Annotated in this window: 232 protein-coding genes, 2 tRNA genes, 1 pseudogene and 1 riboswitch (2 of these 236 cut by a window edge); of the genes and pseudogenes, 125 read left to right on the top strand and 110 right to left on the bottom strand. The window is 66.3% G+C overall.

The genetic code is table 11. The features are described from left to right. Positions 1-901 carry the 5' portion of an FAD-dependent monooxygenase gene (locus AC07NK_RS02465; protein ID WP_495168975.1) on the bottom strand. It extends 317 nt beyond the left edge of the window, so only the first 901 of its 1,218 coding nucleotides appear in the window; its start codon is at positions 899-901; its stop codon lies beyond the left edge, outside the window. Positions 902-997: 96 nt separating this feature from the next. Between AC07NK_RS02465 and AC07NK_RS02470 the strand changes: the two genes are divergently transcribed. After that, positions 998-3,307, top strand: coding sequence for a DNA translocase FtsK (locus AC07NK_RS02470; RefSeq protein ID WP_495168976.1), 2,310 nt, complete (start codon positions 998-1,000; stop codon positions 3,305-3,307). A 2-nt stretch (positions 3,308-3,309) separates the two neighbouring features. Beyond that, positions 3,310-3,591 carry a hypothetical protein gene (locus AC07NK_RS02475; protein WP_495168977.1) on the top strand — a complete coding sequence of 94 codons (282 nt, stop codon included), beginning with the start codon at positions 3,310-3,312 and terminating at the stop codon, positions 3,589-3,591. A gap of 22 nt (positions 3,592-3,613) precedes the next feature. Here AC07NK_RS02475 and AC07NK_RS02480 read toward each other — a convergent pair whose 3' ends face one another. Next, positions 3,614-4,501 carry a LysR substrate-binding domain-containing protein gene (locus AC07NK_RS02480; RefSeq protein ID WP_495168978.1) on the bottom strand — a complete coding sequence of 296 codons (888 nt, stop codon included), beginning with the start codon at positions 4,499-4,501 and terminating at the stop codon, positions 3,614-3,616. Positions 4,502-4,831: 330 nt separating this feature from the next. On the opposite strand from AC07NK_RS02480, the gene AC07NK_RS02485 reads away from it, so the two are divergent. Next, complete coding sequence (locus AC07NK_RS02485) at positions 4,832-7,123, top strand: CDC48 family AAA ATPase (protein WP_495168979.1); 2,292 nt, start codon at positions 4,832-4,834, stop codon at positions 7,121-7,123. Here the strand turns inward: AC07NK_RS02485 and AC07NK_RS02490 are convergent. Further along, positions 7,077-8,342 carry an MFS transporter gene (locus AC07NK_RS02490; protein WP_495169617.1) on the bottom strand — a complete coding sequence of 422 codons (1,266 nt, stop codon included), beginning with the start codon at positions 8,340-8,342 and terminating at the stop codon, positions 7,077-7,079. The genes AC07NK_RS02485 and AC07NK_RS02490 overlap by 47 nt on opposite strands. Before the next feature lie 66 nt (positions 8,343-8,408). Continuing rightward, a complete protein-coding gene (locus AC07NK_RS02495) occupies positions 8,409-8,732 on the bottom strand; it encodes an antibiotic biosynthesis monooxygenase family protein (RefSeq protein WP_495168980.1) in 324 nt (107 codons plus the stop codon). Between the two features lie 148 nt (positions 8,733-8,880). On the opposite strand from AC07NK_RS02495, the gene AC07NK_RS02500 reads away from it, so the two are divergent. From AC07NK_RS02500 to AC07NK_RS02510, 3 genes are all read left to right on the top strand, one after another. After that, a complete protein-coding gene (locus AC07NK_RS02500; protein ID WP_495168981.1) occupies positions 8,881-9,504 on the top strand; it encodes a class I SAM-dependent methyltransferase in 624 nt (207 codons plus the stop codon). Positions 9,505-9,535: 31 nt separating this feature from the next. Further along, positions 9,536-9,946 carry a peptide-methionine (R)-S-oxide reductase MsrB gene (msrB, locus tag AC07NK_RS02505; protein ID WP_495168982.1) on the top strand — a complete coding sequence of 137 codons (411 nt, stop codon included), beginning with the start codon at positions 9,536-9,538 and terminating at the stop codon, positions 9,944-9,946. A 74-nt stretch (positions 9,947-10,020) separates the two neighbouring features. Next, on the top strand, positions 10,021-12,141 hold the full coding sequence (locus AC07NK_RS02510; protein WP_495168983.1) for a transglycosylase domain-containing protein: 2,121 nt from the start codon (positions 10,021-10,023) through the stop codon (positions 12,139-12,141). Here AC07NK_RS02510 and AC07NK_RS02515 read toward each other — a convergent pair. The 3 genes from AC07NK_RS02515 to AC07NK_RS02525 are packed head-to-tail and all read right to left on the bottom strand — an operon-like array spanning position 12,117 to position 13,806. Then, positions 12,117-12,791 (bottom strand): M48 family metallopeptidase, encoded by a 675-nt coding sequence (locus AC07NK_RS02515; protein ID WP_495168984.1) that lies wholly within the window; start codon positions 12,789-12,791, stop codon positions 12,117-12,119. The genes AC07NK_RS02510 and AC07NK_RS02515 overlap by 25 nt on opposite strands. Further along, positions 12,788-13,216: a YcgN family cysteine cluster protein gene (locus tag AC07NK_RS02520; protein WP_495169618.1), complete on the bottom strand. Its 429-nt coding sequence runs from the start codon at positions 13,214-13,216 to the stop codon at positions 12,788-12,790. The genes AC07NK_RS02515 and AC07NK_RS02520 overlap by 4 nt, the downstream gene beginning before the upstream one ends. Continuing rightward, positions 13,213-13,806 (bottom strand): SCO family protein, encoded by a 594-nt coding sequence (locus tag AC07NK_RS02525; RefSeq protein ID WP_495168985.1) that lies wholly within the window; start codon positions 13,804-13,806, stop codon positions 13,213-13,215. The genes AC07NK_RS02520 and AC07NK_RS02525 overlap by 4 nt, the downstream gene beginning before the upstream one ends. 71 nt (positions 13,807-13,877) lie before the next feature. On the opposite strand from AC07NK_RS02525, the gene AC07NK_RS02530 reads away from it, so the two are divergent. Next, a complete protein-coding gene (locus AC07NK_RS02530) occupies positions 13,878-14,477 on the top strand; it encodes an ankyrin repeat domain-containing protein (protein WP_495168986.1) in 600 nt (199 codons plus the stop codon). 8 nt (positions 14,478-14,485) lie between these two features. Here the strand turns inward: AC07NK_RS02530 and AC07NK_RS02535 are convergent, their stop codons facing one another. The 11 genes from AC07NK_RS02535 to AC07NK_RS02585 form a co-directional block, all read right to left on the bottom strand. Then, positions 14,486-15,001, bottom strand: coding sequence for an MmcB family DNA repair protein (locus tag AC07NK_RS02535; RefSeq protein ID WP_495168987.1), 516 nt, complete (start codon positions 14,999-15,001; stop codon positions 14,486-14,488). Between the two features lie 92 nt (positions 15,002-15,093). Further along, positions 15,094-15,747 carry a cell wall hydrolase gene (locus AC07NK_RS02540; protein WP_495168988.1) on the bottom strand — a complete coding sequence of 218 codons (654 nt, stop codon included), beginning with the start codon at positions 15,745-15,747 and terminating at the stop codon, positions 15,094-15,096. Positions 15,748-15,912: 165 nt separating this feature from the next. Beyond that, positions 15,913-16,251 carry a DUF1491 family protein gene (locus tag AC07NK_RS02545; protein ID WP_495168989.1) on the bottom strand — a complete coding sequence of 113 codons (339 nt, stop codon included), beginning with the start codon at positions 16,249-16,251 and terminating at the stop codon, positions 15,913-15,915. Continuing rightward, on the bottom strand, positions 16,251-16,712 hold the full coding sequence (locus AC07NK_RS02550) for a PaaI family thioesterase (RefSeq protein WP_495168990.1): 462 nt from the start codon (positions 16,710-16,712) through the stop codon (positions 16,251-16,253). Before AC07NK_RS02550 ends, AC07NK_RS02545 begins: the two co-directional genes overlap by 1 nt. Continuing rightward, positions 16,696-17,166, bottom strand: a complete 471-nt coding sequence (ptsN, locus tag AC07NK_RS02555; RefSeq protein WP_495168991.1) for a PTS IIA-like nitrogen regulatory protein PtsN — start codon at positions 17,164-17,166, stop codon at positions 16,696-16,698. Before ptsN ends, AC07NK_RS02550 begins: the two co-directional genes overlap by 17 nt. Positions 17,167-17,176: 10 nt before the next feature. Beyond that, a complete protein-coding gene (gene hpf / locus AC07NK_RS02560; protein WP_495168992.1) occupies positions 17,177-17,755 on the bottom strand; it encodes a ribosome hibernation-promoting factor, HPF/YfiA family in 579 nt (192 codons plus the stop codon). A gap of 50 nt (positions 17,756-17,805) precedes the next feature. Beyond that, positions 17,806-18,498 (bottom strand): DNA polymerase III subunit epsilon, encoded by a 693-nt coding sequence (gene dnaQ, locus AC07NK_RS02565; RefSeq protein ID WP_495168993.1) that lies wholly within the window; start codon positions 18,496-18,498, stop codon positions 17,806-17,808. Between the two features lie 7 nt (positions 18,499-18,505). Then, positions 18,506-19,099, bottom strand: a complete 594-nt coding sequence (coaE, locus tag AC07NK_RS02570) for a dephospho-CoA kinase (protein ID WP_495168994.1) — start codon at positions 19,097-19,099, stop codon at positions 18,506-18,508. Further along, positions 19,099-19,914, bottom strand: a complete 816-nt coding sequence (locus AC07NK_RS02575; RefSeq protein ID WP_495168995.1) for a shikimate dehydrogenase family protein — start codon at positions 19,912-19,914, stop codon at positions 19,099-19,101. The genes coaE and AC07NK_RS02575 overlap by 1 nt, the downstream gene beginning before the upstream one ends. Next, entirely contained in the window at positions 19,911-20,498 is a 588-nt protein-coding gene (locus AC07NK_RS02580; RefSeq protein ID WP_495168996.1) for a Maf family protein, read from the bottom strand. The genes AC07NK_RS02575 and AC07NK_RS02580 overlap by 4 nt, the downstream gene beginning before the upstream one ends. Further along, positions 20,495-21,322: a pyruvate, water dikinase regulatory protein gene (locus AC07NK_RS02585; protein ID WP_495168997.1), complete on the bottom strand. Its 828-nt coding sequence runs from the start codon at positions 21,320-21,322 to the stop codon at positions 20,495-20,497. The genes AC07NK_RS02580 and AC07NK_RS02585 overlap by 4 nt, the downstream gene beginning before the upstream one ends. Positions 21,323-21,619: 297 nt before the next feature. Between AC07NK_RS02585 and hemE the strand changes: the two genes are divergently transcribed. The 4 genes from hemE to AC07NK_RS02605 all read left to right on the top strand — a co-directional run bounded on the left by hemE (position 21,620) and on the right by AC07NK_RS02605 (position 25,385). Next, positions 21,620-22,672 carry a uroporphyrinogen decarboxylase gene (hemE, locus tag AC07NK_RS02590; RefSeq protein ID WP_495168998.1) on the top strand — a complete coding sequence of 351 codons (1,053 nt, stop codon included), beginning with the start codon at positions 21,620-21,622 and terminating at the stop codon, positions 22,670-22,672. Continuing rightward, positions 22,669-23,124 carry a CopD family protein gene (locus tag AC07NK_RS02595; protein WP_495168999.1) on the top strand — a complete coding sequence of 152 codons (456 nt, stop codon included), beginning with the start codon at positions 22,669-22,671 and terminating at the stop codon, positions 23,122-23,124. The genes hemE and AC07NK_RS02595 overlap by 4 nt, the downstream gene beginning before the upstream one ends. Before the next feature lie 160 nt (positions 23,125-23,284). Further along, entirely contained in the window at positions 23,285-24,541 is a 1,257-nt protein-coding gene (rho, locus tag AC07NK_RS02600; RefSeq protein WP_495169000.1) for a transcription termination factor Rho, read from the top strand. A gap of 166 nt (positions 24,542-24,707) precedes the next feature. Next, on the top strand, positions 24,708-25,385 hold the full coding sequence (locus AC07NK_RS02605) for a YjbE family putative metal transport protein (RefSeq protein ID WP_495169001.1): 678 nt from the start codon (positions 24,708-24,710) through the stop codon (positions 25,383-25,385). A 59-nt stretch (positions 25,386-25,444) separates the two neighbouring features. On the opposite strand, the gene AC07NK_RS02610 is transcribed toward AC07NK_RS02605, so the two are convergent. Then, positions 25,445-26,137 carry a dienelactone hydrolase family protein gene (locus AC07NK_RS02610; RefSeq protein ID WP_495169002.1) on the bottom strand — a complete coding sequence of 231 codons (693 nt, stop codon included), beginning with the start codon at positions 26,135-26,137 and terminating at the stop codon, positions 25,445-25,447. Between the two features lie 11 nt (positions 26,138-26,148). Then, positions 26,149-26,613: a methylated-DNA--[protein]-cysteine S-methyltransferase gene (locus tag AC07NK_RS02615; RefSeq protein ID WP_495169003.1), complete on the bottom strand. Its 465-nt coding sequence runs from the start codon at positions 26,611-26,613 to the stop codon at positions 26,149-26,151. Between the two features lie 50 nt (positions 26,614-26,663). Here AC07NK_RS02615 and AC07NK_RS02620 point away from each other — a divergent pair, with 50 nt between their 5' ends. Genes AC07NK_RS02620 through AC07NK_RS02645 form a run of 6 tightly spaced genes read left to right on the top strand, consistent with a single transcriptional unit; the run spans position 26,664 to position 32,390 of the window. Continuing rightward, positions 26,664-26,903 carry a DUF6489 family protein gene (locus tag AC07NK_RS02620; RefSeq protein ID WP_495169004.1) on the top strand — a complete coding sequence of 80 codons (240 nt, stop codon included), beginning with the start codon at positions 26,664-26,666 and terminating at the stop codon, positions 26,901-26,903. Then, a complete protein-coding gene (gene mnmE / locus AC07NK_RS02625; protein ID WP_495169005.1) occupies positions 26,900-28,198 on the top strand; it encodes a tRNA uridine-5-carboxymethylaminomethyl(34) synthesis GTPase MnmE in 1,299 nt (432 codons plus the stop codon). The genes AC07NK_RS02620 and mnmE overlap by 4 nt, the downstream gene beginning before the upstream one ends. 55 nt (positions 28,199-28,253) lie before the next feature. Then, complete coding sequence (mnmG, locus tag AC07NK_RS02630; RefSeq protein WP_495169619.1) at positions 28,254-30,089, top strand: tRNA uridine-5-carboxymethylaminomethyl(34) synthesis enzyme MnmG; 1,836 nt, start codon at positions 28,254-28,256, stop codon at positions 30,087-30,089. Further along, a complete protein-coding gene (gene rsmG, locus AC07NK_RS02635; RefSeq protein WP_495169006.1) occupies positions 30,086-30,694 on the top strand; it encodes a 16S rRNA (guanine(527)-N(7))-methyltransferase RsmG in 609 nt (202 codons plus the stop codon). The genes mnmG and rsmG overlap by 4 nt, the downstream gene beginning before the upstream one ends. Continuing rightward, a complete protein-coding gene (locus tag AC07NK_RS02640; RefSeq protein WP_495169007.1) occupies positions 30,691-31,470 on the top strand; it encodes a ParA family protein in 780 nt (259 codons plus the stop codon). Before rsmG ends, AC07NK_RS02640 begins: the two co-directional genes overlap by 4 nt. Then, on the top strand, positions 31,467-32,390 hold the full coding sequence (locus tag AC07NK_RS02645) for a ParB/RepB/Spo0J family partition protein (RefSeq protein ID WP_495169008.1): 924 nt from the start codon (positions 31,467-31,469) through the stop codon (positions 32,388-32,390). Before AC07NK_RS02640 ends, AC07NK_RS02645 begins: the two co-directional genes overlap by 4 nt. Positions 32,391-32,426: 36 nt before the next feature. Here the strand turns inward: AC07NK_RS02645 and AC07NK_RS02650 are convergent, their stop codons facing one another. From AC07NK_RS02650 to AC07NK_RS02670, 5 genes are all read right to left on the bottom strand, one after another. Beyond that, on the bottom strand, positions 32,427-32,819 hold the full coding sequence (locus AC07NK_RS02650) for a DUF3224 domain-containing protein (RefSeq protein WP_495169009.1): 393 nt from the start codon (positions 32,817-32,819) through the stop codon (positions 32,427-32,429). A 178-nt stretch (positions 32,820-32,997) separates the two neighbouring features. Next, positions 32,998-34,020 (bottom strand): DNA polymerase III subunit delta, encoded by a 1,023-nt coding sequence (gene holA / locus AC07NK_RS02655; protein WP_495169010.1) that lies wholly within the window; start codon positions 34,018-34,020, stop codon positions 32,998-33,000. Next, positions 34,017-34,520 carry an LPS assembly lipoprotein LptE gene (lptE, locus tag AC07NK_RS02660; RefSeq protein ID WP_495169011.1) on the bottom strand — a complete coding sequence of 168 codons (504 nt, stop codon included), beginning with the start codon at positions 34,518-34,520 and terminating at the stop codon, positions 34,017-34,019. Before lptE ends, holA begins: the two co-directional genes overlap by 4 nt. Next, positions 34,517-37,027 carry a leucine--tRNA ligase gene (leuS, locus tag AC07NK_RS02665; RefSeq protein ID WP_495169012.1) on the bottom strand — a complete coding sequence of 837 codons (2,511 nt, stop codon included), beginning with the start codon at positions 37,025-37,027 and terminating at the stop codon, positions 34,517-34,519. Before leuS ends, lptE begins: the two co-directional genes overlap by 4 nt. Before the next feature lie 39 nt (positions 37,028-37,066). After that, on the bottom strand, positions 37,067-37,516 hold the full coding sequence (locus tag AC07NK_RS02670) for a DUF3576 domain-containing protein (RefSeq protein WP_495169013.1): 450 nt from the start codon (positions 37,514-37,516) through the stop codon (positions 37,067-37,069). Positions 37,517-37,713: 197 nt separating this feature from the next. Here AC07NK_RS02670 and AC07NK_RS02675 point away from each other — a divergent pair, with 197 nt between their 5' ends. Then, positions 37,714-38,436: a hypothetical protein gene (locus tag AC07NK_RS02675; protein ID WP_495169014.1), complete on the top strand. Its 723-nt coding sequence runs from the start codon at positions 37,714-37,716 to the stop codon at positions 38,434-38,436. On the opposite strand, the gene AC07NK_RS02680 is transcribed toward AC07NK_RS02675, so the two are convergent. After that, the gene (locus AC07NK_RS02680) at positions 38,409-38,912 is read right to left on the bottom strand and encodes a thiamine phosphate synthase (protein WP_495169015.1); all 504 of its coding nucleotides are present in this window, start codon (positions 38,910-38,912) and stop codon (positions 38,409-38,411) included. The two genes, AC07NK_RS02675 and AC07NK_RS02680, sit on opposite strands and share 28 nt — an antisense overlap. Positions 38,913-38,985: 73 nt before the next feature. On the opposite strand from AC07NK_RS02680, the gene AC07NK_RS02685 reads away from it, so the two are divergent. Both AC07NK_RS02685 and AC07NK_RS02690 read left to right on the top strand, forming a co-directional pair. After that, positions 38,986-39,654 carry a YggS family pyridoxal phosphate-dependent enzyme gene (locus tag AC07NK_RS02685; RefSeq protein ID WP_495169016.1) on the top strand — a complete coding sequence of 223 codons (669 nt, stop codon included), beginning with the start codon at positions 38,986-38,988 and terminating at the stop codon, positions 39,652-39,654. After that, complete coding sequence (locus tag AC07NK_RS02690) at positions 39,651-40,325, top strand: HAD family hydrolase (RefSeq protein ID WP_495169017.1); 675 nt, start codon at positions 39,651-39,653, stop codon at positions 40,323-40,325. Before AC07NK_RS02685 ends, AC07NK_RS02690 begins: the two co-directional genes overlap by 4 nt. Here AC07NK_RS02690 and AC07NK_RS02695 read toward each other — a convergent pair. From AC07NK_RS02695 to AC07NK_RS02715, 5 genes are all read right to left on the bottom strand, one after another. Next, positions 40,322-40,753, bottom strand: coding sequence for a hypothetical protein (locus AC07NK_RS02695; protein WP_495169018.1), 432 nt, complete (start codon positions 40,751-40,753; stop codon positions 40,322-40,324). The two genes, AC07NK_RS02690 and AC07NK_RS02695, sit on opposite strands and share 4 nt — an antisense overlap. Continuing rightward, positions 40,753-41,808, bottom strand: coding sequence for a GTP cyclohydrolase II (gene ribA / locus AC07NK_RS02700; protein ID WP_495169019.1), 1,056 nt, complete (start codon positions 41,806-41,808; stop codon positions 40,753-40,755). The genes AC07NK_RS02695 and ribA overlap by 1 nt, the downstream gene beginning before the upstream one ends. Then, positions 41,805-42,590 (bottom strand): exodeoxyribonuclease III, encoded by a 786-nt coding sequence (locus tag AC07NK_RS02705; RefSeq protein ID WP_495169020.1) that lies wholly within the window; start codon positions 42,588-42,590, stop codon positions 41,805-41,807. The genes ribA and AC07NK_RS02705 overlap by 4 nt, the downstream gene beginning before the upstream one ends. Before the next feature lie 240 nt (positions 42,591-42,830). Next, on the bottom strand, positions 42,831-43,448 hold the full coding sequence (locus tag AC07NK_RS02710; RefSeq protein WP_495169021.1) for a LolA family protein: 618 nt from the start codon (positions 43,446-43,448) through the stop codon (positions 42,831-42,833). A gap of 115 nt (positions 43,449-43,563) precedes the next feature. Next, positions 43,564-44,022, bottom strand: coding sequence for a peptidylprolyl isomerase (locus AC07NK_RS02715; RefSeq protein WP_495169022.1), 459 nt, complete (start codon positions 44,020-44,022; stop codon positions 43,564-43,566). A gap of 194 nt (positions 44,023-44,216) precedes the next feature. On the opposite strand from AC07NK_RS02715, the gene mgtE reads away from it, so the two are divergent. Both mgtE and AC07NK_RS02725 read left to right on the top strand, forming a co-directional pair. Beyond that, positions 44,217-45,614 carry a magnesium transporter gene (mgtE, locus tag AC07NK_RS02720; protein ID WP_495169023.1) on the top strand — a complete coding sequence of 466 codons (1,398 nt, stop codon included), beginning with the start codon at positions 44,217-44,219 and terminating at the stop codon, positions 45,612-45,614. A gap of 27 nt (positions 45,615-45,641) precedes the next feature. Next, the gene (locus AC07NK_RS02725) at positions 45,642-46,064 is read left to right on the top strand and encodes a DUF1489 family protein (protein WP_495169024.1); all 423 of its coding nucleotides are present in this window, start codon (positions 45,642-45,644) and stop codon (positions 46,062-46,064) included. Here AC07NK_RS02725 and msrA read toward each other — a convergent pair. The 3 genes from msrA to pabB all read right to left on the bottom strand — a co-directional run bounded on the left by msrA (position 46,061) and on the right by pabB (position 49,976). Continuing rightward, on the bottom strand, positions 46,061-46,735 hold the full coding sequence (msrA, locus tag AC07NK_RS02730; RefSeq protein ID WP_495169025.1) for a peptide-methionine (S)-S-oxide reductase MsrA: 675 nt from the start codon (positions 46,733-46,735) through the stop codon (positions 46,061-46,063). The genes AC07NK_RS02725 and msrA overlap by 4 nt on opposite strands. A gap of 238 nt (positions 46,736-46,973) precedes the next feature. Further along, positions 46,974-48,173 (bottom strand): pyridoxal phosphate-dependent aminotransferase, encoded by a 1,200-nt coding sequence (locus AC07NK_RS02735; RefSeq protein ID WP_495169026.1) that lies wholly within the window; start codon positions 48,171-48,173, stop codon positions 46,974-46,976. Positions 48,174-48,209: 36 nt separating this feature from the next. Beyond that, entirely contained in the window at positions 48,210-49,976 is a 1,767-nt protein-coding gene (pabB, locus tag AC07NK_RS02740; RefSeq protein ID WP_495169027.1) for an aminodeoxychorismate synthase component I, read from the bottom strand. 80 nt (positions 49,977-50,056) lie between these two features. Between pabB and AC07NK_RS02745 the strand changes: the two genes are divergently transcribed. The 8 genes from AC07NK_RS02745 to AC07NK_RS02780 are packed head-to-tail and all read left to right on the top strand — an operon-like array spanning position 50,057 to position 55,143. After that, the gene (locus AC07NK_RS02745; RefSeq protein ID WP_495169028.1) at positions 50,057-50,728 is read left to right on the top strand and encodes an MBL fold metallo-hydrolase; all 672 of its coding nucleotides are present in this window, start codon (positions 50,057-50,059) and stop codon (positions 50,726-50,728) included. A gap of 44 nt (positions 50,729-50,772) precedes the next feature. Next, positions 50,773-51,102 carry an ArsR/SmtB family transcription factor gene (locus AC07NK_RS02750; RefSeq protein ID WP_495169029.1) on the top strand — a complete coding sequence of 110 codons (330 nt, stop codon included), beginning with the start codon at positions 50,773-50,775 and terminating at the stop codon, positions 51,100-51,102. Continuing rightward, positions 51,103-51,537, top strand: a complete 435-nt coding sequence (locus AC07NK_RS02755; RefSeq protein ID WP_495169030.1) for an SRPBCC family protein — start codon at positions 51,103-51,105, stop codon at positions 51,535-51,537. 5 nt (positions 51,538-51,542) lie between these two features. Then, complete coding sequence (locus tag AC07NK_RS02760) at positions 51,543-52,088, top strand: SRPBCC domain-containing protein (RefSeq protein WP_495169031.1); 546 nt, start codon at positions 51,543-51,545, stop codon at positions 52,086-52,088. A 55-nt stretch (positions 52,089-52,143) separates the two neighbouring features. After that, on the top strand, positions 52,144-52,572 hold the full coding sequence (locus AC07NK_RS02765) for a GFA family protein (RefSeq protein ID WP_495169032.1): 429 nt from the start codon (positions 52,144-52,146) through the stop codon (positions 52,570-52,572). Positions 52,573-52,616: 44 nt separating this feature from the next. Beyond that, positions 52,617-53,642 (top strand): tRNA (adenosine(37)-N6)-threonylcarbamoyltransferase complex transferase subunit TsaD, encoded by a 1,026-nt coding sequence (tsaD, locus tag AC07NK_RS02770; RefSeq protein ID WP_495169033.1) that lies wholly within the window; start codon positions 52,617-52,619, stop codon positions 53,640-53,642. After that, positions 53,639-54,616 (top strand): NAD(P)H-dependent glycerol-3-phosphate dehydrogenase, encoded by a 978-nt coding sequence (locus AC07NK_RS02775; protein ID WP_495169034.1) that lies wholly within the window; start codon positions 53,639-53,641, stop codon positions 54,614-54,616. The genes tsaD and AC07NK_RS02775 overlap by 4 nt, the downstream gene beginning before the upstream one ends. Then, a complete protein-coding gene (locus AC07NK_RS02780) occupies positions 54,613-55,143 on the top strand; it encodes a DUF1697 domain-containing protein (protein WP_495169035.1) in 531 nt (176 codons plus the stop codon). The genes AC07NK_RS02775 and AC07NK_RS02780 overlap by 4 nt, the downstream gene beginning before the upstream one ends. Here AC07NK_RS02780 and AC07NK_RS02785 read toward each other — a convergent pair. After that, positions 55,140-55,301, bottom strand: a complete 162-nt coding sequence (locus AC07NK_RS02785) for a DUF1674 domain-containing protein (RefSeq protein ID WP_495169036.1) — start codon at positions 55,299-55,301, stop codon at positions 55,140-55,142. The genes AC07NK_RS02780 and AC07NK_RS02785 overlap by 4 nt on opposite strands. A 67-nt stretch (positions 55,302-55,368) precedes the next feature. Between AC07NK_RS02785 and htpX the strand changes: the two genes are divergently transcribed. From htpX to purH, 5 genes are all read left to right on the top strand, one after another. Continuing rightward, entirely contained in the window at positions 55,369-56,334 is a 966-nt protein-coding gene (htpX, locus tag AC07NK_RS02790) for a zinc metalloprotease HtpX (RefSeq protein WP_495169037.1), read from the top strand. Positions 56,335-56,428: 94 nt separating this feature from the next. After that, positions 56,429-57,709: an RsmB/NOP family class I SAM-dependent RNA methyltransferase gene (locus AC07NK_RS02795; protein WP_495169038.1), complete on the top strand. Its 1,281-nt coding sequence runs from the start codon at positions 56,429-56,431 to the stop codon at positions 57,707-57,709. 17 nt (positions 57,710-57,726) lie between these two features. Next, positions 57,727-58,386, top strand: coding sequence for a ribulose-phosphate 3-epimerase (gene rpe / locus AC07NK_RS02800; RefSeq protein WP_495169039.1), 660 nt, complete (start codon positions 57,727-57,729; stop codon positions 58,384-58,386). Between the two features lie 2 nt (positions 58,387-58,388). Beyond that, positions 58,389-60,131, top strand: a complete 1,743-nt coding sequence (locus tag AC07NK_RS02805; protein WP_495169040.1) for a heparinase II/III family protein — start codon at positions 58,389-58,391, stop codon at positions 60,129-60,131. A 63-nt stretch (positions 60,132-60,194) separates the two neighbouring features. Continuing rightward, a complete protein-coding gene (purH, locus tag AC07NK_RS02810; protein ID WP_495169041.1) occupies positions 60,195-61,766 on the top strand; it encodes a bifunctional phosphoribosylaminoimidazolecarboxamide formyltransferase/IMP cyclohydrolase in 1,572 nt (523 codons plus the stop codon). 79 nt (positions 61,767-61,845) lie between these two features. On the opposite strand, the gene AC07NK_RS02815 is transcribed toward purH, so the two are convergent. The 6 genes from AC07NK_RS02815 to AC07NK_RS02840 all read right to left on the bottom strand — a co-directional run bounded on the left by AC07NK_RS02815 (position 61,846) and on the right by AC07NK_RS02840 (position 69,487). Continuing rightward, on the bottom strand, positions 61,846-63,354 hold the full coding sequence (locus tag AC07NK_RS02815) for a lipopolysaccharide biosynthesis protein (protein WP_495169042.1): 1,509 nt from the start codon (positions 63,352-63,354) through the stop codon (positions 61,846-61,848). A 97-nt stretch (positions 63,355-63,451) separates the two neighbouring features. Continuing rightward, positions 63,452-66,220, bottom strand: coding sequence for a DNA polymerase I (gene polA, locus AC07NK_RS02820; RefSeq protein ID WP_495169043.1), 2,769 nt, complete (start codon positions 66,218-66,220; stop codon positions 63,452-63,454). A gap of 53 nt (positions 66,221-66,273) precedes the next feature. Then, positions 66,274-66,888 (bottom strand): hypothetical protein, encoded by a 615-nt coding sequence (locus AC07NK_RS02825; protein WP_495169044.1) that lies wholly within the window; start codon positions 66,886-66,888, stop codon positions 66,274-66,276. 72 nt (positions 66,889-66,960) lie between these two features. Next, a complete protein-coding gene (locus AC07NK_RS02830; protein ID WP_495169045.1) occupies positions 66,961-67,578 on the bottom strand; it encodes a hypothetical protein in 618 nt (205 codons plus the stop codon). A 78-nt stretch (positions 67,579-67,656) separates the two neighbouring features. After that, a complete protein-coding gene (locus tag AC07NK_RS02835) occupies positions 67,657-68,358 on the bottom strand; it encodes a 2OG-Fe(II) oxygenase (protein ID WP_495169046.1) in 702 nt (233 codons plus the stop codon). A 67-nt stretch (positions 68,359-68,425) separates the two neighbouring features. After that, positions 68,426-69,487, bottom strand: coding sequence for a serine hydrolase (locus tag AC07NK_RS02840; protein WP_495169047.1), 1,062 nt, complete (start codon positions 69,485-69,487; stop codon positions 68,426-68,428). Between the two features lie 265 nt (positions 69,488-69,752). On the opposite strand from AC07NK_RS02840, the gene AC07NK_RS02845 reads away from it, so the two are divergent. Beyond that, complete coding sequence (locus AC07NK_RS02845; protein WP_495169048.1) at positions 69,753-70,496, top strand: 2OG-Fe(II) oxygenase; 744 nt, start codon at positions 69,753-69,755, stop codon at positions 70,494-70,496. Here the strand turns inward: AC07NK_RS02845 and nadB are convergent. Continuing rightward, positions 70,493-72,091 carry an L-aspartate oxidase gene (gene nadB, locus AC07NK_RS02850; RefSeq protein ID WP_495169049.1) on the bottom strand — a complete coding sequence of 533 codons (1,599 nt, stop codon included), beginning with the start codon at positions 72,089-72,091 and terminating at the stop codon, positions 70,493-70,495. The genes AC07NK_RS02845 and nadB overlap by 4 nt on opposite strands. A gap of 99 nt (positions 72,092-72,190) precedes the next feature. Between nadB and AC07NK_RS02855 the strand changes: the two genes are divergently transcribed. Then, positions 72,191-73,099, top strand: a complete 909-nt coding sequence (locus AC07NK_RS02855) for a CE1 family esterase (RefSeq protein WP_495169050.1) — start codon at positions 72,191-72,193, stop codon at positions 73,097-73,099. A 3-nt stretch (positions 73,100-73,102) separates the two neighbouring features. Here the strand turns inward: AC07NK_RS02855 and AC07NK_RS02860 are convergent, their stop codons facing one another. Then, a complete protein-coding gene (locus AC07NK_RS02860; protein WP_495169051.1) occupies positions 73,103-74,029 on the bottom strand; it encodes an ABC transporter ATP-binding protein in 927 nt (308 codons plus the stop codon). Here AC07NK_RS02860 and AC07NK_RS02865 point away from each other — a divergent pair. The 7 genes from AC07NK_RS02865 to AC07NK_RS02895 all read left to right on the top strand — a co-directional run bounded on the left by AC07NK_RS02865 (position 74,028) and on the right by AC07NK_RS02895 (position 79,066). Next, on the top strand, positions 74,028-74,438 hold the full coding sequence (locus AC07NK_RS02865) for a hypothetical protein (RefSeq protein ID WP_495169052.1): 411 nt from the start codon (positions 74,028-74,030) through the stop codon (positions 74,436-74,438). The genes AC07NK_RS02860 and AC07NK_RS02865 overlap by 2 nt on opposite strands. A 46-nt stretch (positions 74,439-74,484) precedes the next feature. Continuing rightward, positions 74,485-74,715: a zinc-finger domain-containing protein gene (locus AC07NK_RS02870; RefSeq protein WP_495169053.1), complete on the top strand. Its 231-nt coding sequence runs from the start codon at positions 74,485-74,487 to the stop codon at positions 74,713-74,715. 55 nt (positions 74,716-74,770) lie between these two features. Further along, complete coding sequence (gene tldD / locus AC07NK_RS02875) at positions 74,771-76,192, top strand: metalloprotease TldD (protein ID WP_495169054.1); 1,422 nt, start codon at positions 74,771-74,773, stop codon at positions 76,190-76,192. Then, positions 76,189-77,013, top strand: coding sequence for an arylamine N-acetyltransferase family protein (locus AC07NK_RS02880; protein ID WP_495169055.1), 825 nt, complete (start codon positions 76,189-76,191; stop codon positions 77,011-77,013). Before tldD ends, AC07NK_RS02880 begins: the two co-directional genes overlap by 4 nt. Then, entirely contained in the window at positions 77,013-77,216 is a 204-nt protein-coding gene (locus AC07NK_RS02885; RefSeq protein WP_495169056.1) for a putative signal transducing protein, read from the top strand. Before AC07NK_RS02880 ends, AC07NK_RS02885 begins: the two co-directional genes overlap by 1 nt. Before the next feature lie 144 nt (positions 77,217-77,360). After that, positions 77,361-77,699, top strand: a complete 339-nt coding sequence (locus AC07NK_RS02890) for a P-II family nitrogen regulator (RefSeq protein WP_495169057.1) — start codon at positions 77,361-77,363, stop codon at positions 77,697-77,699. Between the two features lie 29 nt (positions 77,700-77,728). Then, complete coding sequence (locus AC07NK_RS02895; RefSeq protein ID WP_495169058.1) at positions 77,729-79,066, top strand: ammonium transporter; 1,338 nt, start codon at positions 77,729-77,731, stop codon at positions 79,064-79,066. Positions 79,067-79,153: 87 nt separating this feature from the next. Here AC07NK_RS02895 and AC07NK_RS02900 read toward each other — a convergent pair whose 3' ends face one another. From AC07NK_RS02900 to recQ, 5 genes are read right to left on the bottom strand one after another with little or no spacing between them, the layout of a single operon-like run. After that, positions 79,154-80,731 (bottom strand): GMC family oxidoreductase, encoded by a 1,578-nt coding sequence (locus AC07NK_RS02900; protein WP_495169059.1) that lies wholly within the window; start codon positions 80,729-80,731, stop codon positions 79,154-79,156. Then, entirely contained in the window at positions 80,665-81,627 is a 963-nt protein-coding gene (locus AC07NK_RS02905; RefSeq protein WP_495169060.1) for a sterol desaturase family protein, read from the bottom strand. The genes AC07NK_RS02900 and AC07NK_RS02905 overlap by 67 nt, the downstream gene beginning before the upstream one ends. 57 nt (positions 81,628-81,684) lie before the next feature. Next, positions 81,685-82,083 carry a hypothetical protein gene (locus tag AC07NK_RS02910; RefSeq protein ID WP_495169061.1) on the bottom strand — a complete coding sequence of 133 codons (399 nt, stop codon included), beginning with the start codon at positions 82,081-82,083 and terminating at the stop codon, positions 81,685-81,687. Further along, positions 82,080-82,514 (bottom strand): protein tyrosine phosphatase family protein, encoded by a 435-nt coding sequence (locus AC07NK_RS02915; RefSeq protein ID WP_495169062.1) that lies wholly within the window; start codon positions 82,512-82,514, stop codon positions 82,080-82,082. The genes AC07NK_RS02910 and AC07NK_RS02915 overlap by 4 nt, the downstream gene beginning before the upstream one ends. Positions 82,515-82,524: 10 nt before the next feature. Beyond that, the gene (gene recQ, locus AC07NK_RS02920) at positions 82,525-84,294 is read right to left on the bottom strand and encodes a DNA helicase RecQ (RefSeq protein ID WP_495169063.1); all 1,770 of its coding nucleotides are present in this window, start codon (positions 84,292-84,294) and stop codon (positions 82,525-82,527) included. Positions 84,295-84,373: 79 nt separating this feature from the next. On the opposite strand from recQ, the gene AC07NK_RS02925 reads away from it, so the two are divergent. Next, entirely contained in the window at positions 84,374-84,664 is a 291-nt protein-coding gene (locus AC07NK_RS02925) for a GNAT family N-acetyltransferase (RefSeq protein WP_495169064.1), read from the top strand. Here AC07NK_RS02925 and AC07NK_RS02930 read toward each other — a convergent pair. The 3 genes from AC07NK_RS02930 to AC07NK_RS02940 all read right to left on the bottom strand — a co-directional run bounded on the left by AC07NK_RS02930 (position 84,661) and on the right by AC07NK_RS02940 (position 88,706). Continuing rightward, complete coding sequence (locus tag AC07NK_RS02930) at positions 84,661-85,767, bottom strand: ATP phosphoribosyltransferase regulatory subunit (RefSeq protein WP_495169065.1); 1,107 nt, start codon at positions 85,765-85,767, stop codon at positions 84,661-84,663. The genes AC07NK_RS02925 and AC07NK_RS02930 overlap by 4 nt on opposite strands. Before the next feature lie 107 nt (positions 85,768-85,874). After that, positions 85,875-87,452 (bottom strand): phosphoglycerate dehydrogenase, encoded by a 1,578-nt coding sequence (gene serA, locus AC07NK_RS02935; protein ID WP_495169066.1) that lies wholly within the window; start codon positions 87,450-87,452, stop codon positions 85,875-85,877. Between the two features lie 96 nt (positions 87,453-87,548). Continuing rightward, positions 87,549-88,706 carry a phosphoserine transaminase gene (locus AC07NK_RS02940; protein WP_495169067.1) on the bottom strand — a complete coding sequence of 386 codons (1,158 nt, stop codon included), beginning with the start codon at positions 88,704-88,706 and terminating at the stop codon, positions 87,549-87,551. Positions 88,707-88,886: 180 nt separating this feature from the next. Between AC07NK_RS02940 and AC07NK_RS02945 the strand changes: the two genes are divergently transcribed. The 3 genes from AC07NK_RS02945 to AC07NK_RS02955 are packed head-to-tail and all read left to right on the top strand — an operon-like array spanning position 88,887 to position 91,458. Then, positions 88,887-89,864, top strand: coding sequence for a sterol desaturase family protein (locus tag AC07NK_RS02945; RefSeq protein ID WP_495169068.1), 978 nt, complete (start codon positions 88,887-88,889; stop codon positions 89,862-89,864). A gap of 15 nt (positions 89,865-89,879) precedes the next feature. Next, a complete protein-coding gene (locus tag AC07NK_RS02950; protein WP_495169069.1) occupies positions 89,880-90,566 on the top strand; it encodes an extensin-like domain-containing protein in 687 nt (228 codons plus the stop codon). 22 nt (positions 90,567-90,588) lie between these two features. Further along, complete coding sequence (locus tag AC07NK_RS02955) at positions 90,589-91,458, top strand: LOG family protein (RefSeq protein ID WP_495169070.1); 870 nt, start codon at positions 90,589-90,591, stop codon at positions 91,456-91,458. Between the two features lie 112 nt (positions 91,459-91,570). Here AC07NK_RS02955 and AC07NK_RS02960 read toward each other — a convergent pair whose 3' ends face one another. Then, positions 91,571-92,209, bottom strand: coding sequence for a c-type cytochrome (locus tag AC07NK_RS02960; RefSeq protein ID WP_495169071.1), 639 nt, complete (start codon positions 92,207-92,209; stop codon positions 91,571-91,573). Between the two features lie 116 nt (positions 92,210-92,325). Between AC07NK_RS02960 and AC07NK_RS02965 the strand changes: the two genes are divergently transcribed. Next, entirely contained in the window at positions 92,326-93,219 is an 894-nt protein-coding gene (locus AC07NK_RS02965; protein ID WP_495169072.1) for a prephenate dehydratase, read from the top strand. A 56-nt stretch (positions 93,220-93,275) separates the two neighbouring features. Next, complete coding sequence (locus AC07NK_RS02970) at positions 93,276-94,226, top strand: hypothetical protein (protein WP_495169073.1); 951 nt, start codon at positions 93,276-93,278, stop codon at positions 94,224-94,226. Here AC07NK_RS02970 and AC07NK_RS02975 read toward each other — a convergent pair. The 5 genes from AC07NK_RS02975 to AC07NK_RS02995 all read right to left on the bottom strand — a co-directional run bounded on the left by AC07NK_RS02975 (position 94,223) and on the right by AC07NK_RS02995 (position 99,341). After that, entirely contained in the window at positions 94,223-95,086 is an 864-nt protein-coding gene (locus AC07NK_RS02975; RefSeq protein ID WP_495169074.1) for an alpha/beta fold hydrolase, read from the bottom strand. The two genes, AC07NK_RS02970 and AC07NK_RS02975, sit on opposite strands and share 4 nt — an antisense overlap. Before the next feature lie 31 nt (positions 95,087-95,117). Further along, entirely contained in the window at positions 95,118-95,702 is a 585-nt protein-coding gene (locus AC07NK_RS02980; RefSeq protein WP_495169075.1) for an MAPEG family protein, read from the bottom strand. Next, positions 95,702-96,979, bottom strand: coding sequence for a dihydrolipoamide acetyltransferase family protein (locus AC07NK_RS02985; RefSeq protein WP_495169076.1), 1,278 nt, complete (start codon positions 96,977-96,979; stop codon positions 95,702-95,704). The genes AC07NK_RS02980 and AC07NK_RS02985 overlap by 1 nt, the downstream gene beginning before the upstream one ends. A 5-nt stretch (positions 96,980-96,984) precedes the next feature. Continuing rightward, positions 96,985-97,989 carry an alpha-ketoacid dehydrogenase subunit beta gene (locus AC07NK_RS02990; RefSeq protein ID WP_495169620.1) on the bottom strand — a complete coding sequence of 335 codons (1,005 nt, stop codon included), beginning with the start codon at positions 97,987-97,989 and terminating at the stop codon, positions 96,985-96,987. 62 nt (positions 97,990-98,051) lie between these two features. Continuing rightward, complete coding sequence (locus AC07NK_RS02995) at positions 98,052-99,341, bottom strand: 3-methyl-2-oxobutanoate dehydrogenase (2-methylpropanoyl-transferring) subunit alpha (protein ID WP_495169077.1); 1,290 nt, start codon at positions 99,339-99,341, stop codon at positions 98,052-98,054. 228 nt (positions 99,342-99,569) lie between these two features. Here AC07NK_RS02995 and AC07NK_RS03000 point away from each other — a divergent pair, with 228 nt between their 5' ends. Beyond that, positions 99,570-100,505: a ribose-phosphate pyrophosphokinase gene (locus tag AC07NK_RS03000; protein ID WP_495169078.1), complete on the top strand. Its 936-nt coding sequence runs from the start codon at positions 99,570-99,572 to the stop codon at positions 100,503-100,505. A gap of 195 nt (positions 100,506-100,700) precedes the next feature. Here the strand turns inward: AC07NK_RS03000 and AC07NK_RS03005 are convergent, their stop codons facing one another. Further along, the gene (locus AC07NK_RS03005) at positions 100,701-101,447 is read right to left on the bottom strand and encodes a sulfite exporter TauE/SafE family protein (protein ID WP_495169621.1); all 747 of its coding nucleotides are present in this window, start codon (positions 101,445-101,447) and stop codon (positions 100,701-100,703) included. After that, the gene (locus tag AC07NK_RS03010) at positions 101,444-101,947 is read right to left on the bottom strand and encodes a sterol desaturase family protein (RefSeq protein WP_495169079.1); all 504 of its coding nucleotides are present in this window, start codon (positions 101,945-101,947) and stop codon (positions 101,444-101,446) included. The genes AC07NK_RS03005 and AC07NK_RS03010 overlap by 4 nt, the downstream gene beginning before the upstream one ends. 23 nt (positions 101,948-101,970) lie before the next feature. Here AC07NK_RS03010 and AC07NK_RS03015 point away from each other — a divergent pair, with 23 nt between their 5' ends. Both AC07NK_RS03015 and sucC read left to right on the top strand, forming a co-directional pair. Further along, the gene (locus tag AC07NK_RS03015) at positions 101,971-102,276 is read left to right on the top strand and encodes a hypothetical protein (protein WP_495169080.1); all 306 of its coding nucleotides are present in this window, start codon (positions 101,971-101,973) and stop codon (positions 102,274-102,276) included. 153 nt (positions 102,277-102,429) lie between these two features. Continuing rightward, positions 102,430-103,629, top strand: a complete 1,200-nt coding sequence (gene sucC / locus AC07NK_RS03020; RefSeq protein ID WP_495169081.1) for an ADP-forming succinate--CoA ligase subunit beta — start codon at positions 102,430-102,432, stop codon at positions 103,627-103,629. A gap of 63 nt (positions 103,630-103,692) precedes the next feature. Here sucC and AC07NK_RS03025 read toward each other — a convergent pair whose 3' ends face one another. Continuing rightward, positions 103,693-104,121 (bottom strand): hypothetical protein, encoded by a 429-nt coding sequence (locus AC07NK_RS03025; protein WP_495169082.1) that lies wholly within the window; start codon positions 104,119-104,121, stop codon positions 103,693-103,695. A 213-nt stretch (positions 104,122-104,334) separates the two neighbouring features. Continuing rightward, complete coding sequence (locus AC07NK_RS03030; protein WP_495169083.1) at positions 104,335-104,619, bottom strand: hypothetical protein; 285 nt, start codon at positions 104,617-104,619, stop codon at positions 104,335-104,337. A gap of 339 nt (positions 104,620-104,958) precedes the next feature. Between AC07NK_RS03030 and AC07NK_RS03035 the strand changes: the two genes are divergently transcribed. Next, the gene (locus AC07NK_RS03035; RefSeq protein WP_495169084.1) at positions 104,959-105,708 is read left to right on the top strand and encodes an electron transfer flavoprotein subunit beta/FixA family protein; all 750 of its coding nucleotides are present in this window, start codon (positions 104,959-104,961) and stop codon (positions 105,706-105,708) included. Further along, on the top strand, positions 105,705-106,634 hold the full coding sequence (locus tag AC07NK_RS03040) for an electron transfer flavoprotein subunit alpha/FixB family protein (protein WP_495169085.1): 930 nt from the start codon (positions 105,705-105,707) through the stop codon (positions 106,632-106,634). Before AC07NK_RS03035 ends, AC07NK_RS03040 begins: the two co-directional genes overlap by 4 nt. Before the next feature lie 30 nt (positions 106,635-106,664). Here AC07NK_RS03040 and AC07NK_RS03045 read toward each other — a convergent pair whose 3' ends face one another. The 3 genes from AC07NK_RS03045 to nhaA all read right to left on the bottom strand — a co-directional run bounded on the left by AC07NK_RS03045 (position 106,665) and on the right by nhaA (position 109,842). Next, positions 106,665-107,069: a DUF2147 domain-containing protein gene (locus tag AC07NK_RS03045; protein ID WP_495169086.1), complete on the bottom strand. Its 405-nt coding sequence runs from the start codon at positions 107,067-107,069 to the stop codon at positions 106,665-106,667. Between the two features lie 227 nt (positions 107,070-107,296). Beyond that, positions 107,297-108,565, bottom strand: a complete 1,269-nt coding sequence (locus AC07NK_RS03050; protein WP_495169087.1) for a sigma factor — start codon at positions 108,563-108,565, stop codon at positions 107,297-107,299. Further along, positions 108,562-109,842 carry a Na+/H+ antiporter NhaA gene (nhaA, locus tag AC07NK_RS03055; protein WP_495169088.1) on the bottom strand — a complete coding sequence of 427 codons (1,281 nt, stop codon included), beginning with the start codon at positions 109,840-109,842 and terminating at the stop codon, positions 108,562-108,564. The genes AC07NK_RS03050 and nhaA overlap by 4 nt, the downstream gene beginning before the upstream one ends. A 48-nt stretch (positions 109,843-109,890) precedes the next feature. Here nhaA and AC07NK_RS03060 point away from each other — a divergent pair, with 48 nt between their 5' ends. Then, positions 109,891-111,366, top strand: a complete 1,476-nt coding sequence (locus tag AC07NK_RS03060) for a DUF389 domain-containing protein (RefSeq protein ID WP_495169089.1) — start codon at positions 109,891-109,893, stop codon at positions 111,364-111,366. Between the two features lie 3 nt (positions 111,367-111,369). Here the strand turns inward: AC07NK_RS03060 and AC07NK_RS03065 are convergent, their stop codons facing one another. Beyond that, on the bottom strand, positions 111,370-112,947 hold the full coding sequence (locus AC07NK_RS03065; RefSeq protein ID WP_495169090.1) for a lysine--tRNA ligase: 1,578 nt from the start codon (positions 112,945-112,947) through the stop codon (positions 111,370-111,372). A 112-nt stretch (positions 112,948-113,059) separates the two neighbouring features. Here AC07NK_RS03065 and AC07NK_RS03070 point away from each other — a divergent pair, with 112 nt between their 5' ends. Both AC07NK_RS03070 and feoB read left to right on the top strand, forming a co-directional pair. Continuing rightward, complete coding sequence (locus tag AC07NK_RS03070) at positions 113,060-113,308, top strand: FeoA family protein (RefSeq protein ID WP_495169091.1); 249 nt, start codon at positions 113,060-113,062, stop codon at positions 113,306-113,308. Then, complete coding sequence (gene feoB, locus AC07NK_RS03075; protein WP_495169092.1) at positions 113,305-115,149, top strand: ferrous iron transporter B; 1,845 nt, start codon at positions 113,305-113,307, stop codon at positions 115,147-115,149. The genes AC07NK_RS03070 and feoB overlap by 4 nt, the downstream gene beginning before the upstream one ends. 141 nt (positions 115,150-115,290) lie before the next feature. Here feoB and AC07NK_RS03080 read toward each other — a convergent pair whose 3' ends face one another. Then, positions 115,291-115,464 carry a DUF4169 family protein gene (locus AC07NK_RS03080; protein WP_495169093.1) on the bottom strand — a complete coding sequence of 58 codons (174 nt, stop codon included), beginning with the start codon at positions 115,462-115,464 and terminating at the stop codon, positions 115,291-115,293. A gap of 39 nt (positions 115,465-115,503) precedes the next feature. Between AC07NK_RS03080 and ssb the strand changes: the two genes are divergently transcribed. After that, positions 115,504-116,085, top strand: coding sequence for a single-stranded DNA-binding protein (gene ssb / locus AC07NK_RS03085; protein WP_495169094.1), 582 nt, complete (start codon positions 115,504-115,506; stop codon positions 116,083-116,085). A gap of 55 nt (positions 116,086-116,140) precedes the next feature. On the opposite strand, the gene AC07NK_RS03090 is transcribed toward ssb, so the two are convergent. Next, a complete protein-coding gene (locus AC07NK_RS03090) occupies positions 116,141-117,664 on the bottom strand; it encodes a tryptophan halogenase family protein (RefSeq protein ID WP_495169095.1) in 1,524 nt (507 codons plus the stop codon). 158 nt (positions 117,665-117,822) lie between these two features. Continuing rightward, positions 117,823-117,909, bottom strand: a tRNA-Leu gene (locus tag AC07NK_RS03095). 130 nt (positions 117,910-118,039) lie between these two features. Here AC07NK_RS03095 and AC07NK_RS03100 point away from each other — a divergent pair. After that, positions 118,040-119,398 carry an MATE family efflux transporter gene (locus AC07NK_RS03100; protein WP_495169096.1) on the top strand — a complete coding sequence of 453 codons (1,359 nt, stop codon included), beginning with the start codon at positions 118,040-118,042 and terminating at the stop codon, positions 119,396-119,398. On the opposite strand, the gene AC07NK_RS03105 is transcribed toward AC07NK_RS03100, so the two are convergent. Beyond that, complete coding sequence (locus tag AC07NK_RS03105; RefSeq protein ID WP_495169097.1) at positions 119,370-120,065, bottom strand: zinc-ribbon domain-containing protein; 696 nt, start codon at positions 120,063-120,065, stop codon at positions 119,370-119,372. The genes AC07NK_RS03100 and AC07NK_RS03105 overlap by 29 nt on opposite strands. 191 nt (positions 120,066-120,256) lie before the next feature. Here AC07NK_RS03105 and ftsE point away from each other — a divergent pair, with 191 nt between their 5' ends. The 5 genes from ftsE to AC07NK_RS03130 are packed head-to-tail and all read left to right on the top strand — an operon-like array spanning position 120,257 to position 123,593. Next, positions 120,257-120,964: a cell division ATP-binding protein FtsE gene (ftsE, locus tag AC07NK_RS03110; RefSeq protein ID WP_495169098.1), complete on the top strand. Its 708-nt coding sequence runs from the start codon at positions 120,257-120,259 to the stop codon at positions 120,962-120,964. Next, positions 120,961-121,851, top strand: a complete 891-nt coding sequence (locus tag AC07NK_RS03115; RefSeq protein WP_495169099.1) for a cell division protein FtsX — start codon at positions 120,961-120,963, stop codon at positions 121,849-121,851. Before ftsE ends, AC07NK_RS03115 begins: the two co-directional genes overlap by 4 nt. 5 nt (positions 121,852-121,856) lie before the next feature. After that, the gene (locus AC07NK_RS03120; RefSeq protein WP_495169622.1) at positions 121,857-122,399 is read left to right on the top strand and encodes a YdcF family protein; all 543 of its coding nucleotides are present in this window, start codon (positions 121,857-121,859) and stop codon (positions 122,397-122,399) included. Next, positions 122,392-123,078: a lysophospholipid acyltransferase family protein gene (locus tag AC07NK_RS03125; protein ID WP_495169100.1), complete on the top strand. Its 687-nt coding sequence runs from the start codon at positions 122,392-122,394 to the stop codon at positions 123,076-123,078. The genes AC07NK_RS03120 and AC07NK_RS03125 overlap by 8 nt, the downstream gene beginning before the upstream one ends. A gap of 29 nt (positions 123,079-123,107) precedes the next feature. After that, positions 123,108-123,593, top strand: coding sequence for an anthrone oxygenase family protein (locus AC07NK_RS03130; protein ID WP_495169101.1), 486 nt, complete (start codon positions 123,108-123,110; stop codon positions 123,591-123,593). 21 nt (positions 123,594-123,614) lie between these two features. Here the strand turns inward: AC07NK_RS03130 and AC07NK_RS03135 are convergent, their stop codons facing one another. Further along, positions 123,615-124,364 (bottom strand): prephenate dehydrogenase/arogenate dehydrogenase family protein, encoded by a 750-nt coding sequence (locus AC07NK_RS03135; RefSeq protein ID WP_495169102.1) that lies wholly within the window; start codon positions 124,362-124,364, stop codon positions 123,615-123,617. Further along, complete coding sequence (hisC, locus tag AC07NK_RS03140; RefSeq protein WP_495169103.1) at positions 124,361-125,491, bottom strand: histidinol-phosphate transaminase; 1,131 nt, start codon at positions 125,489-125,491, stop codon at positions 124,361-124,363. The genes AC07NK_RS03135 and hisC overlap by 4 nt, the downstream gene beginning before the upstream one ends. A gap of 87 nt (positions 125,492-125,578) precedes the next feature. Here hisC and AC07NK_RS03145 point away from each other — a divergent pair, with 87 nt between their 5' ends. From AC07NK_RS03145 to AC07NK_RS03180, 8 genes are all read left to right on the top strand, one after another. Further along, positions 125,579-127,138 carry a flavin monoamine oxidase family protein gene (locus AC07NK_RS03145; RefSeq protein WP_495169104.1) on the top strand — a complete coding sequence of 520 codons (1,560 nt, stop codon included), beginning with the start codon at positions 125,579-125,581 and terminating at the stop codon, positions 127,136-127,138. 32 nt (positions 127,139-127,170) lie between these two features. Next, complete coding sequence (metX, locus tag AC07NK_RS03150) at positions 127,171-128,286, top strand: homoserine O-acetyltransferase MetX (protein ID WP_495169105.1); 1,116 nt, start codon at positions 127,171-127,173, stop codon at positions 128,284-128,286. Beyond that, the gene (locus AC07NK_RS03155) at positions 128,283-128,717 is read left to right on the top strand and encodes a GNAT family N-acetyltransferase (RefSeq protein WP_495169106.1); all 435 of its coding nucleotides are present in this window, start codon (positions 128,283-128,285) and stop codon (positions 128,715-128,717) included. Before metX ends, AC07NK_RS03155 begins: the two co-directional genes overlap by 4 nt. Then, positions 128,714-129,304 (top strand): methionine biosynthesis protein MetW, encoded by a 591-nt coding sequence (gene metW, locus AC07NK_RS03160; RefSeq protein WP_495169107.1) that lies wholly within the window; start codon positions 128,714-128,716, stop codon positions 129,302-129,304. The genes AC07NK_RS03155 and metW overlap by 4 nt, the downstream gene beginning before the upstream one ends. An 88-nt stretch (positions 129,305-129,392) precedes the next feature. Further along, positions 129,393-132,590, top strand: a complete 3,198-nt coding sequence (locus AC07NK_RS03165; protein WP_495169108.1) for an amidohydrolase family protein — start codon at positions 129,393-129,395, stop codon at positions 132,588-132,590. 199 nt (positions 132,591-132,789) lie between these two features. Continuing rightward, positions 132,790-135,846 (top strand): TonB-dependent receptor, encoded by a 3,057-nt coding sequence (locus AC07NK_RS03170; protein WP_495169109.1) that lies wholly within the window; start codon positions 132,790-132,792, stop codon positions 135,844-135,846. A 75-nt stretch (positions 135,847-135,921) separates the two neighbouring features. After that, positions 135,922-136,596: a DUF6445 family protein gene (locus AC07NK_RS03175; RefSeq protein ID WP_495169110.1), complete on the top strand. Its 675-nt coding sequence runs from the start codon at positions 135,922-135,924 to the stop codon at positions 136,594-136,596. Positions 136,597-136,604: 8 nt separating this feature from the next. Further along, complete coding sequence (locus AC07NK_RS03180; protein ID WP_495169111.1) at positions 136,605-138,428, top strand: family 43 glycosylhydrolase; 1,824 nt, start codon at positions 136,605-136,607, stop codon at positions 138,426-138,428. Between the two features lie 142 nt (positions 138,429-138,570). On the opposite strand, the gene AC07NK_RS03185 is transcribed toward AC07NK_RS03180, so the two are convergent. Continuing rightward, positions 138,571-140,004, bottom strand: a complete 1,434-nt coding sequence (locus AC07NK_RS03185) for a glucoamylase family protein (protein ID WP_495169112.1) — start codon at positions 140,002-140,004, stop codon at positions 138,571-138,573. A 30-nt stretch (positions 140,005-140,034) separates the two neighbouring features. After that, positions 140,035-141,030, bottom strand: a complete 996-nt coding sequence (locus tag AC07NK_RS03190; RefSeq protein ID WP_495169113.1) for a LacI family DNA-binding transcriptional regulator — start codon at positions 141,028-141,030, stop codon at positions 140,035-140,037. A 194-nt stretch (positions 141,031-141,224) separates the two neighbouring features. Here AC07NK_RS03190 and AC07NK_RS03195 point away from each other — a divergent pair, with 194 nt between their 5' ends. Continuing rightward, positions 141,225-143,513 (top strand): glycoside hydrolase family 3 N-terminal domain-containing protein, encoded by a 2,289-nt coding sequence (locus AC07NK_RS03195; RefSeq protein ID WP_495169114.1) that lies wholly within the window; start codon positions 141,225-141,227, stop codon positions 143,511-143,513. Between the two features lie 142 nt (positions 143,514-143,655). On the opposite strand, the gene AC07NK_RS03200 is transcribed toward AC07NK_RS03195, so the two are convergent. Genes AC07NK_RS03200 through AC07NK_RS03225 form a run of 6 tightly spaced genes read right to left on the bottom strand, consistent with a single transcriptional unit; the run spans position 143,656 to position 152,852 of the window. Further along, a complete protein-coding gene (locus tag AC07NK_RS03200) occupies positions 143,656-144,987 on the bottom strand; it encodes an MFS transporter (RefSeq protein WP_495169115.1) in 1,332 nt (443 codons plus the stop codon). Continuing rightward, positions 144,984-147,389: a glycoside hydrolase family 31 protein gene (locus AC07NK_RS03205; protein WP_495169116.1), complete on the bottom strand. Its 2,406-nt coding sequence runs from the start codon at positions 147,387-147,389 to the stop codon at positions 144,984-144,986. Before AC07NK_RS03205 ends, AC07NK_RS03200 begins: the two co-directional genes overlap by 4 nt. A 32-nt stretch (positions 147,390-147,421) precedes the next feature. Beyond that, a complete protein-coding gene (gene smc / locus AC07NK_RS03210; protein WP_495169117.1) occupies positions 147,422-150,829 on the bottom strand; it encodes a chromosome segregation protein SMC in 3,408 nt (1,135 codons plus the stop codon). Between the two features lie 27 nt (positions 150,830-150,856). Next, positions 150,857-151,588 carry a thioredoxin domain-containing protein gene (locus AC07NK_RS03215; RefSeq protein WP_495169118.1) on the bottom strand — a complete coding sequence of 244 codons (732 nt, stop codon included), beginning with the start codon at positions 151,586-151,588 and terminating at the stop codon, positions 150,857-150,859. A 23-nt stretch (positions 151,589-151,611) separates the two neighbouring features. Beyond that, entirely contained in the window at positions 151,612-152,340 is a 729-nt protein-coding gene (locus AC07NK_RS03220) for a DsbA family protein (protein ID WP_495169119.1), read from the bottom strand. Next, entirely contained in the window at positions 152,340-152,852 is a 513-nt protein-coding gene (locus AC07NK_RS03225) for a DUF721 domain-containing protein (protein ID WP_495169120.1), read from the bottom strand. Before AC07NK_RS03225 ends, AC07NK_RS03220 begins: the two co-directional genes overlap by 1 nt. Positions 152,853-152,879: 27 nt before the next feature. Here AC07NK_RS03225 and mutY point away from each other — a divergent pair, with 27 nt between their 5' ends. From mutY to nudC, 3 genes are read left to right on the top strand one after another with little or no spacing between them, the layout of a single operon-like run. Next, positions 152,880-153,941 (top strand): A/G-specific adenine glycosylase, encoded by a 1,062-nt coding sequence (gene mutY, locus AC07NK_RS03230; protein ID WP_495169121.1) that lies wholly within the window; start codon positions 152,880-152,882, stop codon positions 153,939-153,941. Beyond that, on the top strand, positions 153,938-155,245 hold the full coding sequence (locus AC07NK_RS03235) for a serine hydrolase domain-containing protein (protein ID WP_495169122.1): 1,308 nt from the start codon (positions 153,938-153,940) through the stop codon (positions 155,243-155,245). Before mutY ends, AC07NK_RS03235 begins: the two co-directional genes overlap by 4 nt. After that, positions 155,245-156,117 (top strand): NAD(+) diphosphatase, encoded by an 873-nt coding sequence (gene nudC / locus AC07NK_RS03240; protein WP_495169123.1) that lies wholly within the window; start codon positions 155,245-155,247, stop codon positions 156,115-156,117. Before AC07NK_RS03235 ends, nudC begins: the two co-directional genes overlap by 1 nt. Here the strand turns inward: nudC and AC07NK_RS03245 are convergent. Next, complete coding sequence (locus tag AC07NK_RS03245; RefSeq protein ID WP_495169124.1) at positions 156,114-156,545, bottom strand: MAPEG family protein; 432 nt, start codon at positions 156,543-156,545, stop codon at positions 156,114-156,116. The genes nudC and AC07NK_RS03245 overlap by 4 nt on opposite strands. A 210-nt stretch (positions 156,546-156,755) precedes the next feature. Between AC07NK_RS03245 and rpmF the strand changes: the two genes are divergently transcribed. From rpmF to AC07NK_RS03270, 5 genes are all read left to right on the top strand, one after another. Beyond that, positions 156,756-156,935 carry a 50S ribosomal protein L32 gene (rpmF, locus tag AC07NK_RS03250; RefSeq protein ID WP_447727913.1) on the top strand — a complete coding sequence of 60 codons (180 nt, stop codon included), beginning with the start codon at positions 156,756-156,758 and terminating at the stop codon, positions 156,933-156,935. Positions 156,936-156,960: 25 nt separating this feature from the next. Beyond that, entirely contained in the window at positions 156,961-157,992 is a 1,032-nt protein-coding gene (gene plsX, locus AC07NK_RS03255; RefSeq protein ID WP_495169125.1) for a phosphate acyltransferase PlsX, read from the top strand. Further along, entirely contained in the window at positions 157,989-158,969 is a 981-nt protein-coding gene (locus AC07NK_RS03260) for a beta-ketoacyl-ACP synthase III (RefSeq protein ID WP_495169126.1), read from the top strand. Before plsX ends, AC07NK_RS03260 begins: the two co-directional genes overlap by 4 nt. An 86-nt stretch (positions 158,970-159,055) precedes the next feature. Then, entirely contained in the window at positions 159,056-159,355 is a 300-nt protein-coding gene (locus tag AC07NK_RS03265; protein WP_495169127.1) for an integration host factor subunit alpha, read from the top strand. Between the two features lies 1 nt (position 159,356). Beyond that, positions 159,357-159,692 (top strand): MerR family transcriptional regulator, encoded by a 336-nt coding sequence (locus tag AC07NK_RS03270; protein ID WP_495169128.1) that lies wholly within the window; start codon positions 159,357-159,359, stop codon positions 159,690-159,692. Positions 159,693-159,695: 3 nt separating this feature from the next. On the opposite strand, the gene AC07NK_RS03275 is transcribed toward AC07NK_RS03270, so the two are convergent. The 13 genes from AC07NK_RS03275 to gltX all read right to left on the bottom strand — a co-directional run bounded on the left by AC07NK_RS03275 (position 159,696) and on the right by gltX (position 171,297). Further along, positions 159,696-160,238: a SixA phosphatase family protein gene (locus tag AC07NK_RS03275; RefSeq protein ID WP_495169129.1), complete on the bottom strand. Its 543-nt coding sequence runs from the start codon at positions 160,236-160,238 to the stop codon at positions 159,696-159,698. Next, positions 160,238-162,955 carry an ATP-dependent DNA helicase gene (locus AC07NK_RS03280; RefSeq protein ID WP_495169130.1) on the bottom strand — a complete coding sequence of 906 codons (2,718 nt, stop codon included), beginning with the start codon at positions 162,953-162,955 and terminating at the stop codon, positions 160,238-160,240. The genes AC07NK_RS03275 and AC07NK_RS03280 overlap by 1 nt, the downstream gene beginning before the upstream one ends. Then, positions 162,952-163,611: a COQ9 family protein gene (locus AC07NK_RS03285; protein WP_495169623.1), complete on the bottom strand. Its 660-nt coding sequence runs from the start codon at positions 163,609-163,611 to the stop codon at positions 162,952-162,954. Before AC07NK_RS03285 ends, AC07NK_RS03280 begins: the two co-directional genes overlap by 4 nt. A 2-nt stretch (positions 163,612-163,613) precedes the next feature. Beyond that, positions 163,614-164,528: a DMT family transporter gene (locus tag AC07NK_RS03290; protein WP_495169131.1), complete on the bottom strand. Its 915-nt coding sequence runs from the start codon at positions 164,526-164,528 to the stop codon at positions 163,614-163,616. A gap of 83 nt (positions 164,529-164,611) precedes the next feature. Next, complete coding sequence (locus AC07NK_RS03295; protein ID WP_495169132.1) at positions 164,612-165,055, bottom strand: hypothetical protein; 444 nt, start codon at positions 165,053-165,055, stop codon at positions 164,612-164,614. Beyond that, complete coding sequence (locus AC07NK_RS03300; protein ID WP_495169133.1) at positions 165,052-165,597, bottom strand: GNAT family N-acetyltransferase; 546 nt, start codon at positions 165,595-165,597, stop codon at positions 165,052-165,054. The genes AC07NK_RS03295 and AC07NK_RS03300 overlap by 4 nt, the downstream gene beginning before the upstream one ends. Positions 165,598-165,607: 10 nt before the next feature. After that, positions 165,608-166,027 carry a 6,7-dimethyl-8-ribityllumazine synthase gene (gene ribH / locus AC07NK_RS03305; protein WP_495169134.1) on the bottom strand — a complete coding sequence of 140 codons (420 nt, stop codon included), beginning with the start codon at positions 166,025-166,027 and terminating at the stop codon, positions 165,608-165,610. Then, complete coding sequence (gene ribB, locus AC07NK_RS03310; RefSeq protein ID WP_495169135.1) at positions 166,027-167,181, bottom strand: 3,4-dihydroxy-2-butanone-4-phosphate synthase; 1,155 nt, start codon at positions 167,179-167,181, stop codon at positions 166,027-166,029. Before ribB ends, ribH begins: the two co-directional genes overlap by 1 nt. After that, positions 167,165-167,788, bottom strand: a complete 624-nt coding sequence (locus tag AC07NK_RS03315) for a riboflavin synthase (protein WP_495169136.1) — start codon at positions 167,786-167,788, stop codon at positions 167,165-167,167. The genes ribB and AC07NK_RS03315 overlap by 17 nt, the downstream gene beginning before the upstream one ends. Before the next feature lie 4 nt (positions 167,789-167,792). Then, on the bottom strand, positions 167,793-168,776 hold the full coding sequence (gene ribD / locus AC07NK_RS03320; protein WP_495169137.1) for a bifunctional diaminohydroxyphosphoribosylaminopyrimidine deaminase/5-amino-6-(5-phosphoribosylamino)uracil reductase RibD: 984 nt from the start codon (positions 168,774-168,776) through the stop codon (positions 167,793-167,795). A gap of 4 nt (positions 168,777-168,780) precedes the next feature. Next, entirely contained in the window at positions 168,781-169,146 is a 366-nt protein-coding gene (locus AC07NK_RS03325) for a hypothetical protein (RefSeq protein WP_495169138.1), read from the bottom strand. A 34-nt stretch (positions 169,147-169,180) separates the two neighbouring features. Beyond that, positions 169,181-169,849 (bottom strand): energy transducer TonB, encoded by a 669-nt coding sequence (locus tag AC07NK_RS03330; protein WP_495169139.1) that lies wholly within the window; start codon positions 169,847-169,849, stop codon positions 169,181-169,183. 122 nt (positions 169,850-169,971) lie between these two features. Then, positions 169,972-171,297: a glutamate--tRNA ligase gene (gene gltX, locus AC07NK_RS03335; RefSeq protein ID WP_495169140.1), complete on the bottom strand. Its 1,326-nt coding sequence runs from the start codon at positions 171,295-171,297 to the stop codon at positions 169,972-169,974. Positions 171,298-171,391: 94 nt separating this feature from the next. Between gltX and AC07NK_RS03340 the strand changes: the two genes are divergently transcribed. Beyond that, positions 171,392-171,467: transfer RNA gene (locus AC07NK_RS03340), tRNA-Val, on the top strand. A gap of 24 nt (positions 171,468-171,491) precedes the next feature. Here the strand turns inward: AC07NK_RS03340 and AC07NK_RS03345 are convergent. Then, complete coding sequence (locus tag AC07NK_RS03345; protein ID WP_495169141.1) at positions 171,492-171,854, bottom strand: hypothetical protein; 363 nt, start codon at positions 171,852-171,854, stop codon at positions 171,492-171,494. 66 nt (positions 171,855-171,920) lie between these two features. Beyond that, the gene (locus AC07NK_RS03350; RefSeq protein ID WP_495169142.1) at positions 171,921-172,490 is read right to left on the bottom strand and encodes a helix-turn-helix domain-containing protein; all 570 of its coding nucleotides are present in this window, start codon (positions 172,488-172,490) and stop codon (positions 171,921-171,923) included. A 90-nt stretch (positions 172,491-172,580) separates the two neighbouring features. Between AC07NK_RS03350 and AC07NK_RS03355 the strand changes: the two genes are divergently transcribed. Continuing rightward, complete coding sequence (locus AC07NK_RS03355; RefSeq protein ID WP_495169143.1) at positions 172,581-173,060, top strand: DUF6456 domain-containing protein; 480 nt, start codon at positions 172,581-172,583, stop codon at positions 173,058-173,060. Here the strand turns inward: AC07NK_RS03355 and AC07NK_RS03360 are convergent. Next, positions 173,045-175,528: a DUF2339 domain-containing protein gene (locus tag AC07NK_RS03360; RefSeq protein ID WP_495169144.1), complete on the bottom strand. Its 2,484-nt coding sequence runs from the start codon at positions 175,526-175,528 to the stop codon at positions 173,045-173,047. The genes AC07NK_RS03355 and AC07NK_RS03360 overlap by 16 nt on opposite strands. Before the next feature lie 104 nt (positions 175,529-175,632). On the opposite strand from AC07NK_RS03360, the gene dapF reads away from it, so the two are divergent. The 3 genes from dapF to AC07NK_RS03375 all read left to right on the top strand — a co-directional run bounded on the left by dapF (position 175,633) and on the right by AC07NK_RS03375 (position 178,893). Then, a complete protein-coding gene (gene dapF / locus AC07NK_RS03365; RefSeq protein WP_495169145.1) occupies positions 175,633-176,574 on the top strand; it encodes a diaminopimelate epimerase in 942 nt (313 codons plus the stop codon). A gap of 475 nt (positions 176,575-177,049) precedes the next feature. Further along, the gene (locus AC07NK_RS03370) at positions 177,050-177,565 is read left to right on the top strand and encodes a hypothetical protein (RefSeq protein WP_495169146.1); all 516 of its coding nucleotides are present in this window, start codon (positions 177,050-177,052) and stop codon (positions 177,563-177,565) included. Beyond that, the gene (locus AC07NK_RS03375) at positions 177,562-178,893 is read left to right on the top strand and encodes a DNA-packaging protein (protein WP_495169147.1); all 1,332 of its coding nucleotides are present in this window, start codon (positions 177,562-177,564) and stop codon (positions 178,891-178,893) included. Before AC07NK_RS03370 ends, AC07NK_RS03375 begins: the two co-directional genes overlap by 4 nt. A 94-nt stretch (positions 178,894-178,987) precedes the next feature. On the opposite strand, the gene AC07NK_RS03380 is transcribed toward AC07NK_RS03375, so the two are convergent. Then, entirely contained in the window at positions 178,988-179,245 is a 258-nt protein-coding gene (locus AC07NK_RS03380; RefSeq protein ID WP_495169148.1) for a hypothetical protein, read from the bottom strand. A gap of 68 nt (positions 179,246-179,313) precedes the next feature. Between AC07NK_RS03380 and AC07NK_RS03385 the strand changes: the two are divergent. From AC07NK_RS03385 to AC07NK_RS03425, 9 genes and pseudogenes are all read left to right on the top strand, one after another. After that, a pseudogene (locus AC07NK_RS03385) lies at positions 179,314-179,493 on the top strand (ATP-binding protein); the annotation flags it as partial. Positions 179,494-179,597: 104 nt separating this feature from the next. After that, a complete protein-coding gene (locus AC07NK_RS03390) occupies positions 179,598-180,401 on the top strand; it encodes a COG4705 family protein (RefSeq protein ID WP_495169149.1) in 804 nt (267 codons plus the stop codon). Positions 180,402-180,559: 158 nt separating this feature from the next. Further along, positions 180,560-181,192, top strand: a complete 633-nt coding sequence (locus AC07NK_RS03395; protein ID WP_495169150.1) for a PilZ domain-containing protein — start codon at positions 180,560-180,562, stop codon at positions 181,190-181,192. A 66-nt stretch (positions 181,193-181,258) separates the two neighbouring features. Further along, the gene (locus AC07NK_RS03400; RefSeq protein ID WP_495169151.1) at positions 181,259-181,933 is read left to right on the top strand and encodes a spermidine synthase; all 675 of its coding nucleotides are present in this window, start codon (positions 181,259-181,261) and stop codon (positions 181,931-181,933) included. 174 nt (positions 181,934-182,107) lie between these two features. Next, entirely contained in the window at positions 182,108-183,220 is a 1,113-nt protein-coding gene (locus tag AC07NK_RS03405) for a phage portal protein (protein WP_495169152.1), read from the top strand. Further along, on the top strand, positions 183,217-183,534 hold the full coding sequence (locus AC07NK_RS03410) for a DUF6127 family protein (protein ID WP_495169153.1): 318 nt from the start codon (positions 183,217-183,219) through the stop codon (positions 183,532-183,534). Before AC07NK_RS03405 ends, AC07NK_RS03410 begins: the two co-directional genes overlap by 4 nt. Then, positions 183,531-183,980, top strand: a complete 450-nt coding sequence (locus tag AC07NK_RS03415) for an HK97 family phage prohead protease (RefSeq protein WP_495169154.1) — start codon at positions 183,531-183,533, stop codon at positions 183,978-183,980. Before AC07NK_RS03410 ends, AC07NK_RS03415 begins: the two co-directional genes overlap by 4 nt. Then, positions 183,931-184,428, top strand: coding sequence for a lyase (locus AC07NK_RS03420; RefSeq protein ID WP_495169155.1), 498 nt, complete (start codon positions 183,931-183,933; stop codon positions 184,426-184,428). The genes AC07NK_RS03415 and AC07NK_RS03420 overlap by 50 nt, the downstream gene beginning before the upstream one ends. A gap of 97 nt (positions 184,429-184,525) precedes the next feature. Beyond that, a complete protein-coding gene (locus tag AC07NK_RS03425; RefSeq protein WP_495169156.1) occupies positions 184,526-185,041 on the top strand; it encodes a GFA family protein in 516 nt (171 codons plus the stop codon). Positions 185,042-185,059: 18 nt separating this feature from the next. Here the strand turns inward: AC07NK_RS03425 and AC07NK_RS03430 are convergent, their stop codons facing one another. Then, complete coding sequence (locus tag AC07NK_RS03430; protein WP_495169157.1) at positions 185,060-185,347, bottom strand: hypothetical protein; 288 nt, start codon at positions 185,345-185,347, stop codon at positions 185,060-185,062. 217 nt (positions 185,348-185,564) lie between these two features. Here AC07NK_RS03430 and AC07NK_RS03435 point away from each other — a divergent pair, with 217 nt between their 5' ends. The 9 genes from AC07NK_RS03435 to AC07NK_RS03475 all read left to right on the top strand — a co-directional run bounded on the left by AC07NK_RS03435 (position 185,565) and on the right by AC07NK_RS03475 (position 191,678). After that, positions 185,565-186,620 carry a phage major capsid protein gene (locus tag AC07NK_RS03435; RefSeq protein WP_495169158.1) on the top strand — a complete coding sequence of 352 codons (1,056 nt, stop codon included), beginning with the start codon at positions 185,565-185,567 and terminating at the stop codon, positions 186,618-186,620. A gap of 75 nt (positions 186,621-186,695) precedes the next feature. Further along, positions 186,696-187,214, top strand: coding sequence for a head-tail connector protein (locus tag AC07NK_RS03440; protein ID WP_495169159.1), 519 nt, complete (start codon positions 186,696-186,698; stop codon positions 187,212-187,214). Beyond that, positions 187,211-187,417, top strand: coding sequence for a hypothetical protein (locus AC07NK_RS03445; RefSeq protein WP_495169160.1), 207 nt, complete (start codon positions 187,211-187,213; stop codon positions 187,415-187,417). The genes AC07NK_RS03440 and AC07NK_RS03445 overlap by 4 nt, the downstream gene beginning before the upstream one ends. Beyond that, positions 187,414-187,812 carry a DUF3168 domain-containing protein gene (locus AC07NK_RS03450; protein ID WP_495169161.1) on the top strand — a complete coding sequence of 133 codons (399 nt, stop codon included), beginning with the start codon at positions 187,414-187,416 and terminating at the stop codon, positions 187,810-187,812. Before AC07NK_RS03445 ends, AC07NK_RS03450 begins: the two co-directional genes overlap by 4 nt. A gap of 100 nt (positions 187,813-187,912) precedes the next feature. Next, complete coding sequence (locus AC07NK_RS03455; protein WP_495169162.1) at positions 187,913-188,320, top strand: phage major tail protein, TP901-1 family; 408 nt, start codon at positions 187,913-187,915, stop codon at positions 188,318-188,320. A 26-nt stretch (positions 188,321-188,346) separates the two neighbouring features. After that, positions 188,347-188,625 carry a GTA-gp10 family protein gene (locus AC07NK_RS03460; RefSeq protein WP_495169624.1) on the top strand — a complete coding sequence of 93 codons (279 nt, stop codon included), beginning with the start codon at positions 188,347-188,349 and terminating at the stop codon, positions 188,623-188,625. Then, complete coding sequence (locus tag AC07NK_RS03465) at positions 188,622-188,837, top strand: phage tail assembly chaperone (RefSeq protein WP_495169163.1); 216 nt, start codon at positions 188,622-188,624, stop codon at positions 188,835-188,837. Before AC07NK_RS03460 ends, AC07NK_RS03465 begins: the two co-directional genes overlap by 4 nt. Then, positions 188,830-189,396: a tail tape measure protein gene (locus AC07NK_RS03470; protein WP_495169164.1), complete on the top strand. Its 567-nt coding sequence runs from the start codon at positions 188,830-188,832 to the stop codon at positions 189,394-189,396. The genes AC07NK_RS03465 and AC07NK_RS03470 overlap by 8 nt, the downstream gene beginning before the upstream one ends. Further along, positions 189,396-191,678, top strand: coding sequence for a DUF2460 domain-containing protein (locus AC07NK_RS03475; protein WP_495169165.1), 2,283 nt, complete (start codon positions 189,396-189,398; stop codon positions 191,676-191,678). Before AC07NK_RS03470 ends, AC07NK_RS03475 begins: the two co-directional genes overlap by 1 nt. Here the strand turns inward: AC07NK_RS03475 and AC07NK_RS03480 are convergent. Further along, positions 191,675-192,022 (bottom strand): hypothetical protein, encoded by a 348-nt coding sequence (locus tag AC07NK_RS03480; RefSeq protein ID WP_495169166.1) that lies wholly within the window; start codon positions 192,020-192,022, stop codon positions 191,675-191,677. The two genes, AC07NK_RS03475 and AC07NK_RS03480, sit on opposite strands and share 4 nt — an antisense overlap. Before the next feature lie 56 nt (positions 192,023-192,078). Here AC07NK_RS03480 and AC07NK_RS03485 point away from each other — a divergent pair, with 56 nt between their 5' ends. The 8 genes from AC07NK_RS03485 (at position 192,079) to AC07NK_RS03520 (ending at position 199,359) form a co-directional block, all read left to right on the top strand. Continuing rightward, positions 192,079-192,885: a phage/gene transfer agent baseplate hub protein gene (locus tag AC07NK_RS03485; protein WP_495169167.1), complete on the top strand. Its 807-nt coding sequence runs from the start codon at positions 192,079-192,081 to the stop codon at positions 192,883-192,885. Further along, on the top strand, positions 192,882-193,265 hold the full coding sequence (locus AC07NK_RS03490; RefSeq protein ID WP_495169168.1) for a C40 family peptidase: 384 nt from the start codon (positions 192,882-192,884) through the stop codon (positions 193,263-193,265). Before AC07NK_RS03485 ends, AC07NK_RS03490 begins: the two co-directional genes overlap by 4 nt. Continuing rightward, positions 193,266-195,401 (top strand): phage tail protein, encoded by a 2,136-nt coding sequence (locus tag AC07NK_RS03495; protein WP_495169169.1) that lies wholly within the window; start codon positions 193,266-193,268, stop codon positions 195,399-195,401. 14 nt (positions 195,402-195,415) lie between these two features. After that, positions 195,416-195,916, top strand: a complete 501-nt coding sequence (locus AC07NK_RS03500; protein WP_495169170.1) for a DUF2793 domain-containing protein — start codon at positions 195,416-195,418, stop codon at positions 195,914-195,916. Between the two features lie 109 nt (positions 195,917-196,025). Continuing rightward, positions 196,026-197,156, top strand: coding sequence for an OmpA family protein (locus AC07NK_RS03505; protein WP_495169171.1), 1,131 nt, complete (start codon positions 196,026-196,028; stop codon positions 197,154-197,156). 188 nt (positions 197,157-197,344) lie between these two features. Next, complete coding sequence (locus AC07NK_RS03510) at positions 197,345-197,746, top strand: GFA family protein (RefSeq protein ID WP_495169172.1); 402 nt, start codon at positions 197,345-197,347, stop codon at positions 197,744-197,746. Positions 197,747-197,912: 166 nt separating this feature from the next. After that, positions 197,913-198,752, top strand: a complete 840-nt coding sequence (locus AC07NK_RS03515) for a helix-turn-helix domain-containing protein (RefSeq protein ID WP_495169173.1) — start codon at positions 197,913-197,915, stop codon at positions 198,750-198,752. A gap of 34 nt (positions 198,753-198,786) precedes the next feature. Beyond that, a complete protein-coding gene (locus AC07NK_RS03520) occupies positions 198,787-199,359 on the top strand; it encodes a GNAT family N-acetyltransferase (protein WP_495169174.1) in 573 nt (190 codons plus the stop codon). A gap of 1 nt (position 199,360) precedes the next feature. On the opposite strand, the gene ygfZ is transcribed toward AC07NK_RS03520, so the two are convergent. Next, complete coding sequence (ygfZ, locus tag AC07NK_RS03525; protein ID WP_495169625.1) at positions 199,361-200,119, bottom strand: CAF17-like 4Fe-4S cluster assembly/insertion protein YgfZ; 759 nt, start codon at positions 200,117-200,119, stop codon at positions 199,361-199,363. Between the two features lie 44 nt (positions 200,120-200,163). Here ygfZ and AC07NK_RS03530 point away from each other — a divergent pair, with 44 nt between their 5' ends. Further along, positions 200,164-201,489, top strand: coding sequence for a dihydroorotase (locus tag AC07NK_RS03530; protein ID WP_495169175.1), 1,326 nt, complete (start codon positions 200,164-200,166; stop codon positions 201,487-201,489). Positions 201,490-201,538: 49 nt separating this feature from the next. Here AC07NK_RS03530 and AC07NK_RS03535 read toward each other — a convergent pair whose 3' ends face one another. Beyond that, complete coding sequence (locus tag AC07NK_RS03535) at positions 201,539-203,356, bottom strand: ABCB family ABC transporter ATP-binding protein/permease (RefSeq protein ID WP_495169176.1); 1,818 nt, start codon at positions 203,354-203,356, stop codon at positions 201,539-201,541. Between the two features lie 78 nt (positions 203,357-203,434). Between AC07NK_RS03535 and AC07NK_RS03540 the strand changes: the two genes are divergently transcribed. Continuing rightward, positions 203,435-203,665 carry a hypothetical protein gene (locus tag AC07NK_RS03540; protein ID WP_495169177.1) on the top strand — a complete coding sequence of 77 codons (231 nt, stop codon included), beginning with the start codon at positions 203,435-203,437 and terminating at the stop codon, positions 203,663-203,665. A 4-nt stretch (positions 203,666-203,669) separates the two neighbouring features. On the opposite strand, the gene AC07NK_RS03545 is transcribed toward AC07NK_RS03540, so the two are convergent. The 6 genes from AC07NK_RS03545 to AC07NK_RS03570 are packed head-to-tail and all read right to left on the bottom strand — an operon-like array spanning position 203,670 to position 208,743. Continuing rightward, entirely contained in the window at positions 203,670-203,864 is a 195-nt protein-coding gene (locus tag AC07NK_RS03545) for a hypothetical protein (RefSeq protein WP_495169178.1), read from the bottom strand. Between the two features lie 49 nt (positions 203,865-203,913). Next, positions 203,914-204,834, bottom strand: a complete 921-nt coding sequence (locus AC07NK_RS03550; RefSeq protein ID WP_495169626.1) for a phytoene/squalene synthase family protein — start codon at positions 204,832-204,834, stop codon at positions 203,914-203,916. 17 nt (positions 204,835-204,851) lie between these two features. Continuing rightward, positions 204,852-205,433: an LOG family protein gene (locus tag AC07NK_RS03555; protein WP_495169627.1), complete on the bottom strand. Its 582-nt coding sequence runs from the start codon at positions 205,431-205,433 to the stop codon at positions 204,852-204,854. A 5-nt stretch (positions 205,434-205,438) separates the two neighbouring features. Next, positions 205,439-206,914, bottom strand: coding sequence for a phytoene desaturase (locus AC07NK_RS03560; protein WP_495169179.1), 1,476 nt, complete (start codon positions 206,912-206,914; stop codon positions 205,439-205,441). After that, complete coding sequence (crtY, locus tag AC07NK_RS03565) at positions 206,911-208,071, bottom strand: lycopene beta-cyclase CrtY (protein ID WP_495169180.1); 1,161 nt, start codon at positions 208,069-208,071, stop codon at positions 206,911-206,913. Before crtY ends, AC07NK_RS03560 begins: the two co-directional genes overlap by 4 nt. A 57-nt stretch (positions 208,072-208,128) precedes the next feature. Then, complete coding sequence (locus tag AC07NK_RS03570; protein ID WP_495169181.1) at positions 208,129-208,743, bottom strand: glutathione binding-like protein; 615 nt, start codon at positions 208,741-208,743, stop codon at positions 208,129-208,131. A 66-nt stretch (positions 208,744-208,809) separates the two neighbouring features. Here AC07NK_RS03570 and AC07NK_RS03575 point away from each other — a divergent pair, with 66 nt between their 5' ends. From AC07NK_RS03575 to AC07NK_RS03595, 5 genes are all read left to right on the top strand, one after another. Further along, positions 208,810-209,400 carry a TetR/AcrR family transcriptional regulator gene (locus AC07NK_RS03575; protein WP_495169182.1) on the top strand — a complete coding sequence of 197 codons (591 nt, stop codon included), beginning with the start codon at positions 208,810-208,812 and terminating at the stop codon, positions 209,398-209,400. A gap of 204 nt (positions 209,401-209,604) precedes the next feature. Beyond that, entirely contained in the window at positions 209,605-210,195 is a 591-nt protein-coding gene (locus AC07NK_RS03580) for a DUF2585 domain-containing protein (RefSeq protein ID WP_495169183.1), read from the top strand. Positions 210,196-210,204: 9 nt separating this feature from the next. Then, a complete protein-coding gene (locus tag AC07NK_RS03585; RefSeq protein ID WP_495169184.1) occupies positions 210,205-210,981 on the top strand; it encodes a sterol desaturase family protein in 777 nt (258 codons plus the stop codon). Continuing rightward, a complete protein-coding gene (locus tag AC07NK_RS03590; protein WP_495169185.1) occupies positions 210,935-211,336 on the top strand; it encodes a DUF2141 domain-containing protein in 402 nt (133 codons plus the stop codon). Before AC07NK_RS03585 ends, AC07NK_RS03590 begins: the two co-directional genes overlap by 47 nt. 68 nt (positions 211,337-211,404) lie before the next feature. Continuing rightward, positions 211,405-212,313 carry a MipA/OmpV family protein gene (locus AC07NK_RS03595; protein ID WP_495169186.1) on the top strand — a complete coding sequence of 303 codons (909 nt, stop codon included), beginning with the start codon at positions 211,405-211,407 and terminating at the stop codon, positions 212,311-212,313. Between the two features lie 27 nt (positions 212,314-212,340). Here AC07NK_RS03595 and AC07NK_RS03600 read toward each other — a convergent pair whose 3' ends face one another. Beyond that, positions 212,341-213,279 (bottom strand): DUF4189 domain-containing protein, encoded by a 939-nt coding sequence (locus tag AC07NK_RS03600; protein ID WP_495169187.1) that lies wholly within the window; start codon positions 213,277-213,279, stop codon positions 212,341-212,343. Between the two features lie 105 nt (positions 213,280-213,384). Further along, positions 213,385-213,475, top strand: a riboswitch (TPP riboswitch). 49 nt (positions 213,476-213,524) lie between these two features. Here AC07NK_RS03600 and thiC point away from each other — a divergent pair. Then, a complete protein-coding gene (gene thiC / locus AC07NK_RS03605; RefSeq protein ID WP_495169188.1) occupies positions 213,525-215,384 on the top strand; it encodes a phosphomethylpyrimidine synthase ThiC in 1,860 nt (619 codons plus the stop codon). 35 nt (positions 215,385-215,419) lie between these two features. Here the strand turns inward: thiC and AC07NK_RS03610 are convergent, their stop codons facing one another. Continuing rightward, positions 215,420-215,842 (bottom strand): nuclear transport factor 2 family protein, encoded by a 423-nt coding sequence (locus tag AC07NK_RS03610; RefSeq protein WP_495169189.1) that lies wholly within the window; start codon positions 215,840-215,842, stop codon positions 215,420-215,422. 164 nt (positions 215,843-216,006) lie between these two features. Between AC07NK_RS03610 and AC07NK_RS03615 the strand changes: the two genes are divergently transcribed. From AC07NK_RS03615 to AC07NK_RS03625, 3 genes are all read left to right on the top strand, one after another. Continuing rightward, the gene (locus tag AC07NK_RS03615; protein WP_495169190.1) at positions 216,007-216,438 is read left to right on the top strand and encodes a hypothetical protein; all 432 of its coding nucleotides are present in this window, start codon (positions 216,007-216,009) and stop codon (positions 216,436-216,438) included. A gap of 114 nt (positions 216,439-216,552) precedes the next feature. Further along, positions 216,553-217,392: a caspase family protein gene (locus tag AC07NK_RS03620; RefSeq protein ID WP_495169191.1), complete on the top strand. Its 840-nt coding sequence runs from the start codon at positions 216,553-216,555 to the stop codon at positions 217,390-217,392. A 45-nt stretch (positions 217,393-217,437) separates the two neighbouring features. Next, entirely contained in the window at positions 217,438-217,662 is a 225-nt protein-coding gene (locus AC07NK_RS03625; RefSeq protein WP_495169192.1) for a hypothetical protein, read from the top strand. 222 nt (positions 217,663-217,884) lie between these two features. On the opposite strand, the gene AC07NK_RS03630 is transcribed toward AC07NK_RS03625, so the two are convergent. Continuing rightward, positions 217,885-218,403 (bottom strand): hypothetical protein, encoded by a 519-nt coding sequence (locus AC07NK_RS03630; protein ID WP_495169193.1) that lies wholly within the window; start codon positions 218,401-218,403, stop codon positions 217,885-217,887. A 190-nt stretch (positions 218,404-218,593) separates the two neighbouring features. Here AC07NK_RS03630 and AC07NK_RS03635 point away from each other — a divergent pair, with 190 nt between their 5' ends. Further along, positions 218,594-218,938 carry the 5' portion of a 2'-5' RNA ligase family protein gene (locus AC07NK_RS03635; protein WP_495169194.1) on the top strand. It continues 159 nt past the right edge of the window, so only the first 345 of its 504 coding nucleotides appear in the window; it begins with the start codon at positions 218,594-218,596; its stop codon lies off the right edge, out of view.

Consider the following 218,938-nt stretch of genomic DNA (forward strand, 5'->3'; position numbering starts at 1 on the left):
CCTGTCCCGCGATCGGGTGGATGCCGTGCGCAGCGTCGCCGACCAAAGCAAGGCGATCGGCAGTGATCGTCGCAGCGTGGTGGAAGCCGAGCGGGTGGCTGAAACGCGGGCCGAGCGGGCCGAGCTTGCCCAGGAACCCGCCCATCTTCTTCTCCGCCTCGGCGAGGAAACCGCGTTCGGAGAGCTTCATCATCCCCGCTTCCTCGTGCCGCTTGACCGACCAGACGATCGCCGAGCGGTGCCCCTGTTCGTCATCGACCAACGGCAGGATCGCGAACGGGCCCTGAGGATAGAAGATCTCGAACGCGGTATTCTCGTGGCTGTGCTCGTGGTGGAGCGACGTGACGATCGCCGAATGATCATAGGTCCAGCGCGCGACATTGAGATGAGCGGCGTCGCGGGTGGGCGAGTTGCGCCCCTCGGCACCGATCAGCAGTCGGGCTTTGACGACTTCCCCCGTGCTGAGGGTCGCGGTGACGCCGTGCGGACCGCGCTCGACGTTCAGCGCGCGGGTCAGCATCCGCACATCGGCGAGCGGTGCTTCAGAGGCTGCGGCCATCAGCGCGGCGCGCAGATGGCGATTCTCGAACATCGTACCCAGCGCGCCTTCGCCGTCCAATGGATCGAAATCGAGCTTGCCCGGCTCCAGCCCGTCGCTGACTCGGATGCTCTGGATCGGGCAGCCTTTGCCGGTCAGGCGATCCGCCACGCCGATCGCGTCGAGCATTCGCATCGGTGCTGCGGCGATGGCCGAAGCGCGCCCGTCATGCGCGGCGGCGAGAATCACCGCGGGGTCCGCGGGATCGATCACGATGCTGGAAATGCCGTGGCGGTCGAGGGCGACCGCAAGCGCGCTCCCCACCAGCCCGCCACCGAGGATCAGAAGGTCTGCCTGGCTCATGCCGACGCATTACGCCAGCGGCTGCCTTGACGCCAGAGTCCGCAGGGTGGATGAATCCGGCAAAGCGGGACTTTCGAGACATTTTCAGGAACAATGATGGCGAGCCGGGTGCAGCCGATGCTGTGGCGTGACACGATGAAGGCGGGGGCGAAACGCAGCGGCGCGTTGATCGGCGCGATCGCACTCTATGTCTTTACCTTCGCCACCGTGCTGGCGATCGGCACCTATAGCGGCAGCGATCCGTCGCTGAACACCGCGGCGGGCGGGCCTGCGAAAAATCTGCTCGGCACCCCGGGCGCGTGGCTTGCCGACCTGCTGTTGGCGACCGCCGGGCCTGCCATCGTGCTGCTTATCCCTGTCGGCCTGATCATCGCGACCCGCCTGTGGAAGGGGAACCCCGTCGGCGCATGGGGACGGATGCTGGGCGGCGCCGCGATCGGCGTCGCGCTTATCGGGACCGCCCTTGCGTTCGTCTCGAGCCGCCCCGCGCTCGAGTTCGAATTGCCCGGAAGCTGGGGCGGAATCGTCGGGCTTTCGGTCGCGAATCTGCTGCACGGGGCGCTGAACCTCGTCGGTGAGCCGATGGTGACCCTGTGGGGCGGACGGGCGCTTGGGCTGGTCGCGGGCATCGCGGGCGCGATCGTCTGGGCACGCAGCGTACAGCTCGAAGTGTCGCAACTGCGCCTGCCACGACGCGAGCGGACCGGCGCGGAGGCAGGCGAAATCGACGAAGACTTCGACGATGCCGCCGATCTCTTCACGCCCAACGCCGCGCCGAAACCGCGCAAGATGGCGCTGCCCGATACGCGCCCCGGCCCGGTGATCGCGGACCCCGCACCGCCGCCCAGCCCGCCCAAAGCCAAGCCGGTGCAGACCAGCCTCGACTTCAAGGGCAGCTATACGCTTCCGCCGCTCAATTTGCTCAAACCCCCGCCCAAGAGCGGCAGCGCAGCGATCGATAAGGCCGGGCTGGAACGTAACGCGCGGCTGCTCGAAAGCGTGCTCGACGATTTCCATGTGAAGGGTCAGATCGTCGAGGTTCGGCCGGGTCCGGTCGTGACGATGTACGAGCTCGAGCCCGCGAGCGGCATCAAGGCAAGCCGCGTGATCCAGCTGGCCGACGATATCGCGCGCAACATGTCGGCGGTGTCGGCGCGCGTCGCGACGATCCCGGGCCGCAGCGTGATCGGCATCGAACTGCCCAACGCCAAGCGCGAGATGGTGTCGCTACACGAGCTGGTCGGCAGCGACAGTTTCGAGGATATGGGCGCGCAGCTTCCGATCGTTCTCGGTAAGAACATTGCCGGCGATCCGGTGATCGCAGACCTCGCGCCGATGCCGCATCTGCTGGTCGCAGGCACCACCGGGTCGGGCAAGTCGGTCGGCCTCAACTGCATGATCCTGTCGCTGCTCTACCGGCTGACCCCGGACCAGTGCCGGATGATCATGATCGATCCGAAGATGCTGGAACTCAGCATGTACAAGGATATCCCGCATCTGCTCGCCGACGTGGTGACCGATCCACCCAAGGCGGTGCGCGCGCTAAAATGGGCGGTCGAACAGATGGAGGAACGCTACCGGATGATGGCTTCGGTCAACGTCCGCTCGCTCGGCTCGTTCAACGACAAGGTGCGTCAGGCGCTGGCCAAGGGCCAGAAGCTCGGCCGCAAGGTTCAGGTCGGCTATGATCCCGAGACGCGCCAGCCGCTGTACGAGGAGGAGACGCTCGAGCTCAATCCGCTGCCACAAATCGTGATCATCGTCGACGAGCTCGCCGACCTGATGATGACCGCGGGCAAGGAAGTCGAGTTCCTGATCCAGCGGCTCGCGCAGAAGGCGCGCGCGGCGGGCATCCATTTGATCATGGCGACGCAGCGCCCGTCGGTCGACGTCATCACCGGCGTGATCAAGGCGAATTTGCCGACGCGAATCAGCTTCCACGTCACCAGCAAGATCGATTCGCGCACTATCCTGGGCGAGCAGGGCGCCGAGCAGCTGCTGGGCAAGGGCGACATGCTCTACATGCCCGGCGGTAAGCAGATCGCGCGCGTCCACGGGCCGTTTGTGAGCGATGATGAAGTGATGGCAGTCGCCGATCACTGGCGCGCGCAAGGGGCGCCCGACTATATCCAGGCCGTTACCGAGGAACCCGAGGGCGAGGAATTCGCGCTCGATGGTGCGCCCGATGGCGAAGACAGCCCCGAGGAGCAGCTGTATCGCCGCGCGGTTCAGCTCGTCGCGGAGAGCCAGAAGGCCTCGACCTCGTGGCTTCAGCGCCAGCTGCGCGTCGGCTACAACAGCGCTGCGCGGCTGATCGAGCGGATGGAGAAGGACGGCCTCGTCTCACGCCCCGACCATGTCGGGCGGCGCGAAGTGTTGATGGATCAGGACGGCCGGCCGCTGTAGCGATGACCGATGGCGGCATCCTGGCCACCGCAACCTGGCTGTTCGACGGCAGAATCCCGTTAGGCGTCCGTATCAGCTATCAGTCCGTGCGCCATGGGTCCGGAGACTGGGCGGACGATCCCGAGGTGAGGGACGACATCGAGGCTCCCACCTATGTTCTCGAGTATGAGGCGGCGGGATCGAACGGCGAGCTATGGAACGGTGGCGGCCAGTTTCCGAGCCTCATTCAGGCGCAGAACCACGCGAGCGCGGCTGCCGGCCAACTCTTGAACTGGAACGAATAAGGCACGCGCACCGGTGCGCGCCCTAACTCTCCAGTTCGATCGTGCCGATCATCCAGTCGTGAAACAGCTTGACCGGGCGCTGCTCCAGCGCGCGCGGGCGGCACACGAACCAGTAGGAATAAGGACTCTTCACCACCGGATCGAACAGAGTGGCGATGCGCGGGTCATCCTCAGGCACCACGTGCGAATCGAGCATGAAGGCGATACCCACGCCCTGCGCGGCCGCCTCGAGCAGCAGCGATCCCGAATCGAACAGGTCGACCGCAACCGGCTCGATATTGGGGACGCCGAGCGCGTCACGCCAGATTTCGAAGCTGTCGGCCATATCGCGGTGGACCATCACGGTCATGCCGTCGAGCTGTTCGGGCCGGGTGATCGCATTCGGTCCCTCGACCAGATTCCGGGCAGCAACGAGGCGGATGCGGTTGCGGTCGAGACGGCGGCCGTAAAGCAGGGTGTCGATGTCGCGCGCGAGCACGATCGCGGCGTCGAGTCCGTCACCGAGGCGCGACATCCCATGCCCGCCGGTATCAATATCGAGATGGAGTTGCGGATGCATGGCGCGCAATGCACCCAGATGTGGGAGCAGCCGTTGCGTCGCGAACAACGCTGGCGTGCCGAGACGCAGGCGCAGCAATTCGACCCCGCTGGTCATCCCCTCGATCGCGTCGCTCATCGAATCGAGCGCCGGCGCGATCAGCCCGAGCAGCCGCTCACCCTCCGCATTCAACTTCATCGACTGATGGCGCCGCTCGAACAATTGCTTGCCGATGAAGCGCTCCAGCGCCTGAACCCGGCGGCTGAGCGCGGGCGAGGACAGCGCAAGCTCCTCCGCGGCCGCCTTGACCGAGCCAAGCCGCGCGACCTGGACGAACGCTTCGATGGCGGTGAGGGGTGGCAGCCTTCGCATAGCTTTTTGTGTGGTGCAGCGTTTCCATTTGCAACTGGTTATCAGTGTAACGAATCTGACAACGGTTACACTGGCACTAAACCGCGATTGTTACAGATTGCAGAAACTGCAATCATAATGGGATCTTTTCGCACTTGCACAAATTTACGCTGCACTGCACATAGGGCGTGCCTTTCAGGCATCCTCTCCTAAACCTTTCATGGGTCGGTCCCCTTGGGCCGGCCCTTTTTTTTGCCCAAATCGCGGGCGAAACGGTAGCCTACCTAGGCGATCCGGAACCGCATGCCTATCTGGCGCGCTCACCCGGCAATTCGCAGGGAAGGAGAGCCGATGGCCGATACCGATACCCCGACACGCAAGCTTCAGGTCGCCAATTCGCGTCCCGAGGACAGCGGGCGCGGCCTTGCCCATCTTCCGCGCACGCTGATGGCCGAGCTTGGCCTGCAACAGGGCGATGTGATCGAGATCATCGGCAAGCGCACGACACCGGCGCGCGCCGTCTTCCCCTATCCTGAGGATGAGGGGCTTGAGCTGCTGCGCATCGACGGTTTGCAGCGCGCCAATGCCGGGGTCGGATCAGGCGATTTCGTCGAGATCCGCCGCGGCGAATCGCGTCCTGCGACGCGCGTCGTGTTCGCACCCGCACGCAAGGATTTGCGGCTTGAGGGGTCCGCGAATGCGCTGAAGCGCACCTTTATCGGCCGGCCGCTGGCACAGGGCGACACCGTCTCGACCGTCGGCCAGCAGCGCGTTTCGGACATGCCGCCCAACGTGCTCCAGCATCTGCGCGCGCCGGCCTATGCGCTGCAGGAGATCCGCCTGACGGTCGTTTCGGCAACGCCGCGCGGCATCGTCCATATCGACGAGAATACCGAGGTCGAACTGCGCGCGGACTTCGAGGAAGCCAAGGAGCTGCGCCGCGCCGACGTCACCTATGACGATATCGGCGGCATGTCCGCGACGATCGACCAGTTGCGCGAGATGGTCGAACTGCCGCTGCGCTATCCCGAGCTGTTCCAGCGGCTGGGCGTCGATCCGCCCAAGGGCGTGCTGCTCCATGGCCCGCCCGGAACCGGCAAGACGCGACTCGCGCGGGCGGTCGCGAACGAGAGCGACGCCAGCTTCTTCCTGATCAACGGGCCCGAGATCATGGGTTCGGCCTATGGCGAATCGGAGAAAAAGCTTCGCGAGGTGTTCGAGGAGGCCAACGCCAATGCCCCCGCGATCATCTTCATCGACGAACTCGATTCGATCGCGCCCAAACGCGGGCAGGTGACGGGCGAGGCCGAGAAGCGCCTTGTCGCGCAGCTGCTGACGCTGATGGACGGGCTGGAAGCACGCGCCAATGTCGTGATCATCGCCGCGACCAACCGGCCCGAAGCGCTCGACGAGGCGCTACGGCGGCCGGGCCGGTTCGACCGCGAGATCGTGGTCGGCGTGCCCGACGAACGCGGTCGCCGCGAGATATTGGGCATCCACACCCGCGGCATGCCGCTGGGCGAGAAGGTCGACCTTGCCGAGCTCGCACGCACCACTTTCGGCTTTGTCGGCGCCGACATCGCCGCGCTGGCGCGCGAAGCTGCGATCGAGGCGGTGCGGCGGATCATGCCGAAGCTCAACCTCGAGGAGAAGACGATCCCCGCCGAGGTGCTCGAGACGCTGGCGGTCACCCGCGATGATTTTGTCGAGGCGTTGAAGCGCGTCCAGCCGAGCGCGATGCGCGAGGTGATGGTCCAGAAGCCCAACGTCCATTGGGAGGATGTCGGCGGTCTCGACGACGCGCAGATGCGTCTCAAGGAAGGCGTCGAGCTGCCGATGAAGGACCCCGACGCCTTCCGGCGCCTCGGCATCCGCCCGGCCAAGGGTTTCCTGCTCTATGGCCCGCCCGGCACCGGCAAGACATTGCTGGCCAAAGCGGTGGCGCGGGAGGCGGAGGCGAACTTCATCGCCACTAAATCGTCCGACCTGCTCAGCAAATGGTATGGCGAGAGCGAGCAACAGATCGCCCGGCTGTTCGCCCGCGCCCGGCAGGTTGCACCCTGTGTGATCTTCATCGACGAGCTCGACAGCCTTGTGCCGATGCGTGGGTCCGGCATGGGCGAACCGCAGGTAACCGAACGGGTGGTCAACACGATCCTTGCCGAGATGGACGGGCTGGAGGAGCTTCAGTCGGTGGTCGTGATCGGCGCGACCAACCGCCCGAACCTGATCGATCCCGCGCTGATGCGCCCGGGCCGGCTCGACGAGCTGATCTATGTCGGCGTGCCCGATGCCCCCGGGCGCGAGCGGATCCTGAAGATCCAGACCGGAAAGATGCCGCTCGCGGACGATGTCGATCTGAGCTCGATCGCAGAACGGACCGACCGGTTCACCGGGGCAGATCTGGAGGATGTGGTGCGCCGCGCCGGTCTCGCCGCGCTGCGCGAATCGCTCGCCAACCGGCAGGTGACGATGGCGCATTTCGAGGCGGCGCTCGCGGATTCGCGCGCCACCGTGACGCCCGAGATGGAGGCGGAATACGCCCAGCTCGTCGCGCGGATGAAGCAGGATGCGGTAGCGCTCAACCCGATCGGGTTCATCGCTCCGGGGATGCTTCAGGGCCGGAAGAAGGACGCAGGCTGAACCACCCGTAGAGGATCAGCAGCACGAGTGCGGCGGCCGCGGTGAAATAGGGCAGCGGCCGCCACACACCATAGAGCGCGACACCGATCGACGGGCCGAGGATGAAGGCGGCGCCGTTGACGGAGGTGACCTTGCCCGCCACTGACCCTTGCGCTGCCTGCCCCACCGCAAGCGAGGAGCCGGCGGTGAATCCCGGCCGCGAGAAGCCGAAGCCGAGCGTCGCCAGCGCATAGCCGGTTGCGATCCCGTACAGCGAGACCGCGTTCCCGATGGCAAACGCGCCCACGGCACTGAGCGACAGGCCGATCAGCATCAGCTGGCGTGGGTTGAGGTTGAGCAGTGGGATGATCCCCCATTGCGCGAGCAGCGCCGACCCCGCGCCCATCATCAGGACGAGGCCGGTCGCTTGAATCGCCTCGATCGGCGGGACCCCGAGCCGATCGATGATCAGGAAGCCGATCACTTGTCCCGCCATCGCCTGCGCATGGCCAAGCACCAGACCGCAGATCATCCAGGAACGCACACGCGGGTCGAAATAGCCGATCGGCTCGATCTTGGGGGTGGTGGCGGCGGTGACACTCGCCCCGCTCGCCTGCCCGCCGATCGAGGGATAGCTGGTCACCGCGCCATGGCTGAGCGGTGCATCGACATCACGCGGGAGGAAGCGCGAGATAACAAGCACCATCACCAGCGACGCCCCGCTGAAGATCAGCGCCGGGCCGGCGAGGCCAATCGTCGGCCCACCGCGCCACAGGTCGCCCACGACCAGATAGGGCGCAATCGCCGGGCCGAGGATGGTGCCGAGGCCAAAGGCCGAGCCGAGCAGGGTGAGCGCCCTGGTCCGGTCCTCGCGGCTGGTACGCGCAGCGACGATCGCCTGCACTGCCGGCGGCGCGGCCGAACCGAACCCGCCATAGAGCATCCGTGCCCCGACGAAGAAGATGAAGGCAGTGGCGGGTTCGATCCAGCCGTTGATCCCCGCCGCCAGGAACAGGCCACAGAAGAACAGCGAGGCGGTCAGCCCCATTTGTCCCAGCAACACCATGTTGCGCCGCCCGTGCCGATCCGAGCGGTTGGCCCAGAAGGGCGCGACCAGCGTCCACAAGATTGCCGAGACCGAGAAGGCGGCGGCCACCGCGCTGTCGGCGACTCCGAGCGAACGGCCGAGCGCGGGCAGCACCGATTGCAGTGCAGTATTGCCGGCGGCGATGGTGAACATCACCAGGAACAAAAGCCCGAAGGTGCGGTCGCGCGCCAGGATCACCCTCCCAATATCACGGGCGCTTCATTGCCGCGACCAGCGATAGCCGCGTTCGACGCGCGTCACCTCAAGCACATACCAGTCGTACCAGCGTGCGCGGCCGAGATCGCGGATGCGGGCATGTTCGGGATTGTCGCGCCAGGCCTGCGCGCTCGCATCGTCCACCCAGTAGCTGACCGTGATGCCAAGCCCGCCCGAATCGCGGACGCTCTCGACGCCCGCATAACCGGGCTGCACCGCGGCCAGCGCGCCCATCGCCCCGGCTGCTTCGGAATAGCCGTCGTCATCCTCATCCGTGCGTTGCGAGACGAAGATCACGGCGACCTGACCTTCGCGCGGATACGTCATGGACTGCTCCCTTCACGGGTTGTTCGATGAAACGTTTCGGCGGCGTGCGCAACCGCCACGGCGTGAAGAGCGTTAAGATGCGCACGTACCTGATGACAGAGCCGTGGCAACTGTCCTACAGGATCGTGACACCGACAGAGGGAAGTTGATGAACGGTTCGACCACGTTTTCCCGCGCGAAGCGCAAGGCTTCGCGCCCCCTCTCGCCACAGGCGCTCTTCCTCCAAGGGTTCTTCAAGCATCCGGTGATGGTCGGATCGATCATCCCGTCCTCGCGCAAGCTGATCCGCAAGATGCTGGGGCGCGTGGACTGGGAGAACACCAAAGTGTTCGTCGAGTATGGCCCGGGCGTCGGCACCTTCTGCCGCCACATCCTCGACCGGCTCGGCCCGGACGCGAAATATATCGCGATCGATACCAACCCCGATTTCGTCGCCTATCTGCGCCAGACCATCGTCGATCCGCGCTTCTCGGCGATTCAGGGTTCGGCCGCCGACGTGAACTCCATCGTCGCCGATCATGGCGCGGAGCATGCCGATTACGTGCTGTCGGGCCTGCCCTTCTCAACCCTGCCGGCGGGCGTGGGCGAAACGATCGCGGAAGCGACGCAGCGCGTGCTGAAGCCGGGTGGCGCGTTTCTGGTCTATCAGTTCAATCCGAACGTCCGCAATTTCCTGACCCCCCACTTTGCGCGCATCGATGCCGACATGGAGTGGTGGAACGTGCCGCCTGCACAGCTCTGGTGGGCGTGGAAGGACGAAGCCGCCGATTGACGGCGGCGGCCCGGCACCTCACATCGGGCGCATGGAACAGCTCAACCTTTCCGAATCGGAGTGGCGCCAGCGGCTCACACCCGCGCAGTATCATGTGCTGCGCGAGGCCGGGACCGAACGTGCCTTTTCGGGCCACTATACCGACAACAAGACCGATGGGGTCTATCGTTGCTCGGGCTGCCAGCTTGAGCTGTTCGACAGCGACGACAAATATGATTCGGGATCTGGCTGGCCCAGCTTCACGCGGCCGGTCGCCCCCGATCATGTCAGCGAGCATGGCGATTCGACCCATGGCATGGTCCGCACCGAAGTCCGCTGCGCGCGCTGTGACGGACATCAGGGCCACGTCTTTCCCGACGGACCGCCCCCGACGGGGCTTCGTTACTGCATCAACTCGGTCGCGCTCGAATTCCGCCCGCGCGGCGAAGGCGATGACGCCTGATTCGCATGCGACCGGCCGGCTTATCGATCCGCTTGTGAGCCGCGCGGTTCGCCGGTAGGTTCGCGCCACTTCCGATGCCCAGAAAACCCTCCGCCCGCCCCGGCAAGTTTCGCCGCATCCTGAAATGGGTGCTGATCGGCGGAGTCGCGCTCGCGCTCGCCGGCCTCATCGCGCTGACGATCGCGGTCTATACCGCGCGCGCCAATCTGCCGAGCTTCGACGAGCTCAAATCCTCGCCCAACGGACAGATGATCCGCGTCCACGCCGCCGACGGCACGGTGATCGTCTCATTGGGGCCGAGCTATGGCGAGTGGATCGAATATTCGAAGATCCCTGCACCGATGCGCGACGCGATGGTCTCAATCGAAGATCGCCGCTTTCGTTCGCACTGGGGCGTCGACCCGGTCGCACTGGTGCGCATCACCAAGTTCGCGTTCGACCATCGCGGTACCGACCGCCGCTTGCAGGGCGCATCGACGATCACCCAGCAGGTCGCGCGCACCATCTTCCTGTCGAACAAATATGACGTCGGCCGCAAGCTGCGCGAGATGGTGCTGGCGCTCGCGCTGGAGCGCAAGTTCACCAAGGACCAGATCCTCGAACTGTACCTGAACAAGGTCTATTTCGGCGGCGGCGCGTACGGCATCGACGCTGCCTCACGCACCTTTTTCGGCCATCCGGCGACCAATCTGACGCTGTCCGAATCCGCCGTCGTCGCAGGATTGGTCAAAGCGCCATCGCGCTACTCGCCCACCGCCGACGCGGAGGCGGCAATCGGCCGTGCCAGCGTGGTACTCGACGTGATGGTCGAGACCGGCGCGCTCACCCGCGCCCAGGCCGACGCCGCACGCCCGGCCGAGGTCAAGCTTGCCGCGGCGCCTAAGCAAAACAGCGTCCGCTATTTCACCGACTGGGCGCTGCCCCAGCTCGAAGTGCTGATCGACGAGACCGAAGCGCCGCTCGACGTGTGGACGACGATCGACCTCAAGATGCAGAACGCCGCGACGCAGGCGATTCAGGCGAATACCCCCGCCGGGGCGCAGGGCGCGCTGGTGAGCCTCGACCGCGACGGCGCGGTGCGCGCGATGGTGGGCGGGCGCGATTATGTCTCATCGATCTATAACCGCGCCACACAGGCGACGCGCCAGCCGGGATCGGCGTTCAAGCTGTTCGTCTACCTTGCCGCGCTCGAAGCCGGTCACAAGCCCGACGATCAGGTGGTCGACGAGGCGGTGACGATCGGCGGCTGGAGCCCGCGCAACAATTCGGGCCGATTCTCGGGCGCGATGTCGCTGCGTTCGGCCTTCGCCTATTCGATCAACACCATCGCTGCGAAACTGGGGCAGGAAGTCGGCTTCGGCACCGTCGCGGACATGGCGCGACGGTTCGGCATCACCACCCCGATCAATACTCAGCCAGCGATGGTTCTGGGCACCAGCAATGTGCGCCTGATCGACATGACCCGCGCGTTCGCTTCGGTCGCGAACAAGGGCGTTGGCGTCACCCCCTATGCAATCACCCGCGTCACCGCGAACAGCGCGGTGATCTATCAGCATGAAGTCGACACCTCACGCGTGCTGGTCGCACCCTATGTCGCGGCGCAGATGACCGACCTGATGCAGACCGCGGTCGCCACGGGCAGCGGACGCGCGGCGCAGATCGATCGCCCGGTCGCGGGCAAGACCGGCACCACAACCTCGAACAAGGACGGCTGGTTCCTTGGCTTCTCCTCGGGCCTCACCACCGGTGTGTGGATGGGCCGCGACGACGCCAAGCGCGTCGGTGGGCTGCAGGGCGGGACCGCCCCGGCACGCGCCTTTGCCGCCTTCATGCGCCCTGCGGTCGCCGGCCGCCCGGTCGAAGCGTTCGAGACCGAAGTAACCCTGCCCGAATGGCAGGTCGAGCCCGACGACGAAGTCTATGGTGCACCCGACAACGCCGTCTATGTCGATGAGGACGGTAACCCGATCCCACGCGAAGAGGCCAATCCGGATGCTGTCCCGGGCGGCACGCCGCCTCCCGCGGATGACGGCACGATCGATCAGGACTGGCTCGACCGGATGACCGGACGCGGCCAGCGCGATGCCCCGCCGCCGCGCCGCGAACCCGCCGATCGTGCACCCCCGCGTGATTCAGGACGCGACTCCGGGCGCGACGCCCCGCGCCCGCTTCAGGAATCGCGGCCGAACGAGTGAAGCCGCATCGCGTTGGCGCGCAGCCAGGCGCGCTCACGCACCGGATCCTTGCCATAGAGCTGCCGGACGACCGCGTGGAAAGCGGGACTGTGATTCATATGGACGCGGTGCGCGACTTCATGCGCGACGGTGGCGCGGCGCACCGCCGGCGGTGCGAGGATGAGCCGCCAGCTATAACGGATCACGCCCGACGACGCGCAGCTGCCCCAACGCCCCGACGGATCGCCGATCGCGACGCGGGTAACGGTGACATCGGCACGCGCCGCATATTCGGCGGTCTCGGTGCTCAGCATGTCGAGCGCGGTCTTGCGCAGCCAGCGTTCGACGCGGCGTTCATAGCCCTCGCGCGGCCCGCCCGCGATCAGCTGACCGTCGTCGAGCACCGGGGTGCGCGGAAAGCCGCTGTCCCAGCCAAGGCCAATCTCCTCACCCAGATAGAGGATCGTCGCGCCCGGCTCGAACGGCACCGGCGCGGTTCGACGTTCGAGCGCGCGCGCGATCCATTCATGCTGCTGCTCCGCCCAGCGCATCGCCTCGCCCACCGGTGCACGTGGCGGGAGCGTGAGGCGAACCTGACCGGTGGCGTTATCGACCGAGAGCTTCATCCGCCGCGCACGCGGATGGCGGACGACCTCGATCGGGTGGGTCACAGCACCCGATCGACCATATGGTGCTCGAGATCGCCGGCGATATCCTCGGAGATTGTCCAGCCGCGCACCGATTCGCCGGCGGCGTGGACCGCCTCGCGATCGCCGCTCACCAGATAATGCCAGTCAGGAAGCGGCTCATCGTTCGCGCGCAGCCGATAGGCACAGGTGCGGGGCAGCCAGACGATATCCTCGACATTATGCGCGTTGAGCCGGACGCATTCGGCGACATAGGCGTGGCGATGCTTGTAGTCGCCGCAGAAGCCGGTCTGGCGATCGAGCAGGCGGCACGCGACGTTGGTCGCATAGAGATCGCCGGTGTCCTCATCCTCGATCTTGTGCAGACAGCATTTGCCGCAGCCGTCGCACAATGCTTCCCATTGCGCTCGGTCGAGCGTCGAGAGCGGCTGCTCCCAGAAGGGCTTTATCCGATCCAGCGCTCGATCTCCGCGACGATCGCCTGCGGGTTCTGATCCTGCGGCAGCAATGCGATCGGCTCCCCCTTGGGACCGATCAGATAGGCCTGGCGGCCATGGTCCATGAGGTAGCCGCTCGGCGTCTCGCGCTTGGCATAGGGCACGCGATAGACCTTTGCCGCGGCATCGACCTGTGCCGGGGTGCCGGTGAGGCCGACCATGCGCGGGTAGAAGGCCGAGGTGAATTCCTTGACCACCTTGGGCGTGTCGCGCGCCGGATCAATGGTGACGAAGATCGGCACGATCTGTGCCGAGAGCTTGGGATTGCTCTTGTCGAGCAGCTTCATCGCGCCGCCGATATTCTGGACGTCCACCGGACAGACATCGGGGCAGAAGGTATAACCGAAATACATGATCCGGTATTTTCCGGCGAAGTCGGTGTCCTTCACCGTCTTGCCGTCCCCATCCACCAGCGTGAACGGTCCGCCGATCGAGGCTCCGGCAAGCGGCGCATCGGCGAGGGACTTCTTCGCGTCTGTGGCCCCGCCGCAACCGGCGAGAGCAAAAGCGAGGGCGAAAGCGGGGATCAGCAACCTGTTCATGGCGCCGCCCGCAATGATCTGATACGGGGCGAGTTGCAAGGTTTCCCAGCCATCAGGGGCATCGTTCGACCATGACTTTTCGTCCCGCCCGGCCCGTTTTCGCTGCGGCGCTGCTCGCGCTGGCGCTTCCGGTGGCCGCTCAGCAGTTCACCGACAGCTATAATTTCCTGAAGGCCGTGCGTGACCAGGACGGCACCAAGGTCACCGATATGCTGAACGAACCGGGTCAGACGATCGTCAATGTGCGCGACAACAAGGGTGAGGCGGCGATCCATATCGTCAGCAAGCGCCGCGACCGCACCTATCTGAACTTCATCCTTTCGCGCGGCGGCAACATCAACCTGCAGGACGGCAGCGGTAACACACCGCTGATGCTGGCGGTGGAGGCGGCCTGGCCTGAGGGCGTGACATTGCTGCTGTCCAGGCGCGCGAACGTCAATCTGGGCAATAGTGGCGGCGAGACGCCGCTGATCCGCGCGGTGCAGCGCCGCGATAGCGACATGGTCCGTACCCTGCTCGACGCCAAGGCAGATCCCGACCAGCGCGACCGGCTCGCCGGGATGAATGCCCGCGACTATGCGGCGCGCGACACCCGCTCGCCCGTGATCGCACAGCTGCTCAAGGACGCACCCAGTGTCCAGAAGCGCGCCGTTTCAGGACCGAACTTCTAGAAACGCTGCTAGCCGTTCCGGCCGAGCCCGTCGGCATCCGGATCGGTCAGCGTGATCACCCGGCGCGCAGCGCGGCGGGCGAAGGCGAGCGTGCATTTGCGCCGCGTCGCGCTGGCGAGCGGCACCGTTTTCGCTTCACGCAGGATTGCGGCATCGTAGCGGTCGGCGACGATCACCCCGCAGCGCTCGGGCAGGAAACCCGGCGTCTCGAACAGAGTCAGGTCGAACCCGGCGGGTACCGCCCAGAAGAAGCGGTCGCAATGGGCAAGATAGTCGCTCCATTTGCCGTCCCCAACCAGATCGGCGCGCGATACCTTGACCTCGACGATCACCACCTCACCCCGCGCGTCCAGCGCCATCAGATCGGCACGGCGGCCATCGCCCAGCGGCACTTCGGCCAGCGCCACGCAATCATGGCGCAGCAGCATCCGGCAGACCCCACGGGTCACTTCGGCGGTGAGCTGCGGCGCGGCCGGCGGCACCAGTTCCGGGTTCGACTCGGCAGCGGGGAGGGTAGAAACCATCCCCGCTGCCTAGAACATTTGTCGAACGAACGGAAGGTTCGAGTCGGTTTGGAGGTACCGTGAGAATGCGCTTTCGCGCACTCCCGACCCGCTCAGCGATAGAAGATGTGGTTTCCGACGCTGCCGACGCGCGCGCGGCGCCAGCCGGGCGAGACATAACGGGCGTGGAAATAGAGCGCGTTCGAAACGCGGCTGTCCCACATGTCGCCGCGGGCGACCTTGGCGACTGCAAGTGCAGTCTTCCACGCACGCGAACCTTCGGACGGCTGCGGCAGCTGGCCGCCGCGGACAAAGGAGAACTGGCCGCGCTGCTTAAGCACACCGCACACGCTGCGCGGGAAGCGGCCCGATTCGCTGCGGTTAAGGATCACCTCAGCCACCGCAAGCTGGCCTTCGAGGGGTTCGCCCTTCGATTCATAATAGACGCCGATGGCGAGGCAGTTGAGCTCGTCGTCATCAATCGCAAGCGGCTGCGCGGCGACTGCCGCGGCGAGCGTCGCATAATCGGCATCGTCGCCGTCGAGATCGGCGAGCGGCTGAACCACAGCGTTGGCGGGGGCGGCCGGCGCATCCGCTTCGAGATCGGCGAGCGCTTCGGCCATGGTCGGAACCTGCTGGAGGTCCGGACCGTTATTGCTGGCGGACGGCGCGGTCTGCCGGGCTACACCCGGAGCGGTCGCGCCAATGCCCGCGGCAAAGGCAAGTGTCACAGCCGCGATAATCGCGGCGCGAGCAGAAAAGGACATTCAACTTCGATACTATGCGGTTGGCGCGCGATCCGGTCCGTTTCCTTGTCTAAAACAAAGGACCGGTCGGGCTTTCCCCCCGACTGCGTAACCGGCGGTCTCACACCCCGACGGCACAACGCTACTTAAACGTGCGCGAGCCTCTGGCCAAATGGTTACGGAGTGTCAACCAGTTGTGAGGGTTTCAGCGGCGAACCGTTCCGCCTCCGCGATATCCAGTTCGACAACCCACAAATCGGAATCACGGCTGCGACGGCGCTGCCAATAGTCCGAAACGGCGCTCTCATCGGTTAGTTCGGTCGGGCCGGACCGCACCAGTGCGGGCTTGCCATCGGGTCCGATTCCCCGTTCGAAAAAGCCTGGATTCGCACCGCGCTCAAGCGTCAGCACCAGGATTGCGCCGGCTTCCGTATCCCCCTTCGCCAGCACCATCGCACTGCCGCCCGCCGCATTAACCCGCCGGACGAGTGCGTTGACGAGCAGCCCGGCCGCGAGCCGCGCCATCAGGGGCGGTAGCCGGGAAGACCGGCGAGCGGGATGCGCGATTTCATGAAGGTGCCGGTGCCGCGTGCCGCTTCTTCGCCATCGGCGTCGATCAGCCGCGCCTCGGCCACGAACACGCGGCGCTGGCCGCTGACCCAGCGTCCCTCCGCGATCACCGGTCCCGGCCCGAGCGGACGGGTGAAAAACAGATTGAATGCCGTCGTGAGCAGGAAGCGATCGGTGACCAGGCTATTGCAGGCATAGAAAGCCGCATCGTCCAGCATCTTGAAATAGCTGGTGCCGTGCGCCGCCCCGCCGGCATGAAAATGCCGTTCGTCGATCGTGAAGTGGATCCGCGCCTGCCCGCTCGCCGGAATCTCCAGCCGCGAGTCGAAGAAGCGGTTGATGGGGGCTGCGGCGTAAAGCGATTCGAGCGCCCGGTAATGCGCCTGAGCTCCCACCGGTTCAGGCGGCGGCGTCACGCGTCTCGGTCCCCGCAAGCAGCGCGTAGAGCGCATCGGCCGATCCTGCGCCGCGGAGCTTGGCGGTGAAGGTACGATCGCGCAGCCGCCGTGACACGCGCGCCAGCGCCTTCAGATGCTCCGCCCCTGCATCAGGCGGCGAGAGCAACGCGAACACCAGATCGACCGGCAGATCGTCGACCGATGCGAAGTCGAGCGGCTTGTCGAGCCGCACGAACAGGCCACGCACGCCAGGCAATCCGGCGATCTTGCCGTGGGGGATCGCGATGCCGCCGCCAAAGCCGGTCGAGCCGAGCTTCTCACGCGCAGCGAGCCGCTCGACGACCTCTGCCGCGTCGAGGCCATAGGCCGCAGCCGCAGCCTCACCGAGCAGCGCGAAGAGCTTCTTCTTGCTGCCCGCCGGGGTTCCCGAGCGCACAGCGTCGGGTTTCAAAAGGTCGCCGAGATCATTCATCGTGCGGCGGTCAGGCAGCCCGATTGGGTTCGACCCAGCCGATCGTTCCATCCGCGCGGCGATAGACCATGTTGTAATTGCCGGTGCCGCTGTTCTTGAACAGCAGCGCGTTGGTGTTGCGCAGATCGAGCATCATCACGGCATCGGAAACGCTGGCATCGGGCACATCGACGCGAGTCTCGGCAATCACCGGGGGCGCGTCGGCGACCTCTTCCTCAGCCTCATCGATCTGGAACACGGTGTAGCCCGCGTCATAGGCCGCATCGAGCGCCGCCTGCGCATGACCGTTGTTGCGGTCCTTGAGGCGGCGGACATAGCGGCGCAACTGCTTCTCGATCTTGTCGGCAGCGCCGTCGAAGGCGAGATGCGCCTCCTGCGCCCCGTGCGATCCCTTGAGCACCAGCCCCTGCATCACATGCGCGACGATGTCGCAGGTGAAGCCGTAATCATGCGGCCCCTTGCCGAACGTCACCTGGGCCGAAATTGCGCGGGAGAAATATTTGTCGGCGATACCCTGGAGCCGGTCTTCAACGTGCTGCCGGATGGCTTTGCCCGTATCGACCCGATGACCCGAAACCCGGATATCCATATCTTCCTCCGTCAACTATGAGGTGCAACTAGGAACGCACCCGATGTCCGTCAACCGGACGCCGGACTGCCCCACAGCGGCTCCTCGAATCCGGCCATGAACGCCGAATGGCGGGCCAGTTCTTCGTCGCTCGGCACAAAAACACGTGCCGGGCGTGCATTGCTCTTCACCGCGGCGGCCTCCACCCGCTCACTCGCCGCCGCAGCCTCGACAGCAAGACCCAGCGTGATCTGCCGCCCGCCGGTCAGCTCGATGAACACCTGCGCGAGCAGCTGCGCGTCAAGCAGCGCGCCGTGCAGTTCGCGCGCGGACAGGTCGATGCCATAGCGCACACACAGCGCATCGAGCGTGTGCTTGGCACCGGGATGCCTGGCGCGCGCCATTGTCAGCGTATCGACGATGCGATCGACCGAAAGCAGCGGGCGCCCGCACACTTTCAGCTCGCCGTTGATGAAGCCATAGTCGAACATCGCATTGTGCGCGATCAGCGGGCAATCGCCCAGAAACTCGATCAGTTCATCGCAAATTTCGGGGAAACGTTGCTTATCCGCCAGAAACGCCTCGGACAGGCCGTGTACCGCGAACGCCTCGACCGGCATGTCACGGTCGGGATTGAGATAGCGGTGGAAGCTGCGTCCGGTCGGCACGCGATTGACCAGCTCGACACAGCCAATCTCCACCAGCCGGTGCCCTGCGTTGAAGCTGAGGCCGGTGGTTTCGGTATCGAACACGATTTCCCGCATGGCCTGATTATCGGCCTTCCGCGCCCGCTAAGCAAGCGATCACCGCACAAACCGCGGCGCGCGTCTCCTCCAGCGACCCGCCGGTCGGGATTACGAAATCAGCGCGGGCGCGCTTTGCGGAGTCGGGCATTTGCTTCGCCAGGATCGACTCGAAGCGCTCGACCGTCATGCCCGGCCGGGCGAGGACCCGCTCACGCTGCACGTCAGCCGGCGCCGAGACCACGGCAACCCGGTCCACCTGACGCCAGCCGCCCGCCTCAAACAGGAGCGGGATATCGAGCACCACAAGCGGCTGATCACGGTTCGATTCGAGAAATTGCGCGCGTTCATGGGCAACGGCGGGGTGGACGATCGCCTCGAGCCGCTTGAGCGCATCGGGATTGCCGAACACCGCCTTGCCCAGCAGCGGGCGATCGACGCCCGAGTCTCCGGTCGTTCCCGGGAAGGCAGCCTCGATCGCCGCGACCAGCCGGCCGGCCGGCCCCTGCAGTTTGTGGACCTCTGCATCGGCATCAAATACCGGCACGCCTTCCTCCGCGAACATCGCCGCGACGGTGGACTTGCCCATGCCGATCGATCCGGTGAGGCCGAGAACAAGCATCAGGCGGTCAACAAGACCCGCAATTCGTCGTCATGCTCGCGCGGCGGGGCCTTGCCGAAGAACAGCTCGAAGGCGAGCGCAGCCTGTCCAATCAGCATTTCAAGGCCGTCGACCGTCTCAAGACCCCGCGCCCGCGCCGCGGCGAGCAGCCCCGTTTCGAGCGGGGCGTAGACCGCGTCATAGACAACCGCATCCTCGGGCAGATCGCCGAGATCGAGGTCGAGTGGCGGCTGGCCCGTCATGCCAAGCGAGCTGGCGTTGACCAGCAGCGCCACCGGCGGGATCGGTGCATCGAGCGCGACCACATCGCCCTTCAACCCAAAGGTCGCGAGCAGCCCCATCGCCTTGAGTGGCGAACGGTTGAGGATCGTCACCTGCCCGACCCCGGCCCGCGCCAGCGCGAACAGGATCGCGCGCGCCGCGCCGCCGGCGCCGACCACGGCAACCGGCGCGCCTTCCAGATCGAATTCAGCGAGGGGCGCATAGAATCCCGCAGCGTCAGTATTGGTACCAATCAGCGTGCCGTCCGCGCCGCGGAACACGGTGTTGATCGCACCGATCGTGTCGCGCACGCCGCCTGGATCGGGAACATGGTCAAGCGACGCGATCTTGTGCGGCGCGGTGATGTTGCACCCGCGCCAGTCGGGATCGTCGCGGCGCGAGGCGAAGAAGTCCGCCAGCCCTTCGGCGGTGACATGCGTTTTGCGATAGGCCGCGGCGAGGCCAAGTTTGTCGAGCCAGAAACCATGGATCACCGGCGATTTAGACTGGGCGATCGGATCGCCGATCACTTCGGCAAATGGGGTGGTGGTCATGACGTCAACACGCCTCTCGTCCGCAGATAATCAAGGATATTGAGCAACGGCATCCCCAGGATGGTGTAGTGGCTCCCCTCCATCCGGGAGAAGAGCTGCACCCCAGGTCCTTCGACTCGATAGCAGCCGACACAGCCCGCGATCGCCGGCCATTCGGCCTCCAGATACCCCGCGATGAATGCGTCGGAGAGCGGGCGAACCTGTAACCTCGCACGGTCGATATGCCGCCAGACAGGGCGGCCATTCTCGGCGACCACCGCGGCGCTGTAGAGATCGTGACGCTTGCCCGAGAGAAGCCGCAAATGTCGTTCGGCGTCGGCACGATCGACCGGCTTGTCGAGCAATGTCCCGTCTTCGATCGCGACGACCGAGTCGCAACCGAGCACGAGTGTTCCGGGCACACGCTGACTGACCTTGAGCGCCTTGAGCTCAGCAAGCGCGTCCGCCAAGTCGCGCGGCGCAACTCCGGCAAGGCCCGCCTTGGCCGCATCCTCATCGACATGCGCGGCGAGGGCTTCGTGCGGAACCCCCGCGGCGGTCAGCATCGCACGGCGCGACGCGCTGGTGGAAGCGAGCACGATCATTCGGCGCGAGTCCCGGAACCGGTCTCGCGCTCGTTGCACAAGGTGATGATCGCCGCTGCGGTTTCCTCGATCGACCGGCGAGTGACGTCGATCACCGGCCAGCCATTGTCGGCAAACATGCGCCGGGCATAGGCGACCTCACGCTGCACGGCTTCGTGCTCAATATAGGAGGTCTCGTTCTGCTGGTTGAGCGAGAGCAGGCGGTTTCGCCGCACCTGAATCAACCGCTCGGGGCTGGTGGTGAGGCCAACCACCATCGGGTGACGCAGCGCAAACAACGTAGTGGGCGGCGGAGATTCGGGCACGATCGGGATGTTCGCGACCTTGAACCCGCGATTGGCGAGGTAGATCGACGTCGGCGTCTTCGAGGTGCGCGAGACACCGGCGAGGACGATGTCCGCCTCCTCCCAATTCTCCCAATTGACGCCATCGTCATGTGCAATGGTGAACTGGATCGCGTCGACGCGCGCGAAATAGGCGGCGTCGAGCGTGTGCTGACGCCCCGGCCGCGCCTTCATCTCCTGCCCCAACATGCTCGAAAGCGCGTGGTTGACCGGATCGAGCGGCGCCACCGCAGGCAGGCCGATCGCGCGGCACCGCGCTTCCAGCGTGCGACGGATCTCAGGGTTCACCAGCGTGAAGATCACCAGGCCGGGATTCTGCGCGATCTCACCCAGAATGCGCTCGAGATGCGTCTCGCTCCGCACCATCGGCCAGAAATGACGCAGCACCTCGACATCGTCGAACTGCGCGAGCGCCGCCTTGGCGATATTCTCAAGCGTCTCGCCGGTGGAATCGGAGAGCAAATGGAGGTGCAATCGCATCAGCTGGACAGATCTGTGGAAAACATGCGGAAAATCGCTAGCGCAACGACACGGGCGCGCCAAGCGGCCCGATCGGTCCACGATCCGGCCAGTTCATCCACAACGCGTTCCACATGCGCCCGGATACACGCACAGCCTGTGGATAATGTGGACGGGACACGCGACTCTGCAGCGAATCGCGGGCGCTTCCGCCGTCAATCTGTTGGCAGAATCGGCACAAACGCCTAAGCCCCGGCATCCACGCACCAACTAACAACAACATCCTTCTTTGAATCTTTTCTTCTTTTAGAAGATGGAATGAGCAGTCCTGTGAATTCACACCCATCGCCCTCCAAACCCCTTCTCGATGCGCTTTCCGGAAAGCGCGTCGATGCTCCGCCGATGTGGCTTATGCGACAGGCGGGCCGCTACCTTCCCGAATATCGTGCGCTGCGAGCTGAGAAGGGCGGATTCCTCGAGCTGGTCAACGACAGCGAAGCGGCCGCCGAGGTCACACTTCAACCGATCCGGCGGTTCGGTTTCGACGGCGCGATCCTATTTTCCGACATCCTCGTCGTTCCGCACGCGCTGGGGCAGGATCTGTGGTTCGAGGTCGGCGAAGGACCGCGGCTGGCGCCCAGGCTGGTCGATCATGCACTGGAAAGCCTCACAGCAGCCCCTGAGCGGCTGAATCCGGTGTACGGGACGGTTCGCCGGGTCGCAGCCGCACTTCCTGCTGATACGGCTTTCCTGGGCTTTGCAGGCAGCCCCTGGACCAACGCGACGTACATGGTCGCCGGACAGGGTAGCCGCGACCAGAGCGAGACGCGCCGCATGGCCTATGCCGATCCGGGCGCGTTCGGGGCAATCATCGACGCGATCGTGACGATGTCGATCGATTATCTGGCAAAGCAGGTCGAGGCTGGGGTCGAGGCGGTACAGCTGTTCGACAGCTGGGCAGGATCGCTCTCGCCATCGCAGTTTGAGCGCTGGGTGATTGCGCCCAACGCGGCGATTGTTTCAGGCCTTCGGGCGCGCTGCCCGCAGGTGAAGATCATCGGCTTTCCCAAGGGCGCGGGTGGCAAGCTCGCTGCCTATGCGCGCGAGACCGGAGTCGATGCGATCGGCCTCGACGAAACGGTCGATCCCGTCTGGGCGCATCGTGAACTGCCCGCGGGACTTCCGGTGCAGGGCAATCTCGACCCGCTTGCGCTGATCGCGGGCGGCGCTGAACTGAAGGCAGCGGTGCGGCGTGTGCTTGATGCGCTGTCGGATCGACCCCATATCTTCAATCTCGGGCACGGTATTCAGCAGGATACGCCGATCGCCCATGTCGAACAGCTGATCGGCATCGTGCGGGGAACGGAATGAGCGGATTTCTTGGCGCCGCCTACCTGTGGGTGAAGGCAGCGCACATCATCTTCGTCATCTTCTGGATGGCCGGTCTCTTCATCCTCCCGCGCTATCTGGTTCATCATCAGGAAGCGCTGGGCGATCCCGTACAGGCCAAAGCCTGGGCCGATCGCGAGGCGAAGCTGCGCCGCATGATCCTGACGCCGTCGCTGGCGGTGGTGTGGATCGTCGGTATCGCGCTGGGCGCCAATCTCGGCCTGTTCGAGGGCGGCGCAGGCCTTGGCTGGCTCCACGCCAAGCTGCTGCTCGTGCTGCTGCTCTCGGGCTATCATGGCTGGGCAGTGGGCTATTCGAAGCGGCTTAGCGCCGGGCGGGGCAGCCTCACCAGCCGCCAACTGCGGATGATCAATGAGATCCCGGCGATCTTCGTCGCGTTGATCGTCATCCTGGCGGTGGTTCGCCCGTTCTGATCGCGTGACGTCGCAGCTTGACTTGAATCCAGCCCGAACCTAATCGCGCAACTGTCGCGTCGCCGTCCGGCGGCTGCGGCATCCTTCCTTTTTCCTCAAGCCATCGCAGCGTCTCAACGCCCGGAAACCCTCCCAGCGATCGCCACACGGACTCCCCCAGATGCATCTCAAAGATCTCAAAAAGACCCCCCCCGCCGAGCTGGTGACGATGGCCGAGGAGCTCGGCGTCGAAAGCGCCTCGACCCTCCGCAAGCAGGATCTTATGTTCGCGATCCTCAAGGCTCAGGCCGAGAATGGCGAACAGATCATGGGCGAGGGCACGATCGAAGTGCTCCAGGACGGTTTCGGCTTCCTGCGCAGCCCACAGGCCAATTATCTGGCCGGCCCCGACGACATTTATGTCTCGCCCAACCAGGTCCGCAAATTCGGTCTGCGTACCGGCGATACGGTCGAAGGCGAAATCCGCGCGCCCAAGGATGGCGAGCGCTATTTTGCCCTGACCAAGCTGGTCAGCGTCAATTTCGACGACCCCGATGCGGTCCGCCATCGCGTCAATTTCGACAATCTCACCCCGCTCTATCCCGAGAGCAAGCTGACGCTCGACCCCGCCGACCCGACGGTCAAGGACAAGAGCGCGCGCGTCATCGACATCATCTCGCCGCAGGGCAAGGGCCAGCGCACGCTGATCGTCGCGCCGCCGCGCGTCGGCAAGACGGTGATGCTTCAGAACATCGCCAAGGCGATCACCGACAATCATCCCGAGGTGTTCCTGCTCGTCCTGCTCATCGACGAGCGGCCCGAGGAAGTCACCGACATGCAGCGTTCGGTGAAGGGCGAGGTAGTTTCCTCGACCTTCGATGAACCCGCCACCCGCCACGTCGCGGTCGCCGAGATGGTGATCGAGAAGGCCAAGCGGCTGGTCGAGCACAAGAAGGATGTCGTCATCCTGCTCGACTCGATCACGCGCCTCGGCCGCGCCTACAACACCGTCGTCCCGTCATCGGGCAAGGTGCTGACCGGCGGTGTCGATGCCAACGCGCTGCAGCGCCCGAAGCGCTTCTTCGGCGCCGCACGCAACATCGAGGAGGGCGGTTCGCTTTCGATCATCGCCACCGCGCTGATCGATACCGGCAGCCGCATGGACGAGGTCATCTTCGAAGAGTTCAAGGGCACCGGTAACTCGGAAATCGTGCTCGACCGCAAGGTCGCGGACAAGCGCGTCTTCCCGGCGCTCGATGTCGGCAAGTCCGGTACGCGCAAGGAAGAGCTGCTGGTCGACAAGGGCAAGCTTTCCAAGATGTGGGTGCTGCGCCGTATCCTCATGCAGATGGGCACCATCGACGCGATGGAGTTCCTGCTCGACAAGATGAAGGACTCGAAGACCAACGAGGATTTCTTCGATTCGATGAACCAGTGACCGCGCGGGGCCTGACCTGGATAGCTGGGTCGGGCCTGCGTCGTTTCGGCCAGCGGGCTACCGAGCCTGGCTGCTGTTACGGGTTTCGCCCGTGACGGACATTGAACGGATACAGGCAAGACGCGTTGATCTTGCACATTGAAGCGACAGCTGAAGAGGGGAATCCATGACGGAGCTTTGGGGGCATATCGTCAACGATTTTGCGGGGCTGTTTTCGGGCAGTTTGTCGGCGTGGTCGGCATTCGCGAAGGTGATCCTGATCGACATCGTCCTGGCGGGTGACAACGCGATCGTCATCGGCGCGCTCGCAGCGGGTCTGCCCGCAGACCAGCGCAAGAAGGTAATCCTGATCGGCATCGTCGCCGCATTGGTGTTGCGAATCGGCTTCGCGCTGGTGGTGACGCAGCTGATGGCGGTGATCGGCCTTGTCTTCGCGGGCGGCGTTCTGCTGCTGTGGGTAGCATGGAAAATGTACCGCGAGATCGTCGTCGGCGGTCACAACCCCGGCTCGCCTGAGATCGCGGGTGACGAGCATTCGGGTCTCCGGCCTGCCAAGAGCTTTGCTGGCGCCGCTTGGGCAGTTGCGGTGGCCGATGTCTCGATGAGCCTCGACAACGTGCTGGCGGTCGCCGGCGCAGCGCGCGATCACCCCGGTATCCTGATGGTCGGTCTTGTGATCGCGGTCGCGCTGATGGGCATCGCGGCGAACATCATCGCCAAATATATCGAGCGCTATCGCTGGATCGCGTGGATCGGTCTGCTGGTGATCCTCTGGGTTGCCGGATCGATGATCTACACCGGCTTCATCGACAAGGACATCGGGGTTCTGCAGCTCTTCCAGTAAGCTGCTGATCCAGAACGAAAATAGGGCGGCGTCCGATGCAGGCGCCGCCCTTTTTCGTGTCAGCCGATATGCTCGGCGAAGAACGCCTCGGTCCGGCTGTCGGCGAGTTGAGCTGCGGCCTCCGAGCGGCGATTGCCCATCTCGGTCGCGAAGCCGTGATCCTCGCCCGGATAGTCGTGCAGCGTCACCCGCGGGTGATCGTCCAGCCCTTCGTGCATCTTTGCCTGAATCTCGGGCGACACGAATCCGTCATTGCCGGCGATATGCAGCATCAGCGGGTTGGCGATGGCGTGTTTCTCACCCAGCAGACCATCGATTCCTACAGCATAATAGCCGACGCTGGCGTCGCTATCGGTGCGGGCCGCGGTCATATAGGCGAGGCGGCCGCCCAGGCAGTAGCCGGTCACACCGACCTTCGTGCCGGTCGCGGCGCGCACGGTGCGGATCGTCGCCTCGATATCCTCGATCCCCTTGTCCTGATCGAACGTGCCGAACAAGCCGAGACCGCGTTCCATCTGCTCCGGGACATCGGGATCGAGTTCGATACCCGGCTCAAGCCGCCAGAACAGATCGGGGGCGAAAGCGGTGTAACCCTTCGACGCCCAATGGTCGCATTTACGACGGATGCCTTCGTTCACCCCGAATACTTCCTGGATCACGATGATTGCGCCACGCGGTGTGCTCTCCGGATCGGCGCGGTAGGCGGCAAAGTCGCCGCTGCCGTCGAGACTGTGGATCGTGGTCGTCGCCATATGTATCTCCGTCAGGAATGGCGCTGCTCATGATCGAGCAGCCATTGTTTGGTCGCGGGCCCATCGCCCGACGAATAGGAACCTAATGTTCCTCCTGCCCCGAGAACCCGATGGCAGGGAACGACAATCGGAAAGGGATTGCGCGCGCAGAGCTGCCCGATCGCGCGCGGCCCGGATTCAAGTCGCCGCGCGAGCTCGCCATAGCTGGCCGTTTCACCGTAGCGGAGTGCGATCAGGCCGGCGCGCAGCACCTGTCCGCGCAGTGAAACGATCTGTGATAGGACCAGATCGAAGGCTTTGAGATCGCCCGCAAAATAGGCTTCGAGCTGGTCAGCGGCGTTGCGCACAGTGGTGAGCTCTCCACGTCGGCGGGTGTCCTTCACGCCAACCTCGATGCGGATCAGCGCTTCGGCATCGCCTTCGACCCGGATCGGGCCGATGGGCGTTGCGATCAGGGCATGGTCGCGCGCATACATGGGTGCAGCGTAGGGCAGGGCGAGCGCCCCGCTCAAGCGGAGAAGAGCCTATGAAGATCAATGTCGAGATCGATTGCACGCCCGAGGAAGCCCGCCGTACGATGGGGCTGCCCGATTTCACGCCTGTCCATGACCATTATATCAAGATGCTGCTCGATTCGATGGACAAGGGCATGGTGAACCCTGAGATGATCGAGACGATGATGAAGAGCTGGACTCCGATGGGCGAGGCCGGGATGAACTTCTGGCGCGGCATGTTCGATATGGGCAAGCGTAGCGGCAGCGAGTGACTGACACGATCTTTGCGCTGTCGAGTGGGCAGCCGCCCGCTGCGATCGGCGTGATCCGCATTTCAGGACCCCAAGCATTCGCCGCGGTCGAGTCGCTAGCGGGGAAATTGCCGCCGCCACGCCGCGCGTCCCTGCGAACATTGCGAACGTCGCCCACAAGCGAGACGCATCTCGATCGCGCGCTGGTCTTGATTTTTCCCGGGCCGGCGACCGCGACCGGAGAGGATCTGGCCGAGCTTCATCTTCATGGCGGCCGTGCAGTGGTGCGGGCCGTGGAAGCTGCACTTGCGGGCATATCCGGGTTGCGCGCGGCGGAAGCGGGTGAGTTCACGCGCCGGGCGCTGGCCAATGGACGGATCGACCTGACCGAGGCCGAGGGGCTCGCCGATCTTCTTGCCGCTGAAACCGAGGCTCAGCGCCGCGCGGCGATGCGCGCGGCCGAGGGCGGAATCCGGCAGCGGATCGAAACATGGGCGGCGCGAACGCTGCAGCTCTCGGCGGTTGTCGAAGCGATGCTCGATCATGCCGACGAGGATGATGTCGCAGCGGAAGCGGGGACGCTCGACCGGATTGGCGACGGCGCGCGCAGTCTTGCGGGCGAGATCGATGCGGTGCTGGCCGAGCCCGGGATCGAGCGGCTGCGCGACGGGATTCGCGTCGTGCTCGCCGGTCCCCCCAATGCGGGTAAATCGACCTTGCTCAATGCGCTTGCCGAGCGCGAGGCGGCGATCGTGTCGCCACTGGCAGGGACGACGCGCGACCGGATCGAGGCACCGGTGATGCGCGAGGGCGTCGCCTATCTGCTTACCGATACCGCGGGCCTGCACGATGCACCGTCGGATATGGTCGAGGAGATCGGCATTGCGCGGGCGCAGGAGGCGCTTGATCAGGCCGATCTGATCCTGTGGCTCGACGACGCGCTACCGCCGGTATCGGGTGTTCCCCATATCCTGATCCATCCGCGTGCCGACGTTGTGGGGCGCGAAGCCGTCGCCGGCGAGCGGCTAAGCGTTTCCGCACGAACGGGCATAGGCGTTGCGCAGCTATGGGATCGGATCGCGGAGGCGGCGCGCGCGATGCTACCCGCAAGCGACGCGATACCGCTCAATCGCCGCCAGCGCGACCTGGCGAGCTTGGCCGCAGCAGCGTTGCAGAATGCAGGCGAGGGGAGTGACCCGTTGCTGATCGCCGAGGATCTGCGTCACGCATTGCGCGCGTTCGACCGGATCACCGGCGCCGCGGATGTCGAGGCGATGCTCGACACGTTGTTCGGGCGTTTTTGCATCGGCAAATGATGTTCCACGTGGAACGCTTTTGACCGCAGCGCCGCGCGGCGCTATTTCGACCGGCATGCGGACATGGGATGTGATCGTGATCGGCGGCGGACACGCCGGCACCGAGGCGGCGGCTGCGGCTGCGCGCTGCGGCGCGCGTACCGCGCTGATCACCTTTGATCCGGCGACGCTGGGGGCGATGTCGTGCAACCCGGCGATCGGCGGGCTGGGCAAGGGGCATCTGGTGCGCGAGGTCGATGCGCTTGATGGACTGATCGGGCGTGCCGCGGATCAGGCGGCGATCCACTATCGCCTGCTCAACCGTTCCAAAGGGCCAGCGGTGCAGGGGCCGCGCGTCCAGGCTGACCGCAAGCGTTACGCTGCAGCGATCCAGACGATGCTGTCCGCGCAGCCCGGCCTCGATATCGTTGCAGGCGAAGCCGTGGGTCTGGTGGTCGAGCAGGGGCGGGTGGCCGGCGTGCAGCTTTCCACCGGCGAGCAGCTGCACGGCGCCGCGGTGGTCATCGCGAGCGGCACCTTTCTGGGTGGACGGATCTTCCGTGGCGAAGAGCGTGAAACCGGTGGCCGGGTCGGCGAACGCGCCGCAACCGCGCTCGGCGTCCAGCTGCGCGAGCTGGCGCTGCCGATTACGAGGCTCAAGACCGGAACGCCGCCGCGCCTCGACGGGCGGACGATCGACTGGGGCGCGCTCGACGAACAGCCTTCCGACGCTGAACCCTGGCGGATGTCGCCGCTCACCGATACGCCACGGCTGCCGCAGCTCGTGTGTGCAATCACGCGGACGACACAGCAGACGCACGATATCATTCGGAGCGGCCTCGACCGTTCACCGCTGTTCAGCGGAGCAATCGAGGCGGGTGGCCCGCGCTATTGTCCGTCGATCGAGGACAAGATCTTCCGCTTCGGTGACCGGGACGGGCATCAGATCTTCCTCGAGCCGGAGGGGCTGGAGACCGATCTTGTCTATCCCAACGGCCTTTCGACCTCGTTGCCGACCGACGTGCAGGCCGCGATGATCGCCTCGATCCCGGGCCTTGGCCGCGCGACGATCGTCACGCCGGGTTATGCGGTCGAGTATGACCATGTCGATCCGCGTGCGCTGGATGCGTCGCTGGAGAGCCGCGACGTGCCGGGCCTGTTCTGTGCCGGGCAGATCAACGGCACGACGGGCTATGAGGAAGCGGCTGCACAGGGACTGGTGGCAGGGGTCAATGCGGCGGCACTGGCGCTGGGCCGGGCGCCGATGATCCTGCCCCGCGAGCTCAGCTATATCGGTGTGATGATCGACGACCTGACACTGCAGGGTGTGACCGAGCCCTATCGCATGCTCACCGCGCGTGCCGAATATCGCCTGCGCCTGCGTGCGGACAATGCCGAGACGCGGCTGGGCGCGATCGGAGACGCTGCAGGGTGTATTGGCGAGGTGCGCCGGGTGCATCAGATCCGTCGCCGGGAGAACCGCGCTGCGCTCGACATGCGTTTCGCGGCGCCACGCACCGCACATGCGCTGGGTCAGGCAGGTGCTCCGGTGTCACAGGACGGCGCACGCCGCACCGCATTCGAATGGCTCCGTTTCACCGGAGTGAGCATCGCGCATCTCGGTATCGATGTCGCCGGGGCCGAGCCGGATCTGCTCGCCGAACTGATCGAGGATGCACGCTATGCCCCCTATCTCGAACGCCAGGCAGCCGAGCAGGAAGCGATGACCCGATCGGACGATACGTGCATTGCCGCTGCGCTCGATTATGCGGCAATCCCGGGGCTGTCGAATGAGATGATCGAACGCCTCACGCTGGCGCGGCCGGCGACGGTCGGCGATGCCGGGCGCGTGCGCGGGATAACCCCGGCGGCGCTCACCGCGATCATGCTGCACGTTCGGAGGGCCGCATGACGGAGGACGAAGCCCGGGACTGGATCCGCGCGCGGTTCGGTGTTTCACGTGAAACGCAGCTCGCGACCTTCGTCGAATCGCTGCGCGAGGAGGCAGGGAAGCAGAATCTGGTCGCACCTTCGACGCTCGATCAGATCTGGTCCCGCCATATCGTCGATTCGGCCCAGCTGCTCGACCATATGCCGGCGGACGGCATCTTTCTGGATATCGGCAGCGGGGCAGGATTGCCCGGCCTTGTCGTGGCATTGCTCCGCGAAGCGCCGGTCGAACTGGTCGAACCCCGCAAGCTTCGTACTGACTTCCTGTCGCGCGCTGCGGCTGAGCTTGGTCTCGGGAATGTGATCGTCCATACCGACAAGATCGAACGGACTGCAGGCAAGGTCGCGGTGATTTCCGCCCGCGCCGTTGCTCAGCTTTCCGATCTGTTCCGCATTGCCGCACATCGATCCACGTCTTCCACAGTCTGGGTGCTGCCAAAGGGCCGAAATGCGCAATCGGAGGTGGCAGAGGCGCGCCGCAAATGGCATGGTTCGTTCCACGTGGAACCGAGCATTACGGCTTCCGATTCACTCATCGTCGTCGCCAAAGGGGTCCGCCCGAGATGATCTGCATCGCCATCGCGAACCAGAAGGGTGGGGTGGGTAAAACCACGAGCGCGATCAATGTCGGCACCGCGCTTGCCGCGACCGGTCAGCGGGTGCTGCTTCTCGATCTCGATCCCCAGGGCAATTGCTCGACGGGTCTGGGCATCAGTCGTGCCGATCGCGAGCACTCGACTTATGACCTGCTGGTCGGCGACGTGACGCTCGAGGAGGTCGTGGTCGCCACGCGCGTTCCCGGCCTCGATATCGTCCCTGCGACGGTCGATCTGTCGGGCGCAGAGATTGAACTGATCGAGTTCGATGCGCGCACCCATCGCCTCGACAATGCGATCGACCGCAGCGAGCAGCGCTGGGACGTGATCCTCATCGATTGTCCGCCGTCGCTCGGGCTGCTGACGATCAACGCGATGGTCGCGTCGGACGCGCTTTTGGTGCCGCTCCAGTGCGAGTTCTTTGCGCTTGAGGGGTTGAGCCAGCTGCTCAGCACCGTCGAGCGGATCCGCAGCCGCTTTAATCCGGGCCTGTCGATCCTCGGCGTTGTCCTGACCATGTACGACCGCCGCAACCGCCTGACCGATCAGGTAGCCGACGATGTCCGCGCGGTGCTCGGCCGGGTGGTGTTCGACACGGTGATCCCGCGCAACGTCCGCCTTTCCGAAGCGCCGAGCCACGGCCTGCCCGCGCTGATCTACGATCATCGCTGCGCCGGATCCGAAGCCTATATCGCGCTTGCCCGTGAAGTGATCGACCGCCTGCCGAGGCTGAGGAAGGCCGCATGACCGACGAAACCACGCCCCCCGCATCTGTCACCCCGCTGCGCAAGGCGCCGCGCCCGCATCTTGGCCGCGGGCTCAGCGCGCTGCTGGGCGATGCCGAGCGGGAAGAGCCGGTCCGTCCCGGTGGTGAACATTCGCCGGGCGTGCGGATGCTTCCCGTCAGCTCGCTGGCGCCGCATCCCGAGCAGCCGCGCCGCCATTTCGACGAGGACGCGCTCGAGGAGCTCGCCAAGTCGATCGCGATGCGCGGGCTGATCCAGCCGATCGTGGTGCGCCCGCACGGCAAGGAATATCAGATCGTCGCCGGCGAGCGTCGCTGGCGCGCTGCGCAGCGTGCGCGGCTGCACGAGGTACCGGTGATCGTCCGCGACCTCGACGAGGCTGAAACGCTCGAAATCGCGATCATCGAGAATATCCAGCGCGAGGATCTGAACGCGATCGAGGAAGCGGAGGCCTATGCCAAGCTGATCGGGCAGTTTGGCCATACGCAGGAAGTGCTGGCGAAGATCGTCCATAAGTCGCGCAGCCACATCGCCAATTTGCTGCGCCTGCTGGATCTGCCGCCGAGCGTGCGCCAGCGCGTGGTCGAGGGCAGCCTGACGATGGGCCATGCCCGCGCGCTGATCGGCGCGCCGGACCCGGAGAAGCTCGCGCGAATCGTCGTCGAGCGCGACCTGTCGGTGCGCGAGACCGAGAAGCTCGCGCGCGAAGCCAAGCCGCGCGCTGCGGGGAGGGGGAGTGCCGGCTTGTCCGATCTCGGCGCCAATGCCGATATCGCTGCACTTGAGCGTCAGCTGGGCGATGTGCTTGGGCTCAACGTCCGCATCGGCTATGGCGACAAGGGCGGGACGATGACGCTGGCCTATTCGACGCTCGACCAGCTCGACATGATCTGCCAGCGGCTGACGGGCGAGAAGATCTAGAGCCCTTCTCCGGGCGTCGCTGTTCTCGCGGCGGGATCAATCATCCCGCAAGCGATATTCGAGCGCGTAGTGGTGGACACCGTCCTCGATCGTCAGGTGGTAGACACCTGCAATCCCCTCCAGCGCACCTGTTCCGGACCCGGGCACGATGGTGATCGAGAGTTCGTGCACGCCGGCATCCATGATGCCACGATGAACCACGGTAAAGGCGCCGTCCCGGGCATCAAGATTCCCCCGAATTCGCTCCATTGCGACATATGCCCCGGATTGTTCGATCATCATTGCGAGCATCTCGCCCTCGCCTGACCCCGTGAGATCGCCGGTATACTGCTTCTCGATGAGCATACGGCCCGGGGCATCGGGCCTCGCATCAGGCGGCGATCCGGTCGGTGTCATTCTGATCTGAAAGGTCCCTGCAGCACGGCGCATCGCTGTCTCCATCGGCGGTTCCGGGGCTCAGTGAGAACAAATAGCGAACAACTCGCCATTGAGTCAATTGGCCAGTCCACTGGCTCAAGATCGGTGGATTGCCATCTGTCGGGCCTGAAACGGGGTAGGGAGCCAGAAGAAGGCGTCCTGAAGCTGGCGCGCGGTCAGTTTGCGCGCCTCAACGGCCCCGCGCAGCCGCCCGTGCCAGCGTCACCAGTGCCTCGTCGGCGATCACCTGGCCTGCATTGCCGCCGGCGCGGGTCATGCCACGCTCGGCCTCGCGGACGCGTTCCACCGCGCGCGCCAGCATTGGGCTGGTCCAGCGGCGCAGCGCGATCTTGGTGCTCATCTCTTCCTTGAAGAAGACGCGGTGCCGCTTGACCACCTCATCGGCCGTAGCGCCGCGGTCGATATCGGCACGCATCTCGGCGAGGTTCATCAGCCGCCGCACGAGCTGGCGCAGCAGCGGGATTGCGGAGACTCCCGCCTGCTCGAGCCGGGCGAGTTCCACGCCGATCTCCGCTGAGCGACCCTCGACCACGGCTTCGATCGCACTTTGCATCTCGGCATCGCCCAGATCGGCGCCGATTGCCTCCAGCGCCGGCATACCCGCCTCACGCGGCCGGTCGGGCGCGGCGTCGAGGTAGATGGAAAGCTTTTCGATCTCACGCGCCAGCACCGCGCGATCGCCGCCGGACAGTGCCGCGAGCCGCTCGGCGGTGCCGCCCACCAGCCGCAGGCCATTCTCGCGCGCGATTCCGGCGGCGAGCTGCGCGGCGTTGCGCGCATCGGGCATATAACAGGCGTGCGCCATCGCATTGGGAGCGGCGAGGACAAGCTTGAGCAGACGTCCGGTCCCTTTCAGGCCGCCGCCGACGGCGACCACGGGGTTCCCGGCGACTTCGGCATCGAGCAGCAGCCGCACCGCTTCGGTTGCGTCATCGTCGATCCCCGCGATGCGGATGTAGCGCGCGCCGCCGAACAGCGAGAGCGAAGCGGCTTCGCCTGCGAGACGCCCCGGATCGCCCTTGAGCGACGAGCCCTCGATATCGATGCGCTCGGCTTCAGCACCCATCGCCCGACCAAGCCGTGCGGCCAGGTCGTTGGCGCCGGCTTCGTCGGGGCCGTAGAGGACGAACAGGCGCATATCCGGCCCCGGCTTGTCCAGCCGGGTGCGAATCTGTGCCTCGCTGGCCTTCACTTCGTTTCGGCGGCGCGTGCGTAGCGGGCGAGGCGCGCGACGATCTGGTCGGCGACGATCCCCGACAGCCGCTCAAGCGCGCTCTTCTCGGCCGCGATCGTCGCATATTCGGAGCCCGCGACATCGATGCCGGCATCGGAGCCTGCAGTGGCATCGAGCACGACCTGACCCGTGGCGAGTTCAACGAGCTGATAGCGTGCGCGCAGGGTGCGGCGTTCGCGCGTCACGACGTCGTCGCGGCGCACGCCAAGGCCCTCGATGCGATCGTCGAGCTTGATGTCGAGCCGATAGACAGGGGTACCGCTGCGCGTCGCCTCGATCCGGTCGCGCACAGCATTGGCGACCAGCCAGCCGCTCTCGCCCTGAATCGGCGCGACTTCGACACCCGACAGCATCGTCTGGACCGGTCCGCCGACGCCGCCGCCATAAAGGGGCCGCAGCCCGCCGCACCCGCTGAGCGTGAGCGCGGTGAGCGCGAGCAGGGCGGGGGCAAGCCTCATGCGACGATATTCACCAGACGGTCGGGCACGACGATTACCTTTTTGGGAGCTGCGCCTTCCAGAATGCGCTGCACATTCGGGTTTGCCAAGGCCATCGCCTCAAGCACGTCCTTCGCTTCGCCCTTCGCGGCCTTCACCGTGTCGCGTAGCTTGCCGTTGACCTGCAGCGCGATCGTCACCTCGTCCTCGACCAGCAGCGCGGGATCGACCTGCGGCCATTCGGTGTCGGCGATCAGGCCGTCATTCCCCATCGCAGCCCAGGCTTCCTCGGCGAGATGCGGGGTCATCGGCGCGGCGAGTAGGATGATCGTGCGCACCGCATTGGCACGCGAGGCGCTTGGCTGTGCCTTCTCGATCGCGTTGACCAGCCCATAGAGCTTGGCGACGGCCTTGTTGAACTGCAGGCCCTCAATATCCGACGCCACACCAGCGATGGTCTGGTGCAGGATGCGGTCGAGCGGCTTGTCCTCGCCTTCCCAGCTATCCAGCCCGTCGAACAGCCGCCACAGGCGCTGGACGAAGCGCCATGCGCCCTCGATGCCGTTCTCGGTCCACTCCAGATCGCGTTCGGGTGGCGAGTCCGACAGCACGAACCAGCGCACCGCGTCCGCACCGTACTGATCGACGATCGGCTCGGGATCGACGGTGTTCTTCTTGGACTTGGACATCTTTTCGATGCGGCCGACCGTCGCCGGGTTGCCGTTCGAGGTCTCGACCCAGATCTCGTCCTTACGCGTGACGTCACCCGGCGACAGCCAGCGGCCGTCGGCGGACTTATAGGTCTCGTGCGTCACCATGCCCTGGGTGAACAGCCCTTCGAACGGCTCGGCGATGTCGAGCATGCCGATGCGCTTGAGCGCACGCGTCCAGAAACGGGCGTAGAGCAGGTGCAGGATCGCATGCTCGACCCCGCCGATATACTGGTTCACCGGCAGCCATTGCTCGGCGACCTTGCGGTCGAACGGCTTGTCGCCCGGCTGGCTGGCGAAGCGGATGAAATACCACGACGAGTCGACGAAGGTATCGAGCGTATCGGTCTCGCGCCGCGCCGGATGGCCGCAGCGCGGGCAATCGACATGCCGCCAGGTCGGGTGCCGGTCGAGCGGGTTGCCGGGAATGTCGAAGCTGACGTCTTCGGGCAGCACCACCGGCAGCTGCTTCTTGGGCACCGGCACCACGCCGCACACTTCGCAATGCACGATCGGGATCGGTGTGCCCCAGTAACGCTGGCGCGACACGCCCCAGTCGCGCAGGCGCCACACGGTCGTGCCCTTGCCCCAGCTACCGGCTTCGGCGCGGGTAATCACCGCGCGCTTGGCGTCGGGCACGTCCATGCCGTCGAGGAAGTGCGAGTTCACCAGCGTGCCGGGACCGGTATAGGCCTCGGTTTCGGTGAATTCGGGTGCGGTCTTGTCGCCTTCGGAAACGACACGCCGGATCGGCAGGCCGTATTTGGTCGCGAACTCAAAGTCGCGCTGGTCGTGCGCCGGCACGCCGAAGACGGCGCCGGTGCCATAGTCCATCAACACGAAATTCGCGATATAGACCGGCAATTTCCACGCGGGATCAAAGGGATGTTCCGCACGGATGCCGGTATCGAAGCCGAGCTTCTCCTGCGTCTCCAGCTCAGCCGCGGTGGTCCCGCCCAGCTTGCACTGTGCGATAAACGCGGCGACGTCGGCATTCCCCTCGGCGAGCTTGCGCGCGATCGGATGGTCCGCCGCGATCGCGACGAAGCTCGACCCGAAGATCGTGTCGGGACGGGTGGTGAAGACCTCGACATCCCCACCATCGTTGAGCTTGAACCGGAACTGCAGTCCTTCGGACTTACCGATCCAGTTTTCCTGCATCAGCCGGACCTTGTCGGGCCATTTGTCGAGCGTGCCGAGGCCGTCGAGCAGTTCGTCGGCAAAGTCCGTGATCTTGAGAAACCACTGGTTGAGCTTCTTCTTTTCGACCAGCGCCCCCGAGCGCCAGCCGCGGCCATCGATCACCTGCTCGTTGGCGAGCACGGTCATGTCGACCGGATCCCAGTTGACCGTCGATTCCTTGCGGTAAACCAGCCCGTTTTCAAGGAGATCGATGAACAGTGCCTGTTCGTGCCCGTAATAATCGGGTTCGCAGGTCGCCAGCTCGCGGCTCCAGTCGATCGCGAGGCCCAGCCGCTTCAGCTGTGCGCGCATCGTTGCGATATTGTCGCGCGTCCAGCCGCCGGGATGGACCTTCTTCTCCATCGCCGCATTCTCGGCGGGCATCCCGAAGGCGTCCCAGCCCATCGGGTGGAGCACTTCCATGCCCTTCATCCGCCGATAGCGCGTCAGTACGTCGCCCATCGTGTAATTGCGGACATGCCCCATATGGATGCGCCCCGACGGATAGGGGAACATCTCGAGCACGTAAGATTTGGGCTTGGGCGAATTATCGTCTGCGGCGAAGGTGCCGCGTTCTTCCCACAGCTTCTGCCACGCAGAATCGGCCTTCAGCGCGTTGAACCGCGACACATTCATTCCTTCATTTTTCGGAGCGGCGGGCCTTCCCGCCTGCCCTTAATTCTCGACGATCGCCGCGCGGCGCAGGTCGCGGGCGCGGGTCAGGATGATGTCCTCGAGCTTCTGCACCGTCGAAGCCTCAACCGGCGAATCGACCCACTGGCCGTTGCGGTTGACCTGACGCTGCGCGCTCACGCGAAGCGCATCGGCGCGCAGATCCTGATCGAGGATCGCGACCGTAAGCTTGGTCCGCTCGGTCTGGAGGTTCGGATTCACATACCAGTCGGTGACGATCACGCCGCCGTTCGAATCGGTCTGCATGATCGGTGCGAACGAAACGGTGTCGAGCGCGGCGCGCCACAGATAGGCGTTGACGCCGATGGTGGTGACCTTCGACGCAGCGAGGTCCGCGCGGGGGCGATCCTTGCCACCGCCGCATGCGGCGAGCGGAGCCGTGAGGCTCAGGGCAACGCTGCCCAGGATCGCGGTGCGCAACAGGCGGTTCATCGGCATCTTCCTATGGGAAACTCTAAGGGTGGCGAGCATCTATAGATCGTCATGCGCCCGCCGCAAGCGCAAGCCGCTCTGAGCGCCCCGGCACGCCCTCCTGTGCGTCTTGTGCAACACCTGTGGGGAAAAGCGATTCCGGCGGTGGTACATTGCGGCGGAATCATGGTAGGCGCTGAGTCACGGTAGGGGATCAAATGAGCGTTCGGCGACTCATGACTGGCATAGGGATCGGCGCGCTGGGCGCAGCCGGCCTTGTCGTCGCGCCCGCACTTCTTGCCCAGACCACATCGCAGCAGCGAATCGCCACACCCAAGCGTGCGCCCTCGATTGCCAGCATGGGGACCTTCACGCCGGCCGCCGCGGATCCGAAGCTTGCCGCCGTTCTGGCGCGCAGCGGCCTTGGCGGCAGCGGTTTCCGGTTCACGCCGGCCGATTCGCCGCGCTCGATCAGCCGTAGCGTCACCGTTGCGGTGCGTGCGCGTACCGCGCGTCCGCCTGCTGCAGTGGCGGATCGTGGCGCCGCGGCGCCTGCCGCCGTCACGCTTCAGCCGATCGCCTATAATCTTGGCGTTTCGGTGGGCTGGAAGCGCTTTGCCGTCTCGGGTGATCTCTCCAAGCTCGATCTGGCCGGGCAGCCGGGTAGCCGCGAGGCGGTCGATCTGGGGGTTAGCTACACCGGCAAGCGCGCGTCGGGCCGGATCAAGGCCGGGGCAGAGCGTCCGCTTGACGGCGTGCCGCGCCTGATTGCCGCCGATCCCAGCTATTCGATCGATGTCGGCGGTTCCTATTCGCTGACCCGCAACCTCGATCTCACTGCGGGCGTGCGGTACAAGTCCGAAGAGAATCGTCTGCCGCAGCTGACCGACAATCGTCGCGACAGCCAGGCAGTCTATGTCGGTACTGCGATCCGCTTCTGATCCGGCGCCCAGGCGTCGATTCCTGCCCAGCCATAAACGCCTAGCGGCCTGAGCGCGCGCCAGCGACGCTCGTCCATGCCGCCGAGCGCGATCACGAACGCGTCGAGTCCGCGAATCAGCAACCCGAGTCGCACAGGACCGAGCACGAGCGCGCCCGGATGCGAGCGAGTCGGGTGGACGGGCGAGACGAACAACAGCCGTGCGCCGTTGCGAATCGCCGTGATCGCCTCACGCCGCGAATGGACCGGGGCGGTCAGTGCGCCGCGATGGCGGCCATGGCTGGATGCGTGTCCCAGCCGGTGCTGCCCGGCGACGATCAACGTCAATCCCCGGCGCCGGGCAATGCGACGAACCCTTGCGAACAATGCCCTGCGTTCGGCGATCGGCAATTCATAGTGCCGAAGGATCACGCCGGAGCCCTTTGGAAGCGTTGCGAGCGTGTCCCATAACGCATCGCCCAACCGCGGATCGGTCATCAGCCAGCGCCGGGGAAAATCCCTGGCATGGGAGGGGTGGCGGTGCGGCATCGCCCCTCCTATAGCCGCGCGCATGGCATCCGACACCGCTGCAACGCGCCTTTCCGCCATCCGTGACCGTATCGCCCGCGCTGCCAGCACTGCGCGCCGCGATCCCGCGGAGGTTACACTCGTCGCCATCTCCAAGATGCACGAAGCCGATGCGATCCGTCCGCTGATCGCGGCGGGCCAGCGCGTGTTCGGGGAGAATCGCGTGCAGGAGGCGGCGGGCAAATGGCCCGCGCTGCGCGAGGAGACACCGGGGATCGCTCTTCACCTGGTCGGTCAGCTCCAGTCGAACAAGGCGGAGGACGCGGTAGCGCTGTTCGACGCCATCCATTCGGTCGATCGGCTGTCGCTCGTCACCGCGCTCGCCCGCGCGATGGACAAGGCGGATCGCCGCCCGCCCTGCTTCATTCAGGTCAATATCGGCGACGAAGCCCAGAAGGGCGGTTGCGCCGTCACCGATCTCCCTGGACTGCTCGCCGAGGCGCGCGCCGCGGCGCTTCCGGTCGCCGGGCTGATGGCCGTCCCGCCGCTCGGTGTCGATGCCGCGCCGTATTTCGCGCTGCTGGCCAAGCTGGCCCGCGACCATGACGTCACCGGGCTCAGCATCGGCATGTCCGACGATTTCGAGACCGCAGTCACCATCGGCGCCACGCATGTCCGCGTCGGCACCGCCCTGTTCGGAGCACGTGCATGAGCCTTCCTATCCGCTTCGACGCGATCATCTTCGATTTCGACGGGGTGCTGCTCGAGAGTGAATATGCCGGCAATAAGCAGGTCGCGGAATATCTGACGGGGATCGGCCATCCGACCACGCCTGAAGAATCGATGGCTAATTTCATGGGGTTCTCCGGGCGCGAGTTCCTCGATGCGGTAGAGCGCTGGATCGGCCGTCCGCTGCCCGCCGATTTCTACGACGCGCGTGCAATCGAGGATCAGCGGGCGCTGGAGGAAGGGATCGAGGCCGTGGTCGGTGCGGTCGCGTTCATCCGCTCGCTTCCCGATTCGCTTCCGCGCGCGATTGCCTCGTCGAGCATGACGCCGTGGATCGCGGGGCATCTCGATCATCTCGGCGTTCGCGACGCATTCGGGGACAAGATCTTCAGCGGCCGCGAGCATGTGACCCGCGGCAAGCCGGCGCCGGACATCTATCTTTATGCGGCGCAGGCGCTGGGCGTCGACATCGCGCGCTGCGTGATCCTCGAAGATTCGCCGGTGGGCGCGACGGGCGCGGTTGCTTCAGGGGCGCATGTCATCGGACTGTGCGCGGGCAGCCATTGCGGTGACGGGCATGATGAGCGCCTGCGGGCAGTCGGTGTCCACGATATCGCGCATGACTTCGGCGAAGTCGCCCGCCTGATGACCTAATCGCCCCGGCTCAGCATGAAGGTGCGCAGTGCGATCGCGTCTTCGAGCGCGTTATGCGGCACGGCGCTTCTCGCTGCGGCGTCGAAGCCGGGCGCGTCGCATAGCTCGAACGTGATGCGTGCAATCGGATGGCGGTATCCGGGCCGCGCGATCAGTGCCATCGCGGCATGGGCGATGTCCTCGGGCCAGTCGGCGATCACCACCGGATGCGGGTCGTTCGCCAGATAGGTGGCGAGCGATTGCCCAAGCACCTCGCGCGTCACCGGTTCTATGTTCAGCACCGGCAGTACATGCGCGGCGACCCATGGCGTCGGGGCGGGACAGTCGAGCGCGGCGTAGAAGGGCGCGCCGTCGTCCTCAGGTGCGAGGGCAAGGGCAATCAGCGCTCCGCCGAACCCGTTGAACTCGGCGTCGAGATAATAGCGCACTAAAGCTGATGCCCGGTGCGGTCGCGCTTGGTGGCGAGATAGCGTTCGTTGTGCGGGTTGGGCGGGAGGCTGTGCGGTACCCGCTCGGCGACGGCGATTCCGGCGGCTTCGAGTCCCGCGACCTTCTCGGGATTATTGGTCAGAAGCCGCACCCGGTCTTGTCCCAGCAGCTTGAGCATCCGGCCAGCGACGCCGAAATCGCGCGCATCGACCGCAAAGCCCAGCCGGGTGTTGGCATCGACCGTGTCGAACCCCTGATCCTGCAGCGCATAGGCGCGCAGTTTGTTGATCAGGCCGATCCCGCGCCCCTCCTGGCGCAGATAGAGCAACACGCCCCAACCGCTGTCCGCGATGGCGTGGATCGCCGCGTGGAGCTGAGGCCCGCAATCGCATTTGAGGCTGCCGAGCACGTCGCCAGTCAGGCATTCGCTGTGCAGCCGCACCAGCGGCGGGCTGCCGTTGGGCTGGCCGATCAGCAGCGCGACATGCTCGTCGGGCGATTCGGGGGTGCGGAAGGCGACGATCTCGGTGTCCTCGGCGCCCGCGACCGGCAGGCGCGCGCGCGTGACAATCCGCAGGCGCACCGGGTCCTCATGCGCGTCGATATCGGCTGGGGTGATGGCGTCGCCACCGGCCGTCTCACGGATGAAGAAGGCGGGCACCAGCCCGGCGATCCGCGCCAGCCGCAGCGCCGCGGCGGCGGCATCGGCCACGGGCACCGGAATCGCGCGGAACGGACCCTTGAGCGGGGTTGCGAGGTCGAGTTGCGGGTCGGCCAGCGCCACGGCGCCATCGAAGTCGAGCCATGGCGCGCGCTGGACGAGCACCGGCGCGTCGGGAACGGCGGCGTCGCGCTGGTTGGCGAGCTTGAGCGTCGCTGCGCGTCCGGCAGAGATCAGCACCGGCGCCGTCGAATCGGGATCGAACCCGGCCAGACGCGCCGCGTCGCCGGTCTCGATCGCCAGCAGCGCGAGCGTGCCGGCTTCGCCCCGAATCGCGATCGGCCAGCCGCGGCGCAGGGCGTCGATGGCCTGAGCGACGGCGCGGCTGTTCAAAAGTCGAACTCGGTGACGATCGGCACATGGTCCGACGGCTTGAGCCAGCTGCGGCACGGCTCGCACACGCGGTGCGCGGTCGCCTTTGCCGCGACGTCCCTGCTCGCCCACATATGATCGAGCCGGCGCCCGCGGTCGGATGCGGCCCAGTCCTTGGCGCGATAGCTCCACCAGGTGAAGCAGCGCCCGGGCGCGGGGATGAAGTGACGGCCGAGATCGACCCAGTCGTTCGCGGCTTGCAGCCGTCCCAGCGCCTCGACTTCGATCGGGGTATGGCTGACGACGTCGAGCAGCTGCTTGTGACTCCACACGTCGGATTCGAGCGGAGCGATGTTGAAATCGCCGGTCACGATCACGGGCAGATCGCCCAGCCCTTCGGACCAGCGTGTCATCCGTTCGATGAAATCGAGCTTCTGGCCGAATTTGGGGTTCACCTCGCGATTGGGAACGTCACCGCCGGCTGGGACATAGACATTTTCGAGCCGCACGCCGTTGGGCAGCCGCACGCCGACATGCCGTGCTTCGCCATTGGCCTGCCAGTCGAGCCGGTCGTCCTCGATCAGCGGCACACGGCTGACGATCGCGACGCCATGGTGCATCCGCTGGCCGTGGATGATGATATGATCATAGCCCAGCGCACGCAGGGGCGCGTGCGGGAAGTCTTCGTCTACCACCTTGGTTTCCTGCAGGCACAGGATATCGGGCGCCTCCTCGCGGAGGAATTTCTCGACGATCTCCATACGGAAGCGGACGGAGTTGATGTTCCAGGACGCGATCTTCATGCGACCGGGGATGTAGTCGGGGAAGCCGTGCCGCGCCAGTCGGCGCGGTCGCAAAAGCTCCAAAACGCGAAAGGCCCCCGCTCCGGGGGCATGGAGCGAGGGCCGACCTGGCGTTCGTCACGCAGGCGGGACGGGACAGCTTCGGGCAACAGGGGGAAAAATCCCGAAAGCCCCGTCCGCACTATGAGTGTTAGCGTTATGAAGCTGTCGCCAACATGAATGGCGGAGTCCGGTTGGGGTTCAGCGGCGTCCGCCGGTCTTCCGCGGGTCGTTCCAGCGGAACGCTCCATCGCTGACGGGCGCGTTGAATTGCTGGTTGGACAGGCGGACGGTGGTGCGGTTGTTCTGCGAATCGAGCGCGACCCAGCCTTGCAGCATCAGCCCGCCCGGCGCCGACGCATTGCGTGCGAACACCATCGTCAGCCGGCCATATTCGGGCCGTTTGGGGTCATGGGCTTCGATGCTCACGACGTCCGGGCTCGCGGTCGGCACAACCTTCGCGTAGCGCGAAATGTCCTGATCGGGGTTCAACAGCACACCGAGCGGCGAATTCTTGACCGGCCAGCGCGACACCTGTTTGACCGAATAGTCGATGAACCACAGCGAACTGCCGTCACCGACGATCAGGAGCGGTACGCCCTTCTCATATTGGAAGCGGATCTTGCCGGGCTTCTTCAGCGTGAGCGTGCCGTTGAGCGTTTTGCCTGCGCGATCGGTCTGTGCGAACGTCGCGGTCATGGTCTGCGCGCCGCGCAGATGCTGTTGCACCTGGGCGAGCGTCCCTTGCTGCTGGGCAGTCGCGGGAAGCGCGAGTGGAAGGGCGACGGCGGCCAGAACCGCCAGCGGTCGGATGCTCATGGATGTGCCAAACATGCCGATGTCCCTGCCGGTTCCGGGTTTAATTTGCGCTGAACGCGCACGGCCCCGGCCCGCTGCCCATCCAGATGGGAAGCGGGCCGGGATCGCAATCGGATCAGGCTTCGCTGCGCGCCGTGACGATCTTGCCGGGGTTGCGCGGGGGCTCGCCCTTGGGGAGCGCGTCGACATTCTCCATGCCCTCGGTCACTTCGCCCCACACGGTGTACTGGCCGTCGAGGAAGGTTGCATCGTCGAGGCAGATGAAGAACTGCGAGTTGGCGCTGTTGGGATCGTTGGTGCGTGCCATCGAGCAGACGCCGCGGGCGTGCGGCTCACGGCTGAATTCGGCGGGAAGGTTCGGTTCCTTCGAGCCGCTCATGCCGGTGCCGGTGGGATCGCCGCCCTGCGCCATGAACCCGTCGATCACGCGGTGGAACACTACGCCATCATAGAAACCGCTGTCGGCGAGCTTGGCGATCCGTTCGACATGCTTGGGCGCGAGGTCGGGGCGCAGCTTGATGTGCACCTCACCGGTGTCGAGCGTCATTACGAGGCGGGTGGGAAGATCGGCCATTTGAAACACAACTCCAGAAAATGACGTGTCGCGCGTCAACTAGGCATGTGTGCGCCCGGTTGCAAACCGGTGTAGAGGAGCGGACCGGCGCGGTCATGCGTCGGGAGCGGGTTTCCAAACCGTCACCGCCCCGGATTGGCAGCACGATTCGACCGCGTTAGAGGGGGCGCAGGCGCGAAGCAGGGGAAGGCTCGATGACCGACGAGACCGAGACCACCGCGCCCGATTCCGCGCCCCGCGACTCGCACGAGCATCTCAGCCACGATTTCGTCCGGACCGTGCTCGATCTGGTCGAGGCCGGCGAGGTCGAAGCCGTTCGCGAGAAGGTCGAGCCGCTCCATCCCGCAGACATCGCCGATCTGGTCGAGCTGACCCCGGCCGAGCAGCGCCAGTCACTCGCCGCCGCGATTGTGGGGCTGATCGACGGCGATGTGCTCGCCGAGATGAACGACTGGGTGCGCGACGAACTGATCGACGCGCTCGACCCGCACGAGGTCGCCGACATCGCCGCCGAGCTCGATACCGACGACGCCGTCGCGATCATCGAGGACATGGAGGAAGAGGATCAGCGCGCGGTGCTGCGCGCCCTCGACCCCGACGATCGCGCCGCGATCGAGGAAGCGCTTTCCTATCCCGAGGAATCCGCCGGCCGCCTGATGCAGCGCGAGCTGATCGCGGTGCCCGAGCACTGGAGCGTCGGCGATGTGCTCGACTATCTGCGCGGCGAAGAGGAGCTGGCGACCGACTTCTGGGAAATCTTCGTCGTCGATCCCGGGCACAAGCCGGTCGGCACCTGCGCGCTGTCATGGATCCTGCGCACCCCGCGTTCGGTGGCGATGGGTGACGTCATGAAACGCGAGCAGACGCTAATCCCGGTGGGCATGGACCAGGAAGAGGTCGCGCTGATCTTCCAGAAATACGCGCTGATCTCCGCGGCCGTGGTCGATGATAGCGGCCGGCTGGTGGGCATGATCACGGTCGACGATGTCGTCCACATCATCTCCGAGGAAGCGGGCGAGGACGCATTGCTGCTGTCGGGCGCGGGCGAAGGCGACATCAACGAGCCCGTGGTCGATACCTATCGGATGCGCGTCCGCTGGCTGATCGCCAACCTCGGCACCGCGATGGTCGCCGCGACGATCATCGGCATGTTCGAAGGGACGATCGCCAAAATGGTGACGCTTGCCGCGCTGATGCCGATCGTCGCGGGGGTTGGCGGCAATGCCGGCACCCAGACGATGGCGGTGACAGTGCGCGCGCTCGCCACCAACCAGCTCACTCAGTCCAACACGTTGCGGGCGATCCGGCGCGAGATTCAGGTGGCGTTCCTGAACGGCGTCACCATCGCGGCGGTGCTGGGCAGTGGGGTTGGCCTCGTTTTCCAGAACGCGCTGCTCGGCGGCGTGATCGCCACCGCAATGCTCGCCAACATCGTCATCGCGGGAGCCGCCGGGGTGCTGGTGCCGCTTACCCTTGCGCGATTCCGTGCGGACCCCGCGGTCGCCTCATCCGTGTTCGTGACCATGACCACCGATTCGATGGGCTTCCTCGTCTTTCTCGGTCTCGCCAGCGCGAGTGGCCTTACCGGATAGGTTGAACCCGCCGCGCTTTGTGCCCAGATGGCACGCGTGCCGCTTCATCTCACCAAGGTCGCCTTTGGCTGCGACAGCATCGACTATCTGCGCGAACGCCTCGCCCTGCGCGCCGCGCACGGCCCGACGGCGTTCCTGACGACGCGCTATATGCCCAAACGGCATGAAGAGATCGCTTCGGAAGGGGCGGAGGGCGGGTCGCTGTTCTGGATCATCAAGCACCAGCTGGTCGGGCGTTCGCCGATCCTGCGCTTCGGCGAGGCTGAAGGCGGCCGCGTCGCTATCCATCTTGCGCCCGAGTTGATCCTGGTCCAGCCGCGCCCTAAGCGTGCGCATCAGGGCTGGCGCTATCTCGAGGGCAGCGACGCCCCGTCGGACCTTGGCACCGGCGACATGGCATCGCTCCCGGCCGATCTGGCCGGAAAGCTGGCCGAGCTGGGGATCGTCTAGCGAGCGAGGTTTGGGAAGGTCGCGCGCAAGGCGGCGATCTTCGGTTTGTCCCAGCGCAGGATATACGGGTTGCCGGGGTTGCGGCGCGCGAAGTCCTGATGCTCGGACTCGGCCTGGTAGAACTCACCGGTTTCGATCTTCGTCACGATCGGTCTGCCGTAAACCCCCGCCTTGCCGAGTTGATCGATATAGGCCTGCGCCACGCGCGCCTGTCCGGGGCTCTGCGGGAAGATCGCCGACCGGTAGCTGGGGCCGACATCGGGACCCTGCCGGTTGAGCTGGGTGGGATCATGCGCGACCGAAAAATAGATGCGCAGCAACGTCGCGTAGCTCACCTTGTTCGGATCGTAGAAGATGCGCACCGCCTCGGCATGGCCGGTGCGTTCGGTGGAGACCTGACGATAGGTCGCGGTCGCTTTGGCGCCGCCCGCATAGCCGCTGGTGACGGTGCGGACGCCCTTCACCTGCTCGAACACCGCTTCGATACCCCAGAAACAGCCGCCCGCGAGCACGGCGACCTGATTGCCCGCTTCGGGTGCGACATCGGTGGTGGAGGGGGGGATTGCCACCGCCTTCTCGGCACCGGCGGCGGTCATGGGCGGAACAAGCCCTGCGATGGACATGAAGCCAAGGCTCGCCAGCCCTGCAATTGCGAGGGCGGCGATGCGCATCAGAAGAACGGGGCCGCGGTAACTCGCTCGATATTCAACGCGACCATTCCGATCGCGCCGAGCGAGAATCCGGCCAGGAAACGCCGCAGAAACTGCGACTTCAGAACCGTAAGCATCACATTGCCCTTTGTCTTGGCTGGGGCGAAGATGGGGTCGCCGCCCGTAATTCCAAGAGGGGTTTACTTCCTCACGATGAACGGCCGCTGGCTGCGGCGTTCATCGTTCCGTTCAGGAAGGCTCAGCGCAGCGCGGCGCAGGCCTCCTGAATGCGGCCGCATGCTTCGGTCAGCACATCCTCGCTGGTGGCATAGCTGATGCGCAGCGCGGGCGAGAAGCCGAACGCCCCGCCATGCACCGCTGCGACCTTGGCGTCGTCGAGCAGATAGCCGACCATCGTCTCGTCGGTGTCGATGACGCGGCCCTTGGGCGTGGTCTTGCCGATCAGCTGGCTGAACTCGGGATAGACGTAGAAGGCGCCTTCGGGCCGCGGGCAGTTCATGCCGTTGATCTGGTTGAGCATCGACACGACGAGATCGCGGCGCATCTGGAAGGCGGCGGCACGGTCCTTGAGGAACGACTGATCACCGTTGAGTGCGACGACGGATGCGGCCTGACTGATGCTGCACGGGTTCGAAGTCGACTGCGACTGCAGCTTGCCCATCGCCTTGATCAGCCATTGCGGGCCCGCGCCGAAACCGATGCGCCAGCCGGTCATGGAATAGGCTTTCGACATGCCGTTGGCGGTCAGCGTGCGGTCGTACAGCGACGGACAGACCTGCGCGATCGTTGCGAACTCGAAGCCGTCGTACAGGATATGCTCGTACATATCGTCGGCATAGATCAGGACATGCGGGTGCCGCTCAAGCACCTCGCCCAGCGCGCGCAGCTCGGCGGCGCTGTACGCGGCGCCGGTCGGGTTCGACGGCGAATTGAGCACGACCCACTTGGTCTTTGCGGTGATCGCTGCCTCGAGCTGCTCGGGCCTGATCTTGTAGTTCTGGTCGGCGCCCGCGGCGACGAACACCGGTTTGCCGCCTGCGAACTCAACCACGTCGGGGTAGCTCACCCAATAGGGCGCGGGGATGACGACCTCATCGCCCGCGTCGATCGTCGCGCAAAAGGCGTTGAAAAGCGTGTGCTTGCCGCCCGAGTTCACACTGATCTGGTTCTCGGCATAGGTCAGGCCGTTGTCGCGCGCGAACTTGCCGACGATCGCGGCCTTGAGCTCCGGCGTGCCGTCGACATTGGTGTATTTGGTGACGCCCTTGCGGATCGCCTCGATCGCCGCCTCCTTGACGAAATCGGGCGTGTCGAAGTCGGGCTCGCCCGCGCCCAGACCAATCACGTCGATACCCTGCCGTTTCAGCTCGAACACCCGGCTCGTCATCGCGAGCGTGGCGGAAGGCTGGATACGATTGAGCGCGGCGGAGGTCTGCATGGGCGGTCGCCTGACTGGAGTAGAGAAACGCGCGCCCTATAGGTCCGCCGGTGCCTCCTCCGCAACCGTAACCGCGGCAACCAGTCCGCGCAGGGCATTGCCGATGAAGAAACCGCCGTTCAGATCGTCCGGCGTGAGCTCACCCTCAACTGCACGGCCGCTCTCGATCAGCTCTGCACGCAGCACGCCAGGGAGTCCGCCGCGGCTGAGCGGCGGGGTCACCAGCATGCCGTCGCCGCGGCGCACGAAGATCGAGGTGAAGCTGCCCTCGGTCAGATAGCCGTCGCCATCCACATAGAGGGTCTCGAACGTGTCCAGATGACGCGCGTAAATGCTGCGGTCGGTCGTTTTGTGCCTCAGGCGGAAGTCGTGCGGCGCGACTTGTCGCGGGAGAATCGCGACCTTCACCGGATACTCAGGGGCCGGTGGCATCGGCGCAGTGCCGATCGCGACATTGCCGGTTCGCGACAGCAGCAGCCGCACCCGCGCCGGGCCGCGCAACCGGAAGGTGGCTGCCTGCAGCTCGTTGCGCGCGGCGTGGCGGTCGAATGCGAAGCCCAGCGCCTCTGCGCTCGCCTTCAGCCGCGCCAGATGCCGTTCGAGCAGCGGGATCCCTTCCGCCGGATCGAAGGCCATCGTCTCGATCAGGTCCAAGCCCGTTTGCCCCCTCGTCAGGAACGCGCCCTTGGCCAGGCATTCGTCCCACTCTTCCCCCGCGCGTGAATCTGCGACCACGCCCGATCCCAAACCGATGCTCGCGGTTTCGCCGGCATGAGGCAAGTACAGCGTACGGATCGCGACGTTGAACGCGGCGTCCCCGTTCGCGTCGATCCGCCCGATCGAACCGGTATAGGGCCCGCGCGCATCGGGTTCGACCGCGCCGATCACCTCCATCGCCCGGATCTTGGGCGCGCCGGTGATCGATCCGCAGGGGAAGGTCGCGGCCAGCACGTCGCTGACGCCGGTTCCCTCTGCGAGCTGTGCGGACACGGTCGAGACCATCGTGTGCAGCGTCGGATAGGTCTCGACCTTGAACAACTCGGGCACCTTGACGCTGCCCGGCGCAGCGATGCGCGTCAGGTCGTTGCGCATCAGGTCGACGATCATCAGATTCTCGGCGCGCTGCTTGGGGTCAATCGCCAGCGTCGCCCTGGCGGCTTCGTCCTCCTCCGGAGTCGCGCCACGCGGCGTGGTCCCTTTCATGGGCCGCGCGATCAGCTCGCCATCGCGCAACGCGAAGAACAATTCGGGCGAAAAGGACAGCAGCCAGTCCTCGCCTGTCCACACGATTCCGCCATAGCCTGCCGCCGCGCGCGTCCGGATCGCGGCATAGGCAGCCAGCGGGTCGCCGAGCACCCGCACCGACGCACGAAAGCTGAGGTTCGCCTGATAGATGTCCCCCGCCTCGATCCAGTCGTGCACGCGGGCAAAGGCAGCGTCGTACGCGGCACGACTGATCCCCGGCCGCGGCCGTCCGATCCATGCGCCCGCCGGGTCGGGCAGCAGCCCTGTGACGTCATTCGCGGCAATCGTCTCGAAATTCTCGAACAGACCGAACCACAGCAGAGGACCGGCGGTCGCGGGTGTCCCAAGCTTCGGTTCAAGTGCATGACCCGCCTCATACGCAAGATACCCTGCCGCATGCAGACCCTGCGCCCGTGCGGCGTCCAGCGCATCGAGCGCAGCTTGCACCTCTTCGGCGGTCTGCGCCGTCACGATCCGCACCGGATCGCTATACAACCGCGCGTTGGCGCCACCCGGTCGGGCATCGTCGAGCAGCACGAAGGGGGCCGGTCCAAGCATTGGCCCGCATGTGCAATCCCGCGCGCTGCGCCGCAACCCTCTGTTGCCGCTCCCCTTCCGCCCGCCTATCTCCACGGGCGATGAACAGCGCTTCCAATCCCCCGCTCCGCGCCGCGATCGTACCGGTCACGCCGCTTCAGCAGAACAGCACCTTGCTCTGGTGCACGCAGACGATGCGCGGCGCCTTCACCGATCCCGGCGGCGACCTCGACCGGCTCAAGGGCGCGGCGCAGCAGCATGGCGTCACGATCGAGAAATTGCTGATCACCCACGGCCATATCGACCATTGCGGTCAGGCCGGGATGCTGGCGAAGGAACTGGGCGTGCCGATCGAGGGACCGCACGAGGCGGATCGCTTCTGGATCAGCCGGCTCGACGACGATGGCCGCAAATACGGTATCGACGGCAAGCCGTTCGAGCCCGACCGCTGGCTGGTCGACGGCGATACCGTGACCGTCGGCAATCTGACGCTCGACGTCTATCACTGCCCCGGCCACACACCCGGCCATGTCGTGTTCCACCACGCGCCGTCGAAGCTCGCGATCGTCGGCGATGTGATCTTCCAGGGATCAATCGGCCGCACCGACTTCCCGATGGGCAATCATCAGGACCTGCTCGACGCGATCACGGGCAAGCTGTGGCCGCTGGGTGGCGATACCGTGTTCGTTCCCGGTCATGGCCAGCCGAGCAATTTCGCGCAGGAACGCCGCACCAACCCCTTCGTCGCCGACTCGGTACTCGCGAGAAGTTAAACCGATCGGTTGACAATTGTCGGATCGAGCCGTAACTCAACCATATGGTTGAACGACTCGATATGACCTTCCACGCGCTCGCCGATCCCACGCGCCGCGGGATGCTTGCCAGCCTCGCGCTCGGCGAGAAAAGTATCGGCGAGCTGGCCCAGCCCTATGCGATGAGCTTCGCCGGGGCGTCTAAGCATGTTCAGGTGCTGGAGCGTGCCGGCCTCGTCACCCGCCGCAAGGCGGGGCGCGCCCAGATCTGCGCGCTTCGCCCCGAACCGCTCGCCGAAGCGAACCAATGGCTCGAGCAATGGGCGAGCTTCTGGAACACCCGGCTCGACAACCTCGAAGCGCTGATTCGTTCCTCCAACGAGAAGGGGGCCTGAATGTCTGCGCCCATCATCCTCACGATCCGTCGCGATTTCGCGGCCTCGCCCGAACGGGTGTTCGATGCCTGGCTCGATCCCGCACAGGCGCGCCGTTTCCTGTTTGCCACGCCGGATGGCGAGATGCGCACGGTGGAGATCGACGCCCGGGTCGGCGGAGACGCGCGGATTGTCGAGCGGCGCGAGCAGGGCGATGCCGTCCATCGCCTGCAGTTCGAGGTGATCGAGCGCCCTTTCCGGCTGGTCTTTCTCTTCGCGGCCGATCCGGCGGAGGAAGGCGAATGGAGCCGGGTCAGCATCGATATCGTGCCGACCGCCAGCGGCTGCGCGCTCACTCTTACCCACGAAATGGACCCGCAATGGGCAGCCTATGAGGACCAGACGCGCAGCGGCTGGACGATGATCCTCGACAGCCTTGCCCGCATCACGGAGTGACCCCGATGACCGATACCCTCACCGATATGGAAATCCTCGCCCCCGACACCTTTCGCATGGTGCGCATCCTCGACGCCGATCCCGCGACGGTTTGGGGTTATCTCACGCGCGCCGAGCTGCGCCGCCAATGGTTCTCCGGCGGTACCGACGCGACCGGCGTTGGCGAGACGGTCGAGCTGGTGTTCAACCATGACGAGCTGTCCGCCGAATACGTCCCCTACCCGCCCGAATACACCAAATGGAAGGGTGCGCTCGGGCGCGAGGAGGTGGTGGAGTTCGACCCGCCCCATGTCTTCGCAATCAGCTGGGACGAGGGCAAGGAGGGGCTGGCGCGCTTTGAGCTCGCGGATGCCGGCGGCGGCCGGACCCGCCTCACTTTGACGCATAGCGGCATCACCGGCCCGGCGCCGATGGCTGATTTCGGTGGCGGCTGGCATTCGCACCTCGCGGTGTTGGTGGGCCGGCTCAACGGCGATCCGGTGCGCGATTACTGGGTGCTGCACGCCGATTCGGAGGCGCGGGTCGCAGCGGCGCTCGCGAACGCCGGCTGAGCTTCCCCCGTTATTCTCGCCGCGCTATGTCATCTGCGTAGCGGGGAGGATGGCGATGACGGCCGGGACGAAGCTCGAAGGAAAATGCCTGTGCGGCGCGGTTCGGTTCAGGATCGCCCCGCCCGAACCGCATCTTGATGCCTGCCATTGTGGGATGTGCCGGCGCTGGGGCGGCAGCCCGGCTTTATCGCTGCGGATGGTAACCGATCCGGAGATCGACGGCGCGGAGCATATCACGCGCTACCGGTCGTCGGATTGGGCAGAGCGGGCGTTCTGCCGTACGTGCGGGACGCACCTGTTTTACTACTTCACCCCGAAATCGGGCTATTCCTTCCAGGCCGGGCTGTTCGACGATCTCAACGGTTTCGAGCTGGTCGAAGAGATCTTCATCGATGAGAAGCCCGACTATTATGATTTTGCGGGCGAGCGCGAACGAATGACCGGACCAGAGCTGATGGCAAAGGCCGGCCTGACCGGCGCTTAGCCCACCCCTTCGACAATCGGTCCCCGACTCCCTAGATCGGCGGCATGCTGATCCTCGGCCTCGAATCGAGTTGTGACGAAACCGCCGCCGCGCTGGTGCGGAGCGACCGCACGATCCTCTCCCACCGTCTCGCCCGGCAGGACGAGGCGCATCGTCCCTTTGGTGGCGTGGTGCCCGAAATCGCCGCCCGCGCCCACGTCGAGGCGCTGGGTCCGCTGATCGAAGCGGCGCTGGAGGAGGCGAACGTCACCCTCGCCGATGTCGATGCGATCGCAGCCACCGCCGGGCCGGGATTGATCGGTGGCGTCATGGTGGGCCTCGTCACCGGCAAGGCGCTCGCGCACGCCGCGAACAAGCCGCTGGTTGCGGTCAATCACCTTGAGGGGCACGCGCTCTCGCCACGCCTTGCCGAGCCGGATCTCGCCTTCCCCTATCTGCTGCTGCTCGTTTCGGGCGGGCATTGCCAGCTGCTGCTGGTCGAGGGGGTCGGGCGCTACCGCCGGCTCGCCACCACGATCGACGATGCCGCAGGCGAAGCGTTCGACAAGACCGCCAAGCTGCTCGGCCTCGGCTTCCCCGGCGGCCCGGCGGTCGAGCGCGCTGCGCTGGAAGGCGACCCCCGCGCCGTCCCGCTGCCGCGCCCGCTGGTCGGGTCGGGCGAGCCGCATTTCTCCTTCGCTGGCTTAAAGAGCGACGTCGCGCGGAAAGTCGGAAAGTTTGCCCCCGCCGATCTCGCCGCCTCGTTCCAGCAGGCGGTGGTTGATTGTCTGGTCGATCGGACCCGCATCGCGCTCGCCAAAGCGCCACAGGCGACAGCTTTGGTCGTCGCGGGTGGCGTCGCTGCCAACACCGCCGTCCGCACTGCACTCAATAGTCTGGCGGCCGCGCATGACCTGCCCTTCATCGCGCCGCCCCTCTGGCTCTGCACCGACAATGCGGCCATGATCGGCTGGGCCGGGGCCGAGCGGTTCGCGCTCGGGCTCACCGATCCGCTCGATCTGCCCGCGCGACCGCGCTGGCCGCTTGATCCGGATGCGGAGAAGGTTCGGGGAGCAGGGGTGAAGGCATGAGATTGGCAGTCATCGGCGGCGGCGCCTGGGGCACCGCGCTGGCGCAGGTCGCCGCGCGCGGCGGCGAACCGGTCACGCTCTGGGCGCGTGAGGATGACGTCACGGCGTCGATCAGCGCCATTCACGAGAACACCCTCTTCCTTCCCGGCATCCCTTTGTCCCCTTCGATCCGCGCCACCGGCGACCTCGCCGATCTCGCCGATGCCGAAGCGCTGCTCGTCGTTGTCCCCGCACAATTCCTGCGCTCGGTCCTCACCCAGGCTCCTGTCGCCGGGCGCCCGCTGGTGCTCTGCGCCAAGGGGATCGAAGCGGGTACGCAGAAGCTGGTGGCCGAGGTTGCGCGCGAATTGCATCCCGACGCGCCGGTCGCGGTCCTCTCCGGCCCGACCTTCGCGCATGAGGTGGCCAAAGGGCTGCCCACCGCGGTCACTCTCGCCTGCGAGGACGATGCGCTGCGCGACCGGCTTGCCGAGCGGCTCGCGGGCCCGACCTTCCGCACCTATGGCTCGTCGGACGTCGTGGGCGCGGAGATCGGCGGCGCGGTCAAGAACGTTCTGGCCATTGCCTGTGGCGTCGTCGAAGGCGCTGGCCTCGGCCTCAATGCCCGCGCCGCGCTGATCGCGCGCGGCTTTGCCGAGATGACGCGCTTCGGCGTCGCGCGTGGCGGCCGGCCAGAGACGCTGGCGGGGCTGTCAGGCCTTGGCGATCTCGTCCTCACCTGCTCCTCGACCAACTCGCGCAACTTCTCGCTCGGCGTCGGGCTGGGGCAAGGGCGCAGCGCCGCCGAATTGCTCGCCGATCGCCGCACCGTGGCCGAGGGCGCGGCAACCGCACCGGTGCTGCGTGAGGCGGCGAAGGCGGCAGGCGTCGATATGCCGGTGACGCAGGCGGTGTGCGCGTTGCTCGAAGGCACGCCGGTCGGTCAGGTCGTGGACGCGCTGCTCAGCCGTCCGCTCAGGGAAGAACATGCATGAGATGGGCGGCGATGCTGCGGGGGATCAACCTGGGCAAGCGCCAGCTCAAATCGGCCGAATTGAAGGCCGTGGTCGAGAGTCTGGGCTTCACTGACGTCAAGACTCTGCTCGCCTCTGGCAATGTCGTCTTCACCGCCGATGAGACCGACCCGGCAGCGCTTGAGCGGACGCTGCACGACGCGCTTGCAAAGGCGACCGGCCTTAAGTCCGAGATCTTCGTGCGTTCGCCTGCTGAGATGAACGCGATCGCCGCCGCCAATCCCTTCCCCGAAGCCACTGCCGAACGCCCGAGCTTCGTCGTCGTCAGCTTCCACCGCGCGCTGGTCGATCAGGCGGCAGTGGCGCGGCTTGCCGAAAGCCATGATGGTTCCGAGCGGATGCACGCCGCGGAACGCGAACTCTATATCGATTTCCCCGACGGTCAGGGCCGTTCGACCCTCCATCCGGCGATGACGAAGGCTAAGCTTGATCCGGTCAACACCGCGCGCAACTGGAACACGGTGCTCAAGATCCGCGACGCGCTCTAGAAATCGACCGCGATCCCCTTGCGCTCCCAGTCGCCATAGCGCGTGGGGTCCTCGCCGAGCGGGTCGGTCTCCGCCTTCGTTCCGTTCGCCGGCTTGGGCACAGGCGGGCTCTTGGAGAGATAGGCGGGCGGCTTCACATGATCGGGGCGCTTGCCCATGGGTTTGGTCCTGATTGCGGCGATGGCTTCGGTTTCCCACATTGGGCGCTGAAAGGATCGAATCCAAGTGAACGGTTTCAAGACGACGATGTTGCTGGCGGCGCTGACGGCGCTGTTTATGGCATTGGGCTTCACCATCGGCGGACGCGGCGGGATGATGATCGCGTTGCTGGTCGCGATGGGGATGAACCTCTTCACCTATTGGAACGCCGACAAGATCGTGCTGTCGATGCACGGCGCGAAACAGGTCGACGCGGCGAGCGCGCCCGAATTTTACGGGCTGGTCGCGGGTCTTGCCCAGCGCGCGGCGCTGCCGATGCCCAAAGTCTATATCATCGATTCGCCGCACCCCAACGCCTTCGCCACCGGTCGCAATCCGCAGAATGCGGCGGTCGCGGCGACCACCGGGCTGCTCGACATGCTCAGCCGCGAGGAAACTGCAGGCGTGATGGCGCATGAGCTGGCGCATGTCCGCAACCGCGACACGCTGATCATGACGATGGTCGCGACGATCGCCGGCGCGATCTCGATGCTCGCCAATTTCGGCATGTTCTTTCGCGGCAATGGCGACAATCGCGGCGCGATGGTGGCGACCATTCTCGCGGTGATCGTCGCGCCCTTTGCCGCGATGATCGTCCAGATGGCGATCAGCCGAACGCGAGAATATGGCGCGGACCGCGGTGGCGCAGAGATATCCGGAAACCCACGCGCGCTCGCCTCGGCGCTCGCGAAGCTCGCGCGCGGCGCCGCCGAGGTGCCCAATCCGGTCGCCGAGCGGGTCCCGGCAGCGGCTCAGCTCTACATCGTCCCCGGCCGCGGCGGCGACAGCCTGTTCTCGACTCACCCCGATACCGGCAACCGAATCGCCGTGCTTGAGGCACTTGCGCAGGAAATGGGCCAGAGCGCGCCGCTTGACGGGTTCGGCGAAAACCCGCCCAAAGTGTCAACGATGTCAACTTCGCGTCCTTCTGCACTCGGGATCAGGCCAACCCCGCGCCGCTCCAGTGCGCTCGATCCCAATCGGCGCGGCTAATCGACGATGCGGTCAGACTTCCTGGCGCCGCGCCAATCCCGACGGCCCCTCCTTTTGGGATGATCCCGTGCCGGAAACGGCGTAGGGGCGGCTGATGTCCCGGCATTCCAACGACCACACGCCTTCCGACCCCCCCGGCGTCCCTGCACGCCGCGCGGCGCTCCGCTTGCTCGATGCGGTGCTGCGCCGCGGCCTTGCGGTCGAGCAGGCGCTCGACACCTCCACAAGGGGCCTCGCCCCGTCGGACCGTGGTCTTGCTCATGCCATCGCCGCGGAGGTGCTGCGCTGGCTGCCCGATCTCGACGCGCTGATTGATAGCGCGACCCGCAACCGCCTGCCCGATGACGCCAAGGCGCGCTTCGTGCTGCGCATCGCGCTGGCGCAGGCGCTGCGCCTCGGCACTCCGCCGCACGCCGCGATCTCGACCGCACTGCCCCTGGTCGATGGCGGTCCGCGCAAGCTGGTCCATGGCGTGTTCGGCACCCTAAACCGCAACGGCGCGATGTTGCCCGATCACCCGTCGCTGCTCGATGATGTCTATGCCCGCATCGCCGGCAACTGGGGTGAGCGCGTCGCCAATGCCGCCGCGGTAGCGATCGCCGCGCCGCCGCCGCTCGACCTGACGCTGCGGACCGAAGTCGCTGAGCTGCATGGCGAAAGCCTTGTCCCGAACCACCTGCGTATCACCGGCGACACAGCTGTTCCCGAACTCCCCGGCTATGCCGAGGGTGCCTGGTGGGTGCAGGATCTTGCCGCCTCGCTTCCCGCCCGTTTGCTCGGCGGCGGAACCGGGCGAGCGCTCGATCTTTGCGCCGCGCCCGGCGGAAAGACGCTCCAGCTCGCGGGTGCTGGCTGGAATGTCACCGCGGTCGACATCTCGCAAAGTCGTCTGGCGCGACTTTCGGAGAATCTCGAACGTACCGGTCTGGCAGCGGACGTCATCACCGCCGATCTGCTGAAGTGGGAGCCGGGGTTCGAGGCGGATGCCGTGCTGCTCGACGCGCCGTGCAGCGCCACGGGCATCTTCCGCCGCCATCCCGACGTATTCCACCGCGTCCGTCCGCGTATGATCGCGGAGATGGCAGAGCTTCAGGCGAAACTCCTCCCCCGCGCCGCGCGCTGGGTCCGCCCCGGCGGGTTGATGGTCTACGCGACCTGCTCGCTCGAGCCCGAGGAGGGCGAGCAGCAGATCGAACGTTTCCTCGCCGAACACCCCGAATTCGCGATCGATCCTGTCCTCTCCGACGAGCTTCCCGAAGGCGTGATCGCCCACGAACGTGGCTGGTTACGCACACTTCCCGGCATACTCGTGGAACAAGGTGGCCTTGACGGCTTTTTCATGGTGCGCCTCATGCGTGTTGCGGGCGACTCATGAGGTGTTAAAGGGCTGACATGACCGCCGTCCGCATCGCGCCATCGATCCTTTCCGCCGACTTCGCCAAATTGGGGGAGGAAGTGCGCGCGATCGATGCGGCGGGCGCCGACTGGATCCATATCGACGTGATGGACGGGCATTTCGTGCCGAACATCACGATCGGCCCGGCGGTGATCAAGGCGTTGCGCCCGCACAGCGCCAAGCCGTTCGACGTCCATCTGATGATCGAGCCGGTCGATCCGATGCTCGAGGCGTTCGCCGATGCGGGCGCTGATTGCCTGTCGGTGCATCCCGAAAGCGGACCGCACCTTCACCGCACGCTCCAGACCATCAAGGCGCTGGGCAAGCGTGCCGGCGTGGTGCTCAATCCCGCGACCCCCGTCGATGTCGTCGATCACGTCATGGACATGGTCGACCTGATCCTGGTGATGAGCGTCAACCCCGGTTTTGGCGGGCAGAAGTTCATCGAAAGCCAGCTCGCCAAGATCTCGACCTTGCGGGCGAAGATCGAGGCCAGCGGCCGCCACATCGATCTCGAGGTCGATGGCGGGGTCGATCAGGGCAACGCAGCGCGCGTGATCGCCGCCGGCGCCGATGCGCTGGTCGCGGGCACCGCGGCGTTCAAGGGCGGTCCCTCGGCCTATGCGGATAATATCCGGGCATTGCGCGCGGGGTGAAGATGCCCATCGACGACCCTGCCACCGAGGCATCGGACGCCGACGGGATCGAGCAGGGGCGGCGGCTGATCCGGATCGGCGGCGACCGTGGCCTGTCGCTCGCGGATCGACTGTCCGATCATTTCCACCGTCTCACCTGGCGCACCCCACTTTACGGCTTGCGGCTCAAGGGGCGCTATCCGCTCAAGTTGATCGCGGTCGCGGACGACCCCTTCCTCGGCGATCCGGCGCGGGGCAACGCGCTGCTCGACGGCAAGCTGTCGTTCCGCGGGGAGAACCACCTCGTCGTCACACTCGATCCGGCCAGGCCCGAATGGTCGAAGCCGTTCAGCGACTATTTCCACAGCTTCGCCTGGCTGCGCGACCTGTCCACCGTCACCACGCGTTCGGGCGCCGCGCCGGTAGCCGAAGCGCTGATGCGCAAATGGCTGGACGTCCATGCCGAAAAGGTCACCGATCCGGCATGGCGCGCCGATCTGTGGGGGCGCCGGATCCTGTTCTGGACCGCGCATGCGCCGCTGATCCTGTCCAGCACCGATCTCGTCTATCGATCGAAGGTGCTGCACACGCTCGCGCGGGGCGCGCGGCATCTCGACCGCAACGCCGATCGGGTTCCTCCCGGCGCACCGCGTATTGCCGCGTGGTGCGGGGTGCTCGCGGCGGGGCTGATGATCCCCGGCGGCGATCCACGCCGCGCATTCGGAGAGGCGGGCCTCGCCCGCGCGCTTGCCGCGTCCGTGAGCGAGGATGGCGGGATCGTCGGGCGCTCCCCTGCCGCGCTGCTCGACTCGATCATGCTGTTGACCTTGCTGCGCGAGACCTATGCCGCGCGCCGCCTCGATCCGCCCGAGGTGCAGAGCCGCGCGCTCACCCGGATGGTTTCGGCGTTGCTGGGCGTGTGTCACGGCGACCGCGGTCTGGCGAGCTGGCAGGGCGGTGCGCCCGTCACCGGTGAATCCCTGGACGAGATCGTCGCGGCGACCGGCGCGCGCGTTCGCCCGCTCCGCCAGGCGCTCGACTGGGGCTATCAGCGACTGGCCCAGCAGCGCACCGTCGTGATCGTCGATGCGGCGCCGCCGCCGGTCGCGCGGGTGATGGAGGGCGGCTGCGCCTCGACGCTGGCCTTCGAATTCTCCGATGGTCCCGACCGAATCGTCATCAGCTGTGGTGGTGCGCGCGGCGCCGATCTTCGCCTGCCCGCTACGCTCGCCGATGGGCTGCGGACGACCGCGGCTCACTCGACGCTGGTCGTTGGGGACAGCAATTCGACCGCGATCCACCCCGACGGCACGCTGGGCCGCGGTGTGAGCGAGATGGAACTGAGCCGTCAGGAAACCGATACGGCCAGTCGGATCGAGGCGAGCCATGACGGCTATGTCCGGCGCCACGGCGTCATCCATCGTCGCCGCATCGCGCTCGGTGCCGACGGGCGCGACGTGCGTGGCGAAGACAGCCTGACCCCGGCCGGACGCCGCAAGAAGGCGGCTGGGATTCCGTTCGCGATCCGCTTCCACCTGCACCCCGGGGTTCAGGTTTCGCCGACCGCCGATGGCGCGGGCGCGCTGCTCCGCACGCCATCGGGTGCTGCCTGGCAGTTTCGCGCCAACGGCGCCGCACTCAGCATCGAGGAAAGCGTGTGGGTCGACGGACGCGGAATTCCGCGGGAAACCCAGCAGCTTGTGCTGACGGGTGAATCGCCTGCAGGCGGCACCAGTATCTCCTGGCTGTTTCACCGCGCCAGATAGGCGCCTCGGCCATTGCGCGTTAGGGGTTTGCAGCGTGCGGCGGGTTCCCTAAAGGCCCCGCCCATGACCAGCATCCCCATCCGCCGCGCCCTTCTCTCTGTCTCCGACAAGACCGGCATCGTCGAACTCGGAACCGCGCTTGCCGCAAAGGGTGTCGAACTCGTTTCGACCGGCGGCACCGCCAAGGCGCTGCGCGACGCAGGGCTTGAGGTTCGCGACATCTCCGACCTCACCGGCTTCCCCGAGATGATGGACGGCCGCGTCAAGACTCTGCACCCGGTCGTCCATGGCGGACTGCTCGCTGTGCGCGACGATGCAGGGCACATGGCCTCGGCCAGCGAGCACGCGATCGGTATGATCGATCTGGTGGTGGTCAATCTCTATCCCTTCGCCCAGACCGTCGCGAAGGGCGCAGCGCGCGACGAGATCATCGAGAATATCGATATCGGCGGTCCCTCGATGGTGCGCTCGGCTGCCAAGAACCACGCCTATGTCGCGATCGTCACCGATCCTGCCGACTATGACGTGGTGGCAAAGGGCGAAACCCTGCTGGAAGATCGCCGCCGTTTCGCCGCCAAGGCCTATGCCGCAACCGCCGCCTATGACGCGGCGATCGCCGGCTGGTTCGCGCATGTCGATCAGGGCGAACGCTTTCCCGAGCGCGTGTCGGTGCCGATGACCAAGCAGGCAGAGCTGCGCTACGGCGAAAACCCGCATCAGATCGCTGCCCTCTATACGCAGGCTGCAGGCGGCGTGAACGGCATTGCCCAGGCGCGTCAGGTTCAGGGCAAGGAATTGAGCTACAACAACTACAACGACGCCGATGCGGCGCTCGAACTGGTCAGCGAGTTTCGCGATGGTCCTCCGACGGTGGTCATCGTCAAGCACGCCAATCCGTGCGGCGTTGCAACCGGTGAGACGCTGATCGAGGCCTATCAGGCGGCGCTCGCCTGCGACACGGTCTCAGCGTTCGGCGGCATCATTGCGGTCAACCGGCCGCTGGACGAAGCCACCGCCGAAGCCATCTCCGGCATTTTCACTGAGGTTGTCGCCGCGCCAGACGCGGATGAAGGCGCGCGCGCCGTGTTCGCGCGCAAGAAGAACCTTCGTCTGCTGCTGACCGGAGAACTGCCCGATCCGGCGCGCCGCGGTCGGGTGATGAAGTCCATCGCAGGCGGCTTTCTGATCCAGTCGCGGGACAATGGCATCGTGACCGAAGCCGACCTCAAGGTCGTGACGAAGCGGGCGCCGACCCGCCAGGAACTCGCCGATTGCCTGTTCGCCTGGACCGTCGCCAAGCACGTCAAGTCGAACGCGATCGTCTATGCCCGGGACGGCAGCACCGCGGGTGTCGGCGCGGGACAGATGAACCGCCTCGAATCCGCGCGCATTGCCGCGTGGAAGGCGAAGGACGCCGCCGACAAGGCTGGCTGGAGCACGCCGCGCACGATCGGCTCGGCGGTCGCATCGGATGCCTTCTTCCCCTTCGCCGACGGCCTGCTCGCCGCGGTCGAGGCGGGAGCGACCGCGGTGATTCAGCCGGGTGGATCGATCCGCGACGAGGAAGTGATCGCGGCGGCCGATGAGGCTGGCCTTGCGATGGTGTTCACCGGGATGCGGCACTTCCGGCATTGATCTTGTTTTGGCTTCGCTGAGCCGGTGCCGGCCCGTTCCCTCACCCGGGGACGGGCCGGCGTCATATTCGGCGCAGGAACTAACCCGCTTGCGCGCCCTCCTTAGGCAGCTTCTTGAACAGCTTGCGGTCCTCTTCACCGAACGCCCATTTGCCGATCACGGCGAAATAGACGGCGAAGATCGCCGGCACGCCCACCGAAAGCTCCACCCATTCAAGCTCATGGGGGAGCGCGGTGAATCCCCAGCCAACGACTCCGCCGGCGGCGATCGCGGCGATGAAGCCGGGGCGCAGGCTGAACACCGATGCCCTGGTCATCCGTGACAGCATCCAGCATTTGATCGTCGAACCGATCGCCAGCGTCACCGCCAGCGCGACCGCGGGGCCTGCTGCCTGATAGTTCACGTCCCATCCCAGATCGCGCATCAGGAAGACCAGCGCAAAGCTCAGCGCCGCCTGAAAGGCAAGCAGCAGCATTGACACCATCAGGTTGCGGTGCCGCGCCATATAGACAAGCGCTGCCTCCGACACCGCCCCGGGTGAAGCAAGAACCTCGGCAGCGAGCAGGAAACACAAAGCGCCTGCGCCTGCGACGAATTGCGGGCCGACCACGCCCATCACGCCTTCAGCCGGAATCCCGCCCATCAGCAGGAGCGCAGCCTGCGCGGTGATGATCCAGAATGCGACCTGCTTCACCTGATGCGCGATCGCTGCGCGGTTCCCGGCGGCGAGGTTGCGGGCGATCACCGGCCCGAGGATCGGATCGAAGCTGGTCTTGAGTTTCTGCGGGATCGAGGCGACTTGCTGCGCCATGTAATAGATGCCGACGATCGCCGGCGGGAACAGCAGACCCAGGATGAATCGATCGATGTTACGCGTGCCCCACTCGATCGCGTCCGCCCCCGCAAGCGGCATGTTGCGACGGGCAAGCTGAAGCAACGGCCGCACTCGCGGTGACCAGCCACGCGGGAGCCCGTAGCTGCGGATGAACGGGATGAGGCTGGCGATCAGCGCTGCCGTCATCGACAGCACATAGGCGATGATCAGCCCGTCGCGCGGGGCGATGTAATAGAGGCCCCAGGCAGCGATGCTGATCGTCCATGGCTCGATGATCGCGCGGGCTGTGACAGTCGCTTTCACGTTTCCGCGATAGGCCAGCGCCGCCAGGCTGACATCGGACCAGGCGATCGCGAAGACAATGACGGGGAGCAACCCGCTCAGGCCAGTCACCGCGCTGTTTGCGTACATGATCTGGGGGAAAGCGAACAACACGGCGCTCGCGAGCATCGAAACCACGAAGGCGACGACCATTCCGTCCCATACGACATGGGCGTGCGGGCGGTCGGTATTCGCCAGCGCTTGCGCCAGCCCGCGTCGCAGTCCCAGCGTCGCCAACAGCGCCGCCAGTTCGACCACGACCACGGCCAGCGCGAACCGTCCGACAATCTCCGGCCCGTAAAGGCGTCCGGCAATGAACAGGAACGGCAGCCGCGCCAGTAAGCGCAGGAAAAAGCCGAACACATTGGTGCGCCCGCCCTTGGCGAGCGCGGCGATGTCGTCGGATTGGCGGGGACTCGTATCGGCGGTCATGCGGCGAACCCGCCTGTTCGCCGTAAACGGCGTCGCGAAGCTTGTCCGATCTTCATGTCGTCAGCGGTCTCGCCCGAAACGAACGAAATATCCATCGTCAATGCGCTGCGCCCCAGCTCGGGCCTGTGCCGATTTCAACACCCAGTGGCACGGTGAGCCTGACCGCGGGTTCCGCGGCGCTTTCCATCACCTGCCGGATGACAGGTGTCGCCGCCTCGACATCGCCCGCGGGCAACTCGAAAACCAGTTCGTCATGGACCTGCATCAGCATCCTGACGTCATGCAGGCCCGCTTCCCGCAGCGCCGGACCCATCCGCGCCATCGCGCGCTTGATGATATCGGCGCTGGTGCCCTGGATCGGCGCGTTGATCGCAGCGCGCTCGCTGCCGGCGCGCTCGTGCTGGGTGGCGGATTTGAGGCGTGGGAAATGCGTCTTCCGGCCGAACAGTGTCTCGGTGTAGCCGCGCGCCTTGGCGTCGTTGAGCGTGTCGGCGATGTAGCGGCTGATCCCGGGGAAGCGTTCGAAATATCGGTCGATCATCGCCTGCGCCTCGTCCGGCGTTACATCAAGCCGGCCGGCAAGACCCCAGCGGCTGATGCCGTAGAGGATCGCGAAGTTGATCGTCTTGGCGCGTCCGCGCGTGTCGCGGTTGACCTCGCCGAACAGCTCGGTGGCGGTCATATTGTGGATGTCGTCGCCGCGCTCGAACGCCTCGCGCAGCTGCGGCACATCGGCGATGTGCGCGGCAAGCCGCAGCTCGATCTGCGAATAGTCGGCGCTGAGGATGACGTTCCCCGGCTCGGCGACGAACGCATCGCGGATCTGGCGTCCCGTCTCGGTGCGCACCGGGATGTTTTGCAAATTGGGATCGGTCGACGACAGCCGTCCGGTCTGCGCCCCGGTCAGCGAATAGCTGGTGTGCACGCGGCCGGTTGCCGGGTTGATCTGCGCCTGCAGTGCATCGGTATAGGTGGATTTGAGCTTCGAAAGCTGACGCCAGTCGAGCACTTTGACCACCATCTCGCGGCCGGGTGAGTCCTTGTCGGCCGCGATCCGCTCGAGCTCGTTGACGTCGGTCGAATAGACGCCCGATTTGCCCTTGCGCCCGCCCTTGATGCCCATCTTGTCGAACAGGACATCGCCGAGCTGCTTGGGGCTGCCGATGGTGAATTTGAACCCGGCGATGCCGTGGATCTCTTCTTCCAGCGCCACAATCTGCTTCGAGAAGTCGTCCGAGAGCTTCGCCAGCACCCCGGCGTCGACCTTGACGCCGGCCAGCTCCATGTCCGCGATGACCCGCGCCAGTGGACGGTCGACCATCTCGTAGACGCGCGTCGCGCCCTCGTACGGCAGCCGCGGCTTGAAACGGCGCCACAGCCGTAACGTCACGTCGGCATCCTCAGCGGCGTAGCGGGTTGCGGCTTTCAGATCGACTTCCTGAAACCCGAGCTGCTTCTTCCCGGTGCCGACCACGTCCTTATACGCGATGCAGCTGTGCGACAGATGCGTCGCCGCCAACTCGTCCATGCCATGGCCGTGGAGCCCGGCATCGAGGTCGAAGCTCATCACGATCGTGTCGTCATAGGGCGCGACGTCGATGCCGACTCGCGACAGCACGATCAGATCATATTTGATATTGTGCCCGATCTTGAGCACCGCAGGGTCTTCGAGCAGCGGCTTCAATTTTGCGATCACGAGATCGCGGTCGAGCTGAACCGGCTTCTCGGCGAACATGTCGGTGCCGCCATGGCCGATGGGGATGTAGCAGGCGAGGTTGGGATGCAGCGCCATGCTGACCCCGACCAGCTCGGCGCGGGTAGCGTCGACCCCCGTGGTTTCGGTGTCGACCGCGACCCAGCCCTGATGCTGCGCGGCGATGATCCAGCGGTCGAGCGCCGCTTCATCCGCCACCGTCTCGTAATTGTCGTGATCGCAGGGCGGATCCTCGGGCAGCGGCACCGGCTCGGGGCTTTCGACCGGCGCGTCGGCGACGCTGGTTCCGGTGCTGCTTAGCCGCGACAGCAAGGTCTTGAACCCGTGATGCTCGAGGAACGCGCGCAACGGTGCGTCCGGGATGCCCTTGAGTTCCAGATCCTCGAGCGGATCGGGCAACGGTACGTCGCTGGCGAGCTCGACCAGCTTTCGGCTGAGGCGCGCCATCTCGGCATGCTCAATCAGATTGTCGCGCATCTTCGATGGCTTCATCGAGGGTGCGGCTTCCAGCACGGCCTCGACCGTGCCGAACTCTTGGATCAGCTTGGCCGCGGTCTTGGGGCCGATGCCGCGCACTCCGGGTACGTTGTCGACGCTGTCGCCCATCAGCGCCAGCACTTCGCCCAGTTTGTCGGGATAGACGCCGAACTTCTCGAACGTTGCCTCCGGGCCCAGCCGGCGGTTGTTCATCGTGTCGAGCATATCGACCGACGGATCGGTCATCAGCTGCATCAGATCCTTATCGGAGCTGACGATCGTTACCTGCCAGCCCTGTGCCAGCGCGGCTTTGGTATAGGAGGCGATCAGATCGTCCGCTTCCCAGCCCAATTCCTCGATACACGGCAGGCTGAAGGCGCGCGTGGCGTCGCGGATCATGGGGAACTGGGGCACCAGATCTTCAGGCGCGGGCGGGCGGTGCGCTTTGTACTGGTCGTACATCTCGTTGCGGAAGGTGTGCTCGCTCTTGTCGAGGATCACCGCCATATGCGTGGGACCGTCGGCCTTGTTGAGCGCGTCGGCGAGCTTCCACAGCATCGTGGTATAGCCATAGACGGCGCCCACGGGCTCGCCATGCTTGTTGGTCAGCGGCGGCAGCCGATGATAGGCGCGGAAGATATAGCCGGAGCCGTCGACCAGATAGAGATGTGGCATGGACGAGCGATAGCCGAGCCGCCCCGCGGAACAAAGCCCCTAGCGGTATCCGATCAGGCCGTGACGATATTCTCGAGCGTGAAGACGAGCGGTTCGGCGTTGGCGCCGATCCCGCCGCCGGTCATCACGATGTCGGCGCTGGCGAGACCGAGCAGCGAAAACTCGTTAGCGACGCTCGAAAGGATCGCCGAGTTGCTTCCCGAATCCGGATCGGACTGGGAGGCGACCCCGACCCAGATCGTCGGCCTGAGCCGGAAGGCGGCGGTCTGTTCGGGCAGGACGTTGCGTTCGCTCAGATACAGATGCTTGCCCTTGTAGAGGCAGACACTGACGGCGCCCTGCCTCAGGTCGTTGGACAAGGTGATCTGATCGGGCTGTCCGGCGACCGGCGCCTCGACGATATTGCCCTCCTCGCTCTCCACGAGGCTGAAGTGCTGACCGGCGGTCGCCGGCTGCATCGGGGTGAAATTGCCGTAGCTGTCCTGGACGGTGATGCCTGTGTCGGCGGGGTAGAGAACCGAATAGGTCGTGCCCTGCATAAATGCCGGGATTGCCGTCCAGGCTTGCGCGATCTCATCGAGCGAGGCCTGCGGATTCTTGCCGAAGATCAGGATCTGGCTGTTGTTGGTGTCGCCGGAGCGATTGATGAAATTCAGCCTGATATCCATCGCCGCCCTCCGGTCGCGTTCAATCTTGGACCCTAACACGCGATCATTACGCTGCCGAGATGGCGCCGTGCTTCAGGCGAAAACGACATTCGCCAGCGCGAAGGCGAACGGCACAGCGTTCGCCCCCGCGCCGCTGCCGGTCATCACGATGTCCGCGCTCGCGATGCCGAACAGGGAGAGTTCGGTGTTGATGCTCGACACGATCGCCGCGTTCATGACCTGACCTTCGCGGACCTGCGACACCGGCCCGATCCAGAGCGTCGGTGCGAACTTGAACACCGCGCTCTGCCCCTTTCCTATCGGCACCTTGGTTGCGAGAAGCCGGTGCGCCTTGTGGATGTTCGCGCCGATCACGCTGTGGGCGAGATTGTTGCGGACATGCAGTTCGGTGGGTGCGGCCGCCCGACCCTCATGGTGTATCCTGTTGCCCGAACCGGCCTGCGATACGGCGAGGAGATCGCCGGGATAGGCGTCGATCTGCGGCGTGTAATTGCCGTAGCTGTCGTTCGAGGAGACCTGCATCGTTGTCGGAAACACGAAGGGATGGTTTGCGCCCGGGCCGCAATTCTCGATGACCTTCCATGCCACAGCGGTTTCGGGAACGCCGTCCGCCACGTTCTTCTGGAAGATGACGATCTTGGAATTGTTGAGGTCGTTCGAATTGTTGATGAAATTCAACTTGATATCCATCGCCCATCCCCAGTCAGAGTCGCGGCGATGTTATGCGGTGCGGGTGTCCGCGCCAAATCATTCCGGTAGCGATTCGGTCTAGCGGGCGTCGTGGAAGATGATGCCCAGCGTATGGCGCCGCCCGCTCCGGATTGCGCTGACCCCGTGCCGCATCGTCACGCGATAGTCGCCCCGGCTGCCGCGCACCGGTCGCTGGTTGACCGCGAACACCACCGCGTCGCCCTGCGTCAGCGGGACGACCGCTGCGCGCGACTGCATCCGTGGCCGCTGCTCGGTCAGCACCAGCTCGCCGCCCTTGAAATCGGTGCCGGGCACCGAGAGCAGCACCGCGACCTGAAGCGGGAAGACATGCTCGCCATACAGATCCTGGTGCAGACAATTATAATCGTCCGGTCCGTAACGCAGCAATAATGGCGTCGGCCGTGTCTGCCCGCCGGCATGGCATTGTGCGAGGAACGCGGCATGCGCTTCGGGAAAGCGGCGTTCCAGTCCCATCCGCGCATGCCAGCGGTTCGCGATTTCGGCGAGGTGCGGGTAGAGCGCAGTCCGCAGCGCCGAGACCAGCGGCGGCAGTGGATAGGCGAAATAGCGATATTCCCCGCTGCCGAAGCCGTGACGCGCCATCGTCACCGTGCTGCGGAACTGCGCGCCGGTATCGTAGCTTCCGGCAAGATCGACGCAGCTCTGCGGGGAAAGCAGGCCGGGCAGCACCGCCCAGCCTTCGCGGTCGAGCGTCGTTTCGATGGCGGTCCAGTCGTGGCGTGCGGGAGTACAGGTCATGCCGGGCGTCTAACGCGCGGCTCTGCCCATCGCTTCCCGCTGCTTGCGCTCGAATTCAGCGCTCGAATTAACGGTGGTTGGCGACCACTGCGGCGACCACGCCCTGCATCAGTTCCTGCCGTTCCTTGATCGGGCGCGGCGTGTCGCCGATCATCACCGCGATCGAATAGGCCCTGCCGTCCGGTGCGGTGAGGATGCCGACATCGTTATAGCCCGCGGTGCGCCCGGCCAGATCCTGCCCGGTGCCCGTCTTGTGCCCGAAGGTCCAGCCCGGCGGCACCGCGCCGCGCAGCCGGAACTTGCCGGTGCGTGAGGCTTCCATGACGGTCATCAGCCAGCGGGTCGACGACGGCGACAGGATCTCCCCCGCCTTGAGCCGCGCCAGCGCCAGCGCGATCGCAGCGGGGGCGGCGCCGTCGATCGGATCGGCGACATAGGCGTTGAATGCGGCGCGGCGCACGTTCGGCGCCAGCGCGGCACGTGCCTGCTGGAAGGAGCGACCCATCGAATATTCGGGCTTCCACGGCAGACCCGCTGTCCTCGCCTGCAACAGCCGCTCGCCCGGGCCGAAGCGGATATCGCCCAGCCCCTTGTCACGGATCATGGCACGAACCGCCTCGGGGCCACCGACCAGGCCCAGCAGCCGGTCGTTCGCGGTGTTGTCGCTCTGCTGCATCGCGCGCAGCAGCAATTCGCGCACGGTGGTCTGATAGACGCCGTTCTTGACCACCAATGCCGCGATCGGCTGATGGAAGACGGTGAGATTTTCGCGCGTCAGCGACACCGGATCGTCGAACGTCAGCTTGCCGCGGTCGCGCGCATCGAGCACGGTCATCGCGACCCACAGCTTGCTTACGCTCTGCTGCGGCATGCGCCGTGCGGCATTGGCATCGATCTGCCAGCCGTCATCGAGGCTGCGCACGGCGACGCCGACAACGCCGCCGAAATTGCGGGTCAGGCTATGAATGTCGGACTGGAGTGGCGCGGGCGCGGGAGATACCGGGAAGGGGCGCGGCGCGGGCGGCACGCCCATCGTGACGCGATAGCTGGGCGGAACCAGATTCTGCGGCGGGTCCTGCGAATGGACTGCAGCGCCGACCAAAAGCGCAGGCCCGAGGCCGCCGAGCATCAACGCCCGCTGTAGAACTGTGAAATTCTGTACTGCCAACACGCTACCAACGCCCTTTGCCCAAATTGAGCATGGTGCCGCGTGGGGGACCGGCTCAAGTCGCGGGAACCCGATCTGCGACCAATCCCTTGATATTAGCGGTGAATGGTGAACAATCGGCCAACCCTGGCGAAACGAAAGGCAGACTTTCCGCACTTTGCCCGGCGTGACACCGTCAACGGGCCGAGGCTATAGACGCGGCCGGACCAGACTTCAGGTGATTGTTTTGAGCGATGCCGCCCCCTCGCTGGTGATCAATCCAGCGCTCGATCGTGCTGCGCTTGCCCGGCGTTTCGCTACGGACGGGCGCGTGCAGGTCCGCGATTTCCTGACTCCCGATTCCGCGCAGCGGCTGGCGCGGCTGCTTCAGCAGCAGACCCCCTGGGGCCTGTCGTGGCAGGCGGCGGAAATGGGGCCGCACAAGCTTCCTGCCGAGCAGGTTGCGGGATTGCGGCCAGAGAACATCAACGCGATGCTCGAACGCGTCAACGCGGTGATGGCCGGCCCCGGCTTCGCGTTCCTCTATGCCCAGTATCTGATGCACGACCACGCGATGCTCGGCACCTCGAAAAGCCCCGGGCATGATCAGCTGGTGCAGGATCTGAACGATCCGGAGTTCCTCGATTTCGGACGCGAGGTGACCGGGCGGGACGCCATCGCCTGGGCCGATTCACAAGCCACGCTCTATTCGCGCGGCCAGTTTCTCTCGATGCATCAGGATGTGGTGGCGGGCGAGAACAGGCTGGTGGCCTATGTGCTCAACCTCTGCCCGGTCGACTGGCGGCCCGACTGGGGCGGCTATCTCAATTTCTTCGACGGCGACGGGGACATCGTCGCGGGCTACCGGCCGCGCTTCAACTCGCTCAACATGTTCGCGGTGCCGGCGGACCATAATGTGTCCTACGTCCCCGGCTTCGCTCCGGCACAGGGCCGGTTTGCGATCACCGGCTGGTTCCGCGCAGCGGATTAGGGCACCAGAATCGTATCGACCGCCTTCGTCGCAGTCTGCGGATAGTCGAGCGTATAGTGAAGCCCGCGGCTCTCGTGTCGATGCAGCGCCGATCGCACGATCAGCTCGGCGGCCTGGAGCAGGTTGCGCAGCTCGATCAGGTCCGGTGTCACGCGGAAATGGCCGTAATAGTCGGCGACTTCGTCGTTGAGCATCTTGATGCGATGCGCAGCGCGCTCGAGCCGCTTGGTGGTGCGGACGATCCCGACATAGTTCCACATGAAGCGGCGAATCTCGGTCCAGTTCTGCTTGATCACCACTTCCTCGTCGGAATCGGTGACCCGGCTTTCGTCCCATGGCCGGATCGCGGGCGGCGGCGGGAGCTTGTCCCAATTGGCCGCGATATGCTTTGCCGCCGCTTCGCCGAAGACAAAGCATTCGAGCAGTGAGTTGCTGGCGAGGCGATTTGCGCCGTGCAGCCCGCTCTCGGTGCATTCGCCCGCCGCATAGAGGCCGGGCAGGTCGGTCTTGCCGTCGAGGTCGATGACGATCCCGCCACAGGTATAGTGCTGCGCGGGTACCACCGGGATCGGGCCCGTGGTCATGTCGATGCCCAGGCCGATCAGCTTCTCGTAGATGTTGGGGAAATGTCCTTTCACGAACTCGGGCGGCATATGGCTGATGTCGAGATGGACATAGTCGAGGCCGTAGCGTTTGATCTCGGCGTCGATTGCGCGCGCGACCACGTCGCGCGGCGCCAGCTCCATCCGCTCGGCGTCGTAATAGGTCATGAATCGCTTGCCGGTCTGCGGATTGATCAGCCGCCCGCCCTCACCGCGTACCGCTTCGGTGATCAGGAAGTTCTTGACCTCCAGATTGTAGAGGCAGGTCGGATGGAACTGCATCATCTCCATGTTGGAGATGCGGCACCCGGCGCGCCACGCCATCGCAATCCCGTCGCCGGTCGCCCCCTTGGGCGCGGTCGAGAAGAGATAGGTGCGTCCCGCGCCACCGGTTGCCAGGATCGTGGCATTGGCGGTGAACAGCTCGACATGGCCGGTTGCGCGGTTAACGGCGTAAACGCCCCAGACATTGCCTGCGCCCGAATAGCGTTCCTCGTGGCGGCTCGTCGCCAGATCGACCGCGACCATGTCGGGGACCATGGTGATGTTGGGGTGTGCGGCGGCGGCGCGGATCAGCGCTTCCTGAACCGCCCAGCCCGTGGCATCGTCGACATGGACGATGCGGCGCGCGCTGTGCCCGCCCTCGCGCGTCAGGTGCCAGCCCTCGCCGTCACCATCGGGGTTGAACGGGACGCCGAGCTTCGCCAGCCGGTCGATCGCCGCAGGGGCGTTCTCGACCACGAACTCGACCGTCGCGCGATCGTTCAGGCCGGCGCCCGCGATCATCGTATCCTCGATATGGCTCTCGAACGTGTCGCCCGGCTCCAGCACCGCGGCGATCCCGCCCTGTGCCCAGGCGGTCGAGCCTTCGTTGAGCGCGCCCTTGGCCAGCACCATCACCTTGAACCGGTCGGCCAGGTTGATCGCCGCCGTCAGCCCTGCGGCGCCCGAGCCAATGATCAATATGTCGGATTGCCTGGATTCACTGGCCACTCGTCGCTCCTTTCGCGGACGGCCTTTGCTATGCGTCAACCGCGCGAGAAATCAAACGCCGCCGTCGCCAAGCTTTTGTCTTCGGGTTAGAAGCTCGCCATGCGCAACCTGCTGACCCTTCCCGCCTTGTTGCTTGGACTTGCCTTGCTCACCCCCGCTGCCAGCGCCGCGCCGACGTGTACGCCGGGTGCGGCAGGTACGACGCACCGGGTGACCGTGGGGCAGACCGGGCGGACGATGTTGCTTCATGCTCCGGCGGGCTATCGGCCGGGCGCGCGGGTACCTTTGGTGTTCGTGCTCCACGGCAGCGGCGGCGACGGGGCGGCGATCCTGCGGCAATCGGGCCTTGAAGCGACCAGTGACCGCCACGGCTTCCTGCTCGCCGCGCCTGATGGCGGCATCCCGCTCGACCGCGGCTTTGTGTGGAATATTCCGGGGGTGCCGACCGTCACCGGCAAGGTGCCGCAGCCCGGCGACGCCGACGATGTCGCCTTCCTCCGCGCCGCGATCGACTGGCTCGCCGCGCAGGGTTGCGCCGACCCAGCCCGCGTCTATTCAACTGGTCTTTCGGGCGGCGGGCGGATGACGTCATGGCTGGGCTGTGTCGCTTCGGACAAGCTTGCAGCGATCGCGCCGGTGGTGGGGCTTCGCGCGGGCAACCCGCTCGCGAGCGACCCGAGGCGTCCCGATCCCGCGACCTGCCGTCCCGCCAATCCGGTTCCGGTGATCGCGTTCGCGGGCGACAAGGACGGCACCAATCCCATGCAAGGCGGTGGCGCGGGCTATTGGCAATATACGATGGATGCGGCGCTCGCGCGCTGGGCGGAACTCGGCGGATGCCGCGCTGGTCCGCTGCGCCGCGACCTGGCTGCAGACCGGTACGAACAGCTCTACACCGCCTGCCGGGCGCAGGCCGAGGTCGCGGGCCATATCACCCGCGGCGCTGGCCATGTCTGGACCGCCGACAACGAAGCGATGTGGCGGTTCCTGTCACGCTACCGGCGTTAGGGCTTATCCGGCGTTCGCGGCCCGTGTCAGGCTGAGGAAGACGTCTTCCAGATCGGCCTCGCGGGTGCTGACGTCAACGATGCCGAATCCGGCGGCCTGCACCGCACCCAATACCTCGCCGGCATTCGCCTGATCCTTGGCATAGGTGATGACCAGCGTGCGCTCGCCCTTTGCCTCGATCTTCTGGAAGCATCGGCTCTCGGGCACCGCGGCGATGTCGCGGTCCACGGTCACCTCGACCGCCTTTTCCTGCGTCTTGCCGACCAGCTCGCGCGTCGGCTCGTTGGCGATCAGCCTGCCGTGGTTGATGATCGCGATCCGGTCGCAAAGCTCTTCGGCTTCCTCCAGATAATGCGTGGTCAGCACCACCGTGACGCCACGGTCGTTGAGCTGGCGGACATAGGCCCAAAGCTGCTGGCGCAGCTCGATGTCGACCCCCGCGGTCGGTTCGTCGAGCACCAGCACCGGCGGCGAATGGACCATCGCCTTGGCGACCATCAGCCGCCGTTTCATCCCGCCTGACAAGGTGCGCGAATAGGCGTTGGCCTTATCCTCCAGACGCACCGCGCGCAGCAGCTCCATCGATCGCCGCTCGGCCTTGGGAACGCCATAGAGCCCCGCCTGAAGCTCGAGCGTCTCGACCGGAGTGAAGAAGGGATCGAACAGGATCTCCTGATTGACGATCCCGATCGCGCGCTTGGCGTTGCGCGGATGCTTGTCGATGTCGAAGCCCCAGATGGAAGCGCTTCCGCTGGTCTTGTTCACCAGCCCGGCCAGAATGTTGATCAGCGTCGACTTGCCCGCGCCGTTCGGTCCCAGCAGCCCGAAGATCTGCCCGCGCGGCACCGTGAAGCTGACATTGTCCAGCGCCTGCTTGCCGCCCTGATAGACCTTGGAAAGGCCGTCGATCTCGATCGCCGCGTCGCTCATGCGGGCTGATCTGGAACTGTGGTCGCGGCTTGGCAAGCGAAACAAGTTGTCTTCGCGCGCTCTGCGGCTCACGCTTGGCTCAAGGGGAGAAACAGCCATGTCCGCCACGCTTGCCTTCGCGCTGATGCTTTCGCCACAAGCCGCACCATCTGCCGCCGACCTTGCGGATGCAAAATGTGTCGGCGCGATGACCCTGGTCGAGGATCATGCGGAGGCGAAGGACAAGCCGGGGATGAACGCGGCGATCATGTTCTACCTTGGCAAGATTGCGGGGCGCAGCGGTAACGCGGCGATTGGACCCGCGCTTAAGGCGCTGGTGGAACAGACAAAAGCGGAGGGACCCGACAGTATCGCCGCAGCCGCGATTCAATGCGGGATCCAGTTCGAGCAGGCGACCCGCGGGATGTAATCGTGGGCGATTGTCGCACGCTCCTGACTTTGCTAACCGCTCTCGCATGATCGCCCCGCCTGAAGTCACCCGCGTCACCCATCGCCGCGTCGCATGCGACGGCGCGCAGGCCGGCATCGCCGCCGCGCTCGGCCATCCGCGCGTGTTTCTTGAGATCGACGAGCATGGCTATGTCGATTGTGGCTATTGTGACCGCCGCTTCGTGCTCGCGGGCGGCCCCGCCGATGGCGCGGACCAGTCGGAACTTCCCGATATCGCGTCCGGCGCCAGCCGGTAAGCGCAACAGAAGCGCTCCTGCTGGCGCCAGCGTCTAAGCCGCCTATATACCGGGGATGTACAGTGATCCCCGTGGTTTCCTCTATCGCGACGGCTTCGATGCCGACGCCGCCCAGCGCCTGACCGCCTCGATCCTCGGCCGTGCCGAGGATGGCGAACTCTATCTCCAATATCGCAAGTCCGAGGCGTTCGGCTTCGACGACGGGCGACTCAAGACCGCGTCGTACAACACCGATTCGGGCTTCGGCCTGCGCGCGGTGAGCGGCGAGACCACCGCCTTCGCGCACGCCAACGAGATCAGCGAAGCCGCGATCCGCCGTGCAGGCGAGACGATGGCGCTGATCGATCCGGCGACCGGGCCAAAGGCTGCGGCGCCCGCGCGCACCAACCGGCACCTATATACCGATGCCGACCCGCTCGACCTCGTGCCCTTCGCGGACAAGGTGAACCTCTGCCAGATGATCGACGCCGCCGCCCGCGCGCGCGATCCGCGCGTGGTTCAGGTCTCGGCGAGCCTGCTTGGATCGTGGAGCGTGGTCGAGATCGTCCGTCCCGACGGTTTCATCGCCACGGATGTCCGCCCGCTGGTGCGGCTCAACGTTGCCATCGTGGTCGAGGCGAACGGGCGGCGTGAGACGGGGAGCTTCGGTACCGGCGGCCGCGCGCTCTACGATCGGCTGTTCCAGCCGGAAACCTGGAACCGCGCGATCGATGAGGCGCTGGCGCAGGCATTGGTGAACCTTGATGCGGTCGATGCGCCTGCGGGCGAGATGACCGTGCTGCTCGGCCCGGGCTGGCCCGGTGTGCTGTTGCACGAGGCGGTCGGCCATGGGCTTGAGGGCGACTTCAATCGCAAGGGCACATCGGCCTTCTCCGGACGGATCGGCGAGCGGGTTGCGGCGCCGGGCGTCACCGTGGTCGATGACGGATCGATCCACGACCGCCGCGGCTCGCTCTCGATCGACGACGAGGGCACGCCGACTCGCGAGACCGTGCTGATCGAGGACGGTATCCTCAAGGGCTATATGCAGGACCGCATGAACGCCCGGCTGATGGGGGTCGAGCCGACCGGCAATGGTCGCCGCGAAAGCTTCCAGCATGCGCCGATGCCGCGTATGACCAATACCTTCATGAAGGGCGGCAACGATGATCCCGCCGAGCTGCTCAGCCGGGTGAAGAAGGGCATCTTCGCCAAGTCATTCGGCGGCGGGCAGGTGGATATCGTCTCGGGCAAGTTCGTCTTTTCCTGCACTGAGGCGTACCGGATTGAGGATGGCAGGCTTGGCGCCCCGATCAAGGGTGCGACGCTGATCGGCGACGGACCCACCTGCCTCACCAAAGTGACCGGGATCGGTAACGACTTCGCGCTGGACGAGGGGATCGGCATGTGCGGCAAGGGCGGGCAGAGCGTGCCCGCGGGCGTCGGCCAGCCGACCTTGCTGGTCGAAGGACTGACGGTGGGCGGCACGGCGGCGTGACGCTGCGCCCGGCCGATATCGACGCTTATTTCGCGCGAATCGGCTGGTCCGGGCCGGTGGCGGCGGACCGCGCGACGCTCAACGCGATCGCTGCGCATCACCCCGCGGCGATCCCGTTCGAGAATCTCGACCCCTATCTCGATCGCCCCGTCGATCTTGCGCCCGAGGCGCTGGCCGCAAAGCTGATCCATGGGCAGCGCGGCGGCTATTGCTTCGAGCAGAACGGATTGCTGCGGCTCGTGCTTGAGGGAATCGGCTTCGCCGTCACCCCGCTGTCGGGCCGTGTCGTGTGGAACATGGACCCCGAAACGGTCACCGCACGCACGCACATGGTGCTGCGCGTCGATCTGCCCGAAGGACCGGTACTGATCGATTGCGGGTTCGGCAGCGCGGTGCCGACCGGCGTGCTCGATCTTATCTCCGATATCGCGCAACCGACCCCGCACGAACCCTTCCGCTTGATCCGCGCTGGCGAGGAATGGCGCGCACAAATCCGCATCGGCGAGGAGTGGCGCGCTACTTATCGCTTCGACCTCATGCCTCAGCAGGACGTCGATTACGTGGTGGCCAACTGGTACACCTCGACGCATCCGGCTTCGCATTTTCGCCACGGCCTGACCCTTGCGCGCGCATTGCCGGGACGGCGCATCACCCTGCGTGGCGCTGAGTTCGCGACTCATCCACTGGGTGGGGCGAGCACGCGGCGCGCGTCGCGCGACCCAGAAGAGCTCGCCGCGATCATCGAGGACGAATTCGGTATCCGCATACCCGATCGGGCGGCACTGCTGGATAAGCTCCGGCGCGGCTTCGTGGCGGACTGATGGCGCTGGTCGAACTTGGCCGTTACCCGCCGCCCGAGGCGCATATCGTCGTCGGTCTGCTTGAGGCGCATGGCATCCCCGCCATTGCCTTCGATGCGGGTTCGAGCATCGTCGAGGGCAGCATTGCCATGCTGATTCCCGTTCGGGTGATGGTCGATGAGGATGATCTGCTTATTGCGCAGGCAGCACTATCTGAAGCCTAAATATTAGGCAGCAGTGAGCTGCTGCACAATTTTTTACCTCCGGGTCCCGGCGCGCCTGCGCGGACTCCACCGGAATCCTCACGATTCCGACTCTGGCACGCCCTTTGCTGATGGCCTTTGCGGTCAATTGCGAAAGGGGGCGGAATGAAACTCGTCATCGCCATCATCAAGCCGTTCAAGCTGGATGACGTCCGCGAAGCGCTCACGGAACTGGGCATCGCCGGCATGACCGTGACCGAGGTGAAGGGGTTCGGCCGCCAGAAGGGCCAGACCGAAATTTACCGCGGCGCGGAATACAGCACCAACATGGTGCCCAAGATCAAGATCGAGGTGGTCTGCGCGAGCGATCTCGCCGGCCGCGTGGTCGAGGCGGTGCAGGCCGCGGCCAACACCGGCGCGATCGGCGACGGCAAGATCTTCGTGCTCGACGTCGGTCAGGCGGTGCGCATCCGCACCGGCGAAACCGATCAGACCGCCCTGTGATGTCAGGAGCTCCGATGAAGGGGGTATCGATGAAGAACGCTTTGAAGATTGCCGGCGCGGGTGCGCTGCTCGCGGCGATGCCCGCCTGGGCGCAGGATGCGGCGGCTGTCGCCGCGCCCGTTCCCAATAAGGGCGACACTGCCTGGATGATGATCTCTACCGTGCTGGTCATGGCGATGATCGTCCCGGGTCTCGCATTATTCTATGGCGGCCTGGTCCGCACCAAGAACATGGCGTCGGTGCTGACTCAGGTGCTGGCGGTCGCGGCGCTCGCGATGCTGCTGTGGGTCATCTATGGCTATGCGTTCGCTTTCGGTGGTGACGCCAACCAGTTCATCTCCTCGGGCAAATTCTTCCTCGCTGGCGTTACGGCGGCCTCGACCGTCGCGACCTTCACCGACGGCGTGGTGATCCCCGAATTCGTGTTCATTGCCTTCCAGATGACCTTCTCCGCGATCACCGTCGCGCTGGTCATCGGCGGGCTGGTCGAGCGGATGAAGTTCAGCGCGCTGATGGTCTTCGCGCTCGTGTGGCTGACGATCGTCTACTACCCGATCGCGCATATGGTCTGGTATCTGGGCGGCAGCGAAGCGGCGACCGGACTGATCTTCGGCTGGGGGGCGCTCGATTTCGCCGGCGGCACCGTGGTGCATATCAACGCCGGTGTCTCGGCGCTGGTCGGCGCGATCATCCTTGGCCCGCGGCTGGGCTATAAGAAGGAGATCATGGCCCCGCACTCGCTGACCATGACATTGGTCGGCACCGGCCTGCTGTGGGTGGGCTGGTTTGGCTTCAACGCCGGCTCGGCACTTGAGGCCAATGGTTCGGCGGGTCTTGCGCTGATCAACACCTTCACCGCGACTGCGGCGGGCGTGCTGTTCTGGATGCTGACCGAGCGTCTGCTCGGTCACAAGGCTTCGCTGCTCGGCGCCTGTTCGGGTGCGATCGCCGGTCTCGTCGCCGTGACGCCGGCAGCGGGCAATTCGGGGCCGTTCGGTGCGATCCTGCTGGGTGCGATCGCGGCGGTCGTCTGCGCTTACTTCGTCGTCTCGATCAAGCCGAAGCTCAAGATCGATGAATCGCTCGATGCATTCGGAATCCACGCGCTCGGCGGCATCATCGGCTCGATCGGCACTGCCGTTACCATGTTGCCCGCGCTCGGCGGTCCGGGTGCGGCCGATTATGCGCTGGGCGCGCAGCTGTGGATCCAGATCAAGTCGGTGCTCGTCGCCGTCGTCTGGGCGGGCGCTGGCTCTGCAGTCGCCTTCACCATCGCCAAGGTCGTGACCGGCCTCCGCGTCACTGAAGACGTGGAGCGCGAGGGGCTTGACCTCGGCGAGCATGGCGAACGCGCCTATAATTATTGATCAGATCGGGGCTGCGCTTCAGCGCGGCGCCTCACGTCGTTCCTCCTGCGGACGACTGGGCCGGTGGCGAGACCACCGGCCCCTTTTTTAGCGCAGGTCCGCCTTGACGAAGTCGGCGCAACGCTCGCCGATCATGATGCTCGGCGCATTGGTGTTGCCACCGATCAGCCGCGGCATGACCGAGGCGTCAGCGACATAGAGTCCCTCCACACCACGCACGCGCAGTTTCGGGTCGCAGACTGCCGCGTCGTCCGACCCCATCCGCGCGGTGCCGACCGGGTGGTAAATGGTGTCGGCACGCGCCCGGATCAGACGTTCGAGCGCGTCGTCGTCGTTGCGGTCGATCGGATAGCGGTCGCGCCCACCGAACGCCGCCAGCGGCTGCGCGTCGAGGATCCGGTACATCGTCCGCACGCCCTTGATGAGCAGATCGACGTCGCGCCGGTCGGTCAGGAAACCGGGATCGATCAGCGGTGCGGCGCGCGGATCGGGTGAGGCGAGCCGCACGGTCCCGCGGCTTTCGGGCCGCAACACGCAGGCATGGCAGCTATAGCCATGCGCCTTGACCTTCGCTCTCCCGTGGTCCTCGACGATCGCGACCAGGAAATGGAGCTGGATATCGGGTGCAGGCAGGCCCGGATCGGTGCGCAGAAACGCCCCGGCCTCGGCAAAGGGTGACGTCATGGGCCCGCTGCGGGTGCGGAACCAGCGCGCCATCGCGCCGAGCCCCTTGAGCGAACCGATCAGCGACCGGCCAAGGAACAGGCTGCCCTTCGTCTCGAATGCTGCGACGTAATCGAGATGGTCCTGCAGGTTGCCGCCCACTTCCGCGCGGTCGACCCGCACCGGGAGGCCCTGTTCCTGCAGATGCGCGCCGGGGCCAATCCCCGACAGCATCAGCAGTTGCGCTGTCCCGAATACCCCGCCGCCCATCACCACTGCCCGGCGCGCGCGGATCATCTTCGACTGCCCGCCGCGTGAGTATGCGACGCCCCAGATGCGGCCATCCTCGAACAGCACGCGTTCGACGATCGTATCGCAAAGGATTTCGAGGTTGGGGCGTGGCGTCAGATATCCGCGGGCGGCGGTCCAGCGCTCGCCGCCCTTCTGCGTGACCTGATAGATGCCGGCGCCTTCCTGCCGGACGCCGTTGAAGTCGGGGTTGCGCGGGATCTGAAGCGCAGCGGCGGCCTCGACAAAGGCCTGACTTCCGGGATGGACGAAGCTCTGGTCGCTCACCTGAAGCGGACCGTCGTCGCCATGCCATGGGTTGGCGCCGTGCTGGTTGGTCTCGCTGCGCTTGAACACAGGAAGCACGTCGGCCCAGCTCCAGCCGGTAGCGCCCAGCGCTTCCCAATTGTCATAATCCCACGGATTGCCGCGGACATAGAGCATCGCGTTGATCGCGCTCGATCCGCCCAGCCCCTTGCCGCGTGGTTGATAGCCGCGGCGGCCGTTGAGGCCCGGCTGCGGTACCGTTTCATACGCCCAGTTGGTCGCGGGGGTCTGCATCGCGATCGCACCGGGCATCAGCGTGCGGAAGCTGGTGTTGCGCCCGCCGGCCTCGAGCACGGCGACGCTGTACTTGCCGTCCTCGCTCAGGCGGCCCGCGGCGGCGCTGCCTCCGGATCCGGCGCCGATGACGACGATGTCGGCTTCTTCCACTGCTCCCCCCGGTTTTCCCGCGCCAGCCAGCGCGCCTTGATGGTCTCGGATGTATCGCGGCGGCCATCGTGGCTCCAGCCCGGCGGCCCGAACATATAGCCAAGACGTGCCTTCAATCCCGGCGCTGCCCATACGTCCTTCGCGATCCCCCACCATTCGTGGAACGCTGCGCGCAGGATGCTGAAGTCGGGCAGGTTGTGGACGATGCCGTAACGCGGCCGATCATCGTCGCGCTCGGGCTCGAAGGTCCCGAACATCCGGTCCCAGACGATGAACACGCCGGCATAGTTCTTGTCGAGATAGCGCGCGTTGGTCGCGTGATGGACGCGGTGGTGCGACGGCGTGTTCATCACCGCCTCGAACCAGCGCGGCATCCGGCGGACCACCTCGGTATGGATCCAGAACTGATAGACGAGATTGAGGCCCGCGCAGAAGAAGACCATCGCAGGCGGAAAGCCGATCAGGAACAGCGGCAGGCGGAAGAGAAAGCCGAGGCTGAAGAAGCCGGTCCAGGTCTGCCGCAGCGCGGTCGTGAGATTATAATGCTGGCTCGAATGATGGATGACATGGCTCGCCCAGAACCACCGCACGCGATGTGCCGAGCGATGGAAAACATAATAGGCCAGATCGTCGAGCACGAAGGCGAGCGCGAACCAGTACCAGACATAGCCGATGTCGAAGAGCCGGTACTGGCTTACCCAGGTCGCGAGCGCGAACACCGCTCCACCCGCCAGCACACTCGCAATCGTACTGCCAAAGCCCAGCATGAGCGACGTCAGCGTGTCGCGCGGGCAATAGCGGCTGCGATCCTTGAGACGCGCGACCAGCATCTCCGCCAGCACCAGCGCGACGAAGGCAGGAATGGCCAGATCGATGGGATCGGGCAGGTCGGGCATCGCTCTCCTTACACATCTGTAAATAAGCGCGACGGGCGGTGAAGTGCAATGGGGCGATCAGTCGCCCAGCACGCGCGCGAAGGCGCGAGCAGCTGCCGCGTCGGAGACGGTGATGCGGAACATCTCGCCCGGCGAAAGCTGGAGCGTGATCGCGGTACCGTCCACGGCCTCGCCCAGCATCGCGATTCGCGCGCCCGTGAACCGGTCCGCCCGGTGGCGCGCACCCATCGGCTGAAGCAGGACGAGGTCACCTGGCCCGCCCGTTGCTGCTGCCAGCTCGCCATTCGCCGAAACCACGCCGGCCTTGCCCTCGAATCCGCTGCTCAGCGCCTCGGCCAGCCGGATCGCGTCCGCGCCGGTCTCAAGCCGCTGCGTCCCGCCGAGCCTGAGCAGCCACGCGACTCCCGCCAGCGCGAGCACCGCCGCAAGTGACGCGGCGGTGAGCCACCCGTTCATGCCTTGCCGGAAAGCTGGTCGAGCATCGGGCGGATACCGTCGATATTATAGCCTGCGCCAGCTGCGGCCTCGACCAGCGTTGCGGGATCCTCGCCGCGGCTCGCTTCGGCCAGCGCCCACAAGTTGGTCGAACGCGTGCCCGAACGGCAAAAGGCGAGCACGGGGCCTTCGGAATCGGCCAGCGCGGTACGCATCGCCTCGACCTGCGGAGCAGAAAATCCGGCATGAGTGATCGGGATGGCGTGATAGGCAAGGCCCAGCGTCTCGGCGACGGTCCGGATCGCGTCGCCCTCGGGCTGGCCCGCCTCTTCCTCATCGGGACGATTGTTGACGATGGTGGTGAAGCCCGCGCGCGCGGCCTCGACGACATCGGCGGGATCGATCTGCGGGGCGACCGAGATCTGGTCGTTGATGCGGCGGATACTGGCCATGACAATCTCCTCAGAACCTGTCGCGTATCACTTGAAGGAAGGCGTCACCATAGGCATCGAGTTTGCGCTCGCCGATGCCTGAGAATGTGGCGAGGGTTGCGCGATCCCGCGGTCGGCGCACCGCCATCTCGCGCAGCACCGAATCGTGGAAGATCACATAGGGCGGCACGCTTGCAGCTTCGGCGAGCTCGCGGCGCCTGGCACGCAATGCCTCGAACAAGGGCGCATCCTCGGACGCCAGCGAAGCGGCGGCTTCACCGCGGCGCTTGCGGCCGCGTTCGGGCTCGGCGGCGAGCACGACCTCGACCTTCGTTTCGCCGCGCAGGATGGCGCGGGCGTCGCCCGCCAGCGCGAGCCCGCCATGTTCGTTGGTGACCAGCACCCCGCGTGCCTGCAGCGCGCGCGCGACCGGCTTGACCAGTGCCATGTCCTCGGCGTCGGCAATGCCGAACACGGTGAGCCGGTCATGCCCCCATTTCTCGATCCGCTCGTCGGTCGCGCCGCTCAACACCTTCTCCAGATGCCCGACGCCGAAGCGCTGGCCGGTGCGATAGACTGCGCTGAGCAGTTTGCGCGCAGTCTCGGTCGCGTCGCGCACGCCCGGCGCATTGAGGCAATTGTCGCAATTGCCGCAGCGCTCGTCCGGACTCTCGCCGAAATAGCGCAGCAGGATCGCCCGGCGGCATCCGGCGGTCTCGACCAGCCCTGCCAGCGCATCGAGCCGCGCGCGCTCCGCCCCCTGCCGGTTGTCGGGCAGCTCCTTCAACCATTCGCGTGCCCGGGTGAAATCGCCCGGCGCCCAGAACAAATGCGCGATCGCCGGATCGCCGTCGCGACCGGCTCGGCCGCTCTCCTGATAATAGCCTTCGATCGACTTGGGCAGGCCGGCATGCGCGACGAAGCGGACATCGGGTTTGTCGATCCCCATGCCGAACGCGATGGTCGCAACCATCACCATGTCCTCGGAGCGGACGAACTCGGCTTGTGCGCGGCGGCGCTGATCGGGCGGCATCCCGGCGTGATAGAAGCGCGTCGGCCGGCCGGTATTGGCGAGCGCTGCGGCAAGCTTTTCGGTCCGGTCGCGCGAGGTGGCGTAGACGATTCCCGCACCGGGGGTGCGCTTGACCAGCGACGCGATTGCCGAACCCTTCGACGCGGTGCTGGTGATCGCGTAGCGGATATTGGGCCGGTCGAACCCCGCGATGATCAGTCCATCAGACGGAATTCCGAGCTGCTCGAGGATATCGGCCCGCGTATGCGCGTCGGCGGTGGCGGTGAGCGCAAGCCGCGGCAAGTCCGGGAACGCGTCGAGCAGCGGGCGGAGCAGGCGATAATCGGGTCTGAAGTCATGGCCCCACTCGCTGACGCAATGCGCTTCGTCGATCGCGAACATCGACAGCTTCGCGCTGCGCAGGAGGTTGCGGAACCCCTCGCCCGATGCGCGCTCGGGCGCGACATAGAGCAGATCGAGATCGCCCGCCCGGAAGCGGCTGATCGTCTCGTCGCGATTGTCGTCGGCGCTGGTCAGCGTTGCCGCGCGGATGCCCACCGCCTCGGCTGCGCGCAGCTGGTCGTGCATCAGCGCGATCAGCGGCGACACGACGAGGCAGGTGCCGTCCAGCATCACAGCAGGCAACTGATAGGTGAGCGACTTGCCCGCGCCGGTCGGCATCACCGCGAGCGTGCGCTTTCCGTCAAGCACGCGGTCGACGACGTCATGCTGGACGCCGCGGAAATCAGGAAAGCCGAAGGTGGACCGAAGGACGTCGCGGGGATTCATCGCAGGGCGTATAACGGGTGCTTCCCGGAAATGCGCGCAATCGTGTAGGTTTTCGGCGCAAGATCACGAGGAGGTTCGCGTGGATACCGAGAGCGTCACAGACAATCATGACCGCAACCGCTATGAGCTGTCGGTCGACGGGCACACCGCCTTCGCCGCCTATAAGCTGGACGGTGACGTCATCACCTTCACCCACACGGTCGTACCACCCGCGCTCGAAGGGCGCGGGATCGCCAGCCGGCTGATCCTGTTCGCGCTCACCGATGTGCGCAACCGCGGCATCAAGCTGATCGCGCAATGCCCGTTCGTCGCTGCCTATATCCGCAAGCATCCCGAATGGGCGGATCTGCTGGCGAAGCCGCTGGACTAGATCGCGACGGGCGCTCCGTCGGACAGCGTGTGCGTGCAGAGCTGCGCCGCCGCGCTGTCATTGGTGTCGAGCGCGGCAACGCTGACCCAACCCTCGGAACGCAGCTTCGCGGCCGTCGCCGGATCGGTGCCGACGGGCAGGAACAGCCGCCGCCGCGTGCCGTTCGTGAGTCCCGCGTCGAGGATCGGATCGACGAACAGCGACACGCCGACCGCAGGTTCGTCGCCCAGTGCGCCGATCACCGAATAGCTTCCGCCACGCCCGATCTCGCCGCGCACCCCGCGCGCGAAAAGCGAGAAGCCGATCCAGCTCTGATACTCGAAGCCATGGCGTTCGGTCGGATCGAGCGTGAGCGCGACCTTGCCGGCGACTGCGTCGGCCACCGCGGCAAGGCCGTCGAGCCGCGAGGTGAGCACGCCGTCCTTGTCGTGTGCCCGCAACCGTGCGACCGCGGCGTCGAATGGCCCGGCTGCCTCGATCAGCGGCAGGAAAGCCGGGTCGATCGCCGCGACGCCTGCGGCGTCCTTGGCGTCGAGCCGGTCGCGCAGTGCCGCGAGCTGCTCGGGCGCCATGTCCGGTGCGAGCTGCTCGACCAGATCGGGCAGGGTGAAGTCGAGCGCGAGGCCGGTGACGCCGGCGGCTTCGAGTGCCTCGACCGCGACGCTCACAATCTCACGCGCCGCCGCCACGCTGTCGCGACCGATCAACTCGCAGCCGATTTGGCGCATCGCACGTTCGGGGCGAAGTTCGCTCGCGCGCAGCTTGAGCACGGTGCCGGCGTAAGAAAGGCGGACGGGACGCGGATGGTGCGCCATGCGCGTCGCGGCGATGCGGCCGATTTGGGCGGTGATGTCGGGGCGGATCGCCAGCGTGCGGCGTGAGGCGGGATCGGTGAAGCGCACCGCATCCTTGGCGCTTGCGGCCTTGAGGCGCGCACCGAGCGATTCCTCGAACTCAGCGAGCGGTGGATCGACGCGCTCATAGCCATAGAGCCGCGCGACATCGAGCACGCGCCGCTCCATCGCCGCCGCCGTATCGGCGTGTGGGGGCAGGCGATCGTGAAAGCCCTCGGGCAGAAGGCCGGTGGTGGTGGTTCCGCTCATCGCCGGCTGCCTTACCCGTTCGGGCTGAGCCTGTCGAAGCCCTGTTCTTCTTTCAACGCATGAAGGCAGAACAGCGTTTCGACAGGCTCAACGCGAACGGTGTTGGATCAGAACTTCAGCGCCATCGCGGTCTTCACGCCCGGGAGCGCACGGACCTGAGCGATCAGCTCGGGGGTCACCGCGTCGTCGATCGACAGCAGCAGCACCGCCTCGCCGCCGGCATCGCGACGGCCGAGGTGGAAGGTGCCGATGTTGACGCCGGCATCGCCCAGCGTGGTGCCGATCCGGCCGATGAAGCCGGGGGCGTCCTCGTTGACGACATAGAGCATATGGCCGGCGAGATCGGCTTCGACCTTGATGCCGAACAGTTCGACCAGACGCGGGGTGCGGTTGCTGAACAGCGTGCCTGCGACCGAGCGCTCACCCGAATCGGTCTTGACCGAAACGCGGATCAGCGTGTGGTAATCGCCTTCCTTCTCGGTCTTGATCTCACGCACTTCGATCCCGCGCTCCTTGGCGAGGAACGGCGCGTTGACCATGTTCACCGTGTCCGAATGGACGCGCAGAAAGCCTGCCAGCACCGCGCTGACGATCGGCTTCTGGTTCACTTCGGCCGCGGCGCCCTCGCTATGGATCGACACGCGCGCCAGGTTGCCGTGCGCGAGCTGGCCGACGAGGCTGCCGAGCTTTTCGGCGAGCTCCATATAAGGCTTCACCCGCGGCGCTTCCTCGGCCGACAGGCTAGGCATGTTGAGTGCGTTGGTGACGCCGCCATTGACGAGATAATCGGCCATCTGTTCGGCGACCTGAATCGCGACATTGACCTGCGCCTCACTGGTCGACGCGCCAAGGTGCGGCGTCGCGACGAAGTTGGGCGTGTTGAACAGCGGGTGCTCCTGCGCCGGCTCGGTCACGAACACGTCGAGCGCAGCACCGCCGATATGGCCCGAATCGAGCAGCGCCTTAAGTGCCGCCTCGTCGACCAGCCCGCCGCGCGCGCAGTTGATGATGCGCACGCCCTTCTTGGTCTTGGCGAGATTTTCGGCCGAGAGGATGTTGCGCGTCTGGTCGGTCAGCGGGGTGTGGAGCGTGATGAAATCGGCACGTGCGAGCAGCTGCTCAAGCTCGACCTTCTCGACGCCCATCTCGACCGCGCGCTCGGGGCTGAGGAACGGGTCGTAGGCGACGACCTTCATGCGCAGACCATGCGCACGATCGGCGACGATCGATCCGATATTGCCCGCGCCGATCAGGCCGAGCGTCTTGCCGGTCAGCTCGACGCCCATGAAGCGGTTCTTCTCCCACTTGCCCTGCTGGGTCGACAGATCGGCCTCGGGCAGCTGGCGGGCGAGCGCGAACATCAGCGCGATCGCGTGCTCGGCGGTAGTGATCGAATTGCCGAACGGGGTGTTCATCACCACCACACCCTTGGCGCTGGCGGCGGGGATGTCGACATTGTCGACGCCGATCCCGGCGCGGCCGATGACCTTGAGGTTGGTCGCGGCGTCGAGGATTTCGCGGGTCGCCTTGGTCGCGCTGCGGATGGCAAGGCCGTCATACTGGCCGATGATCGCCTTGAGTTCTTCCGGCGTCTTGCCGGTGATCTCGTCCACTTCGACACCGCGCTCGCGGAAGATCTGCGCGGCCTTGGGGTCCATTTTATCGCTGATGAGTACCTTGGGCATGGGAATTTCCTTGCGTTCTGACCGACGTCCCGGCCTGAAGCCGGGGCGGAAAAGTAAAGCTGGGTCCCGGCTCAGGGCCGGGACGACGAACGGAGCTTAAGCGGCCTTGGCCGAGGCGTAGGCCCAGTCGAGCCAGGGGCCGAGCGCCTCGATATCGGCGGTGTCGACCGTAGCGCCGCACCAGATACGCAGCCCCGCAGGAGCGTCACGATAGCCGGCGACGTCGTATGCGGCGTCGGCTTTCTCGAGCAGTCCGGCAAAGGTCTTGATGAACGCTTCGTCGGCGCCCTCGACCGTCAGGCACACGCTCGTCTTCGAGCGCGTCGCTTCGTCGGGAGCGAGATGGCCGAGCCAGTCGCGCTCGGCGACGATCCGGTCGAGCGCGGCGGCGTTGGCGTCGCTGCGTGCGATCAGCCCTTCGAGGCCACCCACATCTTTCGCCCATTCGAGCGCGAAGATCGCATCCTCGACCGCGAGCATGCTCGGGGTGTTGATCGTCTCGCCCTTGAACACGCCCTCGGCGAGCTTGCCCTTGGCCATCAGGCGGAACACCTTCGGCAGCGGCCAGGCCGGCGTGTAGGTCTCGAGCCGTTCGACGGCGCGCGGGCCGAGGATCAGCACGCCATGGCCGCCTTCGCCGCCCAGCACCTTCTGCCACGAGAAGGTGGCGACATCGATCTTGTCCCACGGCAGATCGTAGGCGAACACCGCGCTGGTCGAATCGGCGAAGGTCAGGCCCTCGCGATCTGCAGGAATCCAGTCGCCATCGGGGACGCGCACGCCGCTGGTGGTGCCGTTCCAGGTGAACAGCACGTCGTCGGCGAAATTGACCTGGCTGAGGTCCGGAAGCTGGCCGTAGTCGGCGCGGATCACCGTGGGATCGAGCTTGAGCTGCTTGACGGCATCGGTGACCCAACCTTCACCGAAGCTCTCCCAGGCGAGCGTGGTCACGCCGCGCGCGCCGAGCATCGTCCACATCGCCATCTCGAACGCGCCGGTATCCGAACCGGGGACGATGCCGATGCGATGCGTGTCGGGCAGCTTCAGCATCGCGCGCATCAGGTCGATCGCGTACTGGAGACGCGTCTTGCCGAGCTTCGAGCGATGCGAGCGGCCAAGGACTTCGGTGTTGAGCTTTTCGGCGGACCAGCCCGGGGGCTTGGCGCAGGGGCCGGAAGAGAAATGGGGGCGAGCCGGCTTGATGGCGGGCTTGGCAGGCGCAACTGTGGCGTCGGTAACAATAGTCTCAGTCATTTAGTCTCTCCTTGCAGAGAGCACGCGCGGCGTTGGGACCGCGTGGCCCGCCGGCGGCCCTAAAGATGGCGACGGCGAAGTCAAGCGAAGAGCGGGGCAAAACCGGATCCGGACGCGAATCGGATCCCGCGCGGCCGCCGGTTAACCGATGTGCAAAACCCTGTTCTCTAGGTATCGCGGATGGAGCCGCTGTTCGCCGCGTTCGGATATGTCCTTGCGAGCTGCATCAATCAGCTCGGCGGCACCTTTTTGTTGCCCGGCTCGACCTATTCGCTTGGCGCGCTCGCAGCTTCGCTGGTCCTGTTCGTGGTGTTGGTGATCCCGATGCGGCGCAAAAGGCGAACGCAGCTGAGGGTGGTTGCGCGCGTGATGCTGCCGCGGCGCCTGTTCCGCAGCGCGTCGGGGCGTCTCGACCTCGCCTATTTCGTGCTGGGAATTCTCTTTTCCGGGCTTTTGATCGGGTGGGCGGTCTTCTCGGCCGATCAGGTTCGCGGCCTTGCAACGGGCGTGATCGGGGCGCCGGGCGTGCGAACGCTTCCGCTCTGGGCGAGTGCGGCGATCGCGACGCTGGTCCTCTTCATCGCCTATGAGTTCGCTTATTGGCTCGATCACTGGCTGATGCACCGCATTCCGCTGCTATGGCGCTTCCACAAGGTGCATCATCAGGCCGAAAGCCTGTCGCTGCTCACCAACGGGCGTGTCCATCCGGTCGAGACGATCCTCTTCTTCAACCTGCAGGCGCTGGTGCTCGGGCTGACCGGCGCGGCGCTGGAGCAAATGCTGGGTGCGGGCTTCAGCCCCTGGTCGCTGGGCGGGACCAATTTGCTGATCATGCTCGCGGCAGTCCTCGTCACCCATCTTCAGCATTCGCATTTATGGGTCCGGTTCGGCCCGCGATGGGGTCGCGTGCTGCTCGGTCCTGCGCACCACCAGATTCACCATTCGGCGGACCCGGGGCATTTCGACCGCAATCTCGGGTCGAGCCTTGCATTGTTCGACCGGTTGTTCGGTACCTTCCACATGCCCGAAGCGAAGCGCGAACCGCTTCGCTTCGGTGTCGATGACGGCGAGACCGATCCGCATGGCGTGCGCGCGGCACTGTTCGCGCCTTTTCTTCCCGAGCCGCGGCCGGGCGGGATTCTCCAGCCCGGCACTTGATGCTAGAACACCCCTATGCGGGTGGTGCGTGTTGCGGTTCCGGTTCTGTCGTTCCTGTTGCTCGCCGGCTGTCTGTTCGGCGGCGGGCGCGAGGAACCGTCACGCCGTCCGGCGGTGCGCCCCGATCCACGCGGGCCGGCGACCCTGAACCTGCCGACCAGCCGCGAGACGCAGCAATGCTTTGCTGACCTGTCGCGTGCGGATGTGCGGTTCAGCCCGCTGCCCGACCGCGACTATGGCGGCGGCTGTCAGGTGATCGGCGCGGTGCAGCTGATCGACATCGGATTGCCGGTGACCAACCTCAAAGGGATGCGCTGCCCGCTCGCGCGCAACTTCATCGCGTGGCTCCGTAATGCCGCGGCTCCCGCTGCGCGCGAAATCCTGGGTGGTGAGCTGGTACGGGTCGAGACGATGGGAAGCTATTCGTGCAGGGGGATCATCGGCGGCGGTCCGGTTTCGGCAGGGCGCGTTTCCGAACACGGCCTCGCCAATGCCGTCGATGTTTCGGCGTTCGTGCTGGCCGACGGGCGGCGGATCACCGTGAAGCAGGGCTGGCGCGGCGCGGAGGACGAGCGGGAGTTCCTGCAGGCGATCCATCGTTCGGCCTGCCGGCGGTTCGCGACGGTGCTGAGCCCCGACTATAACGCCGCGCATCACGACCACCTCCATCTCGACATGGGGCGGGGGCCTTTCTGCCGTTGAGGATTTGATTTAAGCGTCGCGGATGACAGACACCAAAGTCCCCTCGCGCGTTTTTCCGCGCGCACGCCAGGATGCCGAGACTGCCGCTACGGGCGTCTCGACCCCGCAGACCGAGCATCCCGCCTATCGCCTCGCCTTTCAGGACATGGATTTCCTGCTGCGCGAGGATCTGCGCTCGCTCCGCTTCCAGCTTGAGCTGCTCAAGCCGCAGCTGCTGCTCGATGAGGCGCGGATCGCCTCGACCTTCGTCATCTATGGTTCGGCGCGAATCCCCGAGCCGTCCAAGGCGCAGGCGCTGCTTGATCTCGCCACCGACGACCAGTCGCGCCGCATCGCCGAGCGGCTGATCGAAAAGTCCAAATATTACGACGTCGCGCGCGAGCTGGCCGGCCTCGCCAGCTGCTACCCGCTCGACACCGACGGCGAGCGTCACTTCGTGGTCTGCTCGGGCGGTGGTCCATCGATCATGGAAGCCGCGAATCGCGGTGCCACCGAAAAGGGCTGCGAATCGATCGGGCTCAACATCGTGCTGCCCCACGAACAGGCGCCGAACGAATATGTGACACCGTCGCTGTCGTTCCAGTTCCACTATTTCGCGCTCAGGAAGATGCATTTCCTGCTCCATGCGCGCGCGGTGGCGGTGTTCCCCGGCGGGTTCGGCACCTTCGACGAATCGTTCGAGCTGCTGACGCTGATCCAGACCGGCAAGATCGCCCCGATCCCGGTGCTGTTCTACGGCAAGGACTTCTGGAACCGCGTCGTCAATTTCGAGGCGCTGTGCGAGGAAGGCGTGATTTCCCCACGCGACCTCAACCTGTTCCACTTCTGCGAGACCGCCGAAGAGGGCTGGGAAATCGTCCAGAAATTCTACCAGGACAAGAACGGGGGCTAAGCGTCTCGGCGGGAATGCGCGAAGGCGCATTCCCGCGGCGCAAGCGCTCCACCCGGCTACCTGCAGGATGTCCTGACCGGGAGCCGGGCCGAAGCCGTTCTCGAAATAGCGCTTAGTGCGCCTTGGGCGCTTCCGCTGCCGGCTCGGCGGCGTTGCCGGCAGGCGCAGCCGCGTTGCCCGCGGGCGCAGCGGCATTGCCTTCGCCCTCAGCCGCGGCGGGAGCCGCTTCGGCCGCGGGAAGCGGCAGGTTCGAACCCTGCGCGTTCAGATACGCGATGACGTTGGCGCGCTCTTGCGGATCCGACAGGCCCGCAAAGGTCATCTTGGTGCCGGCCGCATACTTGCGCGGTGACGCCAGCCAATGATCCATCGCTTCGAAGGTCCAGTTGCCCGGAACGGCCTTCAGCGCGTCGGAATAGGCGAAGCCCGCGACATGGCCATGGGCCTTGCCCATCGCCGCCCACAGATTCGGGCCGACGCCGTTGGCGCCGCCGCTGGTGATGGTGTGGCACGCTGCGCACTTGGCGAACGACGCCTGGCCCTTAGCGGCATCGGCCTTGGCAAGACGGTTGGCGATCGGCTCGACGGCCTTCTCGCTTCCGCCCTCGGCGCCCTCGGCGCTCTCGACCGGATAGCCGGCCTTTTCGGGCTTCTCGCTCTGATAGATCATGCCGCTGGCGATCGACAGGCCCAGCGCCGAGGCACAGCCGAACAGGACCCAGCCTGCGATCGTGTTCATGCGATTGTCCATTGCGCGCCGTATGCCCCAGATTTGAAGTAAACTTTGGCGGTTCCTTTAGAGTGGGCTTTTGCGCATCGCAACCCGGGCTTGCTCCGCATTTCACAGGCCGCTAATCGCGCCCGCCAATGGAACATTTCGCTGCGCCCGCACGCCCGATCGTCGAACGCATGACGCAAGCCGCGCTTGCCGAGCCCAAACGCGCTGTCGCGTTTCAGGGCGCGCCGGGCGCCAACTCGCACATGGCGGCGCTTGAGGCCTTCCCCACCGGCCTGCCTTTGCCCTGCTTCAGCTTCGAGGACGCGATCGACGCGGTGCGCGAAGGTAACGTTGATTGCGCGATCATTCCGATCGAAAATTCGCTGCACGGTCGCGTCGCGGACATTCACTTCCTGCTTCCCGAATCCGGCCTCGTCATCATCGGTGAGCATTTTCTGCCGATCCGCTACGCGCTGATGGGGCCTGGCGAGCGTTCGGGCGTGCAGCAGGCGATGAGCCACCCGCAGGCGCTCGGCCAGTGCCGACTCTGGCTCAAGGCGCAGGGGATCGCGCCGCTTTCCTACCCCGATACCGCCGGTGCCGCGGCGGTCGTCGCGGAGGAGAATGATCCGGCAGTCGCCGCGCTGGCCCCGCCGGGTGCCGCGGCGCTCTATGGCCTGACGATCTTCGAGAACGACGTCGCCGACGCCGATCACAACATGACGCGCTTCGTCATCCTGGCGCGCTCGGCGCCACCGCTGCGCGAGCATGGCATGTTCATGACCACCTTCGTCTTCGAGGTGAAGAATGTCCCCGCCGCGCTCTACAAGGCGCTGGGCGGCTTCGCGACCAACGGGGTCAATATGACCAAGCTGGAAAGCTATCAGCGCGGCGGCAGCTTCGCGGCGACCGAATTCTATTGCGACATCGTCGGCCGTCCCGGCGATCCGGCGGTCGATCGCGCGCTCGACGAGCTTCGCTTCCACACCAAGTCGCTGCGCGTGCTCGGCACCTATCCGCAGGCGCGCGCGCGGCCCGAATAGTCTCTCGCCGACGCTTTCCCGGCCTGCTACGCGGTTGCAGGGCATAGGGGGGACGCATGCGCGACGAATTCGAGCTCGAGGATGAGGGCGAAGCGGGCGCGCATCGGAGCGCGCTGCTCGGCTGGCCGCTGCTGGTCGCGCTGCTGAGCTGTCTCGCGCTGATCCTTGCCGCAGCGTTCGCACCAACACTGCTGCCGCGCCTCGATTTCTGGACCATGGTGCTAGCTGGTGCGGGCATCGGACTTGCGCTTTGGCTGCTGGTGCTGCTGACCGGAAGCCGCACACGGCAATGGCTGGTGGTCGGCGGCGCATTGATTGCCCTCCCGCTGACCGGGGCATTGGCGGGGCTGGGTGCGGGCCGTATCCACGTCGCCCGTGCGTCGATCGACGCACGCACCTTTGCCGAAGTGGACATTGCCGCGGACGGCAAAGCGAGCGTGCCGGGTGCCGCGGCGGATCGCGGCATTGCATCCGCCGCGCTTCTCGCCGCGATCCGTGAAGCGGAGAAGGACGATCGCGCTTATGGCGAGGCGATGGGCAAGTTCAATCTGGGCGTGCTGAGCAGTCCCTATCTGCTCCAGCAGGCGCCGCAGATTCTTGCGGATTGCGCGGCGATCTCCGGACTCGAACAGGTCGCGCGGGATCAGGACAAGCGTGCGCGTGAGCGCATCACGCAGCTTGTCGCCGCCGTCGATCGCTCGGAGTTGCCTGCAGAAACCAAGCCGGGTGCGCGGCAAATCGCCGCCGCGGGGGACGCGGATGCGATGCTGGCGACGCGGATCGAAGTCATTCGCGCCAGCCGCGCGCAATGCGAGCTGCTCGCGCGCCGGACCTGGCACAATGCAGCGGGCTATTTCGGCTTCTCCGGGGACGGCGACCGGGCGCAGTTCGGAGCGACGACAAAGCGGCTGATGGCGGCGGCAGGCGAGATCGAGGCGCTTCAGCGCAAAGCCAAGGATCAGCGGATCGCAGGCCGCGAGCAGGTCCGCGAAGCGCTGATGCGCTAGCCAAGGGTTCGCGTCAGGAAGGCGCGGAGCAGCGGGACGATCCGTTCGAGGTGGGTCTCGAGCAGCCAGTGCCCGCCATCGTCGAACAGATGCAACCCGGCGTCGGGCAGATCGCGCAGCCAGGCGCGCGCCGCCGCTTCGGGCATGAAGCCGTCGCGCGGTCCCCACAGGATCAGCGCGCGCGGCTGGTGCTCGCGCAGATACGCCTGATAGCGCGGGAACCAGTCCCGATTCGCGCGCAGCCCGGCGATGACGTCACGATAGAGGCTGCGCCGCCGCGGATCGGTCATCGCCCAGTGCAGCGTCCACAGATCGGGCGGAATGCGTTCGGCAACCTCGCCCGCGGTGCCGCCGATGAATTCGTGGCGGTAACCGTCGAGGGTGATGGCATCGGCCAGCGCGGCCTTTCGCTCGGGCGTGGGATCGTCCCAATATTGTTTGAGCGGGTCATAGCTCGGACCCAGCGTGTCTTCGTAGATGTCGCCGTTCTGGACGATGATCGCGATGATCCGTTCCGGGCGCGCGATGGCGAAGCGCAGGCCGATCTGCGATCCGAAATCGTGCAGCCAGATCGAAACACGCTCGACGCCGAGTCGGTCGAGGAAGCCCGCGAGGAACGCGGCATAGCTGTCGAAATCATGCGCGAAATCGGCCGGCGTGGCGCTGTGCCCCCAACCCGGGAAATCCGGAGCGAGGGTTCGCCAGCTGTCGGCGAGCGCCGGCATCAGGTTGCGATAGACGAACGACGATGCGGGATAGCCGTGCGGGAGCAGCAGCACCGGCGCATCGGCGGGGCCGGCCTCACGGTAGAAGACGTCGACGCCGTCCACGTCGATCCGGCGATGATGAACCGGTGGCATGGCGGTTCGAACGCGCCAACGTCGGGCTGGTTCAGTCTGCGGGCGGCCTGCGCAGCACGGCGAACAGATATGCTTCGATCGCGACGAACGGACCGGCCAGCGCCGCCGCGCCGGGCCAGCCCGCCAGTTCATGCCCAAAGGCGCCGACGCCCCAGACAAGCACGATTAGGCTCTGCGCCAGTGATGAGGCGCCGATCCCGCGCAGCACCGGATCGCGGTGATAGCCGATCCAGAACGCCCAGCGCCCGAGCACCCAGGTGATCGTGGTCGCCGCGACCGCGCGCAGGTCGCCGGCATAGACGCCGAGCAACGCCAGCCCGGGCGCAAACACCCAGAATTGCTCGAGCGTGTTCGAGACATAGCGCTGGTTGACGATCAGCCGCCGCGAATCGGCTCCGGCAAGCGGATCGATCGCGCGCGAGAACAGCCGCTCATGCGCGACCGCCTCGATCCCCGGCAGGAACGCGAGCAGCGCCGCCGCACCGATGCACCCCAGTGCGAAGCGCATCGGCTCGATGGTGACCGGCGGCAGCCAGTGCGCCAGCGCCAGCCACAGCCCAATCGCGACCGGAACCGATAGCCCCACGGCTACCGCCAGTCGCGATTGCGCGGACATCAGTCGGCGAACAACAGCACGGGGGTTTCGAGCAACTTGCGCAGCGCCTGCACATAGCTCGCCGCATCCCAGCCATCGACGACGCGGTGGTCGCAGCTGATCGACAGGTTCATCAGCTTGGCGCGGACGATCTCGTCACCGTGGAACACGGGTCGCTCGACGATCTTGTTGGGGCCGATGATCGCGACTTCCGGCTTGTTGATCACCGGGGTGGTCGCGATGCCGCCAAGGGGGCCGAGCGAGGTGATGGTGATGGTCGAGCCGCTGAGCTCCTCCACCTTGGCCTTACCGGTGCGCGCGGCTTCGGCGAGGCGGGTGATCTCGGCAGCGATCTGCCAGACGTTCAGGTCCTGCGCGTCGCGGATCACCGGAACCATCAGCCCCGCATCGGTCTGCGTCGCCATGCCCATGTGGACGCGGCCGTGGCGCGTCACCACGCCCGCCTCGTCGTCATAGCGCGCGTTGAGCATCGGGAAATCGGGCAGAGTGCGGCAGATCGCGGCGATCACGAACGGCAGCATGGTCAGCTTGGGCCGCGCGCCGCGATTGGCGTTGAGGTCCGCGCGCATCTCTTCCAGCGCGGTCACGTCGATCTCGTCGACATAGGTGAAGTGCGGGATGGCGCGCTTCGACGCGGCCATGTTCTCCGCGATCTTGCGGCGCATGCCGATGACCTTGACCGGCACGTCCTCACGCGCGCGGCTGGCGTGCGGGGCGTGATAGCCCTGGGCCGAGCCGTAGCGCAGGAACGCGTCGAGATCGGCGTGGCGGATGCGATCGCCCTCGGCCTTCACCTGGCTCAGGTCGACGCCGAGATCCTTGGCGCGCTGGCGCACCGCAGGCGAGGCGAGGACGTCACGATGCGAGGCGGCAGGCGCTTCGACCACGGGGGCTGGTGCGGCCGCCGGTGCGGGTGCCGGTGTTGCGACCGGAGCGGGGGTTTCCACGACCTCCTCGACGCCCGGCGTTTCCGCCTCGACCTGCTCCGCGACTTGCTCGGGAACAGGTGCCGCTTCGGGCACCTCGGCGACATCGCCATCGGTCTCGACCACGATCAGCGCCGCGCCGATCGCGACCTGATCGCCGACTTCGCCGGCCAGTTCGACGACAACGCCGGAGACGGGCGATTCCATTTCGACCGTCGCCTTGTCGGTCATCATGTCGGCGACCTGCTGGTCTTCCTCGATGCGATCGCCGACCTTGACGTGCCAGGCGACGATCTCGGCCTCGGCAATCCCTTCGCCGATATCCGGCAGACGAAACGTAAAGCGTGCCATGCGGGTCAGTCCTTCAGGATCTTCTTGAGCGCTTGTCCGATGCGGACCGGCCCGGGGAAATACGCCCATTCGAGGCTGTGCGGATACGGCGTGTCGAAGCCGGTGACGCGCTCCACCGGCGCCTCGAGGTGGTAGAAGCAGCGCTCCTGCACGAGGCTGGCCAGCTCGGCGCCGAAGCCGCTGGTGCGGGTCGCTTCATGGACGACCATGCAGCGGCCGGTCTTCTTGACCGACTCCTCAATCGTCTCGATGTCGAGCGGGACGAGCGTGCGCAGGTCGATGATCTCGGCGTCGATGCCCATCTCCTCGACCGTCGCCTTCACGACATGCACCATCGTGCCATAGGCGAGCACGGTCAGCGCCTCACCCGGGCGGACGATCGCGGCCTTGCCCAGCTCGACGCGATAATAGCCCTCGGGTACCTCGCCACCGGGATGCTTCGACCAGTTCTCCGCCGGGCGATCCCAATGGCCGTTGAACGGGCCGTTATAGATGCGCTTCGGTTCGAAGAAGATGACCGGGTCATTATCCTCGATCGACGCGATCAGCAGGCCTTTGGCATCGTATGGGGTCGACGGGATCACCGTCTTCACGCCCGAGACATGGGTGAAGATGCCCTCGGGCGACTGCGAGTGCGTCTGCCCGCCAAAGATGCCGCCGCCATAGGGCGAGCGGATCGTCAACGGCGCGGTGAACTGCCCCGCCGATCGATAGCGCAGCCGCGCTGCCTCGCTCACCAGCTGGTCGAGCGCGGGATAGATATAGTCGGCGAACTGGATCTCCGGCACCGGGCGCAGGCCGTATGCGCCCATGCCGATCGAGACGCCGACAATGCCGCATTCGGTAATCGGCGTGTCGAACACCCGCGTCTTGCCATGCTTGGCTTGCAGCCCTGCAGTGGCGCGGAACACGCCGCCGAAATAGCCGACATCCTCGCCCATCACGATGACGTCGGGATCGCGCGCCATCATCACGTCGAGCGCGGAGTTGATCGCCTGAATCATGTTCATGCGGGTGCCAGCACCCGCTTCATTCGCGCCCTGCTCGGCGGTTTCGCTCACGATTGCCTCGCTCATTGCTTACGCGCCCACGGACGGCCCGACGCCTCTTCCTCGTCGATCATCATCTGCCGTTGCTCCCTGAGGTGCCAGGGCATCTCCTCGAACACCCCGTCGAACAGCGAATCGAGCGGCTGGTGCAGGCCATGGCCGAGGATGCCGTTCTTCTCGGCTTCCTTCTGCGCCGCCTTCACTTCCTCGGCGAGCTCGCGATCCTGTTCGGCGTGGCGCTCCTCATCCCATTCGCCGATCGCGATCAGATGCGCCTTGAGCCGTGCGATCGGATCGCCGAGCGGCCAGGCGGTCGGTTCGCCCGCACTGCGATATTGGGTGGGATCGTCGGAGGTCGAGTGCCCCTCGGTGCGATAGGTGAAATGCTCGATCAGCGTCGGACCCTGATTGGTCCGTGCGCGCTCGGCCGCCCACAAAGTCGCGGCATAAACGGCGAGCGCGTCGTTGCCGTCGACGCGCAGCCCGGCGATGCCATAGCCCAGCGCGCGCGCCGCGAAGGTCGTCGCCTCGGCACCGGCAAAGCCCGAGAAGCTCGAGATCGCCCACTGGTTGTTGACGACGTTGAGGATGACCGGCGCCTTGTAGACGGTGGCGAAGGTCAGCGCTGAGTGGAAGTCGCCCTCCGCGGTCGAACCCTCGCCGCACCAGGTCGCGGCGATGCGCGTATCGCCCTTGGCCGCGCTCGCCATCGCCCAGCCCACAGCCTGCGGATATTGGGTGGTGAGGTTGCCCGAGATCGAGAAGAAGCCCTTCTCCTTCGACGAGTACATGATCGGCAGCTGCTTGCCCTGCAGATCGTCACCCTTATTCGAGTAGATCTGGTTCATCATCTGAACGAGGCTGTAGCCGCGTGCAATCAGCAGGCCCTGTTGGCGGTAGCTCGGGAAGCACATGTCGTCGCTGGCCAGCGCATGTGCCGCGGCGATCGCCACTGCCTCCTCGCCGGTGCACTTCATGTAGAAGCTGGTCTTGCCCTGCCGCTGGGCGCGGAACATGCGCTCGTCGAACGCCCGGACCATCGCCATGTCCCGTAGCATTTTCCGGAGTGTGTCGGGTGAGAGGCGCGGGTTCCACGGACCGACGGCTTTGCCGTCCTCGTCGAGAACGCGAACCAATGTGTAGGCAAGCTCGTGGAAGCTGGATGGCGCTGCAGCGGTGTCGGGGCGGGGCTGGGCACCCGCCGGCGGCACATCGACTTCGGCGAAATCCGCCGCATCGCCCGGCCGGAATTTCGGCTCGGGTACATGCAGGCTGAGCGGCGGCAGATTGGCGCGCGGTGCGTCCACGGTCATGCTCTCTCCAGCGTTATAAGGCCTCCGAGTCACCCTTCGGCGCGCGGAATATGATTTCAAGGCCTCGTTATATTCTTTCAATACGCGAGTCGAGATGGGACAGCAACACTGTCGTGAATTTCATTGTACCGTGCGACGAACGGATAGGCGAATCGGCCCTTTCCCCGATGGCAATCCCCTCCTAAGGGGGAGGTTTAAGGACAAACTTCGCTGGGGAGCGAGACGCACATGAAACTGATGGCCGGCAATTCGAACCTGCCGCTCGCCCAGGCGATCGCCTCCTATCTCGAGATTCCGCTGACCAAGGCGAATGTTCGCCGCTTCGCGGACGAGGAAATCTTCGTCGAAATCCTCGAGAATGTCCGTGGCGAAGATGTGTTCGTGCTCCAGTCGACCAGCTATCCGGCGAACGACAATCTGATGGAGCTGCTGATTATGATCGACGCGCTGCGCCGCGCGTCGGCCAAGCGCATCACCGCGGTGCTCCCCTATTTCGGCTATGCCCGTCAGGACCGGAAGCCCGGCCCGCGCACACCGATCTCGGCCAAGCTGGTCGCCAACCTCATTACCACCGCGGGCGCCAACCGCGTGCTTTCGGTCGATCTGCACGCCGGACAGATCCAGGGCTTCTTCGACATTCCGACCGACAATCTCTTCGCCGCACCGGTGATGAGCGAGGATATCAAGGCGCGCTTCTCCGACCGCAACCTGATGGTCGTCTCGCCCGATGTCGGCGGCGTGGTGCGCGCGCGCGCGCTGGCCAAGCGACTCGAGAATGCGCCGCTGGCGATCGTCGACAAGCGGCGGGAAAAGGCGGGCGAATCGGAAGTGATGAACATCATCGGCGATGTCGCCGGCCGCTTCTGCATCCTGATCGACGACATCGTCGATTCGGCGGGGACGCTGTGCAACGCGGCCGCGGCGCTGAAGGCCGCCGGTGCCGAGGACGTGGTCGCCTATTGTACCCATGGCGTCCTGTCGGGCGGCGCGGTCGCGCGCGTCGATGGTTCGGAGCTCAAGGAGCTCGTCATCACCGACACGATCGGCAACCACGCGATCGTCGAGCAGGCCAAGAACACGCGCCATCTCACCATCGCCCCGCTGATCGCCGAAGCGATTCGCCGGATCGCGGACGAAAGCTCGGTCTCGAGCCTGTTCGACTGATCGCGGCCGATTAGCCCCGCTTTGTCGGAGCCAATCGAAACTTGGCTTCAAATCCTATCTAATTAGTGGATATTAAGCGCGGGTCTCAGGTGCCTTCCCCGAGGTGTCCCTCCCGAGGCCCGGTCCGGAAATCTCTCTCCTGACTTTCTCGGCCGTGCCTTTCTCCAGAAGGCGCGGCCTCTTTTTTGGCTGGCGTCAGGCCAGCGCCTTCCACACCAGCACCGCGCCGACTGCGATCATCAACCAGTAGATGGCGGCATAGAAACGGTCGGGCGCCACGCGTCGCACCAGCCACACCCCGGAAAAGGTCGAGGCTATGGCCACCGGCAGCAACGCCGCGGAAGTCAGCAGATTCTCCCGCGTGAACTGGCCGAGCGCGAGATAAGCGGGAACCTTGATCCAGTTGACCAGCGCAAAATAGACCGCGGTAGTGCCGACGAGCATGTCGCGGGCCAGGCGGCGCGGCAGCACCCAGAGCTGCCAGGGCGGCTGTCCGGCATGCGCGATCTGGCTGGTGAAGCCTGAGACGATTCCGAACAGCGAGCCGACCCAGCCCGGCGAGTCGGACGGTGCCGCGACGCCCAACCGGTCGCGCCACAAGCGATAGGCGCCGAACGCGATCGAGATCCCGCCAACCATCGCCAGCACCGCGTCGGGCGACACGCTCGCAGCATACCAATAGCCGAGCAGGATTCCGATGACCGCGCCGGCCAGCGTCCATCCCAGCACGAACCAGTCGACGGTGCGCCGAAACGCCCACACCCCGACCACGTCCTGCGCGATCAGCAACGGGAGCAGGATCGCGGCGGCCTGCACCGGATCGGTGGCGAACGCGATCATCGGCAGCGACAGCGCGCCGGCGCCTGCGAACCCGCCCTTGGACAGGCCGAGCAAAGCCACGGCGGGGATCGCCAATGCGTAGAAGAGCGGGTCGGTAATCAGGAGCGTATAGCCGGCGCGCGCATACCGGTATTTCCGCGCGCGTTCAGTTCGGCCTTGAGCTTCTCCGGCGCGGGCGCCCAGAGGAAGCCGAAGCTGACCGTGCCGTTCTTCGTCTCCACCACATGATGCAGCCGGTGCGCCTGGATGATGCGCTTCATGTAGCGGGAGCGCGGCACGTAGCGGTGCCCGATGCGCCGATGGACGATGACGTCATGGAACCCGAAATAGATCGCGCCATAGGCCGTGATTCCCGCCCCGATCCAGGTAAAGCCCGGCCACCAGCCCAGCTGCACCCCGGCATAGAGCAAGGCGATCGAGGGGATGGCGAAGATCACCGCGTAGAGATCGTTGAGCTCGAACGCGTGGTCATGCGGTTCATGATGGCTCTTGTGCAGGAACCAGCCCGGCCCGTGCATCACCCAGCGGTGCGCGGCATAGGCGAACCCCTCCATCAGCGCGATGGTGGCCAGGAACAGCAGGATGCCGATTGCGGCGTTCATGGCGGGCGATATAGCGCTCCGCCATGCGAAGCGCATCACTTCTCCTGATCGCCTTTTCCCTCTCCGCCTGTGCGGTGCCCGAGGCGCGGTTGCGCACCGGTCTCGCCAATGCCGGCCTGTCGCGCCCGCTCGCCGCGTGCATGGCGGAACGGATGGTCGACCGGCTCAGCCTCGCGCAACTGATGCGGATCGCCGACCTGCCCAAGGCAGGCGAAGCCGAGTCGGTGGACAAGTTCCTGCGCCGCATCCGATCGCTCGGCGATCCGGAAATCGTGGCGGTCGCGACCAGTTCGGCGGCGCTTTGCGCGACGGGTTTCGGGCGCAGCTAACGGACTGCGAACAACCGGTCTTCCGGGCTGTCACCCGTACCGGGAGCCATATTATTGCAATTGCATGTCAATCGCATAGAAAGGGTATTTGATTCCCGCGGACCGCTGTGCTTAAGGCGGGCGAATTTTGCTGCAACGCAAGGGATCTGCCCCATGAACATCCACGAGTATCAGGCCAAGGAATTGCTGGCCAAGTTCGGCGCGCCGATCGCTGCCGGCCACGCCGCCTTCACCGTCGAGGAAGCGGTCGAGGCTGCGAAGAAGCTCCCCGGGCCGCTCTTCGTCGTGAAGTCGCAGATCCATGCCGGCGGCCGCGGCAAGGGCAAGTTCAAGGAACTCGGTCCCGACGCCAAGGGCGGTGTCCGCCTCGCCTTCTCGCTCGACGAAGTTCGTGCGCACGCCACCGACATGCTCGGCAATACGCTGGTGACGATCCAGACCGGCGACGCGGGCAAGCAGGTCAACCGCCTCTACGTCACCGACGGTGCCGACATCGCGAAGGAATTCTACCTCGCGCTCCTCGTCGATCGCGCCACCAGCCGCGTCGCCTTCGTCGTCTCGACCGAGGGCGGCATGGACATCGAGGAAGTTGCGCATTCGACTCCTGAGAAGATTCACAGCTTCTCGGTCGATCCCGCCACCGGCTTCCAGCCGCATCACGGTCGTGCCGTCGCCGCGGCGCTGGGCCTGAGCGGAGATCTGTCGAAGCAGGCCGCCAAGGTCGCCAGGTCGCTCTACGACGCGTTCGTCGCCACCGATGCCGAGCAGATCGAGGTCAACCCGCTGGCGCTGACCGAGCAGGGCAACCTCCTCGTCCTCGATGCCAAGGTCGGCTTCGACGGCAACGCCCTGTTCCGCCACAAGGACCTGGTCGAGCTGCGCGACGTGACCGAGGAGGACCCGGCCGAGCTCGAGGCGTCGAAGTACGACCTGGCTTACATCAAGCTCGACGGCGACATCGGCTGCATGGTCAACGGCGCCGGCCTCGCCATGGCGACGATGGACATCATCAAGCTCAATGGCATGTTCCCGGCCAACTTCCTCGACGTCGGCGGCGGCGCGAACCGTGAAAAGGTGACCGCGGCGTTCAAGATCATCCTCGCCGATCCTGCGGTGAAGGGCATCCTCGTCAACATCTTCGGCGGGATCATGAAGTGCGACATCATCGCCGAGGGCATCGTCGCCGCGGCGAAGGAAGTGAACCTGTCGGTTCCGCTCGTCGTCCGCCTCGAAGGCACCAATGTCGAGGAAGGCAAGGCCATCCTCGCCAATTCGGGCCTCGCGATCGTTCCGGCGAACGATCTGGGCGACGCCGCGCGCAAGATCGTGGCTGAGGTCAAGCAGGCCGCCTGAGGCTGCTTGCCGAGCCAGAAGCAAGAGGGGCGTGCTGGCCGGCGCCCCCCTTTTTGCTGAGCGCTACTTGACGCCTTTCTCGCTGATGCTCCTCGCCGGAGCAGGGGGTGTCGGCGCCGGCACGGCTGCGCCGCTAGGGCGCGGATTCTGACCGCCCTTGACGATCACGCCCTTGATCGGTTGGCCGGGCGCCGCCACGACAGCCGATGGCGCATCCTCGTTGCGGCGCCCGCCGGTATAGGTTCGCTGGTCCCGCGCTGCTGCTTCCGACTGGGCCGGGCTGGTCTCCTCGGTTTCAGCCCCTCCGTCAGGATTGGCCGGGACGGAGCGCGCGTAGCTCGACGATACCGCGCCACTCGGCTTCTGCGGTGTGGTCGCTGGGGTCTTGGTCCGGCTCGTATCCTGCGCGGCCGCGACCGGACAGGCGACAGCAATCGCGAGCAGCACCAGCGGCAGTGAGGTTGCCGAACTCATCTTACCGAAATTTGACATCATCTCTCCCCTTTCTGTCGATGAAGCTGAGTGAGTCGTAATGAACCACCCATGAACTCGATCCGCTCATGCAACGACAGGCAATATCAGGCGGTTTTCGATGATGTGGGGCGATCGAAATTCGGGTATAATTTGAGGTGATTCTCGCGCATTAGCGGCTGATCACTGTCGGTATTCTGCCGATGGAGGGTGTCGATAGAGATATTGGCTACGCTATTTTGCAATTGTCACCGAGATGCTCCTGTCCCGCGCCGATGATGAAGGCGGCACCTCGACCTTGCTTCTCTGTCGCGGGGTCTGGTCACGCTTGACCGCAATTCCGCCGATGCGTGCGGCCTCGGATTGTTTGGTGGCCGGCGGCGGGGTCTGCGCCTGATGTCCGCACATCGTTGTGAAGGACGGGGGCACCATCGCCATGGCGCGAAGCAAGAACGCAAAGCGGCGGCGGCGTCTCATATGTTCCTCCTCGATCGCGACCCCTTCGTTGCGGATCGGCAATGAATGACCAGTGAACTGCCGTTACGGCACGCAGATTTGCGGCGCGCAAGATTGCATACCGTGCTTGCGAAAATGGTGAAAGCACGACAATGGAAGGCCAGACCCGATACAGTAAAATGTCGGTTTCGGGTGGCGCCCGCGCGGAAAATGCTGGCCAAGCGGGCCACGAAAATGTGATAGCGACCGCCGAGGGTTGCCAGGGAGAAGGGCAAGGCCGCGGCGGCCAAGTTTTTGTCGTCGCCCCCAAGGGGCTCCGGGCGTTAGAAGCCGGGGAACTTGGGAGGGGCGCGCCGGTTCATCTCCCTGGAATTTGGTCCTGATGCGTTGGGAAGGAATGCGATGAAAGTCTTGGTGCCGGTCAAGCGAGTGCTTGACTACAACGTGAAGCCGCGGGTGAAGGCCGACGGGACGGGGGTCGACCTCGCCAACGTCAAGATGAGCATGAACCCGTTCGACGAAATCGCCGTCGAAGAGGCGATCCGCCTCAAGGAAAAGGGCGTGGCGACCGAGATCGTCGTGGTCTCGATCGGCGAGCAGAAGGCACAGGAAACGCTGCGCACCGCGCTGGCGATGGGTGCCGACCGCGCGATTCTGGTCGTTGCCGAGGACAAGGTCGAGCCGCTGGGCGTCGCCAAGCTGCTGGCGAAGGTCGCCGAGGCGGAGGCACCTGGCCTGATCATCCTGGGCAAGCAGGCGATCGACGACGATAACAACCAGACCGGCCAGATGCTGGCCGCGCTGCTCGGCTGGGGGCAGGGCACGTTCGCGAACAAGGTCGAAGTCGCGGGCGAGCAGGTCGACGTGACCCGCGAAGTCGATGGCGGTCTCGAGACGGTGAAGCTCAAGCTCCCGGCGATCGTCACCACCGACCTTCGCTTGAATGAGCCGCGCTATGCCTCGCTGCCCAATATCATGAAGGCGAAGAGCAAGCCGCTCGATCAGAAGACTCCCGCCGACTATGGCGTCGATGTGGCCCCGCGCCTCACCGTCGTCAGCGTCACCGAGCCGGCCAAGCGCCAGGCCGGCGTCAAGGTTGCGGATGTGGATGAGCTTGTCGGCAAGCTCAAGGCACTGGGAGTTGCGAAATGAGCGTGCTGGTCTGGGTCGAACACGACAACAACAGCGTCAAGGACGCGACGCTTTCGGCCGTCACTGCCGCGGGTAAGCTGGGCGATGTCGTCGCGCTGGTCGCGGGGCAGGGCGCGCAGGGCGCTGCCGACGCCGCGGCGAAGATCGCCGGCGTCACTAAGGTGCTGCTGGCGGATGACGCCGCTTACGGTCATGCGCTGGCAGAGAATGTCGCGCCGCTCGTCGCCGATCTGATGGCCGGCTACGACGCCTTCGTCGCGCCCGCCACCACCACCGGCAAGAACATCGCGCCGCGCGTCGCTGCGCTGCTCGATGTGATGCAGATCAGCGAAGTGCTGTCGGTCGAGAGTGCCGACACCTTCACGCGACCGATCTATGCCGGCAACGCGATCGCGACGGTCAAGTCGGCCGACGCCAAGAAGGTGCTGACCGTGCGCGGCACCGCGTTCGAGAAGGCTGCGGCCGAAGGCGGCTCGGCTAGCGTCGAAGCGGTTTCGGGCAAGGGCGATTCGGGTCTGTCGAGCTTCGTCGGCGCCGAAATCGCCAAGTCGGAGCGTCCGGAGCTGACCAGCGCCAAGGTGATCGTCTCGGGCGGCCGCGCGCTCGGCTCGTCGGAGCAGTTCCATGGCCTGATCGATCCGCTCGCCGACAAGCTCGGCGCCGCGGTCGGCGCGAGCCGTGCGGCGGTCGATGCGGGCTATGCCCCCAACGACTATCAGGTCGGCCAGACCGGCAAGATCGTCGCGCCGGAAGTCTATGTCGCGATCGGTATCTCGGGCGCGATCCAGCACCTTGCGGGCATGAAGGATTCGAAGACCATCATCGCCATCAACAAGGACGAAGACGCCCCGATCTTCCAGGTCGCGGACCTCGGCCTTGTCGGCGATCTGTTCAAGATCGTTCCGGAACTGACCGAGAAGCTCTGAAGCAAAGGCGGGGCGGCTGCGGCCGCCCCGTTACTTCTGGATCCGCGTCCAGGTCTGTGACCGACAGCCGATCCGCCCGACCAGGCATCCCTTGCCTTCGATCCGGTTGGCATCGAGGACGCTGACCGTCCCCGAGAATGTCTTGTTGATGTCGGGAACGAACACGCGCCCGCGCCACACGCCGGGCGTTTCCTGCACGAAATCGCGAAACAGCGTCGATCCGACCAGCTTTGCGGTGCCGCCGCGTGCGGCGTCCGCCTTGGCCTTGTCGTTCGCCCAGACCACAACGCCGCACATGCGGTTGCCGCAGGGCTGGGCGCGGACATGGACGCTATTGGAAGGGTTTCGCCACACGCCGAAGGACTGGTCACGCGCCAATGCGGGACCTGCCGATACGGCGAGGGCGAGTGCGAACAGGGTGCCGATCGAACGCATGGCGCCGCTTAACTCCGCTATTTCCGGGGCGGTCATTCTACGGGAATGCGCCGGAACGGACAATCGCAGCGGTGGAAAAGCGGAAAAGAGTAAGGCCCGTCGCTTTCGCGGCGGGCCTCCCTGGACGATCCGTTCCGGTTTAGGGTTCGGGTCGCCAATGCTCTTTCTCATCGATCAAGCAGAGGAACAACGTCCGTCGGCGCGGATTGGTTCCGCCGCCGCTCAAATTATACCAGCACGAAGCGCGCCGACGCGATCACCTTGCCCGAGGGCTCGGAACGGCGTGCGCGATCGTGCGGCACCACGGTCACCATCACTGTCGCGCCATCGACGATCAGCGTCTGGGTCGTGCGCGGGAGCGCGAAGCGCTCGACGCCGTCGCCGATGACGCGGCCAAGGAAATGCGGGGTGCCGTCGTTTGCCAGCAACCACAGATCGGCGACGCCCTGCACTGCGTCGAACCGCCGCGCACGCACGCGGATCGCTGACCCGACCGGATCGTAGCGGATTGCCAGATCGGGGCGGCGATCCGGCCCCTCCATCAGCGCGATCAGCACTGGCGCTGCGCCCGGCGGCCGCGGCTGGAGACCGCCCAGCGCAAAGACGAAGATCGCCATTGCCGCCAGCGCGCCGGCGAGCGCCGCGCCCAGCCCGATGGCTGTGGTGCGCGCGAGCGGCCAGCGTATATTCCGCCGCCGGGCGCGGCGCGGCGCGTCGCCCTCGCGCAGTTCGATCAGCGCGTCGATCCGCGCCCATAGTTCGGCGGGCGGATCGGTCTCGGGCAGTGCCTCGAGCATCGGCGCAAGGTGAAGTTGCCAGCCTTCGACCTCGGCGGCGAAAGTGGGGTCGGCAAGTTGCTTGCGCAGCGCAGCGGCGCGCGCGTTTCCCTCGACCGTGCCCAGTGCCAGTGCGCGGGCCAGCGCGGGTTCGCCCGACACCGCGATGTCCGCTTCGGGCGCGAGCGCGGCGAGGCCATTGGCGATCCGCCGCTCGATCGTCGCGGGGTTTGCGAGTGCGGCCTGCGCGATCTCGGCATGGGTTGCACCGGTCAGCATCGCTGCGCGGATCGCGGCCTGCTCGTCGATCGGCAGCGCGCGCAGGCGATAATGGAGCAGGGTTGCGGCAGTGTCCCACGCGATCGGGGCCTCCCCGGTCAGCAGTGTCTCGTCCGACAGCAGGACTTCTGCATCAGCAAAGGCGGAGGGGCCGGGCACGCGGCGGCGCCACTCGACGGCACTGGCGCGGGCGATCGCCGAAAGCCATGCGCGCGCCTCGCTGGCTGCCGGATCGAAGCGCGGTGCGCGATCCCAGACGCGCAGATAGACGCTTTCGGTCAGCTGTGCGGCTGCCGTGGCATCGCGGGTGATCGCCGCGACGATGCCGTGCAGGACGGATGCGGTCGCGTCGTACAGTGTCGCCATCGCCTTGCGGTCACCGCGCGCGACAAGCTCCAGCAGCGCGGCGAGGTCCGGCGCGTCCGCTTCGCTTCTCTTCATGCGATGTCCTGCTGTGCCGTGGTGCGGGTGATGTCGGCATCATCCGACGCGTCGTTTTTCCAGGGACGCGCAAAGCGCAGGATCAGGAAACCGGCGACCGCCGACAGCACCGATCCGGCGAGCACGCCGATTTTCACCTCGTCGATCAGCTCGGGGCTGTCCGGGAACGCAAGGCCGCCGATGAACAGGCTCATCGTGAAGCCGATCCCGCATAGCATCGCGACGCCATAGATCTGGGGCCAGGTCGCCCGGCTCGGCGGGGTGGCAAATCCGGTTCTGGCGGCGATCCACACGCTGCCGAAGATCCCGGCCTGCTTGCCGATGAACAGGCCCGCGGCGATGCCAAGCGGCAATGGCGCGAGCAGGATCGCGGGCGACATCCCGGCCAGGCTCACCCCGGCATTGGCAAAGCCGAACAGCGGCACGATCACGAATGCGACCCATGGTGCCAGTGCATGCTCAAGGATGTGCAGTGGCGAATCCGCCGCGTCGGGCGCTCCCGGCGATGCCTTGATCGGGATCATCATCGCGGTCAGCACGCCCGCGACGGTGGCGTGCACACCCGAAAGGAACACGAAATACCAGAGCGCGACGCCGAGCAGCAGATAGGGCCACAGCTTCGTCACCCCGCTGCGGTTGAGGACATGCATCACCACCAGCACCAGCGCGCCCGCCGCCAGCGCGAGCGAGCCGAGGCTCTTGGTATAGGCGAGCGCGATGATCGCGACCGCGCCCATGTCATCGACGATCGCGACGGTCGTAAGGAACAGCTTGAGCGACGTCGGTGCGCGCTTGCCGAGCAGGGCCAGCACCCCGATCGCAAAGGCGATGTCGGTTGCCGCCGGGATCGCCCAGCCCGGCGCCAGCGGTCCCCCGCCGGTGATGCCGAGATAGACCAGTGCCGGAACAAGCATTCCTGCTGCGGCCGCCACCACAGGCAGCCGCCGGTCGTCCCAGCTGGCCAGCTGGCCGTCGACGAACTCGCGCTTGATCTCGAGGCCGACGAGCAGGAAGAACACCGCCATCAGCGCATCGTTGATCCACAGATGCACCGTCATCGGCCCGTATTTGGGGCTGATCACCGGGCCGGTCTCCCAATGGAGCAGGTGGAAATAATCCGCCGACAGGCCGGGCAGGTTCGCCACCAGCATCGCCAGCGCCGCTGCCGCGATCAGCAGAATGCCCCCTGCCGCCTCGCTCTTCATGAACGCCCTCAGTGCCGAAGGAGCCGTGCGCCTCGCCGTTCCCGCCATGTCGCTCCCCATCTTCGTGAGCATCCTGCCTAACGGCTGGAATGCCGGGGGCAAAGTCCCTAACCTCTGCTTATGGCCAGTACCGCACGCCCGCGCCGCAACCCCTTGTCGCTCTGGTGGCGCGGGACCGTCGTCGCTTCGGTCGATCACGCCGGGGTACTCGAAAAGGTCCGGGGCGAGGCGGCGTGGAACGGCCGCTACGTCTTCATGGTGCTGATGTCGGCCGGGATCGCGGTGCTCGGCCTGCTGCTCTCTTCCCCCGCGGTGGTGATCGGCGCGATGCTGATCTCGCCGTTGATGGGGCCGATCATCGGTCTCGGTTTCGGCCTCGCCACCTTCGACGGCGACGAGATCCGCCGCTCGGGCATGGCGCTGGCGCTGGGCACGGTGATCGCGGTCGGCTTCACCGCATTGCTGGTGCTGCTCTCGCCGCTCCAGAATGTGACGTCGGAGATTGCCGCGCGCACGCGCCCCAATCTGTTCGACCTGCTCGTCGCACTCTTCTCTGCGCTCGCCGGCGGCTATGCGATGATCCGCGGGCGCGAGGGCACCGTGGTCGGCGTCGCTATCGCCACCGCGCTGATGCCGCCGCTCGCCGTGGTCGGCTTCGGCCTCGCCACCTGGAACGGCACGGTGTTCGGCGGCGCGCTGCTGCTGTTCCTCACCAACCTCATCACCATCGCGATCTCGGCTGCGGTGATCGCGCGCCTCTATGGCTTCGGCTCATCGCTCTCACCCAAGCAGACGATGCTCCAGACGGTGCTGGTGATCGCCGCATTGGTCGCCTTCGCGATTCCGCTCGGGCTGGCGCTGCGCCAGATCGCGTGGGAGGCGACCGCCTCGCGCCAGGCGCGTGAGGTGATCGTCGGCCAGTTCGAGGCCGGTACGCGCCTCGCCCAGCTCGAGCTCGATTATGCGCACGCGCCGCTCCGCGTCAGCGCGACGGTGCTGACACGGCAATTGCGTCCGGATGCCGGGCGCACGGCAGCAGTGACGCTGGAACGGTTGTTCGGGCGCGAGGTGGACGTGGCGCTCGAACAGGTCCGCGTCGGCACGGGGGCGCAGGCAGAGGCGGCGCAGGTTGCCGCTGCGCAGATTTCACGCGTCGCGGCGGCGGATGCGGCGGTGGAACGGACCGCCGAACAGCTCGCGCTGGTGGCGGGGGTTGCGCCCGACGCGGTGCTGATCGATCGCGATGCCCGGCGCGCGGTGGTCACAGCCGCGCCGCTGCCCGGTGCCGCCATCGGGGTTTATCGCACGCTCGAAGCGCGCGTCGCCGCAAGCGCATCCGACTGGACGATCATGTTGACTCCGCCCGCCGCGGCGCTGCCCGATGTCGCGCTGCGTGAGGGCAAGCCCGATCCCGACCCGCTCGCGACCGCGATTTGGGGGGCGCAGCGGCTCAACCTGCCGATCGGCGTGTCCGGGCCGGGCGCGGCGGCGGTGGTCGAGGCGCTGACCGCAGCCGGAGTCCGCGCGAGCATCGTTGCGGGCAGCGGATCGGGCAACGCCGCACGGCTGCGCTGGCTCGCGCCGACCGTCGAGTAAGCGTCAGCCCGCTTTGGCCAGCGCGTCCGCGATCAGCTTGCGGCTGTTCTCGATGCCATAGAGCGCGATGAAGCTGCCCATGCGCGGCCCTTGCGAGCTGCCGAGCAGCGTCTCGTACAGCGCCTTGAACCAGTCGCGCAGCTCGGCGAAGTCACCGGTCTTGCCGATCTCGTAGACGATATTCTGGATATCCTCGGCGCTGGCATCCGCAGGCAAGGCAGCCAGATCGGTATCGAGCCGCTGCAGCGCCGTCACTTCGACCCTCTCGGGCGCACGGCGATTGAGCGTCGGCGCGATGAAGTCGCGGCCATAGGCCAGCGCATAGCCGATCAGCGCGTCGAGCGCCGGGTGCTTCTCCGGCGTCGCATCGGGAACATAGTTGGCGAGATAGCCCCAGACCTGCTCCTTGCTCGCCTCGCCCATCACCCCGACGAGGTTCAGGAGCAGGCCGAAGGTCACCGGCAGCGTCTCGCACGGCACGTCGCCATTATGGACATGGTGCACCGGGTTGCCGAGCTTCTGCTCGACCGGCTGGTTCGGATAATTGCCGCGGAACTGCCAGTAATCGTCCACCGCGCGCGGGATCACCCCCATGTGCAGCGCCTTGGCCTTTTTCGGCTCGCGATAGATGTAGAAAGCAAGGCTCTCGTCGGGACCATAGGTCAGCCACTGATCGAGGCTTAGGCCGTTGCCCTTGGACTTGGAGATCTTCTCGCCCTTTTCGTCGAGGAACATCTCATAGTTGAAGCCCTCGGGCGGGCGGCCGCCCATCACGCGCGCGATCTTGCTCGACTGGATCACCGAATCGATCAGGTCCTTGCCCGCCATCTCATAGTCGACGCCGAGCGCGACCCAGCGCATCGCCCAGTCGACCTTCCATTGCAGCTTGGCCTTGCCGCCGAGGATCGTCTGCTCGATGCGCTCGCCCTCATCCTCGAACGCGATCATGCCGGTTTCGGGGTCGAGAACCTCGACCGGAACCTGCAGCACGATGCCGCTCTTCGGGCTGATCGGCAGCACCGGCGAATAGGTCGCCTGACGCTCGGCACGCAGCGTCGGCAGCATCACATCCATGATGCCCTGGTAGCTGCGCAGGACCAGCTTCAGCGCGTCGTCGAAATTGCCGCCGGTATAATAGTCGGTCGAGGAGACGAACTCATAGTCGAAGCCGAACCGGTCGAGGAATTCGCGCAGCTTCGCGTTGTTGTGATGCGCGAAGCTCTCATATTTCTCGAACGGGTCGGGCACCTTGGTCAGCGGCTTGCCCAGATACTGCGCCAGCATCTCCTTGTTCGGCACATTGTCCGGCACCTTGCGCAGCCCGTCCATATCGTCGCTGAACGCGATCAGGCGCGTGGGCGTGTCAGACAGCGTCTCGAACGCGCGGCGCACCATCGTCGTACGCAGCACTTCGTTGAACGTGCCGATATGCGGCAGCCCCGACGGGCCATAGCCGGTCTCGAACAGCACCGGCGAACCGTCGGGCTTTCCATCCGGATAGCGTTTCAGCAGCTTGCGTGCTTCCTCATAGGGCCAGGCCTTGGAAGTGAGAGCAGCGTCACGGAATGCGGAGTCGGTCATGGCAAGCCGGTGCGCGATGCAGGCATGTTTTGCAAGGCTGGGCGCCCGGAAATCGGGTCATGATGCGGAAGAGGCTGGCCTTTACTCGTCGTTGTTGATAATCGCTCGCATTATGAGTCTTCCCCTGGCGCGTGCAGCGCGCAATGTACCTGCGACGGTTGCGTCGATTGACTGGAATTCGCTGGATCCGTCGGAGGCGCGTCGTCTGCGCGAATTCGGTCTGGACGAGGGGGTCGAGGTCGAGCTGGTCAAGGCGACCGGCTGGCTGGGTGGTCCTGCCGCTGTGCGGATCGGGCGGATGACCGTGGCGCTGCGGCGGCATGTCGCCGAGGCGATCCAGGTGGCGGTGCCCGCGAAATGAACCAGTCCCCGCTCGTCGCACTTGTCGGCAATCCCAATGCCGGCAAGACCGCCCTGTTCAACGCGCTCACCGGGGCGCGGCAGAAAGTCGGCAACTATCCCGGTGTCACGGTCGAGCGTCACGCCGGGCGCATGGCGCTCGACGACGGGCGTCCGGTCGAACTGGTCGATCTGCCCGGCACCTACAGCCTCGATCCATCCAGCCCCGACGAAGCGGTCACCCGCGATGTCGTGCTCGGCAAGCAGGGCGGTGAAAGGCTGCCCGATGCGCTGATCGTGGTGGCCGATGCCTCGAATATCGAAAATCATCTGCGCTTCGTGCTTCAGCTGCGTCAGCTTGGCCGGCCGATGGTGGTCGCGCTCAACATGATCGACATGGCGGCGCGTGACGGCCTGACGATCGACACCGACAAGCTCTCGGCCGAACTCGGCGTCCCCGTGGTCAGCACCGTCGCGGTGCGCAAGCGCGGGCTTGAGGATCTGCGCGCCGCGCTCGGCGGCGTGCTGGGTGGCGCCCGGCCGGCACCGCCCGAAGCGCCGGACGCCGACATCACCCATTTCCAGCGTGAGGCGCGCCGCGTCGCAAAGGTCGCGATCACCGATCAGCCGCGCGGCCGCGCCTTCACCCGCGCCGTCGACAGCGTGGTGCTGCACCCGATCGCGGGTCCGGTGATCCTCGCCACCATTATGCTCGTCATGTTCCAGGCGGTGTTCGCCTGGTCCGAAACGCCGATCGGCTGGATTGAGGGGTTCCAGGGCTGGCTGGGCGAAACCGCCGCGGCGACCCTGCCCGAAAGCTTCCTGCGCGACCTGCTGATCGAAGGGATCATCAACGGCGTCGGATCGGTGGTGGTGTTCCTGCCCCAGATCGTGATTCTGTTCCTCTTCATCCTGATCCTCGAGGCGTCGGGCTATATGGTCCGTGCGGCGCTGCTGATGGACCGGCTGATGTCCAGCGTCGGCCTGTCGGGCCGGGCGTTCATTCCGCTGCTCTCCTCCTTCGCCTGCGCGATTCCCGGCATCATGGCCGCGCGCTCGATCGACGACCCAAAGGAACGGCTGACCACGATCCTGATCGCACCGCTGATGACCTGTTCGGCGCGGCTTCCGGTCTATGCCGTCATCATCGGCGCGTTCATCCCGGCGACGACCGTCGGCTGGGGGATCGGATTGCAGGGGCTGGTGCTGTTCGGCCTCTATGTGTTCGGAATCGTCGGCGCGATCGCCGCAGCCTTTGTGCTGCGCCGTACCGCGACCAGGGGCAAGAGCAGCGGCTTCATGATGGAGCTGCCGCGCTACCAGCTTCCCGGGCTCCGCGACCTGTGGATCGGCCTGTGGCAGCGCGCCTGGCTGTTCCTGCGCCGCGCGGGCACGATCATCATGGGCGTCACCGTCGCTCTGTGGCTGCTCGCTTCCTATCCCGTCGCGCCCGAGGGCGTGAAGCAGAGCGAATATTCGGTCGCGGGCCGCATCGCCTCGGGGCTTGAGGTCGTGCTCCGGCCGATCGGCTTCAACCATGAGATGAGCCTCGCGGTGATCCCGGCGATGGCGGCGCGCGAAGTCGCGGTGTCGGCGCTGCAGACGGTCTACTCGATCGATGCCGAGACGGATGAAGAGGGCGAGGCGCTCGGTACTCAGCTTGCGGCGCGCTGGCCGCTGCCGACAGCGCTCGCCTTCCTCGCCTGGTTCGTGTTCGCGCCGCAGTGCCTGTCGACGATCGCGGTCGCGCGGCGGGAGACCAATGGCTGGAAATGGCCGACGGTGATGATCGTCTACCTGTTCGCGCTGGCCTATATCGCGGCGGGCATCACCTATTGGACGGCCAAGGCAATGGGGCTCTAGCCGCGGACGTCAGAAACCATTTTCCTACACGGGCGGCAGCTGTCATCCTTGGCGCCGCTCCTGATATCGCTTTGCGCGCCACTCGAATTGCAGGGCGCAAAGTTTAAAAATGGGCTGCGCTTCCCGCAACTTTAGTGGGGTTCAGTCGCGCTTCGACTCGTCGATCGCCCGCTCGATCCGGGCGCGTTCGGTGTCGTCGCGAACCTTCTCGGCTTTGGTCCGGCCGAACCTGGCGCGGTTCTCCACAGCCTTTGCGGCTCCGGCTGCCTTGGCTTTGGCCTTCCGGGCCTTGTTCAGGTTGATGATCTCGGCCATTCCTGCGGCAACTTTTATCGAATTCAAGGCGGAGTTGAAATGGCTGGCAGCGTCAACAAGGTGATCCTGGTCGGCAATCTCGGGCGCGATCCCGAAAGCCGGTCCTTCTCGAACGGCGGCAAGGTGGTCGAACTGCGCGTCGCCACGTCCGAAAGCTGGAAGGATCGCAATTCGGGCGAGAAGAAAGAGCGCACCGAGTGGCATACGGTGAAGCTCTTCTCCGAAGGGCTCGCCAATGTCGCCGAGCGCTATCTGCGCAAGGGGTCGAAGGTCTATCTCGAAGGCCAGCTCCAGACTCGCAAATGGCAGGACCAGTCGGGCGCCGATCGTTATTCGACCGAGATCGTGCTGCAGGGCTTCGACGCCAAGCTGGTGATGCTTGATGGTCCCGGCGGCGGACAGGGCGGTGGCGGTTCGGGCGGTGGCTCGCGCGATGACTGGGGCGGCGGCGATGCCGAATTCGCCGGCCAGTCGAGCAGCCGCGGCGGTGGTGGTGGCGGCTTCGGCGGCGGTTCGTCGGGCGGTGGCTATGGCGGCGGTAGCCGTGGCGGAAGCAGCGGCGCCGGCGCGCCTGCCGGCGGCGGCTTCCCCGACGATCTCGACGACGACGTGCCGTTCTGAGGATTTGCCGCACCAGCCCGCTCCTCGTCTGAGGCGCGGGCTGGGACAGCCTCAGTTACGCCGCGAGTGGCGGCGCCTTGCAGTGGCGGTCGATAAAGACCTCATGGCTCGGCATCGCCGCTGCGACCTCGGCATTGACCTCCTCGATGTCGTGCATGAACTCGACGATATCCTCTTCGGGGATCATGTCGACCACCGGGTCATAGGCCATCTCCATGCCCTGGCCGAGCAGCACCTGAACCCAGCTTTCCTCGCGGAACAGCTCGGCCTTGCCATGGACGAAGAAGCGAGCCGAGGCGCGGAACAGCTCGAGCCGCTCTTTCAGGCTGTCAGGCACGACCATGTTGCGGACATGCGTCCAGAACGGCGTGTCCTCGCGATTGGTGACCTTATAGTGCGCGATGATGAAGTCGCGCACATCGTCGAACTCGAAATTGTGCTGGCGGTTATACTCGGCGATGTCGGCCGCGTTGAAGCCTTGCCCCGGGAACAGCGCGACCAGCCTGAGGATGCCGGTCTGGATCAGGTGAATGCTGGTCGATTCGAGCGGCTCGAGGAAGCCCGACGACAGCCCGATCGCGACGACATTCTTGTCCCACGCCTTGTGCCTTTTCCCCGGCGCGAACCGCACCGGCCGCGGATCGGCCAGCGCCTTGCCGTCGAGATTGGCGAGCAGTGTCTCCGCCGCCGCCTCGTCACTGATATGCGCGCTCGAATAGACATGGCCGTTGCCGATGCGATGCTGAAGCGGGATCCGCCACTGCCAGCCTGATCCATGCGCCGTGGAACGCGTATAGGGCGTCAGCGGCGACACGCTCTCGCACGGTACTGCCAGCGCGCGGTCGCACGGCAGCCAGTGGTTCCAGTCCTCATATCCCACGCCAAGCGTCTGTCCGAGCAATAGCGAGCGCATCCCCGAGCAATCAACAAACAGGTCGCCTTCGACGGATCGACCGTCGGCCAGCACAACGCTCTCGACGAAGCCGTCTGCCGCGCGTTGCTTTACCTTGACGATCCGCCCCTCGATCCGCGTCACCCCCTGCGCTTCGGACCGGCCGCGCAGGAAGCGGGCGTAGAGCGACGCGTCAAAATGATAGGCATAGTCGAGATGCCCCATCGGCGATCCCGGATTGCGCGGATCGGGGAAACAGAATTTGTTCTGCCGCGCCGCAAGCGTGTTGAGCGAATAGAGATCGAAATGCTTCGCCCGGCCCATCGCGGCGAGCTTGAGCCATAGCTGGTGCGGGTGGAGCCACATCAGGTCGGTGCCGATCTTCCCGAAGCCATGGATGTAGCGGAAGCCCGGTTCGCGCCAGTTGACGAATTCGATCCCCAGCTTGAACGTCGCCTGCGTGGCGCGGATCATCTCGGTCAGGTCGATCCCGGCAAGGTGGTTGTAATCCTTGATGCCCGGAATGGTCGCTTCGCCGACGCCGATGATCCCGATCTCGTCCGATTCGATCAGCGTGATCTCGTAGCCGCGGAACAGAAGCTTGGAGAGCAAAGCCGCGGTCATCCAGCCGGCGGTGCCGCCGCCGACGATCACGACCCGGCGAATCGGCGGATTCCCATGCTCCATGCGTCCATCCCCTCATGTACCGGCTCTTGTGACCGGGCACGCTGTATAACGGGGATTGTATAGAGGGGCACTGGCGGGCGGTAAACGGTTACACGCCACCCGCCAGCGCGACGGGCGGGGTTGCCCCCGGCCCGTATCTTCAAACGCTTTTCAAGAAATGGTGCGGTCGAGAAGACTCGAACTTCCACGGGCTTTCGCCCACAACGACCTCAACGTTGCGCGTCTACCAATTCCGCCACGACCGCACTGATTTCGTCCACCGGATCAACCCGGTGGTTGGTAAGGCAGCGGCCCCTAGCAAAGGGTTGTGGGGCTTGCAACCTCCCTTTCTGCGATCTTTCTTCTGAAATGCAGCCGGGCTAAGCCCGCCGGCCCATGCGCTTACCTGAAGACATCCGCGCCGAAACACGTCGCATCCTCGCTCTGGCCTGGCCGGTGGTGATGACGGCGCTCACCTGGACGATCATGCACGTCACCGACGTTGTCGTGGTTGGTCTTGTGAGCACGCATGAAGTGGCGGCGCTCGGCGCCAGCCGGACGATCACCTTTATCGGCATCGTCGTCGCGCTGGGCTGGCTTACGGGCGTGCTGGTCTTCTCCTCGCGTGCCGACGGGGCGAAGGATCTGCCCGCGACCGGCGCAGTGCTGCGGCAGGGGCTGGTGCTGGGGTTCCTGCTCGGACTGGTCAGCGGCGGAACGCTCTTTGTGTTCGCGCTGCCGATGCTGCTGGGCGTCGGGGTCGATCCGGCGATCGCCCCGGATGCCGCGCGTGTCGTGCGAATCATGGCGTTCGGCTATCCCTTTCAGCTGCTGCTTGTCGCCGCGACCTTCTTCCTCGAAGGCGTCAGCCGCCCGAAGCGGGTGATGGTGGTCGATGTGGCGATCCTCCCGATTAACGGCGTCCTCGCCTGGGTGCTTGCGACCGGCCAGTTCGGGCTGCCGGCGATGGGCGCGACCGGTGCGGCGACGGCGACGGTGATCGCGATCCTGATCGGCGCGGTGGCGATGATCGTCGCGGCGCTCACCTTGCCGCGCGCCCATGAGCGCGGGGTGCGCGACTGGCGTGACTTCGGATCGCCGGCGATGTGGCGTGGTGTGTGGGCGCTGTTGGGCTTCGGCTTCGTGCCCGCAATCGCGTCGGGGCTGGAACTGGCTGGCTTCTCGATCCTGATCGCGCTCTCGACCCAGCTGGGGGAGACGGTGACCCACGCCTTCCAGATCGTCTTCTCGGTCCACAACGTCACCTTCGCCTTCGCACTCGGCCTCGGTTCCGCGGCGGGCGTGCGTGCGGGCAATGCGGTGGGTGAGGGTGATCCTGCGCAGGCGGGGCCGCGCACCGCGATCGCTGCTGGACTTGCCGCGATCGTCCTCGGGCTGCTCGCGCTGCCGCTGGTCTTCGCCCCGATGCTGATCGCCGGCAGCTTCCCCGCCAGTGCTGCGGTCGCCGCCGCCGCGGTGGTGATGCTGCCGCTCTGGGGGCCGTTCATCCTGTTCGACGGGCTCCAGGTCGTCTTCATGTACGCGCTGCGTTCGCTCGGCGATCAGGTCGTGGCGGGGTTCAACGGCATCGTCGCCTTCTTCCTGCTCACCGGGGGCATCGGGCTATGGACGGTCCATGCCGGCTGGGGCGCGAAGGGTCTCGTCGCGGCGTCGGCCTCGGGAATGGTCGCGGCGGCGCTGCTCAACGGTGGCCGGCTATGGTGGGTTACTCGGCGGCTTCGCCCGAAAAGCTGAGCTGGATCGTCTTGCCGGTCGCCGGCACGTCGAGTTTGCCGCTGTTGAATTCCAGGCTCCCGCCGGGCGGCAGCGCGCGCGGCTCGGGGGTGATCGTCCAGTTATAGACGACCGCATTGTTGCCGTCGCGCAGCTCGGCCAGGATGTTAGGCACCCGCTGGCGTTCCTTCGTCGGATTGATCACTTGCCCGCTCACGACGAACAGCTCGCCACCGTTGAGCCGCGGTTTGCGGTCGACCAGCTGGTTGGCAAAGACCAGCGATGTCTTTGCCTCGCCGCCCGGCAGCCCGAGCTGAGAGGCGATGCCCGGCGCGCCGAGCCACAGGATCGCGCCTGCGCCCGCCGACAACGAAAGCCCGATGATCAGCGCCGCCGCGGTCCAGCGCCGCTCCGGATTCTTGCGCGGTTTGAACGGCGGCTCGTGCGCGAAGGGATCGAAGTCGCGGTCCGGTTCGGCTGCTCTGGCCGGAGCCGGGGGCGGAGGGGGCGGGGCCGAATAGGCGTCGGCGCGGATGACGTCGGGGGCCGGTTTCGCCACCGGCGCGTTTGCGGGGAGCTGGTGCCAGCTATGCCGGCAGCTCGCGCAACGCACGGTGCGTCCTTCGGCCCCGATCGCACTGTCGGGAACCAGATAGCGGGTGCGGCACTCGGGGCATTCCAGGATCATCGCGGCACGTCTTGCTCAGGTACTGGGCGCGGAGATCGCCAATCCCGAATCTAAACACCCGTCGAGTCGGCTTGGCAAGGGGCAAGGGCAAGGATGGGAGGTCGAGTGCCACCGCTTGAGCCGGCTTCGCGCCTGTGCGATGGCTGGGGCCTTCGGGGCAGTTATTTTTTCAGGAGCGGCCGGGCGCCGGCATGGCGAATATCGTTCAATTCGAGAATGTCGGTCTGCGCTACGGAACCGGAGCGGAGACGTTGAGCGACGTCAGCTTCACGCTCAGCGCCGGTTCCTTCTATTTCGTCACCGGCGCATCGGGTGCAGGCAAGACCTCGCTGCTCAAACTGCTCTACCTCGCTCAACGGCCGACGCGCGGCATCGTGCGGCTGTTCGGCGAGGACGCGGGTGCCTTGCCGCGGAAACGTCTTCCGGGCTTTCGGCGCCGCATCGGCGTTGTGTTTCAGGATTTCCGTCTGCTCCCGCACCTTTCCGCCTATGACAATGTCGCGCTGCCATTGCGTGTCGCCGGTATTCCGGAGGCAGATGTCGATGGGCCGGTGCGTGAAATGATCGCCTGGGTCGGCCTCAAGGATCGCGACACCGCCAAGCCGCCCACGCTGTCGGGCGGCGAGCAACAGCGGATCGCGATTGCCCGCGCCGTCATCACCCGGCCCGAGATCCTGATCGCGGATGAGCCGACCGGCAACGTCGATCCCGACATGGCCGAACGGCTGCTGCACCTGTTCGAGTCCCTGAACCGGCTCGGCACCACAGTGGTCGTCGCGACGCACGACTTCCAGCTGATCAGTCGAATTCCCGACGCGCGGATGATGCGGATCGAGAAAGGGCGGCTGAACGATCCCACCGGATCGCTGCGCTATCCTCCCGGAATGGCCCCGGCATGAACCCGCTGATGCGCGACAAGCCCGAACGCCGCCTGCTCGACGAAAGCCGGCGTACCCGCGGGATGCTGTGGGTGATGGCGATCATGCTGTTCCTCACAGTGCTCGCCGCGGCGCTGGGGCTGGGGATGGCGGGCGCGAGCCGCACACTCGACCGCCAGCTCGCCGGGCGGCTCACCATCCAGCTGGTCGAAGGCGACGCCGCAAGACGCGATGCTTCTGCGAAAGCGATCGTGCAGCGCGTCCGTATGCTCCCTGGCGTGACCCGGGTCGCGGAGGTCGATCGCGCACGACTTGCCGAACTGCTCGCGCCATGGCTGGGCGAAGCCGGACTCGATGCCGATCTGCCGATGCCCGCGATGATCGACGTCGATCTTGCTTCGGGCGACACTGCGGCGATCGAGCGTGTCCGCGCAGCCGCGCGCGCCATCGTGCCCGCGGTGCAGATCGATCGCCACGCGCAATGGCTCTCGCCGGTCAGTGCGTTTCTCGACACGCTCACCTGGTTTGCGGTGGCGCTTGTCATCCTGATGGCGACCGCAACGGCGATCGTCGTGCTGCTCACCGCACGGGGCGGGCTCGATTCGCATCGCGACACCATCGCGGTGCTTCACATTCTCGGTTCGACCGACATGCAGGTCGCGCGGCTGTTCCAGCGGAGGATTGCGCTCGACACGCTGCTCGGCGGACTGCTCGGCACGGCCGCCGCGCTCGGCATGGTCTGGTTGCTCGGCCAGCAGGCGGCGGGGCTGGGGTCGGAGCTGCTCGGCGGGGTCGCCCTCGCCCCGCTTGACTGGCTGCTGTTATTGCTTCTTCCCGTCGTCTTCGCGCTGATGGCGCTGCTCGCCGCGCGGGTCGCGGTGCTCGGCGCGCTGGGGAAGACGCTGTGATGAAACTGGTCTGGCGGATCCTCGCGCTGCTCATCATCGCCTGGGCGCTGGGCTTTGCCCTGTTCATGCTCTCGCTGGGCAAGCCGCTTGATCCCGGGGTGAAGACCGACGCGGTCGTTGTACCCACCGGCGGCGCGGGGCGGATCCCGCGCGGAATCGCCCTGCTTCAGGCGGGTTCGGCCAGACGGATGCTGATCACCGGGACCGATCCTGCCGTGCGCCCGATCGAGCTTGCGGTCGCACACCGCGCGCCGCCCGCGCTGTTCCGCTGCTGCATCGATCTGGGGCATGAGGCGGTGGATACCCGCTCCAATGCGGACGAGACCGCGGCATGGGTGCGCAAGCATGGCTATAAATCGGTGCGGCTCGTCACTGCCGACTGGCACGTGCCGCGCGCCAGGCTCGAACTCGGCAATGCGCTGGGCGGCGAGGTCGAGATCGTCGGCGACGGAGTGCGCACCAACGCCCGCTTCACGATGCTGCTGCGCGAGTATCACAAATATCTGGTCCGCCGGATCGCGCTGTTGTTCGGGGTCGGCAATGGCTGACCGGTTGCGCAACATCGCCTTTGCGTTCGTCTTTTACGGACTGTCGGTGCCGATCGTGCTTGCCACGCCGATCGCTGCGCTGTTGGGCACCCGCATCTTGCGCAGCGTCTGCATGAGCTGGGCAAGGCTCGGCGTGTGGTCGGCGCGCAATATTCTGGGCATCCGCATTGCCGTCGAGGGCCAGCCTGCTGCCGGTCCGGCGCTCTATCCCGTCAAGCATCAGGCGATGTTCGAGACGATGGCGGTCGCGGTGCTGCTCGGCGCCCCGGCGATCGTGATGAAGCGCGAACTGGCACGGATCCCCTTCTGGGGCTGGGCTGCGCGGCGTTATGGCGTGATCGTCGTCGATCGTGCCGCCAATGCCGCGGCGTTACGCCAGATGATGCGCGAAGCGAAGGCGGCGAAGGCAGAGGGCCGGTCGGTGCTGATCTTCCCCGAAGGGACCCGTGTCGCGCCGGGTGAGGCGCCGCCCATCCTTTCGGGCTTTGCCGGACTCTATCGCGCGCTGGGTCTTCCGGTCGTACCGGTGGCGCTCGACAGCGGGCGCCTGTGGCCGCGGCACGGGCTCAAGCGGCCCGGCATCGTCACCTTCCGCTTCGGCGCACCGATCGCGCCGGGGCTTGAGCGCGACGACGTCGAAGCGCAGGTGCATCGGGGAATCAACGCGCTCGAGCCCTGAGGCGGGCCGGAACTCAAGGGAGACGGATGATGATCGGTTTGCTTAAGCTTCCCGTCCTGATCGCCGCGATCGGCGCCTTTATCATCGGCGGTGTGTTCTACGGCTTCTCGACCTTCATCATGCAGGCGCTTGCCCGCGTGCCGGGGCCGGAGGGCATTCGTGCGATGCAGGCGATCAACATCACCGTCATCAACCCGTTCTTCCTCGTTGCCTTTATCGGCACCGCGTTGTTGCTGCTCGGGCTGGCGATCGTTGCCGGGCTCAATTTCGGACAGCCCGGCGCGACGTATGTGCTTGCTGGCGCAGGCCTCTATGTCATCGGCTGCTTCGCGGTGACGATGGTGTGCAACGTCCCGCTCAACAACGCGCTCGCTGCCGTCGATGCGTCGAGCGCGGAGGGCGCGGCACTCTGGGCGCGCTTTCTGCGTGACTGGGTGTTCTGGAACCATGTCCGCACCGCTGCTTCGCTTGTCGGAGCGGTTGTGCTGGTACTCGGCTGGAGCCAGTCGCGCTAGCGGACCGGCATCGCGCCCGGTTCAATCGACTGCGCTGCGGTTCCCCACCTTCAGGCTCTCCGCCAGCAGGCCATTGGCCTCGGCGATGAACTGACGGGTGATTTCCCCGGCATAGGGGTTGAGGTTCTGGATCGCGAAGAACAGCTCCTTGCTGTCGTCGCGGATCAGCCCGCACAGCTCCAGCAGATGCTGGTAGCTGTTGGTCTTCAGCTCCTCGTCGGGGATACGGATGTTGACCAGCGCGCGCCCGATCAAATGCGTCAGCGCCTGGACATAGGCCATCTCGCGGTCATGTTCTTCGGCGGTGGTGATCGAGACCGCAAGGCCGAGGCTGCGCCCGAATTCGGCGACCTTGTGATGCCGTTCGCCGCGCACCGCGCAGACGACCAAAGGCTGCCCCTCGAGCCCGTTGCGCGCGCTCTGCGGGCCGAACAGCGGATGGGTTGCGACGATATCGACGCTTTCGGGCAGCGCCTCGAGCATCCAGCGTGCGGGCAGCATCTTGACCGACGCGACGTCGAGCACCAGCGCGCCGGGCCGCACCAGCGGCGCGATCGCCGTGATCGTGGCGGCCATCGCCTGCACCGGCACCGCGAGCATCACCACGTCGCAACCCGCTGCATCCGCGAGTGTGCCGGTCGCGACTCCGATCGACGCCGCAGCCTCGTCGATATCCGCCATATCGGTCACGACGACGGCGAAATGGTCGCGCAGATGCTTCGCCGCGAGCTGCCCGAAGCGGCCGAAGCCGATGATCCCGAAACGCTTCATCCCGCGGTTGCGGAACGCTGCGTCTCCGCCACCAGCCTTTCGAGGATCGCGGCAACGGCGCGCGTCTCGTCCTCGGTGCCGATGGTAATGCGCAGGCCATGGGGCAGGCCCTGGCCGGGCAGCCAGCGGACGATATAGCCTTCGTCCATCAGTCCCTTATAGGCCGCCTCGGCGGTCAGCGCGCCTTCGAACAGGACCAGCACGAAGTTCGCCTGGCTCGGCACCGCGCGAAGGCCGGCATTGCCGAGCTTGGTGATCGCGTCGGCGAACCAGCGGCGCCACTGCGCATTGTGGCTGCGCGTGCGTTCGACGAATTCATTGTCGTGCAGCGCTGCGATCGCTGCGGCAGTGCCCGCGATGGTGATGCTGAAGGGCAGGCGGATGCGGTGCATCGCCTCGATCAGCTCGGGCGAGCCATAGCCCCAGCCGATCCGCTCGGCGGCAAGGCCGTAAAGCTTGGAGAAGGTGCGCGTCACCAGCACATTGGACTGGGTCTTCGCCAGTTCCATGCCGCCATCGTCGATCTCGCCCTCGATATACTCGGCATAGGCATGGTCGAGCACCAGCAGGATGTCGGGGCGCAGGCCCGCGTGCAGCCGCGCAATCTCTTCGCGGCTGGCATAGGTGCCGGTCGGGTTGTTGGGGTTGGCGACGAACACGATCCGCGTGCGTTCGGTCACGCTGGCGAGGATCGCATCGACATCGGTCGCATAATCGGCATCGGCGGCGACCACCGGGGTCGCGCCGACCCGCTTTGTCGCGATCGGGTAAACCGTGAAACCGTAATTGACGTAGATGATCTCGTCGCCCGGCCCGGCGAACGCGCCCGCGGCGAGGTGAAGCACCTCGTCCGATCCGTTGCCATAGATGATCCGATCGGGGTCGAGTCCGTGCAACGCGCCAAGCGCCTCCCGCAGTTCGACCGCGCTGGCATCAGGATAGCGTTCAAGGCTGTTCGCGGCGGTCGCGAACGCCGCACGCGCTTTGTCCGATGTGCCGAGCGGATTCTCGTTGGACGAGAGCTTGATCGCCTTGCGGCCGTCGTCGGTCTTGGACTTGCCCGGCACATAGGGGGCAATGTCCATGATCCATGGCTTGGGCTGCGGCTTGCTGACGGTTGCGTTCATGGCGCGCGCGATGGCCGAAGCGGGTAAGAATGGCAAGGTTTGCGAAATTGCTCTGTGCTAAGCCCCGCTTCGAACAGGGGACGATGGATGCGGGGAAGCGACACGCTGTGGCGGGCATTGCAGCTGGCACGGCGGCAGGATCTGGCGTTGCGGGGCAAGGCTGCACCGCGCGCCGGTCATGGCGGCATCGGCCGCCGCGCGCTGCTTCAGGGTATGGCGGCGAGTGGCGTTGCCGCAGGCCTTCCCGCGCCCGCGCTGGCGCTCCCTGCTTCGGGCCGTGTCGCGATTATCGGCGGCGGAATCGCAGGCCTTTCGGCGCTCCATCATCTGACGAAAGCGGGTGTCGACGCCCGGCTGTATGAGGCGCGCAACCGTCTCGGCGGGCGGATGTACACCCAGCGCGCCGCAGACGGGCAGTTGTTCGAGGCGGGCGGCCAGCTCGTCAATTCGGACCATGCCGATATGCATGCGCTGGCGAAGGAATTCGCGGTGCCGCTGATCGACCGCAAGTCCGGTCCCCATCGGTCGGTGATCCTGGCGGACGGCGCGGTTGCGTCACAGGCCGAGCTTGCGCGCCTTCTCACGCCGCTCGCTGCACGAATCGCGCGCGATTCGGAGGCGGTCGACGCCAACTCGCGCGCCGCCGCCGCGATCGACCAGCTTTCGGTCGCGCAATATCTTGACCGCAACGCCGCGCTGATCCGCGACCCGCGCGTCCGCGCGCTGATCGAATCGAGCATCCGCACTGAATATGGTTCTGAGCCGGGCGACGCTTCCGCGCTCCAGCTGATCTTCAATCTGCCCACCGTGAGGGGCGAGCATGTCGAGGTGCTGGCGGGCAGTGACGAACGCTACGTCATTGCGGGCGGTAGCGGCCGGCTCGCCAACGCCATTGCCGACGCGCATCGCGACCGGATCGAAACCGGCCGCCGCCTGCTCGCGATCCGCGAAACCGGTAGCGGCATCCGGCTCGAATTCCTCGACGGCACCCATGTCATCGCCGACACGGTCATCATCGCCGCGCCTGCGCCGATCCTGCGCCAGATCGATTTCGCCGTGCCGCTGCCGCCGCGCTGGCGCGCGTTTGTGCGTGAGGCCGATCTTGGCCGGAACGAGAAGGTACAGGTCACCGCCACCGCCACCCCATGGGCCGATGCACTCGGTGCCGGCGGTGAGCTGTGGGCGATCGCCTCACCCTATGCGCTCGGCTGGGACGGGACGCTCAGGGGTATCGAGGGCGGCCAGCCGGTATGGAACTGGTTCCTTGGCGGCGATCAGGTCTCTGCGGCGTCCGATTCGCCTGAAGCGCTCGCCACTGCCTTCGCACAGCGTACCGAACCCGCCATCCCCGGCATCGTACGGGCGGTGGCGGGCGGGGTGGTTCGCCGCACCAACTGGTGCCGCGATGCACTCACGCTGGGCGCTTATACCAACAGTGCACCCGGCCAGCTCACCCGCTTCGGCTCGCTCTTCTGGGTCGAATCCGAAGACTCTGACGAACGGCAGCAGGCGGTCGCGGGACGGATCATCTTCGCGGGGGAGCATGTCTCGGACGCATGGGTCGGCTTCATGAACGGCGGCGCGCAGACCGGCCGGCTCGCGGCGCAGGCAGTGATCGCCGCGCGTGCCGGTCGCCGAGCCGCTTGAACGCAAGCCTTCGCGTCCCTAGTCAGACGCGCATGTCCGACGATCCGCGTTTCGGCCTTTCGCGCCATATCACCCTGCCCGGGCCGCTCAGGCTCGACGGCGGCGTGCTGCTGTCGCCGGTCGAGATCGCGTACGAGACCTATGGCACGCTCGCGCCCGATGGCGGCAATGCGGTCCTGGTCTGCCACGCGCTGACCGGCGACCAGCATGTCGCCTCGCCGCATCCCGTGACGGGCAAGCCCGGCTGGTGGGCGCGGATGATCGGGCCGGGCAAGCCGGTCGATCCCGACCGCCACTTCATCGTCTGCGCCAATGTGCTCGGCAGCTGCATGGGCAGCTCCGGCCCGGCCACGATCAACCCGGCGACGGGCAAGCCGTGGGGGATGGATTTCCCCGTTATCACCATCCGCGACATGGTCCGCGCGCAGGCGATGCTGCTCGATCATCTCGGGGTCGGGCGGCTGAAGGCGGTGGTCGGCGGATCGATGGGCGGGATGCAGGCATTGAGCTGGCCCGCGACTTTCCCCGACCGGGTCGAAGCGGCGGTTGTGATCGCCTCGACCGCGCGTCACTCGGCACAGAACATCGCCTTCCACGAGGTCGGGCGTCAGGCGGTGATGGCCGATCCGCGCTGGAATGGCGGTGCTTATTATGACGGTGAACCGCCTGCGGCGGGGCTCGCGGTCGCGCGCATGGCGGCGCACATCACTTATCTGTCCGAAGCGGGCCTGACCGAGAAGTTCGGGCGGCGGCTTCAGGCGCGTGAGGCCAAGTCGTTCGGTTTCGACGCCGACTTCCAGATCGAAAGCTATCTGCGCCATCAGGGCCTGTCGTTCGTCGACCGGTTCGACGCCAACGCCTATCTCTACATCACGCGTGCCATGGACTATTTCGATCTGGCCGAGGAGCATGGCGGCCTGCTCGCCAACGCCTTTCGCGAGACCGAAGCGCGCTTCTGTCTCGTCAGCTTCGATACCGACTGGCTCTATCCGACGCGAGACTCGCGCGCGATTGTCCATGCGCTCAACGCCGCCGGCGCGCCGGTCAGTTTCGTCGAGCTGTCCTCGCCCTATGGCCATGACGCGTTCCTGCTTGAGGCGCCCGAGCTGAACCGGGTGGTCGACGGTTTTCTGAGGGCCGGCCGATGACGCAGGGTTATGACATCAGCCTCGATCCGGCGCGGCTCCAGCTCGATATGATCCACGGTTTCATCAGCGCGACCTATTGGGCGAGCGGCATTCCGCGCGAGACGATGGCCCGTGCGATCGCCAATTCGGTCTGCGTCGGCGCCTATCGCGACGGCGAGCAGGTCGGGTTCGCGCGCGTCGTCACCGACTGCGCGACCTTCGCCTATCTCGCCGACGTGTTCGTGCTGCCCGATCATGGCGGCAAGGGGCTGGCCAGGGCGCTTGTCACTGCGCTGCACGATCACCCCGACCTCCAGGGCCTCCGCCGCTGGATGCTTGCGACCAACGACGCGCATGGCGTTTATGCCGCGCTGGGCTGGCAGCCGATCGCCCGGCCGGAGCTCTTCATGCAGCGTCACGATCCCGATGTGTACCGGCGGGGTGCGGCATGAGCGCGCTTCGTCCCGATCTCGCGATCATCGCCGCCAATGTGAGCCCAAACAGCCGCGTGCTTGATGTCGGGTGCGGGGATGGCGCGCTGATGGCGGCCTTGCGCGATGATCGTCAGTGCGATGCACGCGGGCTCGAGATCGATCCGGTCAATGTCGCGACCGCGGTGTCACGCGGGCTCTCGGTGATTCAGGGAGACGCCGATCGCGACCTCGCCGACTATCCCGATGCCAGCTTCGACTATGCGATCCTCAGCCAGACGTTGCAGACGACGATGTACCCGCATCATGTCCTCGATCACTTGCTGCGCATCGGCGAGCGTGCCTTCGTGTCCTTCCCCAATTTCGCGCATTGGCGCGTGCGCGTGTCGCTGCTTTGGGGCGGGCGGATGCCGGTGACGCGGCTGTTGCCCGTCGCCTGGTACGAAACGCCCAATATCCACCATGTCACGGTCGACGATTTCCGTGCCTATGTCCGTGAGCGCGGCATCACCGTGGAACAGGCCTGGTTCCTCTCGGGAGACAAGCGCACCAGCCCCGCCGCCGCCAATTTCCGTGCCGAGCACGCGGTGTTTCTCCTGCGCCGCTGACTCGGGTTTTTTCGACCAAGTGCAGATGACGCGGGCGGTTTCGCTCGTTACCACTCCCGCCCGGAACAGGTTTCAGGGAGCTTATCGGATGCGTCACTCGGTCGCCGGCGTCCTCGCCGCGCTTTTCGTTCTGGGTCAGGCCCACGCCCAGGAGAAGCCGGCTGACAAGCCCAAATGGGACGTCAGCGCGCCGCAGGGTGCGACGCTCAAACAGGCTGCGATCAATACCGACGAAGGCACATGGATCGACGTCGACGTTTCCCCCGATGGCCGTACGATCGCCTTCACCCTGCTAGGCGACATCTACACCATGCCGATCGCCGGCGGCACCCCGACGCGCATCGCCGAAGGGCTGGCGTGGGAAGTCCATCCGCGCTTCTCGCCCGATGGCCGCCGCATCGCCTTCACCTCGGACCGTGGCGGTGGCGACAATATCTGGATCATGAACGCCGACGGCAGTGACAAGAAGCAGCTGACCAAAGAGGATTTCCGCCTTCTCAATCAGCCGAGCTGGTCGCCCGACGGTCAGTATATCGTCGCCAAGAAGCATTTCACGACCGGCCGTTCGCTCGGCACAGGTGAAGTGTGGCTCTACCACATCTCGGGCGGCAGCGGCGTCAAGCTGGTCAAGCGCGCCAATGAGCGGGTCCAGAAGGAACTGGGTGAGCCGGTCTACGCCGCCGACGGCAAGTCGGTGTTCTTCACGCGCAACATCACCTCGGGTCCGATCTTCGAATATGCCCAGGATTCGAACACCAATTTGTTCAATATCGAGCGCTACGATCTCGAAAGCGGCGAAACCAAGACTGCGGTTTCGGGCCTTGGCGGTTCGGTGCGTCCGACCCCGTCGCCCGACGGGAAGAAGATCGCCTTCGTCCGTCGCGAGGCGACAAAGTCGAAGCTCTATGTCCGCGACCTCGCCTCGGGCGAGGAGCGCAAGATCTACGACGCGCTCGATCAGGACGTGCAGGAGACCTGGGCGGTCACCGGCGTCTATCCGAACATGGACTGGACGCCCGACAGCAAGTCGATCGTCTTCTGGGCGCATGGCAAGATCCGCCGTGTCGATGCCGATGGTACGAATGCCGCGGTGATCCCCTTCCGTGTCGCTGACAGCCGCACCGTCGCGACCGCATCGCACCCACAGATCGAGGTTGCGCCCGCCAGCTTCGCGACGAAGATGACGCGCTTCGCCTCGGTCTCGCCCGATGGCGGCAACGTCGTGTTCGAAACCATGGGAAAGCTCTGGATCCGGCCGGTGTCGGGCGGCGCGCCAAAGCGGCTCACCGGTCTTGCCGAGGACGCCGGGCTTGAGCTCTATCCCAGCTGGTCGCGCGACGGCCGTTCGATCGTCTTTGTCGAGTGGAGCGACGCGAAGCTCGGCCGCATCCGCACCGTCGCTGCTGCGGGCGGCGCGGCGAAGGACGTGACCACCCAGCCCGGTCTTTATGCGCGTCCGCATTTCTCGCCCGATGGCCGCACGATCGTATTCGAGAAGGCGGCGGGCGGCGGCCTCACTGCACCCGGCTGGTCGAATGATCCCGGCGTCTATCGCGTAGCGGCCACGGGCGGCGCGCCCGAGCTCGTAGTGCGTGGCATGTCACGGCCGCAGTTCGGCGCCTCGAGCGACCGCATCTTCATGACCAGCCCGGGCGAGAACAAGCTCGAACTCGTCTCGACCGATCTCAATGGTGAGGGCAAGCGCGTCCATGCCAGTGGCGAACTCGCCAATGACTATATTGTCGCTCCCGACGGCAAGAGCATCGCCTTCCGCCAGAATTATCAGGTGTTCGCGATGCCGCTGATGCCCGGCGGTCAGGAAGTCTCGGTCGGTCCCAAGGCCGATGCCCTCCCCGTGATCCGCGTCAGCACCGATGGCGCCGACTATATCCACTGGTCGGGCGACGGATCGCGGCTCCACTGGAGCATGGGGCCGACGCTCTACACCGCCGACCGTAGTACCTTTTTCGCCACCGCGCCCGGTGTGAAGCCGAGCGTGACTCCGCGCACCACTTCGCTTGCAATGGAGGTGAGGGCGGCGAAGCCAGCGGGCCGCGTCGCGCTCACCGGCGCGCGCGTGGTGACGATGGCGGGCGCTGACGGCGGGATCATCGACAATGCGACGATCGTGATTGAGGGCGACCGCATCGTTCAGGTCGCGCCGACCGCCGCGATCCAGCTTCCCGCGGGTACGAAGATGATCGACGTCACCGGCAAGACGATCATTCCGGGCCTCGTCGATGCGCACGCGCACGGTCCCTATGGCACCGACGATCTGGTGCCGCAGCAAAACTGGTCGCTGCTCCAGAATCTCGCGCTCGGCACTACGACGATCCACGACCCGTCGAGTCAGGCGAGCCTGGTCTTCGCCGCGCAACAGATGCAGCGCGCCGGCAAGATCGTCGGTCCGCGCATCTTCTCGACGGGCGAGATCGTCTATGGCGCCAAGAACGCCGACGTCTATGCCGAGATCAACAGCTACGAGGACGCGCTCGCGCATGTCCGCCGCCTGAAGGCGCAGGGCGGTCATTCGGTGAAGAACTACAACCAGCCGCGCCGCGAACAGCGTCAGATGGTCGTGGCGGCGGCGCGTGCCGAGGGGATGCAGGTCGTTGCTGAGGGCGGCTCGCTCTTCGGTATGGACATGAACCTGATCGCCGACGGCAACTCGACGCTCGAACACAACATCCCCGCGGACATCTTCTACAAGGATGTGCTGCAGATGTTCGGCCAGTCGGACACCAACTACACGCCGACGCTCGTCGTCAGCTATGGCGGGCTCGCCGGAGACCCCTATTGGCGTCAGGCGACCGATGTGTGGAAGAATCCGCTGCTGGTCCATACCCCGCCTGCGCGTCTGCGCTCGGATACGATGCGCATCACTAAGGCGCCCGAGGACAATTTCGTCGATGACGACAATGCGCGTGAGGCGAAGAAGGTCGCTGCGACTGGCCGCCTCGTCGCGATCGGTGCGCACGGGCAACAGGCGGGTATCGGCTCGCACTGGGAACTGTGGTCGTTCGTCCGCGGCGGCATGACCCCGATTGAAGCACTGCGGGCCGGCACGATCGACTCCGCAAAATCCCTGGGCTTTTCCAAGGACATCGGCTCGATCGAGGCAGGTAAACTCGCCGACCTGGTCGTGCTCGATGCCGATCCGTCGGCCGATATCCGCAATAGCGACAAGATCAGCCGCGTGATGCTCGGCGGTCGACTCTATGACGCAAAGACGATGAACGAAGTCGAGACGGGAACGGCGAAGCGCCAGCCTTATTGGTGGGAGTAACGTGCCCGATGGTCCGGACGCCGCGCGTTCGGACCATCTTGTCGATGGCGATCAATCCCTTCCAAAAATGCAATTGACAACGTAGTCATATGCGGCTCTCTAAGAAGAGTGTCAGGAGATGTTAAAAGCTCCAACGACATTGTAACCGGTTACATCATCGATCGGCAGCGATCGGACCGGTGTTTAGGGGAGCAGATTGATGACGGATTTCCGTAGCAAGCGTTCGACTCTTGTCCGCGGCGTTTCGGCGGGCGCCTTTGCCGCCGCACTGATGTTCAGCACTTCCGCCTTCGCACAGACCAGCTCTGCCTTGCGCGGCCATGTCGAGGGCGCGACGGCGGGCACGACGGTTACCATTACCGATAACACTACTGGACGAACCGTTACCGCGACGGTCGATGCGAACGGCAATTACTTCGTTCCGGGTCTGCGCCCGGGTACCTATCGTGTCGAGGCACCGGGCATCGAGGCGGAATCCGTCGTGGTTCCGGTCGGCCAGACGGTTGTCTACGATATCGCACCGCCTGCAGCCGCACCTGCAGACGGCCAGGAAGTCCTCGTCACCGGACGCCGTGGCCGCAATGAAGTGCGCACGGCGACGATCACCACCAACGTCTCGCCCCAGCAGATCGAGAATCTGCCGCAGAACGATCGCAACTTCCTGAATTTCGCGGCGCTGGCGCCGGGCGTCAGCGTATCGCCCTCGGGCAGCAACCGGCAGGTACAGGCGGGCGCGGTGAGTCCCGATCAGACCAATGTGTTCATCGACGGGCTCAGCATGAAGAACCCGATCAACCATGGTGGCCTGTCGGGGCAGAATTTCTCGGAAGGCAATCCCTTCCCGCAGCTCGCGATTCAGGAGTTCGCGGTCAACACCCAGAACTTCAAAGCCGAGTATGAGCAGGCCGGCTCGGCGATCATCACCGCAGTGACCAAGACCGGCGGCCAAGAATATCACGGTACGCTGTTCGGCGAATGGCAGCCCAAATCATTCTTCGGTCGCCCCTATTTCGACCGGCCGGGCAAGGCCAATAACCCCAACGGCACCAACCCCAAGCCGGACTATGGCCGCTGGCAGTATGGCGCCGATCTGGGCGGGCCGATCATCAAGGACGTGTTGCATTTCTACGGTGCGTTCGAGGCGACCGACAAGACCAAGCCTTCGGGCAATGTCGAGCTGAAGTCGCCGGTGCCGGCAAACCTGATCTCGCAATATAACGGCAGCTACGGGCTCGACTTCAACCAGAAGCTCTATTTCGGCAAGCTGACCTGGTTCGCCTCGGCGCAGGACACGGTCAACCTCTCGGCCTTCATTCGCGACGAATCCAATATCGGCGGCGTCGGCGGTACTTCGGTGCCGAGTCATGGCGGCCCGATCAACAACAAGGTCAAGAACTTCCAGCTCGACTGGAGCCATCGCGGTTCCAACTGGCTCAATGAGCTGTTCCTTTCGTACAGCACCGTCGAAAACGGCGCGCGGCGCGGAAGCGCCGGGCCAGAGATCATCCTGTCTGCCGGTCCCGACTACGGCACCGTCGCCGCATTGGGCGCGGGCAGCTTCGAGCAGAACGACTCCCAAAAGTCGTGGACGATCAAGAACAATGTCACCTTCTTTGGCGGTGCGCACACGATCAAGGCGGGCGCCAAGCTGTCGTTCAACAAATATGAGCGGCTTGAGGACAATCGCAGCAACGGCGGCTATTTCTTCAACGCCACGGGCTTTACCGGCTTCGACAGCTCCACGCCCTATGGCGCGCGCATCAACGTCAAGGAGTTCGAGCCGGGCCGCGCGAACAACACCCAGATCGGCCTGTTCGTGCAGGACGACTGGACGCTCGACGATCACTGGACCTTCAACCTCGGCTTGCGCTGGGATTTCGAGACCAACGCCAAGAACGAGAATTTCGTGACGCCGGCGGATCTCGCCGCAACCCTGCGCGCCTATCCGGGCTGGAAGGCGGCTGGGATCAATGCCGAGGACTATATCTCGACCGGCAAGAACCGCGATCCGTTCTGGGGGGCGTTCCAGCCGCGCATCGGCGTCAGCTACGACGTCAACGGTGATCGCGACCTGGTCTTCTTTGCCGGCGCGGGCCGCTATTATGACCGCCCGCTGTTCATCACTTCGGGCATCGAGACGATCAAAACCCGGCACGAGCGCGTCGTTCAGGCTGATTTCTGCACCGAGGGCGGCACCGGCGGTATCGCCAATTGCGCGACGCTGCGCGCCGGCAACGGCGGCGTCCTGCCGCGCGGTACGCTGGTGTGGAATCCGGCTTATCGCAATGTCGATGCGCTGCGTACCGCCGCGGCTGGCCTTGGCGTGGGCGGCGATATCTGGCTGCTCAACAACAAGACCAAGCTGCCCTATTCGGATCAGTTCAACATCGGCGTGCGCAAGCGGTTCGGCGAGATCCAGACCTCGCTCACCTATTCGCACATCCGCAGCCACAACGTTTTCCGCTTCGTGCGCGGCAACCGCTTCTCGAACGGCTGGTACAGCCGGGTGCTGCAGCGTGATGGCGCCGGTAACGTGATCGGCTGCACCGATGGCGGCAATGCGTGGATCCAGGACAATTTCCCCGACACCGACTATGCGGCGTGTGCGGCAAAGCAGGGCGATCTCGCCGGGTTCAACGGCAAGCTCAATATCGGCGATAACAGCGGCAAGGCGGTCTACAACGCGATCTACCTCACCGCCGAAAAACCGTTCGTGGCCGGTTCGCGCTGGGGTTTCTCCGCAGCGGTCACCGTGCAGTTCGCCCGTACCAATGTCGCGCAGGAACTCGCCAACAATGACGAGTTCTACAATGGCGCTTCGGTCGATGCCTATGGCTGGGGATGGGTGCAGGGGGTCGAGAAATACCGTTTCGTCGGCACCGGCATCGTTCGCGGCCCGTTTGACACGGTGCTGTCGGGTACGCTGACGCTCAGCTCGGGTCCGGCCTTCGGCAACGTCATCTTCGGCCTGCCCAACCAGCCCGACGGCGCCTGCTGCTACGGCAATATGGGCGGTGTGTTCTTCCCCAAGGAGACCTTCGCCTATTCCAACCTCGACCTGCGCATCGCGAAGAACTTCAAGATGCCGTGGGGCCACGACCTCGAAGCCAGCTTCGCGGCGTTCAACGTCTTCGACACGGTCAACCGCAGCTATTCGGCCTGGGGTTCGGGCAGCGGCGTGAACCCGACGTTCGAAGAGAATGGCACGGTCGGCAATGCCCGCAGCTTCCAGGCGGGCCTCAAGTATAAGTTCTGATCTTCGGATCGGGGCGTTCCGGGGAGGGGGCTGACGCCTCCTCCCCCAGTTCCTGTCGGGCCGGGAGACAAGGGGGTGAAACCCGAGCTGCACCGTTTCGGCCACAGCCGTCAGCCCGTCGTCACCGTCGATGGGATCACTGGCGATCCGGCAGCGGTAGTGGCCATTGCAGCCGCGCTTGCGCCCTTTCCGCTAAGCCAAACCTATTATCCCGGCCTGCGCCGGATCGTGAGCGAGGCCGATTCACAGGCCTATGCCTATGTCTGCCGCCTGCTCGAGGCTGCAGCGCCCTTCATCGGCGGCGCCTTCGACACGGACAGCTTCGATCTGGTCGAGGCGAGCTTCTCGATCGTGACCGCCGCGCCAGACGCGCTCATCGCGGCACAGCGCGCGCCGCATTTCGACTCCACCGATCCCAACTACATCGCGCTGCTCCATTATCTCTTTGATACGCCCGGGAGCGGCACCGCCTTTTATCGCCAGCGCTCGACGGGGATCGAACTGGTCGACGACGCCAATTGCGACGCCTTCATTGCCACGGCTAAAGCGCAAAGCGCCGACCTCACCGGCTACACCAACACCAGCAACGCGTATTTCGATCAGATCGGCCGGATCGACGCGGTGCCCGACCGGCTCGTCATCTATCGCGGCGCGCTGCTCCATTCGGGGATCATTCCCAATGGCATGAAGTTCAGCGCCGATCCGCGTCAGGGCCGGCTCACCGCCAATCTTTTCATCCGCATCCAGTGAGGTTTCCGATGCTCAAGACCGCCGCCGCTCTGATGATCGCGTTCGGCACGCTGGCCGCCGCCGCGAGCGCGCAGCCCGGCAAGCGCACCTATGCCAACCCGATCGACATCGACTACCGCTACAATTTCGAGCAGGTGAACGAGGGCATCTCGTACCGCACCGGCGCCGATCCGGTGATCGTGCGGCATAAGGGTGCCTATTATCTCTTTCAGACGCTCGCCGACGGCTATTGGCGCTCGACCAATCTCGCCGACTGGACCTTCATCACCCCCAGCCGCTGGCAGCATAACAGTTTCGTCGCACCCGCGGCGTGGTCGGACGGCGAGCGGCTCTACCTGATGCCGTCGATGATGGAGCCGGGCGCGATCTATGTCTCCGACGCGCCCGAGACGGGCAAGCTCGACTATCTCGTGCGCCGTATGCCGCGCCTCCCCGGACAGGTGCGCCCGGGCGAAGAGGAGAAGATGAAGCCCGGCGAGATCCCGCCCGGGCCATGGGACCCCGCGCTGTTCCTCGACGATGACGGCAAATGGTACCTCTACTGGAACTCGTCCAACGTCTATCCGCTCTACGGGCTCGAGATCGAGTTCAAGGACGGCAAGCTCATCTACAAGGGGCCGGCGAAGGAGATGTTCCGCCTTCATCCCGATCAGCATGGCTGGGAGCGGTTCGGGCAAGATCATTCGGGCGGATTGCCCGACGGCACCCCGATCGCGCCGTTCATGGAAGGCGCGTGGATGACGAAGGTCGGCGGCACCTATTATCTCCAATATGGCGCGCCCGGCACCGAGTATAACGCCTATGCCAACGGCACTTACACCTCGAAATCGCCGCTGGGGCCATGGACCTACGCGCCGTGGAACCCGGTCGCCTACAAGCCCGGCGGGTTCGTCGAGGGGGCGGGGCACGGCTCGACGTTCGAGGACAATCACGGCAACTGGTGGAACACCGGCACGCCATGGCTCGGCGCCAACTGGACCTTCGAACGCCGCATCAACCTGTTCCCGACCCGGTTCGAGGCGGACGGGCAGATGTGGTCTTCCTCGCGCTTCGGCGACTTCCCGCACTGGGCGCCCGAGGGGAAGGTCGACGATATCGAATCACTCTTCACCGGTTGGATGCTGCTCTCCTACCGTAAGCCGCTCACCGCCTCCTCGACCCTTGGCGAGTTCGCCGCCAGTCGCGCCGCGGACGAGAACCCGCGCAGCTTCTGGGTCGCGGGCAGCAAACGGCCGGGCGAGACGCTGACGATGGATCTGGGTGCGGCGAAGACCGTGCGTGCGGTCCAGGTCAATTTCGCCGATTACAAGGCTGGCCGCTTCGCCGACGCTCCCGACATCTATACCGAATTCCGGATCGACGGGTCGGCGGACGGCAAGAGCTGGTCGAAGATCGCGCAGACCGAAGGGCCGCGCCGCGATCGTCCCAACGCCTATCTCGAGCTGAAGGCGCCCGCGAAAATCCGCTATATCCGCTACGTCCATGGCCATATCGGCGGCGCGCATCTTGCGATCAACGATCTGCGCGTGTTCGGCAACGCCGACGGCGCGGTGCCGGTGGTTCCGGGCAGCGTCGCGGCGGTTCGTGACACCGATCAACGCAATGCGCGTGTGACCTGGCGCAAGGTGCCGGGCGCGGTTGGCTACAACGTGATGTGGGGCGTGCGGCCCGACCGGCTGACCCTGACCTATCAGGTCTTCACGGACGAGCTGGGCGCAGATGCCAAACTCGATATCCGCGCGCTCAATCTCGGCGTCGGCTACTACGCCGCGGTCGAAGCGTTCAACGAAACCGGCGTGTCCAAGCGGAGTAAGCCGGTACGGATCCGCTGAGGCTCCGGTCGCCCAACCCGCCCCTAAACCGTCACCCCGGCCTTGTGCCGGGGTCCACGCTGCCCCGAGGACTGCACTGGAACCTCGTTTCCAGACGTCGCCTCCCAGTGGACCCCGGCACAAGGCCGGAGTGACGGCAAGCCTACCCTGCCAGCCACCCGCCGGTGAACCCGGCCGCTTCCAGCCCGCGGCGTACCACCTTCGATCCGCGCATCACCCGCCACACGAAATCGCTGCGATAATTCGCCGCCTGCAGCAGGATCGGTCCCTGATCGATGCCGATATAGTCGGTATCGATCCAGCCGTTCTTGCCGTTGATCCGGCCATTGGCGAGCGGCTTGTCGGTCCAGGTGAAGCTCGGGTTGAACGAATCGAGGAAGCCATACTGGCTGTACAGCCCCGGCCATTTGCGCAGCGCCTCGGCCGCCGGAATCACGATTTCGGGCGCGAAGGGCAGCGATCCCAGCGCCGCGGTCGGCGCGATCGTGCCGTCGTCATACTCGTCGGGCTGACCCAGTGGTCCGCGCGCCGAATAGGCTCGGAACGTCGCCGTCCGGCCCTTGAACGGCAGCTCGTAGCCGCCCGGCCCGTCGCACGCGGTCAGGCCCCAGATATCCTTCGAATAGCCCGTCCAGCCCATCGGGTTGGCGATGGCATAGGCGCGCTGGGCATAGGTGGCGCGGCGGCTATTCTCGAAATAGTCGAGCCCGGCCTCGCGCATCGGCTTGTCGTGGATGCCGCGGAAATCGACCCAGACATGGCTGTAGTGATGACCGAACATCGGCGCGAAGGCGAGGTGGCGGGTGTCGCCCTGGCCGCGCCAGCAATGGTCGTATTTCGCCGTCCACACGTCCCAGCTGTTCGCCGGCACCGCGTGCGTCGGCGAAGCAAGTGCGAGAATGTAGACGCACATCCCCTCATTATAGCCCTGCCAGCTTGCCGGGATCAGGCCGCTCTCGGGATGCCAGCCCATCGAGATCGGCGCCCGCCCGTCGCTGCGGAAGAAATTCCAGTCGGCACGGGCATAGATGTCGTGCGCCAGCTTGCGGATCTCGGCTTCGACAGCGTTGTCGGCGTTGAAATATTCGCCCGCGAACAGGATGCCCATGAACAGCAGGGTGGTATCGACGCTGGAAAGTTCGTTGGTCCGGAAACGGTGGCCGGTCTCCATGTCGATGAAGTGGTAGAAGAAGCCCTTGTGCCCGGCGGTGCCGCTCGGTTCCGGCCCCTGTGGCGCATTCCAGAAGAAGCGCAGCGTGGTCAGCGTCAGCTCAGCGGCGGCGGCGCGCGTCACCCAGCCGCGTTCGACCCCCACCGGATAGGCGGTCAGCGCATAGCCGACCGACGCGATCGAACAGAATGACTTGCTCGGCCAGCGGTCGGGCACCAGCCCGTTCTTGCGGTTCGCCGTCTGCCAGAAGAAGTCGAAGGTGCGTTTCTCGAGATCGCCATACCAGCCGGGCAGCGCCGGCCTGGCCGGCTCGGCCAGCAGCGGCCGCGCACAGGCCGGGGTCAGCGCCGCGGCGCCCAGCGCGGGCGCGGCGAGCAGGGACCGGCGGGTGATCGGGATACGCATCTTACAATCCTCTCCTGAGTTTCCTGTGGTTCATTCGCGCGCCGCGGTGGTGCCGCGCACGACCAGTTCGGTGCCATGGCGCTCGGCGCGTCCGTCTGCGGGGCCGCCTTCGAGGATGTCGATCAGGCGTTCGATCGCGCGCGCGCCCATCTCGGCGATCCGCACGCGCACCGTAGTCAGGCGGAGGTACCGCGCGAGCGGCACGTCGTCGAAGCCCGCGACCGCGATCGTTCCGGGAACATCGACACCCGCATTCTGCAGCGCCTGAAGGCAGGCGATCGCCATCATGTCGTTGGCGGCGAACACCGCGTCGCAGGGGATTGCATTGTCGATGATCGTCCGCGCGGCGGCCTCGCCCGCTTCCTCCGAGAAGTCGCCTGCAAGCACGACGGGCTCGACGCCCGGCACGTGACGCGCCATCGCCGCACGATAGCCTTCGACGCGCTCGCGGGCGTCGACATTGCCTTCGGGCCCGGCGATGTGGACGATGCGGCTGCGGCCACCGGCTGCGAGGTGCGCGATCATCGCTTCCATCGCGCCGACATTGTCGAGCCTTATGGTCGGCCGGTCATCGATCTCCTCGGGGCCGTTGATAAACAGCGAAGGCAGGGTGGGCGGCAGCGCCGCCTGCAGCATTTCGGCGGAAAGATGGGGCGCCATCACGATCAGGCCATCCACCCGCCCGCGCATCGCGCGCAGCGCATTGGCCGCCTGCTCGCTTTCGTCATGGATGTTGGACAGCAGCAGCACATAGCCGCGCCGGCTTGCCTCGCGGTCCATCCCGCGCACGAACTCGCTGAAGAATTCGCCGTGCAGATCGGGCAGCACCACCCCCACCGCGTGCGCGCGGGCAAGGCTCAGGCTGCGCGCGCCGGCGTGCGGCACATACCCCAGCTCGGCGGCGGCAGCGATCACCCGCTCGCGCGTCTCCTGACGGACATTGCCCAGGCCGTTCAGCGCGCGCGATACCGATGCGATCGATACCTGTGCCCGGCGTGCTACATCGCGAATCGTCGCCTCGGCCATTCGTCCCCTCTTCCGCTTCGTTGAAACATCCGTTCTCGGGCGGGTCTTTCGCGATTGCAAATTATCTCGTTCGGCGTCATGTAACCGGTTACGGTTTGCCGCGACAACCCCTAAAGCGGGCTTCGAAACAGGGGCGGCATTCAACCAGCATTTACCACGCGCCGAGGCGCGATGCGTTCAGGAGAGGACAGACAATGCTCGACAACCGGATTTCCCGCCGCGCGGCGCTGATGGGCGCAGGTGCGATCGCGGCGTGGCTCCACAGCCCGGCCCGCGCATTGATGAGCCAGGCTGCGAATGTCGAGGTTCCCCCCTTTATCGACGCGCTGATCGCGAAGATGACGCTCGCCGAAAAGGCCGGCCAGCTCAGCCTGATGGCCTCGGCCTGGGGCGGCAGCACCGTGATCAATCCGGCCAGCGGTTCGAATGCGAACTTCGAGCAGCAGGTCGAGGAAGTCCGCAAGGGCATGATCACCGGCGTGTTCAACGGCAGCGGCACGCATATGTGCCGGATCATGCAGACCGCGGCGATGAAGGACTCGCGGCTCAAGATCCCGATGATCTTCGCCGCCGACATCATCCATGGCCACCGCACCATCTTCCCCGTGCCGGTGGGTGAGGCCGCGAGCTTCGATCCGGCGCTGGCGCAGAAGACCGCCGCCGCCGCATCCTACGAAGCCGCCGCCGCGGGTATCGACTGGACCTTCGCGCCGATGGTCGACATCTCGCGCGACCAGCGCTGGGGTCGCACCATGGAGGGCGCGGGCGAGGACGTGCATCTCGGCAACCTCTTCGCCGCGGCGCGCGTCAAGGGCTTCCAGGGCGCGAGCCTCAAGGCGATCGACACGATGATGGCCTGTGCCAAGCATTTCGCCGCCTATGGCGCGGCGGAGGCCGGGCTCGACTACAACACCGTCGATGTGTCCGAACGCACGCTGCGCGAGATTTACTTCCCGCCCTTCCAGGCGGCGTTCGGCGCCGGCGCGCTGTCGGCGATGGCCTCGTTCAACGAGATTTCGGGCGTGCCATCGAACGGCAATGAATGGCTGATGCGCACGGTGCTGCGCGACGAGTGGAAATATCAGGGCTTCGTCGTCTCCGATTACACCGGCGACATGGAGATGATCGACCATGGCTTCGCCGCCGACGCGCGTGAGGCGACCAAGATCGCCTTCCTCGCCGGCGTCGATATGAGCATGACCAGCGGCTATTATCGCGACCACCTGCCCGACCTCGTCGAAAAGGGCGAAGTGTCGATGGCGCTGCTCGACGATTCGGTGCGCAAGGTGCTGGCGATCAAGGCCAAGCTCGGCCTGTTCGAGGATCCCTTCCGCCGCATCGACGAAAAGCGCGAAGCCGCGCGCAGTCGCACCAAGGCGACGCTGGCGCTCTCGCGCGAGATGGCGAAGAAGTCGATCGTCCTGCTCAAGAACGAAGGCGATATCCTCCCGCTGCGCAAGGGCGGGCAGAAGATCGCGATCATCGGTCCGTTCGCCGCCGGCCAGCACGACCTCAACGGTCCCTGGTGCGTCTATGGCGACAACAAGCTCGCGATCGACCTCGAGACCGGCGTGCGCAACGCGCTCGGCAAGGCCGCGGATATCACCGTGGTCAAGGGCTCCGAGGTCGAGGCTCCGCTTCCCGGCGGGATCGAGGCCGCGGTCGCTGCTGCCCGCAACGCCGATGTCGTGCTGCTCGCGATCGGTGAGAGCGAACGCATGTCGGGCGAAGCGCAGTCGCGCACCAGCATCACCGTCCCCGCGCCGCAACAGGCGCTGGCCGAGGCGGTCGCCGCGACCGGCAAGCCGGTGATCGTCGTGCTCAAGAACGGCCGCGCACTGGCGTTCGAGGGCGCGGTCAAGAACGCCCCCGCGATCCTCGTCACCTGGTTCCTCGGGTCCGAAAGCGGCAACGCGATCGCCGACGTGCTGTTCGGCGACTACAGCCCCTCGGGCCGCCTGCCGATGAGCTTCCCGCGCGAGCCGGGCCAGCAGCCCTATTATTATTCGCACAAGCCGACCGGCCGCCCGAACCCGAGCGACGACAAGCTCGAGGAGTATAAGACGCATTACCGCTCGATCCCGAACTCGGCGCTCTACCCGTTCGGCCACGGCCTCACCTACGGCAAGATCGAATATGCCGGCCTGACCCCGGACAAGGGCAATCTGGCGTGGAACGGCGAGATCGCCTTCACCGCCACGGTCACCAATCGCGGCACACGTGCGGCGGAAGAAGTGGTCCAGCTTTACATCCGCGATCGCACCGCGAGCATCACCCGCCCGGTCCGCGAGCTGAAGGCGTTCCGCAAGGTCGCACTGGCGCCGGGTGCATCAGAAACGGTGCGCTTCGTACTCCGGCGCGAGCAGCTCGAATTCATCGGCCGGGATCTCAAGCCCACCGTTGAGCCGGGCCTGTTCGACGTGTGGATCGCCCCTTCGGCACAGGCACAGGGGGTCCGTTCAACCTTCACGCTGACCGCCTGATCGCAACGCCTTCCCGGCCCCAAGTCTTCTTGGTGCGGCCGGGGGTCCGGCACCGCTCCCCCTCCCTCCCCGGGGCGGTGCCGGATCATGTTTACGCAGTACCGCTGGTGCAGAGACGGTTCAGCTCTGCTGAACCAGTCTCCTATCTCCGCAGATCCTTCACGATCCGCGCATGCTCCCCGCGCCCCAGCGGGTTCATCGCCATCAACAGGCACGACAGCGCGAGGAAGCCCAGCGGTACCAGTGCGATCGTCAGCCGCATCGCGGTCAGCGTTCCCGCACTCTGATCGACATTCGCGACATAGCCCGCGCTTTCGAAGCCCAGGCCGATGATCGCCGTCGCGATCCCGATCGCCACCCGCTGCAGCAGTGCCGCCATCCCGAACACCGCGCCCTCGACGCGCAGTCCTGTGCGCTGCTCGCCATATTCGATCGTGTTGGGCAGCATCGCCCAGAAGACGAAGTTGAGCCCGACGACCATCGCCTGCATCGCCATCAGATAGGCTTGCATCACCCCGGCACGATGAATGTCGAACAGCGCGAATAGTGACAGCCCCGCCATCGCTCCGGCGGCGGCAAGGAACCACAAGGCGCGCGTTCCCAGCCGCCGCTGGAGCAGCATCCACACCGGTACCGACACCGCGCTCACCACGCTCATCGATGCCAGTGCGAGCTGCCCGCCACCCTCGTCGCTCAGGAAATATTTGAAATAATAGAGCACCGATTTGTTGAGGATCGTCACTGCGACGATCATCGCCACCATCGCCAGATTGAGCGTCACGAACGCCCGATTGCCCGCAATTGCCTTGAGCGCGGTCCACACCGGCACCGGCTCGCGCCGCTCGGGGACATCGGCCTCGCGATAGGTGACGCCGACCCAGCCAAGGATCGCCGCGCCCGCCACCGCAAACAGCAATGCCGCGCCAAGATAGGCGTCCGCCGCGCTCTTCGTTCCCAACAACATGGTGCCGATCGGCACCGTGCCCAGCGCGACCACTACCGCCGCCAGTGTCCCCGACAGCATCCGCATCCCGGCGACATAGGCGCGGTCGTTGCTGTCTGCGCTCACCCGCGCGCTCATCGCCAGATAGGGCAGGTTGATGAAGGCATAGGCGGTGCGGAACGCGATATGCCCAGCGAACACCCCGACCATCCCCCACCATCCGGGAACGACGGGCGGCAGATAGGCGAGCACGAACCCCAGTCCCAGCGGCACCCCGCCGATTGCCACCAGTCGCCCCAGCCCGCCTTTGGGTTCGCGCCGGTCGGCGAGCAGCCCGGCGGCGAAGTTCGCCAGCCCGTCCCACACCGATGCCGCCATGAAGATCGCCGCCGCCGCCGTCACCGGCAGCCCCAGCGCGTCGGTGTAATAGAACAGCAGGAAGAGCATCGCGCTCTGCCAGTAGAGGTTGAACGCGAAGTCCCCGAAGGCGAACAGGGTCAGGCGCGCGCGGGACGGGCGTGCCGGAGTCACGGCCCGGTCACGGTGACCGTTGCGGCCTTGGCGGAATCGGGCAGTGTGAAGCGGACGCGGTCGGCGCTCTCGTCCAGTTCCGCCGCGATCTTCCGCCGCCCAAAGCGCACCGCGCCCAGATCCGAAACGGCATGCACCGTCATCGCGATCGCGTTCCACCACGGTTTGAGCTTGCCCACACGCGGGTCGAGATCGATCCGCAGCCCGGTCGGCGTCGTCGAGCAGCGAAAGCTCTGGCGCAGATAGGCGCCGCGCGCGATCGCGTCGGCCTTGCCATCATCGAGATAGATCGTGCCGCTGCAATCCAGCCCCGGATAGACCAGCAGCTCGAGCGCCCCCTTCGGCGTCTCGCTCAGGCTCTGCACCAGCGGCTGGCGCGGGATGATCGCGCCTGCCCGCACGAATACCGGCAGCCGGTCGATCCGCGGCGTTTCGGTCACGCTGTCGGCGGTCTTGCCCGCTGTCGCCACCACCGAACGCCCGGTCCAGTAATCATACCACCCGCCCTTGGGCAGGCACACATCATAGGCTTGCGGCGATTCGGGCTTGGGCGATGCGGCGACCATCAGGTCGCGGCCCAACGTGAAGCTCATCGGCGAATCGCAGCCTGAGCTCTCATAGCCGTAGAACACCGGGCGCATAATCGGGTCCCCCGACCGCGCCTGCTGCTCAGCCACGGCGTAGAGATAGGGGAACAGGCGATAGCGTTCCTCGATCGCCGTGCGCCGCAACGCCAGATGCTCCGGCCCGTCGACCCATGGCTCGCTGCGTGGCGTATCCTTGGCGGCATGCACGCGCATCACCGGTGTGAAGGCGCCGATCTGGATCCAGCGCGTCAGCAGCTCGGGGCTCGGCCCGCCGGTGAACCCGCCGATATCGGCGGCGCTGTACGAAAAGCCCGACAGGCCAAGGTTTACAAGCTGCTGGACGGACAGTTTGAGGTGATCCCAGCTGGCGTTGTTGTCCCCGGTCCAGGTCACCGCATAACGCTGCCCCCCGGCATAGGTCGCGCGGGTCATCACGAACGGGCGTGCCTGCGGATCGAGCTTGGTCAGCCCCTCGAACGTCGCCCGGCTGTTCTGCATGCCATAGACATTGTGTACCTCGGCATGGCTCGCCTCACGCGTCGCGAATCCGTCGCCCTCGATGCGGTGGACATTGTCGAGCGGCATCGTCTTGCTTGGCGTCTCGAAGATCGCCGGCTCGTTCATGTCGTTCCAGAAGCCCGCGATCCCGGCGCTGACGAAATCCTTGTACAGTCCGCCCCACCACTCGCGTGACGCATCCCGCGTAAAATCGGGGAATAGCGAATCGCCCGGCCATACCGGTGCGACATAGCTCCGGCCCTTGGCGGTGCGCACGAAGTGGTTGCCCGCGGCGCCACTGTCGAACGGCGCATAGCCCTGACTCGGGGCATGCGCGATGTGCAGGTCGGTGATCGCCACCAGCCCGATCCCGTCGGCCTTCAGATCGCGCGCCAGTCTGGGCAGATCGGGGAAGGTTTTCGGGTTGGTGGTGAAAGGCCGGTTGCGGTCCTGGAAATCGATGTCGAGCCAGATCACGTCGGTGGGAATGCGTTCCTTGCGCAGCCGTGCCGCCAACTCGCGCACTTCGGTGTCGGACATGTAGCTGTAGCGCGACTGCTGATAGCCGAATCCCCAGGGCGCGATCAGCGGCGCCTTGCCGGTCAGGCCGTGATAGCGCTGGACGACTTCGGACAGCATCGGCCCCGCGATCACATAATAGTCAACCGGGCCGCCCGGCGCACCGACCCGAAGCTCGCCGTCGGTGCGGTGCCCGAAGTCGAACCAGCTGCGCGTCGGGTTGTCGAGGAACAGACCGTAGCTGCCGAACCCGCCGCCGGTGGTGACGTAGAAGGGGATCGACTTGTAGGTCGGGTCGGTCTCGCGGCCATAGCCGAATGTGTCGGTGTTCCAGTGGACATAGCTTGCCCCGCGCCGGTCGAACGGCCCGGTCTTGTCGCCCAGCCCGAAATAGCGTTCGCCCACCGGCATCTTCTGGCTCAGCTCGAAACTGCCGTCCGCGCGCATCACCGGATCGGCGGCATCGGCCACCACCAGCCGCCCGCCGCGTTCATGCACCGTCAGCCGTAGCGTCGCCGGATCGACCTTCACCGTCAGCGCATCGGTGTCGAAGCCGTCGGTGCGCGCGATCACCTTTGCCGTTCGCGCCCGGACCTCGGCGGGCACTGCCCAACTCGCATCTTCGGGCCATTTGCCGTCACGCGCCATCCGCACGCGCAGCACCGATGCGGACAGCGCCGTCACGCGCACCGCCATCTCGCCGCGCGTCACCTCGACGCCATCGTCCAGCGCCCGCACCTGCGCTGCGGCGGGTGCGGCTAACGCGATCGCTGACAAGGTTGTCAGAAGCAGTCTCATCCGATCCTCTCCGATACGCCTGTACTCTATCGTTATTCAGCGGCGAGCAGCGACTCGGCGCCGCCCAGATCGACCGACACCAGCCGGCTCACTCCGCGCTCGACCATCGTCACGCCGAACAACCGGTGCATGCGGCTCATCGTCGCCGCATTGTGCGTGACGATCAGGTAGCGGGTCGCGGTTTCGCGCGTCATCGCGTCGAGCAGGTCGCAGAAGCGCTCGATATTGGCATCGTCGAGCGGCGCGTCGACCTCGTCGAGCACGCAGATCGGTGCCGGGTTGGTCAGGAACAAGGCAAAGATCAGCGCCACTGCGGTCAGCGCCTGCTCGCCGCCCGACAACAGCGTCAGCGACTGCAATTTCTTGCCCGGCGGCTGCGCCATGATCTCGAGGCCGGCTTCGAGCGGATCGTCCGAATCGATCAGCTCGAGATGCGCCTGCCCGCCGTCGAACAATGTCGTGAACAACCGCCGGAAATGCTGGTCGACCGCCTCGAACGCCGCGAGCAGCCGCTGGCGGCCCTCGCGGTTGAGCGTGCCGATGCTCCCGCGCAGCCGGTGCACGGCCTGGATCAGTTCGTCGCGTTCCCTGGCGTTGGTCTCGGCCGAACTGGTCAGCTCGGCCAGTTCGCTTTCGGCGACAAGGTTCACCGGACCGATCCGCTCGCGTTCGGCGATCAGCCGGTCGTGCGCGGCGGATTCGTCCTGCGGCCCGCGCACCGTCTCTTCGGCAAAGCCCGCGCGTTCGGGCAGCAGAGGTGGCGGGCATTCGAAGCGCTCGCCCGACAGTCGCCCCATCTCGACGCGGCGCATTTCCTGATTCTCGTGCCGCGCCACCGCACCCGCGCGCGCTTCCCGCGCCTCGGCCATTGCCTCGCCAGCCGCGCGCACCGCGCCTTCGGTCTCGCGCAGCGCCGCCTCGGCCTCGCGTTCGGCCAGCTGTGCCGCAGCGCTCTCGATTCGTGCCTCCTCGTTCGCCTTCTCGGCGCGCAGGGTCGCATCGTCGAGCTCGGCGGGCTTGCCCTTGAGCGCCTCCGCTGCCTCGGCCAGTTCCACGGCGCGCTTGTCCATCTCCGCGATGCGTTTCGCCGCTTCCCCGGCGCGTGCGCGCCAGCTCTTGCTCTCCGCCTGCGAAGCCGCCGCCCGTTCGCGCGCCGCGGCCATCTCGCGCTCGAGGTTTCCGCGTTCGGCCCGCGCATTCGCTGCAGCATTGCGCCGCGCCTCCGCCCCGGCGGTCAGCGCCGCCACCTTTGCCCGCGTCGCGCTCCCGTCGGGCAGTGCCGCCCGCGCCGCTTCCGCACGCTTCAATTCGCCACCGGCCTCTTCCAGCTCCGCCGCCGTCCGCCCACGCCGCGCCTCCAGGTCCGCGCGCTGCCCGTCGAGCCGTTCGAGCGCCGCCGCCGCGCGATCCTCCGCCCGCGTAGCCTCGCGTGCCGCGGTCTCGCTATGGTCGAGCAGCCTTTTGCATTCCGCCGCCGCGCGTCGCGCCTCGGCGATGTCGCCCTCGATCCGCGCCAGCTCGGCATCGGCGGCATCGACCGCGCGCACTGCCGCGGGTCGTTCCTTCTCGATCGTGCGCAGCCGGTTGACGCGCTCCAGCCGCTCCGCCGCTGCCGCACCGCCGCTCCGCGCGACATAGCCGTCCCAGCGCCGCAGCACGCCGGCGAGCGTCACCAGCCTCTGCCCCACCGCGAGCGGCTGGCCGTCGTCGCTCTCCGCCACCAGGATCTGTGCCAGCCGCCGCGCGAGCGCCGCCGGGGCCTCGACATGCCGCGCCAGCGGCGTGCTGCCCGCCACCGCGCCGGGATCGCCCTTCAGCGCCTCCGCGCCCGCCCAATGCCGCTCATCCGCCGGGTCGAGCCCTGCCTCGAGATCGTCGCCCAGCGCCGCGGCAAGCGCGCGCTCATAGCCGGAATCGACCTTCAACTTGTCGAGCAGCCGGTCCTTGCCGCTCGGCCGCGTCGCTTTGGCCAGCGCCGCTGCCTCGCTGTCGAGCTGCGCCAGCTCGGCATGCGCGCCCGCGCGCACGGTCTGCGCGCGAGTCCGCGCATCGATCGCCCCGCGCTCGGTCGCGTCGGCGCGCGCAAGCCCGGTGCGCGCGGTCTCGGCCTGGCGTTCGGCTTTGGCCTTCTCATCCGCTGCCTTGGTCCGCGCTTCCCTGAGCGGCGCGGGGTCGCCCAGCGCGCTCAACTCGGCAGCCACGCGCGCGACCTCGCGCTCGGCGCGTTCCACGCGTCCGCGTGCAGCGGCGAACGCAGCGTCGGCGACGCGCGCTTCGGCGGTCTCGCTCGCCTGCGCGGAAAGCGACTGGGCCAGCGCCACTTCGGCGTCGCGCGATTCGCCTTCGGCCCGCGCCAGCGCGGACTCGAGCGACGGCATCCGCCCCTCCGCTTCCGCAATGCGACTCTGGAGCGTCTTTGCCTCGTCCTCCAGCCGCGCCAGCGCATCGGCGGCGTCATGCGCCAGCGCGCCCTCACGACCCTTGTCCGCCTCAAGCCGGGCGGCGCTGTCGGCCAGTTCGGCGATCCGCCGCTCGACGCTCGCGCGCTCGCTGCGAAGCCCGGCCAGCGCATGCATCGCCTCGCTCGCGCGGTCGCGTACCGCCAGCGCCGCGCCGCGCGCCGCGGCCAGCCGGTCCGCGACTTCGCGCTGCGCCGTCAGCGCATTCTCCTGCGCCTGTGTCCGTTCGGCGACCAGCGCCTCGGCGACGCCCGCCTCCTTCTTCGCCGCGTCCGCCGCGTTCGCCGCCTCGCGCCAGCGCGCAAAGATCATTCGCCCCTCGGCGGTACGGATCTTGTCGGAAAGCTCGCGATAGCGTTCGGCCTGCCGCGCCTGTCGCTTGAGCGCGGTGGCGCGCGCTTCCTGATCGCCGATCACCTCGTCGAGCCGCGTCAGATTGGTCTCGGTCGCGCGCAATTTCTGCTCGGCGTCCTTGCGCCGGACGTGCAGGCCCGAAATGCCTGCCGCCTCTTCCAGCATTTGCCGGCGCTCGCCCGGCTTGGCCATGATGATGGCACCGATCCGTCCCTGGCTCACCAGCGCGGGCGAATGCGCGCCGGTGGCCGAATCAGCGAAGATCAGCGCCACGTCCTTGGCGCGGACATCGCGCCCGTTGATGCGATAGGCCGATCCCGCACCGCGCTCGATCCGGCGGACGACCTCAAGTTCGCCATCGTCACCGACCTGCTCGGCAAGGATCGAGACTTCGGCGAAGTCGCGCTGCGGCCGCGTCGCGGTGCCCGCAAAGATCACGTCTTCCATGCCCGCGCCGCGCAGCGACTTTGCGCTGTTCTCGCCCATCGTCCAGCGCAGCGCTTCGAGCAGGTTGGATTTGCCGCAGCCGTTCGGGCCGACGATCCCCGTCAGCCCGGGTTCGATCCGCAAGTCGGCGGGATCGACAAAGCTTTTAAACCCCGTGAGGCGGAGCCGTTTGATTTGCATCGTCCGGCTCCGCCCCCGCGGCCCCGATCAGGCGCCGGCGGCCTTCAGCGCCGCTTCGACCTGCGGCCAGGTACCGGTATTCTCCAGCACCTTGCCGTTGAGGATGAAGGTCGGCGTGCCGGGGATGTTATACTCCTTGGCGGCGGTCTCGTTGCTCTTGACCAGCGCGTCGATCGCACCCTGATCGGCAAGGCACTGGCGCGCCTTCGCTTCGGGAACGCCGCGCTGCTGGACGAATGCGAGATAGCCGAACCGCTCCGCCGTCGCGCCGACCCGCTGTGCGGGCGCCATCGCCTCGACCTGCTTCAGGAAGGGGTCGCCCTCCTTCGGTGCGTTCTGCAGGATCGTGTGCTGCTGCTCGTACATCTGATCCATGATCGCGAAGAACGGGCCCGGCCCGCCGCACTGGCCCAGCAGCGCTGCGCCCAGATCGATCTGGTTGAGCAGGAAGTCGCGGAACTCGAAGCTCACCTTGCCCGCGCCGATATAGGCCTTGAGCGGCTCCATGGCGGTGGTGGCGAACGCGGCGCAATGGCCGCAGGTGCGCGATCCATATTCGATCAGCTTGATCGGCGCGTCGGGGTTGCCCATGCGGAACCCGCCCTCGGCGGTCTTCTCGACCTTGTCGACCCACTGGGTCCCTGCCGGTGCGCTCGCGCCCGCCACCGGAGCGGAAGGCGTGGTGGTGGTGTTGCCGGTTTCGCTGCCGCCGCAGCCTGCCAGAGTGATCGCGGCTGCCAGGCCAATCGCTATACGCATATGTGTCTCTCTCCGTTCGAAAATCAGCGCGCGCCCGCGGCGCGCAATTCGGGTTGAAGCGCGGCCCAGTCGCTGCCGTTGACGGCCTTGCCGTTGACCGTGAAGCTTGGGGTGCCCTGGATCGTTTCCCACGCGGTCTTCGCCATCGCGGTCAGCTTGTCCATGTCGCCCGGTGCCGCGAAACAGCGGTCGATCGTCGCAACGGTCATGCCGCGCTTCTGCATCAACGCCGACAATCCCGAACCATTCGCTGCGGCCTTGAGCTGTGCGAGCTGCGGCTGCGACTTGATCGTCTCGGCATTGGCCTGCCACCAGGTCCGGCCCTGCTCGAACCAGCTCTCCTGCGCGGCGAAGATCGCCTGGGTCGCACCGCTAAAGCCCTTGGGTCCGGTGCAGCGCGCCAGCAGCGCCGCGGCCATGTCGAGCGGGTCGCGCACGGCATGGCGGAACTCGACGCGAATTTGGCCGCGGCGGACCAGATCGTCGTGAAGCGGTGCCTTCGACTCCGCGATGAAATGTGCGCAATGGTTGCAGGTATAGCTCAGATACTCGACCAGCTTGATCTTCGCCGCGGGGTTGCCGGTCAGGGTCGCACCCGATGTCGTCTGTACGACATGGTTGCGCCAGTCGGCCTGCGCCTTTGGTGCTGCCTTTGGTGCTGCCTTCGGCGCCGGTTTGGCCTGTTGCGCGGACGCAGCCATGGTCAGCAGCGGTGCAGCGATTACGGCAAGGGACACATGGAACAGGCGCATCAATCGATCTTTCCAAGCTTGAGCACAGGCATTGCCACACCGGCGGCAAGGCCTTCGAGCACGGCACGCAATTCCGGATCGGCAATGCCGCGCAGGCTCTCGCCCATTTCGGCCGGAATCGGGGCGGGTTCGGGTATCGGCGCAGGGGCGGGCGGGCGCACGACCTCGCCCTGCCGGATCGCGACGCGCGCGACCGCGGGATAGCCGAAGAAGCGGTTGACTCGCTCCATGATCTCGGGCGCGATGTGCATCATCATCGGCGCATGCGCGCCCTGAACGAGCAGGTTGAGCACGCCGTTCGAGCGCTCGCCGCGCGGGAAGCGGATCGATTCGGGGGCAGAGACCCCGGCATAGCGCTCACCGACAATCTCGCTCCAGCGGCGCACCACCGCGCTCTGAACGAATCCGAACTTGCGGAACGCGACGCGGCCGACATCGGGCACCAGCTCCGCCACCGGGCGGATGCGGTTGCTGCGTTTCGGCTCCTCGGTCGTGGCGCGCGACTTACTCATCGCACCAGTCCATGCCATAGCCGGGGCGTGCCCGACAACGCTTCTCGCGACATCGCCAAACAGGTCCCCCGGCTGCTGCTCGACTGGTACGACGCCAATGCCCGCGTCCTGCCCTGGCGCGCGCCGCCGGGAAGCCCGGCTCCCGACCCCTATCGGGTGTGGCTGTCGGAGGTGATGTTGCAGCAAACTCAGGTTGCTTCGGTGATCCCCTATTTTCAGAAATTCACCGCGCGCTGGCCCGATTTCGCGAGCCTCGCGGCCGTCGATGACGCCGATCTGATGAGTGCCTGGGCGGGGCTTGGCTATTATGCCCGCGCCCGCAACCTGCTCGCCGCCGCGCGGGCCGTCGCGCGTGAGCATGGCGGGCAGCTTCCATGCGACGAGGCGGCACTGCGCAAGCTCCCCGGTTTCGGCGCCTATACTGCTGCGGCGGTCGCGGCGATCGCCTTTGGACAACGCGCGGTCGTGGTCGACGGCAATGTCGAGCGCGTCGTCGCGCGGCTGTTCGCGGTGTCCGATCCGTTGCCCGGCGCGAAACCCCGCATCCGCGACCTCACCGATTCGATCACCCCGGACGTGCGCGCCGGGGATTTCGCGCAGGCGATGATGGACCTCGGCGCCACGATCTGCACGCCGCGCTCGCCCAAATGCCTGCTCTGCCCGCTTACCAACGGGTGCGCCGCGCGCGCCGCGGGCACGCCCGACGCCTTTCCGGTCAAGACGCCGAAACAGGCGCGTCCGCTGCGCTACGGCACCTTCTTCTGGCTCGAACGGGACGGGCAGGTGCTTCTCGTCCGCCGCCCGGACAAGGGATTGCTCGGTGGGATGCGCGCCTTGCCGACCGGCCCGTGGAGCGATTCGCCCCGGGCGCTCGCTGATGCGCCGGTTGCGGCGGAATGGACGCTGCGCAACGCAACGATCCGGCACGTCTTCACTCATTTCGAGCTGGTTGCCGCGCTTGCGACTGCAACGTTCGGCGGCCACATAGACGTCGCTGACGGCGTGTGGTGGCCGATTGCCGACCTCGAATCGGCCGGACTGCCCACGCTGTTTGCAAAAGCGGTGAAGGCGATCGGGAGGACCGAATGAAGCGATTCTGGCTGGCTGGCGGCGCTGCGGCGCTTGCGATCACGGCGGTTACCGGAGCGTTCGCACAGGCTCTCACATCGGCGCAGGTACAGGATGCCGCCCGGTCGGAAGCGGTTCTCGCGCTGGCTCGCGCCTATGTCGCCGACAGGAAGGCGCCGGGCATCAGCATCGCCTATGCCAAAGGCGATCATCCGCCGTTCCTGGTTTCGTCCGGTGCGATTGCGGACGATGCCGGCGCGGCGAAGGCAAGTGCCGATTCGCTGTGGCGCGTCTATTCGATGACCAAGCCGATCACCGGCATCGCGGCGATGATGCTGGTCGAGGACGGCAAGTTGAAGCTCGATCAGCCGGTCAGCGACTTCATTCCCGGCTTCAAGTCGATGAAGGTGCTGACCGACCCGGCGAACAGCCTCGCGTCGCGCCCCGCGGCGCGGCCGGTGACGGTGCGCCATCTGCTCACCCACACCGCAGGCCTTGGCTATACGATCGTCACCAAAGGCCCGCTGCTCAAGGAATATGAACGGCTCGGGATCACCCCCGGCGCGATCAACGCTGCGGTCGAGGCCGAGGCGCGTAAGGCGCGGCCGACTTCGCTCAAGGCGTTCGCAGATCGCGTCGCGACGCTCCCGCTGATCGCCGACCCGGGGACCAAATGGAGCTATTCGATCGGCCTCGACGTGCTCGCGCGTGTCGTGGAAGTCGCAGGCGGGATGCCGTTCGAGCGATTCGTCCAGACGCGGATCTTCGATCCGCTTCAGATGCGGTCGAGCTATTGGACCGTGCCCGAATCGGAGATTGGCCGATTCGCGACCAACTATCTCTGGGCGGGCGACAATCGCCTCCCATTCGATCCGGCGAAGGGGTCGGCCTATGCCGTGCCGCCATCCTTTCCCTATGGCGGCGCCGGCCTCGTCATGTCGGCGCGCGACTATGATCGCTTCCTGCACATGCTGCTCAACGAAGGCATGCTCGACCGCGCGCGGGTGATGAAACCCGAAACGGTACGCCTCGCCATGTCGAACCTGCTGCCAACGGGTGTGGTGTTCGATCGCGCGCCGGGCGGCAGCGGTGGCGACACCGCCCCGAAGATGGGGTTCGGCGCGGGCGGTTCGGTCTATCTGGAGGGCATTCCGGGCGGGCCGGGCAAGGGCACCTATGGCTGGGGCGGCGCCGCGGGAACGGTGGCGTGGGTCGATCCGGCGAACAAGGTGCGTGCGACGGCGATGGTCAATTATTTCCCCAGCGACAAATGGCCGCTGCGCGCCGACACGGTCAAAGCCGTCTATGCGGATCTCGCCCGCTGATGCGCGCTGACGTGGGATTTACCGGTGCGCTACTCGATCGCGCCGACCGCGAACGCAATAATCCTGAGGCGCTGGCCGCGGCGCTCGGCGACTGGCGTGCGCGACTCCTTAAACTCAATGGGCTCGAGCCCGAGATTGACGGCGCGGGGCAGCTGATCTGGGTCAGCCTCGCCGACCTGCCTGAGGGCAGCGATCCGCTGTTCCTCGGTTATATCGGCGGCAAGCCGCATTTCGTGCCGCTGGCGATGGGCGAGCGGCACGGCGTCGCGCGTTCGCCCGCCCTGTTCCAGATGCTCGGGCTGATGCCCGCCGATCAGGCCGGCCTCTATGCCTGCGCGCGCAGCCTCGTCGACTGGCACCAGCGCCACGGCTATTGCTCGGCTTGTGGTAGCGCTACCGAAATCTTCCGCGGCGGCTGGGCGCGTCGCTGCGCGGCCTGCGCCGCCGAGCATTTCCCGCGCACCGATCCGGTGGTGATCATGCTCGCCGAATATGAAGGCCGCGCGCTGCTCGGCCGTCAGGCGGCCTGGCCCGCGGGCCGCTATTCGGCGCTCGCCGGATTCGTCGAGGTCGGCGAATCGATCGAGGAAGCGGTCGCGCGCGAGACGCTCGAGGAAGCCGGCGTCGCTGTGGGCGATGTTCGCTATGTTGCGAGCCAGCCCTGGCCGTTTCCTTCGTCGCTGATGATCGCCTGCATCGCCCGAGCCGAGGGCGATTCGCTCACCCTCGACACCGACGAGCTCGAGGACGCGATCTGGGTGACGCGCGACGAGGTGCGTGCGGCGCTCGACGGGCATCCCGACGCCCGATTCGGTGCCCCGCCGCCCTATGCGATCGCCCACACGCTGCTGCGCGCCTGGCTGGGCGACTAGCCTGCCTGAATGAGCTCGATCGTCTCGCTCTCGCCGACGCCGAAATAGGGGATGCTCGCGGCATAGAGCGCCAGTCCCGCAAGGATCAGGAAGGTGAGGGCGATGCCGATCACCCGCCCCGGCTTCCATCCGTCCATGCCGAAGGGATGGAGGATTCGCGCCACCACGAACAGCGCCGCGGCGCCCCACAGCCAGTCGACCGTGCCCACCGCCAGCTCGATCAGCGCGATCAGGATCAGCACGAGCGGCGCATATTCGGCGAAGTTGAGCTGCGCGCGCATCCGCGCGGTCAGCCGCTCATTGCCGCCATCGCCGATCGAGATCTTCTCCGACCGCCGCACCATCCCGACCCGCATGGCGAGCCACAGGTTGAGGATTGCACAGGCAGCGGTGGTGGCGAGCGCCACGGGCAGGATGATCGCGTCCATCGGTCTTGGTTTCCCCTTTTGAGCGTTCCCCGCTGCCACGCCGCGCGCTGCCTTGCAACTTGGACGGAAATCGGTATAGGCGCTCGCTCGCTTTGCGACAGGCCTGACCGGCGGTCCGGCGGGTGCCGGGACCACGGCGCTTGCCCGTTCGCCATGCCAGGCGTATCGCGATCAAGTTTCTGACGACACGAATCCAAGAAGGTTGCCGAAATGGCCGTCCCCAAGAGAAAAGTTTCGCCGAGCCGCCGCGGCATGCGCCGGTCGCACGACGCGCTGAAGGTCGAAGCATTCCAGGAATGCTCGAACTGCGGTGAACTCAAGCGTCCGCACGTCCTCTGCGGCGCCTGCGGCCACTATAATGGCCGCGAGATCGTCTCGGTCGAGGGCTGAACTCGAAGAACGGGGGCCGCCAGCCATGACCTCAAGCGCGCGGATCGCTGTCGATGCGATGGGCGGCGACGAGGGGTTGGCGGTTATGCTCGCCGGAGTCGCGCGTGCGCGGCACCGGTTCGAGGGCATGCGCTTCCTGCTGGTGGGCGACGAGGCCGCGATTCGCGAGGGCCTGAAGTCGCATCCCAATCTCACCGCTGCGTCGGAAATCGTCCACGCGCCGGAGATCGTCACTGCTGACGAGAAACCGAGCCAGGCGATTCGCCGTGCGAAGGTGACGTCGATGGGCGTCGCCATCGATCTCGTGAAAAAGGGCGAGGCCGCCGCCGCTGTGTCGTCGGGTAATACCGGCGCGCTGATGGCGATGTCGAAGCTCGCCTTGCGCACCATGCCCGGGATCGACCGGCCCGCACTCGCGGCGCGGATGCCGACATTGGGCGCTAATGACGTCGTGATGTTGGACCTGGGTGCCAATACCGAGGTCGATAGCCGCAACCTCGTCCAGTTCGCCGTGATGGGCGCCGCTTATGCGCGCACTGTGCTCGACCTTAAGGCGCCGCGCGTCGCGCTGCTCAACATCGGCACCGAGGAGCTTAAGGGCACGGACATCATCCGCGACGCCGCGCAGCAGCTGCGTGCCGCGACCCACCTGCCATTGAGCTTCACCGGCTTCATCGAGGGCAACGCCCTGTCGCGCGGCAATGTCGACGTCATTGTGTGCGACGGCTTTGCCGGGAATATCGCGCTCAAGACGGTCGAGGGCACGGCGCGCTTCGTCGCAGATCTGCTCCGCCGAGCCTTTTCGAGCTCGATCCGCTCCAAGATCGGCTTCCTGATCTCGCGCCCGGCGACCGAGCTGTTGCGGCACCATCTCGATCCCAACAACCATAATGGCGCGGTGTTCCTGGGCCTCAACGGCATCGTCGTGAAGAGCCATGGCAGTGCCAACGAGCTGGGCGTTGATACCGCGATCGGGGTTGCGGCGAAGATGGTGCGTGACGATCTCACACGACGGATCGCTGAGGATCTGGGTAATTTCGAGGCCCAAGCTGCATGAATGAGTTGGTGCGCCGCGCCGTGATTACCGGAACCGGATCGGCGCTGCCGCCGCACCGTGTGTCGAATGCTGAGCTCGCGGAACGGGTGGACACCAGCGACGAGTGGATCGTCGAGCGTACCGGGATCCGCTTCCGTCATATCGCAGCCGAAGGCGAGACGACCGCGACGCTCGCGACCGATGCGGCCAAGGCGGCACTTGCCGCGGCGGGTGTCGATGCGACGGCAATCGACCTGATTGTGCTTGCGACCGCGACGCCCGACCAGACTTTTCCCGCCAGCGCGACCAAGGTGCAGGCAGCGCTCGGCATTAACGATTGCGTCGCGTTCGATGTCGCCGCGGTGTGTTCGGGCTTCCTCTATGCGCTGCAAGTCGCGGAGAGCATGATCCGCGCCGGCAGCGCACATAAGGCGCTGGTGATTGGCGCGGAGACCTTTAGCCGTATCCTCGATTGGGAGGACAGGGCGACCTGCGTTTTGTTCGGCGATGGCGCGGGGGCGATTGTGCTTGAGGCGCAAGAGACCGACGCGGTGAGTGGCCGCGGCGTTCTCGCGACCAAATTGCACGCCGATGGCAGGCACAATCAGCTCCTCTATGTCGATGGCGGCCCGTCGACCACGGGCACCGTCGGCAAGCTGCGCATGAAGGGCAAGGAAGTGTTTCGTCATGCGGTGGTCAACCTTGCCAGTGTGATGGGCGAGAGCCTGGCCGTCGCAGGACTCGACGCGGCCGATGTCGACTGGGTGGTGCCACATCAGGCTAACGCCCGAATCCTCGATGCAACCGCGAAGAAGTTGGGGCTTGCGCCCGAGAAGGTGATCGTCACGGTCGACCAGCACGCCAATACTTCGGCGGCGTCGGTGCCGCTCGCGCTGGACACCGCGGTGCGCGACGGGCGCATTAAGCAAGGCGATCTGCTGGTGCTGGAGGCGATGGGCGGCGGTTTCACCTGGGGTGCGTCAGTCGTCCGGTTCTGACACAGCATCAGTCACGAGAGCGTAACGACGGTTGCGCCATGATATCCGTGTGTTAGAGTGACGTTGCCGGAGTTGGAGAGTTTTCGATGGCAACCGTTGCAACGCTGACGAGAGCCGATCTTGCGGATTCGCTGCATCGCGAAGTCGGGCTGTCGCGCGCTGACGCTTCGCGGCTGGTTGAGCAGATTCTGCGCCATATGTGCGAAGCGCTCGCCGAGGGCGAGAATGTGAAGATTTCCGGCTTTGGCAGCTTCATTCTTCGCGACAAGGGCGAACGGATCGGCCGTAATCCCAAGACTGGTGTGGAGGTGCCGATCGCCCCGCGCCGGGTATTGACGTTCCGCGCCAGCCAGATGCTGCGCGACCGGATCGTCAACGGGGGATGAAATGAGCACCGGTCCGGAGAAGGGGCCAAACGCCTTCCGGACGATCGGTGAGCTTGCACAGGAAATCGGGCGTCCTCAGCACATCCTGCGATACTGGGAGACGCGCTTCTCCCAGCTCCGTCCGCTCCAGCGCGCCGGCGGGCGTCGCTATTACCGTCCCGAAGACGTAGCGCTGGTCCGCCGGATTGATACGCTGCTGGGCAAGGAGGGATATACGATCCGTGGCGTCCAGCAGTTGCTCGCGGGCGAGCGGACCGCGGGCCACAAGCCATCGGCGGGGACGCTGAGCGACGTGCGCGACACGCTGGCACGTGCGCTCAAGGACGACGAATTCTAACGGTCAGTCGCGATCGGGGCCGAGCGCGGGATCGAGGTCGCGCGGGCGGGTGAAACGGACCAGCGTCCCACTGTCGGCACGGATTTCGGTCCAGGCAGCAATGTCGAAGGTTATCTGCGCGATCGCTGCTGTCGGAAATTTGGCCTCGACCGAATCGCGCAATGCATCCCCGGTTCGATCGGGGATCAGCATCAGGATCAGATCCTCCAGTCCTGGATTATGCCCGATAAGCATTGCGGTCTGCGCCTGTGCGGGCAACTCGTGCACGATATCGAGCAAGCTGCTTGCCGAGGCGAGATAGACACGCCGATCCCAGGATGGAGCAAGGTCACAACCATAGCCGTGCTCGACCTGCTCGACCGTCTCGACGATTCGCGCTGCGGGGGATGCGACGACATGGTCGAACGTCATCCCTTCGCTGCGCAGATAGCGGCCCATCGCGAGCGCCGCGCGCTGTCCCTTGCCGTTGAGTCGCCGGTCGAAATCGCGTGCGACGGGATCGTCCCAGCTCGATTTGGCGTGGCGCAGCAACGTCAACGTCTTCATCAGGCCTCCGGAGGGACGATCGCGGGCGTCTTCTGCCCCAGCGGCGCGACAGATGAAAGCCGTTCGACGCGCTCTACCGCCTCATCGAGCGTAATCCGCGATATCGGGGTCCCGGGCGGGAAGGCGCTGAGCAGGCGCGAGGGCATGGCAGCTGAGAGCAGCACAAAGGCGCCAGCATCATCGGCGCGCCGAATTAGCCGCCCGAATGCCTGCGCTAGCCGTGCGCGGACGATGCGGTCGTCATAGGCGCTCCCGCCCCCGGCCAATCGCCGGGCAGCGTGCAATACGCTCGGCTTGGGCCATGGCACGCCCTCCATCACCACCAGCCGCAGCGAATGCCCGGGCACATCGACGCCGTCGCGCAGCGCGTCGGTGCCAATCAGCGAAGCGCGGGGATCATCGCGGAAGATATCGACCAAAGTCCCGGTATCGATCGGATCGACATGCTGCGCGTAGAGCGGCAGCCCCTCGCGTGCGAGCCGGTCGCCGATCCGGGCATGGACCGCGCGCAGCCGCCGGATCGCGGTGAACAGCCCGAGCGTGCCGCCCTGCGCTGCGACGATCAGCCGTGCGTAAGCCCCCGCTAGCGCCGCGGTATCTCCGCGCTTGATGTCGGTGACAATCAGAACTTCGGAGCGATTCGCATAGTCGAAAGGTGAAGGCGCCTCGAACCGGGTTGCGGGATGAAGCAGATGCCGGGCGCCGCTTCGCGCTTCCGCCACATCCCAGTCGCCGCCCGCGCGCAGCGTCGCGGAGGTGACGAGCACGCCATGCGCAGGCTTGAGCACGGTCTCGGCAAAGGGCCTGGATGGGTCGAGCCAGCGGCGGTGGAGACCGATGTCGATCTCGCGTCCCTCGATCCGTTCGACTGCCAGCCAATCGACAAAGTCTTCGGTCTGCGGACCGCCGATCCGGGCGATCAACGCGAGCCAGGCTGCGACCGTCTCGGCGCGCCAGCCGAGCGATGCGATTGCCCCCTCTATCCGCGCACGCGCCTGCCCGTCCATCCAGTCAGGCGCCTCGTCGAGCACGGCTTCGAGGCGGCGACCGAGCGTCATCATCGGGCGCAGCAGCTGTTCGAGCGCGGCGGCGGCGGGGCTGGCCGCATCGATCAGTGTCGCATCGGGTTCGGCCAATTCGGTCTCGATGCCATATCCTGCGTCGCCCGAACCGTTGGTGTCGCGCGCATAGGTGAGACCACGCACCGCGGCGAGGAGCTGCTCGATGGCGCCGAAGGGCTGTCCCTCGGCAAGCCGCTGGAGCCAGCCGTCAGAGGGCAGTGCGCGCGCCGCGTCGACCGCCTCGGCGATCGCCTGCGCGCCGGCATCGTCATAGCTCGCCACGTCGGACAGGCGCGCGGCAAGCCCGCGGCGGCGTCCGCGCGAGCCCGATTCGGGGCCGGTGATCCAGCGGCGCAGTTCGATCGTCTCCTGTCCTGACAGCGTCACGCCGAACATAGCGTCGGCGGCATCGAACAAGTGATGTCCCTCGTCGAAGACATAGCGAGTCGGTCGGGTCGACGTTTCCCGCCCCCGCGCGGCGTTGACCATCACAAGCGCATGGTTGGCGATGACGATATCGGCGTCGGCGCTCGCCCGTGCCGCGCGCTCGATGAAGCACTTCCGATAGTGCGGGCAGCCGGCATAGACGCACTCGCCACGCCGGTCGGTCAGCGCGGTTGATCCGTTGCGACGGAACAAGGCGGGCAGCCAGCCGGGCAGGTCGCCGCCGATCATATCGCCATCGGCGGAATAGGCCGCCCAGCGCGCGACCAGCTGGGCGAGGATCGCCGCGCGACCCGCAAACCCGCCCTGCAGCGCATCCTCAAGATTGAGCAGGCAGAGATAATTCTCGCGCCCCTTGCGCGTGACGATGCGGTGCTTGCGCGCTTCGGGGTCGGCGAAGAGCCGCTCCCCCTCATGGCCGAGCTGGCGCTGCAATGCCTTGGTGAAGGTCGAGACCCATACCGGGCCCTCGGCCTTGGCTGCCCAGAGCGAGGCCGGCGCGAGATAGCCCAGGGTCTTGCCGATTCCGGTGCCCGCTTCGGCCAGCACGAGATTGGGCGAATCGCGCAGTGCGCGCGGGGCGAAGGCGCTCGCCGCCGCTTCGGCATAGAGGCGCTGACCTTCGCGCTCTTCGGCGCCGTTGCCGGTCAATTCGGCAAGCCGCGCGCGCACCTCATCGGCTTCGAGCGCGACGGTGCGTGGCGCGGGACGGGGCGGCTGCTCGGACCATTCGGGCAAGCGTGAGAACAGCCAGCGCTCGGGCTTTTCGGGGTGGTTCAGGTGTTTTGCCAGCGCTGGTGCCCAGGTCCAGCGTAGCCGCGCGAGCGACTGGGCGGCGTGCCAGGCGCCCTCGCGTTCGGGCCAGTCGGTTTCGGCGATGGCGAGCATCGCCTGTGCGGCGTCGCGCAGGAACGCCGCGATCTGCGCATCATCCCCGGGTTCGGGCAGCCCGAGCGTGCGCGCTACGCCGCGCGGGGTCGGCACCATGAAACGCGCGGGGCGGAGAAAGGCGAACAGCTCGAGCAGGTCGAGTCCCGACAGTTCGGCATAGCCAAGGCGCTGCGCGGCAAGTGGCGCGTTGAGCAGGATGACCGGCGTATCGGCGGCAATACGCACCGCTTCTCCCCGCCCGATGCTGCGTGTGCCTTCATCGGTTGCGACCCAGATGCCGCTATGGCTGGCGTGGAGGGCGGGGTAGGGAAGCGCGGTCACCGCGCGTGATAGCGCAGCCGGCCGATGAAGCGCGACATGCTGAAGCGATGGTCCTTGCGCCCGGCAAGCTTCGCCTTGGCCTTTTCGAACTGCATGATGTTCTCGATCCGGCGGGCGAGGAAGGCGCGGGTTTCGGCCTGGCCCTCGCTCTCGTCGTTCAGGAACACGGCGATCGTCGCGGCATAGATGCCGCCCAGCATCGCGCGCTTGGTGTAGTGGTTGTAATCGGTGGCGGTGTCGCCTGCGAGCCGCCACATCGTGTCGGCCGAACGCCAGCTGAGCCTGGCGGCGCGCGGCGCGTTCTGGGGCATCGCCAGGATCGCGACGGCGCGGCGCAGCGCTTCGCGATCGGGTGCGAGCGCATCGAGCCGCGCCTCGACCAGCGCGGTGATCTTCGCACGGATCTTCATCGCCCCGAGGGTCTCAGGCGGGAGCGCTTCCGCCATCCGCCGGTCGATTCCCGCAAACCACAGGTCGATCATCTCCACGGCATTGCCCGGTACCGCGAGTCGCGCAACGTCGTGATCCGCCCCGATCGCGTCAGCGGCGACACGCACGGCCTGTTCGTTCCAGCCGTCGAACGCGGCATTGGGGGCAAGATGCGGTGCGAGCGCGACGCGCAGCTCGTCCAGCGTCATGTCGGCGACATCGACCATGTTCATGGTTTAACCTCGTCGGCGGTGGTTGCAACCTGCCCTTGCGGCGCCGAGCCGCGGCGGACCAGCACCAGCGCGATCGCCACCAGGACCGCGCCGATGAAGTCGGGCACGCCGAGTCGCTCACCATAGACGACCCAGCCGATCGTTCCGGCGATGACCGGCTGCGAGAGCAGGGCGATGCCAACGACGAGCGGCGACAAATGGCCCAGCGCGTAGATCAGCAGGCCCTGCCCGAACACCTGGCTGGCGAGCGCGAGGCCGACCAGCACGCCCCAATTGTGCGGCCAGATCTGTTCGCCGAGCGCAACGGCGAACAGCAGCAGCGGAAGCGCGCCGACGGCACTCGACAGTGCGAGCGCCGACAGCGGCGTCATCGCTTCGCGGGCGCGGGTCATGAGGATGAAGTAGACCGTGTAGAGCGCACCCGCGAGCAGGCAGAGCAGATCGCCGACCATGTTTTGGGGCGAAAGGCTGTACGAACGGCCGAGCAGCAGGACGGCGCCGGCGGCGGCGAGCGCAAGGGCGATTCCCTGTTGCCGCGTCGGCCAGGCGCGCGCGATGAGGAAGCCCCAGATCGGGAACATCAGGGTCGCGGAATTGCCGAACAGCGTCGCATTGGCGAGCGTAGTGTGCAGGATGCCGATATGCCACGACGCGAGATCCGCGGCGAAGGCGATGCCCGCGAAGAACAGCGTGATGCCCAGCCCCTTGGCGTTGCGCAGCGGGTTCCCCTCGGTCGCCATGACGATGGCGAACAGGAAGGGGACGCCCAGCGCCAGCCGCCAGAAACCCGCGGCAACCGGGCCGACATCGGCCGCGCGCACGAACCACGGCCCGAAGGCCAGCGCCACATTGCCGAGCAGCAGCGCGGCGAAGGGCAGCGCAGCTTTTCCTGAGGAGCCGGAGTCGTGCATCGCGCCCTTAGCGCCCTAACTGTTGCATATTGCAACCCATTGCGCGGAAATTCCCCGGCTAGGGCTGTCCGTCCGTTCGAGGATCAGGAAGCGGCCTTACTCGCGTCGTCGAGCCGTGCGGTCACCCAGGTGCGGAACCCCGTGCGCGCCTTGGGCTGGAACAGCAACAGCGCCGGCAACAGCCAGAGCCAGGGCAGGAGCAGCGTCGCGACGACCGCGAAGACGATCAGCACGATCGCGAGGCCGCCAATTCCGCGGCTCAGACGTTGGGATGCTGCTTCGTTGATGACGATTCGGCGTGGCCCTTTGAGGTCGTAGAGCCGTGAGGTGGTGAGCACGGCGTGACCGCTGCGGTCGTCGATCGCCGGCGGGGCTTCCCGCTCGATCATGGATGGAAACGAATTCGGCGGCGAAGAAGGCGCGGGGTCGGTCCCGCGCGTCGCTGGCCTGCCCGTTCGCGTATCGATCACCACCAGCTGGCGCCCGCGCTCCACCACCTTGTAGCGGCCGGGCGGGGCGTCGGTCACTTGGCGGCGGCTCGCCGGGCCCGCCATTCGTCAGCGGTCTGGCCCCAGGCGTCGACGCGCTCGTCGAGATAGGGTGCGGGCAGCTGCGTCGGGCCCATATTGTACGAGCCGAGCCGCTGCGCGAGCTTGATCGAACCCAGATTGTCGGGGTTGATCGTGTGGATGATCGTGGTCCAGCCGAGCACGTCGACCGCATAGTCCATCGCCGCGACCGAGCCTTCATAGGCATAGCCTTTGCCCGCGAACTCAGGCGCAACGCCCCAGCCGACTTCTGTTCCCGGCCAGCCATCGGGCTGCCACGGACCCAGACGGCCGACCCATTTGCCGGTCGCGCGCTCGATCACCGAGAACATCGCGAAGCCGGCAATGTCCCACGCGCCCGACATCGCACACAGCTGGCGCCACGCCATGCTGCGCGCGATCGGGCCGCCGAGGAAGCGCATCGTCTCTGCATCGGCGTTGAAGGCCGCCCAGGCATCAAGGTCCGACGCCTGGGGGCGACGCAGGATCAGGCGTTCGGTGAAAAGGATCGGCCCGTTCACGACCAACTTCTCAACCGAGCTTTTCGCGCAATGCGAGCATCGCCAAGGCCGCTTCGGCCGCGCCGCCGCCCTTGTTCAGATGCTTCGGATCGGCGCGCGCGATTGCCTGCGCTTCGTTCTCGGTGGTGAGGATGCCGTTGCCGATCGGGATACCGTCCATGGTCAGCGCCATCACGCCGCGTGCACTTTCGTTCGAGACGATCTCGAAATGATAGGTCTCACCGCGGATGACGACGCCGAGCGCGACATAGGCGTCGTAGCGGCCGGTCTCCGCCGCCATCGCGATCGCGCCGGGCACTTCGAGCGCGCCGGGGACGGTGATCGTCTCATGGTTGTGCCCCGCCGCCTCGACCGCGGCGCGGGCGCCGGCGAGCAGCATGTCGTTGAGATGGTCGTAGAAACGCGCTTCGACGAGCAGAACCTTGGCCATCAGGCGTTTCCTTCCAGATCGATCGGGCGTTCACCGACGATCGACAGGCCGTAGCCGTCGAGGCCGACCAGCGTGTGGTGGGTGTTGGTGAGGAGGATCATTTCCTCGACCCCGAGTTCGGTGAGGATCATCGCGCCGACGCCATAGTCGCGCAGCTCCTCCATATCGGCTTCGGTGCGGATCCCGGCCTTGCGCTCGACCGCCATGGTGAAGGCATCGGCGCGCGGCCGGTTGATGACGACGATGACGCCCGCGCCTTCTTCGCCGATGATCTCCATCGAGCGCTCGAGCAGTTTGCCGCGCGCGCCTTCCTCGCCGAACAGGTCGCCGAAGGGCGAAAGGACATGCATGCGGACGAGCGTGGGCTTGTCGGCGTTCACGCGGCCCTTGAGCAGAGCGATCTGCTCAGTGCCTGCGGCATTGTTCCAGAAGGTGATGACGCGCCAGTCGCCGCCCCAACGGCTGGTGAAGCTGGTCTCGGCGCGGCGCTCGACCAGATGGTCGTAGCGGTGGCGATAGGCGATCAGGTCGCGGATCGTGCCGATCTTGAGATTGTGGAGCTGCGCGAAGGAGACGAGGTCGTCGAGCCGGGCCATCGTCCCGTCGTCCTTCATCACCTCGCAGATCACGCCCGACGGGTTGAGACCGGCGAGACGCGCGACGTCGACCGCGGCCTCGGTATGGCCAGCGCGGACGAGCACGCCGCCCTCACGCGCGACCAGCGGAAAGACATGGCCGGGCGAGACGAGGTCTGCAGCGCCGTTGCCCGAGTCGATCGCGACCGCGACGGTGCGCGCGCGATCGGCGGCGGAGATACCGGTGGTGACGCCCTCCTTCGCCTCGATCGAGACGGTGAAGGCGGTGCCCATGCGCGTGCCGTTGCGCCGTGCCATCGGCTCAAGGCCGAGCTGATCGGTCCGTTCCTTGGTCATGGCAAGGCAGATCAGGCCGCGGCCATGCTTGGCCATGAAATTGATCGCGTCGGGGGTCGCCATCTGTGCCGGGATGACGAGATCGCCCTCATTCTCGCGGTCCTCGTCGTCGACGAGGATGAACATGCGGCCGTTGCGTGCCTCGTCGATAATCTCTTCCGGCGTGGACAGGAAGGCGTGGCGCAGGCGCGCGATTTCGGGGTTCTTACCGGGCTGGGCCACGATGAGCCTCCATGCGTTGGAGATAGCGTGCGAGCACATCGATCTCGAGGTTGACGGCCTGACCCTGCGCGAGCGCGCCGAGGGTAGTGACGGCCTGGGTATGCGGAATGAGGTTGACGGTGAACTGCGCGCTGCGGTCGCTCTGGTCCGTCACGGTGTTCACGGTGAGCGAGACGCCGTCGATCGTGATCGATCCCTTGGCGGCGATGAACGGCGCGAGTGCGGCCGGGACCGAGAAGGTGATTCGCTGCGAGTCGCCATCGGGGGTGATGTCGAGCACGGCGCCGGTGCCATCGACATGGCCGGTGACGATATGGCCGCCCAGTTCCTCGCCAAGCTTCAGCGCGCGCTCGAGGTTGAGGCGGTGGCCCTGCGCCCATTGGTCGGCTGTGCGCGAGACGGTCTCGTGCGAGACGTCGACCGCGAACCAGCCGGGCGCCCCGCCAGCAGACTTGTCCACGACGGTGAGGCACACGCCCGAACAGGCGATCGATGCGCCGAGATCGACGGTCGCGGTGTCGTAGCTGGTGGTGATGCGCACGCGAAGATCGCCGCGGTCTTCCACTGTTTCGATAGTACCGATATCGGTGACGATGCCCGTGAACATACCGCTATTCTGAATCCTGATTGCTGGCGCGCTCGTAGACCTCGAGCCGGTCGCTGCCAAGCATCCGCGTATCTGTGAGGTGCCAGCGGCCGTGCGCGCTGCTGAGTTCGCTGAGACCGAGGTCGGCGATTCCGGGCTTGCCGCCGAGCACGACCGGCGCGCGGTAAAGGAGGAGTCGGTCAACCAGGTTGTTGTGAAGGAAGGTCGCGGCGGTTTGGGCGCCGCCTTCGATCAATAAGTGATCGACCCCCACCAGCGTCGCAATCGCCGATGGTTGCGAAATCATGTGCCAGCCGTCCGCAGTGCGTGCGGAAAGCAGGACGCGGCGGGGCGCGCGGTCCTCGAGTCCGGGCAGGCGCACGTCGAGCCGCGGCGAATCGCGATCGAGCGTGCCGCGGCCGATCAGGATCGCCTCGTTGCGGGCGCGCTCGAGATGCGCATGTGCACGCGCTTCGGGCCCGGTGATCCAGCGGCTTTCGCCATTGGCGAGCGCGATGCAGCCGTCGAGCGAGGTCGCGAGCTTGAGCGTGACGAAGGGGCGCCCCTTAAGCCGGCGCGTCAGAAAGCCGGCGATGGTGCGGCGCGCCTCAGCTTCGCGGATTCCGGTCGCCACCTCGATCCCGGCTCCGGCAAGCCGGGCAATTCCCTTGCCGTCGGTACGCGGGTCGGGATCGCGCAACGCGACGACGACGCGGGTGACCCCCGCCGCGATCAGCAAATCGGCGCAGGTGGGGCCGCGCGCAGATTCGTGCGCGCAGGGTTCGAGCGTGACATAGGCGGTAGCGCCGCGTGCAGCCTCGCCAGCTTCCGCCAATGCGATCGCTTCGGCATGGGGGCGTCCGCCAGGCCGGGTCCAGCCGCGCCCTACGACGTGGCCGTCGCCGACGATCACGCAGCCGACACTGGGGTTGGGTGCGGTCAGCCCCTGTCCGCGTGACGCCAGCGTCAATGCGGCGTCCATCCAGCGAAGGTCGTTCGAGGGCGTCACAAGGCTACAGGCCCCATGATTTCAGCTGGTCGTCGACCTTCTTATATTCGAGGCGCTTCTTCTCGGACCTGGCCTTGGCTTCGGCCACGCGCTTCTGCCGTGCTTCCTCGTCGATCTTCTGCTGGGCGATGATCTCGTCGAGCGTGCGATCCGCGCGCCAGTTCTGGACGTAGATAATCTCGCGCTTGTAGGCGCGCTCGAAATAGGAGTCCAAATAGAAGCCCGTCAGGATCAGAGCGGTGGTCGCAAACGCCGCGAGCATAAACCAGAGCTGGTAGCCGTGGCGGATGCGCAGGGCGTCGCGCAGGTCCTGAAGTGGCCCGACCGACGAGACATGCTTGTTGCGCCTTAGAAAGAACATGGTGCGCAAGATAGGCGTGCCACGCGGCCGGGACCAGCCCTGGTTACTCGACGATCTGGAAACGCAGCGTCATCGTCTTCCACCCCTCGACCGGGACGCCGTCGCGCGTGGCGGGCTTGAAGCGCCAGCGTGCCAGTGCCTGTTTGCGGGTCGCTTCGGACAGGTCGTCGCTCGGGCTCTTCACGATATCGATCGCCTTCACTCGGCCGTCGGCTCCGATCAGCACGCGCGCGGTGACGCTTCCTTCGGTCCCGCGGCGGATTGCCCCGGGCGGATAGGGCGGCTGGAGCAGCGCCTCGTAGCGCGGATCGATCGAGGGACCGACCATCACTGGCGGGCGTGGCGGATCGACGACGGTGCCGCCGCTCACCGGACCGATGGGGCCAGGGGGATCGGGCGTGACCGGGGTGATCACATGGGTGCCGGTGATGCCGCTTGTGTCGGTGTTGATATCGACAATCGGGTCCGGCGTGTGCGGCAACGGGGTTGTGACCGCCTTGCGCTGATCGGTTTTGGCTTTGGGCTTGGGATCGGGCGGCACCGGCTTGTCGATCGGGATGTTCTTTGTCTTGATCGGCGGATCGAGGAAATCGCCCGGGACGATCTTCGGACCGGCAAAATAGAGTCCGAGGATCATCGCACCGCTGATCAGGAGCGCGCCGCCGGCCCCGGCCGGGCGCGACGCGGTGGAGTGATACCGATTGGCATACATGGCTGCTCTCCTTGTCCCCGACCCATCCTGGCCGAGTCGATACAAGGATATATCATAACATCCCTTGGTCAAGGTGATTTCGTATCATGAGAGGTGGATCAGCGCGGTTGGGTGGTCGATTGCTAGGCGCGGAGGCGGGCGATGGTGCGATCGCGACCGATCAGCGGGAGCAAAGCGGCCATATCCGGACCCGAATCGCGGCCGGTAAGCGCGCGGCGCAGTGGGAGGAACAGCGCCTTGCCCTTGCGTCCCGTTGTGTCCTTGAGCGCGGCGGTGAGTGCGTGCCAAGGGTCTTCCGACCAGTCGAGACTGGCGGCGGCTGCTGCGGCATGCGCGAGGAAATCGGCGTCCTCCGAATCGCGTGCCGCTGAGACCGGCCCCTCGACTACCTGCCACCAGTCGGCGGCTTCCGCGAGCGTCGATAGATTGGGGCGGATGGCGGCCCAGCCGGCGGCGTCCATCCCGGCAGGCAGACGCGGCGCAACCGCATCATAGTCGAGTTGGTGGATCATGCGTGCGTTGAGGTGCGCGAGTTCGGCTTCGTCGAAGCGGGCGGGCGCGCGGCCGAACCGGCCGAAGTCGAAGGATTCGAGCAGCGGGGCGATATCGGCAAGCGGTTCGACAGGGTCGCTGGTGCCGAGCCGCGCGAGCAAAGCGACGATCGCCTGCGGCTCGATTCCCGCCGCGCGGAAATGGTCGGCGCCGAGCGAGCCGAGACGCTTGGAGAGCTTGCCCTCAGCGCCGGTCAGCAGCGCCTCGTGTGCGAAGGCAGGAGGAGGCGCGTCGAGTGCGTCGAACATCTGCAGCTGCGCCGCGGTGTTGGAGACATGATCCTCGCCGCGCACGACATGGGTGATGCCCATATCGATATCGTCGATCACCGAGGGGAGAAGGTAGAGCCATGAGCCGTCGGCGCGGCGGATGACCGGATCGCTCATCGTCGCCGGATCGAAGCGCTGGGGGCCGCGGATCAGGTCGTGCCATTCGATCGGCGCGGAATGATCGAGCCGGAAGCGCCAGTGCGGCTGCACGCCCTCTGCCTCGAACCGTGCGCGATCGGCATCGCTGAGCGCGAGCGCTGTGCGGTCGTAGATCGGCGGGAGGCCGCGGCCGAGCTGAATCTTGCGTTTGAGATCGAGTTCCTGCTGAGTCTCGTAAGCCGGATAGACCCGTTCCGTCGCGACCAGCTCGGCGAAGCGGCGGTCATAGAGGCCGAAGCGCTCGGACTGCCGCTCTTCGCCGTCGGGGACAAGGCCGAGCCAGACGAGATCCGCGCGAATCGCCGCGACATGCTCCTCGCGCGAACGTTCGCGATCGGTGTCGTCGATACGCAGCAGGAACTGCCCGCCGCGCTTGCGGGCCCACATCCAGTTATGGAGTGCCGTGCGGATATTGCCGACATGGAGGCGACCGGTGGGGCTCGGGGCGAAACGGGTGACGACGTTCATGCGATGCCGCTAGCCGATTTCGTACAGCTGCGAAACGGCGCGAGGTTTACGTGCGCGCCGATCCCGCCTATCGGAGCGCTCACGGCCATGGGCCGGGCGCTTAGCTCAGTTGGTAGAGCATCTCGTTTACACCGAGAGGGTCGGCGGTTCGAGCCCGTCAGCGCCCACCATTCCGGATCGTCCCTGGGTGTGCATCAACTGGCGGTTATCGTCGCCTTTCCGTTGGTAAGCTTCAGCGTGATGTAGCTGTTGTCGCAGATATTGGCGGCGTTCCACACCTGTGTCGTGCCGTCCTCGAACGTTGCCCTGAGGTCGTAGCGGCACTGATTCGCTGCCTTGTCGAAACGGACGGTGGTCTTGGCGCCAACCTTGATCACCGATTCACGATGCGCCTCCGGATCGACCGTCTGCGGTTTCCAGTCGGGGGTCCCGCTGGGTGTCAGTTCGATGGTTTTGATCGGCTTGCCCGAGCCGTTGGTGAGCATGAAATCCCAGTCTTCTGCGAGCGCAGGTGCTGCTCCGACCATGACTGCCGTGAGCGCGATGACGTACTTCATTGGTGCATTCCTCCCCTAAGGAACACCCGGAGCATGCGCCTCAACTGCAATGTTCGCAAGCGGCGTCTAAAGCTGGCGAACAAGCTGGATGGCACAGGCGATCCAAGGGGGATCCGCCACAACCTGCTGTCGCGCGCCGGGGCCGAGGGGCAGGATATTGAGGCGGCCGCCCTCCCCTTCATGCGCGATCAGACGCCCGAACAGAAAGCGTCCGGCGGGACGCGGGATCAGCACATCGCGATTGAGTGCCGAGGCGAAGGTGTCGGGGGCGAGGCGGCGGCACCAGATGGCGTCGCCCGCGCGATAGTCGCCGATCCCGCAGCTGACGGTTACTGCGACCAGATCGGCCTCGGCGTGCGGCGGCGCGACGGTCGCGGGACGGCGTAACGCCTGTGCGCCCGATGCATCGAGCGTGGCCGCGACGGGGATATCGGGTCGATCGGGCAGGCGGACGAGATCGGCGGCATCGACCGCGAGTGCCGCGGCGATCCGGTTGAGCCAGGCGACCGAGACGGTGCGCGTACCCGTTTCAAGCCGGCCGATCGTCTGTGCTGTTGTCGGGGGTACGCAGCGCTGCGCGACTTCCTCGAGTGTCAGGCCCCTGGCGCGGCGAACTTCGCGGATGGCAGTGATCATAGCGCTTCCCGAATAACCGATGTGGTTAAATCACTTTCCTACAAGCGTGCCGATATGGCAAGGCTGATTCGCTATAGTTGGGAGTGGCACATGCGCGAGCTGGTGGAACGGACGATCGAGGACGGATTTGTGATCCGCAATGCCCCGGCGCGCAATACGGGGCGGCGGGTCACCGTGAATCTGGCTGAATCGCCGCTTGGCTGGTTGCGCGCACGCGGGCTGGTGGATCCGCGCCAGTTCGAAGCGGGGGAGCGGCTCCGCGACGATTACGAGATGGCGGCGCTGGGGCCGCGGGTGACGATGCGATGGGACGCTGCGCCTGCCGCGCGGCGGGGCGGAATGCCGCATTGCGGGCTCGATCCCACGACCGCCCAGATTGCGGCCAAGCGGCGGTTCGACGCGGCTGTGAAGGCAGCGGGGCCGGGCCTGGCCGATATCTTGTGGCGCGTGATCTGCGCCGGCGAAACGGTCCCGATGGCGGAGAAGGCGCTAGGCTGGCCGGCGCGCGCCGGGCGGCTGGTGCTGACCCTCGCGCTCGATCGGGTGGCAAGCCACTACGGGCTGGCGTGATCCGCGGTTCCGCCATTGGCTGACGGCGGCTTGAGCGTGGTTCCGAGGAAGCGGCTATAGGCCCAGCCGATGCCGATCAGCGCGACGCCAAGGCCGAGGAACGAGAGAATCCGCAGCAATCCGTCGAGCGCCGCGGCGTCGATCAGGAAGACCTTGAGCGTGACCGCGGTCAGAAGGGTGAGGCCGGCGAGGCGCAGATCGCGCGCGCCGCTGCGGATGCCCAGCGCCAGCCAGGCGAGCGCGAGCAGCAGGAAGGCGGCGGAATAGCCGTAATTCTCGCCTGTCGTGACGGGGCCGGTGAGGAGGGTGCCATGCGATGCCTGGCGTACCGCGACGGCAATCGCGGCGAAGGTGAAGCCGATCCCGATCAGGCGCCAGATGCGGTTGGGCTTAAAGGTCCAGATCCAGCCTGCGGCCAGTGCGAGGTGAAGTACAGCCAGATTGAGGAGCGGTATGCCGCCCGTCTGTTGCGAGACCAGGATCGGGTTGAGCAGCAGCAGATCGAACCAGATGATACGGATCAGGCCGAGGCCGAACAGGCCGAGGCCGAGCGCGGGGAAGGGGCTGCGCCGGATGCCGATCCAGCCAGCAGCGAGCAGCGCCTGGGTGATGAACGCACGCTCGGCGAAGCCCCATGCGACGAACCGGGCCTCCCCGGCGATGGCGAGGGGGAGCTTGGCGAGGTGGTAGAGAAGCATCAGGCCGAGAGCGATCGCGCCTGCGAGGACCCCGGACCGAAGGCGGCCGAACTGTTCGCGGTCGATGAGGAGCAGTGCAGCAGCGGCGAGCGCGGGCAGGAAATGGCGGAAGGCTTCGGCGAGGCCGGGGAGCTGGAGATAGGGCAGATGCGCGCCGCTGGCCGAATCGGCGACCAACTCCAAATAGTGGGTGAGCGGCTCGACCGCTGCGATCAGGATCACGGCGAGCGCGATCGCGGGGAGCAGGCGCAACTGGGCGTCGCCAGTGCGGCGTGCCCACCAGCCGAGCGCGAGTGTGATGATCGCAAAGGGGATCGCGACCCAATCGGCGCCGGTGAGCTGTCCAAGTGCGGTGCCGGCGAGGATCGCCGCGAGGATTGCACCACCGATCAGACCGGGGTCGCGCTGACCGGCTTCATTGCGGCGGCGCCAGCTTGTCCAGCCGGCAAGGGCGCCGGCGGCCAGCTCGAGCGCAGCCCATAGCCAGTCGGTAAGATGGTCCCCGTCCACAAGATTGGCGAGCAGCAGCGGGCCGGCGATACCGCCCAGCGCGAGGATCGCCCAGGCACGGGCTCGGTGGAGCAGCAACAGGCCGGGCGCGGCGAAGAGGAATGCTGCGGCGACCGCGGCGGCTCTGCTGACGCCCGGCTCCGGCTCGGCGAGGCCGACGGCGAGGAGAAGGAGGGTGAGAGCGAGCGCAGCGAGTGCACCCGGAAGATAGGCGGCGTCGCGCCAGGCGAGCACCAGTGTCGCTGCCGCAAGCGTCAGGTAGAGCGCCCAGACGATTCCGGAGAAATCGAGTGCGGGGGCAAAGGCGAGGAGCTGGACGAGCCCCGCGACCAGCGGCGCGAGGCGGAGCCAAGCCGCGACGACTCCGGCGCGCGGGAAGGCGAGGCTGGCGCCGATCGCCAGCAGCACGACAAAGGCCGCGGGTGCGGTGAGCGCGACGGCGCCCAGCACGAACAGCAGGAAATTGACCCAGACGAAAGCCGCCACGGTGGCGGCGATCGCGAGCCAGGCCCAGCCGCGATGCACTGCAAGGCCGAACAGCGCGGCGGTGAACAGCGCGAGATAGACGAGCAGCGGACCGATCCCCGCGGCGTCATAGCCCGCGACCAGCGGCGCAATGAACCCGCCGGCGAAGGCCAGTACCGCGGTCGGCGGTCCGTTGCGCAGTGCGAGCGCGAGGCCGAGACCCGTGACGGCGATCATCAGCGCAAAGGCCGGGAGCGGCGCGATCAGATGGTAGAGCGCAGCCGCGATGTAGAGCGTTCCATAGGCGCTGGCGATGCCGGCGCCCGCGAGCGCCTGTGCGATGCGCGGATCCTCCCGCGTTGCAGGAAGGCGGCGCGCAGTTTCGCTGCCGGCGACCAGCAATGCGGCGAACAGCGCGGCCAGGACGGTGCGGACGGCGGGGCCGAACAGGCCGATCTCGATCGAATAGCGGACGAGGAAGAAACCCGCGGCGACCAATGCGATCGCGCCGACCCACACCGGCAGGCGCGCGCCGATCAGCGATTCGAGGCCGGGGCGTGGCTCGGGTTGCGGAGCGGGCGCCGGCTCGACCGGTGGCGGGGCGGGTTCGACCGGCCGCGGAGCGCGTTCGGCAACGGGCCGCGGCGCGAGGGGTGCGGGTTCGGCGACGGGCTCCGCGAGCGCCTGCCCGCGCTCGAGCCGGTCGAGCCGGCGGGCGAGCTGCTTCAATCGCTGGGCCTGCGTGGCGGCGACGATGCCGAGGACCACAACGGCGAGGAAAAGGATGCCCTCCATCGCGCACCCTTGTTGCAGCAGAAGCGCCGCCGCGCCAGCCCGGCTTTGCGCGGGCCAAGCCGATCTGCGGTTGCACGCCGCGCCGCCGCGCCTAGAGTCGCGGCATGCGGCTGACCTTCACCAAATGCCACGGATCGGGGAACGACTTCGCCCTGTTCGACGCGCGCGCGCTGAGCCTTTCCGATGCCGAGTGGGGACGCATCGCGCTCACCCTGTGCGATCGCGCCGGGCCCGTCGGCGCCGACGGGCTGTTGTTGCTGGGCGAAGCCGGCGACGGCGCGGCGTTCGCGCAGATGGTGGTCAACGCCGACGGATCGATCCCCGAAACCTGTCTCAACGGCCTGCGCTGCACCGCGCGCGCGGGGTTCGAGGCGCTGGGGATCGAGGCGGCGACGGTGCGATTGAAGACCAGCGACGCACAGGTCGCACACGACCCGGAGCTGGCGTCCGGGGTCTACACCGTCCGGACCACGGTGGGCCCGGCATCGACCGATCCGCGCGCGGCGGGAATCAACCTTCCCGCACCGGCGATCGAGGCGCGGATACCCGGCCTGCCGAGCGCGCGCGCCTTCACGGCGGTGGCGATGCCCAACCCGCACCTGATTACCTTTGTCGAGCAGGTCGACATTGCCGAGCTGACTGCGCTTGGCGACTGGTGCGAGGCCGGTCCGGCGCTGCTGGCCGACCGCGCCAATGTGAGCTTTGTCGAGCTGCGGCCGGATGGCCTGTACGTCCACACCTATGAGCGCGGGGTTGGCCTCACCAATGCATGCGGCACCGCGATGGGCGCGGCGACGCATGTCGCGGGGCTGACCGGCCGCATCCCGTTCGGCCAGTGGATCACGGTCCACAACCCCGGCGGCCGCGTGCGCACCCGCGCCGAAGGGCCCGAGGGCGGCGACGCTGTGACGATCGCGGGCAATGCGACGTTCGAATGGGATGCGCAGATCGAAATCGACCCGGCGACCGGCGTGCTGGGCGAACTGACCGTCACCCGCCAGCGCGATGACGAGGTCGCGGCCTGGGCGAGCCTGCGCGCGGGCTAAGTCCGGACCGGTATTCGGGAGCCCGGGCCTTCGTCCATCCGAACCCGAGCCGTCACCCCGGCCTTGTGCCGGGGTCCACCGGGAGGTGAGGGTTGGAAACGAGGTTCCAGCGCAGTAGGCGAGGCCGGGTGGACCCCGGCACGAGGCCGGGGTGACGATTTGAAGCCGCGGCAGCTAGAACGCCGGTCTGCCTGCAGGTCAGGTACGGGAAGTGGGGCCGGACGGGGCTCCGGCAAACCACGCGTGCGACTGAAAAAGAACCAAATCGGTAAATAGCGGTTGACATCGCGACGCTGTTTAGGTACAAAACAGGAACGCTGAGGAATTGCGAGTCGGGCGGAGCGGCTTCCGCATTGCCGGATTTCAGCGAGCGGGTCGGTGAGCGGCATGGCGCTGCCGGCCCGCGTGCATTGGCGTTTGATCGGGCCGGGGCGATGACGCTGTCCGGCCCGTTTCTGTTTTGCGGGAGCGGATCATGACCGACAAGCTGGAGCCGGGGTACCGGCGGCCGATCCAATTGCGTCGCGTGGCGGCGAGCGGATGGACGAAGGCGAAGCGCGAGCTGTTTCTGGCGACGCTGGCCAATAGCTGCAACGTCAGGAAGGCGGCAGCCGCGGCCGGGATGACGCCGAGCGGGGTGTATCAGCTGCGCAAGCGCGATGCGGCGTTCGGCGACCTTTGGGGCGAGGCGCTTGAGCTGGGCTATGAGCGGCTGGAGACGGCGCTGCTCGAACATGCGCTGATCGGGGTCAATGCGATCGAGATCGGCGACGCGATCGGAACGGTCGAGGATCTGCCCGGGCCGGATATGGTGTCAGCCGGCGCGATCCAGCTGGCGATGGCGCTGCTGACCAAGCATCGAAAGGGCGTGGACGGCAAGCCGGTGACCAAACACAGCCAGCGGCCAACGCCTGCGGAGACCGATGCCGCGCTCAAGAAGCAGCTCGATGCGCTGGAGCGCAGGCTGCGTGAAAGCGGGCGGAAGTCGTGAGCGGCGCGGATGAGGACGATCCGGTCCCGCTAAGCGAATCCGAGCGGCTGGCGCTGCTGGGCGATGTGGATCGGGCGCGGGTGCTGTCGCGCATCACGCGGATGCAGCAGATCGAGCTGCGCGAGCGCTGGGACGTCTGGGCGCATGGCGGGCAGATTGCGCCGCCGGGCGACTGGCGCGTCTGGCTGATCCGCGCCGGGCGCGGCTTCGGCAAGACCCGCGCGGGCGCCGAATGGGTGAGCGAATGGGCGCGGCGCAACAAGGACGGGCGCATTGCACTGGTCGGCGCGAGCGGCGACGATGTCGCCAAGGTGATGATCGAAGGGCCGAGCGGGCTGATCGCGATCGCGCGCGATGGCGAGCGGGTGCACTGGCGCCCGAGCGTGGGCGAGGTGGAATTCGCGTCGGGGGCGAAGGGATTCGTCTATTCGGCAGAGGCGCCCGAGCGGCTGCGCGGTCCCGAACATCATGCGGCATGGTGCGACGAACTGGCCAAATGGCGGCACGGCGAGACGGTATGGGACAATCTGGTGCTGGGGCTGCGCGGGGGCGACGACCAGCGGATATTGGTGACGACGACGCCGCGGCCGACGCGGCTGATGCGGCGGGTGATGGCGCTGGCCGGCACGGTCGAGACGCGCGGCCGGACGCGCGACAATCCGCATCTGCCTGCGCGCTTCATCGCAGCGATGGAGGCCGAATATGGCGGCACGCGGCTGGGGCGGCAGGAGCTGGACGGCGAGCTGATCGAAGAGATTGCGGGCGCGCTGTGGACGCGCGCGATGATCGAGGCGTGCCGGGGCAGGAAGCCGCGTGGCGTGGTGCGCGTGGTGGTGGGGGTCGACCCGCCGGCGAGCGCGGGGGGCGATGCCTGCGGGATCGTGGCGGTAGCGCTGGACGCGGCGAATGTCGGGCATGTCATTGCGGACGCGAGCGTGGCGGGGCTCTCCCCCGAAGGCTGGGCGCGCGCAGTGGCGACATGCGCGGCGAAGCATGGCGCGGACAAGGTCGTGGCCGAGAAGAATCAGGGCGGCGACATGGTGAAGAGCGTGTTGCGCGCAGCGGATATCGCGATGCCGGTGAAGCTGGTCCATGCCAGCCGCGGCAAGGTGGCGCGCGCCGAGCCGGTGGCGGCCTTGTACGAGGCCGGGCGGGTGAAACATGCCGGGCGCTTCCCCGCGCTGGAGGACGAGCTGTGCGGGCTGGTTGCGGGCGGCGGCTATGAGGGGCCGGGGCGCTCGCCCGATCGCGCCGATGCGCTGGTGTGGGCGCTGACCGAGCTGATGCTGGGACGGCCGAGCGTGGCGAAGGTCAGGGAGTTGGGGTGAGGTGAACCGGGCCGCCGCGAGCGGATCGATATCGAGATCGGCTTCATATGGGCGGAACGCAGGATATGGGGTGCAAGGCGGTCATTATCGCAATTCATCCAGCGATACGGAGACCTGCGAAAATGAGTGCAATCGCCACGACCGTGATGACAAGAAGTACGCCTTGGAGACGCTGAGCGGAAGGCGTGAAAATGAGCAGGACGGACACGAGGAGCAGCGCGCCTGACTCCAATGCCACGGCCATAGCCCATGCTCGCTCAGCCGGGCTGACGAACGCGTAGGTTCCAAACATAGACAATGCCCAAACCGGTAGGCCCACCAGAATTCCGACGATGGCCGCGATGAAGCGCATCTGATTTGACCTTCCTGATGCAGTTCATAGCTCATGACACGTTGACAACAACGGGGTCTGTTGCGGTCGGGCGGGTGAAACATGCCGGGCGCTTCCCCACGCTGGAGGACGAGCTGTGCGGGCTGGTTGCGGGCGGCGGCTATGAAGGGCCGGGGCGATCGCCGGACCGCGCCGATGCGCTGGTGTGGGCGCTGACCGAGCTGATGCTGGGACGGCCGCGTGCGGCGAAGGTCAGGGGGTTGGGGTGAGGTGAATGAACACGCTTGGGATCCCTTGACGGCCCGGTTGCGGGCAGGGGAAAGCAAGCCCAATATGGCCGCGACTGCACCGCGTTTCGCGAGGATCGCCGCCGATGGACCAGCAGAAATTGGACGCGTTGAGCAAGGTGCCCGCGATCACGGTCGGTTTCTGGGTGATCAAGATTCTGGCGACGACCCTTGGCGAGACGGCGGGCGACACCGTCACCATGAGCTGGCTGGGTGAAACCACGCCGCATCCGATGCCGAACGGCTACCTGATCGGTACCGCCATTTTTGGGCTGCTGCTGGTCGCGCTGGTCTGGGCACAGATCCGGGCGCGGTCGTTCAATCCCTGGCTTTACTGGGCGACTATCGCGGCCTCGACAACCGCCGGAACTACATTGGCGGATTTTGCCGATCGGGCCCTGGGTATCGGCTATGTGGGCGGGTCGCTGTTGCTACTCGCCTGTGTCGGTGCCTCGCTGTTCGCGTGGCACCGAAGTTTGGGGAGCGTGGATGTCAACACCATCGTCACCCCGAAAGCCGAAGCCTTCTACTGGCTGACGATTACATTCTCACAAACACTGGGCACTGCACTTGGAGACTGGGTTGCGGACACGGGCCTGGGTTACTCGGGAGGCGCGCTCGTATTCGGCGCCGTTCTGGGAATATTGGTCATCCTCTATTTTGGCACGCGGATAAGCCACGTCCTGCTGTTCTGGGCGGCCTTCATCCTGACACGACCGCTGGGGGCGACCGTCGGCGACTGGCTCGACAAGCCCATCGCAAAGGGCGGGCTGGAATTCAGCCGGCCGCTGGCGTCAGCGGTGCTCGCGGTTGTGATTGTCATCCTGATCCTGGCTCTGCCGCAGCGCGCCGGACAACACCCCGGCAGGAAGGAAAATGTGGCTTCCTGAAGCCGCCGCCGCCGCGGGGCAGCATACATGCTGTGTATATTAATCATATCCGGCAGGTTTTCGTTAGCCCTCGGACGGCATGACCAAGGCGTGGGGCCGGACATGGGGGGCGAGCATTTTCCCTGTCGCGGTAATGAATTGCTCGCAGGAGATTGCCCGTGCGGGGTTCTGCGGATGCGCCGGACTGGAACGCCATACCTGACCAGCGGACTGGCCAGCGCTTCACGACGCTGTTCCGCGTCGCGCGCGTGGTGGTGGCGGACGGCGCGCAGCATCTGTGCCTGATCCGCAACATCGGCGCGGGCGGGCTGATGCTCGAAACCTATGCGCCGTTCGCGCTGGGGACCGCGGTGCGCGTCGAGCCCAAGGGGTGCGAGCCGGTCACCGGCAAGATCTGCTGGGTCAAGGACAAGAATGCCGGCGTCGCGTTCGACGCCGCTATCGATGTCGCGGCCTATCTCAATCTGAACCAGTTGCCCGAGGCGCAGGAAACGCCGCGCGGTCCACGGCTGAAGGTCGAGCGCCGCGCGCGGTTGCGCGTCGGGGCGATGTGGCATGTCGTCGACCTGATCGACCTGTCGCAGAAGGGCGCGAAGATCCAGAGCGACCTGCCGATGGAGGCGGATGCCGCGGTCGAGCTGATGGTCGAGCGGCTCGGTTCGCTGTCGGGCCGGGTCCGCTGGATGAAGGGCGACCGGCTGGGGATCGAATTCTCGACTGCGATCGCGCTCGCCGACCTCGCCGAATGGGTGGAGACGCTGCCCGGTGAGGGTGTTCCCGGCGCGGCCTGAGCGCCGCGGCGCTTTCGCTGGTCCTGCGCCGCGATGGGGCTATGAGGCGGGGATGAGGACGAACCATTGACCCCGCGCGAGCTGATCGACGTTGCAGAAGTGCCGGGCGGCGAGCCGCTGCGGCTGTTCCGGCGCGGCGACGATTTCATGATCGTGCTCGACCGCAACGAGCTGATGTCGAGCCGGATGAGCGGATCGGAAGAGGCGCTCGCGGAGATGACGCTGGCGCGGCTCGCGACGCCCGCTTCGGCGCGGCTGCTGATCGGCGGCTATGGCATGGGATTTACGCTGCGCAAGGCGCTGGCGCTGATGGGGCCGGACGGCCGGGCGGTGGTCGCCGAGCTGGTCCCCGGGATCATCGAATGGGCGCGCGGGCCGATGGCGGAGCTGGCCGCCGGGTGCCTCGACGATCCGCGGACGCAGATCGTGATGGGCGATGTCGGGACGGCGATCGCGGGTGCGCGCGGCGCGTATGATGCGATCCTGCTCGACGTGGACAATGGCCCGGACGGACTGACGCGGCTGGCGAACGACCGGCTCTATACGATGCGCGGGCTGGATGCGGCGCGGATGGCGCTGAAGCCCGGCGGGGTGCTGGCGGTATGGTCGGCGGGGCCGGACCCGAAGTTCGCGCGGCGGATGAACGACGCGGGATTTGCGGTGGAAGAAGTTGCGGTGCGCGCGCGGCAGAACGGCAAGGGCCCGCGGCACGTCATCTGGTTCGGTCGCAGAGCCACCTGAAATTCCGCCCATGCGGGTCTGCATCACGCGATTTGCTCCGCTCCGGTGCTCACGTACCTTAAGTACGCTGCGCTCCGGTGCTCTCAAATCACGCGCTTCGACTCCGCCTGGACGAAATTTCAGGCGGCTCTGACAAGCGCTGAGGCGCGGACTCAAGACAAGCGAGGTAGCTTCATGAACTGGTTCGGGCGGAAGTCCGGGCGCGATGCGTCGCGTCCGGTGTTGACGCGTGCGCAGAGCGGCGCGGGCATGTTGGGCGAATGGCCGCAAGGCTATGAGGCACAGGTGCGCGAGGGCTATTGCGCCAATCCGGTGGCGCAACGCGCGGTGAAGATCGTGGCGGAGGGCGTGGCGGATGCGCCGGTCGAGGCGTCGGATCCGGCGCTGCTGGCGCTGACGACGGCGCGGTCGCAGGGGCAGGAGCTGACCGCCACGCTGGCGGCGCAGCTGCTGCTGCACGGCAATGCGTTCGTTCAGCTGCTGGGCGACGGCGCGGGGGGCGTGGCCGAGCTGTTCGCGCTGCGGCCCGAGCGGGTGTCAGTCGAGACCGATGCGGGCGGCTGGCCCGCCGCCTATCGCTATCGCGTCGGCGGGAGCGTGAGCCGGATCGCCGCCGAGGATGCGGCGGGAAAACCGCAGGTGATCCATCTCAAGGCGTTCAGCCCGGTCGACGATCACTATGGCCTGGGCTGTCTGGGCGCGGCGTCGGGCGCGGTCGCGATCCACAATGCGGCGACGCGGTGGAACAAGGCGCTGCTCGACAATGCCGCCCGGCCGTCGGGGGCCTTGGTCTATGATCCGGGCGACGGAAGCGCACTTGCGCCGGCGCAGTTCGAGCGGCTGAAGACCGACATGGAGGCGGCGTTTTCGGGCGCGGCCAATGCCGGGCGGCCGATGTTGCTCGAGGGCGGGTTAAAGTGGCAGGCGATGAGCCTGTCCCCGGCCGATATGGATTTCGTGGGGCTGAAGGCCGCGGCGGCGCGCGAGATCGCGCTGGCGTTCGGGGTGCCGCCGATGCTGATCGGCCTGCCCGGGGACAACAGCTACGCCAATTATCGCGAGGCCAACAAGGCGGTGTGGCGGCTGACGATCCTCCCGCTCGCCGAGAAGATTCTGACCGAGCTGGCGCAGGGACTGAGCGGCTGGTTTCCCGAAGCGCGGCTGTGGGTCGCGATCGACAAGGTGCCGGCGATGGCCGAGGACCGCGAGCGGCTGTGGCGCAGCGTGAGCGGCGCGGATTTCCTGACCGATGAGGAGAAGCGCGCGATGCTGGGGCTCGACCGATGAACGCGCCGGTGGACGGCGGCCTGCTCGCGCAGCTGATCGCGCACGGCGTGGCCGAGGGCGCGGACCTGACGACGTTGCGCGCGATCGCCGAGGAGGCGGGCGAGCTAGGCGCAAGCCGGGCGCTGACGCGGCTGGGCCTCGACGATCCGCAGGCGGCCAAAGACATGGGCGATCTGCGCGAGCTGCTCGGCGCATGGCGTGATGCGAAACGGTCGGCGGTGAAGGCGGTCGCGGAATGGGTGGTGCGGATGCTGCTCGCGCTGGTGATTCTGGGGCTGGCGGTGAAGCTGGGCTTCTGGGGGCTGGGGAAGTGACCGTGCGGTTCGCGGGCTATGCCGCGGTGTTCGATACCCCCGACCGGGGCGGGGATGTGATCCGTCCCGGGGCGTTCGGGGCGCGGGTGCGGCGGGTGCCTTTGCTGTGGCAGCATCGCGGCGAGCCGGTGGGGGTGATCGAGGCGATCGGCGAGGACGCGCGAGGACTGCGCGTGACCGGCCGGGTGGATGCCCCCGATCTTGCGGCACTGGTGGCGAAGGGCGCGGTGACGGGGCTGAGTTTCGGGTATCGCACGGTGGCGGCGCGGCACGGGCGGTGGCGCGAGCTGCGCAGCGTCGAGCTGTGCGAGGTCAGCCTGGTGGCGCGGCCGATGCAGACGCTGGCGCGGGTGCATGCCTGTTGCGCGGCAGGTGCCGATGCGGCAGCGGAAAGAGATGGAGAGATATCGCCCGAAGTCCGATTTTCTGGTCATGCTGATCGATGACGAGATTCCGCTGACGGGTAGCGCGATGGCGCAGGCCAATCTCGAGCGGCTGATCGAGCTCACCGCGGATGCGGACGACAGCAATCGCGACTGGGCGACGATGATGCTGGTACATTCCGGGATCGATACGCCGGATGCGCGGATCGCGCTGCGGCGGGCGGGCGACGACCCGCATATCGACACGCGATGCGAGGCGTTGCTTGGGCTGGCGGTGCTGGAGCCAGCCTTCGCTCTGCCGCGGGTCAGAGAGATGCTGGAGGGGGAGACTGTCTACTCGCTGACGATCGAGGCGGCCGCGTTGCTGGCCGACCCGACGTTGATACCGGTGCTTGAAGCGCTGGCGGAAGGATGGGCGGGTGACGAGGACGAGTTCGAAGAGGAGCTGAAGCGTGCGCTCGCTGCTTGCCGGACGGGCGAGCCTGTCGAAGCCTGGTGGCTCGATAGTTGAATTGATGAAACGGCGAGGTTGGTGCTGCCAATAGCACTGACGGTGGCGGATGGACGCGAACGGGATCGTCTAATGGGCGGACACAGGGAGGCGTGGGATGACGGCGATCAGATGTGACTGCGGGACGGTGCGGATCGAAGCGGATGGCGCGCCGATGCTGAGCGGTATCTGCCATTGCACGAGTTGCCGCACCGCCGGGCAGGCGCTCGATGCCGTATCGGGAAGCGCACCCATCGTCGATGCGACGGGCGGAACGTCGACCGTGCTGTGGCGCAAAGACCGGGTACGCGTCGCCGCCGGAGGCGATCGGCTGGACGCGCATCGGCTGACGCCGCAATCGCCGACGCGGCGGATGGTCGCGACCTGTTGCGGTGCGCCGATGTTCCTCGATTTCACCAAAGGGTTCTGGGTCACGGTCTATCGGCCGCGGGTCGCGGATGCGTCCGCGCCGACGATGCGGGTGATGACCGGCGATATTCCCGCCGATGTGGTTCTGCCGAATGACGGGCTGGCGCGGCATCGCGGGCATTCGGGACGCTTCATGCTGAAGCTGCTCACGACCTGGGCGGCGATGCGGTTCCGGTCCCCGAAGATCGCGGGCATGCCGGACTGAGAGCGTCTCGCGCCTGCGTCAGCGCAGGCGGCGGGCGTTGGCGCGGACCTTGCGCCGGTAATGGGCAAGCGCCTTGCGTGAGGCGGTGGCAGGGTTGGTGCCAAGCGCGCCGGTCATCATCGCCATCTGGAGTTCCACGGCTGCCGCCACTTTCTCGGCGACCATGAGTTCGGTTTCGCGCTGCGCTTCGATGCCGCCTTTGGCGATCTTGACCGAACGCAGGCCGATGACGGCGGCGGCTTCCCAGCCGAGCGACCAGGCATCGAATCCGGCGTTGATCCAGCGGGTGGTCGATCGTTTGGACATAGGGGTTCCCGGCCTTAGCCGCGCGGTTGCGCGGTGACGCGGTCTCTAACGATGCGCGCGCGGGAATGGACCCCATGCGTTCGAAGAAACTGCACCGCCCTGCGGACTGAATGAAGAAACGACGGGGTTCGCTAGCCGCGTGCCCCCTCCACCATCGCGTTGCGATGGTCCCCCTCCCCGTTCCGGGGAGGATTCTGTGCTGGAACGGGAGAAGATTATGGAGACGAAGGCAGACGTCCTCGAACAGTCGTTCGAGGCGATTGAGGGCGCTGGCGTGCCGATGGCGCGGCCGGTGCTGGAGGGTGCGCGGGCGCCCAATGGAGCGATGTTCGAGGGGTTCCTGCGCTCAGGCGCCGGCGCGCTCGAGATGAAGGCGATGTCGGGCGCGAGCGACGGTGCGGGCGGCTATGCCATTCCGCGCGAGATCGACGCGCTGGTGGATGTCACGCTGGCGTCGATCTCGCCGATCCGCGCGATCGCCAATGTGGTGACGGTGGGCAGCGCGGGCTATCGCAAGCTGGTGGCGTCGGGCGGGACGCCATCGGGCTGGGCGACCGAAACCGGCGCGCGCGCCGAGACCAATACCGCGACGTTCAACGAGATCGCCCCGCCGATGGGCGACCTCTATGCCAATCCGGCGGCGAGCCAGACGATGCTCGACGACGGCGCGTTCGACGTCGAGGCGTGGCTGGCCGACGAGATCGCACATGAATTCGCCCGTGCCGAGGGCGCGGCGTTCGTGAGCGGCAACGGGACGAACAAGCCCAAGGGCTTCCTCGCCTATAGCACCGCGGCGACCGGCGATGGCGCGCGGGCGTTCGGCACGCTGCAGCATGTCGCGTCGGGCGCATCGGGTGCGTTTTCGACCAATCCTGAGGAGAAGTTGATCGACCTGGTTCAGGCGCTGCGGCCGCCCTATCGGCAGGGCGCGGTGTTCGTGATGAATTCGTCGACGCTGGCGCGGATCCGCAAGTTCAAGACGAGCGACGGCGCGTTCCTGTGGCAGCCGGGCATTGCCTCGGGCCAGCCGGCGACGCTGCTGGGCTATCCGGTGGTCGAGGCCGAGGATATGCCCGATATCGCCGCGAACTCGCTGTCGGTCGCGTTCGGCAACTTCAAGGCCGGCTATCTGATCGCCGAGCGCGGCGAGACGCAGATCCTGCGCGATCCGTACAGCAACAAGCCCTTCGTCCACTTCTACGCCACCAAAAGGGTCGGCGGCGCGGTGACCAACAGCGAGACGATCAAGCTGCTGAAGTTCTCCGCCTCCTGACGGAGGCGGCTGACGACGTGCGGGTGGGGTTTCGGCCTCGCCCGCCCGGCGCTGTATCGACGGGGGAGGCATGACATGACGCTGGAAGAAGCGAAGGCGTATCTGCGCCTGGACGGGAGCGGCGAGGATGCGCTGCTCGGCCGGATGATCGAGACCGCGACGATCCTGTGCGAGGCGTTCACCGGCACCGTGCTGGTGCGCCGGGAGTGTGTCGAGACGATCGCGGCGGAACGCGGCTGGCAGCGGCTGGCGCACGCGCCGGTGGTTGCGATCACGGGGGTCGAGGCGGTGCCGGCCGACGGCGCGGCCGAGCCGCTGCCCGCTGACGCCTATGCCATCGATATCGATGCCAGCGGCACGGGATGGGTGCGGCTGACACGGGCGGACGGGGCATCGCGGCTGCGCGTCACGTCGCGCGCCGGGTTGGCCGAGGCTGCGGCCGATATCCCCGCGCCGCTGGCGCAGGGGGTGGTGCTGCTCGCCGCGCACCTGTTCGACCGGCGCGAGACGCCGGGCGCGCCGCCCGCAGCGATCGCGGCGCTGTGGCGCCCCTGGCGGCGGATGCGGCTGCACGATCCGGAGCGCGTGGCGTGAGGGGAATGCAAGGCCGTGCGGAACGGCTTGGTGCGGCGCGGGCGACGGTGGTTGCTGCGCGGCTGGCGGATCGGGTCGCCGGTGCGGTGCCGGGCGTGACGGTGGCGGCTGAGGCCGATCGCGTGGTGCTGACCGGGCGGGGCCTGACGCGGCGGGCGGTGACCGATCCGCTGTTGCACGATCTGGGGAGCTGGGTGCGATGAGCGTTCAGATGCGATTGCAGGGCGCGCTGGTGACGGCGCTTCAGGATCATGCGCCGCTCGGCGCGCTGACCGGGGTGTTCGACGCCCCGCCGGTGCGCGCGGCGCTGCCCTATGCGGTGGTGAGCGAGGCGGTGCTGGGCGACTGGAGTACCAAGGACATGGCGGGACGCGAGGGCCGCGTCGCGGTGCTGCTGCACGATGGCGGTGAGCGGCCGGCGCGGCTGCGGCTGCTGGCGGGCGCGGTCGAGGCGGCGATCGAGGCGATGCCGCGCGATCTGGGCGATGGCTGGCGGATCGCGAGCCTGACCTTTGTGCGCAGCCGGATCGTGGCGAACGGCGCCGGGCGCTGGATCGCGTCGAGCGAATATCGGGTGCGGATGCTGGAGAGCTTTTGAGGGCGGCACCGGCCCGCTCCCCCACCCGGCCTCCCATTCAGAATACGCTGTGGGAGGTCGGGTAGGGGAGCGGGCCGGCGCAGGAGAACGGAGAGATGTGATGGCGGCGGAGAAGGGAAGCGCGTTTCTGCTCAAGGTCGGCAATGGCGGGTCGCCGGTGGCCTATGCGACCGTGGCGGGGCTGCGTACGACGCAGTTGAGCGTCAATGGCGAGGCGGTGGCGATTACGTCGAAGGATTCGGGTGGCTGGCGCGAGCTGCTGTCCGGCGCGGGGGTACGCAGCGTCAGCGTGTCGGGGGCGGGGGTGTTCACGGGCAGCGCGGCCGAGGTTCGGGTCAAGGCCAGCGCACTGTCGGGGGTGCTCGACGACTATCGGCTGAGTTTCGAGAGCGGCGAGACGATGACCGGGCGGTTTCTGGTCACGCGGCTCGACTATGCCGGGGATTTCAACGGCGAGCGTAGCTACACGCTGAGCCTCGAAAGCTCCGGCCCCGTGGTGTCGGCGTGAGCGCCAATCCGGCGCGGGGCGAGGCGATGGTGCGCGTGGCGGGGGTCGAGCTGGTGCTACGCCCGAGCTTTGCCGCGCTCGTCGCGGCCGAGGCGGAGCTGGGGCCGCTATTCGCACTGGTCGAACGCGCCGCCGACGGGCGGCTGGGGATCGGCGAGATGGTCGCGCTGTTCTGGCATTGTCTGCGCGATGCGCCCGAGGGGCTGACGCGCGAGGCGTTCGGTGAGGGTGTGGCGGCGGGCGGGCTGGCTGCGGCGACGCCCGCGCTGAAGCTGCTGCTCGGGCAGATACTCGCCGGGCGATGAGCAATTCCGCGGAGCTGTGCTTCACCGAATCCGCAGCGCGGCTTGCGGGGCAGGCCGGGGTGGCGTTCGGTTGGTCGCCGGATCGATTCTGGCGCGCCACCCCGGCCGAACTGATGGCGCTGGTGCAGGTGATTTCGGGCGCGGATGCACAGGCCGCGCCGCCCGACCGCGGCACGATCGCGGCGCTGATGGAGGTTTTTCCTGATGGATGAGGAAATCGAACGGCTGGTGGTGAGCGTGCGCGCCGACACGCAGGGCTTTGCGCGCGATGTCGCGGAGATGCGCGGCACGATCGACGGGCCGCTTCAGGCCGGCGCAGCGCGCGCGGGCGATGCGATCGAGCGGTCGCTGCTGCGCGCGGTGCGGACCGGTCGGTTGGGGTTCGAGGATCTCAGGCGCGTGGCGATGAATGTGTTGGGCGAGATCGCGGCGAGCACCATGCGCGACGGGCTGGCGGCGATCTTCGGCGGCGGGGGTGGACGCGGCGGTGGTCTGGGCGGCTTGTTCGCGAGCCTGTTCGGCGCGCCGGGGCGGGCGACGGGCGGGCCGGTGTCGCCGGGACGCCCCTATTGGGTCGGCGAGCGCGGACCCGAGCTGTTCGTGCCGACCGCAAGCGGGCGGGTGGATGCGCTTCCGGCTGGCGGTGGCGGACGCGACGTGCGCGTGGCGATCACGATCAACGCGCCGTCGGGCGAAGGTGCGGGCGCGCTGCGGCAATCGAGCCGGCAGGTCGCGCGCGCCGTCAGGACGGCGCTGGCGGGAGTGGAGTAATGGGCTGGTGGCTCGCATCCAAGCGTACGGTGCAGACTGAGGGCGTGATCTCGCGCTTCGATCCGCGCTTCTGGACGGTCAATTTCCCGCGGCCGATGATGGCCGCGGTGACCACGACCGCGCCCGATGCGTTACGCGTCGATACGATCTTCTATCGCCAGGACGATCTGGCGGGGCTGATCTGGGAGAGCGAGGACAAGCACGACCACCCGCTGCTCGCCTATGAGACCAGCCGCGATTTCCGCGGGTGCCGGCTGCGATTCCGGTGGCGCTCGGGCGGCGTGCTGGCGCTCGACGCGGTCAACGGCCCGGTGCTGACGATCGAGGGGCGGGACGCGGGAGGGGCGCCCCGCGCCTGGTATGTGCGGCTGTGGAACTATGCGCAGAGCACGCCCGCGGATGCGCTGGTGTCGCTCGACTTTGCCAACCTGGCGGGCGGATTCATGCTGCCCGGCGAGGCCGATCCGGTGTGGGCCGGCGATATCGACCGGATGTTCGTGAGCCTGGTACCGCAGGACTATACCGGGACCGATGCGCCGCTGACCGCGCCGGTCGAGGGCTGGGTCGAGCTGAGCGACATCATCGTCGAGGGGCCGGGGGCTGTTCTTGCCATCGGCGACGTGGTGGTCCCCGAGCATGGGCTGTCGATCTGCAGCGGCTATGACGACAGCTATCACCTGACCCCGGCGCGGCTGCTGCGCAACGCGCTGCAGCTGGGGTATCGTGGGGACATCGTCCACTATGTCGGGATGAGCCACTATTTCCGGCTCGAGGCGCTCTCGGGCGGCTATTATGTCAGCCTGACCGGAGGGGCGCTCAATGCGGCGTGCGTGGCGTGGCATGCCGATTTTGCCGCGCACGCGAAAGCGCTGGGGTTCGGCGTGATCTGGTCGCTGAGCTACGAATTGTTCGACGCGCATTGCTGGAACGACTGGAAGCAGCGGGCGGCGGACGGATCCCCGGCGCTGACCGGGTGGACGCCGCCTTCGACCTTGCTGTCGCCCGCGCATGGCGGCGCGATGGCCTATCTGCAGGCGGTTGCGAAGACGTTCGTATGGATCGCGCAGGGCGCGGGCCTTCCGGTCAAATTTCAGGTGGGCGAGCCCTGGTGGTGGGTGATGTCCGACGGACGGCTGTGCATCCATGACGAAGCGGCGAAGGCGGTGCTGGGGTACCCGCCTGAACAGAATGTGCGCGGCACCCCCGATACCGGCGTGCTCGATGCGGCCGGCGCGCTGCTCGCGGCATCGACCGCGGCGCTGGGTGCGGCGGTAAGAGCAGAAGCGGCGGCAGCTAAGCTGCTGTTGCTCGCCTATCTGCCGACCGTGCTCGACCGCCTCGCGCCAGAGCTCAAGCGGGCGAATTTGCCAGTCGGCTGGGCCTCTCCGGCGTTCGATGTGCTTCAGCTCGAGGATTATGACTGGGCCGCGGCCGGCAATGCCGTGGCGAGCGCACATGGGGTCGCGCTCGCGCAGGCGCGGCTGGGCTATCCGGTCGGGCGCCAGCATTATTTCGCCGGGTTCGTGCTGAAACCGGAGGACGCGCACCAGTGGCGCGGGATTGCGGATGCGGCAGAGGCGGCGCGGCGGCGCGGGGTCGCCGCGACCTTCATCTGGGCGCTGCCGCAGGTGATCCGCGATGGATTTGTTCACTTCGATCAGGAGAGCGGCATGCAGGCGTTTGACGACGTGTTGTTCCCGATCGCGCTGGGGCGCGAGGCGGAGGTGGCGCCCGAGGTTTCGACTGCGATCCTGACCAGCGCGGGCGGGCATGAGGCGCGCAACGCCGCATGGGCGCAGGCACGGACGCGCTACGATGTCGGGCCGGGGGTGCGCAGCGAGGCGGATATTCGCGAACTGCTCGCTTTTTATCGCGCGCGAATGGGGCCGGCGCGCGCCTTTCGGTTGCGCGATCCGTTCGACGATTGCTCGAACGATGACGGAGAGCCCGGCGCGACCGACCAGCTGATCGGCGAGGGCGATGGCCACAGGCAGGGCTTCGCACTGGTCAAACATTATGGCGACACCGCGCGGCGGATCACGCGGCCGGTTGCCGGAAGCGTGCGCGTCGCGGTGGACGGGGTGGAAACCGTGGCGTTCGAGCTCGGCGCGGGCGGGATGGTGGTGTTTGACGCCCCGCCGGGCCCGGGTGCGGTGGTGACGGCGGGGTTCCGCTTCGACGTGACGGTGCGCTTTGCCGAGGATTCGCTGAGCGTGAACCGTGCGACCTTCATGGCCGGCGCGGCTCCGAGCGTGCCGCTGGTCGAGGTGCGTGAGGTCTAAGGGAAGCTGTGCGTTACGGCGATCTCGCCGATAATCGCGGCATTGAAGGCGTCGAGATCCTCGGCTGGAACCCAGTATTCGCGATGCGCGCGGCCGCCTGCTTCCTCGATCTGGTACTTGGCGAGGAAGTCGTTGCGCACCTCGAAGCGGGTGACGAAGCCGACGCCGCTGTCGCGGACATTCCAGTCGCGCGCGATCTTGATCGCATAGTCCTCGGTCACGACCGGATAGAAGATCGGCTGCTCCGGCAGGCGCGGCGGGAAGGCGCGCATGCCGGATTGGCGGATCAACTCAAGCTCCTCGGGGCCGACGGGTCGCCAGAGCGTGGTGGTTGAAGGGGTCATCGTCGCCAATCGTAGCGGAACGGCGCCGCGACGGCGAGTATTCAGGGAGAACGCATATGAGCTGGCTCGACGAGCCCCTTGCGACGATCGCGCTGTGCTGGCGGGTCGAGCGGCGCGATGGCGTGGCGATCGGACTGACCGCACATGACCGCGACCTGACCGTCGATGGCTTCATCTATCGCGCGGCGCCCGGGATGACGCCGTCGGCGATCCAGCGCAGTGCGTCGTTCGACGCCGACAGCATGGATGTAACGGGCGCGCTTTCGGGCGCGGCGATCAGCGAGGCGGATCTGCTCGCCGGGCGGTGGGACGGCGCGCGGGTAGTGCTGTTTGCAGTCGACTGGACGAACCCGGTCGAACCAGCAGCGCTGGGCGAGGGCACCATCGGCGCCGTGGAATTGAAGCGCGGGGTGCTGACCGCGGAGTTGAGGGGAATCGTCGCGGCGCTGGAGGCGCCGGTGGTCGAGGCGACATCGCCCGAGTGCCGCGCCGAGCTGGGCGACAAAAGGTGCCGGGTGGCGATGGCGGGGCGGCGGCGGCTTGCGCGAGTGACCGCGGCGGACGGGGCGGTGCTGACACTGGATTCGGATGAGCCGATCGCGGGTGGCCGGGCCGGCGGACGGCTGCGCTGGATCAGCGGCGGCAATTCGGGGCTGGAGGATGCGATCGGCGCGTCCGCGGGCGCGCTCGTGACGTTGCGCCGGGAGCCGCGCTTTGGCGCGGTTGGAGCGTTGGTGGAGGTAAGCGAGGGATGCGACAAGTCGATCGCGACCTGTGCCGCCCGGTTCGCCAACGCGGCGAATTTTCGCGGAGAGCCATATCTGCCCGGGATCGACCTGCTGACCCGCTATCCCGGGGCATGACCCCGATCGAGCAGGCGCGCTGCGCGATCGGCGTCAGGTTCCGGCTGCATGGGCGGAGCATAGCGGACGGGCTGGACTGTGTCGGACTGGCTGGCCTTGCATACGGGGTTGAGGTGCCGCGCGGCTATTCGCTGCGGTCGGGCGATGCGCGGCCCGTGATCGCCACTGTCGCGGGGGCTGGGCTGGTGCGTGTGGACGATGCGTGCGCGGGCGATCTGGTGCTGTTCCGCGCCGGGCCGGGTCAGCTGCATCTGGGAATCGCGAGCGAAAATGGCGTGATCCATGCCGATGCGTCGTTGCGGCGCGTGGTCGAGCGGCCGGGCGCGCCGCCCTGGCCCGAGCTGATGCGCTGGCGGCGGTTCGAAGCGACGGAGGGGTGAATGGCGACGCTGGTATTGAGCACGATCGGGGGTGTGATCGGCGGACCGATCGGCGCAATGATCGGCAGCATGGCCGGGCAGGCGATCGACCGCGAGTTGCTGTTCAAGCCCAAGGGGCGCGAGGGACCGCGACTCAACGAACTCAAGGTGCAGACGTCGAGCTACGGCACGCCGATCCCGAAGCTGTTCGGGACGTTGCGCGTCGCGGGATCGGTGATCTGGGCCACAGACCTGATCGAGCACCGTCATCGCGAAGGCGGAAAGGGACGGCCGACGGTGACGAGCTATAGCTACACCGCGTCGTTCGCAGTGGCCCTGTCGGCGCGGCCGGTGCTGTCGGTGGGACGGATCTGGGCCGACGGTAAGCTGCTGCGCGGTGCGGCGGGCGACTGGAAGGTGCGGACCGGGTTCCGGCTGCATCATGGCGGCGAGGATCAAACGGCGGACCCGCTGATTGCATCGGCCGAGGGGATCGGTCTTGCACCGGCGCATCGCGGCATCGCCTATGCGGTGTTCGAGGATCTCGAGCTGGCGGATTACGGGAATCGCATCCCCTCGCTGTCGTTCGAGGTAATTGCCGATCCGGGGGCGGTGACGGCGGAGGTGATCGTCGAAGCCGTGTCGGATGGGCGCGTTTCCGGCGGCGACGCGCTGGTGCCGATCGAGGGATTTTCGGCCTATGGCGGATCGCGGCGCGGCGTGATCGAACCCCTGGCCGATTCGGCGGGGGCGTGGCCCGTGCTCGAAGCGGGGGTGCGGCTGTTGCGCGGAACGGGTGCGGCCGTGGAAGTCGTCGATATCGGTGCGGGTCCGGGATTGCCGGGCGACCGCGCGATCGCGACTTCCGACCGTACGCCGCGGCGCGTGACGCTGAGCCATTATGATCCGGCGCGTGACTATCAGGCAGGGGTGCAGATCGCGACGCGGCCCGGCGCGGGATATCGCGACGCCGCGATCGAACTGCCTGCTGCGCTCTCGGCCGGGACTGCCAAGCAGCTTGCCGAGGCCGCACTCGCGCAAGCCGACCAGCAGCGCGAGCGGCGGATCGTGCGGACCGGGTGGAACGCCTTGGGCATTGCGCCGGGCGCCCGCGTGCGGATCGCGGGGGAGCCGGGGCAATGGCGTGTCGCCGACTGGAGTCTTGAGGCAATGGCGGTGAGGCTGGAGCTGGTGCGAATCGCATCTGCGCCCCTTCCCGCTAGCGCGACACCGGGACGGGTGTTGCCCGCGCCCGACGATGTCGCGGGATCGACGATCCTTCACGCGTTCGAACTTCCGCATCTGGGCGAGGGCGTGCTGGCGGCGGCGCGCCTGTCCATCGCAGCATGGGGTACCGGCGCGGGCTGGCGGCACGCGGCGCTGGCGGTGAGCACCGATGGCGGAGTCCGTTGGGAGGCCGCCGGCGCTACCGCCGCGCCGGCTATTGCCGGGAATGTGGAAGACCCTGGCGGGGCGGCCGATTGCACGATCGCCGACCGGCGGAATGCGATCGTCGTCGAACTGGCGCATGGAAGGATGACGCTCGCCGATGCCGACGACGCGGCTCTCGATGCGGGCGTGAACCTGGCGCTGATCGGCAATGAGCTGGTCCAGTTCGGGGAAGCCGAGCCGTTAGGAGGCAATCGCTGGCGGCTGTCCCGGCTATGGCGCGGGCGCCGTGGGACCGAAGCGGCGGCCGGCACGGCGACGGCGGGCGACCGCTTCGTGCTGATCGATCACGCGACGCTCGCAATGCGCGACGGGATTGCGGGAATCGGCGCGGGCATTGCGATTCTGGGGACAGCGCCCGCCGATGGCGACGGTGTTGAGATCGCGACGCAGCTTACGGGAGCATCGATCCTGCCGCCCGCGCCGGTGCATCTGCGGCTTGAGAGGATGCCGGGTGGCGATGCGTGGCTTCGCTGGTCGCGCCGCAGCCGAAACGGCTGGCGCTGGCAGGACGGGGTCGAGGTACCGCTGGGCGAAGAGACCGAGCGGTATCGGGTGCGAATCGTTCGTGGCGCCGGCGAGGAATCGGTGGAGACCGTGGCGGCGGCCGAACTGGCGTTGCTCGCCGGTCTTGCCGGCCCGGCGCTGATCGAGGTGCGCCAGATCGGCGATCACGGCCTGTCGGCTCCGGCCGTCCTGACCCTCTAGAACTGGAGCACGACATGAACGCGACCGCACGATTCGCACTGCCCCTGCTGTATCCCGGCCAGGCGCAGAAGGAGCTATTCCATAACGAGGCGCTGGTGCTGGCCGAAGCGCTGATCCAGCCCTGTGTCGAAGCGATCGGAATCAATGCGCCGCCGACGGCCCCGGCCGCCGGGCAATGCTGGATTATCGGCGAATCACCCACGGGGGAATGGGCCGGGGCGGCGAAGGCGTTGGCGCTATGGACGGCGAGCGGATGGCGCTTCGTTCCGCCGCGCGAGGGGATGGCCGCCTGGGTTGCCGCGGACGGGCTCTGCGCGCGCTATACCGCTGGCGCCTGGCGCAACGGCAGGCTGACCGCGACGCGGCTCGAGATCGATGGCGAGCAAGTGGTCGGGCCGCGCGCGCCGGCGATCGATGATCCCGACGGCGGGGTGGTGGTGGATGCCGAGGCGCGCGTTGTGATTGACGCCATCCTGGCGGCGCTCCGGACCCACGGTCTGATCGACCCGCTATAACTGTGACGTTACGGCAACAGTCCCCTGATTTTGTTCGCTTGCGCGGAAACTTTCCGCACGGTAGGAAGTTAGCGCTGTCCGAAGTGGCAACCAAGAAAGGGGATTTATGATGCGGAAGCTTGCCGTAACACTGGCACTCGCTTCGACCGCGCTCGCAACGCCCGCCCTCGCCCGCGACAACGCGTGGTACGTGGGCGTCGAAGGCGGCGCGATGATTGTCGAAGATATCAGTTTCGACATCGGCGCGTCGACCGCTGCTGGCACGGTCGATCACAACTATGGCTATGACGTCGGTGGCGTCATCGGTTATGACCTCGGCGCGTTCCGCATCGAGGCGGACGTCAGCTATCGCAGCGCGTCGGTCGATGGTTATCGTTCGACCCTCACCACGCCGGCCTACAACGCGGCGAATGCGATCACCAATGCACCTGCCGGCAGCTATGACTATGCTGGTGGTAAGTCGTCGGCGCTGAGCTTCATGGTCAACGGCCTGCTCGATTTCGGTGATGACGATGGCGTACAGGGCTTCATCGGCGGTGGTGCGGGTGTGTCCCGCGTCAAGGCCGATTACGGTCTGAACACCCGCGGTTCGTTCCTCGACGATTCGGACACCGTGTTCGCATGGCAGGTTCTTGCGGGTCTGCGTCAGCCGATCACCGACAACATCGACGTGACGCTGAAGTATCGCTTCTTCAACGCCGACAACGTCAAGCTGGTCGACGTGACCGGCCGTCAGTTCGACGGTCGCTTCCGTTCGCACAGCATCCTCGGCGGCGTGACCTTCAACTTCGGCGAACCGGCAGCTCCGCCGCCGCCGCCGCCGCCGCCGGTCGAAGTGCCGCCGCCGCCGCCGCCGCCGGTCGAAGTGCCGCCGCCGCCGCCGCCGGTTTGCACCCCGGGACCGTATATCGTGTTCTTCGAGTGGGATAAGTCGGACATCACGCCTGAGGCGGCCGGCATTCTCGACAACGCGATCTCGGCATACCAGAACTGCGGTAACGCGCAGGTCATGCTGGCGGGCCACGCTGACCGTTCGGGTTCGGCGAGCTACAACGTCGGCCTGTCGCAGCGCCGTGCGGACTCGGTCCGCGGTTATCTGACCGGTCGCGGCATCGCCGACGGCACGATCAGCTCGGAAGCGTTCGGTGAAAGCCGTCCGCGCGTCGAGACCGCCGACGGCGTTCGCGAGCTGCAGAACCGCCGCGTGGAAATCACTTACGGTCCGGGTTCGGGCATGTAAGCCGCGCGGTCCGCTCTGCGGATCGACAAGAATTGGGGAGGCCGGGCAACCGGCCTCCCTTTTTCTTTGCGTGCGGCAGATCGCAGGACAAGGCGATCCCGCATGGCTTGTCTGCGATGGTTGACTGCTGCCACATCCTGACATCCGGATCGTGTAGAAGCGTCGCTGCCACCAGCATGGAGTGCGAGATGACCCTGACCGCCACCTGCCATTGCGGCGCGACCAGAATCGCGCTGCCTTATCCGCCAACCGAGGCGAAGCAGTGTAACTGCAGCTTCTGCTTCAAGACCGGCGCGATCTGGAGCTATTACCAGCCGGGTGAGGTGACGATCCTGTCGGGCGAGGGCGATCAGGTCTATTCAGCGAGTGGCGGGATGAACCGGCATCACTTCTGCGGCCAATGCGGGATCAGCAGCTGGGGTGATTCCCCGGACTGGGCGTCGGTATATAATAACGACGGGACGCCGAAGAACGGCGATCCGAACAGCTTCCCGGAAACCCGCATCATCGGTGTCAACATTCGCCTGATCGACGATTTCGACATCGCATCGGTAAAGGTCGAACAGGTCGATGGCCGCAACAGCTGGTGAACTTCCCTTCGATGCCCTTGCTGGATCCCAGGCGCATGGAAGCGAGCAATCCAGCGGGTCGTTCACGGCCAGACAGGCGTGAATTGCAGGCGCCGTTTCGGGGATCCGCGCTGAGGGCAGCGGTTTGGATTGCATCCCTGCTGCACGCGCGCATGATCCTGGTCGGATGAAACGCGAAGTCTTTCATGTCCGGTCATTTCGAGACGGCGCGATCACCGCGGTCGACGCGCTGTCGGGACGTTCGTTCGCGCGTCATGTGCATGACGAGTTCGGCGTCGGACTGGTAACGGGCGGCGCGCAACGCTCGTGGAGCGGGCGCGGCGCGGTGGAGGCGGTCAAAGGCAACCTCGTGACCGTGAACCCCGCCGAACTTCACGATGGGGCGCCGGTGGGGCCAGCGCGGTCTTGGTCGATGCTCTATTTCTCGCAGCAGATCGTGAGCGGGCTCGTCCACGACCTCGAAGATGGCCGACGCGCACTGGGTGAACTGCACGCGCCCGTTGTCGACAATCCGCGTCTTGCTGGGCTTTTCATGGCGACGCGACAGGCCCTTGTGCACGCGGGGGAAGAGGAGGCGTTCGAGGAACGGCTTCTGTCGCTCTTCGGGCGCCTGTTCGATGTCGGGTCGAAGGCGGTCGCCAATACCTCCCACCGGCTGGCGCAAGTGCGCGCGCGCATCGATGACGAACCGGCAGGGCGTCATGCCCTGGCCGATCTGGCGGCATTGGCCGACCTTAGCCGCTATCAGATGCTGCGGGCTTTTGCCCGCTTAACCGGGTTCACGCCGCACGCCTATGTGATGCAACGCCGCCTCGATCTGGCTCGCCGGTCGATCCGGGATGGCGCGACACTGGCGGATGCGGCAGCGGGTGCCGGCTTTGCCGACCAAAGCCACATGCACCGCGTCTTCGTCGCACGTCACGGCTTCACGCCGGGCGTCTACGCCGAAGCTTACCAACGTCGAAGTGCAATTTCGTTCAAGAGCGCTCCCGCCCGCCCACGCTAACCGGTACCGGCATTACACCGGAGGACCGAAGAATATGGGCAGGCACGATCAGACGCCGACAGAGATCACGATCCGGCGATGCGAGTCCGCCGATCTGGCCGAAACCCTCGCCATCATCAACGCCGCAGCTGAGGCGTATCGCGGCGTAATTCCGGCCGATCGCTGGCACGACCCCTATATGCCGGCCGAGTCGTTGCTGGCCGAGCTGGCCGATGGCGTGAAGTTCAGCGGCTGTGTCGCGCATGGGCGGCTGATCGGGGTGATGGGCGTCCAGCGCCGGCTTAACGTCGACCTTATCCGTCACGCCTATGTTCTCCCCGAGTGGCAAGGCCATGGAATCGGCTCGCGGTTGCTGGAACATCTCTGCCGCGACGCGGAACGGCCAATCCTGATCGGCACGTGGAAGGCGGCAGACTGGGCAATCCGCTTCTACGAACGGCATGGGTTCATATGCGTGCGCGATGACGATATCGCCCCTCTTCTCCGCACCTACTGGGACGTGCCGGAGCGGCAAATCGCGACCTCGGTCGTTCTGGCATCGCCTGCCCTGTCGAGCGATGCCGTACACGAACTGATCGCCGAAGCGGCCCTTGCATCCGATCGGTGAACTAGCCCGCTTCATCCGGGCTGAGCGCCGTGGCCAGCCAGTCCGGTAGCAGCGCATCGCCCAGCGCCTCGACGCGGCGATGCTCGACCATCAGCCCCAGATCCGGATACGCGGCGCGGGTGCGATCTCCCGCGTCGCCCAGCGGTGCGACGACGAGGCGGCGGTTGATCTTGGCGCGCCAGTTCATTCGCGCCGTATTCTCCTGCCCGACATAGCAGCCCTTGCTGAAGCTGACGCCGCCGAGCTCGGTCGCGTTGCATTCGAGCCAGAGCGTCTTGTCCTGACCCAGCTCGGCAGCGCCCTCGGTCACGCCAAGGCGCAGGCGGTGCTCAAGCCATCCGGTTGCGGGCGCGCCTTCTGCCTCTCCCAGCCAGCGATAGCCAAGCTCCGCCAGCCGCGGATCGGGAACGCCTGTGCCGGGTTCGCGTGACCAGTGCACGCCGCCCTCGACCGCTTCGATCGTGATCGGCCGGCGCAGGCGATAGATCGAAAGCCGACGGACTAACGCCTCGCGCTGTTCCGTCTGGCAGTCGATCAGGATCGCATCTCCCCCCGAATCCTTGCCATCCCACAGGATGAAGTCGAACAGCGCCTTTCCCTGCGCGGAGAGCAGCCCGGCCCATTGCGGTCCGCCCGGCCGCACGGCGTTGACGTCCTGCGTCACCAGTCCCTGCAGAAAGCCGCGGACGTCTTCCCCCGAAACACGAATGAGCGAACGATCGGCGAGCAGGGTGGCCCGAACCTGGCTGGTCTCTGTCATGCCGAACAGGTAGGACGCCGGAAGCGACTTCAAAAGAGGCTCTCATGGCGACGTTCGATCTCAAGCTCACTGGCGGCACTGTCCACCTGCCCGGCGGTCCCGCAATGGTCGATATCGGTGTGCGCGACGGCAGGATCGTCGCGATCGGCGCGCAGGGTGACGCGGGCGAGACGATCGACTGCACCGGCCTCGATATCCTTCCCGGCGTGATCGACAGCCAGGTCCATTTCCGCGAGCCGGGGCTCGAGGCCAAGGAGGACCTCGAATCCGGCAGCCGCGCCGCGGTGCTGGGCGGCGTGACCGCGGTGTTCGAGATGCCGAACACCAAGCCCAACACCGACACCGCCGATGCCGTCAACGACAAGCTCGCACGCGCGAAGGACCGCATGTGGTGCGACCATGCTTTCTATGTCGGTGCAACCAACAATAATGCCACCGAGCTGGCCGAGCTCGAGCGGATGCCGGGCACCGCCGGGGTCAAGATTTTCATGGGCGCCTCGACCGGCGACCTGCTGGTGTCGGACGACGCCAATCTCGCCCGCGTCCTCGCCTCGGGCCATCGCCGCGTCGCGATCCATGCCGAGGACGAGTTTCGGATGAACGAGCGCGAGGGTGAGCGCGTGCCCGGCGATCCCAGCTCGCACCCGGTGTGGCGGGACGATGAGAGCGCGATCATGGCCACGCGCCGGATCCTCAAGCTTGCACGTGAGGCGCGGCGCCGCATTCACGTTCTTCATGTGACGACGCCGGCCGAGCTGGAGCTGCTCGGTCAGCACAAGGATATCGCGACCTGTGAGGTGACGCCCCAGCATCTGACGCTGGCGGCCGAGGACGCCTATCCGCGGCTTGGCACCTATGCCCAGATGAACCCGCCGATCCGCTCGGCCGCGCATCGCGACGGGCTGTGGCACTGGCTCAACCAGGGCGTACCGGATGTGCTCGGTTCCGATCACGCGCCGCACACGATCGAGGAGAAGGCCAAGCCCTATCCATCCTCACCCAGCGGCATGCCCGGTGTGCAAACGCTGCTGCCGCTGCTGCTCGACCATGTCGCCAAGGGGCGCACCACGCTTGCACGGCTGATCGACCTCACCAGCGCCGGGCCGCAGCGCGTGTTCGGGCTGGTGGGCAAGGGCCGGATCGTCACGGGCTATGACGCGGACTTCACCGTGGTCGATTTGAAGAAGCAGTGGACCGTCGAGGAAAGCTGGCTCGCGTCGCGCTGCGGCTGGTCGCCGTTCACCGGGGATCAGCTCACCGGCAAGCCGATCGGTACGATCATCCGGGGCCGCAAGGTGATGTGGGACGGCCAGCTCGCCAATGCCGCGCACGGCCGCCCGGTGCGGTTCGAGGCGGTCGAGTTCGGATGAGTCGTCTCTAAAGCGTCACCCCGGCACAAGGCCGGGGGACGACGGGTCTTCACTCCGCCGCTTCGTCCACCGCCTCGCGCTCGGCCTGCTGGCGCGCCCACATCTCGGCATAGACGCCGCGCAGCTCGAGCAGCTCGGCATGCGTGCCCTGCTCGGCGATGCGCCCCGCCTCCAGCACCACAATGCGGTCGGCATTGACCACAGTCGACAGGCGGTGCGCGATCACGATCGTCGTCCGCCCGCGCTCGATCGCCTCCAGCGTGTCGAGGATCTCCGCCTCCGTCCGCGAATCCAGCGCGCTGGTTGCCTCGTCGAGGATCAGGATCGGCGGATCCTTGAGCAGGGTGCGCGCGATCGCCACCCGCTGCTTCTCTCCCCCCGAGAGTTTCAGCCCGCGCTCGCCGACGCGCGTGTCGTAGCCGCTCGGCATGCTCTCGATGAACCCGGCGATCGCCGCGCCGCGTGCCGCCGCCGCGACCTGCTCCGCCGTCGCGCCTTCGCGGCCATAGGCGATGTTGTAGCCGACCGTGTCGTTGAACAGCACCGTATCCTGCGGAACGATGCCGATCGCGGCGCGCAGGCTTGCCTGCGTCACCTGCGAAATATCCTGCCCGTCGATCGTCACCCGTCCGCCCGTGAGGTCGTAGAAACGGTAGAGGATGCGCGCGAGTGTGGACTTGCCCGCGCCCGAAGGGCCGACCACCGCGACCGTCTGGCCCGGTTTGATGACCAGATCGATGCCCTTCAGGATATCGCGCTCGGCATCATAGCCGAAATGCACATCCTCGAACCGCACCTCGCCGCGCGACACCTGCAACGCGGGCGCGCCGGGCGCATCCTTCACTTCGGCATCGGTGTCGATCAGGTCGAACATCGCGCCCATGTCGATCACGCCCTGGCGGATCGTGCGATAGACCCAGCCGAGCATGTCGAGCGGGCGGAACAGCTGGCTCAGCAGCGTCGAGACGAACACGACGTCGCCCGCCGTGAAGTCGCCCGATGACCAGCCCCAGGCGACTACTGCCATGCCCGCGCCCAGCATCACATTGGTGATCAGCGATTGCCCCATGTTGAGCCAGGCGAGCGAGTTCTCGCTCTTCACCGCCGCCTTGGCATAGGCGTCGACTGCCTTTGAATAGCGGTCTGCCTCGCGCTTCTCGGCGTTGAAATATTTGACCGTCTCGAAATTGAGCAGCGAATCCACCGCATGCGCGACCGCACCGGTGTCGAGATCGTTCATCTGCTCGCGCAGCTTGGAGCGCCAGTCGGTGATCCAGCGGGTGAAGGCGATGTAGATCACCACCATCGCCAGCGTCGATGCGACCAGCCACCAGCCGAACTTGCTGCCAAAGATCTGCAGCACCAGCGCCAGCTCGAGGATCGTCGGGGCGATGTTGAACAACAGGAAGTAGAGCATCGAATCGATGCTCTTGGTCCCGCGCTCGACCACCTTGGTGACCGCGCCGGTGCGCCGTTCGAGATGGAAGCGCAGCGACAGCTGGTGGAGATGGCGAAAGGTGACGATGGCCAGCCGCCGCGTCGCATCCTGGCCGACCTTCTCGAACACGGCGTTGCGCAGATTGTCGAACAAGGTGGTGAACAGCCGCGCCGCGGCATAGCCGACCACCATCAGGATGACGAACGTCACCACGCCGCGGTCATTCAGCGCCATGCTGTCGACCGCGGCCTTGAGCGCATAGGCCGCGCCATAGACCTGGACCACCTTGGACAGCAGCACCAGCACCAGCGCGCCGATGATGCGCGCCTTCAGCCCCGGCATGCCATCGGGCCAGAGATAAGGAAGGAAGCGCCGGAGCGTGGCGAACAACGGGCGTTCGCCGCCGGCGGGAGCGGTCTGGGGCGGCATGCCCGCTATCTGGGGCCGTTGTGCCGCCGATGCAACAAAGCCGCCTCGCCATCCGTTATGATGGCGAGGAGCGAGACGATGGAACCCGTTTTCTACGTGATGGCAATCCTTGGCTGCGGCGACGATCAGTCGCAATGCCGTGAGGCGCGTGTCGAGCCGGTCCGGTATCAGAGCGCGGCGCATTGTCAGGAGGCGATGGCGCAGGTGCTGCCGCGCCACGCCGATCTTTCCTTCCCGGTCATCGTCGCTGCGTGTCAGCGTCGTGGCGAGCAGATGGCGCGTACTGAGGCGACATCGCCGCGCGGCTAATGCTTCAGCAGCGTTCCATCGGCAGCGCCCAGCGGATCTGATCGCGCAACAGCGCCTCCAGCTCCGGCGCGTTCGCATTGTGCGCAGCCGCGCGCTTGCGCAACAGGGTCAGTAAAAGGTCCGCGCGGCTCGCGGGCGGGGCGGGGGCTGCACGGCCCTTCGCGAGCGCGCGGGACAGGTTAAGCGATAACACGGTCATTATCCGCTCTTTCGCACGCCTCCCGTTTCCGGGGCGTCGCCGAACGCGGTTAACGCGGGCGGGTCCATAGCGCCGCGGGGCGGGGCGCGGCCGGATAGAGACGATGGCGCAGCGCGGCCTGAACCAGCGCCCGCGCCATCCAGCCAAGCTTCTGCATATTGCCCGTCTGCGCGCGGTGATCCCAGGCATGATCGCCGCGCGCGACGACTTCGCGTGCGATATCGCCATAGATGCCCGCCGCCGCGAGCACCGCCCAGGCCGAGCGGAAGCGCAGCGCCGGCGCGCCGTGCCGCGCGCTCGCGGCATAGGCTTCGGCCATCTCCCCCAGCCATTTTGCGATGACGGTGAGGCGCGGCCGGAAGGGCGGCTTCATGTGCTGGCCGGGCGGGATGTCCATTTCGACCAGCCAGTCGACCGGAAGGTAGCAGCGGCCGATGCGATCGTCGGCCTCGATATCGCGCGCGATATTGGCAAGCTGGAAACCGATGCCGAGGTCGCAGGCACGGTCGAGCGTCGCCTCGTCTGCAGGATCGACGCCCATCGCCACCGCCATCATGCACCCGACCGCACCCGCGACATGGTAGCAATAGCGCAGCAGATCGTCCTCGCTGCGCGGGAACCAGCCCCTCGCGTCGAGCGCGAACCCGTCGATCAGGTCATGAACGAAGCGGTGCGGAAGATGGACTTCCTCCGTGACGATCTTCAGCGCATCGAACGCGGGATCGCCGGTCCATTGTCCGGCGAGCGCTTTGCCGGTCAGGTCGCGGATCTGCGTCAGCCGTGCCGCTGGGTCGGTGACCGGCGCGGCGTCATGCCCCAGTTCCTGTCCGTCGGCGAGATCGTCGCAGGCGCGGCACCAGGCGTAGAGCAGCCAGGCGCGTTCGCGCGTGACGGGATCGAAGATCTGGCTCGCCATCGCAAAGCTGCGCGATCCGCGCGCGATACTGTCCTGCGCCGCCGCGACCACCAGGGCGCGGCTGGGCGGGCTCACAGGTCCTTGCTGCCGATCTGGCCGATGGTGGTCGCGGGAACATGCGCGGCCATCTTGGCCAGCAACCCGTCGAGCTGATCGTCGATGATCAGCAGCCCCTGATGCTGCGGGCGCAGAAAGCCGACCTCGCCCATCGTCTTCACGAAGCTGATCAGCCCGTCATAAAAACTGGCGGTGTTGAGCAGCCCCACCGGCTTGGCGTGATAGCCGATCTGCGCCCAGCTCATCGCCTCCCACAGCTCATCCATCGTCCCGGTGCCGCCGGGCAGCGTGACGAAGCCGTCCGAAATGTCGGTGAAGGCCTGTTTGCGCTCATGCATCGTGCGCACGATGTGCAGCTCGGTACAGCCGCGATGCGCGACCTCGGCATCGACCAGCGCCTGCGGGATCACGCCGATGACTTCACCGCCGGCTTCCAGCGCCGCGTCGGCGACCGCGCCCATCAGGCCGAGCCGCCCGCCGCCATAGACCACGCCGATCCCGCGTTCGGCGAGGGTGCGGCCGACAAATCGGGCATTCTCGACATAGACCGGGTCGCTCGGGGTGGCGGAGCCGCAATAGATGGCAAGGCGCTTCAGGGGGGTCATGGTTGCTCCAGCATGAGCGTGGCGGTGGCTTTCGCGCTGCCGACCACGCCGGGAATGCCCGCGCCCGGATGTGTGCCGGCGCCGACGAAATAGAGGTTGGGGATCGATGTGTCGCGGTTATGCGCGCGGAAATATGCGCTCTGAGACAGCGTCGGCTCGAGGCTGAACGCGCTCCCCAGATGCGCGCCGAGATCGTCGCGGAAGTCGTTGGGCGCATAGCTGAATTTGGTGATGATCCGCTCATGGATGTCGGGGATCAGCCGCCGACCGACCTCGTCGAGGATGCGCTTTTCCAGCACCGGCGCGATCTCGTTCCAGTCGACCGGGAACTTGCCGAGGTGCGGCACCGGGGCGAGCGCGTAGAAGGTCGAATGGCCCTCGGGCGCCAGGCTCGGGTCGGTCACGGTCGGGTGATGGAGATAGAGCGAGAAATCCTGGCTCAGCACGCCATGGTCGTAAATGTCCTCGAGCAGCCCTTTGTAGCGCGGCCCGAACAGGATCATGTGATGCGGGATCCCCGGCCAGGTCCCCTTGATTCCAAAATGGACGAGGAACAGCGAGGGCGAGAAGCGCTTCTTCTCCAGCCGCCCCGCGGTCCGCTGCGCGCTGCGCGAGGTCTTGAGCAGGTCGCGATAGCTGTGGATCAGGTCGGCGTTGCTTGCGACCGCATCGGCTTCGAACCGCTCGCCGCTCTTCGTCACCACCGCGGTCGCGCGCTCGCCCAGCGTCACGATCTCGGCCACCGGGTCGCCGAGCTTCATCACCCCGCCCAGCCGCTCGAACAGCCGCACCATCCCCGCGACCAGCCGGTTGGTGCCGCCGATCGCACACCACACCCCGCTGTCGCGCTCGAGCTTGTGGATCAGCGCATAGATGGCGCTGGTCGTCATCGGGTTGCCGCCGACCAGCAAGGTATGGAACGACAGCGCCTGACGCAGCTTCTCGTTCTTCACGAAGGACGAGACCATCGAATAGACGCTGCGCCACGCCTGATATTTCGCGAGATTAGGCGCGGCCTTGATCATTGAGGTGAAGTCGAGAAACGGCACATGGCCGAGCTTCTCATAGCCTTCGCGGTAAACGCCCGCGGAATAGTCGAGGAAGCGGCGATATCCGGCGATGTCGGCCGGATCGAGCTTGGCGATCTCGCTGGTCAGCACCGCGTCGTCATTGGTGTAGTCGAAATTGGTCCCGTCGACCCAGTTGAGGCGGTAAAAGGGGTTGACCGGCGCCAGCGTGACATCGTCGGCCATGCGATGGCCCGATAGCGCCCACAGCTCTTCCAGCGCCTCGGGCGCGGTGATGACCGTCGGGCCGGCGTCGAAGGTGAAGCCGTCCTTCTCCCAATAATAAGCGCGCCCGCCGGGCTTGTCGCGCGCCTCGACCAGCACGGTGTCGACCCCTGCGGATTGCAGCCGGATCGCGAGCGCTAGCCCGCCGAACCCCGCACCGATGACGACTGCCCGCTTCACATGGTTCCCCTGATCGCCTGCCAGGCACGCCCGATCGGCACCGGCGGTTTGCCCGCCAGCACCCGTGCGCAATCCAGCAGGCTCGACTGGCCCGCATAGAAGCGTGCAATCAGCCCCGCGTCCAGTCGATAGAAGCGTTCAAGGATGCGGTAACGCTCTTCCGGCTCGGCGGCGCGGAACAACATGGTGGAGAGCAGGCGATAGAATCCACGCTTCTGCCACTGGCGCCGGGCATAGCCATAGCTCAGTTCGTGCAGTGCGGTACCGTCCAGATTGCTCGCGTCGGCGATCACGCGCGCCAGCCGCACCGCGTCGGGTAGCGAATAGCCGGTGACCGGATGGAACAGCCCGGCGCGCATCCCGGCCTTCGCGACGCGATTACCGCCCGATCGCCAATATTCCTCGAAATCGCCGCCCATCGCGACCGGTAGCACGCCGGTTTCCTCGCGCATCACGCTCTCGGCCGCGATGCCGCGCGCGTGCGTCCAGGCGTCGAGCCGCTGGCGCATCGCTTCATCGTCGATCTCGGGGGTGTCGCTGTAATAGGTGTCCTCGACGAACAGCCGCATCGCCGAAAAGGGCAGCGCGTAGACGAAGCGATAACCGTCGATCTGCGCGACCGTCGCGTCCATCACGATCGGGCGTTTCAGAGCATGCGGATCGGCCAGCGCCAGCTCGCGGCCGAGGAATTTCTGCCAGCCGAGGTCAAGCTTGGATAAGTCGCCTGGCCCCCGGCAGTCGATCACGCCACCCGCTTCGACCCGGTCGCCATCGGCGAGCACCACCGCGCGCGCGCTGGCGCCCAGCACCTTGCGCTCGCTCATGACCGTCCCCTCGGGACAGGCAGCGCGGACGACCCGGTCGAACCGCTCGGACTCGATCGAATAATAGGGCGCCTTCAGCGTGCGCGCATGGTCGGGAAAGGCGGTATCGTAGCTGGCCCAGCCATAGGAGATCAGCGGTGCGACCAGCCAGCGGTCGGCCGCGGCGATATCGCTCGCGAAGAACGACCAGAGGTGGTTGCCGCCCAGCCGTTCGCCGCTCTCGATGATCCGCAGATTGAGGTCGGGGCGTTGCTTGCGCAGGGCGAGGGCGATCAGTCCGCCGGCAAGCCCGCCCCCGACGATGGCAAGGTCACAATGGTGGATGGCTGGCATCGCCGCCGCTTACGGGGCAGGGACAGACCCCGCAACCCCGTGTGCGGCGGCGTGCGCTCAGGCGGCCTTGAGCAGCGGCATCTCGGCGGCCATCGCGCGCGCCACCGACGGACGCTTGCGCAGTTGCGTGCGATAGCCGAGCAGTACCGGCCATGCGGCGATGTCGACGCCTGCAGTCTCGCACCAGTTGAGCACGCTCAGCAGATAGGCGTCGGCGACGGTGAAGGTCGCGCCCAGATGCGCGCGATCCACCAGATGCTCCGACAGGACCTTGAACGGCTTCGCCACCCGGCCATGCGCCGCTTCCTTCTCGGCCTCGCTCGCATCCTTGGCGAACAGCACGGCGAACACCGCCTTGTGCACCTCGGTGCTGACGAAGTTGAGCCACAGCAGCATCCGGTAGCGTTCCGCGCTGAACAATGCGGGGGTGAGCACGCCCTCCTCGGCATTGTCGGCGATATACTGGAGCACTGCCGGGTTCTCGGTCAGCGTCAGGCCGCTTTTCGTCTCCAGCGCAGGGACATAGCCCATCGGGCTGATCTCACAGAAGTCGCCACCGCCGGGCAGCTTCCGGCCGGGCAGCACCTGGACGAACTCGGCGTCGAGGCCGGCTTCCTCGACTGCGATGCGTGAGGCGAGCGAGCAGGCGAAGGGGGTGAAATAGAGCTTCATGGCACGACTCCCTGGGGTTGATTTTTGTACTGTTCCGCATGAATATCGAGTCGGTCAAGGAATTTTATGCAAGACAGTACAAAAAAGAGAGGCCGTCCTCGCGCGTTCGATCCCGATACGGCGCTCAAGGCCGCGGCCGAGCGGTTTCGTGCGGGTGGCTATTCGGGAACCTCGCTCGACGAGCTGGCGGCGGCGACCCGGCTCAACCGGCCCAGCCTCTATTCGGCATTCGGCGACAAGAAGGCGCTCTACCTCGCCGCGCTCGAACGGACGCATGCGCGGGCCGAGCGCGGCTTTGTGCGGCTGGGGGAGGCGGATCTGCCGTTGCGCCAAATGCTGGAGCGCATGTTCGGGGCGGTGATCGAGGGCTTTCTGACAGGGGACGATGGCCCTGCGGGTTGTATCTTCATCAGCACCGCCGCGACCGAATCGGTGATCGAGCCCGATGTGCGCGCCCGGATTACGGGCTTCCTGACGATGGAAGATGAACAGGTCGAGCGGCTCTTGCGTCAGGCCGGAAGCACCGCACCCGAAATGCAGGCGCGCGTGGTCACGGCGATGATCCATTCGCTGAGCGTCCGCGCCCGTGCCGGCGCGTCGCGTGCCGAGCTCGATCGCGCCGCGAAGGACTGTATCGACCTGATCGCGCCGGCCTGAACCGCGCTTCGACCGTCACCCCGGCCTTGTGCCGGGGTCCACCTCACCGCATCGGAGACCCTTCAGCCTCCAGTCCGGCGCCTGCCGCCCGGTGGACTCCGGCACAAGGCCGGGGTGACGGCTGGGTGGTTCTCCGGGCGAGTATCTAGGCGGCGGCACCCGCGCATGGCATAACCACAAGCGATGGGGGACGCCGGTAAAACCATGCGCGCTGCGCGGGGCACGCAGCTGCCGACGCTGCTTACCCTGTTTCTCGCGATCGATCTGGTGATCGTGTTCGCCGTGACGCTGTTCCTGATGGATCGCCCGCCGATCTGCGAATGCGGCACGATCAAGCTGTGGCACGGCGTGGTCCATTCGAGCGAGAACAGCCAGCACATCGCCGACTGGTACACGTTCAGCCACGTCATCCACGGCTTCCTCTTCTACGGCCTCGCGCATCTCGTGCTGCGCGGCGACGCGCGCCGCTGGGCATTGCCGCTGGCGGTGGCACTCGAGGGCGGGTGGGAGCTGCTCGAAAACTCGCCCGTCATCATCGACCGCTATCGCGAGGCGACGATGGCATTCGGCTATTCGGGGGATTCGATCCTCAATTCGATCGCCGATATCGGCTGGATGGCGGCGGGCTTCTGGCTGGCGGCGAAGCTGCCGGTACGCGTGACCATCGCGGTCGCGCTGGCGTTCGAGGCGATGACCTTGCTGCTGATCCGCGACAACCTCACCCTCAATGTGCTGATGCTCGTGTGGCCGGTCGAGGCGATCAAGACATGGCAGGCGGCAGGAGGATTGCTGTAGGGTAGGGCCGTGCTGTTCGCCGCCCTCCTCTCTGCGCTCGCGATGACGCTGATCGTCGGGGTGCGCTATCTGATCGTCTCGGGCGGTTTCGCCTGGGCGACGCGGTTCAAGCACCCCGGCCTCTACCGCGGCCTCGATAAGCAGATGCGGCGCGAGATCGGCTGGAGCCTTGCCAGCGCCGCCATTTATGGCGTGCCTGCGGGGATCGTCGCCTGGGGCTGGCAGAATCGCGGCTGGACGCTGGTCTACACCGAGACCTCCGCCTTCCCGCTCTGGTATCTCCCGCTGTCGGTGTTGCTCTACCTCGCCGCGCACGACACCTGGTTCTACTGGACGCACCGCTGGATGCACCGGCCTGCGTTGTTCCGGCTCGCCCATGCCGTCCACCATGCCAGCCGGCCGCCGACCGCCTGGGCGGCGATGAGCTTCCACCCGGTCGAGGCGGTGACCGGCGCAGTGGTCATTCCTGCGCTGGTCTTCGTGATCCCCATTCATGTCGCCGCATTGGGCGTTGTGCTGGGGATCATGACGGTTATGGGTGTCACCAATCATATGGGGTGGGAAATCTTTCCCCGTGCGATGTGGCGGGGGCCTTTGGGGGCATGGCTGATCACGGCCAGCCATCATCAGCGGCACCATGAGCAATATGGGTGCAACTATGGCCTCTATTTCCGTTTCTGGGACCGGCTGTGCGGCACGGACCGCGGGCTCGGTGATTTCGCGCGCAGCCACGCTCGGGTTGGCGCTGCTGCTGCTTCCCGCCGCGTCTCCGACCGCCAGCCTTGAGATCGACGTCGTCAAGCTGCGCTCGCAAAAGGGCCTGCTGCGCATCTGCCTTACCGCCCGCCCGCAAAGCTTCCCCGACTGCAAGAACGACGCGCAGGCGCTGACCCGTTCGGTGCCCGCAACCCAGACCGTCGTGACGTTCGAGGGACTCGCCCCCGGCAATTACGCCGCGGCGATCATCCATGACGAGAATGGCAATTCGAAGCTCGACACGCTGATGGGCATCCCGCGCGAGGGGTTCGGGTTCAGCCGCAACCCGGCGATCGGCTTCGGCCCGCCCAAATTCGACGCCGCGCGTTTCGCGGTTGGCACCGCCGCGACGCTACAGCAGGTGCGGATGCGTTACCTTCTGTAATAACTTGGTTTGCATCCATTTGTGAGATGCGGCGTTGCTTTCCTGAACAGTTTCGGGAAGCTACTCAAATGCGTATCATTTTGCTCGCACCGCTTTTCGCGGTTGCCACTCTCGCTGCCTCTCCCGCTTTCGCGCAGGATACGGTCGATACGCAACAGTCCGGCGAAGTCGCGACGGCGGGCGATGCCGTACCTCCGGCGCAAGCCGCAGCCGCCGAAGAGGGCAAGGCGCGGCTCTCAATCGGCGCGGGTGTCGCCTATTTCCCCGATTATGAAGGGTCGAACGACCACACCTGGTCGCCGATTCCGGCGGTTCAGGGCACCATTGGCGGGATGAGCATCACGCTGCTCGCCAATCGCGTCAGCCTCGATCTCGTTCCCAACGCCACGGGGCCGGGCTGGGACTTCCAGCTTGGGCCGGTCGCGGTGCTCAACCTCAACCGCGTGAAGCTCAGCGCGGTCGAGGACGCCCGGGTCAGGGCGCTGGGCAAGATCGATACCGCGCTCGAACTCGGCGGCTATATCGGGATCGGCCGGACCGGGGTGATCACCAGCGACTATGACAAGCTCTCGGTCACCTTGAGCTATCGTCACGACGTGACGGGCGTCCACAAGGGCGGCGTCTGGACCCCGACGATCAACTATATGACGCCGCTCAGCACCAAGACGCTGGTCGGCCTGTTTGCCACCTCGGAATTCGCCGACGACGACTATGCCCGCACCTATTTCGGCGTGACCCCGCCGGGCAGCGCCGCCAGCGGCCTGCCCGTGTTCATGCCCAGGGGCGGACAGAAGAACGTCGCCATGGGCGGCATGTTCACCGTCGCGCTGACGGGGGACCTGACCAAGGGCCTCGCGCTGGTCACGGGCTTCAGCTACTCCCGGATCCTCGGCGACTTCGCCGACAGCCCGCTCGTCAGCATCGCCGGCTCGCGAAACCAGTGGACCGGCGGCGCGGGGCTGGCGCTGACCTTCTGACCTGCGGCAGCGTTTCGCCGCCGATTGTTATTGCGGTTTGCCCTTAAGGAAATCGTGCACGAACAGCCCGGGCTTGCGGCTGTCGAACTGCGCCTCCAGCGTGCACGACTTGCTGCTCTGCTTCCTGCAATTGATCCGCGCCGCCTCCTTCGCGCGCTGCGCCGAGGTTTCGGCGGTGGCGCCGCCATTGCCGCCATCCATCTGATAGGCCTGGATCAACCCGTTTCCGCTCCACGCATTGGTTTCGCATTTGCGCGAGGTGGCGTCGGCGCACGCCTTGATCGCTGCGTCGGTTGCCGCGTCGCGGGTGCGGTGCCCGCTTGCGATATAGAGCTTGCCGTCATAGCCGTCGGTGCCGGCGACCCAGGCCGAAACCGCATAGAGCTTGCGGACGGACGCGCCGGGCGAACGCCGGTTGGTGTTCGACCGGATCGTCGCGATGACCTCGCACGGCAGCAATTGCTTGGCCGAGCATTCGGCCAGCACCTTGTCGCGTTCCGCCCCGCCTTCGCCGAGCCACCCGTTGAACAGGTCTCCGCCACGGTCGCGGATGATCGCCATCGACGAGTTCGACCAGCTGCCGGGCGACCTGCACCCGCCCCCCATCACGCGGTTGCACGCATCGAGCGCGCCGCGTTCGGCGATATTGTTCGCGCTCACGTAATTGCCATCGACCCAAACGTCGCCGGCGTCGGCGTGCCAGGCGAGCGCGGCATGGCTGCCGGCCGGACCCTGAGGCGCTGCCGGGCCGGATGCGCCGCCGCTATTGTCGCGCACGCACAGCGGAAAGGGCGGTGGCGCGCCGGGTCCTCCCGGCGACATGCCCACCATCCGCTCGCCCGGGCCGGCGCCGTTGCTGCCCCCGCTGCACGGAAAGGCCTGCGCCTGCGCCTGCGCCGGCCACAGCAGCCAGGCGAGTGCGGTCGCCAGCATCAGACCAACCCGGCGCATCCCGATCACCTGCATCATACCGCCCCTTCAGTTGCGGCCATTAGGACTTGCCGCGATCGGTCTGTCCACGGACAAATCGCCGGCTGGACCTTTGCGGCCCCGACCCCTAATGTCCGCCCATCCCCGGGGGAGCGCCGATCCGCGCTTGAGAGGGTGGCAGGAGCCATCGACCCGCTGAACCTGATCCGGTTGACACCGGCGTAGGGAGGGAGCGGCTTTCACCCGAAGACCGTCCTCTCCCGCCTGAGGAGTAGTGACGAATGGCCGACATCCCCGCCCGCACCGAGTTGAAGGTCACCACCGGCCCGATCCGCGGCAGCAAGAAGATCCATGTCGGCCCTCTCGGCGTCGCGATGCGCGAGATTCATCTTGAGCCCAGCTCGGGCGAGCCGCCGCTGCGCGTCTATGACTGCTCCGGCCCGTACACCGATCCCGAAGCCCGCATCGACATCATGGCCGGCCTGCCCGAGCTGCGCCGCGACTGGATCCGCAATCGCGGCGATGTCGAGGAAGTCGCCCAGCGCGAAGTCCGCCCCGAGGATAACGGCCAGCTCGGCCCCGACCGTTCGGGCGGCGTCCAGCCCTTCCCCAATGTCCGCAAGACCGTGCTGCGCGCCAAGCCGGGCCAGAACGTCAGCCAGATGCACTATGCCCGCCGCGGCATCATCACGCCCGAGATGGAATATGTCGCGACCCGCGAGAATCTCGGCCGCGAGATGCTCAAGGAATATGTCCGCGACGGTCAGGACTGGGGCGCCAGCATCCCCGACTATGTGACGCCCGAATTCGTCCGCGACGAAATCGCCCGTGGCCGCGCGATCATCCCCAACAACATCAACCACCCCGAATCCGAACCGATGGCGATCGGCCGCAACTTCCTGGTCAAGATCAACGCCAATATCGGCAACTCCGCCGTCGCCTCGAACGTCGCGACCGAAGTCGACAAGATGGTGTGGGCGATTCGCTGGGGCGCCGACACGATCATGGACTTGTCGACCGGCCGCAACATCCACGACACCCGCGAATGGATCCTGCGCAACAGCCCCGTGCCCGTCGGCACCGTGCCGATCTACCAGGCGCTCGAGAAGGTCGGCGGCATCGCCGAGGACCTGACCTGGGAAATCTTCCGCGACACGCTGATCGAACAGGCCGAGCAGGGCGTCGACTATTTCACGATCCATGCCGGCGTCCGCCTGCCCTATATCCCGCTCACCGCCAAGCGCGTCACCGGCATCGTCAGCCGCGGCGGCTCGATCATGGCCAAATGGTGCCTCAGCCACCATCGTGAGAGCTTCCTCTACGAGCATTTCGACGAGATCACCGAGATCTGTAAGGCCTATGACATCGCCTATTCGCTCGGCGACGGCCTGCGCCCCGGCTCGATCGCCGACGCCAATGACGAAGCGCAGTTCGCCGAACTCTACACGCTGGGTGAGCTGACCAAGCGCGCGTGGGAGCAGGACGTTCAGGTGATGATCGAGGGCCCGGGCCATGTCCCGATGCACAAGATCAAGGAGAATATGGACAAGCAGCTGCAGGCGTGCGGCGAGGCGCCCTTCTACACCCTGGGGCCGCTCACCACCGACATCGCGCCGGGCTATGACCATATCACCAGCGGCATCGGCGCCGCGATGATCGGCTGGTACGGCACGGCGATGCTCTGCTACGTCACGCCCAAGGAGCATCTCGGCCTCCCCGACCGCGACGACGTCAAGGTCGGCGTGGTGACCTACAAGCTCGCCGCGCACGCCGCCGATCTCGCCAAGGGCCACCCCGCGTCGAAGATGCGCGACGATGCGCTGAGCCGCGCGCGCTTCGAATTCCGCTGGCGCGACCAGTTCAACCTCTCGCTCGATCCCGACACGGCGGAGCAATATCACGACCAGACGCTCCCGGCCGAAGGCGCCAAGACCGCGCATTTCTGCTCGATGTGCGGCCCCAAATTCTGCTCGATGAAGATCACCGCCGAAGTGCGTGAGTTCGCCGCCAAGCAGAACGCCCCGGTCGAGACCTTCGTCGCCGCCGAGGAGGCCGAAGCCGGCATGGCCGCGATGTCGAAGCTCTACCACGAGACCGGCCGCGAGCTGTACATGGGGCAGGGCGACCGCGAGCACGACTGACGCCGAACCCGTAGCGCGCCTGCCTGCCGGGCGCGCTACGGCGTCTTGCGCTCGACGTTGAAGATCTTGTTGACGATCCGCCACTCGCCATCGGCTTTGACGAGCGAGAGATAGTCGGTGAACTTCACGCTGGGATAGTCGAGCACCACCTTGGCCATCGCCGCGTTGCCGGTGATGTCGAGGCTCTCGATCGACCGGCGGCGCTGCGCCTCGTCGGCGGCGGGTTTGCCCGGCGCGGCGGCGATATAGTCGGCGCTGGTCCGCTCCGCGAACGCGCCGTCGCGGTTCCAGTAGAGCATCGCCTTGGGGTGGAACGCCGCGCGGAACTCCTCGGGTTTCCCCGTGATGTGCCCGGCCAGATAATGGTCGACCGCGGCGCGCGCGCCGGCCTCGTCCTTCTCCTGCGCCGCGGCGGGCAGTGCGATCGTCAGCAGGGCAAGCGTCAACAGGCTGCGCATCGGTGAACTCCTCCGGGTCGAAGCGCGCAGCCTAGCCGCGCCAGCCGCCCGCGCAACGCGATTTGCGTGGCGCCGGGAGTCCTGTCCGAAACGGACCGGCTTGCCGCCATTCCCGATCCGAAAGCCGCTAGCTTCCGCGCATTCGCATGGGGGGGAGAATGGCGATGCGGTGGGGACGTTTGGCGCTGGCATTGGCCGGCCTGTTGCTCGCGCTGGGCGGGCTGATCCTGGCCTCGGCGGCGGTAGCGCGGGAGAAGAACCGCGCACCGGAGGATTTCTCCAACATCACCACCAAGGCCGCCGCCAATCGTCTGGTGAAGGAAGGCCGGCTGGTGAAGATCCACTTCTTCCCCACCGAACTCGGCGGCCCGGCGAAGGACCGGCACAATATCGGCTACATCACCCCCGAAGCCGAAGAGGCCCGCTCGCTGCTGATCAGCGTGCTCGAAAAGGACATCGACGACGCGGCGATCGACGAGATCCGGATCGAGCCGCACTATAGGGACGACAGCATCATCCCCACCCGCATCCGCTTCAAGGCGTGGCACAGCCAGCGCGTGGGCGGTGCGTTCGAAATGGTGGTGGAGGTCTGGTAGGGCAAACGCATCCGCTTTCGCTCGGGGCGTGACCGGCGTCACGCGTGCCGGCACCCGAATGATCTTATGCCTCCCTGAAGCATCCGCCCTTGGATGGGTCACGGAGGGAAGCAAGTGGCTGCACAATCTGTCCATGTCGGCTTGAACCGCGTCTCGGCGGCGCATTACGGCAGCGAACAGCCGCTGCGCGGCGCTGTGGCCGATGCCGAAGCGATGCAGGCCATCGCCAGCGCCAACGGCTTCACCCCGACGCTCCTGCTCAACGAAGCGGCCACGGTGCTGGCGGTTTCACAGGCGATCGGCACCGCCGCCGCCCGGCTCCGTTCGGGCGACAGCTTCTTCCTGTCCTATGCCGGTCATGGCTCGCAGCTCTTCGACGGCGCGGGAGACGAGCCCGATTCGCTCGACGAGACGCTGTGCCTGTTCGATCGGATGTTGCTCGACGATGAGCTTCACGGACTGTTGCTCGGGTTCGAAGCGGGCGTGCGCGTTCTGGTCGTCACCGACAGCTGCCACAACGCCTCGGCGACGCGGCTCTTGGTCGATGCGGGAGCCGACGACTTCCCCAACGGCATCATCGGCCCCGCCTATCCGGCGCTGGACGAGGTGCGCTTCCGGCAGGTCGAAGAGGCGGTTTCCCGCGAAGTCTATGGCGCGAGCGCGCCGCGCTACGACGAAGCCAGGTTGCTCGCCGGCGCCTATCGCCTTGCCGATCTGCGTTGCGCCAAGGTGCATCTGGCCGCGTGCCAGGACAATCAGCTTGCCGCCGACGCCGGCGACCACGGCTATTTCACCAAACAGCTTCTCCACCATTGGGATCAGGGCGCTTTTGCCGGGTCCTATGACGACCTTTTCCGGGCTCTCGATCGGGCGATGCCACGGCGGCAGCGTCCCAATCTCGAGACCGGGGGAGACGCCGCCCTGTTCGTATCGCAGCGGCCATTTTCAACCTGATGTTTGAAAGGAACGACGATGCAAGACTGCCAGATGGATTTCCGCGTGGATCCCACCGTGATGAACATGGACCTCGAAACGTTTCGCGGGTTCGTCAACGATTCCTGCGTGCCGACCTTCTACGAGACGCTCGCGCGCGTCCGGGCCAAGGCTAACCTGATCGAAGACGTGATCACCGACGATGTGCGCAGCGGTGAAGGAAGCTTCTCCTGCTCCGCCGACAGCCGTGGCAATGTGGAATGCAAAGGCAGCGTCACCATCCGCTGGTGATCGAAATTGCGGCGGCCGCGATGCGCGTGCCGCCGCAAATCGAGTCTGCTATCCGACCATGCTGTCGACCCGCGCGATCCCATGGACGATCGATCAGATGCTGATCGAGCTCAACTATGGAGTGAAAGCATCATCCTCCCGCATCAGCTTCAGGATCTGGTACAGCCAGCGCGCGGGCGGAGAGTACGAGGTGGTGGCGGAGGATTGGTCGGCCTTTTTGTATCAGAAACGGAGGCGAATCCTAACGATCTCCCGCAACTTCTCATCGTCATCTAGGTCGAATACGATAATGGCTTCTTGAGCTGAAGATTTAACTTCAATGCTAACCATGCTGCGTAGAAATGCCTTGATGAGCCTAGCGGCATTGGGCCGATTGTCGCCAAACCCCTCGGTTTCGTCGTACAGAGCGGTAAGAGCAGTGTATGGCATTAGCATCTTCCCGAGGTATCGATCCCCATCAAAAATCTGCTCATGCGACCACTGTGCCGCAGTTACGGCTTTAGCCAATTGCTCATCGTTATCGCCGTTATGAGTATCATGAAACTCACGCCAAAAATCTACGGCCGACGAAAATTTGATGGGCATGGTGCTATCTCCCGCACCTAATGCAACTAATAGTCCAAGCAATGTTTTTCCTTTCAGGGCAATATTGGTAGAATAAGTGATGATTGCACTCGTATTTGTCAAATAGAATAAGGTAGTGATCAGGTGTGTGTTTAGATTTATGTTCTTGATATGCAATGCGTTGTTCGAATCTGTGAACTTCCACAAAGCATAGGAGGTGCGTGAGAAGCCCGGCGGCCCGAGGTGAGGTGCCCTCCTCGCTGTGCGCCTGCGCGGCCTTGCGCAATAGATACCGCATGCCTTTTCATTCTTTGCTTGGCCACCATGGTTGGACCACGCAACCTCAACCCATGCTACACCCCACCCCATGCGCGCCAGAAACCCCCTCTACATCATGGCCAAGCCGCCACCTGAGCAGCAGGCCCAGATCACCGCGCTCCCGCGCAACGATCCCGGCCGCGGCCCGCATCTGCTCCACGTCACGCTCGTGTCGCTGTTCGACCTTCACTACGCCCCGCCCGACTGGCTCCCGCGCACCATCGCGGCGCTCCACAGCTTCGACGGCCCGGCTTTTCCGCTGAGCTTCGACCGGATCGAGAACCGCAAGGCCGTCACGCTGCGCACCCGCGATCCGCTCAGCGAGGCCCGCGCTTTCCAGCGACAACTCGTCCACCACCTGATCACGCACAACGCCCCGTTCACGCTCGGCACC

The sequence above is a fragment of the Sphingomonas sp. GW821-FHT09B04 genome, assembly GCF_059418285.1.

What these genes read in the sequence shown, in the direction of transcription:
- AC07NK_RS02470 (WP_495168976.1), top strand. Translation starts at nt 998, where the DNA reads ATGGCGAGCCGGGTGCAGCCGATGCTGTGGCGTGACACGATGAAGGCG.
- AC07NK_RS02475 (WP_495168977.1), top strand. Translation starts at nt 3,310, where the DNA reads ATGACCGATGGCGGCATCCTGGCCACCGCAACCTGGCTGTTCGACGGC.
- AC07NK_RS02480 (WP_495168978.1), bottom strand. Translation starts at nt 4,501, where the DNA reads ATGCGAAGGCTGCCACCCCTCACCGCCATCGAAGCGTTCGTCCAGGTC.
- AC07NK_RS02485 (WP_495168979.1), top strand. Translation starts at nt 4,832, where the DNA reads ATGGCCGATACCGATACCCCGACACGCAAGCTTCAGGTCGCCAATTCG.
- AC07NK_RS02490 (WP_495169617.1), bottom strand. Translation starts at nt 8,342, where the DNA reads ATGTTCACCATCGCCGCCGGCAATACTGCACTGCAATCGGTGCTGCCC.
- AC07NK_RS02495 (WP_495168980.1), bottom strand. Translation starts at nt 8,732, where the DNA reads ATGACGTATCCGCGCGAAGGTCAGGTCGCCGTGATCTTCGTCTCGCAA.
- AC07NK_RS02500 (WP_495168981.1), top strand. Translation starts at nt 8,881, where the DNA reads ATGAACGGTTCGACCACGTTTTCCCGCGCGAAGCGCAAGGCTTCGCGC.
- msrB (WP_495168982.1), top strand. Translation starts at nt 9,536, where the DNA reads ATGGAACAGCTCAACCTTTCCGAATCGGAGTGGCGCCAGCGGCTCACA.
- AC07NK_RS02510 (WP_495168983.1), top strand. Translation starts at nt 10,021, where the DNA reads ATGCCCAGAAAACCCTCCGCCCGCCCCGGCAAGTTTCGCCGCATCCTG.
- AC07NK_RS02525 (WP_495168985.1), bottom strand. Translation starts at nt 13,806, where the DNA reads ATGAACAGGTTGCTGATCCCCGCTTTCGCCCTCGCTTTTGCTCTCGCC.
- AC07NK_RS02530 (WP_495168986.1), top strand. Translation starts at nt 13,878, where the DNA reads ATGACTTTTCGTCCCGCCCGGCCCGTTTTCGCTGCGGCGCTGCTCGCG.
- AC07NK_RS02535 (WP_495168987.1), bottom strand. Translation starts at nt 15,001, where the DNA reads ATGGTTTCTACCCTCCCCGCTGCCGAGTCGAACCCGGAACTGGTGCCG.
- AC07NK_RS02540 (WP_495168988.1), bottom strand. Translation starts at nt 15,747, where the DNA reads ATGTCCTTTTCTGCTCGCGCCGCGATTATCGCGGCTGTGACACTTGCC.
- AC07NK_RS02545 (WP_495168989.1), bottom strand. Translation starts at nt 16,251, where the DNA reads ATGGCGCGGCTCGCGGCCGGGCTGCTCGTCAACGCACTCGTCCGGCGG.
- ptsN (WP_495168991.1), bottom strand. Translation starts at nt 17,166, where the DNA reads ATGAATGATCTCGGCGACCTTTTGAAACCCGACGCTGTGCGCTCGGGA.
- hpf (WP_495168992.1), bottom strand. Translation starts at nt 17,755, where the DNA reads ATGGATATCCGGGTTTCGGGTCATCGGGTCGATACGGGCAAAGCCATC.
- dnaQ (WP_495168993.1), bottom strand. Translation starts at nt 18,498, where the DNA reads ATGCGGGAAATCGTGTTCGATACCGAAACCACCGGCCTCAGCTTCAAC.
- coaE (WP_495168994.1), bottom strand. Translation starts at nt 19,099, where the DNA reads ATGCTTGTTCTCGGCCTCACCGGATCGATCGGCATGGGCAAGTCCACC.
- AC07NK_RS02575 (WP_495168995.1), bottom strand. Translation starts at nt 19,914, where the DNA reads ATGACCACCACCCCATTTGCCGAAGTGATCGGCGATCCGATCGCCCAG.
- AC07NK_RS02580 (WP_495168996.1), bottom strand. Translation starts at nt 20,498, where the DNA reads ATGATCGTGCTCGCTTCCACCAGCGCGTCGCGCCGTGCGATGCTGACC.
- AC07NK_RS02585 (WP_495168997.1), bottom strand. Translation starts at nt 21,322, where the DNA reads ATGCGATTGCACCTCCATTTGCTCTCCGATTCCACCGGCGAGACGCTT.
- hemE (WP_495168998.1), top strand. Translation starts at nt 21,620, where the DNA reads ATGAGCAGTCCTGTGAATTCACACCCATCGCCCTCCAAACCCCTTCTC.
- AC07NK_RS02595 (WP_495168999.1), top strand. Translation starts at nt 22,669, where the DNA reads ATGAGCGGATTTCTTGGCGCCGCCTACCTGTGGGTGAAGGCAGCGCAC.
- rho (WP_495169000.1), top strand. Translation starts at nt 23,285, where the DNA reads ATGCATCTCAAAGATCTCAAAAAGACCCCCCCCGCCGAGCTGGTGACG.
- AC07NK_RS02605 (WP_495169001.1), top strand. Translation starts at nt 24,708, where the DNA reads ATGACGGAGCTTTGGGGGCATATCGTCAACGATTTTGCGGGGCTGTTT.
- AC07NK_RS02610 (WP_495169002.1), bottom strand. Translation starts at nt 26,137, where the DNA reads ATGGCGACGACCACGATCCACAGTCTCGACGGCAGCGGCGACTTTGCC.
- AC07NK_RS02615 (WP_495169003.1), bottom strand. Translation starts at nt 26,613, where the DNA reads ATGTATGCGCGCGACCATGCCCTGATCGCAACGCCCATCGGCCCGATC.
- AC07NK_RS02620 (WP_495169004.1), top strand. Translation starts at nt 26,664, where the DNA reads ATGAAGATCAATGTCGAGATCGATTGCACGCCCGAGGAAGCCCGCCGT.
- mnmG (WP_495169619.1), top strand. Translation starts at nt 28,254, where the DNA reads ATGCGGACATGGGATGTGATCGTGATCGGCGGCGGACACGCCGGCACC.
- rsmG (WP_495169006.1), top strand. Translation starts at nt 30,086, where the DNA reads ATGACGGAGGACGAAGCCCGGGACTGGATCCGCGCGCGGTTCGGTGTT.
- AC07NK_RS02640 (WP_495169007.1), top strand. Translation starts at nt 30,691, where the DNA reads ATGATCTGCATCGCCATCGCGAACCAGAAGGGTGGGGTGGGTAAAACC.
- AC07NK_RS02645 (WP_495169008.1), top strand. Translation starts at nt 31,467, where the DNA reads ATGACCGACGAAACCACGCCCCCCGCATCTGTCACCCCGCTGCGCAAG.
- AC07NK_RS02650 (WP_495169009.1), bottom strand. Translation starts at nt 32,819, where the DNA reads ATGCGCCGTGCTGCAGGGACCTTTCAGATCAGAATGACACCGACCGGA.
- lptE (WP_495169011.1), bottom strand. Translation starts at nt 34,520, where the DNA reads ATGAGGCTTGCCCCCGCCCTGCTCGCGCTCACCGCGCTCACGCTCAGC.
- leuS (WP_495169012.1), bottom strand. Translation starts at nt 37,027, where the DNA reads ATGAATGTGTCGCGGTTCAACGCGCTGAAGGCCGATTCTGCGTGGCAG.
- AC07NK_RS02670 (WP_495169013.1), bottom strand. Translation starts at nt 37,516, where the DNA reads ATGAACCGCCTGTTGCGCACCGCGATCCTGGGCAGCGTTGCCCTGAGC.
- AC07NK_RS02675 (WP_495169014.1), top strand. Translation starts at nt 37,714, where the DNA reads ATGAGCGTTCGGCGACTCATGACTGGCATAGGGATCGGCGCGCTGGGC.
- AC07NK_RS02680 (WP_495169015.1), bottom strand. Translation starts at nt 38,912, where the DNA reads ATGACCGATCCGCGGTTGGGCGATGCGTTATGGGACACGCTCGCAACG.
- AC07NK_RS02685 (WP_495169016.1), top strand. Translation starts at nt 38,986, where the DNA reads ATGGCATCCGACACCGCTGCAACGCGCCTTTCCGCCATCCGTGACCGT.
- AC07NK_RS02690 (WP_495169017.1), top strand. Translation starts at nt 39,651, where the DNA reads ATGAGCCTTCCTATCCGCTTCGACGCGATCATCTTCGATTTCGACGGG.
- AC07NK_RS02705 (WP_495169020.1), bottom strand. Translation starts at nt 42,590, where the DNA reads ATGAAGATCGCGTCCTGGAACATCAACTCCGTCCGCTTCCGTATGGAG.
- AC07NK_RS02710 (WP_495169021.1), bottom strand. Translation starts at nt 43,448, where the DNA reads ATGAGCATCCGACCGCTGGCGGTTCTGGCCGCCGTCGCCCTTCCACTC.
- AC07NK_RS02715 (WP_495169022.1), bottom strand. Translation starts at nt 44,022, where the DNA reads ATGGCCGATCTTCCCACCCGCCTCGTAATGACGCTCGACACCGGTGAG.
- mgtE (WP_495169023.1), top strand. Translation starts at nt 44,217, where the DNA reads ATGACCGACGAGACCGAGACCACCGCGCCCGATTCCGCGCCCCGCGAC.
- AC07NK_RS02725 (WP_495169024.1), top strand. Translation starts at nt 45,642, where the DNA reads ATGGCACGCGTGCCGCTTCATCTCACCAAGGTCGCCTTTGGCTGCGAC.
- msrA (WP_495169025.1), bottom strand. Translation starts at nt 46,735, where the DNA reads ATGCGCATCGCCGCCCTCGCAATTGCAGGGCTGGCGAGCCTTGGCTTC.
- AC07NK_RS02735 (WP_495169026.1), bottom strand. Translation starts at nt 48,173, where the DNA reads ATGCAGACCTCCGCCGCGCTCAATCGTATCCAGCCTTCCGCCACGCTC.
- pabB (WP_495169027.1), bottom strand. Translation starts at nt 49,976, where the DNA reads ATGCTTGGACCGGCCCCCTTCGTGCTGCTCGACGATGCCCGACCGGGT.
- AC07NK_RS02745 (WP_495169028.1), top strand. Translation starts at nt 50,057, where the DNA reads ATGAACAGCGCTTCCAATCCCCCGCTCCGCGCCGCGATCGTACCGGTC.
- AC07NK_RS02750 (WP_495169029.1), top strand. Translation starts at nt 50,773, where the DNA reads ATGGTTGAACGACTCGATATGACCTTCCACGCGCTCGCCGATCCCACG.
- AC07NK_RS02755 (WP_495169030.1), top strand. Translation starts at nt 51,103, where the DNA reads ATGTCTGCGCCCATCATCCTCACGATCCGTCGCGATTTCGCGGCCTCG.
- AC07NK_RS02760 (WP_495169031.1), top strand. Translation starts at nt 51,543, where the DNA reads ATGACCGATACCCTCACCGATATGGAAATCCTCGCCCCCGACACCTTT.
- AC07NK_RS02765 (WP_495169032.1), top strand. Translation starts at nt 52,144, where the DNA reads ATGACGGCCGGGACGAAGCTCGAAGGAAAATGCCTGTGCGGCGCGGTT.
- tsaD (WP_495169033.1), top strand. Translation starts at nt 52,617, where the DNA reads ATGCTGATCCTCGGCCTCGAATCGAGTTGTGACGAAACCGCCGCCGCG.
- AC07NK_RS02775 (WP_495169034.1), top strand. Translation starts at nt 53,639, where the DNA reads ATGAGATTGGCAGTCATCGGCGGCGGCGCCTGGGGCACCGCGCTGGCG.
- AC07NK_RS02780 (WP_495169035.1), top strand. Translation starts at nt 54,613, where the DNA reads ATGAGATGGGCGGCGATGCTGCGGGGGATCAACCTGGGCAAGCGCCAG.
- AC07NK_RS02785 (WP_495169036.1), bottom strand. Translation starts at nt 55,301, where the DNA reads ATGGGCAAGCGCCCCGATCATGTGAAGCCGCCCGCCTATCTCTCCAAG.
- AC07NK_RS02795 (WP_495169038.1), top strand. Translation starts at nt 56,429, where the DNA reads ATGTCCCGGCATTCCAACGACCACACGCCTTCCGACCCCCCCGGCGTC.
- rpe (WP_495169039.1), top strand. Translation starts at nt 57,727, where the DNA reads ATGACCGCCGTCCGCATCGCGCCATCGATCCTTTCCGCCGACTTCGCC.
- AC07NK_RS02805 (WP_495169040.1), top strand. Translation starts at nt 58,389, where the DNA reads ATGCCCATCGACGACCCTGCCACCGAGGCATCGGACGCCGACGGGATC.
- purH (WP_495169041.1), top strand. Translation starts at nt 60,195, where the DNA reads ATGACCAGCATCCCCATCCGCCGCGCCCTTCTCTCTGTCTCCGACAAG.
- AC07NK_RS02815 (WP_495169042.1), bottom strand. Translation starts at nt 63,354, where the DNA reads ATGACCGCCGATACGAGTCCCCGCCAATCCGACGACATCGCCGCGCTC.
- polA (WP_495169043.1), bottom strand. Translation starts at nt 66,220, where the DNA reads ATGCCACATCTCTATCTGGTCGACGGCTCCGGCTATATCTTCCGCGCC.
- AC07NK_RS02825 (WP_495169044.1), bottom strand. Translation starts at nt 66,888, where the DNA reads ATGGATATCAGGCTGAATTTCATCAATCGCTCCGGCGACACCAACAAC.
- AC07NK_RS02830 (WP_495169045.1), bottom strand. Translation starts at nt 67,578, where the DNA reads ATGGATATCAAGTTGAATTTCATCAACAATTCGAACGACCTCAACAAT.
- AC07NK_RS02835 (WP_495169046.1), bottom strand. Translation starts at nt 68,358, where the DNA reads ATGACCTGTACTCCCGCACGCCACGACTGGACCGCCATCGAAACGACG.
- AC07NK_RS02840 (WP_495169047.1), bottom strand. Translation starts at nt 69,487, where the DNA reads ATGCTCGGCGGCCTCGGGCCTGCGCTTTTGGTCGGCGCTGCAGTCCAT.
- AC07NK_RS02855 (WP_495169050.1), top strand. Translation starts at nt 72,191, where the DNA reads ATGCGCAACCTGCTGACCCTTCCCGCCTTGTTGCTTGGACTTGCCTTG.
- AC07NK_RS02865 (WP_495169052.1), top strand. Translation starts at nt 74,028, where the DNA reads ATGCGGGCTGATCTGGAACTGTGGTCGCGGCTTGGCAAGCGAAACAAG.
- AC07NK_RS02860 (WP_495169051.1), bottom strand. Translation starts at nt 74,029, where the DNA reads ATGAGCGACGCGGCGATCGAGATCGACGGCCTTTCCAAGGTCTATCAG.
- AC07NK_RS02870 (WP_495169053.1), top strand. Translation starts at nt 74,485, where the DNA reads ATGATCGCCCCGCCTGAAGTCACCCGCGTCACCCATCGCCGCGTCGCA.
- tldD (WP_495169054.1), top strand. Translation starts at nt 74,771, where the DNA reads ATGTACAGTGATCCCCGTGGTTTCCTCTATCGCGACGGCTTCGATGCC.
- AC07NK_RS02885 (WP_495169056.1), top strand. Translation starts at nt 77,013, where the DNA reads ATGGCGCTGGTCGAACTTGGCCGTTACCCGCCGCCCGAGGCGCATATC.
- AC07NK_RS02890 (WP_495169057.1), top strand. Translation starts at nt 77,361, where the DNA reads ATGAAACTCGTCATCGCCATCATCAAGCCGTTCAAGCTGGATGACGTC.
- AC07NK_RS02895 (WP_495169058.1), top strand. Translation starts at nt 77,729, where the DNA reads ATGAAGAACGCTTTGAAGATTGCCGGCGCGGGTGCGCTGCTCGCGGCG.
- AC07NK_RS02905 (WP_495169060.1), bottom strand. Translation starts at nt 81,627, where the DNA reads ATGCCCGACCTGCCCGATCCCATCGATCTGGCCATTCCTGCCTTCGTC.
- AC07NK_RS02910 (WP_495169061.1), bottom strand. Translation starts at nt 82,083, where the DNA reads ATGAACGGGTGGCTCACCGCCGCGTCACTTGCGGCGGTGCTCGCGCTG.
- AC07NK_RS02915 (WP_495169062.1), bottom strand. Translation starts at nt 82,514, where the DNA reads ATGGCCAGTATCCGCCGCATCAACGACCAGATCTCGGTCGCCCCGCAG.
- recQ (WP_495169063.1), bottom strand. Translation starts at nt 84,294, where the DNA reads ATGAATCCCCGCGACGTCCTTCGGTCCACCTTCGGCTTTCCTGATTTC.
- AC07NK_RS02930 (WP_495169065.1), bottom strand. Translation starts at nt 85,767, where the DNA reads ATGAGCGGAACCACCACCACCGGCCTTCTGCCCGAGGGCTTTCACGAT.
- serA (WP_495169066.1), bottom strand. Translation starts at nt 87,452, where the DNA reads ATGCCCAAGGTACTCATCAGCGATAAAATGGACCCCAAGGCCGCGCAG.
- AC07NK_RS02940 (WP_495169067.1), bottom strand. Translation starts at nt 88,706, where the DNA reads ATGACTGAGACTATTGTTACCGACGCCACAGTTGCGCCTGCCAAGCCC.
- AC07NK_RS02945 (WP_495169068.1), top strand. Translation starts at nt 88,887, where the DNA reads ATGGAGCCGCTGTTCGCCGCGTTCGGATATGTCCTTGCGAGCTGCATC.
- AC07NK_RS02950 (WP_495169069.1), top strand. Translation starts at nt 89,880, where the DNA reads ATGCGGGTGGTGCGTGTTGCGGTTCCGGTTCTGTCGTTCCTGTTGCTC.
- AC07NK_RS02955 (WP_495169070.1), top strand. Translation starts at nt 90,589, where the DNA reads ATGACAGACACCAAAGTCCCCTCGCGCGTTTTTCCGCGCGCACGCCAG.
- AC07NK_RS02960 (WP_495169071.1), bottom strand. Translation starts at nt 92,209, where the DNA reads ATGGACAATCGCATGAACACGATCGCAGGCTGGGTCCTGTTCGGCTGT.
- AC07NK_RS02965 (WP_495169072.1), top strand. Translation starts at nt 92,326, where the DNA reads ATGGAACATTTCGCTGCGCCCGCACGCCCGATCGTCGAACGCATGACG.
- AC07NK_RS02970 (WP_495169073.1), top strand. Translation starts at nt 93,276, where the DNA reads ATGCGCGACGAATTCGAGCTCGAGGATGAGGGCGAAGCGGGCGCGCAT.
- AC07NK_RS02975 (WP_495169074.1), bottom strand. Translation starts at nt 95,086, where the DNA reads ATGCCACCGGTTCATCATCGCCGGATCGACGTGGACGGCGTCGACGTC.
- AC07NK_RS02980 (WP_495169075.1), bottom strand. Translation starts at nt 95,702, where the DNA reads ATGTCCGCGCAATCGCGACTGGCGGTAGCCGTGGGGCTATCGGTTCCG.
- AC07NK_RS02985 (WP_495169076.1), bottom strand. Translation starts at nt 96,979, where the DNA reads ATGGCACGCTTTACGTTTCGTCTGCCGGATATCGGCGAAGGGATTGCC.
- AC07NK_RS02990 (WP_495169620.1), bottom strand. Translation starts at nt 97,989, where the DNA reads ATGAACATGATTCAGGCGATCAACTCCGCGCTCGACGTGATGATGGCG.
- AC07NK_RS02995 (WP_495169077.1), bottom strand. Translation starts at nt 99,341, where the DNA reads ATGACCGTGGACGCACCGCGCGCCAATCTGCCGCCGCTCAGCCTGCAT.
- AC07NK_RS03000 (WP_495169078.1), top strand. Translation starts at nt 99,570, where the DNA reads ATGAAACTGATGGCCGGCAATTCGAACCTGCCGCTCGCCCAGGCGATC.
- AC07NK_RS03010 (WP_495169079.1), bottom strand. Translation starts at nt 101,947, where the DNA reads ATGAACGCCGCAATCGGCATCCTGCTGTTCCTGGCCACCATCGCGCTG.
- AC07NK_RS03015 (WP_495169080.1), top strand. Translation starts at nt 101,971, where the DNA reads ATGCGAAGCGCATCACTTCTCCTGATCGCCTTTTCCCTCTCCGCCTGT.
- sucC (WP_495169081.1), top strand. Translation starts at nt 102,430, where the DNA reads ATGAACATCCACGAGTATCAGGCCAAGGAATTGCTGGCCAAGTTCGGC.
- AC07NK_RS03025 (WP_495169082.1), bottom strand. Translation starts at nt 104,121, where the DNA reads ATGTCAAATTTCGGTAAGATGAGTTCGGCAACCTCACTGCCGCTGGTG.
- AC07NK_RS03035 (WP_495169084.1), top strand. Translation starts at nt 104,959, where the DNA reads ATGAAAGTCTTGGTGCCGGTCAAGCGAGTGCTTGACTACAACGTGAAG.
- AC07NK_RS03040 (WP_495169085.1), top strand. Translation starts at nt 105,705, where the DNA reads ATGAGCGTGCTGGTCTGGGTCGAACACGACAACAACAGCGTCAAGGAC.
- AC07NK_RS03045 (WP_495169086.1), bottom strand. Translation starts at nt 107,069, where the DNA reads ATGCGTTCGATCGGCACCCTGTTCGCACTCGCCCTCGCCGTATCGGCA.
- AC07NK_RS03050 (WP_495169087.1), bottom strand. Translation starts at nt 108,565, where the DNA reads ATGAAGAGAAGCGAAGCGGACGCGCCGGACCTCGCCGCGCTGCTGGAG.
- nhaA (WP_495169088.1), bottom strand. Translation starts at nt 109,842, where the DNA reads ATGCTCACGAAGATGGGGAGCGACATGGCGGGAACGGCGAGGCGCACG.
- AC07NK_RS03060 (WP_495169089.1), top strand. Translation starts at nt 109,891, where the DNA reads ATGGCCAGTACCGCACGCCCGCGCCGCAACCCCTTGTCGCTCTGGTGG.
- AC07NK_RS03065 (WP_495169090.1), bottom strand. Translation starts at nt 112,947, where the DNA reads ATGACCGACTCCGCATTCCGTGACGCTGCTCTCACTTCCAAGGCCTGG.
- AC07NK_RS03070 (WP_495169091.1), top strand. Translation starts at nt 113,060, where the DNA reads ATGAGTCTTCCCCTGGCGCGTGCAGCGCGCAATGTACCTGCGACGGTT.
- feoB (WP_495169092.1), top strand. Translation starts at nt 113,305, where the DNA reads ATGAACCAGTCCCCGCTCGTCGCACTTGTCGGCAATCCCAATGCCGGC.
- AC07NK_RS03080 (WP_495169093.1), bottom strand. Translation starts at nt 115,464, where the DNA reads ATGGCCGAGATCATCAACCTGAACAAGGCCCGGAAGGCCAAAGCCAAG.
- ssb (WP_495169094.1), top strand. Translation starts at nt 115,504, where the DNA reads ATGGCTGGCAGCGTCAACAAGGTGATCCTGGTCGGCAATCTCGGGCGC.
- AC07NK_RS03090 (WP_495169095.1), bottom strand. Translation starts at nt 117,664, where the DNA reads ATGGAGCATGGGAATCCGCCGATTCGCCGGGTCGTGATCGTCGGCGGC.
- AC07NK_RS03100 (WP_495169096.1), top strand. Translation starts at nt 118,040, where the DNA reads ATGCGCTTACCTGAAGACATCCGCGCCGAAACACGTCGCATCCTCGCT.
- AC07NK_RS03105 (WP_495169097.1), bottom strand. Translation starts at nt 120,065, where the DNA reads ATGATCCTGGAATGCCCCGAGTGCCGCACCCGCTATCTGGTTCCCGAC.
- ftsE (WP_495169098.1), top strand. Translation starts at nt 120,257, where the DNA reads ATGGCGAATATCGTTCAATTCGAGAATGTCGGTCTGCGCTACGGAACC.
- AC07NK_RS03115 (WP_495169099.1), top strand. Translation starts at nt 120,961, where the DNA reads ATGAACCCGCTGATGCGCGACAAGCCCGAACGCCGCCTGCTCGACGAA.
- AC07NK_RS03125 (WP_495169100.1), top strand. Translation starts at nt 122,392, where the DNA reads ATGGCTGACCGGTTGCGCAACATCGCCTTTGCGTTCGTCTTTTACGGA.
- AC07NK_RS03130 (WP_495169101.1), top strand. Translation starts at nt 123,108, where the DNA reads ATGATCGGTTTGCTTAAGCTTCCCGTCCTGATCGCCGCGATCGGCGCC.
- AC07NK_RS03135 (WP_495169102.1), bottom strand. Translation starts at nt 124,364, where the DNA reads ATGAAGCGTTTCGGGATCATCGGCTTCGGCCGCTTCGGGCAGCTCGCG.
- hisC (WP_495169103.1), bottom strand. Translation starts at nt 125,491, where the DNA reads ATGAACGCAACCGTCAGCAAGCCGCAGCCCAAGCCATGGATCATGGAC.
- AC07NK_RS03145 (WP_495169104.1), top strand. Translation starts at nt 125,579, where the DNA reads ATGCGGGGAAGCGACACGCTGTGGCGGGCATTGCAGCTGGCACGGCGG.
- metX (WP_495169105.1), top strand. Translation starts at nt 127,171, where the DNA reads ATGTCCGACGATCCGCGTTTCGGCCTTTCGCGCCATATCACCCTGCCC.
- AC07NK_RS03155 (WP_495169106.1), top strand. Translation starts at nt 128,283, where the DNA reads ATGACGCAGGGTTATGACATCAGCCTCGATCCGGCGCGGCTCCAGCTC.
- metW (WP_495169107.1), top strand. Translation starts at nt 128,714, where the DNA reads ATGAGCGCGCTTCGTCCCGATCTCGCGATCATCGCCGCCAATGTGAGC.
- AC07NK_RS03165 (WP_495169108.1), top strand. Translation starts at nt 129,393, where the DNA reads ATGCGTCACTCGGTCGCCGGCGTCCTCGCCGCGCTTTTCGTTCTGGGT.
- AC07NK_RS03170 (WP_495169109.1), top strand. Translation starts at nt 132,790, where the DNA reads ATGACGGATTTCCGTAGCAAGCGTTCGACTCTTGTCCGCGGCGTTTCG.
- AC07NK_RS03180 (WP_495169111.1), top strand. Translation starts at nt 136,605, where the DNA reads ATGCTCAAGACCGCCGCCGCTCTGATGATCGCGTTCGGCACGCTGGCC.
- AC07NK_RS03185 (WP_495169112.1), bottom strand. Translation starts at nt 140,004, where the DNA reads ATGCGTATCCCGATCACCCGCCGGTCCCTGCTCGCCGCGCCCGCGCTG.
- AC07NK_RS03190 (WP_495169113.1), bottom strand. Translation starts at nt 141,030, where the DNA reads ATGGCCGAGGCGACGATTCGCGATGTAGCACGCCGGGCACAGGTATCG.
- AC07NK_RS03195 (WP_495169114.1), top strand. Translation starts at nt 141,225, where the DNA reads ATGCTCGACAACCGGATTTCCCGCCGCGCGGCGCTGATGGGCGCAGGT.
- AC07NK_RS03205 (WP_495169116.1), bottom strand. Translation starts at nt 147,389, where the DNA reads ATGAGACTGCTTCTGACAACCTTGTCAGCGATCGCGTTAGCCGCACCC.
- smc (WP_495169117.1), bottom strand. Translation starts at nt 150,829, where the DNA reads ATGCAAATCAAACGGCTCCGCCTCACGGGGTTTAAAAGCTTTGTCGAT.
- AC07NK_RS03215 (WP_495169118.1), bottom strand. Translation starts at nt 151,588, where the DNA reads ATGCGTATAGCGATTGGCCTGGCAGCCGCGATCACTCTGGCAGGCTGC.
- AC07NK_RS03220 (WP_495169119.1), bottom strand. Translation starts at nt 152,340, where the DNA reads ATGCGCCTGTTCCATGTGTCCCTTGCCGTAATCGCTGCACCGCTGCTG.
- AC07NK_RS03225 (WP_495169120.1), bottom strand. Translation starts at nt 152,852, where the DNA reads ATGAGTAAGTCGCGCGCCACGACCGAGGAGCCGAAACGCAGCAACCGC.
- AC07NK_RS03235 (WP_495169122.1), top strand. Translation starts at nt 153,938, where the DNA reads ATGAAGCGATTCTGGCTGGCTGGCGGCGCTGCGGCGCTTGCGATCACG.
- nudC (WP_495169123.1), top strand. Translation starts at nt 155,245, where the DNA reads ATGCGCGCTGACGTGGGATTTACCGGTGCGCTACTCGATCGCGCCGAC.
- AC07NK_RS03245 (WP_495169124.1), bottom strand. Translation starts at nt 156,545, where the DNA reads ATGGACGCGATCATCCTGCCCGTGGCGCTCGCCACCACCGCTGCCTGT.
- rpmF (WP_447727913.1), top strand. Translation starts at nt 156,756, where the DNA reads ATGGCCGTCCCCAAGAGAAAAGTTTCGCCGAGCCGCCGCGGCATGCGC.
- plsX (WP_495169125.1), top strand. Translation starts at nt 156,961, where the DNA reads ATGACCTCAAGCGCGCGGATCGCTGTCGATGCGATGGGCGGCGACGAG.
- AC07NK_RS03260 (WP_495169126.1), top strand. Translation starts at nt 157,989, where the DNA reads ATGAATGAGTTGGTGCGCCGCGCCGTGATTACCGGAACCGGATCGGCG.
- AC07NK_RS03265 (WP_495169127.1), top strand. Translation starts at nt 159,056, where the DNA reads ATGGCAACCGTTGCAACGCTGACGAGAGCCGATCTTGCGGATTCGCTG.
- AC07NK_RS03270 (WP_495169128.1), top strand. Translation starts at nt 159,357, where the DNA reads ATGAGCACCGGTCCGGAGAAGGGGCCAAACGCCTTCCGGACGATCGGT.
- AC07NK_RS03275 (WP_495169129.1), bottom strand. Translation starts at nt 160,238, where the DNA reads ATGAAGACGTTGACGTTGCTGCGCCACGCCAAATCGAGCTGGGACGAT.
- AC07NK_RS03285 (WP_495169623.1), bottom strand. Translation starts at nt 163,611, where the DNA reads ATGGTCGATGTCGCCGACATGACGCTGGACGAGCTGCGCGTCGCGCTC.
- AC07NK_RS03290 (WP_495169131.1), bottom strand. Translation starts at nt 164,528, where the DNA reads ATGCACGACTCCGGCTCCTCAGGAAAAGCTGCGCTGCCCTTCGCCGCG.
- ribH (WP_495169134.1), bottom strand. Translation starts at nt 166,027, where the DNA reads ATGGCCAAGGTTCTGCTCGTCGAAGCGCGTTTCTACGACCATCTCAAC.
- AC07NK_RS03315 (WP_495169136.1), bottom strand. Translation starts at nt 167,788, where the DNA reads ATGTTCACGGGCATCGTCACCGATATCGGTACTATCGAAACAGTGGAA.
- AC07NK_RS03330 (WP_495169139.1), bottom strand. Translation starts at nt 169,849, where the DNA reads ATGTATGCCAATCGGTATCACTCCACCGCGTCGCGCCCGGCCGGGGCC.
- gltX (WP_495169140.1), bottom strand. Translation starts at nt 171,297, where the DNA reads ATGAACGTCGTCACCCGTTTCGCCCCGAGCCCCACCGGTCGCCTCCAT.
- AC07NK_RS03345 (WP_495169141.1), bottom strand. Translation starts at nt 171,854, where the DNA reads ATGAAGTACGTCATCGCGCTCACGGCAGTCATGGTCGGAGCAGCACCT.
- AC07NK_RS03350 (WP_495169142.1), bottom strand. Translation starts at nt 172,490, where the DNA reads ATGATCACTGCCATCCGCGAAGTTCGCCGCGCCAGGGGCCTGACACTC.
- AC07NK_RS03355 (WP_495169143.1), top strand. Translation starts at nt 172,581, where the DNA reads ATGCGCGAGCTGGTGGAACGGACGATCGAGGACGGATTTGTGATCCGC.
- AC07NK_RS03360 (WP_495169144.1), bottom strand. Translation starts at nt 175,528, where the DNA reads ATGGAGGGCATCCTTTTCCTCGCCGTTGTGGTCCTCGGCATCGTCGCC.
- dapF (WP_495169145.1), top strand. Translation starts at nt 175,633, where the DNA reads ATGCGGCTGACCTTCACCAAATGCCACGGATCGGGGAACGACTTCGCC.
- AC07NK_RS03370 (WP_495169146.1), top strand. Translation starts at nt 177,050, where the DNA reads ATGACCGACAAGCTGGAGCCGGGGTACCGGCGGCCGATCCAATTGCGT.
- AC07NK_RS03380 (WP_495169148.1), bottom strand. Translation starts at nt 179,245, where the DNA reads ATGCGCTTCATCGCGGCCATCGTCGGAATTCTGGTGGGCCTACCGGTT.
- AC07NK_RS03390 (WP_495169149.1), top strand. Translation starts at nt 179,598, where the DNA reads ATGGACCAGCAGAAATTGGACGCGTTGAGCAAGGTGCCCGCGATCACG.
- AC07NK_RS03405 (WP_495169152.1), top strand. Translation starts at nt 182,108, where the DNA reads ATGAACTGGTTCGGGCGGAAGTCCGGGCGCGATGCGTCGCGTCCGGTG.
- AC07NK_RS03410 (WP_495169153.1), top strand. Translation starts at nt 183,217, where the DNA reads ATGAACGCGCCGGTGGACGGCGGCCTGCTCGCGCAGCTGATCGCGCAC.
- AC07NK_RS03420 (WP_495169155.1), top strand. Translation starts at nt 183,931, where the DNA reads ATGGAGAGATATCGCCCGAAGTCCGATTTTCTGGTCATGCTGATCGAT.
- AC07NK_RS03425 (WP_495169156.1), top strand. Translation starts at nt 184,526, where the DNA reads ATGACGGCGATCAGATGTGACTGCGGGACGGTGCGGATCGAAGCGGAT.
- AC07NK_RS03430 (WP_495169157.1), bottom strand. Translation starts at nt 185,347, where the DNA reads ATGTCCAAACGATCGACCACCCGCTGGATCAACGCCGGATTCGATGCC.
- AC07NK_RS03435 (WP_495169158.1), top strand. Translation starts at nt 185,565, where the DNA reads ATGGAGACGAAGGCAGACGTCCTCGAACAGTCGTTCGAGGCGATTGAG.
- AC07NK_RS03440 (WP_495169159.1), top strand. Translation starts at nt 186,696, where the DNA reads ATGACGCTGGAAGAAGCGAAGGCGTATCTGCGCCTGGACGGGAGCGGC.
- AC07NK_RS03450 (WP_495169161.1), top strand. Translation starts at nt 187,414, where the DNA reads ATGAGCGTTCAGATGCGATTGCAGGGCGCGCTGGTGACGGCGCTTCAG.
- AC07NK_RS03455 (WP_495169162.1), top strand. Translation starts at nt 187,913, where the DNA reads ATGGCGGCGGAGAAGGGAAGCGCGTTTCTGCTCAAGGTCGGCAATGGC.
- AC07NK_RS03460 (WP_495169624.1), top strand. Translation starts at nt 188,347, where the DNA reads ATGGTGCGCGTGGCGGGGGTCGAGCTGGTGCTACGCCCGAGCTTTGCC.
- AC07NK_RS03465 (WP_495169163.1), top strand. Translation starts at nt 188,622, where the DNA reads ATGAGCAATTCCGCGGAGCTGTGCTTCACCGAATCCGCAGCGCGGCTT.
- AC07NK_RS03470 (WP_495169164.1), top strand. Translation starts at nt 188,830, where the DNA reads ATGGATGAGGAAATCGAACGGCTGGTGGTGAGCGTGCGCGCCGACACG.
- AC07NK_RS03475 (WP_495169165.1), top strand. Translation starts at nt 189,396, where the DNA reads ATGGGCTGGTGGCTCGCATCCAAGCGTACGGTGCAGACTGAGGGCGTG.
- AC07NK_RS03480 (WP_495169166.1), bottom strand. Translation starts at nt 192,022, where the DNA reads ATGACCCCTTCAACCACCACGCTCTGGCGACCCGTCGGCCCCGAGGAG.
- AC07NK_RS03485 (WP_495169167.1), top strand. Translation starts at nt 192,079, where the DNA reads ATGAGCTGGCTCGACGAGCCCCTTGCGACGATCGCGCTGTGCTGGCGG.
- AC07NK_RS03490 (WP_495169168.1), top strand. Translation starts at nt 192,882, where the DNA reads ATGACCCCGATCGAGCAGGCGCGCTGCGCGATCGGCGTCAGGTTCCGG.
- AC07NK_RS03495 (WP_495169169.1), top strand. Translation starts at nt 193,266, where the DNA reads ATGGCGACGCTGGTATTGAGCACGATCGGGGGTGTGATCGGCGGACCG.
- AC07NK_RS03500 (WP_495169170.1), top strand. Translation starts at nt 195,416, where the DNA reads ATGAACGCGACCGCACGATTCGCACTGCCCCTGCTGTATCCCGGCCAG.
- AC07NK_RS03505 (WP_495169171.1), top strand. Translation starts at nt 196,026, where the DNA reads ATGCGGAAGCTTGCCGTAACACTGGCACTCGCTTCGACCGCGCTCGCA.
- AC07NK_RS03510 (WP_495169172.1), top strand. Translation starts at nt 197,345, where the DNA reads ATGACCCTGACCGCCACCTGCCATTGCGGCGCGACCAGAATCGCGCTG.
- AC07NK_RS03515 (WP_495169173.1), top strand. Translation starts at nt 197,913, where the DNA reads ATGAAACGCGAAGTCTTTCATGTCCGGTCATTTCGAGACGGCGCGATC.
- AC07NK_RS03520 (WP_495169174.1), top strand. Translation starts at nt 198,787, where the DNA reads ATGGGCAGGCACGATCAGACGCCGACAGAGATCACGATCCGGCGATGC.
- ygfZ (WP_495169625.1), bottom strand. Translation starts at nt 200,119, where the DNA reads ATGACAGAGACCAGCCAGGTTCGGGCCACCCTGCTCGCCGATCGTTCG.
- AC07NK_RS03530 (WP_495169175.1), top strand. Translation starts at nt 200,164, where the DNA reads ATGGCGACGTTCGATCTCAAGCTCACTGGCGGCACTGTCCACCTGCCC.
- AC07NK_RS03535 (WP_495169176.1), bottom strand. Translation starts at nt 203,356, where the DNA reads ATGCCGCCCCAGACCGCTCCCGCCGGCGGCGAACGCCCGTTGTTCGCC.
- AC07NK_RS03540 (WP_495169177.1), top strand. Translation starts at nt 203,435, where the DNA reads ATGGAACCCGTTTTCTACGTGATGGCAATCCTTGGCTGCGGCGACGAT.
- AC07NK_RS03545 (WP_495169178.1), bottom strand. Translation starts at nt 203,864, where the DNA reads ATGACCGTGTTATCGCTTAACCTGTCCCGCGCGCTCGCGAAGGGCCGT.
- crtY (WP_495169180.1), bottom strand. Translation starts at nt 208,071, where the DNA reads ATGCCAGCCATCCACCATTGTGACCTTGCCATCGTCGGGGGCGGGCTT.
- AC07NK_RS03570 (WP_495169181.1), bottom strand. Translation starts at nt 208,743, where the DNA reads ATGAAGCTCTATTTCACCCCCTTCGCCTGCTCGCTCGCCTCACGCATC.
- AC07NK_RS03575 (WP_495169182.1), top strand. Translation starts at nt 208,810, where the DNA reads ATGCAAGACAGTACAAAAAAGAGAGGCCGTCCTCGCGCGTTCGATCCC.
- AC07NK_RS03580 (WP_495169183.1), top strand. Translation starts at nt 209,605, where the DNA reads ATGCGCGCTGCGCGGGGCACGCAGCTGCCGACGCTGCTTACCCTGTTT.
- AC07NK_RS03595 (WP_495169186.1), top strand. Translation starts at nt 211,405, where the DNA reads ATGCGTATCATTTTGCTCGCACCGCTTTTCGCGGTTGCCACTCTCGCT.
- AC07NK_RS03600 (WP_495169187.1), bottom strand. Translation starts at nt 213,279, where the DNA reads ATGCAGGTGATCGGGATGCGCCGGGTTGGTCTGATGCTGGCGACCGCA.
- thiC (WP_495169188.1), top strand. Translation starts at nt 213,525, where the DNA reads ATGGCCGACATCCCCGCCCGCACCGAGTTGAAGGTCACCACCGGCCCG.
- AC07NK_RS03610 (WP_495169189.1), bottom strand. Translation starts at nt 215,842, where the DNA reads ATGCGCAGCCTGTTGACGCTTGCCCTGCTGACGATCGCACTGCCCGCC.
- AC07NK_RS03615 (WP_495169190.1), top strand. Translation starts at nt 216,007, where the DNA reads ATGCGGTGGGGACGTTTGGCGCTGGCATTGGCCGGCCTGTTGCTCGCG.